This is a genomic window from Candidatus Phyllobacterium onerii (genome assembly GCF_028331445.1).
GTDB classification, from domain to species: domain Bacteria; phylum Pseudomonadota; class Alphaproteobacteria; order Rhizobiales; family Rhizobiaceae; genus Phyllobacterium; species Phyllobacterium onerii.
Map to the genome: position 1 here is coordinate 286,413 of NZ_JAQMHX010000002.1, position 209,197 is coordinate 495,609.

Annotated in this window: 191 protein-coding genes, 1 tRNA gene and 28 pseudogenes (1 of these 220 running past the window's edge); 112 read left to right on the forward strand and 108 right to left on the reverse strand. The window is 54.9% G+C overall.

The features are described 5' to 3' along the window. A protein-coding gene (locus PHA01_RS06980) for a hypothetical protein (protein ID WP_271894212.1) crosses the window boundary here: on the forward strand, window positions 1-270 show its end. It extends 1,092 nt beyond the left edge of the window; only the last 270 of its 1,362 coding nucleotides appear in the window; the start codon falls outside the window, past its left edge; its stop codon occupies window positions 268-270. 379 nt (window positions 271-649) lie between these two features. On the opposite strand, the gene PHA01_RS06985 is transcribed toward PHA01_RS06980, so the two are convergent. Both PHA01_RS06985 and PHA01_RS06990 read right to left on the reverse strand, forming a co-directional pair. Then, the gene (locus PHA01_RS06985; protein ID WP_271894213.1) at window positions 650-1,072 is read right to left on the reverse strand and encodes a hypothetical protein; all 423 of its coding nucleotides are present in this window, start codon (window positions 1,070-1,072) and stop codon (window positions 650-652) included. Window positions 1,073-1,241: 169 nt separating this feature from the next. After that, window positions 1,242-2,159, reverse strand: coding sequence for a hypothetical protein (locus tag PHA01_RS06990; RefSeq protein ID WP_271894214.1), 918 nt, complete (start codon window positions 2,157-2,159; stop codon window positions 1,242-1,244). 545 nt (window positions 2,160-2,704) lie between these two features. On the opposite strand from PHA01_RS06990, the gene PHA01_RS06995 reads away from it, so the two are divergent. After that, a complete protein-coding gene (locus tag PHA01_RS06995; protein ID WP_271894431.1) occupies window positions 2,705-3,034 on the forward strand; it encodes a hypothetical protein in 330 nt (109 codons plus the stop codon). A gap of 192 nt (window positions 3,035-3,226) precedes the next feature. On the opposite strand, the gene PHA01_RS07000 is transcribed toward PHA01_RS06995, so the two are convergent. Both PHA01_RS07000 and PHA01_RS07005 read right to left on the reverse strand, forming a co-directional pair. Then, window positions 3,227-3,982, reverse strand: a complete 756-nt coding sequence (locus PHA01_RS07000) for an NHL repeat-containing protein (RefSeq protein WP_271894215.1) — start codon at window positions 3,980-3,982, stop codon at window positions 3,227-3,229. A 31-nt stretch (window positions 3,983-4,013) separates the two neighbouring features. Beyond that, window positions 4,014-4,580, reverse strand: a complete 567-nt coding sequence (locus PHA01_RS07005; RefSeq protein ID WP_271894216.1) for a hypothetical protein — start codon at window positions 4,578-4,580, stop codon at window positions 4,014-4,016. A gap of 267 nt (window positions 4,581-4,847) precedes the next feature. Between PHA01_RS07005 and PHA01_RS07010 the strand changes: the two genes are divergently transcribed. Next, entirely contained in the window at window positions 4,848-5,468 is a 621-nt protein-coding gene (locus PHA01_RS07010; protein WP_271894217.1) for a hypothetical protein, read from the forward strand. 1,910 nt (window positions 5,469-7,378) lie between these two features. Here PHA01_RS07010 and PHA01_RS07015 read toward each other — a convergent pair. The 3 genes from PHA01_RS07015 to PHA01_RS07025 all read right to left on the reverse strand — a co-directional run bounded on the left by PHA01_RS07015 (window position 7,379) and on the right by PHA01_RS07025 (window position 9,410). Continuing rightward, the gene (locus PHA01_RS07015) at window positions 7,379-8,041 is read right to left on the reverse strand and encodes a hypothetical protein (protein WP_271894218.1); all 663 of its coding nucleotides are present in this window, start codon (window positions 8,039-8,041) and stop codon (window positions 7,379-7,381) included. Window positions 8,042-8,194: 153 nt separating this feature from the next. Continuing rightward, complete coding sequence (locus PHA01_RS07020; RefSeq protein ID WP_271894219.1) at window positions 8,195-8,881, reverse strand: hypothetical protein; 687 nt, start codon at window positions 8,879-8,881, stop codon at window positions 8,195-8,197. Window positions 8,882-9,260: 379 nt separating this feature from the next. Then, a complete protein-coding gene (locus tag PHA01_RS07025; RefSeq protein WP_271894220.1) occupies window positions 9,261-9,410 on the reverse strand; it encodes a hypothetical protein in 150 nt (49 codons plus the stop codon). Between the two features lie 145 nt (window positions 9,411-9,555). Here PHA01_RS07025 and PHA01_RS07030 point away from each other — a divergent pair, with 145 nt between their 5' ends. Together PHA01_RS07030 and PHA01_RS07035 are read left to right on the forward strand one after the other, a co-directional pair. Continuing rightward, window positions 9,556-9,819, forward strand: coding sequence for a hypothetical protein (locus tag PHA01_RS07030; RefSeq protein WP_271894221.1), 264 nt, complete (start codon window positions 9,556-9,558; stop codon window positions 9,817-9,819). A gap of 27 nt (window positions 9,820-9,846) precedes the next feature. Then, window positions 9,847-9,987 carry a hypothetical protein gene (locus PHA01_RS07035; protein ID WP_271894222.1) on the forward strand — a complete coding sequence of 47 codons (141 nt, stop codon included), beginning with the start codon at window positions 9,847-9,849 and terminating at the stop codon, window positions 9,985-9,987. 1,165 nt (window positions 9,988-11,152) lie between these two features. On the opposite strand, the gene PHA01_RS07040 is transcribed toward PHA01_RS07035, so the two are convergent. Next, window positions 11,153-12,172: an SEL1-like repeat protein gene (locus PHA01_RS07040; RefSeq protein WP_271894223.1), complete on the reverse strand. Its 1,020-nt coding sequence runs from the start codon at window positions 12,170-12,172 to the stop codon at window positions 11,153-11,155. A gap of 358 nt (window positions 12,173-12,530) precedes the next feature. Between PHA01_RS07040 and PHA01_RS07045 the strand changes: the two genes are divergently transcribed. The 4 genes from PHA01_RS07045 to PHA01_RS07060 all read left to right on the forward strand — a co-directional run bounded on the left by PHA01_RS07045 (window position 12,531) and on the right by PHA01_RS07060 (window position 15,474). Continuing rightward, the gene (locus PHA01_RS07045) at window positions 12,531-13,490 is read left to right on the forward strand and encodes a DUF805 domain-containing protein (RefSeq protein ID WP_271894224.1); all 960 of its coding nucleotides are present in this window, start codon (window positions 12,531-12,533) and stop codon (window positions 13,488-13,490) included. A 39-nt stretch (window positions 13,491-13,529) separates the two neighbouring features. Further along, the gene (locus tag PHA01_RS07050; protein WP_271894225.1) at window positions 13,530-13,721 is read left to right on the forward strand and encodes a hypothetical protein; all 192 of its coding nucleotides are present in this window, start codon (window positions 13,530-13,532) and stop codon (window positions 13,719-13,721) included. 709 nt (window positions 13,722-14,430) lie between these two features. Then, on the forward strand, window positions 14,431-14,898 hold the full coding sequence (locus PHA01_RS07055) for a hypothetical protein (RefSeq protein WP_271894226.1): 468 nt from the start codon (window positions 14,431-14,433) through the stop codon (window positions 14,896-14,898). A 60-nt stretch (window positions 14,899-14,958) separates the two neighbouring features. After that, window positions 14,959-15,474, forward strand: a complete 516-nt coding sequence (locus tag PHA01_RS07060; RefSeq protein ID WP_271894227.1) for a hypothetical protein — start codon at window positions 14,959-14,961, stop codon at window positions 15,472-15,474. Between the two features lie 8 nt (window positions 15,475-15,482). Here the strand turns inward: PHA01_RS07060 and PHA01_RS07065 are convergent, their stop codons facing one another. Next, window positions 15,483-15,902, reverse strand: a complete 420-nt coding sequence (locus PHA01_RS07065; protein ID WP_271894228.1) for a hypothetical protein — start codon at window positions 15,900-15,902, stop codon at window positions 15,483-15,485. Between the two features lie 718 nt (window positions 15,903-16,620). Between PHA01_RS07065 and PHA01_RS07070 the strand changes: the two genes are divergently transcribed. Beyond that, window positions 16,621-17,088, forward strand: a complete 468-nt coding sequence (locus tag PHA01_RS07070) for a tetratricopeptide repeat protein (RefSeq protein WP_271894229.1) — start codon at window positions 16,621-16,623, stop codon at window positions 17,086-17,088. Window positions 17,089-17,715: 627 nt separating this feature from the next. On the opposite strand, the gene PHA01_RS07075 is transcribed toward PHA01_RS07070, so the two are convergent. The 3 genes from PHA01_RS07075 to PHA01_RS07085 form a co-directional block, all read right to left on the reverse strand. Then, a complete protein-coding gene (locus PHA01_RS07075) occupies window positions 17,716-18,570 on the reverse strand; it encodes a tetratricopeptide repeat protein (RefSeq protein ID WP_271894230.1) in 855 nt (284 codons plus the stop codon). Window positions 18,571-18,645: 75 nt separating this feature from the next. Next, on the reverse strand, window positions 18,646-20,490 hold the full coding sequence (locus PHA01_RS07080) for an adenylate/guanylate cyclase domain-containing protein (RefSeq protein WP_271894231.1): 1,845 nt from the start codon (window positions 20,488-20,490) through the stop codon (window positions 18,646-18,648). A 121-nt stretch (window positions 20,491-20,611) separates the two neighbouring features. Continuing rightward, complete coding sequence (locus PHA01_RS07085; RefSeq protein ID WP_271894232.1) at window positions 20,612-21,592, reverse strand: D-alanine--D-alanine ligase family protein; 981 nt, start codon at window positions 21,590-21,592, stop codon at window positions 20,612-20,614. A gap of 330 nt (window positions 21,593-21,922) precedes the next feature. Between PHA01_RS07085 and PHA01_RS07090 the strand changes: the two genes are divergently transcribed. Beyond that, entirely contained in the window at window positions 21,923-22,165 is a 243-nt protein-coding gene (locus PHA01_RS07090) for a hypothetical protein (RefSeq protein WP_271894233.1), read from the forward strand. A gap of 354 nt (window positions 22,166-22,519) precedes the next feature. Here PHA01_RS07090 and PHA01_RS07095 read toward each other — a convergent pair whose 3' ends face one another. Next, complete coding sequence (locus tag PHA01_RS07095; RefSeq protein ID WP_271894234.1) at window positions 22,520-23,545, reverse strand: GlxA family transcriptional regulator; 1,026 nt, start codon at window positions 23,543-23,545, stop codon at window positions 22,520-22,522. An 85-nt stretch (window positions 23,546-23,630) separates the two neighbouring features. On the opposite strand from PHA01_RS07095, the gene PHA01_RS07100 reads away from it, so the two are divergent. Further along, complete coding sequence (locus PHA01_RS07100; RefSeq protein WP_271894235.1) at window positions 23,631-25,007, forward strand: FAD-binding oxidoreductase; 1,377 nt, start codon at window positions 23,631-23,633, stop codon at window positions 25,005-25,007. Between the two features lie 146 nt (window positions 25,008-25,153). Here PHA01_RS07100 and PHA01_RS07105 read toward each other — a convergent pair whose 3' ends face one another. Further along, window positions 25,154-26,131, reverse strand: a complete 978-nt coding sequence (locus PHA01_RS07105) for an MBL fold metallo-hydrolase (protein WP_224515780.1) — start codon at window positions 26,129-26,131, stop codon at window positions 25,154-25,156. A 297-nt stretch (window positions 26,132-26,428) separates the two neighbouring features. Between PHA01_RS07105 and PHA01_RS07110 the strand changes: the two genes are divergently transcribed. Both PHA01_RS07110 and PHA01_RS07115 read left to right on the forward strand, forming a co-directional pair. After that, a complete protein-coding gene (locus PHA01_RS07110) occupies window positions 26,429-26,614 on the forward strand; it encodes a hypothetical protein (RefSeq protein ID WP_271894237.1) in 186 nt (61 codons plus the stop codon). A 326-nt stretch (window positions 26,615-26,940) separates the two neighbouring features. Continuing rightward, complete coding sequence (locus tag PHA01_RS07115; protein WP_271894239.1) at window positions 26,941-27,267, forward strand: hypothetical protein; 327 nt, start codon at window positions 26,941-26,943, stop codon at window positions 27,265-27,267. Between the two features lie 71 nt (window positions 27,268-27,338). On the opposite strand, the gene PHA01_RS07120 is transcribed toward PHA01_RS07115, so the two are convergent. After that, window positions 27,339-27,698: a hypothetical protein gene (locus tag PHA01_RS07120; protein ID WP_271894240.1), complete on the reverse strand. Its 360-nt coding sequence runs from the start codon at window positions 27,696-27,698 to the stop codon at window positions 27,339-27,341. A 19-nt stretch (window positions 27,699-27,717) separates the two neighbouring features. Then, window positions 27,718-27,948, reverse strand: a complete 231-nt coding sequence (locus PHA01_RS07125; RefSeq protein ID WP_271894241.1) for a hypothetical protein — start codon at window positions 27,946-27,948, stop codon at window positions 27,718-27,720. 438 nt (window positions 27,949-28,386) lie between these two features. On the opposite strand from PHA01_RS07125, the gene cfa reads away from it, so the two are divergent. Continuing rightward, window positions 28,387-29,556 carry a cyclopropane fatty acyl phospholipid synthase gene (gene cfa / locus PHA01_RS07130; protein ID WP_271894242.1) on the forward strand — a complete coding sequence of 390 codons (1,170 nt, stop codon included), beginning with the start codon at window positions 28,387-28,389 and terminating at the stop codon, window positions 29,554-29,556. Window positions 29,557-31,111: 1,555 nt separating this feature from the next. Here the strand turns inward: cfa and PHA01_RS07135 are convergent. Further along, complete coding sequence (locus PHA01_RS07135; protein ID WP_271894243.1) at window positions 31,112-32,083, reverse strand: dienelactone hydrolase family protein; 972 nt, start codon at window positions 32,081-32,083, stop codon at window positions 31,112-31,114. Between the two features lie 484 nt (window positions 32,084-32,567). Here PHA01_RS07135 and PHA01_RS07140 point away from each other — a divergent pair, with 484 nt between their 5' ends. Then, entirely contained in the window at window positions 32,568-33,206 is a 639-nt protein-coding gene (locus PHA01_RS07140) for a hypothetical protein (protein ID WP_271894244.1), read from the forward strand. A 75-nt stretch (window positions 33,207-33,281) separates the two neighbouring features. Here the strand turns inward: PHA01_RS07140 and PHA01_RS07145 are convergent, their stop codons facing one another. The 4 genes and pseudogenes from PHA01_RS07145 to PHA01_RS07160 form a co-directional block, all read right to left on the reverse strand. Continuing rightward, window positions 33,282-33,728 (reverse strand): GntR family transcriptional regulator, encoded by a 447-nt coding sequence (locus PHA01_RS07145; protein WP_417020919.1) that lies wholly within the window; start codon window positions 33,726-33,728, stop codon window positions 33,282-33,284. Between the two features lie 60 nt (window positions 33,729-33,788). Continuing rightward, window positions 33,789-34,552 (reverse strand): annotated as a pseudogene (locus PHA01_RS07150) (SDR family oxidoreductase). 460 nt (window positions 34,553-35,012) lie between these two features. After that, window positions 35,013-35,918, reverse strand: a complete 906-nt coding sequence (locus PHA01_RS07155) for a S1C family serine protease (RefSeq protein WP_271894245.1) — start codon at window positions 35,916-35,918, stop codon at window positions 35,013-35,015. A 1,574-nt stretch (window positions 35,919-37,492) separates the two neighbouring features. Then, window positions 37,493-37,756: a hypothetical protein gene (locus PHA01_RS07160; protein ID WP_271894247.1), complete on the reverse strand. Its 264-nt coding sequence runs from the start codon at window positions 37,754-37,756 to the stop codon at window positions 37,493-37,495. A gap of 752 nt (window positions 37,757-38,508) precedes the next feature. Here PHA01_RS07160 and PHA01_RS07165 point away from each other — a divergent pair. From PHA01_RS07165 to PHA01_RS07170, 3 genes are all read left to right on the forward strand, one after another. Next, on the forward strand, window positions 38,509-39,819 hold the full coding sequence (locus PHA01_RS07165; RefSeq protein ID WP_271894433.1) for an alpha/beta hydrolase: 1,311 nt from the start codon (window positions 38,509-38,511) through the stop codon (window positions 39,817-39,819). After that, window positions 39,801-40,019 carry a hypothetical protein gene (locus PHA01_RS29350; protein WP_417020920.1) on the forward strand — a complete coding sequence of 73 codons (219 nt, stop codon included), beginning with the start codon at window positions 39,801-39,803 and terminating at the stop codon, window positions 40,017-40,019. Before PHA01_RS07165 ends, PHA01_RS29350 begins: the two co-directional genes overlap by 19 nt. Window positions 40,020-40,225: 206 nt before the next feature. Further along, window positions 40,226-41,326, forward strand: coding sequence for a helix-turn-helix transcriptional regulator (locus PHA01_RS07170; RefSeq protein WP_271894248.1), 1,101 nt, complete (start codon window positions 40,226-40,228; stop codon window positions 41,324-41,326). Window positions 41,327-41,365: 39 nt separating this feature from the next. On the opposite strand, the gene PHA01_RS07175 is transcribed toward PHA01_RS07170, so the two are convergent. Continuing rightward, a complete protein-coding gene (locus tag PHA01_RS07175; RefSeq protein WP_271894249.1) occupies window positions 41,366-41,536 on the reverse strand; it encodes a hypothetical protein in 171 nt (56 codons plus the stop codon). Between the two features lie 268 nt (window positions 41,537-41,804). On the opposite strand from PHA01_RS07175, the gene PHA01_RS07180 reads away from it, so the two are divergent. The 5 genes from PHA01_RS07180 to PHA01_RS07200 all read left to right on the forward strand — a co-directional run bounded on the left by PHA01_RS07180 (window position 41,805) and on the right by PHA01_RS07200 (window position 46,888). After that, a complete protein-coding gene (locus PHA01_RS07180; RefSeq protein ID WP_271894250.1) occupies window positions 41,805-43,043 on the forward strand; it encodes an MFS transporter in 1,239 nt (412 codons plus the stop codon). A gap of 1,520 nt (window positions 43,044-44,563) precedes the next feature. Continuing rightward, complete coding sequence (locus tag PHA01_RS07185; protein ID WP_271894251.1) at window positions 44,564-44,815, forward strand: hypothetical protein; 252 nt, start codon at window positions 44,564-44,566, stop codon at window positions 44,813-44,815. Window positions 44,816-44,883: 68 nt separating this feature from the next. Then, window positions 44,884-45,090 (forward strand): hypothetical protein, encoded by a 207-nt coding sequence (locus PHA01_RS07190; protein WP_271894252.1) that lies wholly within the window; start codon window positions 44,884-44,886, stop codon window positions 45,088-45,090. 49 nt (window positions 45,091-45,139) lie between these two features. Next, window positions 45,140-45,637, forward strand: coding sequence for a hypothetical protein (locus PHA01_RS07195; protein ID WP_271894253.1), 498 nt, complete (start codon window positions 45,140-45,142; stop codon window positions 45,635-45,637). Window positions 45,638-46,474: 837 nt separating this feature from the next. Continuing rightward, window positions 46,475-46,888: a low affinity iron permease family protein gene (locus PHA01_RS07200; protein ID WP_271894254.1), complete on the forward strand. Its 414-nt coding sequence runs from the start codon at window positions 46,475-46,477 to the stop codon at window positions 46,886-46,888. A 72-nt stretch (window positions 46,889-46,960) separates the two neighbouring features. Here PHA01_RS07200 and PHA01_RS07205 read toward each other — a convergent pair whose 3' ends face one another. From PHA01_RS07205 to PHA01_RS07215, 3 genes are all read right to left on the reverse strand, one after another. Beyond that, complete coding sequence (locus PHA01_RS07205; protein ID WP_271894255.1) at window positions 46,961-47,455, reverse strand: YciE/YciF ferroxidase family protein; 495 nt, start codon at window positions 47,453-47,455, stop codon at window positions 46,961-46,963. A gap of 477 nt (window positions 47,456-47,932) precedes the next feature. Beyond that, the gene (locus PHA01_RS07210) at window positions 47,933-48,130 is read right to left on the reverse strand and encodes a hypothetical protein (protein ID WP_224515190.1); all 198 of its coding nucleotides are present in this window, start codon (window positions 48,128-48,130) and stop codon (window positions 47,933-47,935) included. Window positions 48,131-48,311: 181 nt separating this feature from the next. Then, entirely contained in the window at window positions 48,312-48,527 is a 216-nt protein-coding gene (locus tag PHA01_RS07215) for a hypothetical protein (RefSeq protein WP_271894256.1), read from the reverse strand. Between the two features lie 707 nt (window positions 48,528-49,234). Here PHA01_RS07215 and PHA01_RS07220 point away from each other — a divergent pair. After that, on the forward strand, window positions 49,235-49,663 hold the full coding sequence (locus tag PHA01_RS07220) for a response regulator (protein WP_271894257.1): 429 nt from the start codon (window positions 49,235-49,237) through the stop codon (window positions 49,661-49,663). Window positions 49,664-49,665: 2 nt separating this feature from the next. Here the strand turns inward: PHA01_RS07220 and PHA01_RS29355 are convergent, their stop codons facing one another. Continuing rightward, entirely contained in the window at window positions 49,666-50,058 is a 393-nt protein-coding gene (locus PHA01_RS29355; RefSeq protein ID WP_417020932.1) for a DUF1515 family protein, read from the reverse strand. Here PHA01_RS29355 and PHA01_RS07230 point away from each other — a divergent pair. Continuing rightward, a complete protein-coding gene (locus PHA01_RS07230) occupies window positions 49,985-50,170 on the forward strand; it encodes a hypothetical protein (RefSeq protein ID WP_271894259.1) in 186 nt (61 codons plus the stop codon). The genes PHA01_RS29355 and PHA01_RS07230 overlap by 74 nt on opposite strands. An 86-nt stretch (window positions 50,171-50,256) precedes the next feature. Further along, on the forward strand, window positions 50,257-50,355 hold the full coding sequence (locus tag PHA01_RS29220) for a hypothetical protein (RefSeq protein ID WP_334312007.1): 99 nt from the start codon (window positions 50,257-50,259) through the stop codon (window positions 50,353-50,355). Window positions 50,356-53,371: 3,016 nt separating this feature from the next. On the opposite strand, the pseudogene PHA01_RS29225 reads toward PHA01_RS29220, so the two are convergent. Next, window positions 53,372-53,767 (reverse strand): annotated as a pseudogene (locus tag PHA01_RS29225) (autotransporter outer membrane beta-barrel domain-containing protein). Window positions 53,768-53,811: 44 nt separating this feature from the next. On the opposite strand from PHA01_RS29225, the pseudogene PHA01_RS07240 reads away from it, so the two are divergent. From PHA01_RS07240 to PHA01_RS07255, 4 genes and pseudogenes are all read left to right on the forward strand, one after another. Then, window positions 53,812-54,054, forward strand: a pseudogene (locus PHA01_RS07240) (RNA polymerase sigma factor); the annotation flags it as partial. Window positions 54,055-54,295: 241 nt separating this feature from the next. Next, complete coding sequence (locus PHA01_RS07245; RefSeq protein WP_271894261.1) at window positions 54,296-54,652, forward strand: hypothetical protein; 357 nt, start codon at window positions 54,296-54,298, stop codon at window positions 54,650-54,652. A gap of 74 nt (window positions 54,653-54,726) precedes the next feature. After that, window positions 54,727-54,891, forward strand: coding sequence for a hypothetical protein (locus PHA01_RS07250; protein WP_271894262.1), 165 nt, complete (start codon window positions 54,727-54,729; stop codon window positions 54,889-54,891). After that, window positions 54,884-55,293 (forward strand): annotated as a pseudogene (locus tag PHA01_RS07255) (YkvA family protein). The gene PHA01_RS07250 and the pseudogene PHA01_RS07255 overlap by 8 nt, the downstream one beginning before the upstream one ends. 180 nt (window positions 55,294-55,473) lie before the next feature. On the opposite strand, the gene PHA01_RS07260 reads toward PHA01_RS07255, so the two are convergent. Both PHA01_RS07260 and PHA01_RS07265 read right to left on the reverse strand, forming a co-directional pair. Beyond that, complete coding sequence (locus PHA01_RS07260) at window positions 55,474-55,923, reverse strand: hypothetical protein (protein WP_271894264.1); 450 nt, start codon at window positions 55,921-55,923, stop codon at window positions 55,474-55,476. 166 nt (window positions 55,924-56,089) lie between these two features. Then, a pseudogene (locus tag PHA01_RS07265) lies at window positions 56,090-56,749 on the reverse strand (sugar transferase). Between the two features lie 399 nt (window positions 56,750-57,148). Between PHA01_RS07265 and PHA01_RS07270 the strand changes: the two are divergent. Next, window positions 57,149-57,631: a hypothetical protein gene (locus PHA01_RS07270; protein WP_271894265.1), complete on the forward strand. Its 483-nt coding sequence runs from the start codon at window positions 57,149-57,151 to the stop codon at window positions 57,629-57,631. A 196-nt stretch (window positions 57,632-57,827) separates the two neighbouring features. Here PHA01_RS07270 and PHA01_RS07275 read toward each other — a convergent pair whose 3' ends face one another. Then, entirely contained in the window at window positions 57,828-60,596 is a 2,769-nt protein-coding gene (locus PHA01_RS07275; RefSeq protein WP_271894266.1) for an autotransporter family protein, read from the reverse strand. A gap of 392 nt (window positions 60,597-60,988) precedes the next feature. On the opposite strand from PHA01_RS07275, the gene PHA01_RS29360 reads away from it, so the two are divergent. Further along, complete coding sequence (locus PHA01_RS29360) at window positions 60,989-61,288, forward strand: helix-turn-helix domain-containing protein (protein ID WP_417020933.1); 300 nt, start codon at window positions 60,989-60,991, stop codon at window positions 61,286-61,288. Window positions 61,289-61,848: 560 nt separating this feature from the next. Here PHA01_RS29360 and PHA01_RS07280 read toward each other — a convergent pair. Then, window positions 61,849-61,974: a hypothetical protein gene (locus PHA01_RS07280; protein ID WP_271894268.1), complete on the reverse strand. Its 126-nt coding sequence runs from the start codon at window positions 61,972-61,974 to the stop codon at window positions 61,849-61,851. Window positions 61,975-62,092: 118 nt separating this feature from the next. Here PHA01_RS07280 and PHA01_RS07285 point away from each other — a divergent pair, with 118 nt between their 5' ends. Further along, complete coding sequence (locus PHA01_RS07285; RefSeq protein ID WP_271894269.1) at window positions 62,093-62,530, forward strand: hypothetical protein; 438 nt, start codon at window positions 62,093-62,095, stop codon at window positions 62,528-62,530. Between the two features lie 235 nt (window positions 62,531-62,765). Here the strand turns inward: PHA01_RS07285 and PHA01_RS07290 are convergent, their stop codons facing one another. From PHA01_RS07290 to PHA01_RS07310, 5 genes are all read right to left on the reverse strand, one after another. Continuing rightward, window positions 62,766-63,719, reverse strand: coding sequence for an ArdC family protein (locus tag PHA01_RS07290; protein WP_271894270.1), 954 nt, complete (start codon window positions 63,717-63,719; stop codon window positions 62,766-62,768). 295 nt (window positions 63,720-64,014) lie between these two features. Beyond that, window positions 64,015-64,596, reverse strand: coding sequence for a hypothetical protein (locus tag PHA01_RS07295; RefSeq protein ID WP_271894272.1), 582 nt, complete (start codon window positions 64,594-64,596; stop codon window positions 64,015-64,017). A 612-nt stretch (window positions 64,597-65,208) separates the two neighbouring features. Continuing rightward, the gene (locus PHA01_RS07300) at window positions 65,209-65,472 is read right to left on the reverse strand and encodes a hypothetical protein (RefSeq protein ID WP_271894273.1); all 264 of its coding nucleotides are present in this window, start codon (window positions 65,470-65,472) and stop codon (window positions 65,209-65,211) included. 77 nt (window positions 65,473-65,549) lie between these two features. Then, window positions 65,550-66,467 (reverse strand): DUF3991 and toprim domain-containing protein, encoded by a 918-nt coding sequence (locus tag PHA01_RS07305; protein WP_271894435.1) that lies wholly within the window; start codon window positions 66,465-66,467, stop codon window positions 65,550-65,552. Window positions 66,468-67,040: 573 nt separating this feature from the next. Then, the gene (locus tag PHA01_RS07310) at window positions 67,041-67,559 is read right to left on the reverse strand and encodes an aminotransferase-like domain-containing protein (protein ID WP_271894274.1); all 519 of its coding nucleotides are present in this window, start codon (window positions 67,557-67,559) and stop codon (window positions 67,041-67,043) included. 98 nt (window positions 67,560-67,657) lie between these two features. Here PHA01_RS07310 and PHA01_RS07315 point away from each other — a divergent pair, with 98 nt between their 5' ends. Then, on the forward strand, window positions 67,658-68,089 hold the full coding sequence (locus PHA01_RS07315; protein WP_224515218.1) for a hypothetical protein: 432 nt from the start codon (window positions 67,658-67,660) through the stop codon (window positions 68,087-68,089). 579 nt (window positions 68,090-68,668) lie between these two features. Here the strand turns inward: PHA01_RS07315 and PHA01_RS29365 are convergent. Beyond that, a pseudogene (locus PHA01_RS29365) lies at window positions 68,669-69,581 on the reverse strand (nucleotidyl transferase AbiEii/AbiGii toxin family protein). Next, on the reverse strand, window positions 69,578-70,192 hold the full coding sequence (locus tag PHA01_RS07330; protein ID WP_271894278.1) for a type IV toxin-antitoxin system AbiEi family antitoxin domain-containing protein: 615 nt from the start codon (window positions 70,190-70,192) through the stop codon (window positions 69,578-69,580). Before PHA01_RS07330 ends, PHA01_RS29365 begins: the two are co-directional and overlap by 4 nt. 703 nt (window positions 70,193-70,895) lie before the next feature. Here PHA01_RS07330 and PHA01_RS07340 point away from each other — a divergent pair. Next, window positions 70,896-71,087: pseudogene (locus PHA01_RS07340) on the forward strand (PIN domain-containing protein); the annotation flags it as partial. 44 nt (window positions 71,088-71,131) lie between these two features. Here the strand turns inward: PHA01_RS07340 and PHA01_RS07345 are convergent. Continuing rightward, window positions 71,132-72,136, reverse strand: coding sequence for an inorganic phosphate transporter (locus tag PHA01_RS07345; RefSeq protein ID WP_271894279.1), 1,005 nt, complete (start codon window positions 72,134-72,136; stop codon window positions 71,132-71,134). Further along, window positions 72,136-72,780, reverse strand: coding sequence for a DUF47 domain-containing protein (locus PHA01_RS07350; protein WP_271894439.1), 645 nt, complete (start codon window positions 72,778-72,780; stop codon window positions 72,136-72,138). Before PHA01_RS07350 ends, PHA01_RS07345 begins: the two co-directional genes overlap by 1 nt. A 259-nt stretch (window positions 72,781-73,039) precedes the next feature. Here PHA01_RS07350 and PHA01_RS07355 point away from each other — a divergent pair, with 259 nt between their 5' ends. From PHA01_RS07355 to PHA01_RS07365, 3 genes and pseudogenes are all read left to right on the forward strand, one after another. Then, entirely contained in the window at window positions 73,040-73,465 is a 426-nt protein-coding gene (locus PHA01_RS07355) for an NUDIX hydrolase (RefSeq protein ID WP_271894280.1), read from the forward strand. 202 nt (window positions 73,466-73,667) lie between these two features. Then, window positions 73,668-73,875, forward strand: a pseudogene (locus PHA01_RS07360) (hypothetical protein); the annotation flags it as partial. Window positions 73,876-74,047: 172 nt separating this feature from the next. After that, on the forward strand, window positions 74,048-75,025 hold the full coding sequence (locus PHA01_RS07365; RefSeq protein WP_271894281.1) for a L,D-transpeptidase family protein: 978 nt from the start codon (window positions 74,048-74,050) through the stop codon (window positions 75,023-75,025). A 103-nt stretch (window positions 75,026-75,128) separates the two neighbouring features. Here PHA01_RS07365 and PHA01_RS29370 read toward each other — a convergent pair whose 3' ends face one another. Next, complete coding sequence (locus PHA01_RS29370) at window positions 75,129-75,431, reverse strand: DUF982 domain-containing protein (protein WP_417020921.1); 303 nt, start codon at window positions 75,429-75,431, stop codon at window positions 75,129-75,131. A 163-nt stretch (window positions 75,432-75,594) separates the two neighbouring features. Between PHA01_RS29370 and PHA01_RS07370 the strand changes: the two are divergent. From PHA01_RS07370 to PHA01_RS07390, 5 genes and pseudogenes are all read left to right on the forward strand, one after another. Continuing rightward, window positions 75,595-75,744, forward strand: a pseudogene (locus PHA01_RS07370) (hypothetical protein); the annotation flags it as partial. Window positions 75,745-75,842: 98 nt separating this feature from the next. After that, window positions 75,843-76,178 (forward strand): hypothetical protein, encoded by a 336-nt coding sequence (locus PHA01_RS07375; protein ID WP_271894282.1) that lies wholly within the window; start codon window positions 75,843-75,845, stop codon window positions 76,176-76,178. Between the two features lie 55 nt (window positions 76,179-76,233). Then, window positions 76,234-76,476: a hypothetical protein gene (locus PHA01_RS07380; RefSeq protein WP_224515232.1), complete on the forward strand. Its 243-nt coding sequence runs from the start codon at window positions 76,234-76,236 to the stop codon at window positions 76,474-76,476. 44 nt (window positions 76,477-76,520) lie between these two features. Next, window positions 76,521-76,640: pseudogene (locus tag PHA01_RS07385) on the forward strand (DUF6494 family protein); the annotation flags it as partial. Window positions 76,641-76,756: 116 nt separating this feature from the next. Further along, on the forward strand, window positions 76,757-77,188 hold the full coding sequence (locus tag PHA01_RS07390) for a thymidylate synthase family protein (protein WP_271894283.1): 432 nt from the start codon (window positions 76,757-76,759) through the stop codon (window positions 77,186-77,188). 398 nt (window positions 77,189-77,586) lie between these two features. Here PHA01_RS07390 and PHA01_RS07395 read toward each other — a convergent pair whose 3' ends face one another. After that, a complete protein-coding gene (locus tag PHA01_RS07395) occupies window positions 77,587-77,883 on the reverse strand; it encodes a DUF1236 domain-containing protein (RefSeq protein WP_417020922.1) in 297 nt (98 codons plus the stop codon). 93 nt (window positions 77,884-77,976) lie between these two features. Next, window positions 77,977-78,372, reverse strand: coding sequence for a DUF1236 domain-containing protein (locus PHA01_RS07400; RefSeq protein ID WP_271894284.1), 396 nt, complete (start codon window positions 78,370-78,372; stop codon window positions 77,977-77,979). 319 nt (window positions 78,373-78,691) lie between these two features. Between PHA01_RS07400 and PHA01_RS07405 the strand changes: the two genes are divergently transcribed. Continuing rightward, window positions 78,692-78,979, forward strand: a complete 288-nt coding sequence (locus tag PHA01_RS07405; RefSeq protein WP_271894285.1) for a DUF1236 domain-containing protein — start codon at window positions 78,692-78,694, stop codon at window positions 78,977-78,979. A gap of 248 nt (window positions 78,980-79,227) precedes the next feature. Here PHA01_RS07405 and PHA01_RS07410 read toward each other — a convergent pair whose 3' ends face one another. Together PHA01_RS07410 and PHA01_RS29230 are read right to left on the reverse strand one after the other, a co-directional pair. Next, window positions 79,228-79,974, reverse strand: coding sequence for a hypothetical protein (locus tag PHA01_RS07410; RefSeq protein ID WP_271894286.1), 747 nt, complete (start codon window positions 79,972-79,974; stop codon window positions 79,228-79,230). Window positions 79,975-80,112: 138 nt separating this feature from the next. Next, window positions 80,113-80,667 (reverse strand): annotated as a pseudogene (locus PHA01_RS29230) (sugar transferase); the annotation flags it as partial. On the opposite strand from PHA01_RS29230, the gene PHA01_RS07425 reads away from it, so the two are divergent. Then, on the forward strand, window positions 80,557-80,787 hold the full coding sequence (locus PHA01_RS07425) for a hypothetical protein (RefSeq protein WP_271894442.1): 231 nt from the start codon (window positions 80,557-80,559) through the stop codon (window positions 80,785-80,787). The pseudogene PHA01_RS29230 and the gene PHA01_RS07425 sit on opposite strands and share 111 nt — an antisense overlap. 82 nt (window positions 80,788-80,869) lie before the next feature. Here PHA01_RS07425 and PHA01_RS07430 read toward each other — a convergent pair whose 3' ends face one another. Then, window positions 80,870-81,523 (reverse strand): response regulator, encoded by a 654-nt coding sequence (locus tag PHA01_RS07430; protein WP_271894289.1) that lies wholly within the window; start codon window positions 81,521-81,523, stop codon window positions 80,870-80,872. After that, window positions 81,523-82,914, reverse strand: coding sequence for a sensor histidine kinase (locus PHA01_RS07435; RefSeq protein WP_271894290.1), 1,392 nt, complete (start codon window positions 82,912-82,914; stop codon window positions 81,523-81,525). The genes PHA01_RS07430 and PHA01_RS07435 overlap by 1 nt, the downstream gene beginning before the upstream one ends. Window positions 82,915-83,579: 665 nt before the next feature. On the opposite strand from PHA01_RS07435, the gene PHA01_RS07440 reads away from it, so the two are divergent. Beyond that, window positions 83,580-84,302, forward strand: a complete 723-nt coding sequence (locus PHA01_RS07440) for a Crp/Fnr family transcriptional regulator (protein ID WP_271894291.1) — start codon at window positions 83,580-83,582, stop codon at window positions 84,300-84,302. A 74-nt stretch (window positions 84,303-84,376) separates the two neighbouring features. Here the strand turns inward: PHA01_RS07440 and PHA01_RS07445 are convergent, their stop codons facing one another. The 5 genes and pseudogenes from PHA01_RS07445 to PHA01_RS07465 form a co-directional block, all read right to left on the reverse strand. After that, window positions 84,377-85,201, reverse strand: coding sequence for a glycoside hydrolase family 16 protein (locus PHA01_RS07445; protein WP_271894292.1), 825 nt, complete (start codon window positions 85,199-85,201; stop codon window positions 84,377-84,379). A gap of 51 nt (window positions 85,202-85,252) precedes the next feature. After that, window positions 85,253-86,734, reverse strand: a complete 1,482-nt coding sequence (locus PHA01_RS07450; RefSeq protein ID WP_271894293.1) for a lipopolysaccharide biosynthesis protein — start codon at window positions 86,732-86,734, stop codon at window positions 85,253-85,255. Between the two features lie 123 nt (window positions 86,735-86,857). Next, window positions 86,858-88,114 (reverse strand): glycosyltransferase family 4 protein, encoded by a 1,257-nt coding sequence (locus PHA01_RS07455; protein WP_271894294.1) that lies wholly within the window; start codon window positions 88,112-88,114, stop codon window positions 86,858-86,860. After that, window positions 88,111-89,480: pseudogene (locus tag PHA01_RS07460) on the reverse strand (glycosyltransferase family 4 protein). Before PHA01_RS07460 ends, PHA01_RS07455 begins: the two are co-directional and overlap by 4 nt. Further along, complete coding sequence (locus PHA01_RS07465; RefSeq protein WP_271894295.1) at window positions 89,477-90,172, reverse strand: Crp/Fnr family transcriptional regulator; 696 nt, start codon at window positions 90,170-90,172, stop codon at window positions 89,477-89,479. The pseudogene PHA01_RS07460 and the gene PHA01_RS07465 overlap by 4 nt, the downstream one beginning before the upstream one ends. A gap of 402 nt (window positions 90,173-90,574) precedes the next feature. On the opposite strand from PHA01_RS07465, the gene PHA01_RS07470 reads away from it, so the two are divergent. The 5 genes from PHA01_RS07470 (at window position 90,575) to PHA01_RS07490 (ending at window position 97,155) form a co-directional block, all read left to right on the forward strand. Next, window positions 90,575-91,285 (forward strand): sugar transferase, encoded by a 711-nt coding sequence (locus PHA01_RS07470; RefSeq protein WP_271894296.1) that lies wholly within the window; start codon window positions 90,575-90,577, stop codon window positions 91,283-91,285. A gap of 58 nt (window positions 91,286-91,343) precedes the next feature. Further along, window positions 91,344-93,140, forward strand: a complete 1,797-nt coding sequence (locus PHA01_RS07475; RefSeq protein WP_271894297.1) for a GumC family protein — start codon at window positions 91,344-91,346, stop codon at window positions 93,138-93,140. Then, entirely contained in the window at window positions 93,137-94,069 is a 933-nt protein-coding gene (locus PHA01_RS07480; RefSeq protein ID WP_271894298.1) for a glycosyltransferase family 2 protein, read from the forward strand. The genes PHA01_RS07475 and PHA01_RS07480 overlap by 4 nt, the downstream gene beginning before the upstream one ends. A gap of 103 nt (window positions 94,070-94,172) precedes the next feature. After that, window positions 94,173-95,543 (forward strand): polysaccharide biosynthesis/export family protein, encoded by a 1,371-nt coding sequence (locus PHA01_RS07485; RefSeq protein WP_271894443.1) that lies wholly within the window; start codon window positions 94,173-94,175, stop codon window positions 95,541-95,543. Between the two features lie 142 nt (window positions 95,544-95,685). Beyond that, the gene (locus PHA01_RS07490; protein ID WP_271894299.1) at window positions 95,686-97,155 is read left to right on the forward strand and encodes a hypothetical protein; all 1,470 of its coding nucleotides are present in this window, start codon (window positions 95,686-95,688) and stop codon (window positions 97,153-97,155) included. A 53-nt stretch (window positions 97,156-97,208) separates the two neighbouring features. Here the strand turns inward: PHA01_RS07490 and PHA01_RS07495 are convergent, their stop codons facing one another. After that, window positions 97,209-97,508: a hypothetical protein gene (locus PHA01_RS07495; protein ID WP_271894444.1), complete on the reverse strand. Its 300-nt coding sequence runs from the start codon at window positions 97,506-97,508 to the stop codon at window positions 97,209-97,211. A 252-nt stretch (window positions 97,509-97,760) separates the two neighbouring features. Here PHA01_RS07495 and PHA01_RS07500 point away from each other — a divergent pair, with 252 nt between their 5' ends. The 3 genes from PHA01_RS07500 (at window position 97,761) to PHA01_RS07510 (ending at window position 100,282) form a co-directional block, all read left to right on the forward strand. Beyond that, a complete protein-coding gene (locus tag PHA01_RS07500; RefSeq protein WP_271894300.1) occupies window positions 97,761-98,672 on the forward strand; it encodes a glycosyltransferase family 8 protein in 912 nt (303 codons plus the stop codon). A gap of 14 nt (window positions 98,673-98,686) precedes the next feature. After that, on the forward strand, window positions 98,687-99,682 hold the full coding sequence (locus PHA01_RS07505) for a glycosyltransferase family 2 protein (RefSeq protein ID WP_271894445.1): 996 nt from the start codon (window positions 98,687-98,689) through the stop codon (window positions 99,680-99,682). Window positions 99,683-100,045: 363 nt separating this feature from the next. Further along, window positions 100,046-100,282, forward strand: a complete 237-nt coding sequence (locus PHA01_RS07510; protein WP_271894301.1) for a hypothetical protein — start codon at window positions 100,046-100,048, stop codon at window positions 100,280-100,282. 131 nt (window positions 100,283-100,413) lie between these two features. On the opposite strand, the gene PHA01_RS07515 is transcribed toward PHA01_RS07510, so the two are convergent. From PHA01_RS07515 to PHA01_RS07525, 3 genes are all read right to left on the reverse strand, one after another. Continuing rightward, window positions 100,414-100,683, reverse strand: a complete 270-nt coding sequence (locus PHA01_RS07515) for a hypothetical protein (protein ID WP_224515238.1) — start codon at window positions 100,681-100,683, stop codon at window positions 100,414-100,416. 246 nt (window positions 100,684-100,929) lie between these two features. After that, entirely contained in the window at window positions 100,930-101,091 is a 162-nt protein-coding gene (locus PHA01_RS07520; RefSeq protein WP_224515240.1) for a hypothetical protein, read from the reverse strand. An 852-nt stretch (window positions 101,092-101,943) separates the two neighbouring features. Beyond that, complete coding sequence (locus tag PHA01_RS07525; protein ID WP_271894302.1) at window positions 101,944-102,249, reverse strand: DUF982 domain-containing protein; 306 nt, start codon at window positions 102,247-102,249, stop codon at window positions 101,944-101,946. 236 nt (window positions 102,250-102,485) lie between these two features. On the opposite strand from PHA01_RS07525, the gene PHA01_RS07530 reads away from it, so the two are divergent. Next, on the forward strand, window positions 102,486-103,376 hold the full coding sequence (locus tag PHA01_RS07530; RefSeq protein WP_224515252.1) for a PhnA-like protein: 891 nt from the start codon (window positions 102,486-102,488) through the stop codon (window positions 103,374-103,376). Further along, the gene (locus tag PHA01_RS29235) at window positions 103,285-103,692 is read left to right on the forward strand and encodes a DUF6766 family protein (protein ID WP_334312003.1); all 408 of its coding nucleotides are present in this window, start codon (window positions 103,285-103,287) and stop codon (window positions 103,690-103,692) included. Before PHA01_RS07530 ends, PHA01_RS29235 begins: the two co-directional genes overlap by 92 nt. An 87-nt stretch (window positions 103,693-103,779) precedes the next feature. Here PHA01_RS29235 and katE read toward each other — a convergent pair whose 3' ends face one another. The 6 genes from katE to PHA01_RS07560 form a co-directional block, all read right to left on the reverse strand. Continuing rightward, entirely contained in the window at window positions 103,780-105,888 is a 2,109-nt protein-coding gene (gene katE, locus PHA01_RS07540) for a catalase (protein WP_271894304.1), read from the reverse strand. A 47-nt stretch (window positions 105,889-105,935) separates the two neighbouring features. Continuing rightward, window positions 105,936-106,430, reverse strand: coding sequence for a YciE/YciF ferroxidase family protein (locus PHA01_RS07545; protein ID WP_271894305.1), 495 nt, complete (start codon window positions 106,428-106,430; stop codon window positions 105,936-105,938). Between the two features lie 150 nt (window positions 106,431-106,580). Beyond that, complete coding sequence (locus PHA01_RS29375; RefSeq protein WP_417020934.1) at window positions 106,581-106,925, reverse strand: DUF982 domain-containing protein; 345 nt, start codon at window positions 106,923-106,925, stop codon at window positions 106,581-106,583. A gap of 55 nt (window positions 106,926-106,980) precedes the next feature. Continuing rightward, window positions 106,981-107,475, reverse strand: coding sequence for a DUF4142 domain-containing protein (locus tag PHA01_RS07550; protein WP_271894306.1), 495 nt, complete (start codon window positions 107,473-107,475; stop codon window positions 106,981-106,983). A 1,664-nt stretch (window positions 107,476-109,139) separates the two neighbouring features. Continuing rightward, window positions 109,140-110,315, reverse strand: a complete 1,176-nt coding sequence (locus tag PHA01_RS07555; RefSeq protein WP_417020935.1) for a PAS domain-containing sensor histidine kinase — start codon at window positions 110,313-110,315, stop codon at window positions 109,140-109,142. A gap of 1 nt (window position 110,316) precedes the next feature. After that, window positions 110,317-111,108 carry an alpha/beta fold hydrolase gene (locus PHA01_RS07560; protein WP_271894308.1) on the reverse strand — a complete coding sequence of 264 codons (792 nt, stop codon included), beginning with the start codon at window positions 111,106-111,108 and terminating at the stop codon, window positions 110,317-110,319. Between PHA01_RS07560 and PHA01_RS07565 the strand changes: the two genes are divergently transcribed. From PHA01_RS07565 to PHA01_RS07600, 8 genes are all read left to right on the forward strand, one after another. Next, complete coding sequence (locus tag PHA01_RS07565) at window positions 111,050-111,295, forward strand: hypothetical protein (RefSeq protein WP_271894458.1); 246 nt, start codon at window positions 111,050-111,052, stop codon at window positions 111,293-111,295. The two genes, PHA01_RS07560 and PHA01_RS07565, sit on opposite strands and share 59 nt — an antisense overlap. 243 nt (window positions 111,296-111,538) lie before the next feature. Then, a complete protein-coding gene (locus PHA01_RS07570; protein ID WP_271894310.1) occupies window positions 111,539-111,817 on the forward strand; it encodes a hypothetical protein in 279 nt (92 codons plus the stop codon). Between the two features lie 219 nt (window positions 111,818-112,036). Further along, the gene (locus PHA01_RS07575) at window positions 112,037-113,278 is read left to right on the forward strand and encodes an ABC transporter substrate-binding protein (protein WP_271894311.1); all 1,242 of its coding nucleotides are present in this window, start codon (window positions 112,037-112,039) and stop codon (window positions 113,276-113,278) included. Window positions 113,279-113,328: 50 nt separating this feature from the next. After that, a complete protein-coding gene (locus PHA01_RS07580) occupies window positions 113,329-114,198 on the forward strand; it encodes a carbohydrate ABC transporter permease (protein WP_271894312.1) in 870 nt (289 codons plus the stop codon). Next, on the forward strand, window positions 114,188-114,997 hold the full coding sequence (locus PHA01_RS07585) for a carbohydrate ABC transporter permease (protein WP_271894313.1): 810 nt from the start codon (window positions 114,188-114,190) through the stop codon (window positions 114,995-114,997). The genes PHA01_RS07580 and PHA01_RS07585 overlap by 11 nt, the downstream gene beginning before the upstream one ends. Before the next feature lie 17 nt (window positions 114,998-115,014). Beyond that, window positions 115,015-115,770, forward strand: coding sequence for a glycerophosphodiester phosphodiesterase family protein (locus PHA01_RS07590; RefSeq protein WP_271894314.1), 756 nt, complete (start codon window positions 115,015-115,017; stop codon window positions 115,768-115,770). Further along, a complete protein-coding gene (locus tag PHA01_RS07595; RefSeq protein ID WP_417020923.1) occupies window positions 115,767-116,570 on the forward strand; it encodes an ABC transporter ATP-binding protein in 804 nt (267 codons plus the stop codon). Before PHA01_RS07590 ends, PHA01_RS07595 begins: the two co-directional genes overlap by 4 nt. Further along, window positions 116,482-116,844, forward strand: a complete 363-nt coding sequence (locus tag PHA01_RS07600; protein WP_271894446.1) for a TOBE domain-containing protein — start codon at window positions 116,482-116,484, stop codon at window positions 116,842-116,844. Before PHA01_RS07595 ends, PHA01_RS07600 begins: the two co-directional genes overlap by 89 nt. Window positions 116,845-117,366: 522 nt before the next feature. Here PHA01_RS07600 and PHA01_RS07605 read toward each other — a convergent pair. From PHA01_RS07605 to PHA01_RS07635, 7 genes are all read right to left on the reverse strand, one after another. Beyond that, window positions 117,367-117,597, reverse strand: coding sequence for a DUF2934 domain-containing protein (locus PHA01_RS07605; RefSeq protein ID WP_271894316.1), 231 nt, complete (start codon window positions 117,595-117,597; stop codon window positions 117,367-117,369). Window positions 117,598-117,679: 82 nt separating this feature from the next. Further along, complete coding sequence (gene treY, locus PHA01_RS07610) at window positions 117,680-120,286, reverse strand: malto-oligosyltrehalose synthase (protein WP_271894317.1); 2,607 nt, start codon at window positions 120,284-120,286, stop codon at window positions 117,680-117,682. Then, a complete protein-coding gene (gene malQ, locus PHA01_RS07615) occupies window positions 120,283-122,148 on the reverse strand; it encodes a 4-alpha-glucanotransferase (protein WP_271894319.1) in 1,866 nt (621 codons plus the stop codon). The genes treY and malQ overlap by 4 nt, the downstream gene beginning before the upstream one ends. A gap of 5 nt (window positions 122,149-122,153) precedes the next feature. Further along, window positions 122,154-123,983, reverse strand: a complete 1,830-nt coding sequence (gene treZ, locus PHA01_RS07620; RefSeq protein ID WP_271894320.1) for a malto-oligosyltrehalose trehalohydrolase — start codon at window positions 123,981-123,983, stop codon at window positions 122,154-122,156. Beyond that, window positions 123,973-126,210: a 1,4-alpha-glucan branching protein GlgB gene (gene glgB, locus PHA01_RS07625; protein WP_271894321.1), complete on the reverse strand. Its 2,238-nt coding sequence runs from the start codon at window positions 126,208-126,210 to the stop codon at window positions 123,973-123,975. Before glgB ends, treZ begins: the two co-directional genes overlap by 11 nt. Beyond that, the gene (treS, locus tag PHA01_RS07630; protein ID WP_271894322.1) at window positions 126,207-129,485 is read right to left on the reverse strand and encodes a maltose alpha-D-glucosyltransferase; all 3,279 of its coding nucleotides are present in this window, start codon (window positions 129,483-129,485) and stop codon (window positions 126,207-126,209) included. Before treS ends, glgB begins: the two co-directional genes overlap by 4 nt. Window positions 129,486-129,487: 2 nt before the next feature. Further along, window positions 129,488-131,521, reverse strand: a complete 2,034-nt coding sequence (locus tag PHA01_RS07635) for an alpha-1,4-glucan--maltose-1-phosphate maltosyltransferase (RefSeq protein WP_271894323.1) — start codon at window positions 131,519-131,521, stop codon at window positions 129,488-129,490. Window positions 131,522-131,831: 310 nt separating this feature from the next. Here PHA01_RS07635 and glgX point away from each other — a divergent pair, with 310 nt between their 5' ends. Beyond that, window positions 131,832-133,922: a glycogen debranching protein GlgX gene (glgX, locus tag PHA01_RS07640; protein ID WP_271894324.1), complete on the forward strand. Its 2,091-nt coding sequence runs from the start codon at window positions 131,832-131,834 to the stop codon at window positions 133,920-133,922. 425 nt (window positions 133,923-134,347) lie between these two features. On the opposite strand, the gene PHA01_RS07645 is transcribed toward glgX, so the two are convergent. Together PHA01_RS07645 and PHA01_RS07650 are read right to left on the reverse strand one after the other, a co-directional pair. Beyond that, window positions 134,348-135,508, reverse strand: a complete 1,161-nt coding sequence (locus tag PHA01_RS07645; protein ID WP_271894325.1) for a Fic family protein — start codon at window positions 135,506-135,508, stop codon at window positions 134,348-134,350. Between the two features lie 1,376 nt (window positions 135,509-136,884). Next, on the reverse strand, window positions 136,885-137,394 hold the full coding sequence (locus PHA01_RS07650) for a ferritin-like domain-containing protein (protein WP_271894327.1): 510 nt from the start codon (window positions 137,392-137,394) through the stop codon (window positions 136,885-136,887). A gap of 538 nt (window positions 137,395-137,932) precedes the next feature. Between PHA01_RS07650 and PHA01_RS07655 the strand changes: the two genes are divergently transcribed. Beyond that, window positions 137,933-138,817, forward strand: a complete 885-nt coding sequence (locus PHA01_RS07655) for a transglutaminase family protein (protein ID WP_271894329.1) — start codon at window positions 137,933-137,935, stop codon at window positions 138,815-138,817. A gap of 339 nt (window positions 138,818-139,156) precedes the next feature. Here PHA01_RS07655 and PHA01_RS07660 read toward each other — a convergent pair whose 3' ends face one another. The 6 genes and pseudogenes from PHA01_RS07660 to PHA01_RS07685 form a co-directional block, all read right to left on the reverse strand. Then, window positions 139,157-139,366, reverse strand: a complete 210-nt coding sequence (locus PHA01_RS07660) for a cold-shock protein (protein ID WP_271894330.1) — start codon at window positions 139,364-139,366, stop codon at window positions 139,157-139,159. Window positions 139,367-139,720: 354 nt separating this feature from the next. Next, the gene (locus PHA01_RS29240; RefSeq protein WP_334312004.1) at window positions 139,721-139,879 is read right to left on the reverse strand and encodes a YhjD/YihY/BrkB family envelope integrity protein; all 159 of its coding nucleotides are present in this window, start codon (window positions 139,877-139,879) and stop codon (window positions 139,721-139,723) included. 279 nt (window positions 139,880-140,158) lie between these two features. After that, window positions 140,159-142,360 carry an aldehyde oxidoreductase molybdenum-binding subunit PaoC gene (paoC, locus tag PHA01_RS07670; RefSeq protein ID WP_271894332.1) on the reverse strand — a complete coding sequence of 734 codons (2,202 nt, stop codon included), beginning with the start codon at window positions 142,358-142,360 and terminating at the stop codon, window positions 140,159-140,161. A gap of 3 nt (window positions 142,361-142,363) precedes the next feature. Further along, on the reverse strand, window positions 142,364-143,314 hold the full coding sequence (locus PHA01_RS07675; protein ID WP_271894333.1) for an FAD binding domain-containing protein: 951 nt from the start codon (window positions 143,312-143,314) through the stop codon (window positions 142,364-142,366). After that, window positions 143,311-143,950 (reverse strand): annotated as a pseudogene (paoA, locus tag PHA01_RS07680) (aldehyde dehydrogenase iron-sulfur subunit PaoA). The gene PHA01_RS07675 and the pseudogene paoA overlap by 4 nt, the downstream one beginning before the upstream one ends. Before the next feature lie 110 nt (window positions 143,951-144,060). Next, window positions 144,061-144,264, reverse strand: coding sequence for a CsbD family protein (locus PHA01_RS07685; protein WP_271894334.1), 204 nt, complete (start codon window positions 144,262-144,264; stop codon window positions 144,061-144,063). Between the two features lie 167 nt (window positions 144,265-144,431). On the opposite strand from PHA01_RS07685, the gene PHA01_RS07690 reads away from it, so the two are divergent. After that, window positions 144,432-144,848 carry a GTP pyrophosphokinase gene (locus PHA01_RS07690; RefSeq protein ID WP_271894336.1) on the forward strand — a complete coding sequence of 139 codons (417 nt, stop codon included), beginning with the start codon at window positions 144,432-144,434 and terminating at the stop codon, window positions 144,846-144,848. 45 nt (window positions 144,849-144,893) lie between these two features. On the opposite strand, the gene PHA01_RS07695 is transcribed toward PHA01_RS07690, so the two are convergent. Then, window positions 144,894-146,060, reverse strand: coding sequence for an MFS transporter (locus tag PHA01_RS07695; protein WP_271894339.1), 1,167 nt, complete (start codon window positions 146,058-146,060; stop codon window positions 144,894-144,896). Window positions 146,061-147,030: 970 nt separating this feature from the next. On the opposite strand from PHA01_RS07695, the gene PHA01_RS07700 reads away from it, so the two are divergent. The 3 genes from PHA01_RS07700 to PHA01_RS07710 all read left to right on the forward strand — a co-directional run bounded on the left by PHA01_RS07700 (window position 147,031) and on the right by PHA01_RS07710 (window position 148,961). Next, the gene (locus tag PHA01_RS07700) at window positions 147,031-147,282 is read left to right on the forward strand and encodes a helix-turn-helix domain-containing protein (protein ID WP_271894340.1); all 252 of its coding nucleotides are present in this window, start codon (window positions 147,031-147,033) and stop codon (window positions 147,280-147,282) included. A gap of 346 nt (window positions 147,283-147,628) precedes the next feature. Continuing rightward, window positions 147,629-147,802 (forward strand): hypothetical protein, encoded by a 174-nt coding sequence (locus tag PHA01_RS07705; RefSeq protein ID WP_224515847.1) that lies wholly within the window; start codon window positions 147,629-147,631, stop codon window positions 147,800-147,802. Between the two features lie 424 nt (window positions 147,803-148,226). Next, a complete protein-coding gene (locus tag PHA01_RS07710; RefSeq protein WP_271894341.1) occupies window positions 148,227-148,961 on the forward strand; it encodes a hypothetical protein in 735 nt (244 codons plus the stop codon). A gap of 896 nt (window positions 148,962-149,857) precedes the next feature. Here the strand turns inward: PHA01_RS07710 and PHA01_RS07715 are convergent. The 3 genes and pseudogenes from PHA01_RS07715 to PHA01_RS07725 all read right to left on the reverse strand — a co-directional run bounded on the left by PHA01_RS07715 (window position 149,858) and on the right by PHA01_RS07725 (window position 151,288). After that, window positions 149,858-150,368 (reverse strand): annotated as a pseudogene (locus PHA01_RS07715) (Hsp20/alpha crystallin family protein). Window positions 150,369-150,451: 83 nt separating this feature from the next. Next, window positions 150,452-150,826, reverse strand: a pseudogene (locus PHA01_RS07720) (Hsp20 family protein); the annotation flags it as partial. A gap of 42 nt (window positions 150,827-150,868) precedes the next feature. Next, window positions 150,869-151,288 (reverse strand): hypothetical protein, encoded by a 420-nt coding sequence (locus PHA01_RS07725; RefSeq protein ID WP_271894343.1) that lies wholly within the window; start codon window positions 151,286-151,288, stop codon window positions 150,869-150,871. On the opposite strand from PHA01_RS07725, the gene PHA01_RS07730 reads away from it, so the two are divergent. The 3 genes and pseudogenes from PHA01_RS07730 (at window position 151,252) to PHA01_RS07735 (ending at window position 153,584) form a co-directional block, all read left to right on the forward strand. Next, window positions 151,252-151,336, forward strand: a tRNA-Leu gene (locus PHA01_RS07730). The two genes, PHA01_RS07725 and PHA01_RS07730, sit on opposite strands and share 37 nt — an antisense overlap. Window positions 151,337-151,428: 92 nt before the next feature. After that, a pseudogene (locus tag PHA01_RS29380) lies at window positions 151,429-151,656 on the forward strand (hypothetical protein); the annotation flags it as partial. A 500-nt stretch (window positions 151,657-152,156) separates the two neighbouring features. Continuing rightward, window positions 152,157-153,584, forward strand: coding sequence for a DUF1254 domain-containing protein (locus PHA01_RS07735; RefSeq protein WP_271894345.1), 1,428 nt, complete (start codon window positions 152,157-152,159; stop codon window positions 153,582-153,584). A gap of 829 nt (window positions 153,585-154,413) precedes the next feature. Here PHA01_RS07735 and PHA01_RS07740 read toward each other — a convergent pair. Further along, window positions 154,414-155,187 carry a tyrosine-type recombinase/integrase gene (locus PHA01_RS07740; protein ID WP_271894449.1) on the reverse strand — a complete coding sequence of 258 codons (774 nt, stop codon included), beginning with the start codon at window positions 155,185-155,187 and terminating at the stop codon, window positions 154,414-154,416. Between PHA01_RS07740 and PHA01_RS07745 the strand changes: the two genes are divergently transcribed. After that, window positions 155,132-155,398, forward strand: coding sequence for a hypothetical protein (locus PHA01_RS07745; RefSeq protein WP_271894459.1), 267 nt, complete (start codon window positions 155,132-155,134; stop codon window positions 155,396-155,398). The genes PHA01_RS07740 and PHA01_RS07745 overlap by 56 nt on opposite strands. A 40-nt stretch (window positions 155,399-155,438) precedes the next feature. Here PHA01_RS07745 and PHA01_RS07750 read toward each other — a convergent pair. Next, a pseudogene (locus tag PHA01_RS07750) lies at window positions 155,439-155,699 on the reverse strand (integrase); the annotation flags it as partial. 1,042 nt (window positions 155,700-156,741) lie between these two features. Between PHA01_RS07750 and PHA01_RS07755 the strand changes: the two are divergent. The 4 genes from PHA01_RS07755 (at window position 156,742) to PHA01_RS07770 (ending at window position 160,166) form a co-directional block, all read left to right on the forward strand. Beyond that, entirely contained in the window at window positions 156,742-156,963 is a 222-nt protein-coding gene (locus PHA01_RS07755) for a hypothetical protein (RefSeq protein WP_271894347.1), read from the forward strand. Window positions 156,964-157,548: 585 nt separating this feature from the next. Further along, window positions 157,549-157,863 (forward strand): co-chaperone GroES, encoded by a 315-nt coding sequence (locus PHA01_RS07760; RefSeq protein WP_271894348.1) that lies wholly within the window; start codon window positions 157,549-157,551, stop codon window positions 157,861-157,863. 52 nt (window positions 157,864-157,915) lie between these two features. Then, window positions 157,916-159,544, forward strand: a complete 1,629-nt coding sequence (groL, locus tag PHA01_RS07765; RefSeq protein ID WP_271894350.1) for a chaperonin GroEL — start codon at window positions 157,916-157,918, stop codon at window positions 159,542-159,544. Between the two features lie 322 nt (window positions 159,545-159,866). After that, window positions 159,867-160,166, forward strand: a complete 300-nt coding sequence (locus tag PHA01_RS07770) for a DUF982 domain-containing protein (protein WP_224515811.1) — start codon at window positions 159,867-159,869, stop codon at window positions 160,164-160,166. Between the two features lie 806 nt (window positions 160,167-160,972). Here the strand turns inward: PHA01_RS07770 and PHA01_RS07775 are convergent. Further along, window positions 160,973-161,412: pseudogene (locus tag PHA01_RS07775) on the reverse strand (MgtC/SapB family protein). A gap of 2,486 nt (window positions 161,413-163,898) precedes the next feature. On the opposite strand from PHA01_RS07775, the gene PHA01_RS07780 reads away from it, so the two are divergent. The 4 genes from PHA01_RS07780 (at window position 163,899) to PHA01_RS29385 (ending at window position 169,178) form a co-directional block, all read left to right on the forward strand. After that, complete coding sequence (locus PHA01_RS07780; protein ID WP_271894352.1) at window positions 163,899-164,096, forward strand: hypothetical protein; 198 nt, start codon at window positions 163,899-163,901, stop codon at window positions 164,094-164,096. Between the two features lie 1,797 nt (window positions 164,097-165,893). Further along, the gene (locus PHA01_RS07785) at window positions 165,894-166,568 is read left to right on the forward strand and encodes an SOS response-associated peptidase (protein ID WP_271894353.1); all 675 of its coding nucleotides are present in this window, start codon (window positions 165,894-165,896) and stop codon (window positions 166,566-166,568) included. A 644-nt stretch (window positions 166,569-167,212) separates the two neighbouring features. Beyond that, window positions 167,213-168,268, forward strand: coding sequence for a non-homologous end-joining DNA ligase (gene ligD, locus PHA01_RS07790; RefSeq protein WP_271894354.1), 1,056 nt, complete (start codon window positions 167,213-167,215; stop codon window positions 168,266-168,268). Between the two features lie 718 nt (window positions 168,269-168,986). Continuing rightward, window positions 168,987-169,178 carry a DUF4167 domain-containing protein gene (locus PHA01_RS29385; RefSeq protein ID WP_417020924.1) on the forward strand — a complete coding sequence of 64 codons (192 nt, stop codon included), beginning with the start codon at window positions 168,987-168,989 and terminating at the stop codon, window positions 169,176-169,178. 249 nt (window positions 169,179-169,427) lie between these two features. On the opposite strand, the gene PHA01_RS07800 is transcribed toward PHA01_RS29385, so the two are convergent. After that, window positions 169,428-170,696, reverse strand: a complete 1,269-nt coding sequence (locus tag PHA01_RS07800) for a DUF763 domain-containing protein (RefSeq protein ID WP_271894355.1) — start codon at window positions 170,694-170,696, stop codon at window positions 169,428-169,430. Between the two features lie 571 nt (window positions 170,697-171,267). Between PHA01_RS07800 and PHA01_RS07805 the strand changes: the two are divergent. Continuing rightward, window positions 171,268-171,519, forward strand: a pseudogene (locus PHA01_RS07805) (transglutaminase family protein); the annotation flags it as partial. Window positions 171,520-171,534: 15 nt separating this feature from the next. Here the strand turns inward: PHA01_RS07805 and PHA01_RS07810 are convergent. Continuing rightward, the gene (locus PHA01_RS07810) at window positions 171,535-171,855 is read right to left on the reverse strand and encodes a hypothetical protein (RefSeq protein WP_271894356.1); all 321 of its coding nucleotides are present in this window, start codon (window positions 171,853-171,855) and stop codon (window positions 171,535-171,537) included. Window positions 171,856-172,126: 271 nt separating this feature from the next. Here PHA01_RS07810 and PHA01_RS07815 point away from each other — a divergent pair, with 271 nt between their 5' ends. From PHA01_RS07815 to PHA01_RS07825, 3 genes and pseudogenes are all read left to right on the forward strand, one after another. Beyond that, window positions 172,127-173,551 (forward strand): DUF6880 family protein, encoded by a 1,425-nt coding sequence (locus tag PHA01_RS07815; protein WP_271894357.1) that lies wholly within the window; start codon window positions 172,127-172,129, stop codon window positions 173,549-173,551. Window positions 173,552-174,193: 642 nt separating this feature from the next. Further along, window positions 174,194-174,379, forward strand: a pseudogene (locus PHA01_RS29390) (DUF4167 domain-containing protein); the annotation flags it as partial. Window positions 174,380-174,535: 156 nt separating this feature from the next. After that, complete coding sequence (locus PHA01_RS07825) at window positions 174,536-174,799, forward strand: hypothetical protein (protein WP_271894359.1); 264 nt, start codon at window positions 174,536-174,538, stop codon at window positions 174,797-174,799. A 184-nt stretch (window positions 174,800-174,983) separates the two neighbouring features. On the opposite strand, the pseudogene PHA01_RS07830 reads toward PHA01_RS07825, so the two are convergent. After that, window positions 174,984-175,061 (reverse strand): annotated as a pseudogene (locus PHA01_RS07830) (arsenical resistance protein ArsH); the annotation flags it as partial. A 431-nt stretch (window positions 175,062-175,492) separates the two neighbouring features. Here PHA01_RS07830 and PHA01_RS29395 point away from each other — a divergent pair. Beyond that, window positions 175,493-175,810, forward strand: a complete 318-nt coding sequence (locus PHA01_RS29395; protein WP_417020925.1) for an EamA family transporter — start codon at window positions 175,493-175,495, stop codon at window positions 175,808-175,810. Between the two features lie 14 nt (window positions 175,811-175,824). Then, a pseudogene (locus PHA01_RS07835) lies at window positions 175,825-175,938 on the forward strand (oxidoreductase); the annotation flags it as partial. A gap of 38 nt (window positions 175,939-175,976) precedes the next feature. Here the strand turns inward: PHA01_RS07835 and PHA01_RS07840 are convergent. Together PHA01_RS07840 and PHA01_RS07845 are read right to left on the reverse strand one after the other, a co-directional pair. Then, window positions 175,977-176,387: an ester cyclase gene (locus PHA01_RS07840; RefSeq protein ID WP_271894361.1), complete on the reverse strand. Its 411-nt coding sequence runs from the start codon at window positions 176,385-176,387 to the stop codon at window positions 175,977-175,979. A 191-nt stretch (window positions 176,388-176,578) separates the two neighbouring features. After that, window positions 176,579-177,448 (reverse strand): LysR family transcriptional regulator, encoded by an 870-nt coding sequence (locus tag PHA01_RS07845; protein ID WP_271894362.1) that lies wholly within the window; start codon window positions 177,446-177,448, stop codon window positions 176,579-176,581. 758 nt (window positions 177,449-178,206) lie between these two features. Here PHA01_RS07845 and PHA01_RS07850 point away from each other — a divergent pair. Then, window positions 178,207-179,070 (forward strand): reverse transcriptase domain-containing protein, encoded by an 864-nt coding sequence (locus PHA01_RS07850; RefSeq protein ID WP_271894363.1) that lies wholly within the window; start codon window positions 178,207-178,209, stop codon window positions 179,068-179,070. Between the two features lie 191 nt (window positions 179,071-179,261). Next, window positions 179,262-179,390 (forward strand): ABC transporter, encoded by a 129-nt coding sequence (locus PHA01_RS07855; protein ID WP_112531282.1) that lies wholly within the window; start codon window positions 179,262-179,264, stop codon window positions 179,388-179,390. 14 nt (window positions 179,391-179,404) lie between these two features. Here the strand turns inward: PHA01_RS07855 and PHA01_RS07860 are convergent, their stop codons facing one another. The 5 genes and pseudogenes from PHA01_RS07860 to PHA01_RS07880 all read right to left on the reverse strand — a co-directional run bounded on the left by PHA01_RS07860 (window position 179,405) and on the right by PHA01_RS07880 (window position 181,687). Then, entirely contained in the window at window positions 179,405-179,638 is a 234-nt protein-coding gene (locus PHA01_RS07860; protein ID WP_271894460.1) for a hypothetical protein, read from the reverse strand. 112 nt (window positions 179,639-179,750) lie between these two features. Further along, window positions 179,751-179,947, reverse strand: a pseudogene (locus PHA01_RS07865) (peptidase T); the annotation flags it as partial. A 598-nt stretch (window positions 179,948-180,545) separates the two neighbouring features. Continuing rightward, window positions 180,546-180,752 (reverse strand): CsbD family protein, encoded by a 207-nt coding sequence (locus PHA01_RS07870; protein WP_183665578.1) that lies wholly within the window; start codon window positions 180,750-180,752, stop codon window positions 180,546-180,548. Between the two features lie 439 nt (window positions 180,753-181,191). Then, window positions 181,192-181,425, reverse strand: a complete 234-nt coding sequence (locus PHA01_RS07875) for a hypothetical protein (protein WP_271894364.1) — start codon at window positions 181,423-181,425, stop codon at window positions 181,192-181,194. 58 nt (window positions 181,426-181,483) lie between these two features. After that, window positions 181,484-181,687: a CsbD family protein gene (locus PHA01_RS07880; RefSeq protein ID WP_271894367.1), complete on the reverse strand. Its 204-nt coding sequence runs from the start codon at window positions 181,685-181,687 to the stop codon at window positions 181,484-181,486. A gap of 167 nt (window positions 181,688-181,854) precedes the next feature. On the opposite strand from PHA01_RS07880, the gene PHA01_RS07885 reads away from it, so the two are divergent. Beyond that, window positions 181,855-182,271 (forward strand): GTP pyrophosphokinase, encoded by a 417-nt coding sequence (locus PHA01_RS07885; RefSeq protein ID WP_271894368.1) that lies wholly within the window; start codon window positions 181,855-181,857, stop codon window positions 182,269-182,271. Window positions 182,272-182,591: 320 nt separating this feature from the next. Continuing rightward, window positions 182,592-183,152, forward strand: a complete 561-nt coding sequence (locus tag PHA01_RS07890; RefSeq protein WP_271894370.1) for a type 1 glutamine amidotransferase domain-containing protein — start codon at window positions 182,592-182,594, stop codon at window positions 183,150-183,152. Window positions 183,153-183,262: 110 nt separating this feature from the next. Here the strand turns inward: PHA01_RS07890 and PHA01_RS07895 are convergent. Further along, window positions 183,263-183,889: pseudogene (locus PHA01_RS07895) on the reverse strand (protein-L-isoaspartate(D-aspartate) O-methyltransferase); the annotation flags it as partial. 144 nt (window positions 183,890-184,033) lie between these two features. Between PHA01_RS07895 and PHA01_RS07900 the strand changes: the two are divergent. Beyond that, window positions 184,034-184,939, forward strand: a complete 906-nt coding sequence (locus PHA01_RS07900; RefSeq protein WP_271894371.1) for a hypothetical protein — start codon at window positions 184,034-184,036, stop codon at window positions 184,937-184,939. A 117-nt stretch (window positions 184,940-185,056) separates the two neighbouring features. Here PHA01_RS07900 and PHA01_RS07905 read toward each other — a convergent pair whose 3' ends face one another. Continuing rightward, complete coding sequence (locus PHA01_RS07905; protein ID WP_183663394.1) at window positions 185,057-185,266, reverse strand: cold-shock protein; 210 nt, start codon at window positions 185,264-185,266, stop codon at window positions 185,057-185,059. A 1,409-nt stretch (window positions 185,267-186,675) separates the two neighbouring features. Here PHA01_RS07905 and PHA01_RS07910 point away from each other — a divergent pair. The 5 genes from PHA01_RS07910 to PHA01_RS07930 all read left to right on the forward strand — a co-directional run bounded on the left by PHA01_RS07910 (window position 186,676) and on the right by PHA01_RS07930 (window position 189,514). Then, the gene (locus PHA01_RS07910; protein WP_224513974.1) at window positions 186,676-186,912 is read left to right on the forward strand and encodes a DUF7662 domain-containing protein; all 237 of its coding nucleotides are present in this window, start codon (window positions 186,676-186,678) and stop codon (window positions 186,910-186,912) included. Between the two features lie 183 nt (window positions 186,913-187,095). After that, the gene (locus PHA01_RS07915; protein ID WP_271894375.1) at window positions 187,096-187,416 is read left to right on the forward strand and encodes a hypothetical protein; all 321 of its coding nucleotides are present in this window, start codon (window positions 187,096-187,098) and stop codon (window positions 187,414-187,416) included. A gap of 432 nt (window positions 187,417-187,848) precedes the next feature. Then, window positions 187,849-188,112, forward strand: a complete 264-nt coding sequence (locus PHA01_RS07920) for a GlsB/YeaQ/YmgE family stress response membrane protein (RefSeq protein WP_271894376.1) — start codon at window positions 187,849-187,851, stop codon at window positions 188,110-188,112. Between the two features lie 101 nt (window positions 188,113-188,213). After that, window positions 188,214-188,564, forward strand: a complete 351-nt coding sequence (locus PHA01_RS07925) for a hypothetical protein (protein ID WP_271894377.1) — start codon at window positions 188,214-188,216, stop codon at window positions 188,562-188,564. Between the two features lie 77 nt (window positions 188,565-188,641). Next, complete coding sequence (locus tag PHA01_RS07930) at window positions 188,642-189,514, forward strand: adenylate/guanylate cyclase domain-containing protein (protein WP_271894450.1); 873 nt, start codon at window positions 188,642-188,644, stop codon at window positions 189,512-189,514. Between the two features lie 165 nt (window positions 189,515-189,679). Here the strand turns inward: PHA01_RS07930 and PHA01_RS07935 are convergent, their stop codons facing one another. Continuing rightward, complete coding sequence (locus PHA01_RS07935) at window positions 189,680-190,135, reverse strand: DUF6064 family protein (protein ID WP_271894379.1); 456 nt, start codon at window positions 190,133-190,135, stop codon at window positions 189,680-189,682. A 449-nt stretch (window positions 190,136-190,584) separates the two neighbouring features. Between PHA01_RS07935 and PHA01_RS07940 the strand changes: the two genes are divergently transcribed. The 4 genes from PHA01_RS07940 (at window position 190,585) to PHA01_RS07955 (ending at window position 192,846) form a co-directional block, all read left to right on the forward strand. Beyond that, complete coding sequence (locus tag PHA01_RS07940) at window positions 190,585-191,667, forward strand: transporter substrate-binding domain-containing protein (RefSeq protein WP_271894380.1); 1,083 nt, start codon at window positions 190,585-190,587, stop codon at window positions 191,665-191,667. A gap of 151 nt (window positions 191,668-191,818) precedes the next feature. Beyond that, entirely contained in the window at window positions 191,819-192,118 is a 300-nt protein-coding gene (locus tag PHA01_RS07945; RefSeq protein WP_271894382.1) for a hypothetical protein, read from the forward strand. After that, window positions 192,111-192,374, forward strand: coding sequence for a hypothetical protein (locus PHA01_RS07950; protein ID WP_271894383.1), 264 nt, complete (start codon window positions 192,111-192,113; stop codon window positions 192,372-192,374). The genes PHA01_RS07945 and PHA01_RS07950 overlap by 8 nt, the downstream gene beginning before the upstream one ends. 16 nt (window positions 192,375-192,390) lie before the next feature. Further along, complete coding sequence (locus PHA01_RS07955; RefSeq protein ID WP_271894384.1) at window positions 192,391-192,846, forward strand: hypothetical protein; 456 nt, start codon at window positions 192,391-192,393, stop codon at window positions 192,844-192,846. A 32-nt stretch (window positions 192,847-192,878) separates the two neighbouring features. On the opposite strand, the pseudogene PHA01_RS07960 reads toward PHA01_RS07955, so the two are convergent. Beyond that, window positions 192,879-193,325, reverse strand: a pseudogene (locus PHA01_RS07960) (YciE/YciF ferroxidase family protein). A 363-nt stretch (window positions 193,326-193,688) separates the two neighbouring features. Here PHA01_RS07960 and PHA01_RS07965 point away from each other — a divergent pair. After that, entirely contained in the window at window positions 193,689-194,777 is a 1,089-nt protein-coding gene (locus tag PHA01_RS07965) for an extracellular catalytic domain type 1 short-chain-length polyhydroxyalkanoate depolymerase (protein WP_271894386.1), read from the forward strand. 255 nt (window positions 194,778-195,032) lie between these two features. Then, window positions 195,033-196,283, forward strand: coding sequence for a cation:proton antiporter (locus PHA01_RS07970; protein WP_271894452.1), 1,251 nt, complete (start codon window positions 195,033-195,035; stop codon window positions 196,281-196,283). Between the two features lie 138 nt (window positions 196,284-196,421). On the opposite strand, the gene PHA01_RS07975 is transcribed toward PHA01_RS07970, so the two are convergent. After that, on the reverse strand, window positions 196,422-197,021 hold the full coding sequence (locus PHA01_RS07975) for a general stress protein (RefSeq protein WP_271894387.1): 600 nt from the start codon (window positions 197,019-197,021) through the stop codon (window positions 196,422-196,424). Window positions 197,022-197,052: 31 nt separating this feature from the next. Further along, complete coding sequence (locus PHA01_RS07980; RefSeq protein ID WP_271894389.1) at window positions 197,053-197,373, reverse strand: PepSY domain-containing protein; 321 nt, start codon at window positions 197,371-197,373, stop codon at window positions 197,053-197,055. Window positions 197,374-197,639: 266 nt separating this feature from the next. Between PHA01_RS07980 and PHA01_RS07985 the strand changes: the two genes are divergently transcribed. The 3 genes from PHA01_RS07985 (at window position 197,640) to PHA01_RS07995 (ending at window position 199,922) form a co-directional block, all read left to right on the forward strand. Further along, window positions 197,640-198,734: a zinc-binding metallopeptidase family protein gene (locus PHA01_RS07985; protein ID WP_271894392.1), complete on the forward strand. Its 1,095-nt coding sequence runs from the start codon at window positions 197,640-197,642 to the stop codon at window positions 198,732-198,734. Continuing rightward, entirely contained in the window at window positions 198,724-198,987 is a 264-nt protein-coding gene (locus tag PHA01_RS07990) for a DUF4142 domain-containing protein (protein WP_271894395.1), read from the forward strand. Before PHA01_RS07985 ends, PHA01_RS07990 begins: the two co-directional genes overlap by 11 nt. Window positions 198,988-199,058: 71 nt before the next feature. After that, a complete protein-coding gene (locus PHA01_RS07995; protein ID WP_271894398.1) occupies window positions 199,059-199,922 on the forward strand; it encodes an alpha/beta fold hydrolase in 864 nt (287 codons plus the stop codon). Between the two features lie 192 nt (window positions 199,923-200,114). Here PHA01_RS07995 and PHA01_RS08000 read toward each other — a convergent pair whose 3' ends face one another. The 5 genes from PHA01_RS08000 to PHA01_RS08020 all read right to left on the reverse strand — a co-directional run bounded on the left by PHA01_RS08000 (window position 200,115) and on the right by PHA01_RS08020 (window position 205,011). Then, window positions 200,115-200,702, reverse strand: a complete 588-nt coding sequence (locus tag PHA01_RS08000) for a sigma-70 family RNA polymerase sigma factor (protein ID WP_271894400.1) — start codon at window positions 200,700-200,702, stop codon at window positions 200,115-200,117. Window positions 200,703-201,242: 540 nt separating this feature from the next. Continuing rightward, on the reverse strand, window positions 201,243-201,497 hold the full coding sequence (locus PHA01_RS08005) for a DUF6894 family protein (protein WP_271894401.1): 255 nt from the start codon (window positions 201,495-201,497) through the stop codon (window positions 201,243-201,245). Window positions 201,498-201,556: 59 nt separating this feature from the next. Continuing rightward, window positions 201,557-202,054 (reverse strand): YciE/YciF ferroxidase family protein, encoded by a 498-nt coding sequence (locus PHA01_RS08010; RefSeq protein WP_271894402.1) that lies wholly within the window; start codon window positions 202,052-202,054, stop codon window positions 201,557-201,559. Window positions 202,055-202,346: 292 nt separating this feature from the next. Continuing rightward, window positions 202,347-202,982, reverse strand: a complete 636-nt coding sequence (locus PHA01_RS08015; protein WP_271894454.1) for a Crp/Fnr family transcriptional regulator — start codon at window positions 202,980-202,982, stop codon at window positions 202,347-202,349. Between the two features lie 127 nt (window positions 202,983-203,109). Continuing rightward, the gene (locus PHA01_RS08020) at window positions 203,110-205,011 is read right to left on the reverse strand and encodes a hybrid sensor histidine kinase/response regulator (protein WP_271894404.1); all 1,902 of its coding nucleotides are present in this window, start codon (window positions 205,009-205,011) and stop codon (window positions 203,110-203,112) included. A gap of 688 nt (window positions 205,012-205,699) precedes the next feature. On the opposite strand from PHA01_RS08020, the pseudogene PHA01_RS29400 reads away from it, so the two are divergent. Both PHA01_RS29400 and PHA01_RS08030 read left to right on the forward strand, forming a co-directional pair. Then, a pseudogene (locus PHA01_RS29400) lies at window positions 205,700-205,792 on the forward strand (con-10 family general stress protein); the annotation flags it as partial. A 205-nt stretch (window positions 205,793-205,997) separates the two neighbouring features. Beyond that, window positions 205,998-206,132, forward strand: a pseudogene (locus PHA01_RS08030) (hypothetical protein); the annotation flags it as partial. A gap of 244 nt (window positions 206,133-206,376) precedes the next feature. Here the strand turns inward: PHA01_RS08030 and PHA01_RS08035 are convergent. After that, window positions 206,377-206,709, reverse strand: coding sequence for a hypothetical protein (locus PHA01_RS08035; RefSeq protein WP_271894406.1), 333 nt, complete (start codon window positions 206,707-206,709; stop codon window positions 206,377-206,379). Between the two features lie 111 nt (window positions 206,710-206,820). On the opposite strand from PHA01_RS08035, the gene PHA01_RS08040 reads away from it, so the two are divergent. Then, the gene (locus tag PHA01_RS08040) at window positions 206,821-207,015 is read left to right on the forward strand and encodes a hypothetical protein (protein WP_271894409.1); all 195 of its coding nucleotides are present in this window, start codon (window positions 206,821-206,823) and stop codon (window positions 207,013-207,015) included. A 501-nt stretch (window positions 207,016-207,516) separates the two neighbouring features. Here PHA01_RS08040 and PHA01_RS08045 read toward each other — a convergent pair. Beyond that, window positions 207,517-207,969, reverse strand: coding sequence for a hypothetical protein (locus PHA01_RS08045; RefSeq protein ID WP_271894411.1), 453 nt, complete (start codon window positions 207,967-207,969; stop codon window positions 207,517-207,519). Window positions 207,970-208,239: 270 nt separating this feature from the next. Further along, window positions 208,240-208,791, reverse strand: coding sequence for a DNA-3-methyladenine glycosylase (locus PHA01_RS08050; RefSeq protein ID WP_271894413.1), 552 nt, complete (start codon window positions 208,789-208,791; stop codon window positions 208,240-208,242). A gap of 220 nt (window positions 208,792-209,011) precedes the next feature. Here PHA01_RS08050 and PHA01_RS08055 point away from each other — a divergent pair. Further along, window positions 209,012-209,197 (forward strand): annotated as a pseudogene (locus PHA01_RS08055) (hypothetical protein); the annotation flags it as partial.

The window sequence follows — 209,197 nt, forward strand, 5'->3', positions numbered from 1 at the left end:
ACCTATCTGCTCTTGAAGCGAGGCCGTTCGAGCAGCTTTGCCAAGCCCAAGCAGCAATATGCATCGGATGGAGGACCCTATGAGCTCCGGATCGTCGCTCCTGGACGCAATGACCTGATCGCCGTGTCATACAAGACGTTCAATCCAAGACCGTCGCTCTTGCCCGTCCTCACGCAAACCGGGTGGTATCGCGGCTCCAACAATGTAATGTACGAAACGGTTTCTGACAGCGTCAAAGATTTTTTGCTGAATTCGCTTCGCGGGCAATGACGTTCGGACTGACTGGTAAGCCCATAGGAGGCGATGCCTTCGCTAGTGCAGGAGCTAGGGTATGAGGCGTTTTTGCTGCCAATTCCGCATCAACGTTCCACCTGTGAGGAGGCCTCTTAACTCTTGAATTTAGTCCAGATGGCAATGGCCCCGAATAAGATAATCCCGGGCAAAAACCAACCGAAAACCTCCCAGGCCAGATCGTTCTGTCCGGCATACGCCAAGGCCCCGACGATCGATACGGAGCAAATCAATATGCAAGCAAAAAATCCCATGGGATCGGTAAAGGCAGGGTTATCCTTTAAGGCGAAGGCGGCGAGTTCGAGTAAATATCTTTTTGTTGTCAAAAATACTCGAATTGCACGCTCAGTGAGTCTCGTCATGATGTGCCGAGCAGAAGTGGAACAATGGGTCTGTAGCAGCTCTCGGCGCGTGGGAGGATGTCAATCGATTGGCCGACCTCTTGAAACTTGGCGGGCAGATTCTCAAGGTAAATGGTAATACTGCAACTGACGGATTTGCCCTCGTGTTGACGGACGAAAGTTATCTTCCCCATCTTGATTTCAAAGCTGGGACCACCGTGCTTCTCGGTCCAAACGCTGACAATCGTAGCTGTGCTGTGTGGATCAGTTTCAACGCGCTTGCGTTGGGTCGCTTCCCAGTATTTGCTTGCAGCAAAGCCAAGGGCCAAGACGATCGTCCAGAAAATTGCAGCCTTCCACCAAAGGCGGCTAAAGCCCGGGTAAGGACCAGCGTTAAGCCCTGGCGTCGCGAACCATCGCAACGGCTTCTTTTCGAACATGCCACCCCCGGTAGACCCCTGCACTATCGACAATCAATGATGTTCGCTGGCACAAAGCAAGAGTATCAGCTTTGCCTAGCCTCTGTGCGTCTCGGGCGATCATGGGGGCTCGAGGTGCATTTCAAGTCCAAGCGACCTATTCCGGGACCGGAGCTACCTACAACCCCGTTCAACTATCATAGGGGACCGTATCATCGGCGCAGTACGGATATGCTTCACCATCCGCACTATTGATCCCGACAATATGGGCTAACAGATCGCACATTCGCTTGGGCTGAAGTTCGATCATGCCAAATGGTGGCGCTCGACTTTGCACCTTCATGGTCATTAGTTGTCTGAGCGGAGCAAGGTGCACTTTGCCGCGTTCGCCAACCAGCGTGAACGCATAGGCTAACTCGTAGAGACGGTTTTTGGTGTCCCAAGGGACAACACCGCCCTCTGGCAAAGCAGACAAAGCGTCGGTCATCAATCGTTCACTCCGATTCAGCGCCAGTGGATGGCCAGCAGCGGCAGCGACCTGTGCTGCGCCAGTTCCCAGAGAATCGTTCGCTGACATCTGGTCATAAGCCGTCGCAGCATATTTGGCCGCTTTTTCACGAAATCCAGCCAACACGGAACGCGCCATGGGCCGTATATCTCGATTGGCAAAGTTTTCGGACGGTTGCCGGGAGCCGCTAAAGGCAGATTTGGCAACAGCTTCGACAATGTAGGGATCTGGCTCGCCAAATCGGGCTGCCAATTTCAGTTGATACTCAACAAGGCGATATTTGAAGCTCAGATGTTCCACGGAAAGGTGTGCAACCCGGTCATATACGCCACCCGGATCGCAGACGCGTATTCCATCCCGGTAAAGGCCATCTCCGAGGAACTTCTCTGCACCGATTCCCAGCGCGCTGAGTCTGTCTTTGACCGCCTCCAGCGCCTGCACAGCGATTGAGAACAGCGCCATTTCATCAGCGGTTGGAGTGACGCATTCGTCAAAGGGATTCCCCGCGACAGGAAATGCGGCCTCAAGATCAAAGGCCAGCGCAGGATTCCGTGAGACGATAAATGATCCAATGATGATGCCAGCAGCTACGAAGAACATCGCGATAACCAATCGGCGGATAGTTGTCGCAGGTACGCTGGAACATTACTTCGATTCTCATCCTCGTTTATCTCGCCTTGCCGACGTCGTCTAAGAAAATCGTTTCGTAGAGCAAAATAGCTTGGATGTTTTTCGGCAATGAGCTGTTTGATATTTCTAATATCGGATTCCTTTAGGCAAACCCGATCAAATTCCGTTGGGCTTGTGTATACGTTCCGCAAAAGAATATCTTTATCGGTAGGATTTGACGGCGCGATCAAAGTAGCGGGCTCTCTTCAGGTTGTGGCAAAACAATCAGTTCGTTATCGGATAGAGCCCTTACATCGCAGCTAGTTTGCGACCACGTTGAGCAGCATCACGGTAACGAGGAAGCATTCTGGTCCGGGCCATTCCAGACCCTATGCAAGCCATGTCACGACAGCACCAAGCAGAAGGAGGAGCGAGCAACTCTGCACTTGCGCGGCAATTGGGATTGATAAACGGTTAGTTCACCTGCATTCCACTATTCTGCTCTTGCATCGTAAGCGGAGAGTGAATTGAAAAAGGTGTTGTTGCACGTTGTGTTGCCAGTTTGTGGGGCGATGGTAGGGTTGGCCTTTCGGCCGTTTTGGTTGTCCGAGTGGGGACCGATTACCTTCGTACTGCTGTTATGGATTGCCTCAACAGTTGTGGCGGGATGGGGGCACGGTGGCGCACCATTCTCGTTTCGCTTCGGGCTTATTTGTGGCAGCGGCTTGGCACTATCGTCGATGTTGATCCTCTACCATCACAAGTATGTCGGAATGGGAGCTATGGCAGCGCTCATCTATCTCGGCGTGAAAACGAAGTTCTTCGAACGACGCTTCGAAAAACTTGGAGACGGTAACTCGGATTGAGTCGGTAGCAGTAGCGCAAACGGGTTTGGTTTCGATCGCAAGCAGCGCGAATACGACTGATCAGAAAGGTCGTACGCGGCCAGAGCCGCCGAGCTAACATCTTGGTTGGCAAAGCCCCACAAGACAAACGCGAGCTTCAGTTCCGCGCCGCCGTCGCCACACTTTACGACAACGCCGCCGCAAACTTCCTTGCTACAACCCAATTTGTTCGCGTCCAGCTCCGGCTGCGGCCCTCTGTTTGCGCATTTTGATATAGGATAGCACCAACATCAAACCGCCAAATAGAGCTGCGCCGATCATGTTCCGACGATTGAGTACGCGGGCCAGCAGCCAATCTCCGCGTTCCAGTGGCCAGATGCCAGCGCTGTTTTTGGCTGCTGGCCGACCAGAAATAGAGTCCATAGGGAACTCGCAACCATTCGCGCTTGTCACCGAAGGACCAGATTTAAGGAACTCGAATGGCATCTGTTGGCTGTCCACCTCGCTCCTTTGGAGGAATGTTCCGTCAGAGTTGAAGGTGTCGATTGTGTCTGTCCTGACGCTATAGATGCTTAGTGTGTTGTCCGGATTGACGGCAATCTTGAACACGCCGCCCGCGCCATCTGGCTGAAAGGCGGCCGTGAACTCCCCTCGGCAATTGTAGCGCTGAACCCGATCAGCCCGACCCAACATCGGGTCTTTGACCTTCACGAAGATATCGCCAACCGGGGTCACCACCACTTGGTCGAATATGCCGACCGTTGGCCAGGCTCTCACATTAAAGACACCTTGGTAGAAGAGATTCGCAACCGATAAGCTTGCAAGCGCTAGCATGATCGCCGAGAGTCCAACCCTATCGAGGTGATCCTCCCGAGACGGGCCTTGCCGCCAAACTTGAACTACCACCAGCACAGTCATAATCACCGGGAAGGCGACCTCAAGCCAGTTAACAGAAACATTCGGGTTCATTGATCCGCTCTTACCTCGCAAAACTTATTCCTCATTGGCCTGTGCCCACGAGCGACAAGTAAAGCCAGTTGTCAGTTGATATCCCAGTTCTTACGAGGGTCGCGGAGGAATAGGGCCAACAAACATGCTTACCTTTCGCGTAAGTTGGAATCATCGCGATCTTATCTCGGTCGAATACGAGGAAGAGCGAGTAGGTGAGGTCACGTAAATTGATCAGAACAAGCCCGGTTTCACCGTCAAAAAGTATATCTCGGCTAACGTTGCCCCTTTTGGAAAAATCAAAACTGCCATAACCAAGTTCTGAGAGGACATTTCTCGGCCTTGTCGTTTCAGTAATGGGACAGACAATATCCCACTGGCCGCCGATAATTTCACTTACCGCTTTTCTTTCAAAATATTGAGCGCCTATTTTTGAAGCAATGAGACTATTCTCCACATGATACATGGAGAATATGAATAAAGACACCAATACAAAAACAAGTATAACAATCAAATTACGGAGCATTTGTTGACTTTGCAACATGTAAGAACGAATTGGAGACCCGGTGCTACCGCCCACGAAGCAACTGTCACTTTTGGAACCAACCTGATTGATCATTTATTCATCTGTCGCGAGAGTTAGTCACCTTGCTGGTTCAAATCCATAACAATCAAAACGTGGCTGTATTTCCCACCGAATCCCATAGTTAAGCAACTAAGGAATATTTTTAATTTTGATATAGTTAATCTAGGATTGGTGGCTTCTGCTACCTAGTTCGGCAATGTTCTCGTGTAAAGGAGATGATTGAATTCAATTGGGGTCTCGGGGGCGTTGATTTGGATGCTAGCTAAATATATCCCATGCGCTATACCCGGATTCTTTGTGGTGGTTGTTGCCGCCTTTCAAACCGTACGGGTGTTAAATGTTTCGTTGTTAAAGCTGCCGAAAATAAGAGGCGATGATGGTTGGAAGTGCTTTAGAGTAGTCAAACTCCTCCTGGCCAGCACAATTATCGGTGGCCTGCTTGGCTGTGACAATGCCTATCCGCCGCCAATCCCTATACCCGATAACATTCCCACTGAAGGGCAAGTTGACACCCAATACATCTCTGGCTGGTGCATTTTGAATGTACACAAAATGGACGATGAATTTGCGGCCACAGTTGTAAAGAATGGGATTGTAGGAGCGTTTGATAAGGTGGGGACGCGAGTCCTTGAAGGCAAACCCGAGGAGCGACCTCACAGGGTCGATCTTGGGGAAAACAAGGCCGAATATTGGTACGCAGCCCCAATTGTTAAAGGCGTGCCACCAAACCTAGAGCTGGCAGATAAGACGCTTGGGCAATTAAGTGCTTGTGTCGAGAAAGAACCAGTTTTGGCCAGAACCTTCAATCGAGCAGTTATCGAGGCGTCAGGTGCCTATTTCAGTTTTCGAGATCATGATGAACTCTTGTTCGTGATGTTTCCCGAAGAGAAGATTTTAATAGCGGTGCAATCCTCAGACTAGGTCGAGCTATTCCGGATTTTCGGTCTGGTGGTTTTGTCACCTAATCCGGATCAATATGCCTGAACCATGGCAACACCGTATTGAGGGATTAGCAATCAATCATCTCTAGCGTAGCTGTCACGTCAGTCGATGAGAGAACCGATGAAACGCGTCCTACGACTAATATGCCGGGTCACATTATTTATGACCGGATTCGTTTTGGCTTCGCTTGTCGGAGGCTTCGGAGTTTCTCTGTATTTTGTTGGGGCAGGTATCACGCAGACGATACTTGATCATCCCCATCGGCTGATCCGGGAACTGTTTTTCATATCAAGGATTATCGCAGTCATTGCGATATTGCCTGCAATTCTAATTACGATAGTCGGTGTACGGCGGCCCCACAATCCTCCTGGACCTTATGCGATATTGGGCGCAGTCACGGGCGTGGTGGGCTCACTCCTGCTTTTTGGATTGTCGCCTACGCTAAACATTCTTTTGGGGATCGTAGGTGCTGCATCCGCGTACGTTTTCTATTTCGTGGCGATCTACCCCAGCGAGCGGATTTGGGGCAAGAAAAGCGTGCAATCTCCCTAGCGTCACTCAACCTTGAAATGATGCGCGGCTCTTCGGTCGAAAAATGACCTTAGGATCCGGGACTGCCGATGCAAATGGGGGTGCGGAACGCCGCACGGACTTGTTGAAATGAAGCCAATGGACCGCGAGATTAGCCGTAAGCGGTGGGCCCCTAGCACCTTGACCAAGGTGTTCTATGTAATGTTGACGACGGCAACTATGCACCAGAAGCGGCCATTTTCGAGTTCACGCGTAACCTCTATTATGGAAAGGCACCCACAGTTGTGGCTGGGGCATGAGTTAGTGGTGCATACCTATCCGATACCAGACGGCATCGCCATTTCGTACGACTGCAATGCCCCTATTCCCTATGAGGGCTGTTGGCTCAAAGCGCCGCGATCTCGCAAGCCAAAGTTCATCTCCTGGCAGCATCCGCGCGAGCAGAGTCTTCAGTTCATCCTCCGGGGCCGGCATGCGGTCCCGAAATTCGGCGGGCAGAGCCTCAATGCCACCCATGAGGGCAATGAGCCACTCGCGATATCTTTGCGGGGTCGCTCGCTCTAACAATACAACTTCATCTACAGCGACCGGGCGGTCAATCTCGACAGGCATTCTTCTTCCCGAGGTTAAGGAAATGTTCGGCCGTATTTTCTCTTCAGAGGCGATAACACGTGTGCTGCGGGACCAGCAACATCCCATTCGGATTGACTGCGGTATTTGGTATGCATCACTCCACCGTATAATTCCACCGCAAAAGTTCCACGATTCGGCTCTGCTTGTGGCCGTTCAGGTCGAGACAAATCCGAAGTAAGCGCCAGGCGCGGCTGTCTTGTCCTGGTCCGACCTGAGCGATAGGTTCGCATGACAACGAGGGTTATATCGTGACTAGAGACAGTGTAGCTGGACAGATTGACGTTTCAGAAGGCAGCGGTGAACTTAAAGCAGATCTCACAAGCTGCCCAGAATTCGTCGCGGCGCTACAAGATGATCATATGATGTGGACGGCCTACAACCTGCTGATCCAGGTGGAATGGATAAGAGCTGGCGGACCCGTAAAGCGTAATTGGGGCTCCAACGGACACATTGCCGGGTTCATTGCCGACCTGCGTGCTAAGGGCGAGACATACTTGGATATCCAATGCTACGCGGAGATGGCCCTCCTTTTGATCAAGAACAAAAATGGGCCTCCGTCAAAGAGTTTCACATAATGTTCTCTCAGCTAGGCTGGTATCCCAATCCCAATCCAAACCTACACGTTCTGATCAGAGAGGTTGGCCCAAAAGAATAGCGAGCGGTACGGCATTCAACACATCAAATTGTGCCCGGCTGGTTCGCGATCCTGATTCCATTGGCTTCGGTCATTTAGAATTACCCCGAAAGCACGCTTTGTTAAGTTCAGAACTAACCGTTTTATTCTGGGACGCGGCATCGGCCATTGCTTTGGCGTATTGTATGATACGGTAAAACTCAGAGTAATCAGGAGGTTGCTTGAAATGATGGGAGAAATCGACGGTACACGAAACTCCATCGGATAGCGCGCCGACCTTGTAAATTACCGTGTAGAAAACACACATGTTCGCAGCATCACGATTGCATCGCACCCAATACAGCTCGTCTGAAATTGCTACGGCGAGGAAAGTAATGTTTTCGTAACCGGGAACCACCGATGGTCCGGCAGCGGTTGCTCTAAGTATAGGATTGGAGACAGTCCAAACGTTTGGATTAGAGGTAGCTGTTAGCGTCAGTGACTGACCGTTGGCCAGTTTCAAAAGAGAACTAAACCTTGAAGATAAAAGTTCGGATGTTTCGTACCAATTGAGCGTCCAGTGCGAAGAAACGTTTGTCTTTCCATCAGGAGATTTGTCGCAAAATGGTACATGCAGAATATCTTTCCCACTGACCGACTGCTCTAGCCTTCTGATACAGCTCTCATAATTAACGTCAGCCTTTGCGTCTGGAAACACAAGAAAAGAAGCACCAAAAAGAGCAAAGGCACAGATCCATAAATTTCTCTTTTTCAAGATTACGTTCCTATTCGATGGGCGGTTTGGCCGACGGATTGAATCTCAAAACGTCTCCGTCCGCTACTAGTCCCTGTTGACAAAGTGCATAGCAACCGCAGTCAAATTTGAATTTGGAATAAATTGCCTTTTGGGCTGACAATCGGGAAAGCCTCACAATTTGGTCGGGGTGATTGGCGTTAAGCCCAGATCAACGAAACTGGTTTTGGTCGCCACTTCGCCCCCCTGTCTTTGGGTCAAGGCGAGGACGGTGTAGGCGAGGATGTGCGGTCGCGCATCGAGAAACGCAACGGAGAGGATGAGGTGGTCTGGTTTAGGACGCCATCGAAATCCGAGCACGCCGATTCGAAATGGATTTTGCCAAGCCTCCATAGATCCTCTTAAATGTAGATCGACGCCTGCTATGCCGCTTCTAGTGAACAATAGCGTAGCACGTCTTATTGCCGACCATTTTATACGAACGCCCGACCGGGTATCTCTGAATCCCTCGGCATCAATCACGAGGACCGGGTTTTTTCGCATCGCATCGATGATGCATGTCAAAGCGACACCCGTGAATCCGATCCCACCCAGAAAACTGATCGGCCCGAACACGATGAACAGAATTATATCCCGGGCGGGAAAGGAACCATCGAAGACAGCAAAGGCCAAAAGCAAAGCCCCAACCACCAGAATCGGTCCAATGAGCGAGCTGAGCAGGCCAAAAAAGATGTTCTTCCCCTTGTGTGGTCGGGCACGCAAGGGAAGCGGTATCAAGACGGGCGGCACGATGGAGTGGAACATCGTCGGTTCATCCGGTATTTCTACCGCACCAGTTGAATCGACCATCCTTTGGGTCATTACGGTCCTCACCTTCGTAATCTTGTATCTGGACTAGGCCACCCGGTGAGAAATGCAAGGCGATCAAGACTATACGGTAGCCAAATCCTTACAGTCGCTAGGCCAGGAATGCGCCGAAGAGCACTTGGCTTTATCGTATTGAGTAGACCGGAAAAACTAGGAGAAAAATGAACATAGGCACTCCCTCTTTTGAGACCAAGCGTGATGTTCTATCACTTGAACCATTGATGCAGCGTTCGTTCGGTTGGTACATTTTTATCGGTTGAGCCGCATCCAGTGGCGGACAGAGCCGGAACCAAACCCAGACGACGCCGAGGACGAGCAACAGCGGCAGCCTCCAAGCGGCAGGCGCTAGTCGATCAGTAGCGAGGAAATTCCCCTAGCTCCGCGCAAGTTGCGCCAGACCGAGCCACGGACCGCGATCTTCTTTAGATGACGCCACCAGCCCCGAGGGGCGCTTGCCCGTTGGCTTTTGTGGTTCATGCGCCTTGTCATTCTCCTCATTGCTCTTCCCTTCGTCGTCGCTCATGGCATTGCCCTCCGCCCGTTGGGAGGAAGATTTTAGCAGAGCTTTGAAGGCGGAAAAATCCGGACAAGGCCTGAAATCGCGGATGGGTAAGACCTTACAGAAGATTTTGACGCTGGTTTAAATCCGGGCTGATAGTGATTCCGGCATGGAAACAAAGAAGACATTCACCGACGTATTAAAAGTCCTCGCTCCGATGTGGGGCCTCATGTTCGGAGCAGCCATTGGCTTGATGCTCTTTACCCAGCTTTGGCAAATACTCTTGGCTGCCGTTCTCTGCATGACTGCTGGCCAAACCTATTATCGCGAAATTATCAGTGCGGATCGCCGCTTCACTGTAATCACGTGGATAGTTGCCTGCATTTTCTTCTTCATCCCAATGCTGGCGGTAGTTGCGGGTCTTTTGCGGTAAATGGACAGGACAAGAAGGAGATACCCAATGGCTAAACCTGTCGCTGAGCCTACCGTAAAGCCCGTCATTGCTGCGAAGGATGATGGTAAGATTCTTATGGTGGGTGATGAGAAGTGGTTGATTAGGGATAGTGGTGTTCCTATCAGTTTTTGTGGACTTCCTAACTGAGGCTAGACAGTACAATGGCAATCTTTATTTGTCGTTTGCATATTCCGTCATTGACGTTGGCAACCCACCGGGAAGCCGTCATTGACGCGCGTCTGAGGTCAAACCTTTCGTCTGCTCAGCGACTGCACACCGTTCTTGGGAACATAATTGCCGATGCCCTCAAGCCAATCGATAAGGGAACGGCACATTGAAATAGGAGAATAAAATGAGACCAATACCGTTTAGTCAATAAGGACGCAAAGGCATGGAAGGTTTACCAACCGACATATCAGGCATCTTTTTTGTTAAGCTTTATTTCTTTTTCTTGTTAGCATTATTTGTTGCATGCATATTTGGAGTATTGGCTTTAATAAACAAAGACAGGCGGCGCATATTTATGCAGAAAGACAACAATTACATAAGTTACTTTTTTACAAATAGAAAGAAAGACGCAACTGTCTTTTCAATTATGTGGACGGTCGCAGCAATAATGTTTATCGCATTGTTCGTAATCCTCTCTATCGCAAAAAGATAATGGGGGCCTCTCAGCTTGGTAATCGCCTAGTCCAAGCCCCCCTTTTCGGTGCGTTCTTTTGTTCGGATGTATGAATTTTCCTGTGTCAACCCTCTCTCGCCGAATCTAGGCTACCCGCGTGCGTAACTCACAAAGGTCCTGATGCGACGAATTCGCAATATGTCAGTGTCGAAAAGGCAGCAGGATCCGGACAGCGAACTGCCCTTTGGCGGAATTTTCAGGCCAATGAAGATTGCTCGCCCGGGGTAGCACATGGCATGAAGGTAAGTTCACAGCCAGCCCATGGGAAAATCGATATCGTTGTAGAGGCGTTTGATCCAAAATCCCCAAAGAGCAATATCCGATTCAATTGCAACTCGAGGAATATACTGGTCCTGTAGCCTATTACACATCTGCGGATGGTTTTAGCGGGAAAGACAAAGTGGCCCTGGCACATCAATTCAAGGGCATGGATTCACCTACCTCACGGCGATAATCGTCAAGGTAAGCAAATAGCTTGTCGCTGCAGGATTCCAAGCGGCGTGCGGTTTTGGTATGGCTCCCGCCAGTATCGTCACTTTCTATGATTCAAAATATTGGTGAGCGACGGTCCCAAGCTGTGCTCTAATTCACAGCTCAAACGGTCGAAAAGCTGGTGACGATGCGCTAAGTTCATTTAGCGCTGCGCTGTTCTTTGGCCCTATTGTACCATTTAAGCGCTTCGTTTTTATCAACCATGACACCATCGCCAGTCTTGTACATCAGGGTAAGATTGATCTGAGCATGAAACTCCCCTTGTTCGGCGGCTCTATGGTACCATTTCAACGCTTCTGATTTGTCGACGGGTATCCCATCTCCGTTATAGTAGGCGTTGGCGAGATTGGTCTGAGCAACCATCTCGCCCTGTTCGGCAGCTTTGCGATACCAGGTTACGGCTGATATTGCGTTTTCGACAACTCCATCTCCCTGTCCATACATAGAGCCGAGGGCGCTTTGTGCGTTGGCATCGCCTTGTTCGGCGGCTAACAAGTACAATCTGAATGCCTCGGTCTTGTTTACGGGCACACCATCGCCGAACCGATAGATATGTCCTAGAGCGCTTTGCGCATTGGGCTCGCCAGATGCGGCTGCCTCAGTAAACCATTTAATGGCTTCCCCTTGGTCCGCTTGGACAAAGTTGCCGTCGCGGGATAGGAATCCAAGCGATACTTGGGCTAGTGACTCGCCCTGGTCGGCTGCTCGTCTGAACCATTTAACAGCTGCAGCTTTGTCCTCCAAAACACCGTTTCCCGAGAAGTATATGCGACCCAAAGCGTATTGCGATGCGGGGTTCCCTTGGACAGCGGACCTTCTATACCATTTGACCGCTTCGCCCTTATCCACGGCGACTGTATCGCCATCATAATAAGCAGTGCCAATAACTGCCTGAGCGCGGGCATTCCCTTGTTCGGCTGCTCTAAGGTACCATTTGAATGCTTCGGCTTTGTCTGCAATGGTTCCCATCCCATGGTAGAACATAGCAGCCAAATTCATTTGCGCTTCAGCATCGCCTTTTTCTGCCAGCGGCTGCAGGAGGTTCACCGCTGTCACAAAGTCGCCTCTGTCATAAGCGTCCTGAGCATCGTTGGCATGAGCAAACGCCAACGAGGAGATAGTAAGCCCGATCAACATACAAAATTTCTTGATCCACATGCGGTCTTGTTCCTTGGTAGCAGTATTACTTCGCAGCCATTGCGAGCCTTTTCGCGCTCGTTATTCAGAATCAAAGGAAGAAACCTAAGCGCTCCATTAGAATATTGTGATCGGTGGATTTCCGGCACAATCAAATAAGGTTGCCCGGAGCGTATGCACTTTGTCAACAGCGCCGAGCGGCGAAGAACGACTGCTCTAACTGCTAAGCGATGCCTATTGCCGCGAGATAAAACTCTCCATCTCCTCGGCTTAATCAATAACACGGCCTGCTAATGAAATAATAACTTCTGATCCCAATTGACATTGCTTTGATTGGCAATTCATAAGCGTACGATCTCAATATTTGTCGGGGGACAACTTGTCAAAATCAAATAATCCATTCTCATTCCGTGGTCGATTAGATCGAAAAACTTTTTGGTTAATGATCACCATTATTTTCAGCATCAGGATCGCCAGCGTTGCGGCGGCTACTTTTCATCCAGAATGGGCGGACTTTGCGAAGCGAATCGATTTCCTTCTCTTTCTCTGCGCGATCATCATCGGCAGGCGGATGCGCGATTTCGGCTGGTCGGCACTGTGGGGTTGGGCGGCAACCATTTTCCTGACCTTCTGCGTTCCTGTCGGCATTGGAATCCTGCATCGAAATGAGTCCAACACTGGCAGCTTCTCATGGGATGATATCGGAGGTCAGGCATTCGTTTTCTCCGCTATTCCCCTTTTGTATCTCATTGTGATCGTTGGTATTCCCAAAGGCGATCCAGGAGAAAATAAATACGGAGTACCGAACGTCTACCCTTCACGAAAAGCCGCGCATGAAATGGCCGACCACCATCAGGCAAATGATGCCTTTTCCTCGCTTCCGACCATTGGTCTTGCTCGTTACATTGCTTTGTTTGTGGCATTGGAGTTTGTTCTTGGCGTGGGAATAAGGGCGGCAGAATCGATGGCCAACTATCAGATGAACGTGTTTGTGAAAGCCGTTGGGGGTTTGTCGCTTTGTGTATTGGCAGCATGCATCTGGTTCGTTCGGGAGCAAAACAGGGCTCCTGAAATATCCGAACAACTGCGCCTGACAATACTTACAGTAGGCGGCGTGACACTTCGAATAGCTCTCGCCATTTTGCTCGTCATCGTGTGGTTCGACGGGATGTCGGGCATTTCCGGGGCGTTTAACGCGTTGGCCGATGCTTACTCCTGGACGTTCGTGTTCGGAGTTATTGAAGTTCTGCTGTTGACAGAATTTCTTCTACTATTCGCAGGGTTTCGCTTTATTCCTAAAGCGATCATGGCCTTGCGAAATCGAAGAGCGGTCTCGTAGGAGAACAATGCAAAAGAGCCATCTGGGCAGGAAATCAAAATGCGAAAATTGATCACCATACTTCGTTTTGCGTGGATGTTGTCATCCGTGATGGTCGGGACGATGATCGGCGCAGCTTCTGGAATGGATCACCATGGCTGGGTTGGAGCCATTGCACTCGGTTTTGTTGGATTGGTGGCAGGTGTTCTTTTGGGGTCCACGCCGAGTGGAATTCTGCAGTTTCTGAAATGAAGGTTAGGACTGCAGCTATCCTTTCAGTGCAAAAATTGTTCCGGGTTAGCTTCTTTGGATAGTGATGGGAAGCAGATTTGATGCGGAGTGTCCTTCGGTTTATTTGGAAGTCTATGGCACTGGCATTTGTGGTGGTGCCAGTCGCTTACTGCACCAATTCAAGTGTGTTGCGGAGAGGCGACTATGGCGTGGCCTTACCATCTTTTTATGGGCAACCCGCTGTCTCTCGGACCACTGGAACAAGGTATGCAATCATCCCGACGGATGTTGATGAATACAACCTTTTCGAGAGTACAAGAACGCTTGGATTAATCTGGAAAAAGGTCCCCGGAATCTCTCTTGGATTCTCCTATAACGGCTTCCATCAAGGGCACGATGTCCTTGTCTCACCAGATGACAGGCTGCTCTTTACCAGACGCAACACCACGTCAAGCGATGGTTCTCACACTATTCTGTCCGACGTCATCGACATTAGTGTCAGTCCACCCAAGGTTCTGGTTCAGGGTCCGATGTGTTGCATGGATGGTGAGGATACGGAGGAAAGTGTGGAAAGAAACCACCAAAGAATTTTGCCAATGGCTCGCACTGCGGGTTTGAATCTCGTCCCATAACGTGTTGAAAACTCTGGCTTTTGGCACCTAACTGCGCATATTTATAAAGGTCGGCACAGAAAGGATTTCGCATGGGCGGGGGGTTGGTTGATCGGTTCATGGACGATTTGGACAATCTGTTTTTGCTGAACTACCAAACTTTCCGCGATTTGAACTCACTAAAAAAGGCAATTCTTGCCGACCTCGGTTGTCTGTTCGATTTCACGAACACAGCCACAAAGAAAAAATTTTCTAAGACGATACTTTATCGCAATGATCCCGAACGGATGTCTCTATCTGCTATTACCGCTTCCTTTGTCGGAGACAACATGGGGCTACTGGATCGTGTTGGCCATATCGTTGATATGTTTGTTGATCCTGTATGCAGGTGTTCTAGTTCAGCTCACGACCTGCTTTGGCGTCATCGCTATATTGATAGTGACCTGCATCTCCGCCCACAGACTCTTGGAACCCGCAGCGATGGCTGGTTTGATACTTGTGCTGTATCTCATCGCAAAGCGACGAAGCAGTGTCCTAGTGAATCGCGATGTCAAAACGGACCCTCTGTGATTGGCCCTTGTATTTAAGTCAACGTTCACGACTATAACCTTGCTGCTCAGCATTTGTTTGATGAACAGGAATTTCGCGTGAGTGCAGAAGTCGATCTCGTCAAACAAGCTCGGAAATGGGCACGGACCTGGACATGGATAGCGCTGTTCGGCATCTTGGCTCCGCCTGTGGTGCTTTCCTTGACAACACTCGTTTTTCTGATTGGCCTCAAACCCTTTCTCTTTCTATTCGCAGCATTCCTGGTCGTGGCAATCGTGGGCTTTTTGCTTGGACCTGTCTCGGTTGCCTGGAGTTTCTATATCGCTCTGACGGAGGTTATCTTGGGTCTTTCAGAGGATCATAGGTACCTTCTCTGTTGCTCCGACAAGAACAGAGCGGAGGCAGAGTTCGGTTCCTACGTGCCCTTTCTGATGTTCCCCGCAGGAATAGCAAGCTGCCTGCTCCTCGTCAGATTGATTATCTGGAACTCTCTCACTGTCAGGCAGATGCTTTTGACAGTCGCAATTTCGATTGGCGTCGCGCAAGCCGTGCTTTGGATTTACCAATGGCAAGAGGTGATCGTTCGTTGCTCATCCGTATGGTGTCATATTTAAGCACTCGGTCAGAAGTCCTCGAACTTGATGTATATCTTGCCGTAGTCATCGCACGGATACGCGACCAAATTTTTCGGTCGTGTTCTGCAAAGCTTGGCGCTGGCCAGGTGTTTTTCGATATACCAATAATCATCGCCTGCACCGACAATATCACAGCAATCTTGCTTATAAGTGCCGACCTTGGTGCCGTATAGCTTTACGAGGTATCGCCGATATTCGCGCCGAATGGTGGCCGTCAGGTTCGGCCCGATTGCAACGCTGCAATCCTGACTTGCATCACATTGCGCTGTTCCCTCAAGATGGGATTGATCCGGTTTCCCGATCCAGATTTTCACCGAGTACGGTTTTGGCAGGATAGCTGGGTCGGCGCACGCTGTAGACGAAAACCACGCGATAAGCGGCAGCGCGACCAAAATTTTCCGCACCATGCATGATTCCCCTAATTGATCCCCACTGGATTTTGTCTCTCGTGCCGTGTCGAAATTAGCGCTTATGTTATCGGTCGGACGTTGCGACGAGATTTTCAATGCTACCAAGATAAAGCAGATCGCGCGAAAACACGTCAGATAATAGGCAAGTTATCCAAACGGGCCATGACACTATTTTATCATGCAGCAGAAGGCCACACCCAATAGCTTCTTGGGTTCCCGATTGCGCGTTTGCCTCCTGCCAGAAACAGACCGCGAATGCTGCGCACCGCGACCCAACCAACCAAAAGATAACTGAGATTTGCAATCTGAACGATCCAAATCCTTATGTGTGCCAGTTCGAATGGGTCATATCCCTGACCTTAAAAAAGATTGCCGCTCCCGCAAGCAGCATCGCCAGCATTCCAAGTATGAAAACCACGGAACTCCGATATTGGAGTTCATAGTGTGATTCTCCCATTCTTAGGCAGTTGTTTTGCGTTTCTTTGCCTCGAAAAGTGCGACAAGGATCCACGGGAAAATGAACATGCTGAAGAGTATAAGAGCATAGTTTGAAGGAACACCGCTATGCAGGGCGATCAAGAATATACGGTAGCCTCCTTATAGCTCTAAACCGGGAAAGCGCCGTTGCTAACTTATTCCTTAAAAAAGACTTGGATGACTTCTCAAAATCATAGATGAGAAATACAACGTGTGTAGTTAGCCTATAAAAGGACACATGTTGACCGATAGTTCAGCTCCGAACAAAATTAACAGATATAAAGTAATCGCTGCAATTCTGGCGGTCGCGGCGCTCATCGGCTTCCGGGCAATTGCAATTGACCCGCACGATAAGGGCGATGTCGCTTACCTAGCTGAGAATTACACCGAGGTATATAAGGTGTGGAAACCGCTTGCCGAAAAGGGCTACGCGAGGGGGCAATATGATGTCGGTCTCCTATATGCCAACGGTTATGGCATGCCGCAAGATAATGTCACCGCCGCCTACTGGTACCGCAAGTCTGCGGAACAAGGGAATTCGGACGCGCAGCGCAACCTCGGCCTCATGTATGCCAAGGGCGAGGGAGTGGGGAAGAACTATGGTCGGGCGTCTGAGTGGTTCAAAAAAGCCGCTGAGCAAGGTAATGCGGAGGCGCAAAAATATCTTGATGAGATGGCAGAAAAGGGCCTCATTTCCGCGACCTGAATTTTTAAAATGCGCGGCTATTCTGGCAGGGGGCAATTGGAGATCAAGTGCAGAAAACCGGAAGCTCGGCAAGCATTTGTGCCTGGTCCAACCTACCGAGGCGGCTGAAGGGCAACACCGTGATTGAGGGTTCGCGCGCCAAGGCTGCCGGCTGCGGTAGCGCGTACCAGGCACCGCCTCCCGCGATCAGTAGAGCAAGGAGGCCACCTACCGCGGCGGTATCCACCAGAACGTGTCGAGCAAGAGCAGAAGCGCTTCGTTTTTGCAATAGATGATATGCGGACGTCGTTGATGAGAGCGACGGCGTCGCGGATTGCGGCTTCTACGCGCATTCCACAAGTCCGACTTTAACGTCTGGCGGCTACGCCAAATTTTGATGAATTAGTCCTTTAATCAATTACTTGAGCCGCTTTTGGTGGTTTTTTTGCTACCTAATATGCCGGGCATTCAGAGAAAGAGTCTCTTGAACTCATCACTCGAAGATAGTGGCTAGATTGTTTCCGGTGGAGCTCGTCAAACTATTGGTTGCGAGACGAGTGGGAGCCACCCAGCCAAACCGCGGCGAAACCGCCCCGATCCGCTATGTGATGAGGAAGGCCCGTGTCATGTTATCGATGGCCGACAGGATTATGGATTATCGTTTACGGAGTGCTTTAGCCCTGCTTTATCAAGTCCGGTGATCCAGTGGTCCCGTTCAGTTGCGCTGCCATATTCATAGGCCGCTGACTTTGCCAGTGTCCAGTTTGGCTCAATCTCGCTGAACTCCTTCATGATCGCTTTTGCCTCGCTTAACATTGCCTTTGCCTTATCTGTGTCTGTCTCAGCGTCTGCGAGTTGGGCTGTGCTTGCGGCCACTATAAGCCGGACATCATTAGGCCTCTTGTCGTCGCCAATTTTTCCGATCTCGACTATGGCGTCCATGTAGCGCCCTAAGTGGTAATACCCCCTTGCCAAGAGCCAATGGTACCAATAGGCGTGATCCTTATTGCGATCCATTGCATCGAGAACAAGCTGAACTGCCCGTTTCGGATCACCATAATAGATCAACGCCTCTGCCATGTCGGCGTCAAGGTCGGCGAGGTTTTTGACGTACCATTCAGAATCGGGCTTACTTTCAACGAGCTCGCGGGCGGTGGCGTATTCCTGAAAGCTCTCAGTAAATTTACCCTGATGCCAACGGAAGATTCCGAGATACCAGTGGCCCATGAAAAATTTGTGCCAGCCTTTGTTCTCATCCCTGCTCAACTCGACGGCTTCTAGGGCCCGCCGCTCGGCCTGCTCAAGCGCTGTCTGGCGAGGGCCCCAGTCATTTTCCAAATCCCGGCACCAAGCGTAGGACAATTCGGCATAGGCGGGCAAATAATTGATATCTTCTTCGTCTATTGCCCTTCGGTAGAGCTCCTTTGCCTCTTCATTTCCTTCGGGAGTCAACGGTTTATTTCTTGCTTGTCGGGTAAGCACCTTGGCTTGGGCGGTCGTCATGTCATTTCCCCTTTGCTTTTACTTCGGTTGTGGTTTCGGCCAATTACTAAAGAGCTTTCAGGGGGCCGTTCGACCCTACATCTCCTTCAACCCGGCCTTCCGTAATCCAGTCAGCCAGTGCTGTCGGTCGCTGTCCTTCCGATAGAAATAAGCGGCCGATTTCGCGATCGACCAGTCGGGATCAATTTTGCTGAACTCGGCCATAATGGCTTGAGCTGCCGGAATGTCGCCGAGCTGCGCCTTGCTGGCTGCAGTGATCAAACGGACATCGTTCGGTGGAGAGTTGATCCTGCCGATGGCGTCGATGGCGGCCTGATACTGGCCGGCCATATACCGGGCCCTGCCTTCGTTCCAATCATACCAGTATTCATAAAATGGATTGCGAAGCTTGGCAGCTTCGATCTGCTCTATCGCCTTCTCGGGCTCGCCGCCGTAAATCAGCGCCTCTGCCATGTCGGCTGCGAGGTCCGGATCGTTGGGATTTATTTGGCGTGCTGTTTCGTATTCCCTGAAAGCCTTTTCGAACTCACCCTTGTTCCACGCGACAATGGCCAGGTACCAATGGCTGCTGAAATCGTCATTCAACGCCAGGGCCTTCTTTGCAAGGTCTTCGGCCTTTTGGAGTGATGCTGCTGCATCATCAGTAAAGCCGCTCTGCGCCGCCCTGACATAGACGTAGGACAGTTCGGCATAGGCGGACGAATAGTTCGGATCGAGCTCGATCGCTTTTTCAAAAAGCTGACGGGCCTCGGCATTTCCCTCCGGCGTGACTTTACTGGGATCGGCCCAAATCGCTTTACCCTTCAGATAAAAGTCATAGGCGCTCATGTTTTGTGTCAGCTTCTTGTTGGAGCGCCGCTCTTCGGCCGCCGTCACCTTAACAGCCAGGGCCGTGACGATATTCTTGGTAATATCCTCCTGTACCGTAAACGTGTCCCCCAAAGTCTGATCGTAGCGGTTTGCCCATAGGTGATAGCCAGTCTCGGCATCAATGAGTTGGGCGTTGATCCGCAGCCGCTCCGGGGTCTTTTGTACGGTGCCTTCCAGCACATAACGCACGCTCAGTGCCTTCCCTATGTCTTGAACTTTGGTCGGCTTGCCCTTGAACGTGGATGCCGAGTTGTAGGCGATGACCATGAGGCCGGAGAATTTGGAAAGATCACTCGTGATGTCATTGGTGATGCCGTTGCTGAAGTACTCTTGCGTCGGGTCGCCGCTGACATTGTCAAGCGGCAGGACCGCTATGGAAGGTTGCGACGGCGACAGGAGGTGCGATCCGGTTTCCATTTTGGCTGTTATCTCGGGTGCGTACTTCCACCAGACCGGAAGTGCAATACCTGCAAGAAGCACTGCTGTTGCTGCCGCAAATCCCCACGCAGGGATGCGTCTGCGCGAGTGCGTTGGACCCACGCCTTTGATTGAGTAAACGTGTACCGGAATGGGGATATTCTTCAGTTTTTTCGAGCCAAGGTCTACAAAGCCCAGGTTCGGCAGATGTTTCACTTGCTCGTAAAGAGTACCGGAGACGCAAATTCCGCCAGGCTCGGACAGCCCTTCCAGACGCGCTGCAACATTAACCGCATCGCCAAGGAGATTATCCTGTTCGACAACGGCATCACCCAGATTTAGTCCCACACGGAAAAGCATGCGCCAGTCTTCCGACAGCTTCTCATCGAGCAGCATTATTTGATTTTGGATTTCCACGGCACAGCGCATGGCCTCGACAGGGCTGTGGAATGCCGCGATCACGCTATCGCCGGCACCGCCGAATACGCGGCCGTTATAGGCCTGAACACGGTCCTGGATGATTGCCGCACAATCTTTGAAGAGCGCGAGAGCGGCTTCCTCGTCTTTCCCGACGAGGCGGCTGTACTCGACCGCGTCAGCAGCCAGTATCGTAACAAGCCTGCGCTGCAGCATATTCTTTCCCCTCTCCAACATACCATTATTCGGCCGAGAGCGGGTAATCGACGGTTCTAGTCAGTAAGGCTTAAGCCCTTGAGATTGGTTCATCTTGGGAATAGAAGGGAGCCGTCGAAGGCTATCGAAAAATACGTGTCGAAGCAGACGCCACGATCTTCTCGATCAGCGAGACGTAAGACAGGTTGGTCATTCGGGCGATGAGCGGGAGATCCGAATCTCTGGGATGCATGCCCGCGAGCGGATTTGCTTCCATGAAATTGACTTCGCCTGCACTATCGCAACGGACGTCGACGCGGCCACCATCACGCCCCCCGAGACACATCCACGCCGCGAGTGCGAGGTCCGCGGCGGCTCTGCTCGTCGCGTCATCTACCAGACGGGGAGCGACCCGCTCGTCAAAATGCTTCTTGTTGTCGTAAGAGTATATTTCAGGCTCCGGCCCGTCTTTGAGGACTATCTCCATTGTCCCGAGTGAATAGGCAGCCGATCCTGTTCCTAGAATACCCACCGTGAATTCGCGCCCGGGCAAATAGACTTCGACAAGCACTGGTTGTCTGTGGCGGGCGAGCAACCGCTCGCACCCTGATTGCAATTCTCCCCGATCGTGGATTTTCGACACGGCGGAGATACCCTTGCTGGTACCCTCGGCAATGGGTTTTATGAACAAGGGGAACGGCAGGGAAACACTCGTAATATCAGAAATCGTCTCGACAACCGCGAAATCGGCTGTTCGGATACCACTGTCGCGAACAACCTGCTTCGCCGTCGCCTTGTGCAATGTGACAGTAAGACAAAGCGGATCGGCAAACATATAAGGAACCTCATAGGCCTCCAGCAGGGCGGGTGCCAATGCTTGGCGGCCGAAGCCGTACATTCCCTCCGCGCTGTTAAAAACGAGATCCCACCGATCGCCTTGACCCAACCGCATTGCCAGCGCCTTGGCAGTACCGATACGTTCCGTCGAATGACCCAGCGAGTGCAACGCCGATTCTATTGCCTCGATCGTCTCTAACCTGTCGAACTCGGCAATCTCTTCCTCGGAGTAGCCTTCCTTCGCGTAGTCGTCCCTGAGATCGAATGTAATGCCAATCTTCATCATTTGGCCCGCCTTCGTGGTCCCGCAATTTTTCAGCGCGGCGTAATCTACCATCGAATGGTCCGCCACCGATAAGGAGATTTAGAACATCAAAGCTGCCAAGGAGACGGGCAACTACGTCGATGAGCCCGAACGCGGACCGCCAACAGGCAAGGCCTTCCAGTGGCACAAGAACAGGCCACGGCGGCGTGCCTAGTGTGATTGTCACTGGCAGACATACTATTGACGCCAGCCCAAGTGAGTATTTCAATGTTCGGATCGCTTGGTCTATCAACGGCGCACTAGCGATTAAGAGCCCTACGCGCTCCAGCCATTGATGTTGGAGGATGTGTCATGTCTCTGCATCTTTTTGAAAAACTCACCTACAGCGAAGACGATTGGGACATTATGCAGGACGCCCACCTTAAGGCGTGCGAGTTTCTCGGCCACGACCCGGTTTTCTATAAAAATGCGGACCGCTTGGCGCGCACCATAATGAATCTCTTCGATGGCGGCGCGCGTGATTTTCAGATCATCGCTTCGATAGCGGCCCATCGGGAAGCCATGTTGGACCGTCAATTAGCCACGTATCATTGATTGTCGCAAAACATGTATGATTGCCAAATCTTCGAAAGGTTTGGTGGCTGGTCATGACTTTGACGAAACTGCAGCATTTCTGGATCTTGGGGCTCGAATGCGATCCTCTGTTTGATCGACACTATACACCACATGGCCAGACTGAGCTTTCCTGTGAGCGCCACGGATGGACCGAGTATATTCAAAGCGGGCCAACAAGCTGGAAGTGGCAAATCACTGGGGCCGGGAAACGGGCTCTAGAAACTCACAACGCCCGGCGGTGAGGCTGACGGGCCCCTTCGAGCTTCGCCGAACCCGTAACCGAAAAGGCCTAATAACGGAAACAACCCCGAATTATTGGTTCGGGATCTCTTGCTAATTTTGCTTCAGTGCCTGACGTAAGGCACCAAACCGCAGACGATAACGCGCCGGGGTCAAACCCGTCTTTCGGCGGAACAGGCGGCCAAAGAAGCTCGTATCCTCATAGCCAGCCTCGTTGGCGATGGCTTCGATAGGCAGATCGGTGGCCTCCAGCATTTGCTTGGCTTCCTCGAGCCGTAGTGCGTGCACATAGTCGAGGGGTTTCATGCCCGTTGCTTTTGTGAAGCGGCGGATGAATGAGCGTTCCGGCAGACCAGAACGTGTTGCCATCGCGGCCACCGGGGCGTGGGTTTTGTAGTTCATTGCCAGCCATTCCTGGCAACCGTTGATGACAGCATCGGTTGTCTGCCGGAAGGTCGTCAGTGATGCAAATGGCTGTTGCCCCATGTCATGCCACTGCAGCATGTAGACCTTGGCGACCTCCATGGCCTCCTTCAGACCGACAAACCGCGCGATCAGGTAAAGTGCCAGATCCTGCCAGCTCGATCCGCCTCCCGCCATGACGATGCGCTGCGCCTCGCCGCTCAACACGAGGGACCGATCCAGTCTGACGCGCACCCCCGCATAGTTATTTGTCAGCGTCTTCACATAACCCCAGTGAATGGTGGCGTCACAATTGGTGAGTAGTCCGGCCTCGCCGAGCAGCACCGCGCCCGAACAGGCGCTGGCCATCATTGCACCATGTTCGTGGGATCGCTTAAGCCATTCCGCCTCAGGGTCATACATTCCGCTGACACTTTCGCCTGGATTGACGAAGAAATCGGGAATGCACACGATGTCGGGTTGCGGGCAGTCTTTGAAATCGTGGTCAGGCTTTACCCAGATGCCATTGGCAGCCTGGAACCCGTCCTTGCTCCGGGCGACGATGTAGGGACGCATGCTCTGTTCGCCGGCTTCACCCGTTACGATGAAGGGGAAGTCGCGGCCGGGAGACGAGAACAGGTCAAACATGCCGTACAACGCGGAGGCCGTAACTTCCGGCACAGCGAGAATGGCAACATTGATCTGACCGTCTTGCATGGCAGAATCGACCGCCTTTCAGCGTTTACGACTTTAGTACCGAACATCCGACAGTGCTAGGATCCCTGTTACAGGAGGAGCCGAGATGACCCATGACGAACTCCGTAGCGTATTGCACGGCGAACTGCTTGAGCCGGGAGATGCTGGCTACGACGATGCGCGTGTCGTGTGGAACGGGATGATCGACAGGCGACCCGCCCTGATCGTCCGCTGCCGCAACGCTGGCGACGTTCAGGCGTCGATCAACTACGCGCGGGTTCATGACCTTGCTGTCGCCGTCCGGAGCGGCGGACACAACGTTGCCGGTTATGCCGTCTGCGACGGCGGGTTGATGGTAGACATGTCGCTTATGAATGGTGTCCGGATCGCGTCTGGACTTGATCGTGCTTTTGTCGAAGGCGGGGCCACGTGGGCAGACGTTGACGCAGCAACTGCGCCGTTCGGGCGCGCCACACCCGGGGGGCTCATCTCGATGACGGGTGTGGCAGGGCTGACGTTGTCCGGCGGCATCGGCTGGCTCCGCGGCACACACGGGCTCAGCTGCGACAACATCATTGCCGCCGACGTGGTTACTGCCGATGGCCGTCTGATCCATGCGAGCGACACCAAGAACCCGGACCTGCTGTGGGCACTGAAGGGTGGCGGCGGCAATTTTGGCGTTATCGTGAACTTCGAGTTCCGACTCCACTCGATCGATAACGAGATTATGTTCTGCGCTCCCGTCTATCCCGAAGAACGGGCCAATGAAATCCTGCCGCAATGGCGCGACTACATGGCCACGGCTCCTGACGAGGTGAGCGGGCTGGCCGAATTCTCCACCATCCCCAGCGATCCAGCCTATCCCGAGGAGACGTGGGGCAGGCGTGTCCTGGCACTCGCGACGGTCTATGATGGTCCGGCCGACCAAGGAGAGCGTGTCATGCAGCCTTTGCGCAGCTTTGGCGAACCCCTGCTCGATTTCAGCGGCAGGATGCCTTACCGGGTTCTGCAGACCCTCTATGACGGGTTGTTTCCCAAGGGTCGGGATCGCTGCTACTGGAAATCGACGTACCTTTCGAACCTACACGGCGATGTCATTGAAGAGATCACCACCCACCTGACGAAGCGTCCGTCGGAAATGACCTATGCTTCGATCTGGAAATTCGGTGGTGCCGTGCAGCGTGTTGCCGCCGACGCCACCGCGTTTGGCGATCGTTCCATGCCCTTCATGCTCAGCCTCGATGCGATCTGGTCCAAAGTCGGCGACGACGATACCAACATCAGTTGGGTTCGCGATGTCTGGCAAGAAATGCAGCGCCATTCCACGGGGCGGATGTACCTCAACTTCCCCGGACTTGGAGAGGGCGACAATCTCGTGCAGAATGCGTACGGTGCTCAAACCTATGCACGGCTTCAGGAACTCAAAAGGACTTACGATCCTCATAACCTGTTCCACATGAACCAAAATATTCAGCCGCAGTGATGTCCATCTGACGCAATAGTCTGCAGCTGAATATTTTACACTTCCCGCGCCATCCGCGTGAACTTCTCAGCGCGAACTTGCTACGACCTCGGATGGGACGGATCAAGATTCCATCTCTTGCGGTATCGCTCGGGCGCGACGATCCATCAATCGGCCCAAACCCAATCCGTCGGCAGCCAGCGAAAACCCATACCTTCCTTTACCACATGACCGACGCCCGGAAACGGGTAGTGATAGCCAGCGACAAGCAGCCTGTCATTTGTAGCCCGGTCCAACAACGCTCTGCGGGTCTCCGCACCTTTATCCGGGTCATGGTCCCACATGATCTGCCATTCCGGATGGTCGAAGGCAAAGTGGATGTTCGTGATGGCGTCTCCCGTGATAAGCAATTGCTCGCTTCCGGAACCGACTAGCAGAGAAATATGACCCTGCGTATGTCCAGGAGTGTCGAGAGCCGTGATGCCCGTCTCAACGTCAGCACCTCCCTTGATCGGATGCACACGGTCGCCAAGCGCCGCTAGTACCTTTTGCACCATGGGTATGAACTCGGCCGCCCATCTTGGCAGTTTGGAGGCCGCATCTGGAGAATTCCAGAGATCCATTTCAGTTTCAGAAAGGACCAGGTTCGCGTTGGGGAACTGCTTCGCCGGGTCGGCAACAAGCCCGCCTATATGATCGGGGTGGCAGTGGGTGAGAACGACCATGCTAATAGAGTCCGCGGCGATGCCCGCTGCTGCAAGCGTTTTAGTCAATCGCCCGGCACGGGCGGCCCAATCTGTGCCCGAAGTTAGACCTGTATCGACCAGAATCCGCTTCTGCCGGGTGTCAATCAGTAGCGGGCTAGCCTGAAGCTGAACCATATCAGGGGCAAGGTAATGCGCGTCGAAATATGGTTTCTTTTCTTCAGGTTTGACATTTGTCGCAAGGCTGTCGGTGGGCAAGACGAACACGCCGTCGCATAGTAATGTAATTTGGAAGTCACCAAGGGCGAATGAATAATACCCCGGTGACGTTTTGGTCGGTCCGGGATCTGCCGCCGACGTAACTTCTGGGATTCCCACGACGGAAACAACGGTTCCAGCAACCGTCGCTTTCAAGAAAGCGCGTCTGTCTGTCGCAAACATAGTGCCTCTCCTTCGAAAAGCTCGCTAATCCCCGTTTGTACTATTGATACATAAAACTACCACGAACCCAGTCGTTAAGCGATATAAACTGCTCATCTGGCGCGATGTCCCGCTTTACGCCAACAGCAGACATTTGCAGAATTAGGTAGCAAAGACCACACTGCCGAGCCTCTTGCAGTCAGCGGGTGCATAACCATTCCTTAAGTTTGCGAATGCACCCTTGTTGTGCTTGGACCAGAGCCTCATGCCCACGCTAATTGGCCTTTGAGCCTCGATGTCCAAGCGGAGGGATTTCATATGGATGGAAGCAACCGCCTCGCTATTGATGACATTTGCGACACCTTGGTCGAAGTTCGCGATAGGGCCCGTCGTGAAGGTTACGGTCTTTTGGTACACCTGATCAATGAAGCGTGCGAAGAAGCAGAAAACATCAAGTCGAGTATTAACGAGGTCTACGAATCTGCAAGCACACCGCGGTTGTGACTGTCTCCTGCCGAGAACCAGCCTGTTAGAGAAGGCGTACCTTTTCCATATCGCCTCTGCCGTTTGGGGAGTAGTTTGAAAGCGCTGGCGGCCCCTCACCAGCAGGCCTGATAGACAGGGCATTCCTTTTTCAAATGACGGGCCTAACCGAGGCTCAAGCCTCCGGTGATTTGTGTTCCGGAGGTTTGAGCTTTTCCTTTTGTTAACCGTACAAGCGCACGCTTTGAGTGCCGACTATAGTGCCACTGTGTCGGCACCCGGCCTGCTTTTTGTATTTCGTATCCGGCATACTGACCATTGTTCTTTTGCCTCAAGCGGGTCCGTTCGTGCTGATTTTGATTCCGACGATGGCGATACATACGCTACCACTGCTTGTCGCGAACATGCTGATATATGCCATTTTCGCTGACTATTTCTATCGCTGGCACTTTGAATACTCGATAGCGATCCCCGTCATTGTCGCGCCGATTATGTGGTGGACCGTCGGATCGCTCTTTCCCGTCGGAACGACTGCAGTGGTTGCGATGATCACGCTTCCCGTCGCATCGATTATCTTTATGAAAGAAGAAGAAGCCCGTGAAACGCGGCGGCGACGGATGCACTTTGAGCGTTCTGTTTCGAATGAATCACACGATCCGGTCGGGAAAGTGTAGAGCTAAGACTTATTCATCGTTGCAACGGCCAGGCCGCAGCGAGGCGTTCAGGCCGCGTACCCAAGTGGATCCTATTTCTCTCTTTTGAGGTGACCGCCGCCGATCATGAATGGGTGGACTGAGTAGGAAACGCAGTTCCCGTCCAAGGCACACTGCCGCTTCTTGGGGTCGCTCCATAACTCGTCGAACCACGGCAGATGCTGACCCAAATTCTCGCTAAGAGGTTCGTCGGTGGCTTCGATGATGATGGCTTTGAGTGCGTATCCTGGACCAAATGTGGCGGTGAGTTTGAGGGGATCGACCTTCTGGACTGACAGCGGATCAGCAGCATCGTGAAAAGTCACCATCATTGGCAGGTACAAATTCCAAGGATCCTGAAGAGGTGACTCTTTCGGCCCTGCCTGCTTGGCCCTCTCCACCGCGTCGCGCATCTTGTTATAGGCCCTTGGGTCACCCCATGGAAATTGGAAAGCTCTCACCGCCAGATACTCGGGGACCGCCCATTACTGTGAGCACGACGTTGCGTCCCCCACCAAGATCAACGAAGGTTGCCTCACCTGTGAAGTTGGTCGGAAACGTCGGGCCAACGAGTTGCTGGAGGATCATCGATCGGAAATACAGGGCCTCTACGACCGAAGACCCCGACTTCACTCCGTCGGGTGTGTCCACCTGAACCGTCATTCTATATCTGAAAGGATACTGGGTAATATGGTCAGAGATCATCCCAATGCCGATCCACACTGCGAACGTCAGCATGAAGAAGCCTAGAATTTCAGAAACATCTTGCCTCCAACGACATCGGACGGATGCCCGTTTGAGACAACCTAAGGGGGAGCAGCTAAGGTCAGGTTTAGCATTTTGTTAAAATTCAACTGGCCGGGCCCAGGCGACATGCGCCGCGACGATCAGGATCCTGTGGACACCAAAGTTCTCGAGGTATCAGCTGGCAGCGTCTGCCAACGGCGCCGAGAAGGGCCCGGCTCTCACCAAGCAACATCTATGTATGGTATCTACCTGAGCGACCGGGATAAGCTTTTGTCAAAATCCTTATCGCCGTGTCATTTTTCTTATAAATGGCATCCGATGTGCCAAAAGTGAACGTTTTAGACAGGAGCTGACATGCCCTCCGACACAAACGGACATCAGAGAGGAATGCCGAACAGGAAGGGATCTGCTGCGCTGGAAACGCTAAGTCGTCTTTTCTGCCGCGCAGGCATTCAGATTAACGGCGGTTCTCCGTGGGATATCCAGATTCACGACGAACGGACCGCTGCCCGTGTATTGGCACAAGGTAGCATGGGTCTTGGCGAAAGCTATATGGACGGATGGTGGGACTGCGCTTCGCTGGATGGCTTCTTTGAGCGCATTTTTCGAGCAAACCTTGCAGAACGTGCGACTGCTAAAGACATACTGCAGACCTTGCGGGCGCGTTTGTTCAATCTCCAGGATCGTTTTCGATCATGGCAGGTTGGGAAGGTGCACTACGACGTCGGCAATGATCTTTTTTCCGCTATGCTGGATAGCCGCATGACCTATTCCTGCGGGTATTGGAAGGACGTTGATAATCTGGAAGACGCCCAGACAGCGAAGCTCGATCTTGTCTGTCGCAAACTTGGCCTGAAATCGGGGATGCGTCTTTTGGATATTGGCTGCGGTTGGGGCAGTCTTATGAAATTCGCAGCCGAGAAGTACGGCGTGTCATGCGTAGGATTGACCATTTCCGCGGAGCAAGCAGAGTTCGCTCGCTTGAACGCAACCGGGCCTTCTTTGGAAATTCGCCTTGCGGATTATCGGTCATTCAACATGGATGGGCGGGAAAAGTTTGATCGAATTGCTTCCATCGGTATGTTTGAGCACGTCGGTCACAAAAATTACGTCAGCCTTTTTGAAACGGCCAGGCGAAGCATTGTCGACGATGGCTTGTTCCTGCTGCACACGATCGGACGAAAACGTCGCCGCAACGTGATTGACCCATGGTTTGATCGATATATTTTTCCCAATGGAGAACTGCCCTCTTTGGGTGAAATTTCCAACAGTGTGGACACCCGTTTCGTGATTGAAGACGTTCACAACTTTGGAGCCGACTACGATCAGACCTTGTTGGCATGGCATAAGCGGTTTGAAGCCGCATGGCCTACGCTCGCATCGAGATACGGCGATCGCTTTTATCGTATGTGGCGGTATTATCTGTTGTGCATGGCTGGATGCTTCCGTGCTCGTCAGATCCAGCTTTGGCAAATCGTCCTTTCTCCATCCGGAGTCTCAGGCGGGTACCAGCGGCATACCTAGCTCGGCATTGTCATTCCTACAACCCGACTGACTGCAAATAGTAAAACAGTAAATCGATCACACAGCTTGGATAATCGTTAATACCATAACTCGTGCAGGTTTACTCGGCCGCGAGGGCGCGTTGCTTTGCCACAGGCCAGCAAACGAAAGTATGACTTTTACAAACCAACGCACTACCCACCCCACGTTTGTATGATGGATCATGCGCCGTTGCCTCGCTACCATATGTAGACGAGTTGCGAAGGAGTGGCCGCCATGAAGTCAGTTCAATACTTGATCATCCTATTCTGCACGGCCGTTGCAACTTCAGCGACGAAGCTCCGTCGGCAGCGTATGCCTGTTACCGATTCTATTATTCCGGAAACCGTAAGTTTCTGGCTCACCAACGCTTCCGCCTCTCTCTGATGAAACATCTTTAAGATCGAGGCGGTCACCCCAGGCACAAGGATAACGTTATGAAAAAGCTCGATGCGATCTTGATAACGCTGCTTCTGGTGGGGTCGGCCGCAAGAGTGACATTGGCGTTTAATACAGGTGATGTATTCGCCATAAATTGAGTTTCACCTGTGCTTTGATGACGTTTTTCGCTCTTGACGATTGCTTTGCTAACGATGTAATTCACGACCTCTCACACGTAATTTACTTATCGTTATCTTGAACTACATCAACTATATAATAAATCAATTTAGCGAGCCGGGAACCGCCGACGATGGATATCGATGTTCATCGTGACGCGACGGAACCAGACGGACTTGCAGTAGAGGGTGACGACCTTGCCCCCAAGTTCAGGAGACGCTCAACATGCGCTCTTTAGTATTACGTACGGCATTGGCCGCCTTGCTTATCACAACACCGTTCGCATCCGCTTTTGCACGCGGCGGTGGCATGGGTGGAGGCCATGGCGGCGGCATGGGTAGAGGCTTTCATTCGGGCCAGTCTCTCGATAGTTCCATGGGCAGCGTGAACTCGGGCCAGTCCATTGGCGGCTCCCGCTTGAACTCTACCAGGAACACCGATCAGGACTCGGCTGGCGACGTCAGGCAAGATTTTGACGGCATTCGTTTGCCGCGGCCCGATGCCGGCACCCGAGTTCGGTCGTTTAGGTCGGGATCGAAGATGGACATGAATTCAGTGGACCAATCAACTGCCACTCCGGTAATACCGCTATCAGGGTGCGCTAGCCAGATTGGACGCCAGAAAGAAAGCGCTCTCTTTCTGGCTCCGCTGGAACTACGTAGGAAATCAACCAAGCCATAACCTTTGTCGTTCCTGAGAGGCGATGTCAGCAGCTCGTCTCGCCCAACGTCATCGTATGTCGCGCCGGGGTGCTCGTCCGGCCGGACAGCAATCTAGCCCACTTTCGCTTTACGAAAGATCGAGATTCTCGGCGATGAAGAGCACGCCGCAGCCACCGAATTCTTGATCGGTTTTTGGAGGGCGAGAGAATATCGAAATCGGACGCTTCCATTTCCTTCGCGACACCCGGTAGCGCCTTAAGGGTCGCCGCCGACAACTCTGCTAGCTCAGGCCGCTTCGTAGTCGGTGAAACTGGTAATCAGTTAAGTCGGAACACTTCGGTTAATAACTGTTTCACCGCTGCCTGCGCAGCTTCAGCTGCAACTTTGTCGTAACGCTCGGTCGAGCCGAGTTCCATGCAAGCGTCGTCGGAGGTGAACGGCTTATTCGTAGCGACGTTGAGTATCTTCCCGTCTTCTTCACGGCGCTGGCAATTGCGCGATGTCTGCGCCATTGAGTTGGGCACCGACTTCGGTTCATCAAACCCGTCGTACGCGCCGGGATACTCGGTCATGACAGCATCCTTCCCGGCAGCATTGAGGCGCGCGATGTAGTGACGGCAGGGCGCAGCCAGGGTCTGATCGTCGGCGGAGCCGTGGAATTCGCGGATTGGTGCGTCGGCAACGTCGAGTTCATCGATGAATTGAATGTTGCATGTACCATAGAAGGCAAGATGTGCAGCGATGCGCGTTTTGGTCAGCCCATGGGCGTTTTGAAAGCGTCGCAGGGAGGTATAGAGCGCCGTAGTGCCTCCGCTGGAGTAGCCTAATACAGCAATCCGCGACGGATCGATGCGCGGGTGAGCAGCGAGAACGTCGACGGCGCGATAGGTGTCGTAAAACCGCGTGACAAAGCTTAGCCGGGTCTGATCTGTCATAAGGTTAACTACGCCGCGTCCGCCGAAACTGTCGAGACGGAACGTGGCAATCCCCATTTTGTTGAGTAAGGCGGCCCATCGGGCTCCGATGCTGCTCACAGGTCCAGAGTTGCCGTGGAGAATCACGACAGCAGGTAGTTTCTCGTCCCAATTGGGAAATCTAAGTTCTCCCGTCAGAGTGACGGGAACGCCGCCTGCGGTGTCTCCCTTCAGAAACTGCTCATCAGTAAGGGTGAGGGAGGGAACATTCAATTTCTCGTCCGGAGGAAATTTCGGGCGAGTTTCCTCGGCGTTTCCGCTAACAGCAAACAACGCAATTGAAAGACTGAAGACGGTTGCGATTGAGATTCTCATGGCAAGCACCTCCCGCGCTCGCAACACACAACTTACCACGTTTTGGCAGTGAGCCATATGATCGCAATCTAGGGCGACGGTCCGCTCCTGCGATAGTCGGAGACAAATGGGGCCCGGCGGCTCGGTCGCCGCCATATTCTTAATGTATCACAACATTCAACGCGTTATGTCGACCTGTGCGCGTTGCGTTAATGGTCATTGGCGTTGACCCCACCATCAGGTTGAGCATTCTGATATGTGTGATGGCCAACTGTCGGTTCCTGTGTGAAACTAACTGTACCTTGCATCGGCCGCTAGCCTTCACCGCTTTCTGTGGTAATTTGCAGCTGTTCGCCTACTCTCATTGGGAAACAAGATCGTCCTGTGAATTCTGATCGCGGTAGTTGTCGTACTAGCGGTTTTTCAGTCCAAGCACATGCGTGGCGAGCGACAAGGACGGCTCAGTCGCTGAGACGGTTGTTCGCTCCTCGAGTTCGGGAATGGAATGATGATTGCAAGTGGTCGTCTAGTCTTTGTAGCCTTGCTTGCCCTCGCGGTAGAGGGATGTGTGTCGTCGAATACGGGAATCAAGCCGAATGTCGTGACCTACAACAATCAAGGCTCGATGGCAGTCGGCGCTCCCTCACCCACTTCGTCACTTCAACAGAAGGAAGGGCAATACTTCATTGAGTTCCGCTCCCGCTATGCCCTCACCTACGGCCACACTTTCGTGATTTTTGGCCGTCTGGACGAGGCGGGCCAAATGATCGAACCCGAAGTCTCCGGCCTTGCCCCGGCTACAGATAGTGTCGTTCCCTACATTCTTGGTCATTACATACCCGTGCCGGCTGAGACCGGGGAAAGCGACGGTGATCTGGACGACAGGTACAGGTCGGCGAGCTGGCGGGTCATGTTGAGCGAAGCCGAATACAATAAAGTCGTTGCCTACATACGCAAACTGAAGGCCAGTTCGCACTTTTGGCAAGCGACCACGTATAACTGCAATGCCTTCGTGGGCGACATTGCGCGGTCCATGGGCTATAAAGTGCCCGGCCACTTGCTGCGTCCGCAGCAGTACATAACCAAGCTTCGAGAGATGAATGGGGGGCCGAATGCGATTGGTTACACCGGACCTGCGGGTTGAGAGGAGGGGTATCTTGCCGCTCTGGCCCAGAACCGGACATGGCCCATCTGCACGAACATCCGACTTCAGCCCCTATTATTTGCTAACTCTCATTTTTGGCAGGTTGCTCAAGAGGGACTCGAACGCCTTGGTGATGTGGTCAACTAGCAGTTCCGAAGCACGAGCCACATTTCGATCTCGACAGGCAGCCAGAATCTGACGGTGCTCGCGATCATCTACCCCTGTCCCGCCGGATAGTGTCAACTGAATGCGAAGGTAGCGCTCTATACGATCGTTCACGGATCTGATGAGATTGAGCAGAAATGGTCGTTCAGAATCTTCATAAAGGCACGAATGAAATTGCCAATTCAATTCCGCCCACCGCGCTACGTCTGTCTCGCGAGCGAACGCATCGTTGGCACCGAGGATCTGCGATTGGGACTTCTGGACTCGGGAGATGGGATATGACGTGAGCAGAGCGTTACGAGCGGTCAGATTACGCTGACTGGTTCGTAATATCGGAAGTATACTTTGGTGCGGCATGTAACGTTTGTGTTGGCTCGAACAGTTCGCGTGCCCACCTGATGGTCCCTTTGCGGGCGGCTACCAACACATAAAACCGCCATCACGACGAGATCGATGCCAGTTACGAATGACGAAGCACCGCTTGAAAGGAATACGGCCGGCCCGACCATTTCTTCGGGGACGGCCAGGCGGCCCATGGGAGTGTCCCGTTCGAATATTTTCACCTGATCAGCGACTTCAGCTCGACGATTCATGGGTGTCAGCGTGTAGCCCGGGCTGATCGAATTGACCCGGATGCCTCGATCAATCCATTCCATTGCCAGGCTTTTTGACAGGTGGATAACCGCGGCCTTGGACGAGTTGTTGTCGGCTTGTTTCAAATCACGATTGACTATCGAGCCTGACATTGAAGCAATGTTAATGATGGAGCCTCTCTTTCGGGGAAGAATTACGCGTGCTTGCGCCTGGCAGGACAAAAAAACACCTGTTACATTTACGTCGTAGACCCGTTGCCAGTTCTCCAGTGGAAGCGTCTCGGCATCGCCGCCAGCACCAATACCTGCGTTGTTGACGGCAACCGTCAAAGAGCCAAGTTCGTTCTCTATCAGATCGATCGCCCTCTTTAGGTCCGCGGCAGAGGTTACGGTGCCTTCGAGCGTTAAGGCTCGCCGGCCAAGAGAGCGAATTTTGTCCGCCGTTCCGTTCAAACCGCCGTTTGAGAGATGGCCGAAGCAGGCTACGTCGGCTCCAGCCTCCGCCAAACCAATCGCAATAGCCTGGCCAATGCCGCTGCCCGAACCCGTGACCATCGCCACTTGTCCTTTAAGGTCGAACAATTCCATCGATCTCTTCCCTTCGTCAGAATCCCGCCTTCGGCCATAGCTCCCCCGAACATCACCATAATCTACACGAAAAAAAGTCGCGTCGGTGATCTAACGAGCTCTGTCTCAAAAAGTCGGATTTCAACGTATTGAATGACCGCTTCGCCTTGTCGTCCCGACGCACGACAAGGCATGCGCACGGCCGTTAACATAAGGGGTCGGGCAACGAGTTATGCTACATAGAATCGTTTTCCTTTCCCTGGACTAGCACTACGCAATATCCTCCGCCCTTCGTCCGTAGCCTCCAATCTAGTAACACTAGGGGAAGCGCTTGGCGAGAATGCCAAACGTGCAGAAGAAACACGGCCGAGGCTCACGATGCGACAGGAGTAATCTGTATGCGCGAATACATGCTCTACGGGCACACCTTCACTAACGTTCACTTCGCGCCAACAGCGGTCGATTGTTGCGAAACTCCGCCTCACTGCAAGGGCGGTTTTCTAAGAAAGCTGTTGCGATCTGCTGACTTCACGCGCAACCATGCCTCACGCCCGTTACGCAGAACCCTCATGGGAATCTCAACGCCAGCGGGGCCACTCGTCCACACCTTCCGGTAAAAATCACCGAGCCCATCCACCTCCTCGCCTCGGATTTCCGAGATAACGTCGCCCTGACGCAGGCCCGCCTGAGCCGCCGGCCCCCCCGGCGCGACACTCATAACCACGACCTTGCCGCTGCTCTCGGCGGAGAACGTCCCGAGCCAGGGCCGCGGCGGCTTGTTCACTCGGCCGCGCTTGAGTAGATCATCCAGGATCGGTGGCAACAAATTGATCGGTACGATCATATTGATGTCCGCAAGCTCTCCATTTTTGCTCATTTGCAAGTGAAGCGAGCCGATGCCCAGGAGTTTGCCATCCCCGTCAACCAGTGCAGCCCCTCCCCAGGAAGGATGAGCCGGCGCAATGAAGATCGCCTCATCCAGTACGTACTCCCAATAGCCTGCAAACTCCTGCTTGGCGACGATATTCGCTCGGACGAACCGACCAATCCCATCCGCAAGCACAACCGGATCTCCGACCTTGGCTTGGGCTGCCTCGCCGAAGTCCACCGCAGGCACGCTGAGGGGCCCAATCGCCTGCACGAGGCCAAATCCCGTTTCTTGATCATTGGCCAGCGCATGACCGGGAATAACTTGCCCGTCATGGCGCGTCAGCCAAACCTCTTCGGCTTCTGTAATCAGATAGCCGATCGTGAGCACCAGCCCGTCCTCCCGAATGACCACGCCGCTGCCCTCTCTCAGGGTACCCAGCGTTGCCGCTGTAAACGCGTCATCGGGAATTGAGGAACGGACAGTTATGATTGACTGCAAAGCTGTATCGACATTCATGGTTTTAACCTTGGCAAGATCCGGCAAAGGCTGCGACGAGCCGAGCGGGACAACTTATCGTCTTCTATAGGTGTGAGGACCAACGGCCAAACACAAGACCTAGAACATAGACATGTCTCCACACTGCGCTCGCGGTTTATTCACGCCCTGCTCTGCAGTCTGGCGTTTATCCCGGCCATGCGTGTGCAATCGGAAAGCTCACCATTCGTGGAGACCGTTTGGGAGGGGACTGAATGACTCCTGCAGGAAACACTTCCCGGGTTTCCTAATCCAAAGCGGAAACGGGCCGTCGCGAAAAAAGTGCACTCAACTCTATATCGGATCGATGAGCGGTCACCCCCAGTCGGGTGATGTGCATGCAAAACCATCGAATTACATTTGCAGGCTATGCCGCGCAGGTTAGATTGATGCCACAACGGCGAATGGAGGATAAATTCCATGCTCGCCAACAGGTATAGACGATGCCTATAGCTTCGTTCTGCAAAACGAAGCATGTCTTTTTCTTTTCCATTTACTATCCCTTATAGCAAACTGCTATCAATGTTATATTGCACCTCTGTGCGTGCATGAATTCTTCGTCAGAGCGTGCCTGCGTTGTTCCTGCAAAAAACCATACGAGAACAAGATGACGGACAGACGTGAATTTTATCGAACTGACATTTGCAGCCGAACATTCATAGGGATCATCTGCGTCGATGGCCCGCATCTGAGAATGCTGGAAAATCGAGCTTGTGATCACGACATTCCGCTTGGCAGTGCGCTCGAAATTTTGAAACTGGATAACCGGCACTATTATGCTATTTGCAAGGACCGTGAGCCACGCATAGTACTATCGCGATTTGCAGATGATGATGTTGACATTGTCTCACAGGAATTCGGAATTCCCATTGCTGGCTGGCGGCATGCCCGGACCTTTACAGAGAGCCCAGCGTGGACCGCCTTGAAGAAGTGGGTAAACCAACATCCTGATATTGCTCGAGCGTGTTCACACACCGATACCTACGTACCCGGATGGTACAATATGACTGCAAACTTCGACCAAACAAGATGACTGACGAGAGTTCTGAGATCAGCGGGTTCGGACTATATCGATGCATGGGTCAGCTCGAAGCCATTTCATAGGGGATACCCAAGTGGCTTGCGGATGCCACCGTTAAAGAGATCGCTCTGTGCCCTTCATGCTCAGCCTCGACGCGATCTGGTGTTGGATGGACTTTAATTCTCCGCCCCAGGCTCGGTGTTGAAAAGGCGGAGCGCCGCTGTGCAGGCATCCAGACGTATCAAACGGAGTCCTGGACGACCACACCGACCACTCCTCCTTGGACGGCAAAAGCGCCGACTAGCGAGTTGCCGCCTCGTCAACGATGGGTATTCTGAATGCTTGCCGCGTGACTGGAATGGCGAACCACTACCTCACTGAGCCTATGGCAGTCGAATGACATAGGCATAAAATGGTATGCACCGAAAAAGATACCCCGAGCAGAGTCTTTCTGCCGATTCAAGGCGGGATTCGAAAGTAAAATGACAAGCATAATGGCGCATCGATGGCTGCACAGCGGGACCGCCGTGCGGTTTCACTGGACTTTGAGACTGACTACCGCGTTTTCGAGTGTATTACAGATGAAAGTGGCACCCCCCGTGACCTTGCCCTCGACCGACACCCGATTACCCTTCCTGTTGAAGGTCATAGTCGGAGCGGCGGATGCGGGCTTGAGGTTTTGTTTCGCAAGCGCAGCAGTACACGCGGCAAGAGTGCGTTTTTTCTCGGAGCTCGCCTGCGCGCTGGTGACCAGAAAAACGGCTACCAAGGGCACCGCGGCGATCAGGTACTTTTTCATAACCCCCCTATAATTTGCAATTCTATAATGAACTAGCATCCGGCTGTGCCGGAACCAGCGGTTTTCGAGCAAGGAAGACGGTTGGATCCGCTAGCCCCGGAGTCGCCGTGGTTGCCATTTTTCCCGCTACCGCTTCCTCCTTTCCCACTTCCACCTTTCCCCCCGCCACTCTTTCCACCTCCACCATTGCCCCCGCCGCCTTTTCCGCCTCCCCCTCCACCATTGCCTCCCCCGCCGCCGCCACCTCCGCCTCCACCGCCACCGCCACCGCCACCGCCTTTAGCGGCAGTCATAGTGATGCCTGCTGCATAGAGCAGCCCGGCGCTAAGCGCGGATAGGAAAAGACGACGTGATGCAGACATTGCCGATCTCCCAAAAAAAGAACTCTTCGCAGCAGCCGACTGGAATAACGGTCCGCTGGAAATTGATATTTCCCAATAGTACGAAGTATGTATATGAGGTAATCCAAATATTAATCCGCGAAGACTGCGGGAGTAAACCTGACGATATAGTTTCGATTCTTCCACAAACCGATCTTGAACGGTATATACACAAGCATTGGTAAACCAAAACTTCACCCAAACGGGTGATGCCATGCAGAATAATCATTCTACATTGGATCCGCTGCGCGGGTTGGACGAGAACCGACCACCAGCAGGGGGACAAATGTCAAGCTTGCGATCCGGTTTGGACGGTGTTTGCGACTGAGCTCTGCAAATTCAATCCGCATTCTACTGATCTTCTTGTTGACCATGGGAGGTCTGGCCGGATCTGCTTTTGCCGAAGGGAAATTCGAACAGTCGACATGTTGGTTCGACCTACCGCGAGATCGCGATCTAAAATGCGGGTACCTCACCGTCCCCGAGAATCGCAGCAAGACAACCAGTCGACAGATCAAGCTGCCAGTGGTTATTTTCGAGCCTGATCGAACGCGGCACGAGCCGATTGTTTACCTGACCGGGGGACCTGGTCAAATGGCCATGATCGACAACGAAGATGATATTGCCCAGTGGTTGAGTTTCATCGACAACGGCCCATGGTTGCGCGGCAGACAGCTCGTCGTGGTGGATCAGCGGGGTGTCGGCCGCGCGGAACCCTCGTTGGATTGCTCAGCGCACTACACACCGTCGGTATGGAGCGAGGTCGTCTCCAAGGTCGATGAAGTGGTTAAGTTTGACTTGGCGCAGAAACGCGATGTTACGGCGTGCCGCGATGCGTTGTTAAAAAAGGGCATCGACCTCACGGCCTACAACACAGTCGAAAACGCGGCCGACATCCATGATTTGCGCATCGCGCTCGGCATCGAAAAATGGGTGTTGTACGGCATTTCGTACGGAACGAAACTCGCCCTGCAGGTGCTGGAAGATCATCCCGAAGACGTAATCGCCGTGGTCCTCGATTCAACGCTTCCCCCTGATGTGGGATATGTTGACCAGGGTTCCAACAGTCTCGACAGCGCATTAAGAACGCTCGAAAAGGATTGCAGCAAGCACTCAGGCTGTTCCAAAAATTTTCCAAATCTGATGACGATGATCGGCGGGATAGTGCGGCAACTCAATGCCCAGCCCGTGTTGCTTCGGTTAGGGGAAGTCGAAGGATCGGCCCGCTTCATGCGGGTGTCGGGTGACGATTTTCTTGAGCTGATGTTCGACGGGTTCTATGACCGGGGTGCGATCGAAGTGCTGCCGCAGTTGATCAAGGATACAAACGAGCAGGATTACAGGATGCTCGTCGAAATACTTGGTGACGATCTGTCCGGGGACGATAAATCCGATTTTGCGGATGGGATGCATCTTTCCATTGTGTGCAATGACAGCGTTCCTCCCTCTGCGCCAGCCGTAAAATTCCCGCTCTTCGACCACTGGGCAGCGGACAATATTTATACGTGGGCTTGCCCGCTCTGGCCGTCGGCAAAACCCGTCAAAACTCACAAATCGCTCAAGGCAAATCAGGTTCCGGTCCTGCTGTTGTCCGGAGAATATGACCCAGCGACACCATCAAATGGGCGAAATACGTCGCGGGGAATACCGGAAGCAGCCAGCTTGTGGTATTCCGTGGCATAGGTCACGATGTAGTCGACACGACACCTTGCGGCGGGGAGGTAATCTCAGATTTTTTGAACAACCCGAAAGCTCCAATCACGACGCCCTGTCTAGCCGAGATAGAAGGACCACATTTTTTGGGTCCTGAGGATTCGTCGCCGGCGTTGGAAGCTTCGGCAATCTCCCCCTTGCCGAGGAATCACTTGGTGTCGGGTCCGTAATTTCTCCGCGAGGATAATACCCACATATATCCTTGGGACCCGAGCCGGCTGACGTCTGCCTGCATTGCGGCGAGCGAACCTCAAACAAGAGTTGGTCGCATGTCCGATTGGGTCACGAACTGTAATCGTATTGACTAGGCTCACTCCAACTCGGAGGACTCGAAGTTTCCAGTCCGCTAATGTAAAGTCGGGACTGGGGGAAGGAGATGGGTACAGCTTTTGATCTCGAGGCGGTTGGCAATGCCATAATCGCAGCGGCGACCGATCCTGCTGGCTGGGATGCCGCAATGGATGTGGTCGCGACCGCTACTGGTAGCTTTGGCTCGATGCTGTTCGACGCAAAGGGGCCGTTGCCGTGCATGCCGCGCAGTCGCGAGATGGGCCCATCATTCGAGGTTTACGTCCGCGATGGCTGGATCGACCGGGATGATCGGTACAACTTGGTGCCGCTAATGAAACGCAAAGGGGTGGTCAGCGATCTAGACGTTCTCTCTTCCGAGCAAATTGACAGGCGTCCATATTATCAGGAATTTCTCGCTCCTTTCGGTCTTAGGTGGTTTGCGGGTGTGAAGGTTGCCGCGGGCGATGACCTCTGGATCTTGTCCATCCAAAGGTCGATCCAGCAGGGCCCTTTTTCGCCATCCGAGTTGCAAAGTTTTGCCGGCTTCTCCAGACAGCTGAGCTCTGCGGCAGCGCTCGCGAAAATGCTGAGCTTCGCGCATGCCGAAGGTGCGCTGGATGCTTTCAGCACAAGCGGTACGCCTGCAGTCATGCTTGACAGGAACGCTGCCGTCATCCTGGCGAATGAACCTGCAGAAAGGATGTTCGGCCGAGATCTTCTGGTTACGGGCCGCCAATTGGCATGCATCGACAGGGAGGCGACGAACGCGCTCAGGCGCGCGTTGCATACTATGTTGCGGAATCCGAACCCGCCAGCAATGACGAACCCTGTACTGTTGCCGCGTCTTCAAGGCAGACCTTTGCTTGCCTACCCGTCGCGTCTCGGAGGAAATTCCTCAAACCCCTTCGCATCCTATCAAGTTGTTGTCGTCTTTATCGATCCGGACATCCATCCCCAATCCCCGGCGACCGCGTTGCAGGCCTGCTTCGGGATGACACCCGCCGAGGCGATGCTGGCGCGCCGTATTACATCAGGCGAAGAGCTGAAGGTCGCCGCGGATCACTTGGGAATCTGCTACGAAACCGCAAGGTGCCAGCTGAAGGCCGTTTTCTACAAAACCGACACGCATCGGCAGGCGGAATTGGTCGCGCTGCTTGCGAGAATGGCTGGCCATCCACTACTTTGATGGCTGCGGGCGGTGCTCAGCGGCGCGCGGTGCACTCGATCAAGTCCCACCGACGCGAAGGGCAAGCTGGGTATCCACGATCTCTTTGGTGATGTCGCTGTCCTGGGCGTATTCCAGCGGCTTGAACGGTTTGCCCAGCCAATGCCCCTTGTTGCGCGGGTGCGGATAGTCGCGCCCTGCAGCAGGACAGTGCGGCGGCGCTAGCCGCATGGAATAGTTGGGTTCTTTAACAAGCTAGCCTGCCCACCCCAACAGATGGCTTGAGATAGCGCCTTTTTGGACAGGAAACCCGATGTCGTTCCAGGGCCACCTTGACTTTTCGTACGTGAATGTTTCATTTACCTGTGATTATTGAGCGGATCGTTGTTAGACGAACGGTTCGGCCACAGGGAGGAACGAATACATGAATTCAAACGAGCGCGCGCTTGCCAGCGCCGTCGCGAAAGCGACGCGCAGGCTGCTCCCTTTCCTTGCACTGATGCTTATTCTCGCCTTTCTCGACCGGGCTAACATTGGTTTTGCCAAAAATGCTTATCAGGCCGAAACTGGCATCAGTGATGCGGCCTACGCATTGGGGGCCGGCATTTTCTTTATTGGCTACGCATTGTTTGAGGTTCCCAGTAACCTTATCCTCCACCGTGTAGGTGCACGGCTTTGGTTAAGCCGCATCATGATCTCGTGGGGTCTTGTGTCGGCCGCCATGATGTTCGCGCACACGCCTACGCAGCTTTACGTGTTGCGCTTTCTTCTGGGCGTATGCGAGGCGGGTTTTTATCCAGGCGTTCTGCTTTACCTCACATACTGGTTTCCAGCCAAACAACGTGCGCGTGCGACAGGGCTCTTTTACCTTGGCGTTCCGCTTTCGCTTGTCATTGGAAGTCCGCTGTCCGGCTGGTTGCTGACACACCACGGCATTCTGGGTTTAAGCAATTGGCAATGGATGTTTGTTGTAGAGGGGGTCGCTGCAACCATTGTAGGCATCGTTGCCCTCTTCTACCTCGACAGCAAACCGAGTGAAGCGATGTGGCTCAGTTCCGAAGAGAAACGAGTACTGACGGCAGCCTTGGAGAGCGAAGAAACTATTAAATTGCGCGCAGTCAGCCACACGGCTCTGGGCGTGCTTAAGGATCCTCGTGTGCTCATCTTCATCGGTATTTATTTCTTCATCCAAATGGGAACGGGTCCGCTAACTTTTTATCTCCCATCGCGGATTGCGCAGGCGGCAGGAACCGACGTCGACTTTATGGTCGGCATCCTTTTGGCTGTTCCGTGGCTGTGCGCTGTCGTTGCTACCCGGGCCTTCACGGTCTATGCCGACAAAAACGACAATCATCGCCTTGTCTGCATTGCCATGATCACCGCTGGCACACTCGCTCTTGCAGCAATTGGCATGACCACGAGCCTGTTGGTTATCGTGATCGCGAGCTGTATTGCCGTTCCGGGTCTGACCGCGTCACAACCTGTCTTTTGGAGCTTACCAACGCGATATCTATCTGGCACGGGTGCCGCCAGTGGGATTGCATTCATAGTTTCTCTTGGCAATCTTGGCAGCTTCTTGTCGCCGCAGGTCAAAGCTTACACGGATCGATTGACTGGCAAGGGTGATGCTGGGTTCTATGTCTTGGCTTGTCTATGCTTCGTTAGCGTTGTCTTACTTCTGCGCGTTCCGTCTGCCACAGAGGTAGGAACGTCAGACGAACTAGCACCGACACGTTGAATCGACACCTCCCGCGTCAATTCCAACTTTCAAGACGGGAGACTAGAAGTCTGGAATTTGACGCCACTCATTGAGACCGTCGGCACCGAGGTTACCTAGCCTCAGGCGTAGCTCTCGATCAGTGCCGTTTCGAAGGAAGCGATACTGACCCTGAAGCTGCCAAAGCGGAGACTTTATTGGGCAGCTCTGATGTAAACAAATGGAACCTCATTCTGTTCAGCCCAAACAAGTGACGCTGTAACTGCTTGATCAAGCATCAGGCGCATTGATCACGCTTTGCGCAGCACAGAGCGCCAGCCGTCTATGAGACACATGGTCATTTCCTTTTTGTTGCCATTTTTCTGAAAAAACTACCGAGTGCCGACACCCCGCGTCGGCAGAGCCTGACAAAGAACTCCACTTCTTTTTCACACAGGCTGAACGGCCCGATCTGCCGGTTCTTGCGTTTACGGCGGATCGGGCTTTGCTGGGTGGACCGAGGGGAACTTAATGGACCAGTCCTGTCGTTGAAAGCAGGTCAGTGAACTCACGATAGCTGACCTTGAGCCTGCCGCCACTTGACCCTTTCATGACGATTCAGGCAAAAGCGCCCGACCGGCTGGTTAGCGTTTCAGCCTGGTCGGGCGGCTCACTACAGCAGCGAGCGCAGTGCCGCGCACACGCCGCTCTATTCAGTTATTTTCTTTTTTGAGATGATCGGTATGGTGGCGGCGCTGGGATGCCCCCAATGTCAGCAGAAGGTCTGTCGGCTATTTGCGTTTTCCGGTAGATCGGGCTTTGCTGTCTCAGTTATCAAGCCATTTAGGCGCCTGTACCTCACCTTTTTTAACCGTACAAGAGCACGCTTTGAGTGCTGACCACAGCGCCCACTGTGTCGACACCGGCCTGCTATCGTTGTTGTGCGTATGTGAAGGCAGGTTGGGTACCTAAAAAGGAGTGTGTTTTATGCGTAACGATGTGACGCAATTTCATGCTCAGCCGCCCGCCGATCGCAATTGCAAGAGGACAACTCTACAATCGTAGAAACCGGCTGCCTGTGTCTCCACATTGGCGTAAAAGCCGTACTCATCGTCATCTTTGTTTCGTAAAATAAGCCGCGGAAGGTCCTGTCGGCTTGCAGCTATCCATCCGTCGTCTATTCGCGGCGTCGGTGGAAGCCGCAATGGAATAATCGAAGCGCGCAAGTACGTAACTGTGACTCCGTCCGTAAATTCGTCGAGGCTACGTCATCCTGAAATCTAGTGGTTTTTGCTCCACAGTTCCGTAACTAAACGTCCGGTGTGACAGGCCGATAGGATGCCCTTTTAAATCAACAAACGTTTCAAATTTCCGCGTGTAGTAACGTGCCGTAAAAGCGGCAAAAGTTGAAACTCACCCTTAATATATATGGCTGCTCTATTCGTAAGATGCGGTCAGCTGTTCGCGGCGATCCACTCCGGCCGGTCATCGGATGCAACTTGAGACGCCATGCTGACGTTGTTGGCAGTCATGTGCATCCTGGCCTTGGATTGGAGAGACCTATGGCTCAGATTAAGGGACCTGTACTTCCTGCTATACACCCTAAACGCTGGCTTGACTGCGAGCGGGCCTTGCAAGAGCGCTTTACGGCCATTGCGGAAAAAAATGAACGGCGGGTTGAAGCCCTTAAAGAATTGATTGTGGAGGCCATTGAAGCTGGTTGGACCGAGCCGGAGGTGAAGCGTGCGCTTGTGGATATGATCGAGGCCACGGACGACACGGGCAAAGCAGACGGTTCATGCCTGCGATGGTAGCCGGTCCGGGGCGGCCGTGGAAAACAAACGGTCGATGGGAATATAGGCGAGAAGGCGGGACTATCGTGATGGATGACGACGAGGAACTCATGCGCGAAATCAACCGGCAAGCCGACAGGGCCGAAGAGATGCGGCCGGCCCGGATAGACCGTTACGCCTTGGCGGTAACGCTGGCTGGTCGCTTCCAGCAGCATAGCGCGGAGGAAATCGAAAAATTGCTTACCGGTGTGTGGAGGGAGAGACGTCTTGGCTGGCAGCCCACCAAGCCGCGCTAGAAAGCTTTGACCTGGATATGGTACTGACGGGTAGCTCCCAAGGGTAAGGATGGTTATTGTTTTTGCTGTCTTTTTTCCCGCCGTTGCCTATGGTTTGTGGCGCGAAATGTGGAACAAAATGTGGCCCAACGTGCCGACCGTTGGCATACCTCTTGCGCGCGATAAGATGTTCTGGCACGACTCAGGGGGATTTTGCAATGTTCGAGACAGGTGCGAAAGCGATTTTCCCGGGCCAGTTGTAGCGCACTGGGCCACCGCGGAAGAGGTTCAAATCGTCGTTGGGGTCATCCGGTCGCGCTGGGTTGATTCGTTCAGCGTTCGCGATGCAGGAATCTCTGCCGTCTATGTGACTCCTGATAGCTGGCCGGCATCTCTGCGTCCAGGGAACTCCAAGGACGCCAACGGTGCTAATACTGGGCTGATCGACAATCTCGTAACCATCTATCCCAATGGAAGGGCTCCCGACATCGTGGAAGCCAACCAGGAGACGGCTTTAGCCTGCCGTGACCGCGTCCAATGGCGCAGATTCCACGAGCTAAACCCCTAGACCTCCGACGTGACAGGCCGACAGATTGCCTTTTAAATCAACAAACGGGTGCAATAATGGGCGGCAAAAAACGGCAAAAGTTCAAACTCATTTCGGCGTCATGGCCGCCCTGATCCGACTCCGACTGGTCTCCCTCCGCCCAAGTCAGACGGTGTCTCCAAATATTCCTCGAACGTGTCGAGTACTTGCCGTTGGGCCGTTTTGCGTTTTGGAACAACTCCGTTCATTGCCGGTGTTCTAAACGGCGTCCGGCCGAGCTGAAAGTTGAAATACCAATCACCACGTTGAGGGCCGCTGGATAGGCGGCAGACGCGGCCGATGACTATACCAGATGCTATCGCGAGGATGTCATCCGGTCTTTGTCTGTCATCGAAATGGATCGGCTTCCAAACAAACTCCATGACTGACGGACTTTCGATTTCAGCGCCACGAAAGAGCCAGGCGTTAGTCGGCTCATTGGGTTCACCGGAGAACCGTGCCGGATATGACCTAATCATAGTCCGCGACAATAGTTCCGCCTCAGCTCAATTAATTTAGGACTGGGTTACGCTTCAGAGCGCGCTGTTGTGTTTCAGCGAAATCCAGCAGCAGCATCGGAACTTTCCATCATTGACCACGTTGCTCACGACGATTCAATCCTAAATGGGTGCTCTGGTTCCATGTTGGCTTCAACGCTTTTATCTTATGATTGGCAGGCTATCGTGGCTGCCGTCGCCGTTGTTATAGCGCTTCTCTGGTTTCATTTTGCCTTCACGTCTTAACGGCCATCTGCATGATGGTGGCTGGTCGGTGGGCAGGAATGGTTTTGCAGCGAGCAGAAAGGCGACGAGGTTGTGAATGGAAAAATGGTTCAATAGAGCCGCCACCGCGGTAGCAACAGCAGCAGGCAAACCGACCGTCTTTGTCGTCGGTGTGAGCTTGGTGCTGATTTGGGCCGTAAGTGGCCCTTTTTTTGGTTTCTCTGAAACGTGGCAGCTGATCATAAACACCTCAACGACGATCATCACATTTTTGATGGTTTTCCTTATTCAAAACACGCAGAATCGCGACGGGGCGGCCATCCAAGCCAAGCTGGATGAGCTAATTCGCTCTGGAGCCGGTTTGAATAAATTCGTAGGGATCGAGAAACTCACGCAAACAGAGGTCGAGGCTTTCCGCGACCAATGCGAAGCAGCAGCGAAACAAACGGAGGCGGCACAAGCCAAAGTCGCGAAGAACGTCGCGCGCAAGCACGCAAAGCCCGCAACTTAATCCGATAAAATCGACTGGTGGGTGCAATACGGCGGCCCAGCTCGGCCGCCGCGGAAGAATTTCCTTTGATGTTTAGGCCGCCTTCGCTGATGGATTGAGACTTGCTTCAGCAAGCGTAGTCAGAGCCTTGTCGGTCGCTTCTTCCTCGTTCAATGTAGCCACAAGGAGTGCCTTCGCATCCTCCAGACCAAGGTCGCCGGCCCAACGAGCCAAGGTGCCATAGCGGGCTATTTCGTAATGTTCGACGGCCTGTGCGGAAGATGCAAGTCCAGCGTCAATGGCAGGTTGCCCCTTGAAGTCGTCCATTATTTCTTCGGCTTCAGCGATTATTCCCTCGATAGCATCGCAGGTTTTGCCCTGTGCTCGCTTACCGAAAATTTTGAAGACCTGCTGCAGACGCTCAACCTGAACTTCGGTTTCCATGCGATGCTTTTCAAAGGCCGCTTTTAGGTCGGGGTGGGAGGCAGCCCTTTCCATCTTCGGCAAAGCTTTCAGGATTTTCCGTTCGGCGTAGTACATATCTTTCAGTGTTTCATGAAAGAGCGTTTCGAGTGTTTTCTCAACCATGTCAGAGCGCCTTCGCAAAGCGTCTGCTGAAGCTAAATCCAAGAGACGCCAACCTTTGGGTGGGCACCCAAAGATGCAGACCCTCTCGACCCTCCACGGTGAGCTGCGCGACGCATCATTCAAGGGGATGGTGAGGTCGCTGACCATGCCGAGGTTTTCGAGCTGGAGTAATTGAAGGCTGGAAATTGACGCTCTTATTTTCTGGGGAACATTCCCGCTCGCCTCGTGTTGTTAGCTGGTTGAGGGGGCTTGGCACTCTTCAGGAAGAGGCTCGGTGTCGGACGGTTACCACGATATCGGGCCTCACTTTTTGTTAATCATGCAGGCGCAGGCTCAAGCAGCTGATGGTCCCCATTTCCATCAGCAACTCGACCTGCTTTTAGTATTGTGTATTCGGCAGGTCGGGAACTTCCAAGATATCGGTTAACCGGAAATGCCTGGATTAAATACCCCAACGGTTAGGCAGCCAGTTTGTCCCTAATGCTTGGACTTGCCAGGAGCTCGGCGGTCCTTTTCATTCTCTTTCGCATCCGACTTGAATGTTGCATCGCCGTTCTTCTTGCCAGATAGGACACGCGGATTTGCGCTGGAAACGCCATCATTGTCGCCACCATGCTGCGTCTTTGCGAATTGGCCTTTGGCATCGCTTTCCGGTGATTTTTTACGTTCAGTCATGGTGATCTCCTTTGACCAAGGAACATCTCCTGCGCCGAAGGGTTCCCTATCGTCATTGATGAAGGGAGAAAGTCCTGTGACAGCCGCGGCTTACGATCTTCTTTGGATTACGCTCCCCATTCTAATCTTGGCGCTGATTGCCTCAATACCTCGCGGCGAGCCCCCGATTATCGATTGTGTGTCACTCGGCGCGATCGCTCAATAATCTCGTTACTGCAATTGCCGACCAACGCACAGCTTCTGGCGGATGAAATGGAGAAAGTTCCAACAGGTTGGCGATCTCCCGAGGCGTCAGTTTAGGATTATTGAGTTTCAAGCTGGAGACATAATCGGCGAGCCTGGTCGCAGTATCGCGCTTGTCCCTTTTGGGAATGTATCTTTTCCGCGGTTCGTCCATTTGCAGTCCAGTTTTCTTGAAAGACTGGAGGGACGCTAGTTGAGTCGTCAAGCGGAGCAAACTGTTTTCGGAGACGGTACGATGGCCCAGGGTGAGTGGTTGCTTTAAATTCGAGAGAACTCGAGCGGCAAGTCTAACGCTTATCGTGTCCAGCTGGAGAATGCTCACCTGCCGTAGCGCGAGTCGCATCCGTTGAAGCAGCGCGCGAGGCCAATATCCATGTTCCGCCGGCAGAGATAGATCCCGTCACAGCCGAAAGGCCCGCTCCGACGCGGCGCTATAAGAAGCCAAGGCGCATGGCTTAAACCTTGGGAACATTTTGATCATCCGGATTGTTGTATCCTCGCCAAGGACACACAGTCCGTTTGGCTGAGAAGCCGGCGTAACGCAAGAACCCTTTGATGAGCGTCGGCCTCTCTCCTACCGGTGAAACGCAACCTTAGCCCCGCGTGTGAATATGCTGGCCCGACACGGGTCGAAGGAGATTCCGGCGACCCGCTACCGAACCCTAAGACGGCGCTAAAAACCACATGGTCTTAAGGCGAGTGTGGTTGCGAAATCATGTCTTGTAAGACGCAAGCTTTAACCGTGATTTGTAAGCCCGTGCCAATTGCGGTACGATCCGCTATCGTCAGCCTAACGGGTTGCTGACGTCGAGAGATCGATGGTCCGCCGTCCTGCTTTCCCCCTTCGCTCGGAGAGCAGTTATGTCGACAGAGTCGAACTTTCCTGTTTTGTTGCTCGTTGAAGATGAATATCTTCTTGTACCAATTCTGGAAGATGCACTTTCAGCCGAAGGTTTTAACGTTGTAACGTCCCATGATGGCACCTCCGCCCTTCAGGAACTCGAGGCGCGAGCAACAGAGTTCAAAGCCGTGATTACCGACATACGGCTGGGTACTGGCCCGAGCGGCTGGGACGTTGGACGCCGCGCGAGGGAATTAGTGCCGTCTATGCCGGTCATCTACATGAGCGGCGATAGCGCGCACGATTGGTCAGCCAATGGGGTGCCCGAGAGCGTGATGCTGCAAAAACCATTTGTGGGCGCGCAACTTATCACCGCAGTTGCGACTCTCTTAAACTCCACAAGCGCGACTGAGTCGGCGCCCAACGACCCATCCAAACCTTCAAGCTGATTTTAGGATGGGGCTCGCGAAAAAACGGCCGGAGCGCCAGTAGGACGATTGCATCTGTGAAACAGCCTCGATATCCACTCGATCGAGCTGGCAAGGCTGATACCGGCAATCCCGACAACGCCTGGTCCGCCCAGGCCCATGGCCCGCCATTGCTTCACCTGGTCAGTGACTTTCTTGCTGTCTTTGACCTGATTAGTGATCGTGGCTATGTCGGTCTTGATGTCGCCGACTTCATTGACGATCTCATCCATACGATGAACGACCGCACACTTCTCATCAGCCTCGGGGTCAGTTTGACTATTTCTGAGTATGAGGAAAAACATGGGTAGGGACGAGCCGACTTTAGCGGCACTTCGCGTTGAACTATCGAATTTGCGAGATGACCTGGCCGTCATCGAAAGCGGCGATATTTTCGCTTTGAACAAGGTTGGCAATGAAGTTGCTGTTAATGCAATCAGACATCGGATCGCTGAAATAGAAGCAATTCTTAAGCGCAGTGACAAATGAGCGACGAACCAATTCGACTGCCCTCTCAAATATCTTACCCTGCCCAGATGGAGAAAACGCCAGTCGGGTTGTTTGAGCATTACTGCATGCACCCCGGCTGCAAGTCGTGGGGATCGTTCGGCTTTGACAAGCGCCGCGGGCAGGAATGGTATTGCAGCGAGCATAAAGGCGATGCGGAAGTATAGTGGTTTCGCCTACTCCCCGGCCACCGCCAAACTCGCCGCGCTAGTGGATATGATGGAAACAGCCATTGCGCAGACAAAATTAAAAAAACAGAAAACCAAAACGGGTGTAAGTTTCCCGCGCAGGTTGTGATAGCATGCTGGTTTTCACAACCAGCCATCTTGAGGGAGGAAAACGGGGGCGAGATGTGGCTCTGTCCTCCCTTTTTTATGTCGAGTATTCAAGCTTGCAAAGAAGTGTGATTGGACCCAGCCGGGAGCGTGGGTGACACTTCCTTGCTGCCCTGGATTCGTTGGCCCCAACTCTCCTTGCGGCAGCACCCCAAGGCCGGTGCTGACTACACGCCTCCCACGGTGTTTGTGTCGCCCGGCCTCTTTTTGCCGGTACAAATATCTGTGATCGGAGCTTCAGGCTGCAAAACAGGTCTACCATGTACTTAGCTGACCGGCAGTTTCGCCCTCAATCAAATTGCTGGCTCAGGAACTAGCCGGAAGCGTCCGAAACTGCACTCACACCCTCAGTCCCCCTGAACCGTGAGTGCCTCGTCTTCCGGCTTTCTTTGTCTGAATAACTTTTTTCTACTGATTGCCTCGGCCTGCTCGAACCAAGCGCAACATGGCGAACATTCAACGCCCCGCTGATGGATCATCTCGCGTATTTATCCGTTTTTCGGCCTCGTCCAAGCGCTTCAGCAACTCTTCAAACCCCTCGTCATTGGGTAAAGGTTTGTGATACGAACGAAGGGACTCGCCGTAGTCCAGCCGCTTAAGTTGCCTAACGACGTGACGCGGCTTTGGCTTTTCATCTTCACCATTCATATGTCACCCTCTTCCTCGACCTTAACCAGCTTCCTTGCCGTAGGTTCCGCACAATTCGGTGCGGAGCCCCGCATCGCAGAGTTTGGCTCGACAAGTTTGGCGACGCAGAATGTAATGGTGGTTCGGCTTTGGGCCGACGCCACGGGGCATTTTCAAAGCAACGCTTGGACCATGAACTGGACTGTAAAACTTGCAGTATGATATACCTCAAGATCCCTGATGATGTGGGCGGTGTCACACCGATACATTGCTCGTCATGCGGACAATTCATTGGCTACCGGAGGACTATCGCGCGATTTTGACAGCCAAGGGGCCAAGATGGTGTCTTCGAGATGAAGGATGGTCAGATAATGCTCAGGGCGTAGAATACTAGCTACCCCGCCCTGCAGAACTGACTCTGCTGGTTCCCGTTTGGCTCTGATGGACAAAAAAACTTCAAAGAAGTGCGCATCATGACCAGTCAGCGTGGTAGAAGGCGCGTGGTCACATCGGCCCTTCAAGCCGCAGAGCAAATCCTGAGCGACTGGCCAGTTGAAGACGGCTGAAGGAAAACCTTTCACCAGGCGCCGCCCGGCGAAGGAGGCAAGTCTTTCAGTGGCACAAGGCTAAGCCTCGGCGCAGGTCGTAACCATTTGCGTCCACCGTGGATTTTTACCCCGTGGGAGAAACATTTTTCTCATACATAGTTCGTTGAAACCCAGCGCGTTAATTGCTGGCCGAAATCTCCTCTCTGCGCGTCGATTGCGCGACGATGTCACGTGCATACGAAAGAGCAGCAGCGATACTCGGGATCGATCGCACCCAAACTAAGACCGGCTGGGGCGGACAATCATGAAGTTGTTCGACCCGGGAATGCGCGATGCCAAGCGGATTGCTATAACCGCAGTTGATCAAAAGAAGTCGGGCTGAATCCTAAGACATCATTCGTGGAACATAATCATCAGTTATAGGTTGAATTTAAGGCGCTCGGCCAGGGCAAGCTGAAGCCGCCAGTCGCCGCGCCAACATGGAGCGGCTTCAGGTTCTTACTTACGGAGATGCAATTATGCCTAAAATAAGCAGTGCAAAAAGGCCCCTCCCATTAGGTGAATCTCCAAATTTCAAGCGGTCGTCATCTGAAGTTAAGCTCGACAACGCCACCGACATTGCCAAAAGAGATGCGGAAGAAGAGCGGAAGCGAGTTAAAGAGAAGACAGATCGCCTTCGCAAAGCTCGTCTTGATGCTGAATCCAAATCCAAGAGACGCTAACCCTGAGCGTCGGCAGCCAAAGGATGAGTTCCACAAGGACGCAATGAGGCAAGCGTTCTTTACGGGAACTTCCACACGCCACGAACAGTTTCACTCGATCGGAGAGCAGGAGGACGTTTCTTCGAAGAGGCTCGAACGTTGATGTGCACCGAAAGATCTGAGCCTCGCGTCTCTGCGTGGACCTCCGTGCAGTAACGCAGTGTCGGAACAATTGCGCCCGGGGCCGGTTGAAGGCTTGTCGGGGACGACGTAGACGCTCCTGACAGAGGCTCGTCGCAATCCACCAACCCCTTGGGATACCCGGCGGCGGGCCTCACTTTTGCGAGTCAAGGAGCGGACCGAAAGATGACCAGTCCAGCTGATCTGCTTTCACGTGGTTTGAACATGTACGCTTTAGCAGCAAATTACGGCACCGGATGATGCGCTATTTCACGGAAATACAGCAGGGTGAATGCTTTTGCGCAACTACCAAAATAGGATATCGGGGGCTTATTTGATCCTACCAGCGCGTCGAGTCTCGCTCCGCCCGCCGAATTGGTGCCCGTTCACGAGATGGTGAGCGAAATTAGATCAATGTATTTATTTACCCGACTCAGGCGCTTCCCTAGCTTTTTTACGGGACCCAAGCGGAAGCGACCTCACTCCGATCATCACGACAGTTGATAGGAGTAAGGCCGCGGCATTCCGCAATCGAAGAACATCTTTCGAGACGCGGTTCCACGCCTTGCCCCCACGTTGGGCGATGAAATGCTGACGAAGAGCGGATTGCTTCTTTTTCACGCGTCAGCAAACTTGGGCCCGATCTACCAGTTTTTTCGCTGCTGGCAGATCGGGCTTCTATGTTTAACTAACCATACCAGCGCAGACTTCCCAGGCTCACCACCTATCAGCAACCCGACCGCTTTGGTCGTGCGTAAACGGCAGGTCGGGAGATCAGACGCTTGCGAGTGGTTAGAACGTCACCTTGAAACCCGTCGCGCCATTGACGCTGTAGCTGTCGGTAAAGTCGCTGAGGCTGGTATTCAACGACACCTCGCCATAGAGCGCGTATTTGTCATCGGCCCAGCTATACGACCCGCCAGCGCCAACGCCGCCCCAGGTGCGATCGCTTTCATTGGCGAAATTGACGCAAGGTCAACTTCCGAACCATCGAGGAATTCGTGAGAGGTTGGCGATCCCGTAGACATTGCTGCGTGCCATCCTGCCCGAACTGTCCTGCCATGCATTCTGGTAGTCGGCGGAGATGCCGAGGCGACCCTTCAGGCTGTCGCTCTTGTCCAGCGAAACGTCCGCGCCGAATGGATCGGTGAAGTCGTCGAAATCGACGTTGGAATAGGCCAGCTGCACTTGTGGCGTGATCGACCAGTTCTCGTCGACGATGATCCGCTTGCCGGATCGTCTTCGTCGCTCGGGTGATTGAGGGTCTGAGTATCGAGAAGACTGCCAACCTGCTTGCCGGCCCGAAACTGTGAAGACGCGGCTTCACCGTGCTAGGCACCTTGTGCGACAACACCTGGACGCGCAGATCGGTTCGGTATTGCTTGATGCATTCCCCGTTTGCCGGTCGGCGCTGCGAGCGACTGATCGCTACAATCACGGATCGGATCGGCTTTCCAGAATATCTTGTTGCCTAATTTTCACCCGACGTCTAGCGCATCCATATCCGCCCGGATCAGCGGATGCTTTATAACTTGCGAAGCCGCAAGGTTTGCGAAACGCACTTTACCAAAGGCTCCTCGGTGCGGATGGATGAATGCGCCGGCCGAAGAGGCGCTGCAGTAGCAAAAGCCCCTGCCCGACAATGGACTGATTGTTTTGCTACAAGCAAAAGCAGAGGATGAACAACCGCTACTGCTCTGATCGGAGGATTGATCCATGCCCTGGAAAGTCAGGTTCCGCGAGAAGGATTTCATTGGAAATGAAGGATGGGATCCGGAGTTTGAATTTGAGGTCAGGGAGGCGTTGACGGATACGGAGGAGCTTTCAGGTTCTGCAGAAATCGTTATTCATGTGAAGGGGGACTCTGTTGACGACGTAACCGTTCACGAATCTCCCGATCCCGACGAGTTCCCGTTCAACGGCGTCCACGGTCATCATCGTGAACTTGGTGAGGTATTTCTCTTCACGGGCGTACCCGACGAAGGCGAAGGGCAAATGATCGCGCTGTACAGCGCTAAGGACTTCGGCGAACCGCCCTATAACAATGAGCACTTTACAGGCGACGGCTCATGAAAATTCCCGCCCCGACGCGCACAAGAAAGGACCCCGACCGCTGCGCTGACTGCCAGCGGGCAGTCTAAGACTGAATGCGCGCGCTTTTGGGTGACGCTCAGGTTGCCGGATGTACCAAGGAATCGGTTCTCGCTGTCATAATTGCCGTTGCCGAGAACACCAACCTGGCGATGCTTCCAAACGTGCTGCGGCCGCTTGAGACCGAATTGCGCAAATTGATGAAGGAAAGGGATGACTAGCGAGGGCTCAAACTATGACGTGAGGAGAGCCCTTGATAAAGCAAAAGCTTGGGCCCGGTCCATCAAACGGGATGTAGTTGCGCTTTGGATCGCGGCACGAGATCCAAGGGTGCCATAGTATGCAAAACTTACCGCTGGATGTGTAGCCGCTTATGCGCTCTCTCCGATTGATCTGATACCCGATTTCATCCCGGTCTTAGGCTATCTTGATGACGTTATCATCGTCCCGTTGGGCATTATGGCGGCGGTTCGCATGGTTCCCCCAGTCCTAATGACAGAGTTTCGGGCAACGGCTGCTTCCAGTGTAGGGCGTCCCGTCAGCCGCGTCGGTGCCGCGGTATCATTGCGATATGGGCGGCAAGTTGCGCCCTTCTGATGTGGATTTTTTGGCTGTGCAGGTGATGCCTGACGCACCCGAATTGAGTCCGTTCCCGGCGACTTCGTTGCCGAAGCCAAAGGCGTGACCGTTGGCGGGTAAGGAATTGAGACCTTGTCCGCAGAGGGACTGCGGCAGGGGCTGCGACATTTATGCAGATTGTTAAGGTCACTCATACTGCTCGGGTATGGACGGCGGATCCTGGCTTACGCCGAATACAAATGTGTCCCCACATGCGTGACACTTGTAATGATCGCGCTGATAAGGGTCGCGTAGCGTGAATTGCAGAATGGATTTTTGCGCTGACCAAAACAATTCGGACAGGCTCTATGAGGCGCGTTTGACGTTTCGCTGGGGTCTACCACGAACTCGTAAGCATATGTGTTCCCACCATAGTCCATGAGTACGTAATTGGCAGCCATCTCGTCCCAATCCTCGTAAAGAGAAAGCCGCCGTTTGAGGTCAGTCATTTTCTCTTCGAGTGCCCGTTCCCGGTCAGCGCTGGAAAGTGTCGCCGCTTGCGCTTCGAGTATCTTCCCTTGGAGCGCCATGACTGCGTTATTTTGCGCGACCTTGTCGTTTATATCTTTGATGCCTTTGGCGATTTCAAAGGCATCTTTCAGTGCTCCGTAAGCCTCACCAATACCAATAACCAATTCCGGCCCTCTTAGCTATTCATCTACCGCACGATGGCGATCCCAAGTGTAGTCAGAGCAGTCAGGAAGACGCCTACTGGACATCTGGCTTGACTGTTTATCCATTTCGGTTGTCGCTGCCAGCGGATCGCGCTTCTCCCAAGGGAGATTAATCTACCGAACCGCTTCAATACGATCCGCGAGACGCGCATATAGCGGGAATGGTCTTGAGAATGATGATGATATCCTTCTGAAAGGACCAGTTTTCAACGTAATGCTTATCGAAAGCAATCCGTTCGTCATAATTGACATCATTGCGCCCGCTGATCTGCCACACACCAGTCAGGCCCGGGCGCGATTTGAAATAGTAGGTTGCGGCGGAACCATAGAGCTCGATCTCATCCTTCACTACAGGACGCGGCCCAACCAGACTCATCTCGCCGCGAAGAATGTTAACCAGCTGAGGTCATTCGACGAGGCTCAATTTCCGCAACACGATGCCGACAGTGGTGACGCGTGGATCGACCTGCAGCTTTCGCGCTGCCACCCATTCTGCGTGTGCCTGCGGATTTGCAACGAAATGGGCTTCAAGGACGGCATCACCGTCTGTAACCATGGTACGAAATTTGAGGCAATAGAACGCATTCCCACCACGCCCGATGCGGCGATGGCCATAGAGAACAGGTCCACCATCCGATAACTTAACCAGACAGGAGAACAGTAAAAACAGCGGCCCGAGCAGGATAAGGGCAAGGATCGCGGCAAACACGTCGAACGATCGTTTCAAGAACCCTCCAACCGGAAGACTTGCCAATTCGTCCGACTGCCGAATGAGTTTGGTATTCACGAGAAGTTCCTTTCGAATCTGTGTGATCCATGACGTTCCACTTGGTTGCAGGCGTGTTCAGAGGGCAGTCAGGGGCACTGCGGACGGTATGGAATTTGACTTTGGCGTCCCCTCTCAATTTATAGCTTTGCCGTCCCAGTGCTTCGGACCAGTCGGGCTGCCGCACGCCAAACGTGGAACGGAGGCACCCGTTCCACGTTTGGTCTTCAGACCTATGCAGGATGAGACGTATGGCAGCTCAGGAATAAGATCAAAGTCTTGTCATGATGCAGCAATGGTTTTGATCAGGGTCATATCGGCATCGAACTGTTGACAGTCGCGCATCGCGCTATTTATGCCACCAGGTTCGAAGCGATCTCGATGAGACCACTCTAATCCCACGGCATGTAGGAGGCGCCGATGCTCGTCCGTACTAAGCCGGTTCCAGTTCTTTGCAGCGCGGTCCTGGCGCTGGGCCTCGTCACAATGCCCTATAAAGTGACACTCGAAAATCACTCCTTTGAGTTCCATACACAGTCTGCATGGGCAAAAGATGGCGGCGGTGGCGCCAACAACGGCAATGGCGGCGGCAATAGCGGCAACAAAGGCGGCAATAGCGGGAATGCCGGAGGTAAGGGCAGTAATAGCGGGAATGGCGACAAGGGCGGCGGCAGCGACAACACAAGCACCAGTGCTGGCAACAGCCGCAATGTTCAGAGCGGGAAAGTCGACCCGTCCACCGTAGCGATCGACGGTTCCGCGATGGAAGTTCGACACTGGAACGGAATGAGCGAAGGTATCAAGGATGGTCGCTACGTGATGAAGGATGCGAAAGGGCGTACGATCATCAATCGCACCGCGACGACATCCGATGCATCAAGACTGCGATCGTTCGACCGCTGAACCTTGAGGCTGCTGACACACCCCATCGGCAATGGGGTCAGCCATGGCTCCCAGCTCGGTCAGCTGGATAGACGTCCGGACCGGCCCTTAAAGGAGAACAGCCACTACAGCACATTATTTTATCGACTCGACATCACAAACCTTTACCCACGATTGGCAGTGGTCGAAAGTCCACCGCCAAGTGTGGGTACCTTGATCAGAACTTCACCTTGAAGCCCGTCGTGCCATTGACGCTGTAGCTGTCGGCAAAGTCGCTGAGGCTGGTATTCAGGGACACCTCGCCATAGAGCGCGTATTTATCATCGGCCCAGCTGTATGACCCGCCAGCACCGACGCCGCCCCAGGTGCGATCGCTTTCATTGGCGAAATTGACGCCGGCAAGGTCAACCTCCGAACCATCGAGGAATTCGTGATAGAGGTTGGCGAGCCCGTAGACATTGCTGCGTGCCATCCTGCCCGAACTGTCCTGCCATGCATTCTGATAGTCGGCGGAGACGCCAAGGCGACCCTTCAGGCTGTCGCTCTTGTTCAGCGAAACGTCCGCGCCGATGGGATCGGTGAAGTCGTCAAAATCGATATTGGAATAGGCCAGCTGCACTTGCGGCGTGATCGACCAGTTCTCGTCGACGACGATCCGCTTGCCGGTTTCAAGGCTCAACGTGTAGCCGAAACCGTCATTGCCGTCGGTCAGGCTGCGGCCGAGCGTGTCGGAGGTAATATCGCTGTCGTACCAGTTGAGTTGCGTCTGCCCGTCGACATAGAAGCCGTTCTGGGCAAGCCAGGTCAGCGTGCCGCCAAAACCGTAGCCGTCGGTGTCAATGGAACCCTTGCCGAACAGGGAGGAAACGTCGGTTGAAATCTCGCCATACTGGAACGTCACGCCGCCCATCAGTGTGCCGGACTGGTTTTCGTACAGCTTGCCGTCGAGTCCGGACTGCAACCTCCACGTGTTGTAATCATAGTCTGCCTGCGTGGTCGAGCGGTCAGGATCGACCCGCGAATGCGCGCCATCGATGCGTGCCCATATGGCCCCCGCATCAATGGTGGCCGTGCCACCTTCGGAAGGCAAAGGTGAAGCCTCGGGCGTTCCCGGTCCATCACCTTCGGCAATCACTGCGCTGCCAGCGCCCGCCCAATAGCGGTTGCCGATGCGCTGCTGCATCGAGCCAACGCCGTTGAGCACCTGCAGGGTCTGGGCGTAGGCCTCGTAAAGCGGCGCCCCCGGCTGGTAGATCGGACCAGCAGCTGGCGGTGGCGTGGTCGGAGGTGTAGGCGAACTGGTCGGTGCCAATTGGGAACGCAGATACCAGTCGCCATCGCCAGGGGTGCTCACCCCATTCTTGTTCAGCGTATAGCCATAGGCACCTGCCACCACAGCCTGTTGCCCGGCGATCACATAGTCACCTAGCAACGAAAAGGCGCCGTTGGAAGCGCCGCCCACGTCGACGATCTTGATGCCCTCGACTGTCTGCGCGCCGGTCCCACCAACATTGACTACTTTGACGTTGGTCGTGCCTGCGGTATCGCCGGTGAGGACGAGCCGGTCGCTGGGCGAGGCATCGCCGCCAAGCTCGGACTCGATAACCAGCGTGCCGCCATTGCCGGTGTAGTTGCCATCGATCGTGAGGGTGCCGATCGAGTTGCCGGGCGCAATCGTACCGTCGCTCGTCGTCGTGCCGACCTCGCCAGTGCCTTGCAGCCGTCCGCCGGTCTGAACATTCACCGTCCCGCCAAGGATGCCGTTCACCGACAGCGTGCCCACCTTGATCGTGGTGCTGCCTGCGAAGGCGGAATTGTCGGCGGTCATGATCGTCGTGCCGGTACCGATCTGGCTGATCGCGCCAGTGCCCAGAACAAGATTGTCGAAGCTGAATGTATCTGAGCGCTTGAAGGCGAGCGTGCCGGCACTGGAGGTGGTGAGATTACCGATGACACTGCCGCTAGTGCCGCCATTGCCGAGCTGCAGGGTGCCATCCTGGATATTCCAGTTCGTCGTCGCTGTACCGGTGCCGGTGAGCGCCCAGGTGCTGGTGCCGGTCTTCTCGAAAGTGTCGAAGTTCTGGTACTGCGGGCCGATGGCGGAAACGTCGAAGACGTCGTTGCTGGTACCACCGAGGCGGAAGATGTCGCCCGCCGACGTGGCATTGGCGACGACATTGCCTTCGATCACCGAGCCTGCTTGCAGCTCCAGATTGATGATGCCCGTAGTCACGCCCGCCGTGAGCTCGATCGCATTCGCCTGGCCAGCACCTGACCGGATCGTGCCGCTGTTGGTGAGATTGAGACTGACGGTCGCCACATTCGTCCGGATCGCTTGGGCCCCCACTCCGCCTTCAATCGTACCGTTGTTGACAATTGGATTCACCCCAGCGCTAACCCGGAGTCCGAGCCCACCGCCGAGAGCTCCTGTCCCGCCGCGGATCACTCCATTGTTGACCAACGTGGTTGGTGCGCCCGGCCCACCGAGAAGGACGCCCGGTCCTCCAGCACCACCGAGGCTGGTCCCTCCCTCTACCACGCCGTTGTTGGTCACTGATCCACCCAGTCGTATGTTCAAGGCATGCCCCCCGGAGCCCCCTTCCGCGTTGCCGCCCTTGAAGTTGCCGACCAGCGTAAACATTCCTCCAACACCGCCGCTCACAGACCACCCGCTGGCACTAGCTAAACCCGTAGCGCTTAGACCGGAAAGTGTGAAACCCTGGGTGTCGATGGTGATGGGCCTGGTGGGATTAGTCAGAGCTGTGCTATTAACCGACAAATTGCCGGTCAGTCGGATTGTTGCAATGGGATCTGGATCGGCGTTCGCCGCGGCAATGGCTCCATCGAGCGCTCCCTGGTTACCGGCTGTGTAGTTGCCCGCAGAGGCTGGAGATATGCAACTTGCAATCGCCAGTGTTGCCGAGCAGGCTCCAAGGAGCAGTTTCTTCTTACCGATGAATAGAGTACTCAAAGCGTTCCCGCTCATGATCGCCCCGCGTGATCTGCCCCAAAATAGTCCAAAAGCACTACACGCGATTCGAATGCATACGCAACCTTCGGTTGAGATAACAGAATAGTGTGATTAATTGTTTCTTCTTTTGTTGCAGTGCAGCAACAGTAAAATTGGAGTAAGCGTTCATACTCCGTTCTGCAGCATGGCAAAACGCTCGACGCGGCGAAAAGAAGCGCGATTGACGCCCCCCTCGGGCTCTGCGAACTTCCTGCAACCCATGGGAAGTCAAAACCAGGTCGAAGCGATTCGACCGATCTGCAATTCCGCTTCAATTCCTGATGAAAACAGCGCATGGAAACGCGCAGAGAGACCGTCGGAGAGACATAAGCTTGCCAGTCTATCACTCCAGAACAACAGAAATCGAAATGGGGGCCAAGCTTAGGGAACTGCGGCTTCAAGTCGAAATGTCACAGGAGAAGTTTGGAACGGCCATGGGCCTTTCACACGCCCACGTTCAAAAGTACGAACAGGGCAAAAACAGAATCGCAGTTTCAACTCTCGTGGGAATTTGTGGGGTTCCGCGCGTCATCCTATGGACTTTCTTGATCCAAATTTTCGACAAAGCGTGCGACCTTCTCTGCCCGGTCATCCACGCCTTGCGCAGCGCGGTTCGGCGTTTGTCCACGAGACGCTTGCTTGTTTCCTTTTTGTTGCCATCTTTCTGAAAAACTGCGGCTTAGTCGCGACACCCTCAAAGCATTCGGGTTCTTTTTCACGCAGGCTGAAAAGGTTCGATCTGCCGGTCAGACCTGACAGGCTTGGCCGCCGGTATTTTGCGTTCCGGTCGGTCGGGCCACTCATTTCGCTATTTTGACAGATGTCATCGTCTTTCCGGCAGAACGAGGCTATATTCGTGCGTTGTAGTGGCGTCGAACTTAGCCACAGCTCGACAGAGGTCCCGGCGTCTGTCATCCGAGCCCAAGGAGAGCGTCGGGCCTCACCTAAGCCAAAAGACTTGATACCGGAATGGTCCGCCGACCGAGCTGGTTTGATCCTGGTCGGCTCCAGAGCTCCGGCAAGAGGCCCGGCGAACCACCCCCCAGTGAACCCCGCGTCGGGCCTCACTCGGCCTACCTTTCGTTTGGGGTTTTAGGCAGGTCGGGACCTCGCCCGGCGGCGGGCTGTATGAGTGCTGCTGTAAGGCCAATGCCGATGGATGTTCATTCCATTTGCGCAGATGGCGGCCGAAAGCGGGCGCAGCCTTGCGAAAGTGGGCACCACGCATTTAAGGGATGCAAAGCGCCTCTGCGGCTGGCTTATCGGCTAAATCTTCCGCGGTTTCATAACCGCATTGGGTGAGCTCGATGAGAAGCCCCTTCGACAATTTTAACTCTGCAAGTTTCGTAACCATAGGCGCCTCCCGTTCATTTGTCGGTCGAAAACGCGACCGCCCTTGAACACGGAGCCGCGATCGTCAACGCGCCGATTTACACCACAATAAACTGCTCCCGAAGGAGGCAGAGGCGCTGTTGCACGATATCAGCAACAAATTTCATGGACCCGGTGGTAAAGTCCTTGCCCGACCCCGTTTGTTTGGATTTAAATACCCCAGTCTGGTGCCCACCGGACGGAGGCTCGACGGAAATACCAGCCCTTGGTATGGTACCGTTGAGCCTCATTTTTATAAACACGGCAGGGCTTCGACGATGCTCAGGATCAAGCATGGGGTTCAAACGACATTTGGGGACATCCTGTGGGATGAACCTCTGCTGCCGATCTACGCTACGCGTGAAGAATGTGTCGCTGCCATCGAAAGCTTCATTACTGGTTTCGACCATTATGAGGAGGAACCCGCTCAAGACAGATGGTGTGCATGGAACGACAATAAGAAGAATGAATTTCATTATTGGTGGATAACGATTGCCGAACGACCGCTGACCGACACGGGCGAAACTGTTGGCGGTTGAACGTTGAACACCATGATATGACGGGAATGGCGTAGAGCGCGTCAGAGGAAGGGGATCCGGAAAATTGCCGTTATCGTCTCATCGTCGATCGCCCTCTTGTCTGTCATGGCGCTTTTCTACGATTTCGCAATGAATAAGACTACGGGGCGTCGCCTACATAGGGACGCGTGCCTTTCCATCGGCCCTTGACTGGCTGTCATCCACAATTCGGGGGATGTCAGGATGTGATCTTTCTTTATCCAGATGACGGAGATCGCTGGGCCGCATCCCGTCGTGGCACGGTCTGGAGATCATGAAGAAAAGTCACAGATCGCTGTGCCTGAGCCGCGGCCTGGACGATGAAGCGCTTGTCATTCTTCAGCACTGAGAGCCACGACGCGAGATAGCTTGCATGGTCGGGGCGCGGCTCCAGTTCCGGCACCATACCGAGATCGGCGGCGAGGAACGCCGCGCCCAATTCGGCAATCAGTTCTTCGCGAGCGCGCTCCGTGCGATCTTTTGCATATCTGGACAGATCGCGGTTCAGCCGGTGGCTCGCTCCGGCCCAATGCACGCTTTCGTGCGCCAGCGTTGCATAATAGCGCTCGCTGTCTTGGAAGGTTTCAATCGGCGGCATCTGGATAATATCCGGGCCCGGCGCATAATAAGCCCTGTCGCCGCCGTGACGGACAGTTGCTCCGGTCTTCGCAAAGAAGACATCCGCATGTGCGATCCTGTCGATCCGTTGGGCAATTCCACCGTCAGGCACGTCTGCGTATCGGTCACCGAGACCCTCGATCTGTTCAACGTTGAAAACGCTGTAAGCTTTCAAGAAAGGGATATCGCGCTCGATCTCATTTCCCGCCCCATCGGTCTCGGTTTTGCTGATGCGGTTGGCATAGACGACCACCATCGAGCCTGTCTCGCCCCTTCTGACGCAGGCTCCGAGTTCCTGCGCCTGACGAAACGTCATCCACCTCGAAGAGGCATAGCCGCGTGCCATCGCTTCAGACCAAAGAAGCAGCACATTGATGCCCGAATACGGCTCGCCATTGTGGCGTAATGGCCGGACCACGCGACCGGCAAGATGTCGGCTGTTCCAGGGCTGCACCCACGGCCGCACGCGCTCGTCCAATGCCGCAATTATCCTATCGGTGATGCGCGTATAGACGTTGACGCGCTGCTCGCTGGTTGTTTTTTCCTTCTTCATCGTCCTGTCCTCACTCGTGCAAACCGCGCCGATCGCGGTTCGTCACGGCGGTCGTTGAAGCGGCGGCCGGAGGCGGCGCACCCGCTGAAAGACACGATTGAATGTTGGAATCTTGGCGGACGGGCCGAAACGAAGAGGAGGACGGCCTGGCCGTTGCGACCGTCCATCTCCGGCGACGCTAGACCGCTCACCGGGACGAACCGTGATCGGCGCATGGCTTTCAACACAAGGAGAGCCGGCGCTTAAAACGCGCCGGCTTCATCAGGATGAAGGAAGGGATTGTCGCCCCTTCGGTTCAATCGAAGGCCGACATCTGCAGCGACGCGGCCTTCTGGCCGATCGACGGAGCCGCTGCCGCCGAGCCGGCGCGTTCATAGGGCTTCCAGGCCTCGCCGGTGATGTCCTCGTAGGCTGCTACGGCGCCTTCGGCAGCCATGCGCAGCACGTGGGCCTGCAGGCCCATATCGGCGGCGAATTCGCGCTTGCGCTGGGCGCGGCTGTCGAAGCCGACCGGGCCGTCGACATCTTCGCTGCGATCATCGTTGCAGAGCTTCATGGTCAGGTCACGCGCCTCGGTGACCGCGCGGCTGTAGAATTGCCCGGCGCCGTAGGCGGAGCCGACGAAGGCGCCGACGATGCGCTGCATGTGGATCTGCATGGCCTTTTCGGCAAGACCCTCCTTCAGCGCTTCGGCGCTGCCGATGAGCTGGTTGCGGTGAAGCTCGCGGATGCCGTCGCTGTCGACGATGGCAAGGCCGAAGCTTTCGCAGATGCGGCTTGCCTGGGGCGCGTTGGGGCACGCGAGGCGGACCATTTCGAGGGTGGTGGCGCGTTGTGCGGCTGGGCGGGCCCCGGAGGAGCGGTTGAGCAATGTCATGATCGATGTCCTTGTGCGTGGTTGAGCAAAGCCCGGGTCTGCCGTCGTCCGGCACTGTCGCTCGGGTGCGGTCGACACGAACCGGGCAAGCGGCCTGGCCCAAGGTCAGGGCGATGCGATCGAGCGGGGGTGGGGCTGCGGAGGATGCGGACCGCTTCGCGGTCTGCAGCAAACGCGGCCACGCCTTGCGAAGCCCGCGTCGATCCTGCCGCTGCGCGGCGCGGCACGCGGCCTTTGACCAGACCGCTTGTCCGGTTCAGACCGCAGCAAACCCGAGGACTTGAGCCGGAAGTTGCTTGACGTCTTTGCCCGTCACCGGACGGCATCGGTCATGTCTGTCGCGGCGCGCGGCGGTCCGCGGTCGAGCCTTACGCGCAGGTCGAGAGGTCAGTGCGGTTCGGCCGGCTCGTCCTGCACAAATGCGCTTCCTGCTCTTGCCGATCGCCGCCGCAATGCATGGGCGGTCCAGGCGTGCCGAGCGGTCTTTCCGGTTTGACGCCGCATTTCACGGCTCGGCCCAGTCAATGAAGCTCGATGGCCCCGTATATTTGGCGGTCACGGGCCTCGTCGGAAACCGAACGCGCCGATATCGTAGAGCGCCTCGTCGAACAGCTAGCGCCGTTGTTCGCCGGATCGCCTGCCGCCGAGCGGATGTCCTTGAGCTTGATGCGGCAGTTTACGCCACGGCTTTGAGCGCAGGGCGCGGCAGGCATGAGAGAAACGCCTCGCGCGCCATGTTGGGCAGGAACTGGTCAGCGCCGATGGCGTCGCCGGCGATGCGGGCAACCCATCCGCTATAGGACCCATCGTCTCCGGCGCGGTGTCATCGGCGTTCGTCTCGGCGCCACCAGCGCCATCGACATCGGCTGCCGTCACTTTCTCAATCTCGGCGAGTTGTCTGCATTTTGGCGCCAACGCGCGGCATCACCGCCGACGACCGATCGATTGCATAATCAGCCTGGTGCCCAACAGCATGGTTTTTCCGTAACGCACAACGCTTCATTCCAATCATCAGCCCATGGCGCGAGCCGCAACCAGTCGCAGCCGGCTTCATCGGCGATGTCGCGCAGACGAGTGGCAAACGCCTCTCCCTGGCTGTTGGCATCGGTGGCGGCGACGATCCGGGCGCAGGGACGCGCGGCGAGCACGCGAACCGCCGCTTCCGTTTTCGGCGACCATCCCCCGCCGGTGCTGAGATAAAGACTACCCTCCCGCAACCCTTCCAAGGCGGCGAGGCTCATTGCGTCGATCGCAGCTTCCGTGACACACAGACGAAGTGCGTCGAGGGAGCCAAGCCGGAACAGCACCTTCGAACCCCCGCTCGAGAAGCCACGCCAGGCGGGACCGCGCTCCTCCCAACCGGTGAGCACACCTTCATCATCGCGGTGCGCCGCCCACATGCTACCGTATGGGCCTGCCCGCAGCATATTACGACGGATGGCTTCGCGGATGATGGCCTCGGGCAGGCATCGTTCGACGTGCAGATAGCGCCACGTCATCGATCCCCTTGATGGCTTGCGCCGATTATCCCATCGTTGCGGCATGGAACCGGTGGGCGCTGAACCGCGAGGCGGGCTGCTCCAGACAGGCTCTTTGGATATGAAACCCACTAGCGAGGCGACACGGTCAAGCGCTGTCACGAAGGACACCCCGTCGAGATGTTCGGCAAGACGGAAGACGTCGCCTTTCGCGTCCGACAGCGGATCGAACCAACCCCTCCCCCCATGAATGACGATAATGATGTCCGCCCCGCGCCGGTACTTCACCGCCTTGCGGGTGCTCTCTCGCACATCGACAGCAAAGTCGGCCTGCTCCAGCATAACGGCGCACGAGACGCGCTCGCGCAGTTCTTCCAGTTCTTGTCTCTCCATGCTTCTACCGGCGCTCGCGCGTCCGCCTTTCTTTACTAACTCTTCTCTTCCCGCAGTTTGCGGCACCGTTTCCGGCGGCCCGCGAAGAGCAAAGGCGGCAAGGGGGCGGCTGACAAGCTGCAGATCTGCATTGTGCCAACCGGCCGCGCCAGCCGCGGCGAAGCTTCCCTTGCCGCCTGCCGCTCGCAAGCGGCACCCGAAAAGGAAATGCCGGCTCAATGAGCCGGCCGTGGACGATCTTCAGATCGTCTTCATCGTCGCGTTCGTGGTTCGGAAGGATGCTGAACTCTTCGCCGGATCTGAAAGGCGGGACCGGACCCAACAGTTCGGGTTGGAAGGCCAACGATCGTTATCCCTGCGAGGATCGCGCATCCAACGCCAAGGCTTACAATGCACGTTTTCCCCAGCGGCGGAAAGCAGCCTATTTCACAGATCGCGGAGCAAGTCAGCGAGGAAAGCGGGCACACCTCGCAAGGTCTGTTTGTCTTAAGCCGATGAGCATTGCGCAAGCTTTGCTTCCCCATTGGAGACCGCATGCGGTAACGTTCTAGGGCAGGAAAACGCGTTGCTTGCTCAAGTCGGTGGCTTTCCCGGCTTCTGCGACCAGCCAGTCGCTGTTTGCCGAGTGTGCGAGCCGCGGGACTTGGCGACAAGCCCGCCGACATACTCTTCAAGCGTGGTTTCGCCTCGCTCGAAGGGCTCCAACATGGCGAACCCGCTATCGACGTCTTCTTCAAACCGGGCCCAGAATGAAGCGGCCCCGTCGCAATGATTCAGCACCGCGCCGGGAAACAGCTTCTCGAATGATTGTTTGAAGACCTCTGCACGGGTAGCGCTCGTCATCGCCACCTTGCGAATGTACGAGTGGTAATATCCCCGGTCGATAAACATCGTCAACGCACGTTGAATATTGCCGGGTGGATGGCGGCGCACCAGCCGTATCGATCGGAGCTCCCGGATAACTACGGGAGATGCGATGACAAAGCCGATCCGCAACCCGGGCGCTACGGACTTGGACAAACTCCCGATGTGGATGACCCGGCCTTCCTCGTCGGCAGCGTCGTTCTTTGGGCGGCATATGGATTGTGTCACCTGTTTTTTCGCTCCGAATTATTTCATCGTCCACCGCGCGAAGCCGGAACATTTTTCATCACAGTTGGTTGATGTCGCATCATCGACAGGAGGCCAAAATGAAACACCATGCACTCGAGCAATTGCAAGTCATCGCCGAGGTCGGTCAGGACTACCCGCGCCACGTCATGTCGCGCAGCGAGCGACTTGAACGCTGGGCTGAACTCCTTGAACAGAATCCCACTCGGCGTCTCGCGACGCTGCACCAGACCGAGAACCAGCCGATAAGAGCGCGCGGGGCCATGCGGGCCGACAGCTCACCAATCTCGGTTGCTTTCGAAGATACCCTCCTTCGCGCAGCCGGTTTGGAAAATGACAGTTACGGCGAAGCAATGCGGTTCTTCCAACTGACCGACAATCAGTTACACAAAGTTATCTGTTACTGCCATTTCGGCGCCAGCGTGAGCGCTGCGACAGCAGCCCACTATCTGCGCAAACTTATCGCGAGACAGCGCATGTTCGCTCGCTTGCGCAGTATGTTGGTTGGATAAAAACAACGACGGCTCGCACAATTGCGTTGAATGATCTGAGTGTAACTATGAACGTAAGAAATCTCGCCACGTCATCGACTGAAGGCGCGAGCAGACCCGTCTATTTGCACGCTGTGATAGGCTCGAGCCCTACGCCGTATTGAAAGCGCTTTACTTGCAACGTTAACCGCGTTTCAGTTTTGAAGTTGTTTAGAAGGAGTGCCGGACACGATCAAAGACAACTCGCGGGGCACAGTAGCGGAGGGCGATAACCTCGCCGAATTGCGCTATTGCCGCCGATTTCCCTACACTCTATGGTTTAAACAGCGTATAACCAATTGAAATCGCTCGCAAATACTTTCTGGCGGCGAGAAAATTCCGACGCCGGGCCTGTTAAAATGCTATGCTTTTGATTTCAAAGGGAAAATCGGCGCAAAATTTTTCTGGGATTTCAGCACCTATAGGGATCAATCGGACGATTTTTGCACCTCCCGGCGTCCGGCGACGCGCCCGAATCTGCCTCTAAAAATACCGTCATCAAACCATATCGCACGTAGAAAAGCGATGCCATCGGGCCTCGGCAGAGTTCCATGTGCAACCCTATGCGCCAATCCAGGGACCACCGCCTACCCACTGCGTATTGAAAGGCATAGACTTAGCCGCTGCGATCGAGGGTGGCATCACAAGTTCGGCGATGCGCGCCTGAATTTCCGGAAGGGGCTGCGGCACGAGGGCGATCTCGGTTCGCTTCAGAAACGCCGCCCATTGGACTTGCTTGGCGTCGGCGAAGCCCGCCGTCAGCGCCAGTGGCGTTTCGGTGGGAAGCCGCGTCTCGCGGCGCTCGAAGGTCGTCTGGATCGCCCGCGCCAGAACCTCTCCTTCAAAGGCGAAGGCACCCGCAATGGCCCAGAGATCGAAAAAATCCTTCATGCGCGAATTGAGCATGTCCAGCGCCACCATGGCTTGGAACTTCTCCGCCACAACAGTTTCAGGTGGATAGGCTTTAAGATGCGGTGCCGGCTGCCCCAGAAGCGAAGGATATTCCATATCGACCGGGCCCGGCGTGATCGCATCGCCGTATCCAATGTCGACAAGCATGGCAAGGCGCGCGCCAAACAAGTTCCGCAACGAAGTCCAACCGCACGCCGGCATATTCGTCTTGCTCACGCGCCGGGGCGGCACGCAGCGTGTCCGGCCGAAAGATTACCCCGTCATCTTCAACCTTTGTGGCAAGGATTTCCGCAAATACAGCGGTGATGGCAACAGGAGCGTTCTCGCCAAAGCCGAGGAGATCGAGGTCGCCGGTAGCACGGTAGGGCACAGGCGCCCATAGGCTGAACAACATCGCGCCCTTGAGGACGAAGTGATCCCGGTACGGCGAAACACTCAGACGATAAAGCACACGCTCGATGGCATAACGCGTCATCAGCAACTGGGCGTTCTCGCGACGTTCGCGAGCATGCTGAGTCAGCCGATCGCGTACAGAGACGCCAATATTCTTAGGCGCCTTCATGAAACCATGGCCTCGATGTAGGGACGCATCACGGTCTGGACACGATCGATCTCAGCGTAACGCCAAAGCTCGTTCAGCCCTGCCCGCCCCTTTCGCGATTTGATGAGGTCCCGCAGTGCCTCGATCGCAACATCAAGACCGATCTTGTTGCGGTGCTTGAAGCAGTCGGCGACGGTTTTCGCTGGCGAGGTGATCGGAACGGGCACGCCGTCGACCTGATGAATCTCTATGCCGGCCGTCAGCGCCTCACCGCTGGCGCGGACGATCTTTAGCGTGACCGATGGATTGGACGGCGCCCAGTCCCTTGGCCCGAGCAGCATCCAGACGGCATGCGGCGTCTGGGTCGTGAGGTTGTGGAATTGCAGCGCCGACAGCAGGCCGATGACCCCTTTTGGCTTTATGCGTGCGGCTTCAGCCAAGCTGGTGGCACTGGCGACCTCCGCATTCGCCAGTTTATAGAGACCACGACCGACCTGCTGGAGAATACCCTCGTCGCGCAGCCTTTGCAGGTAGACGCGCGGCACGCCGGCGGCATCGAAATCGCTGCCCCGCGCGATTCCTTGTCGCCGTGCGACCTTCAGGGCGCGATCTCGGTGGGTTTGAGCAATCATAATGGATGTTATAAACCCTCGATGTTAATTTGCAATATACAAGGATTTGTAACAGAAGGGTCAGATAGATGAAGGCAGGAATCCGCCCAGCGACGACTATCCATTTGAAATTCTGCCGAACATTTTTCGAATCAGGGCGAATTTGAGCACCTTGCCCTCCAGGTTAGCATATCGCGAAAAGGTGTGGTTGCGAGGGCTCGCAACATCCGACTCCTGCGATTAGTCGAACGGTCAATTCCCAGGCTCGTTGCTTAGTGGGTTGTGGGCGGTTTACCCAAAAAATGCGCTCTGCAGATGCCAATCGTGACAGAAAACCTTAGCCAGACTCGAAGTCAGAAGCCGCCCCCGCCTCCCGTTGCGCGTTCCGTCGCAATAGCGGGCAGGCCGAAGGTCCGCAGGAACGCGCAGCGCATGCGTTCGCGGTCCGCAAAGCCCGTTTCCTGCGCCACGACGTTAACCGTGTGCCGCCTCAACTTACTTCGGTGACACGGTCTTAGTCATCGCGGCGGATGGAGATGCAAAGGGCAGAGAGAGCAATTTCCTCCTTACTCCGAAGCCTCAGAGCTACGCGCAACCGTCAGCAGGTCGATCTCTGGCGAACCTCTCGTGAGGTTGGCATTCTTGCTGCTCCGCGCTTCCCGCTTGTCGGCGCCGAGCTCGAATTGACTCGTACCCTGGATGAGGGGTGCAAAGTCAAGATGTGATGCGGTTCCTGCTCGACACAAATATCATCAGCAACGTTACCTGGCCAACTCCGTCAGAAGCGCTGTTGGACTGGCCGGCGAAACAGGCCGACAAAGATCTCTGCATCTCGTCGCTCACCATTGCGGAAATCCGCCGAGGCGTGCTTGAAAAGCCCGCCGGCAAACGGCGGCGCGCGCTTGAAAAGTGGTTCCCACGCGTTACGTCATCTCGTGCCGCTGTCATACCGCTCAAGGTTTACAGACCGAGCCCGGCAACAACATAAAACAGCGCTGCAATAAATGCCGCTGCCGGCATGGTGACCAGCCAGGCGATGACGATGTTGCCCGCCAGTCCCCAGCGGACAGCTGAAACGCGCCGGGCTGCTCCAACGCCGATGATCGCCCCGGTGATCGTATGGGTTGTTGATACCGGAATACCGAGCCATGTCGCTGCGAACAGCGTGATTGCACCCCCGGTTTCGGCACAGAAGCCCTGCATTGGATTGAGCCTGGTAATTTTTGATCCCATTGTATGCACGATCCGCCAGCCGCCGAAAAGTGTGCCAAGCGCCATCGCCGACTGACATGCAATGACGACCCAGAATGGGACACTGAACTCTGTCCCAAGATACCCCTGCGAGAACAGCAGCACCGCAATGATGCCCATGGTCTTCTGCGCGTCATTGCCGCCATGCCCGAGCGAATAAAGTGAGGCGGAGATAAATTGCAGACCGCGAAATGTGTGGTCGACGGCGAATGGTGTCTGGCGAACAAAAATCCAGGAGACAATCAGCACAAGCAAAAGTGCCAGGAAGAAACCGATCATCGGTGACATGAAGATTGCGCCAACTGTTTTCAGCAGTCCGGTCCATACGATAGCGTCAAAACCTGTCCTGACCAGGCCCGCACCGACCAGACCGCCGACAAGTGCGTGCGACGAACTCGACGGAATCCCGAATATCCATGTGACGATGTTCCAGACTATCGCGCCCATGAGAGCGGCAAAGATCAGCCGGGGTGTAACGATGGTCGGGTCGATAATTCCGGTCCCCAATGTTTCGGCAACGTGCAGGCCGAAGAACAGGAAGGCGATGAAATTGAAGAAGGCCGCCCACAGCACAGCATATTGCGGACGGAGCACCCGCGTGGACACGATGGTCGCGATCGAATTGGCCGCATCGTGCAGCCCGTTGAGAAAATCAAAGAACAACGCAACCGCAATCAGACCCGCCAGCAGGGGAAAGCTGAGCGCTGTATCCATCAAACGTTCTCGATCACGATGCCGCTGATTTCATCCGCGACGTCCTCAAAGCGGTCGACAACCTTTTCCAGTTCACCGTAAATCTCGCTGCCGATGAGGTAGGCCATGGCATCGGATTTGCCATAGCGATGGAACAAGTCTTTCAGCCCCTCATCGTGCAGATCATCGGCGCGGCCTTCGACGCGCACGACTTCTTCAGCAATGGCGCTCAGCCGGCCCGAATGCGTTCCCAGGCGGTTGAGAAGCGGAATTGCTTCTGCGATCAATTCCGCGGCTTCTACGATGAGCACGCCCATTTCACGCATGCGAGGATCAAAGCTTGTTTGCTCGAAAAGCTGGATAGTCTTGACCGTCTTGTGCATCGTATCGATGGCATCGTCCAACGACTGAATCAAGTCGCTGATATCGCCGCGGTCAAAGGGAGTAATGAAACTGCGCCGCACGGCAAGCAACACTTCGCGCGTGATTTCATCGGCTTCATTTTCAAGTTTGATGATGCGATTGCAGTGATGTTCAATCTCGCCGTCACCGCCGAGAAGTGCTTTGAGGGCTTTGGCTGCCTCAACAACAACGCGCGAATGCTGGGCAAAAAGATCAAAGAAACGGTCCTCCCGTGGCAATAAAGCGCGAAACCATTTTAGCATGGCGGGCACGTTCCCATTGGCGACCTTCCGATCCGCGGCGGCGTGTTCCGTCATAGCTGGATCAGCCCGCCACTTCAACCAGGACCAAGGCAAATTCGGAACCAGAAGCCGCGAAATTGGTTAGACGGATAAGTAGAATCCGCCGACAATGACCTTTCGTCGGCGGTAGGCTTCCGGCCATTGGTAATCAAAATCAGAGAACGAGATGTCGCGCAGAAGAGGACAGCGTAATATCCAAAGCCCGGGGAAGAAAGGGGTCATGCCACAGGTTGCCGCCCTACCCTACCGTATCGGGGACGATGGACAGGTTGAAATTCTTCTGATTACAACCCGACGTACCAAACGCTATATCATTCCCAAAGGATGGCGAATGAAAGGGCGGAGCGACGCCGAGGCCGCCGCAAAGGAGGCCAAGGAAGAGGCAGGCGTTCTTGGCACGGTCTCGAAACATCCGATTGGACAATACCTCTACTGGAAAGAGCTTTCCAGAATGTCTATCCAGATCATGGTTTCAGTCTATACCTTGGCCGTCTGCGAGCAATTGTGGCAATGGCCCGAGCAAGGCGAGCGCACGAGAATATGGGTACATCCGGACCGGGCGGCAGTCATGGTCAGCGATCGAGCTCTCATTTCGTTTATCAAGGAGGTCCAAGGGTTTTCGGAAATATCGGTGAACTCCAGTTGAAATCGTTTAAGACGCTGGTATTTCCTACCGGCACTGCTCGAAATCGATACAATCATAACTGGTCTCTTGAAAACGCCGATAAGAGGGCATTTGTCATGAACTTGGCAGCATGCCTTGCCAACGGGTCTGATATTCTATTTTGCATTCATTGCCAAACGCAAAGCACGTGACAGGGCCTCATCATAACGATCGAAAGTGACAAAGGCAGGCAGACTGGCGTCGCGCGAACCCCAAAACATAGGATGGAAGTTTGGCGGTGCAAAAAGCGCTGGAAGCTGGACCGTTGGAAAGACACGCCTGTGAACTCTGCGGCGTTGAAGCTGTCGACGCACATCACGCTACGAGGAACCGCTGCAAGTCCGCTGGCTATGCCGTCGCATCACTCTCGTCTTCATTACTACAGGGAAGATGGTCCTAATGAGATCGATAATCTGGATCCAACTCCGCGGATCACCGCATCGACTATCGGCATCTCGAAATACCGCAATCAAAAGCCTCACAGAAAAGCGACCTTGATCACACGCTCACACAGAAGAACAATTATTTTCGGAACATCTCCATCGCTACTCCATTTGAGCCAACATGAGAACAATTGTTGGAATGTCCACGTTCTTTCTGCTCGTTTCCGTCATTGCCGCTGAAGCCGCAGAGGTCAAAGCCGACACGATCAATTCTGCATCCCTGTCCACCATCCCGACGGAGCGGGGCTCCAAACCATCAGCGGATCCCGATCCTGCGATCGTCCGCCTCCAGGTTCTCCTCGACCGCGCGGGTTCCTCGCCGGGCGTGATCGACGGCATTTATGGAAAGAATGTTACCAAGGCGGTGGCCAGTTTCGAAAAGATGACGGGGATGCCCCCGGACGGCACAATCGACCCTGATGTCATCAGCAGGCTGGAGACGGGTGGCCCGATTATCGGCACGTACACGGTCACGGCGGACGACGCGAAAGGCCTCGTGGACCATATTCCCGCAGACTATGGTGAAAAGGCGAAGATGCCCAGCTTGGGCTACACCCGCGTCGCCGAAAGGCTTTCAGAGCGTTTCCACATGCATATCGACTTGCTGACTGCGCTTAATCCAGGTTCGGATTTCGTCCCTGGCGAGACAGTCCAGGTAGCAAAACCCGGTCCCGCGCGCCAAGGAAATGTGGCCCGCATCGAAGCCGACAAGACGGCTGGGCAGGTCACGGCTTACGATAATCGCGATGTCATTTTAGCGGCGTATCCCGCGACAGTTGGCAGCGAGGACAATCCTTCTCCAGGGGGAACGCACCGGGTGAAGGGCGTCGCACGCATGCCCGTCTTTAGGTACAATCCAAAGGTCAACTTTAAGCAAGGCAAGAACAACAAGGTCCTCACCATCCCCAAGGGCCCCAATGGACCGGTCGGAACTGTCTGGATCGATCTCACCGAGCCTACCTACGGCATTCATGGAACGCCTGATCCCGAACTTATCGATAAAGTCGGGTCGCATGGCTGCGTTCGTCTGACAAACTGGGATGCCGAAGAGCTAGCTGGAATGGTGAAGCCGGGCATCGTTATCCGGTTCGTCAACTGAAGGTATCGCCTGCCGTAGATGGGATGTCGTGTTCTCATCCTGCGCGTGTGAGGCAATCGGGGTTGGTCACCGTTTGCCAAAGACGGCATCTTGGATCAGCTGACTATTCGGCGGCCGAACGGAAAGCGAATGTCAGGCGCGCGTCTGCAACCGGTGTAACGACATGGTCCGCGAGTATCCGCGCCTCAATCGCAGCCGCGATGAACGCTCGTCTGGCATGCGATGGTGGTTTCTTTTCTGCAAGACTATCTTTGACAGCGACAAGTGCCGCGAAATATTTCGGGCCTCTCGGGCCGTTCCACTCTTGCAATAATACCCTGTTTGCCTCGCTTGCAGATCTGACATAGCGAAACTTTCCCAGTCTAGGCTCGATGGTCACAGTAATGTGGAACGGGCGATCCTTCATGCTGGGCAGTTAAACGATGACCGCAAAATTATGTCAATTACAGCATCAGGACTCGCGTCAGAATATTGAAACTAATCTTAATTCATGATCGATCAATAGTTTCACAAGGGTACCGGTGGCGGGCATAGTCGGCGCAAACTCCCTGCGCCGATGGCCGCGAAGGCTAATCAATCCGGATTTTGCCGACATGGGCCGCGCCATGATGGGTACCGGGCAGAGCTCAGGTGCTGGCAGAGCGACAGCAGCGGCTGAAGCGGCCGCGTCCAGTCCGCTTCTCGCCAGTGGATCGAATGGTTCTCCCCTATGCGGCTCGGTTTGTAGTGCCTCAGTTCGACGTTTGCGACAATCCTAACGGTGCACAGGCGGATTGACGGCCCGCACCGCCTCTGCGAATTTGTTTTAGGAGAGATCATGGCCATCGATTGGATTTTGACGCTGCAGGAGCAGGCAGACTTCGCCAAGCAGATCGCAGACGATGTTACCCAGACACTTGCGATCGCCGATTTGAGCGCTGCGCAGGCGGCCAGGCTTTACCGTGTGGTCGAGCAAGGCGCCCAGACCTTTGATCGTATCATTGAGGAAATGGAACAGCACGACATCGACGACGACCTTATCCAAGCGGCCGAGACGATAGCCGACATATGGACCAACCTGTCCGTCACGACTGCGAACAAGCTTCGTGTCATGCAGGGTCTGGCACCCATTGAGTTTCCAACAGAGCTCACTGAGAAGGAGCGATCCGGCTGAAACGCTGCAGAGGTGATGTCCGATGAATGAGATATCCTTTGAGGAGAAAGGTATCATGCCAATACCGAGACCACATTTTTCCAGAAATCATCCCGAGCGCTTTGATGCATGCCAGTTGGCGATTGAGGACAAACTGATCGAACTGGTCGGCCAAGCGTCCGACGTAGGCTGGCACAGGGACGAGATACTGTCCGCCATAATCGAGATTGCCGACAACCTGTCCTTGGCGCGGCGTGGCGATATCGCGCTTGCGATAAAAACCCAGTTGTCGAAATTGATGAAGAAAAAGGATGTCTGAATTGGCTGACGCCCAAGCCCATCTCGCGCGCCTTATCGTTGTCGATCGAGGAGACGGTGCGCGAAAGGCAGATCAGCGGCAAGAAGCTGAAGGTCCGCATGACGCTGACGGCGGAAGGCACAGGCCTCACCCACGTGGTGGACGGCGAGATCGAACTTGCGTAAGCTTGGCGAAGCAACCAAGCAAGTCGACGCGATAAAGCTGAAGGCAAGCCGCTCCATGCCTCGGGTAACCGGAACGTTGCAACAGATCCATCAGACCAGCTAGGGATGGAGTTCTCATGAAGAAGGCTGTGGTTAGGGTTGTCTGTGCCATCGGCCAAGCGGGACAGCTCGGCCTCAAAGGCGGCCTTCCATGGGAAGGCGAGCGGTCGCCGGAGTTCGTCGCTGACGTTGCACGGTTTTTCGACGTCACGAGAGGACACGTCCTGCTCGCCGGCCCCAAGACGATCGCGAGCGTTCCGGATTTTGCCCGGGCGGATCGGGAACTTGTCGTCGTTCGCTCCAGCATGGATCCCGAGGACACGCTCCGGCGCTTTGCTGGCCGTGTCGTCTTCATCGGCGGCGGCCCACCGGTTTGGGACGCCTACGCACGCTTCGTCAGCCACTGGGATGTCACGCGGCTGCCCTATGACGGGCCGGCGGACCGCTGGTTCGATGCAAGATGGCTTACGGGGGGCGGCGAAGTTGCCAGAAATCACCACAACCACTGAAGGCCGGGCTCGTATCGATCCGGGCTTATCGCCTATCTCTCTATGAACCGGACAACCGGCGACGTGTCACCAGCTGGCATGTTTTTGGTCCCAACGGATAGTCGACCATACTGCCCAATGATTGTCGGCTTTTCCAGGGAACACTCGATTTTGCGTCTGATGAGCTATGGTCGACGAGCTCAAGTTGATGAACTACTGTAGCTGGCTTGGTCCTGGCCAACCGCGGCGCAAGGCGGTTCTGGGGCCCTCTTCGCAGCTTCGGCTATGCGTTCTCAAGTGACGGCCTCGACCTGTTCGACCACTCTCCGCTCGCTGCCGATGATGGAGCTTTGCATTCCGCGCATATTCCGAGGCGGGACAGCGCACGGCCGTCCCAGGCTGAAGTTACCTTGTTGCTATCACGCGATAACAAGAACGATTTCCAGCGAGTCTGGGTCGACAATAACGATCCTGCCGTCGACCAGCAGAAAATAGCGATAGCCTTCATATCTGGGGACAAGCTTAACAATGCGCGGCAGCGGCTGCAGCTCGACGGTTCGCGGAACGGCCACGCCAACGTTCACTTCAAAGTTCACGTCGCGAACCGGTTCAGCTTTCGTTTCGGTTATGACCTGCTTGATCTTCGTCTTCTGCTCGGCCGTCACATTGACGCTACCTGTCGTTTCGTTCGAAGTCTGGCTCGAGGACTTGGCCATATCATCGCCAGACGCTGGCTTACTGGTCTTGGCTGTGCCTTCTAGTTTAACGAAAGTGGAAGAACGCCTGGACGCTCTTCCACTTACCCTTTGCTAATGCACAACGCGAACCACGGTCCTGTTGGAAGGATCGACGATCACACGTTGATGGTTGACCACGGCGTAGGCGTATTTCGGATTATCCGGGACACGCATCACCCTGACTGTCTCCGGCAGTGGCCTGCCAACCACGACTTTCTCGCGGACGACGACTTCGTCTTCCGGGATCGGCTGCTGTTCTACATATGAAACGACTCTCCTCGGCGGCGGAGCGAGCACGGTGCCAACAACTGCACCGGCAACGCCGCCGACAGCAGCGCCTACGGGGCCGCCAACGATTGCTCCAGTCACCGCGCCACCGGCAGCGCCGTTAACGGTGCCTTCCTGCGCAGGGGCAGCGGTTGCAAAACCAAGCACCAGTGCCCCGGCTACGATCAGTTCCTTGTACATAACCATTTCCTTTCAACACTCAGAGCCAAGGCGGGATCTCCCGGGTGTACACGGGAGAAAAGACAACATCGTCTTTGTCCGGCTTTGCTGTCCGTTGCCCTTGGCTCGTCCTGCGTGGACGGCAAAGCTGAAGGGCAAACGTCATCGCAGGCGCGCCGTTCCGAACTTGGGCTTCAGTCCGATTTCAGGATCGGTCGAAAGTCTGATGCATACACGGCAAAGGTCTGAAATCCTTTGGCAAAGGGCCGCCGGTGGAACAAAGCTCAAGGCCACAAGTTGTGGCAGCCGAAGGGAACGATTTCCACAAGGGAGAGTCCTCATGAAACGGATTTTGCTTGCCATCACCATGGTGCTGGCAGCCTCGGGAAGCGTCCTCGCGCAGGACTCTGTCGTCATTGAAGTTCCGCAGCCGGCGCGCGATTACGTCATCGCTCATCCGACCGATCCGGTGCTCGTCGAGGGTGATATTGCGGTTGGCACTGCAGTACCAGCCGACGTGAAAGTAGTGCCGATCCCCGACAGTCCGGACTACGGCTACATCTACGTGGACAAACAACCGGTTATCGTGACGATGAAAGACCGCAAAGTTGTTTACATGTCGAAGTGAGTTGGCCGTCAGACAGTGTTCTGGCGACGTGGCTGATCTCTACTATCAGCCGTGGCTGGGCCGCATGATCTCCAGAGAGGGGGTGGCCAACCCAAATTAACAAGACGCGCCATTTGAGCGGGGAGCGGCGCCTCACGGACTTATAAATCCCGCCTTTAACTTCAGACGGCGGGCCGGACATCATATCCTGCCCGGCCGCCTCTTATTGTGTGAAAAACTCATCCGACCTGAAGCGGCAGTTCCACCGGTTAGAGCTGCCGAGGCCAGTGCTGCCGAATCGTATTCTTGGTTCTGACATCCCGTCGAACTAGGCTTGGACCTTTCCGCCAGCGAAGCCCGGCAACGGCCAAAATCAAAACGCCGCTTGCGGAAAATTCCAAAATTTCTTCCAGGGTCGCCGCTTTGTACGAAGGTATGAGATCGAGGATCACGGCGCTCGCAAGCATGCAAATCGCCAGTAGCAGGCGGAACTCGAACGTTCTTGCAAGGATGTACCGCACCATCGCCTCTGCCTCCCGTCGAAACCGCAACAGAAGCGCGACCGCAACGGCCAGGAGTAATACCACACCGATCATCGCAACTAAGATGCCCGCGGAACCCGCGTCTCTGATCGTACGAAAGACAAGAATGACAATATCGTGCCCGCCGTCGAACTCTCCGCCACCTTTCATCTTCGGCATCTGGACATGAAAGATGCGGGCCCCGAAGCTGATCTCACTGAGGAAGAGTACCAAAGATAGCACGCCTGTTCCGATCAAGAGGCACCTGTCAGTGAAGGTCAAGGAGACATTCTTGAGAAAACCTGTATTCAGCGCGAGTAGCGCGGCGACCGCAAAACCCGCAGCGCTCAAGTCTTCCACGAGCCCGTCCTCGACTAGCAAATTCGGTGCAGACAGGCCTAGCATGAACAACAGGAATACGATTGCGCCCAGCACAGCGACAAACGCTTTATTCTCTCGGCTCATCATTGGTTCGTTCTCAAATTCGTCCGGCATTCATAAAACTGTCATAAATCTGTCAATCTCATGGCGCGCGCCTCGATGTTGATCTTTGGCGCATTCCTGCTTGATTTGTATGTGTCCCAGTTGCCCGGCAGTCCTCTTGTTCTCAGGAAAGCAATCTACCGAACCGCTTCAGTACGATCCGCGAGACGCGCATATAGCGGGAATGGTCTTGAGAATAATTGATATCCTTCGGAAAAGACCAGTTTTCAACGTAGTGCTTATCGAAAGCAATCCGTTCGTCATAATTGACGTCATTGCGCCCGCTGATCTGCCACACACCAGTCAGGCCCGGGCGCGATTTGAAATAGTATGTTGCGGCGGAACCATAGAGCTCGATCTCATCCTTCACTAAGGGACGCGGCCCAACCAGACTCATCTCGCCGCGAAGAATTTAACCAGCTGAGGTCATTCGACGAGGCTCAATTTCCGCAACACGATGCCGACAGTGGTGACGCGTGGATCGACCTGCAGCTTTCGCATCGCCACCCATTCTGCGTGTGCCTGCGGATTTGCAGCGAAATGGGCTTCAAGGACGGCATCACCGTCTGTAACCATGGTACGAAATTTGAGGCAATAGAACGCATTCCCGCCGCGCCCGATGCGGCGATGACCATAGAAAACAGGTCCACCATCCGACAACTTAACCAGACAGAGCAGTATAAACAGCGGGCTGAGGAGGAGGATGATGCTGGTAACAGCAACGTAGGCGGACGCTATATGATGAAGGATGCCAAAGGCCGCACAATCATCAACCGCACGGCGACATCATCGGATCAGTCAAGATTGCAATCGGTCGCCCGCTGAATGTTGTTCGATTCGATAACCTCGTTGCTTACCACAGCTCATCTCTGTTTCCTGCACTTTGGAATGATCGATCCGACATCGCTCACATAAGTTGGTTTTCGTAACCTGCGTCGCGCAATGCCATGGCGGCTTGTGTCCGGTTTGTCACGTTTAATTTCGCAAGAATGCGCCCCATATGATGTTTCACAGTCTTTTCATGAAGATCAAGTTTGAGCGCGATCCGTTTGTTGCTTAGTCCCGCCGCGACAAGATTCAAGACCTCATACTCGCGACGAGTGAGTTCGCCGATAGGATCAGTTTTGCTGGACAGGCTGGACATCGACGACATGTCCGACAGCAACCGGGCCGATAGGGCCGGAGAAACATATCCCTCGCCAGCTGCCACAGTGCGGATTATGTCCGCTAGCGCTCGGGAGCCAACACCTTTGAGGACATAACCTTTCGCGCCGCTATTCAAAGCCGTGGTTACATGGTCGCTTGTCTCTGAGACCGTCAGCATAACGATCTTCTGGCCGGGAACGGCATCGAGAATCGGGGAGATTGCTTCCAGACCTCCTCCCGGCATGGAGATGTCCATCAAAATAACATCTGGAGTTTGCTCCTGAGATATGCGGATTGCGTCCTCTCTGGTGCAGCCTTCGCCAACAATCTGAAAATCATTGATTTCGCCTAGGCTACGCTTGACACCCTCTCTGAATAACGGATGGTCGTCGATCACCGCCACGCGTACTGCCATCACGCTTGCTCCATTATGTTGATGTTCAGCGACATTCGCACCTGGGTGCCACGGCCCGAAGTCTCTATGGTGAAACGGCCCCCAAGGCTTTCGACCCGGTCCCTGAGACCAGCAAGTCCAATGTTGGCACGGCTAACAGCCTTAGGATCGAATCCAGGCCCGCTGTCCGCGACATCAATTATAACGCACTCGTCCCGCAAAGTTTCCGTAACCCGTTGATTGATGCCTCCGCCATGACGGAATGCGTTGTTCAACGCTTCCTGGACGAAGCGGTAAATACAAATTTTTGCCGGAGGTTCAAGCTGCAATGGCGCGCTCGACATCGATAACTCAACACGCGACCCAGTTTGAAACTCATGCGCCTTGACGGCCCATTGCAAGATTTCCGGCAAATCAGCGGCTTCGATATGCGGCAACACAAGACCATTGCAAATATTTCTGATTTCACGCATCGCCTCTTCAACACTGTCCTTGATCGCCATGACTTCGCGCTCACGCGTATTACCCGGCACGGCCGGATCAATCAGGATATCGCTGTCTAAGCGAAGCGCGGCAAAGGCCATGAGTTGCGCGGGCCCATCGTGCAGATCGGCCCCTATCCGCCGGAGATAGCTTTCATTCAACGCTGCGGCGCGTTGAGAAGCGCGTTGAACACGGGTATGTAGCGTTTTGTTTTGTGCAAGTAGATCGGAAAGTTCCCTGACCCGCTGCGTTAGGTCCCGGCGTTGGTGGTCGATTGTCCTGCTCCCGCGAAACACAATAGCTGACAAGACCAGAAAAAAAGCCATCGTAAAAAGCGCCACGGCAAGCCAGCTGCGCAAACGTGCCTCGTCCAGGCTGTGCTGAAATTCGTCAGCTATCTCATAAAATTCCGATACGGCGACCACTTTTCCCGACCAAGGTTGCAGGACCGGATTATAAATCTCCAAAAGCGGCTTGCCGCTCGCCCGCTCAGCTTCGCTTTCCACGTCGTCAATTTGGTTGAAATTGGCCACCATCCTGCCGGCAAATGCTGTTTTTAGATCGTCGTTGACGACGAAACGCTTTCCCATGAGCCTTTTGTCATTCGAATAAAGAATCAGCCCATCACTTCGCCAAAGTCTGAAGGATATGAGCCTGCTTCCCAATGCCCCCTGTCCCAGCGTTTCATCCAGCGCATGGGTAACGGTATCGTCCAGTATCTGGTTGGTTTGCATGTCGGGAAGGATGGGCGCGATCACGCTGTCCACATATAAAGCGGTGGCTGCAGCGGAATTACGCGTAACGGTCGTTTCAATCAGGCCGACCACAAAAGCGCCGACCAGAATCATGGCGCCCATTGAGACCAGCCCTCCAATCAACAAAAATTGCCTTGCAAGAGACTGGGAATTCCAGCGCGCCAGTACGTTCATGGGAACATACAGACGTTCGGCCTATGAATGGGCTGTCTCGGCACAGCAGGATGGTGTCGCGCTTGGCCATTTGATCGAGGCGACATCCGAACATCCTGTGGACACCACACTACCGATGCATGCATGGTCCTATCCGTTCGGCTTGACTCGTGTTGGAACGGCCGATTGCGATTATGGTTCCTTCCGGGAGGCCATGCGGCCCGATATGATCGGCCTGATGACGGTCCGAACAAATTCTATATTTCCGTCAGCCCGTGACAGTGATGAACCGCATCTCATCGAGGCGCACGCCGTCCCGTCGCAGAGCGGATACGACTTATGCCACGCCGTCGTCAGACCTTGGTCTGATTACTGGGGGGCGGATGTTTGGTATGGAAGGGGCGATGATAGAGGATCTGTTCGTTCTGGCCCATTGCCAGATTCGAAGCGGCCTCGATCTTCTGCGTTGCGTTCGCTCGATTGTATCTTAGCGAGGTGATTTACTGGCCTCTATCGAGGGTGATTGAAGGCTTGCCGGCAATATATTGCCAGATCCGGTTAACGACACCATTTGGGTTTTATTTATCGATGCTGGGGGCGTCCGCAAGGTTACTTCTCTCAGACGTGTAGACGTAGCCAATGCCGTGCAGCATCACCTACGACCAATTTGTTTGGGAGTTATGCGCATGGAGAGAGCTATACACACAGGAGGCCTTGGTCCCGCAAAGTCGGCGATATTGGTCGTTGAGGACATTCAGGCGAGTATTGGTGCTCAATCGGATGATGAATTTCCCTTCTGCCGTTCGAGCGTTCGAAGCTTCCGTCGCGGCGAGGTTATCGCAGGGCCCGGTCTCCTCGTGGATATGTTTGCTCGCGTGCAGCGAGGGCTGGTCAGCGCGAGTACAATGTTGTCCGACGGCAGGGAATTCATCGTCGAAATGATTCCGAAAGCAGGGATCATCGGCGAGCTCGAGGTCTTGCGCGGGGAGATGTTAAACCTCGAATATCGCGCCAGTTCGGATTGCGAGTTGCACTTTTTCAAAGGTCGGTTGCTGCGTGAAAGATATGCAAACGATCCTGGTTTTAGGGCGAAAGTTTTTTGCAGAACATTGGCGCGTGTTGCCGAGCTCGAGCGCCGGATTATTGCAAACGCGGGGTCGTGCTTGCAGTCCAGGCTGGCCAGCACGCTCCTGCGGCTCTCCACGGCCCACGAAAGGGATGGCCCGAACAGTCCGGAGCTCGTCATCTCGCAACATGACCTCGCCGCAACGCTGCCGGCTTCCCGCGAAAAGGTCAATCAGTGTCTGCGACGCCTGCGCGAGCGCAAGGTTATCGACGGAGCGCAAGGCAAGATCCACATTCTCAACCGCAAAGCGCTGGAGGCCTATGCCGATGGCGTGCTTCGCTGACGTAATCACAAATTGCCACCTTGTATATTCGAGGCAACCTTCAAGGCGCCGCGGATCCGTCAGGCATTGATCGTTCAATCACCAGAACCGGCAGGTTTTCGCTGGTAGACGTGGATGTAGTCGACCAGTAGAAACGACGGATTCGGCGTTTCATCGATCGGCCAACCCGATCCGAGCGCAAGGTTCACCAACGGATAGAATGGGGTGTGAAATTCCTTTGGCGTGTCGAAACTCCATATGGATTTACGATCGAGGTAAATGGTTGATCTGTCCGGTGAAATCTCCACGCCATAGGTATGATATGCATCGCTCAACGTCCCATTCTTGACAGTTGCCCAATGGCCGCCGGTGGTATTCTCGCCGCCCTGGCTCTGACGCCAGATGTGAAAACCACTGCTGAATTCGTACGGCACGCGACCGTAATATTCCAATACGTCTATCTCCGCGATATATTTTGACCGGTCGATACCAATGAGCCAGAAGGCTGGCCAGACTCCCTTGCCTGGCGGCAGCTTCATACGCGCCTCGAAGTAACCGAATTGCTGCGCGAACCCCTGCCCTTTCGGGTTCGTCGAGGCCAGGAGGCCCGAGCGCCATTTTCCATCGGATCCTTTACGCGCCTCGATGCGCAAGATCCCATTCTCAACGGTGAAAGGAAATCCGTCGGCGGGGTCGGTGAAACGGGCATCGCCAAAATCTCCATTCCAGGGCGTGTGAGCAATCCAGCGCGAGCCGTTCTCCCCCCAGGCCGAGACATCGAGCTTGTCGAAGTTCTCCTCGAAGGTCATTTGCAACGCATCAATATTGATCTGCTCTTGAGCCGCGCTTGGCTGCGCCAGAAATCCTGATAAATCGAGCGCGACGAGCAAAATGAAGCTCTTAACAAATCTGCAATACATTCTGCTTCTCCGGAAATGCGAAAACAACCGTCGGATTCGTCTGAATTTCGGTCACGAGGTGAGAGCCCCGCTTCTTCGTGGCAAAATTTTCTGAACGACGATGGTCTCGAGGCCATCGGGCCTCCCAACGATTTGCCAAAACAACAGCGCGGAGACCCAGAAGATCGTGACCGCAGCCCCGCCGCAGAAGGTCAAACCTAGGATGAGATTGAGGCCAGGAGGCATGGCACCAAGCACCGGCTGCACGCACAGCAGGAAACCGATCATCGGCAAACTCGCAGTCAGCGGCCTGAAAAAGGCATTGAGCTGAGCACCGAATGTCGCGCCGATCAGGTGGCGCGTTATGACGAGCGATGCAGCATAGGCGACAAGAACTGCCACAATTCTAGCGGCGAGTGCCCCCTCAAGCCCGAAATAGGCGATTCCCAGGATCGTTACCGGCACTCTTATGGCAAACTCGACGAACATTCTAAGTGCGACATAGCGGGTGTTGTCCATGACCATAGCCAACGCCGGCATTATGCTTGCGGGAAGACCGATCAGGCTGACGAGACACAGCCATTGGAGAATCGGAATGGCAAAAGCCCATTTCTCGCCGACAATGCTGCGCACGACCGGATCGGCAAGCAGAGCGAGGACCAAGAGGACCGGAGCTGCGACCAGGGTGATTGCGCTTGTCGCTTTTAGATACGCGGTTATCAGCTTGCGATGATCGTCGACATTGGAGAAGGCCGCCATCAAGGGGCGCATCAGCGGCCCTACAAAGGTCTGGTGCGGAATGCCGGCGAGATTATCCGCCACGCTGAAGGCACCGAATGTCGACAAGCTTGTAAAGCGCGGAAGAAGCAGGCGATCCAGTTGCCAGTTGAAGGAATTCAGGATCTGCGCAACCGTGTTCCAGCCAATCATGTCCTGAAAATGCTTCCACTCCGAGAAAGTTAGAGTTGGGCGCATCGGAGCAAAGACATATGAGGTGATCGCTGCCGCCAATGGGCCTGCAACCGCCCCGATCGCCAGCCCCCAATAGCTGCCGGTCATCAGCGTTACCCCGACCCCGAACAGGAGCGTCGATGCCTTGGCAATGATGTCGAGCGCAAACTCGCGTCTGAAATCAAAGCGTTGCATGAAGATAACCATGCGCGGGCTGATCAGGCTGCGCATGGCCGGTGCGAGGGAGAGGACGGCGACAAGTGAGACGAGCCGAGGATCATGATAGATAAGCGCAATCGGCCAGGCGACGATCACCATCAAGAGGCTGATGGCCGTCCCCCTGAGAACACTCAGCGTGAACGCCGTGGCAAACATCCGGTCTGAAGGACATCGCTGCCGTAACAGGGCCTGGGTCAGTGGCAGGTCCAGGATCGCCTCGACGACGACCAAGACCGAAGTCGCGATGGCAACAAGTCCAAAATCTGCCGGACTGAGAAGCCTTGCCAGGACGAGAAGGCTCACGAAATCGAGCAGTCGTGCGAGGAACTTTCCGCCGAGGGTCCAGATGCTCGCTGTCGCCGTACTTTGCGCTACGCTTGACACGGTTCTATTCCTCGTCGACGGAGTGTGGCCAATTAAATCGAGTTGGGAAGACGGGATAGTCGCCGCTGCGGGTCCGTTTGGTCACCCTCACGGTGTTGGATACGTCGAGAGGTCGCCACCCTGTCAAGGCGCCGTTCCGAGCGACCGCCTTCGGAAAGAGCCGGCGGACTGGTCACTGCGCCCGGACAACTGTTGCTCAATAAGGGCGTTCAGGCGCTCGCGGAAAACCGTGGAGGAAAACTTCAAGGCATGGTCGCGGATCGCGTTCGGTTCGAAATCGTCCTCGATCTCTTCGAATGATACCAACGTCTCCAGAAGAGCTTCTTTGCTCTGTGGAGCAAAGCGAAACCCGACATGGGGTGAAGAAACGGTCTCCCGGGCCCCGCCAGCGTCGAAAGCCAGAACCGGCCGTCCCGATGCCATGGCTTCCACCGGGAGAATGCCGAAATCCTCGGTGCCGGGAAAAAGCAGAGCGCGGCATCGCGACAGATGATCGCGCAAAATTGGGAAAGGCTGGTGCCCGAGGAATTGAACGGTGGGTCCGGCAATCGACTTGAGATATGCCGCCTGCTCTCCCTCGCCGATCACTATCAGTTTCCGGCCGCTCTCGGTGCAGGCGCGAACGGCAATATCTGGTCGCTTGTAGGCCGTCAACTGCCCCGCATAGAGATAGAACTCGCCCTTTCCCCTCCCCACGGCAAAGTCGTCAGTCGCAACGGGCGGATGAATAACGGCAGAGTCCCGGTCGTAGAAGCGTTGGATGCGGTTTGCGACGTAGCTGGAGTTCGCCACAAAGACATCGACCCGCGAAGCGGTTGTCACGTCCCAGGCACGTAGCATCGGTGCCGTGATCGACATCAATGCCCGGCCCAGCCACGGAAGACCCAGCCGATACACGTGAAACTGATCCCAGATGTAACGCATCGGCGAATGACAGTAACATATATGAAGGGCGTCCGCGCGCGTGATGACGCCTTTGGCCGGCCCGGATTCGCTCGACAGCACCAGATCGTACTCCTGCAGATCGAACTGCTCGAGCGCGAACGGCATCAGCGGTAGCATCTTCGTGTAATGCCGTTTCGCACCGGGAACCTTCTGCAAAAAAGACGTGCGGATATTGCGCGTCTTGAGAAAATCGCTGATGCAATCCGGATTGCAGACAAGGGTGAAGATGTCAGCCTGCGGAAACATGCGGCAAAGCTCTTCGACGACTTTTTCGCCGCCACGCATCGAGACAAGCCAATAGTGCACGATGGCGACGCGAAGCTGCCTGGTATCGCTTTTGCTGCCGGTCTCGACGGCGCGGCGTTTCGTCAGAACCGGCGCTTCAGCCAGAAATGCTACGGCTTGCGGCAGAGAGGTTGTTGCTTCGAGGGTCAACTGAGTGCTCCTTGTTTCATCACCGCGTCCGACGGCCCGGGCATTGCGCTTGTGAAATCAAGCTGTGGTATTGTGCAAGAAGGGCGTCACGCCATTCTTCATGGGTGGAGGCGAGGTTTGGCGCCAGCCGGAAGCCACGCTCGCTCATCCGGCGAACATCGTGCTTCGGCATCTTGCGAAATGCCGTCAATGTATCGGCAAAGCCGCGCTCGTCGGTCGTGTCGCAGGAAAGCGCAATGCCGGCGCTTTCCATCTCTTCGGCCAGAAAGGCGCCTCGAGACATGATGACGGGAAGGCCGCTCGCGGCCGCCTCCAGGGCGACAAGTCCGAACGGTTCGGGATAGCGCGAGGGCATCAGCAGCGCGCTCGCCTGGTGAATGATCTGGCCGATCAGCGCGTGCGACTGCCAACCGAGGGTCCGCACCTGATTTCCGGACGCCGCCACCTGCGGCATTAGCGGCCCGTCTCCGATTATGCAAAGTCTTGCGCCAGCTCTGCGCGTGGCGGCCACCGCGTCTTCCACGCCCTTCTCCTCGTCCAATCGTCCGATGAAGACGAATTCATCGTTTGCTTCTGCCTCAACGCGTTCGCTCGACAACGGCGCGACAGGATTACGGATCGTCGTCAGGCGTCCGGCCCGATAGCCCGCACCAACGAAGAAGCCCGCCATCTTCTCGTGCAGCAGGACTATTTTACCGAAATCGACCTGATTGCGCAGAAGCCGCATGACATTGGAGCCGCGGGCAACCCGCCATAATTTGTGCGCATAGTTCCTCTTGTCGCAGGCGGTGGCGACGCAGCTCACCCCGAGTGGACGCCGAAGACAAACCGCCTGCGCCTGATAGTCAAAGAAGGCGCCGTTGGGGCAAGCGGCGAAGAAATCGTGCGCGTGAACCACACATCGCCTCGCGACCGGCGCCAACGCCTTGAATATCGCCGGAGACAGGATCTTGGACCAGCCGTGGACGTGGTAGCTTGTGTTCGGTGTGTCGTTTGCACGGATCCACGTCGCCATCATCCGAACGGCACGGACGTTGTGGATGCCCGAAACAAAAGCCTTCGCGCGCTCGGCGTTGACCAGATCGCGGCTGTTGAGCGGCACGATGGAAACCCCAAGAGCAGCGAGCTCGGCGTTGGAACCATCGTCCCCGCAAATATACGTCACCGGGATGTCGAGGCCACGAAACAGTTTTGCCGACAGTACGGACAGAGCTGTCGCGCCGCCTCTGGCGGTCGAGTAATCGTCAATGATGACCACGCGATCAATCCTTGGACGATCGGGCGCACACGCCCGCTTCGATCCGATGGGATAACAGCCTGTATTTCCGGCAAGTCCGATGGGATCGGGAAATAAAGGGCGCATCACTGCAACGTCGTCGCGCCATAGGCATAGGCCTCCAGCGCTTTGCGGTTGAGAATGTGAATCTTGCCTTGAGCTGCGTCGATTACCTTACGCTCGCGCAGGCGTCGCAGACACTGATTGACCTTTTCGCGGGAAGCCGGCAGCGTTGCGGCGAGGTCATGTTGCGAAATTACAAGCTCGTCGCCGTTGTTGGCCGCGTCTCTGCCGTAGACCGAGGAGAGCCGCAAAAGCGTGCTGGCCAGCCTCGACTGCAAGCACGACCCCGCGTTTGCAATGATGCGGAGCTGCAGCTCCGCAACACGCGCCAACGCCCTGGAAAAAACTTTCTCCTGGAAGCGCGGATCGTTGGCACACCGTTCGCGCAGCAAGCGACCTTCGAAAAAGTGCAACTCGCAATCCGAACCGGCGCGATATTCGAGGTTTAACATCTCCCCGCGCAAGACCTCGAGCTCGCCGATGAGCCCTGCTTTCGGAATCATTTCGACGATGAATTCCCTGCCGTCGGACAACATTGTACTCGCGCTGACCAGCCCTCGCTGCACGCGCGCAAACATATCCACGAGGACACCGGCCCCTGCGATAACCTCGCCGCGACGGAAGCTTCGAACGCTCGAACGGCAGAAGGGAAATTCATCGGCAACCGAAATCGCTGCGTTGGCGAGCCTGTAATCTCGTGTTTGTGAAGCGCCCTCCATGGGCTTAACTCCCCCCAAATAAGTCGGTTGGCTCTGGTGGATGCTGCCGTGCATCATATGTATTGCCCTGATTTCAGGGGCAAATAATTGCATGCCCTTCGCAGGCACCGATAAATAGAAACGTTAATAAAAAAGAACAAATGTGCCTTTTGGACCTTCTTTGGCAATTTATCTCCCGTATTTTGCCAAAAAGTGATCGAAGGCATCTATATTATAAGCCACTTATAGGCAATTCTACTTAAGTGCCTAATCATTACGATCTAAAATTTAGAGAGCTACGCCTCAATTACCCTCTCATTAGCATAAAAGGCTGTTCATTATTATGACCTCGGTCACAGACAACCTGGTTAAAGCGCAGTAACAAGCTTCGTTGGTCCTAACCGGAATTTGGGGAGACGACCGATGACGTGGAAAGCACAGGGCATTGAAACTGGCCAATCCTGGCCAGGCATTGAAAAGCTCCAGCGAAGCGGTGATTCTCGTGTGTCCCGACCCTATGCCATCGGTAGATCGTCAAAGCGCGCGATAGATCTCATCATAGCGACCATGGCTTTGGTGTTGCTCTTCCCGCTTCTCCTGATAGTCGCGATGATCGTCAAGCTTGCTGACAGGGGCCCGGTTTTTTATTCCCATACCCGGATCGGCTTTGGTGGGGCCATTTTTGGATGCCTCAAGTTTCGCACAATGAAGACTGACGCAAGCGCTCAGCTCGCGCAATTGCTGCGAACCAATCGGGCGGCACGAACCGAATGGGAAGAGACGCGCAAGCTCAAGAGCGACCCGAGGGTCACGGCCGTCGGCGAGATTCTCCGAAAATCGAGTATCGACGAACTTCCCCAGCTGATCAATGTCGTACGCGGTGATATGAGTCTCGTGGGACCACGGCCGATCACGGCCGAGGAGTTACCGCTCTACGGCGAGCATATTTCGGCTTACATGGCGGGCCGCCCGGGTCTGACAGGCCACTGGCAAACCAGTGGCCGCAACGATGTCAGCTACCAACATCGGGTTTGTCTCGATGTTCACTACCTGCACAACTGGTCGATAGGCCGGGATTTTGTCATCATGGCGAAGACCATTCTCGTCCTGTTTTCGTGGAAGGGCTCGTATTAGCCATGATCCGGCGCGCGCCCTGCCGTTCCGCGATCAGGCTATTTGGGATTGGGACGATATGACCTCCAGTCGCATCTTCAGCGGTGTTTCCTCAATATCCCTGCCGGGAGCAACCGCTGGTGAGAGTTCACCGCTTACCTTGCGTGACATGCTCTTTTTTCTCAGGATGCGCTGGCCGTGGATTGTTGCTACGACCAGTGTCTTCCTCGCTCTGGCCGGGGTTTACGTCGTCACCGCCGAGCCGACATTCGTAGCCAGCACCCAACTTTTGGTCTTTTCCCAGGCAACCGGCTCTGAAGCGCAGCGCGCTTTCGCCGAAGATGCATTCCTGGAGGCACAGCTTGAAATCGCCAAATCCAACGATGTGCTTGGTGAAACCGCCAAGTCGCTTGACCTCGCCAGTGATCCTTCATTTGCCGACAAAGTGCCTTCGCTACAAGACACGGCAAAGGGTTGGCTGATGGGGAGTCTGCCGCATGATACGCAAGCGGAGGAGGCGACAGGTGCGGCGCAGCCAGCATCGCCGACGAAAGAGACGCAGCGGTCCGATCGGGTTGTTGCCAGGTTGCAAAAGATGGCGGTACTGCGTCGGGATCGAATTATTGCAAGGTTGCGCAACATGGTGGTCCTGCGGCGCATCGGGCGTTCGATGATTATCGAAATATCCGCCGATGCATCCAGCCCGAGGAAGGCGGTGGACATCGCCGATACGCTCGCAAAGGAATACATCCGGAAAAATATCCTGATGAAGGCCGACGCCGCTCGGCAGTACAGCGCGTGGCTGGAAAAATTTGTCATCGAGCAACAGCGTGGACTAAGCGAAGCTGCCAATGCTTTGGTTTCGTTCAAGAGCAATCCGCGCGATCAGTTCAAGCTTGCGGAACTGCAAAGCGCGGCGGACGCACGCCGCACCCTCTACGAGAGTACCCTTACGCAGTTTACCGAGGCCAAGCAGCGCATATCCTACTCTGTATCCGATGCCACGATTGTTTCGCAGGCCACGTCGCCGCTTTCGAAGGCGAGGCCCCGCAGCGGGCTTATTCTTGCCTTCGCTGCAGCCGTGGGAATGGGCGCCGGCTTGATGCTGGCCATGATTCGGCACGCCGGTGACCGCCGGATCGTCCGCGGCCAACGGCTCGCGGAAGCGGCCGAACTGCCCTTCGTCACATTACTGGCGAAATCGGAAAAGACCCGCAAGGGCCACTCAGCGTACTTCCTGGCCGCCGAAGCCGGCAGTTGCAGCACGGCTACTTATCCGATCATACCCGGCATGGCGGCGTTGGGCGCAACGATCGCAGGACTCAGGCGCAAGCGGAAAGTTGTCATCGGGATCGTCGCCGTCAATCCGGGGAGCGGAGCGTCGACGATAGCTTGCGAACTTGCGGTGCAATGCGCCGAATCGGGGTGTCGCACACTCCTGATCGATGCGGCTGCGGATAAATCTTCCCTCAGTAGTTCAATAGCGCCCTATAGTTCGACAGGTCTTATCGATGTTCTTGATAATGCCGATTTGATCCAGACGGCGACTTTGTCCCTCACCCCGACGTTGAAATTCCTTCCCCTCGGCAGAACGAGCGGGGTAACGCCGGCCATTCGCCTGAGCTCCGGTCGCACACAATTGAATTTCAATGATCTGAAAAAAGAATTTGACGCCGTATTCGTTGACATTTCCGCGTTCTCCGCTTCTGCGGACGCGAATGCGATAGCGCCAGAGCTCGACGGAGTCCTGGTGATCACGTGGCACGGACGCACCTCGATCGATGATGCCGTGCGCGTGATCGACGCTATGCGAAACGTCGGCGCGGAGGTCCTGGGCGCGATCATCAACAAAGCGCCGCTGAGAATGCAGTCATGACCCCGCAATTAAGAATTACCGTGGGCATCGCTTCGGCAGGCCGCCCCGCAACACTGCTGGAGACGATCGATTATCTTGCTGGCCTGGGAAACTGCCCAAGGCGGATCATCGTCTGCGTACCGGACATCGACGATGCAGCGGGACTCGCTGATCGTCTCGACGTGGAGCTTGTTGTCGGCTCGCGGGGATTGACCTGTCAGCGCAACAGGATACTCCGAGCGGCCGTCCCCGATACGGATATTCTGATCTTTCTGGACGACGACTTCATTCCGGACTCGAACTTCATAGCACGTATGGCGGCAGTCTTCGCTCGCGAACCGGCTGTGACGATCGCAACAGGCGAGGTCCTGGCCGACGGCATCCTTGGCGCAGGCCTTACCATGTCCGAGGCGCTGGAAATCATCGAGACCGCTGGCGAGCGGGCTGAGCTGGTGACGGACGTCTATAACGCCTACGGTTGCAACATGGTGGTCCGCCTGGCGCCCGTTATCGAGCACGGCCTCGCCTTTGACGAGCAGCTTCCGCTCTATGGCTGGCTCGAGGATGTCGATTTCAGCAGATCCATCGCCCGTTACGGTCGATCGGTGCGCGTTGCGGGCGCCTGCGGTGTTCATCGTGGCGCCAAATCCGGGCGTCAGCCCGGGCGAAGGCTCGGCTATTCACAGATAGCCAATCCAGCCCACCTGATCAGGAAGGGTACGATGTCGAAGGCGCGCGCGATTGCACAAATTGGCCGCAACATTCTGGCAAACGCTCGCGGCGCGCTGCTCGGCGACCGTTCTATCGATCGGCGGGGACGCCTCGGCGGCAACATGGAGGCCCTGGCAGATCTTCTCATGGGTCGCGCGTCTCCCTCGCGCATCCTTAAATTCGGCATGTCTTCCAGTCACGAGATGTCTTCACCATCCATCGCAACCAAACGGAGGTAGCAGCCTCATGCAATGCATGTCCTTGCAAGTGCTCATCAGGCGGTCAAGTTCCTCTAAGGCATACGCGCGCAGACCGCTGCGTCCGTCATACGCGAAAATTGAGATTTTGCCCGGGCGCCGCGTATTTGCCGGCCTTTTCCTGCTTGTCTTTTCGTGCCTGACCAACTGCAGCGCGGCCAGTGCCGACACGTATACGTTGGTGGCAGAAGACAAGATAAAGCTGCGCATCGTCGAGTGGAGATCGTCGGATACCCGATACGCCAGTTGGGAGGCGCTTGAGGGCCTATATGCCGTCGATGATATGGGCAATCTATCGATCCCGATCGCGGGTCAGATAAAGGCGAATGGGAAGACAACCGCCCAGCTTGCCGACGCCATCGCGAGCGCGCTGGCCGAGAAGGCCGAGTTGCCGGGAAAACCCTTTATTGCGGTCGAGATCGCCGAGCACGCGCCAGTCTTCGTGACGGGAACCGTGCAGACCCCGGGACGCTATCCTTTTGTGACGAACATGACCGTCATGAAGGCGGTGAGCATCGCCGGCGGCTTTTTGCGGGCGCGAGAGGGCAATGCTGTCTTCGAGCGCGACCGGATCCAGGCTGCCGGGGCCTATCGCAGCGCCATCCTCAGCCGGCGTGATCTTCTGATGCGACAGGCGCGCCTGCGCGCCGAGATCGCCGGCGAACCCAGTTTCGCGGTTCCTGGCGAACTCGTTGGAACGCCAGATGTCGAAAAACTGAAGACGGAGGAATCCAACCTGATGCGGCTGCGACGGGTCGAGTCCGCGAGCCAGATCGCGGCTGCGAACGATCTCAGCCGTCTGTACAGTCAGGAAATCCAGTCGCTCGAAGCCAAGATCATCTCGCAAAAGCGACAGATCACCCTTGCGCAGGAGGAACTGGATGCCGTCAACGGCCTTGCGAGCAAGGGTCTATCGAACAACGCCCGGCAATTTTCACTCGATCGCGCGTTGGCGGACGCTCAAAGCAGCATGCTCGATCTGGAAATCGCCCTGACCAAGGCCCGCCAGGCGCTGAGCGACAGCGAGCGCGAAAAGACCGGGATCATCAACAAGCAGAACGCAGAAAACCAGCAGCTGCTGAATACTGTTGATCTCGATATCACCAAGGCGGCGGTCGATATTCAGGTAGCACAACTGCTCGGTGAGCAGGCCGGGTACGCCGCTCAACTTGCCCAGATCGGGACGGAGACGACGAGCCTTCAAAGAACACATAAGACTTTCAAGATCGTGCGTCGCAGCGACGACGGAACCTATCATACGATCGAAGCGGATGAGACGACCGCCTTACTGCCACACGACCTCGTTGAGATCGGTGTCGACGCGGACGCTCAAGCGTCCTCTCTGCTTCCACCGCAGGCATCGGCTGCCTTGCTTTCCGAGGTCGCGCCAGACGGTCCGGCGGATTCCCGCTTCGGTGTCTCAAGCAAGGCCGAAAATGGAGGCAGCCATGATTGAAGAAAATGCCATCCGGGGTCGGTTGCCTTGCCTTAAGCTCTCCGGTTCAGCGGCGACGGGAGAGTGGCGGCAACGCCGGTGCCGTCACCGACGCGCATTGCCGATCAAACGGGCACTTGCCGCCCACATCGGGGTCTGAAGCGTGACAATTGAACCGATTGGCTACATCGTCCTGGTGCTTGGCGCGCTTAGCCTGCTCAATGGAGCACGCTTTGCAATCGTGACACTTTGTTTGTTGACGCTCTTCGGAGCTGCAGCTGCGCTCAAGGCCCCGTCGCTTGGCGGCGGCAGCATCCAACCCAGCCATCTTCTGGTGCTTTTCTTCGTCGCGACCGCCTTGCTGCGCCGCGTCGAAACACAGGCAGCCTTGGCCAGCATCACCTATCCGAGCCCCGGCTTCTGGTTCGCTGTTTACATCGTGTTCTCCGCCGTATCGGCTTTCTTTCTGCCCCGCATCTTTGCCGGTGCAACCCTGGTCTACTCGTCTGCCCGCGACGCGTCGGGGACGATGTCGACAGTGGCCTCTCCGCTGGCTCCAGGTTCGTCCAATTTTACCCAGGCTGTCTATCTGCTCGGCGACCTTGCCTGCTTTGCCGTCATCAGCGGCCTTGCCCGGCTCGGGCACGCTCGTCTCATCGCTCGAAGTCTGATCGTGACGGCCATGGCTTGTCTCGGCCTGGCGTTACTCGATATCGGAGCGTTCATGACCGGCCAAGCCGAGTTACTCGATTTCATACGCAATGCCAACTATACGATGCACACGGCCGAGACGATCGGCGGTTTCAAACGCATCGTCGGTTCCTTTCCCGAAGCAAGCTCGTATGGATCGGCAGCATTGGTTTTCTTTACGTTCACGCTCCTGCTTTGGCTGGAGCGTTTTCCAAGCCGCCTGACCGGTCTGGCGACGGTATCTGTTGGCGCTACGATCATACTGTGCACGTCGACAACCGCCTACATTGCCGGTCTGCTTGTTCTCGGCCTCGTCGTAGTGCTGAGCCTGAAACGCCTACCCAGTGGCCGGGCTACGGCTCCCTATGCTGCTTTCCTGGTCGTCACACTGTTCATGGTTCCCTGTGTGATCGTGGCGCTCATTCTGATACCCGATACCTGGAATTCCATCACGGACCTCACGAATATTACCTTCGCAGACAAGCTTGGGTCTCAATCGGGCGAAGAGCGCACCGCATGGAACACTCTGGCGCTGGTCTCATTCGTGGAGACCGCCACTTTCGGTGCGGGACTCGGCACAGTTCGGGCATCCAGCTTCATTGCCGCGTTGCTGTCCAATGTCGGATTGTCCGGCACGGGACTTTTCGCCGTCTTCCTCTACAGCCTCCTGACAGCGGCCGGGCGCAACAAATCAGACAGCCGGGAGGACCGGGTGATCGGAGTTGCGGCCGTGTCGGCATCGATTGCCCAGATCGCCTCGGCGACGATCTCCGCGAGCAGTACCGATCTTGGCTTGCTTTTCAGCATTACAGCCGGTCTGGCCACCGGTAGCCTCGATCGCCCCTATATTTTGCCACGGCGTGCGAGCCGATCACTTGCGCGTCCATATCCCCTGGAGGCATCGGCACCACGGTTGAAAACGCCGATGGTTTCGGCGCGATGACGCCCTCTCCGCGCCCCTCTACAGTAAAACACATCGCAGCCTCCGGTTTGACGTTAGCCCCGGCGGTTTTTGTCTATCGCGTGCGCGGGGTCAGCTACGGAGCCATTTTTCGGAAGCTTTCGACGACGACGCCACAGTCCCGAGCCAAAGACGCCCACCAGGTAACCGACCTCCATGAGCGCAAGGATAGCAAAACTCGAGAGCGCCGCAGCAATCAGGGAAGAGCCCTGTGCGAAGGTCGCGGCCCCCAGACCAAATGCGATGAAAATCGCAAAAATTGCGAAAGCCCAGGCACGGAGGAAAGTCCCGGCCGCGATCGAAATCACCATCGCGATGATTGCGCCGCTCAGCATCGTCATTCTCCTTCCCCTTGCATCGACATAAGGGTGCCAGCCGCCAACTTTCACGCTGTGGAACCCTTGCCTGACGATAGCGGAGCGCCCTTCAGGGCTATAATTTCAATAATCAGACGCTTAAACCAGCCATATATTTCAGACGGACGGCTCAGTTGGCATTGGCAGCAAAATACCGGACCGCGCTTCCTTACCACAGTATTAATGACGGGCTCAATCGTTCCCCGCGAGGCGCTAACAGAGGGTCGTGACATGAATAATCAATGCGTCGTTTACGTTACGGATGTCGACTATTCATTTCCAACGATTCTTTCCGCGCTCCAGGCTCGCAAACGCGCCAGTGCAACAACGGATGTCTGCATCCTCACGTCGGAACATCTCGATAATTTTGCCGAGCTGCAAGGTCTGCTCGCGATGAGCGGGGTCAGACTTATCGATGCGGCTGCAGCATTGCTGGACTTGCTCGGCAAGCTCGACGGCTCGCATTTCCAAGGCCGCATCAGCGTCAGCACGATGGCCAAGCTGGTCCTTTGCCAGGTCCTGCCCGCCGACTATAACCAGATTATTTATCTCGACGGGGACACGCAAGTCGTAAGCAATCTGGCTGAACTCGAAAACGCCTTCGCCCCTGAGGGAAAGTTTTTTGCGGCGCGTGACTATACGTCGATCCAGACTCTCCTCCGCACCGGAAGGGACAGCCACTATTTCAACGCCGGAGTCCTGAAATTTCACCGCAACGGCTGGATCGGGCAAGAGGCGTTGGAGCTTTTTGTGAAAAATCCGGAGGCCTGCGAGGGCAAACATGATCAAGGTGCGCTGAACTATGTCTGCGGATCTTCACTCATGCTCGCATCGAACCGCTGGAACTTTCCGAAGCAGTTTCTTCATCTGGTGAACATGTCCTCCTTGTCCATCGTGCACTACATGGCGCATCCAAAGCCGTGGCATGGGACCTTCTTCCCCTGGAGCGATGCAGAAAGCCAGGTTTACGTCGACTTGCGCAAATCACACCCGGCATACGACGCGCTCTACCGCGGAATAACATTCGACCGTAAAATGTTATACAAGTATCGCTCAGTTCGGGAACGTCTCAAACACGCGTTGCAGGAGGACAGGCCCAATTGGCAAGTCCAGGGTCTGCTTGTCGGCGATTATGTCGTGTGATGGTCGAAATGAGCATGATCAACAGTGTTTCCCTTGCCAGCATTTCACATTACGCAAAGGCCCGGCTACGCCGCTCTCTCAAGGCCAAGCAGGTCAAGTGCGACCTGCTGCGCGGCGGGCTCAAGCACGCGCGCCATGTCGTTGTATGCGTCATCCGCGACGAGGGGCATCGGTTGGCTTTCTTTCTGCAGTATTATCGCGATCTTGGTTTTGAGCATTTTATTTGCATCGATAACGGGTCGACCGACGGCACCTTAGAGCTGTTGTCCAGTGTCGACGACGTGTCCCTCCTCTCGGCCAATGGGTCTTATAAGGCAGCCAGGTTCGGAAACGACTGGATCAACCAAGTCATCAACCGGTATTGCCAGAAAAAATGGGTCCTTTACGTCGATGCCGATGAGTTTCTGGTCTATCCGCATTGCGATACAAGGCCGATCGGCCAATTGACCGCCTACATGGATTCCGTGGGTGGTCGTTCTCTACGATCGGTCATGATCGATATGTACAGCCATAATCCTATTGTTGAGAACGTTTGCGAGCCCGGAAGTGACCCCTTGGGAGTTTGCAACCTCTTCGATCGTTCTGGCTATGTGTCACATTTCGACAAACGCAATCTGACGATATGGATCAAGGGCGGGGTCCGTGGACGGATCTATTTCCACGGCCGTCTCTGGGATGGTCCTGCGCTCAACAAGGTACCCCTCGTTTACATGGCGGGGGAGTGTCTATTTCTCAAATCATCGCATCAGGTTTGGCCGCTGTCCCTGAATTTGGGCGACATGCGCGGAGGACTTGGCGTATCGGGCGCCCTTTTGCATTTCAAATTTTTATCGACCTTCGTTCACAAGCTTTCGGATGTGGCAAACCGATCGGAGCACACCGAAGAATACGCAGTGTACGCCCCAGGCGAGAACATGCGCCATTTCTTGTATGAGGACACGGGCGTTTATAAAAGCTGGAAAGATTTGTCTGATCACGGTCTTATACAAGGTGAAGGTTGGAAATCCTGAAATACAGAAGCACTGGCCCCCTTTCATGGATCAAAGGCTTTGCTGGTAGCGGTGCAGTCACGTCGCCACCTCAAGTCGTGTTGGCCACGGCCTCGTTGTCGCGGACAGCACATTCCCAAACTCGTAGAGAAGCATGCGTTTTCATGAGCATTTGCTATTGCGCGGGACCGCATGGGATTAAACCCGCTGACAGCTTCGGCACTCGTCGCCTCACTCCAGAGCGCCGTTTCAAGGACGTCTCGGCTGTCTCGACTTGTTGGGACAGCCTTTGGTTAAAAATAATTCTATTGCAGCGTGGGCATCGTCCGACAAGCGACGCGGCACCCGTGGTCGACAGCTCGCAATATTGTGATCAGGACACTGATGTCGTTTTCTCCTCGCAACGATGAGGGTATCGATTCCGGACTTGGTCAGGGCAGCGTGCAATTGGCTGACCGCGAGTTTCGGGACCAGATCGACACGCGATTTTTCTACCCGCCCGAGGATCATTTCCGGCCTCGAATAGGGGCGCTTCCAAGTGCGTCCTGCGGTGTCGGATCGTCGGCGGGAATGAACCTTGTGAAAATGGCGCGTGCAGCGTTGACCGCTACAAGCTTGTGAATATTTGGCAAGACGCGATCCCACCAGCAAACGGCCCACGCACTTTCCCGCGCGAACAATCCTTGCATGTGGACACATAGATGGACCGAGTTTTTTTCCAATGGGTCCAAACCGCAAACCAGAGATTGCGTCTATGACCCGTCTCTGGCGACGAATTTGTTGAAGCGGCTCATTTTGCCGTCGGCCGTCTTGTCCTGGTAAAGAAAGGCGAGTTTGCGTTCGTCAAAGACCTTGAAGAAATCTTCCCAGGAGATTTTCTCCAAACCTTCTTCCGGTTCGCCGAAGTCAATCCTCAGGATGCCGCCTTCGCCGCTTTCTACCACCTTGGAAGGAACACCTTTGCGCTCTTCAGACCAGCGCCGAATTGTTTTGTGGTCGGTTGTTGTTTTGCTGTCGGTCATCCTCTTTCCTCAATTTGCGGCAAACAGGGCATTGCACTCAATCCGACGGTGTTCGCCTGGCGTGTTCGTTTTCTTTGATATGGCTCTCGAATGTCTCAACCTCGTCCTGACAGCCCTCGCGGACTGGCGCTGACCGAACGCGTTCGCCATCGATGTCTTCTGTGGGGTCAACTTGCGACCAGTATTTTGGTTCCCATCACCGCTGCGTCGGAAGATGGCTTTGGCAGGGTGACGAACACGATCTGGCTATGCCTTGCGGGGACGCTTGCTGTCATCTTCCTTAAGATCGGCTCGTTGTCCGGGAGTTGGCGGTTGCCCCGGTGCCGGAAAGGGCGTGTCCTTCGGTTTGGGCTTTTCGGGTAGAATATCATTGTCATCGGGTTTGGGCGGGGTGACAGGGGGCGTCATTGGCTTACCTCTTTTGTTGTTCGTCTCGTGGAGTTTCAAACACCCCTGGCAACCCAAAGTTCCCTACGAAGGTCTTTGGTAAGGGCCATCAGCGTGGCGTCGGCCTTAACCTGCAGCTTCTCCGGTTCAAGGATGGAGCCTTCTACGACGACGACGGAAAATTCACCGACTTTCCCTTTGGTTTGGGCTATACCTTCAGAAGGTATAGCAAACCTAACATGGAAACGGACAAAAGCAGGGAGTGCAGTCTGGAATACATCGGACCTGCGAGCGATCTTGAATTGGGCTACAGGCCGCAACGTCGACAGAGGCTTTTCGATTCCCTATCCGGACGCAAAAAATATGCACTCGTTTGGGATAGTTGGGTTGTTGTTGGAAGGCCCGGACCAATCATCTGCTACGCGGGCCAAATTCGTGTACACGACGAGGCTCCACTTGCAAGAATTTCGCTTTAACGAAAGGAATCGCGCTGTTTTCGCTTTAGCGAAAGTGGAGCCAATCGGAAAGCCTTGGTTAAGAGGATGTTCGGCGCGCCATTCCATGTCGGGCGCGGCACTTGCAAAGCCTGTCGGGCTCCAAGAGCCCGAGCCACATGAACACTGAGTGGCCGCTGCAGCGGCACTTGCCTGGCCGGCCCTCACGTAGACGAACGGAACCTCATTCTCTTCGGCCCAAACGAGCGATGTCGTAGCCGCCTCGTCGAGGGCGGCGAACGGAGCTGGCTTGAAGAACGCCGGACCATCGATAGTCGCCAACGAACCAAAGGCGACGAACATGTTGTCGGCTGCCTCAATCAGAACCCAAAATTTTCCGCCTGTCTTTTGTCACCTCATAGGGAACTCTGCGATGTCCTCACGAATTCGGAGACCAGAGCAGCACCCAGTCCCCTCCAGGTGTTCCGCCCCGCCGAGGCGGCGGCATGGCGACACTAAAGGATTCCTGCTTCGGTGGCGGTCTCAACCAACGCGCGTCTCGCTTTTGACCGCCGAATGTTCCTTCCATGGTTCGGGTGCATGCCTGATGCGCCGCCACGAGCTTGGGTCCCTCCTTGACCGGCCAATCGTCTGAAAGATGCTCCGCCGCCAATGCCACCGAACTGACAACCCGGTGCCGACCGGCTGCGGCAATGATGACCTCGTTGAAATGAACATCGTGCATGCCTGCTAACTGCCACTTACGCCCGAAGTTCCACCACGCGATTCTCCCGTAATCTGGCTGCGGGCAATATAGCCCCGGACGCAGCTAACACGTGGGGTTGCAGCACGGCCGGCCAGCGCTTGCCAACCAAGCTGCCGCACTTCCGCCCATGGAAAGTATTTTCCCTCAAGAGGAACGGAAGGCCATCCGGACGGTTGTTTGTCACAGAAGTGTGAATTCAGACAATGGAGGCTGTCATGTCAGAACCGTTAAGCGTTGGCCGGCGTTCCGAATGGCCGGCATCAGACAATCCCGCCTCAATAGCAGAGGCCTACAATCAAGTCTCGTGGGGCGCGATTTTTGCCGGCGTCTTCCTCGCCCTGGCATCGCAGTTTCTTTTAAATCTGTTGGGGGTAGGCATCGGCGCAGCTGTGCTGGATCCCGCGACGACTGACAATCCGGCGGCGTCTACCTTCTCGATCGTCGGAGGTATCTGGTATGTCGTGGCGGGCATCATAGCTGCGTTCATAGGCGGATATGTCGCCAGTCGCCTGTCAGGCCGCCCTTCGAAATCAACCGGGGGATTTCATGGACTGACAGTGTGGGCGGTCACCACCATCGTCGTCCTTTACCTGTTGACGACTTCGGTCGGAGCACTCGTCGGCGGCGCGTTCAGCGGGCTCAGCAGCGTCGTCGGTGGAGCGGGCCAAGCCGTGGGTTCAGCCGCATCGTCCGCTATACCGGCGGTTGCCAGCGCCACAAACCCAATGGGTCAAATTGAGGAACAGATTCGCAGCGCCAGCGGCGGAACCGATCCGGAAGCGCTGCGCTCGACAGCGGTTTCCTCCATCCAGGCAGCCTTGACGGGCGATCCCGCCAAGGCCGAAGAGGCAAAAACACGCGCCGCCGACGCACTGGCACGCGCCAACAACATTCCGGCGGACCAGGCTCGCAAACAGATAGACGAGTATCAAGCTCAGTACACCGCGTCGGTGGAGAAGATCAAACAGGAAGCCATCCATACCGCGCAGACCACGACGACCGTCATCTCGAGCGGTGCCATCCTCGCCTTCTTTGCCCTGCTTCTTGGAGCGGCGGGCGGATGGTTCGGCGGCACGGCGGGCACCAGGTTCGGCCGGTCCCGGTAGCACAACGGTATTTAGGAGCCGTCATCGAAAACGCCTCGCCGTCCTCTTAGACGGCGGGGCACCCCCAATCAAGTTCGTCGGACATTTCCTCGCCAGCAACGCCGCCTCGAACGCCGATGCCCTGGCACATGGAGACGAAACAAAATCGCTTCTTGAATACCTCGGCAGTTCGCAACTCTGGTTCGAATCCTTTCAGAACTGGCAATCGGAGTTCTTCTCGACCGGAATGCTGGTGGTGCTGTCGATCTACCTTCGCTTCAAAGGTTCGCCGGAATCGAAAGGGCTTGACGCCGGTCATGACGAAACGGGGGCTTGAAGCTGTGGAGGTCCCAGCCCCTATAGGTGCGCCTATTGAAGGCATCGTGGTGGTCAAAAAAAGGGCCCGACTGAGCGGGCCCTCTTCTTACTTCATTTTGACGTTGGGTTCGCGCGACCAAATTCGCAAATTTCCGAGAACCTCGATAAATGCGGCGACATCTTTAGAGCCGGCAAGGAGGACGACGCCTTCGTCCAGCTCGTTCAAAATCCCGGCCTTTTCAAATAACGGCAGGGCAGCGGCGGTGTAACCAATGAACTTGCAGTGAGCAAAAGCATCCGCCACAAAATCCCGCGCCGTCGACTCCCTCAGCAGGTCAATCATGCCGCTTTCCGAGGGCAGGACGGCAACGGCGTCATAAAGCACAGAAGGACCGCCATCGATCATCTGGTGACCTTCGATGAACGAGCCGTCTGACGCTTGAGCACCGCCAACTGTTGGGGTAATGATCTCGAACGTCGCTTTCTCTGCGAGCAGGGCCTTTTGAAGGGCCTGGACAAGGTTGGCATCAAAGCCATCGGTCAACAAAATGCCGAGCTTCCTGCCCTCAAAGCGTTGCGGACCGTTCTTGATTATGCTGAGGGCGGGTGATGGAGCAAGGTCCTGCCTTGTGGGAACAGCGGCGTCAGCCGGCGAGGGCAATTCTTTCAGCCCCAGTCCCCGAGCAACTTTCCCCGCCAAGGTATCGTCAATGTTCAAAAGGTGGGAGACGACACGTTCGCGAATAACCGGCGTTTTGACTTTACTGAGCTCAAACGTCAGTGCTGCCGCGATGTGCTTTTGTTCCGGCAACGTCTGGGAGATGTAAAACTGGCGGGCCTGACTGTAATGGTCTGCAAAGGATTCAGCCCGCAACCGAACTTTTTGACCAGATTCAGCATCGGCGAATGCCCGAAAGCCCTTGTCCGGCGATTCCCTCGGCCCTTCTCCCCATGAATTGGGCTGGTAGTTCACCCGGCCGATTGGGTTGCGCATGGCCATATGTCCATCTTGCTGGAAATTGGCGAACGGGCATTTGGGGGCATTGATGGGGATATGGGTGAAATTGGGTCCTCCGAGGCGTTTCAGCTGCGTGTCGAGATACGAGAAGTTGCGGCCCTGAAGCAGTGGATCGTTTGAAAAGTCGATCCCCGGTGGTACGTTTTGGGTCATGAACGCGACCTGTTCGGTCTCGGCGAAGAAGTTGTCGGGCATGCGGTCGAGGACAAGCCGTCCAACAGGGATCGGCGGCAGAATTTCTTCGGGGATGATCTTGGTCGCGTCCAGAATGTCGAAATCGAAATTGTCGGCAAATTCTTGATCGAACAATTGGACCTGCAACTCCCATTCGGGAAATGCGCCTGATTTGATCGATTCCCACAGGTCGCGGCGATGGAAATCCGGATCAGCGCCATTGATCTTGACCGCTTCGTTCCACGCGACGGATTGGAGTCCGAGTTTCGGCTTCCAGTGGAATTTTACGAAAGTGGATTCATCCTGAGCGTTGACGAAACGAAATGTGTGAACGCCGAAACCTTCCATGAAGCGAAACGAGCGCGGGATAGCCCGATCTGACATGACCCACATGATCATGTGCATGCTTTCCGGGGTCAGGCTGATGAAGTCCCAGAAGTTGTCATGTGCCGACTGTGCCTGCGGAAATGCCCGGTCAGGCTCCTGTTTGACAGCATGGATTATGTCTGGAAACTTTATGGCGTCCTGAATGAAAAAAACCGGGATGTTGTTGCCGACGAGGTCCCAGTTCCCCTCCTGGGTGTAGAGCTTGACGGCGAAACCTCGCACGTCCCGTGCCAGATCGAACGACCCTTTGTTTCCGGCGACCGTGGAAAACCGCACGAACGCCGGCGTGCGCTGACCGGCTTTTTGGAACAGATCGGCCCTGGTATAATTTGCAAGAGACTCATACGTCTCAAAGAATCCATGGGCTCCATAGCCGCGTGCATGCACCACCCGTTCCGGAATTCGTTCGTGGTCGAAGTGGAAGATTTTCTCGCGGAAATGGAAATCCTCAAGAACGGTGGGACCCCTTTCGCCGATTTTCAACGAATTTTGATCGTCGGCCACTGGCCCGCCCTGAGCGGTCGTCAATATGGGGGTGGTGCCTTCAGCAACCTGATGCAGTTCGCCGCCATTGCCACGGCGCAATTTCTGGTCGTGTACTGTTGCATCAGCGGGTTTTTCCGGTGTTTCAGACATGTCGTAAATCCTTTGAAGATGAGTGCAGGAAGCGGCAGAACGAGGGGCTATCTTTTCTTGGCTTTGCTGCTGTCCTCGGCATCGGAGATACTGTCGAGATCGGCATCGGTTTGCATTTCTTCCTGCAAGGTGGCATCGAGCAGATCGACGGCGTCGGTTAGCCCCAGCGACGTGGCCAGCTTCTTGAGCGCCCTGTATTTAACGATCTCGTAATGCTCGACCGCCTGGGCGCCGGCGATCAAACCAAGGTCAAGTGCCGGACTATCCGCATACTCCGCGATGATTTGCTCGCCCTCTTCGATGATGGCGTCGACGGCGGGGCACGTCTTGCCCTTTGCCGGCTTCCCCAAGGCATCGAACACTTGTTCCAGGCGTTGAATATGGGTCTTGGTCTGCTCGAGATGTTTTTCGAAAGCAGCCTTTAGACTTGCCGCCTTCGCCGCCGCCGCCATCTTTGGCAAAGCGGCAACGATCTTGTTCTCACCATAGTAAATGTCCTTCAAACCATCATAGAACAGGTCTTCAACTGTTTTGATCTGCATGGGGATGCTCCTTGTCAAAAGTGCAACCTTAACTTTCCGCCGCCGAAGATGTTCCCTTGTCGTCCTGTTTTAGCGTGATTTTCAGCTGATGAGCGCCCAATGATGAAGCTGAGCGCGACCGATTTCGCCCAATCAGCACGCGGTCTGATGTCACCTGGTTGGCAGTATCATTGCCTCGTGAGCGGCGGCACAGAATGCGGCGCGCGAATGTTCCAGCATTGAAGGCAGTTCAAGTGACGCATAACAAATTGCCATCGCATCTTCGTACTCCGGCCCACCTTCGCCGGGCCAGTGGTTGAGCATCCAGAACAAGGCTTCCAGAGGGCCCTCAATATTGCAGCCAACGCCGTCCGATGTGCAGACAGTTACCGGGATTTGCCACAATAGTTTTGCCGCTTTATCGACCAATGTCGTTCCACTGTATGACCAAGCAGAGGCGCGCAAAGTCGGTATGCGACTGCCCCTTATGGGCTCGACGACCAAGGCGGGGCACACGTCACGCCGTTGTTCCAAAAATCTACTTCTTAATAAGTCACGGCTCGATGTCCTCCTACAGCGCGACCTTCATTTTCTGCACCTCAGCCAGATGTTGCTCCAGCGTCGGAAGCGTTTTGGCAGCAAAGGTCTTTAGCCCGCCTTTTTCGCCGTTTTTCGCGTAATCGGAGAATAAGGCAATAGCCGTTTCATGCGCCTTCAGCTGTTCTGCCCTGTACATTGCGTCAAAAGCTGATTTGTCCGCGGCCTTCAGCGCGTCCAATCTGGCTTGATGTTTTTGATCGAGTTTCTCCGGGACCTTGACCTTGTCCGCTTTGGCAGCCGGCATCATTTCCTGGCCGGTCTTGGTATGGTCAGCGATCATATGTTCTGCGAACTTTTTCGTGGCCTCATCGCTGGATCGTGTCAAGGCGAGTTCGCTGGATTTGATTTCGAACATATTCGAGACCGCCGCCATCTTGGCAAATTCCGCGGGCTTGGTGACCTCTTGCGCTCCTGCGACACCACATGCAATTAACGTGGTTGCAATGACAGTCAGTACGTGTTTCATGGCTTCCTCCTGTGGTTGTGGTTGCACAACATTTGATTTACCCAAACGTTCCTTCTCCCAAGCAGGGCGCATCCGGATCAAGGTCCCTGCCGCCAATCGCACACCTTGAGATGCGGAGGGTGTTCCGCAAACGCCCCCGCAAAGGCCTGTGCCGGCACAGCGCTAGGCGGCGTCAATGCGAACCTGAGCAGATTGGCCCCCACAGGGCCGCGGCATCCTCAAAAAGCGATGACACCGGAACGAAATTGCGAAGCGCTGGCAACTTTTTGTAAAGCCGTGCGACAGGTGACGTTTGAAACATCTGTTGAAACGTCTGGATCGAAAAGTGCGTGAGGAACAGCCTCACATCACGATAATGTACGTAGCGTGCAGACCGTGGTGGCCCATAATTGCAGCAAAATTTCCCTGTCCGCTGCGGAACCTACGCTTAGTGATCGTGTTTTCAGTCAATTGAGCAGGGAGCGTGATCATGTCAAAATCAGCGATATTTGATAAGCGGGTGCTTATGCATCACGTCTTGAGCGGGCGGGCAAACTTCCGCGTGTGGCCTTCGCTCTTATTTTTGGCTGCCTTGATTTATATAGTGGGCATCGTGGTGGGTTTGTTGCCATAAGAAAATGATGAGTGTTTCATGATGCACGTTTTGACAAGGCTGACTTGCCCATGCCGTTAGGAATAAGGGGGCAGCTTCAATTGAGAAACTCGACCTCTTTGTAAAAGTGCCAATCCTGTAAGCAGCGTGCCCGCCCCCAAACAAGAAAAGCAATCCCAATAAACCCGAAGCTCATACCGTGCGGTTTCGTTGACAATGGTGGAGGCCGACCCTCTATCAAGTTACCAAAAGCCCAGGGAAAGTTCCGAGGCGAGCGTGTGCAGGAGGCTCGTGCGAAAGAGGCGGCGGCTGTTTACGTGCATTAGCGTACAAATGCGGAACGATCTCAGGGTATGAAAGTTTGAGGCGAGTCGGAGAGCATAGACCTCTCACGACAGAGGCTCGTCGCGCAACCCCTGATATCCTTGCCCAGCCGGCGAGCCTCACCAACCTGTTGAGGGAGGAAGTCACGGCTGAGAATAAGATAAAACGCGGTTCGGCCGACCGGGCGAGAGTCGCCGCTAGCGAGAAGTACGAAGTCGATTCTCTTATGAAATCGCTGAATCCGGGTCGTGACGACGCCGAGCGGCTGATAGCTGAGTACGATGGCAAACGGGAAAAGAGAGAGGCAGAGGTGTCGAAGCGAAAACCGCGTCCGAAAACCCATGCTCACCTCCAGGCTGAGTTTCTGGCAGCCGCGCATCCCTTTGGCTTCGCTTCGATGCTGCAATCGCGGTCGTCATACGTGAAGCTGGAACCTACCGCTGGAGACCGGTCTTGGCCGGCACGCCTTCGCCTCCCAGGTGCCGGGTGGTCGGTGCGATGATAGAAAAGCAGCTTCTTGGCAAGGTTAAGCGAGAATGGTCCGATGACGGCGTTGTCGTTGATATCCTCGTACCCATGAAAAGCTGATTGCTTATCGCAGCACCGACCCTATTTTCGGAACGCAGGGCATTTCAGCCCAAGCGTTCAACGATTTTTTTGAGCCATACTTCTTTCCGGATCCGGAATTCTCTTCTGTGCAGATGCCGGGCTGGGGTTTCGCCTTAGTCAGTTGCGAGCTGCCACACGATCATCCCTCGCCACCTGGCCGCAAGGGCATCTGGAACGTAAAGCGCGTTTCGATTGGAGAGGAGGCGACCACCAACGTTCCACCATGAGCTTTGGCAATCTCCGATGCGATGTGCAGGCCAAGCCCAAGTCCTTGCGGACTGTCTCGAACATCTCCGCGGAAAAACGGATGGAACAGTCGGTTCATCGCTTCCGGGGGAATGGGATCGCCTCCATTAACAACGCTCATTTCCAGCTGTTCGCTGGTCGTGCTCACGACAAACTGGATGGGTTTGTCAGCAGCACCGTGTGCTAACGCGTTGCCCAGAAGGTTTGAGGCCAGCTGACCAATACGGGCCCGGTCACAGTAGACCTTATGTGTAATCTCAAAATGCGTCTCAATGAGCCTGGAGGGCGATCCCACGCGAAGTTCGTCCACAACCTGCTGCAAAACCAGCTCCAGCGGTTCGCGTGCATTGAGGTCCACAGCGATCCCGCCGCCTAGTCTTCCTCGCGCGAAGTCGAGGACATTGTCGATCAGACCGGACATGCGCGAGACACTGCCTTGCATGAGCGCGACAATCTTTTGCGCCCGCTCGCTCAACTCTTCCTTCAGGAGCATCCGGGTGCCAGCTCCTATCGAGGCGAGCGGATTGCGAAGATCATGCCCGAGCACGGCAATGAATTGCTCCCGCAGTTCTGCTACTGCCTGTTCCTCGGTCAGACCAGCTTCGGCGAGCACTTTTGCAGCGATAGCCTCTCTTTTGGCAGCTTCGGCAGCAGTTCGCAGATCAACCAAGTCCCGTTCGTAGCGGCGGCGCTGGGCCGCCAGGAAAATGGTGACGCGGATGAACAGCAAATTGCCTGCATCGTCACGCCGTTCCATAGCATTGGCAAGTACCGGCAGTTTCTTGCCGTCTTTGGTGACGAGGTCGAGTGCGACCTCGTTGAAGAAGCCTTGCATCCGCAACAGAGGCGAAAAATGCGTTTCATAAAACATGCGTCCGGCTGTCGTCAGAAGCTCGTGAAGCTTCTTTCCAAGCAACTCCCCCTGCGAGAAGCCGATCCAACCTGACAACGTGGCATTGGATTTGAATATCCGACCATCTGGACGGAGTGACAGATACCCGCAGGGTGCGTTTTCGTAGAGGTCCTCAAGGTCCTCTGTTGGAGTGTTGATGTGGTCGCCCGACATGATCTCAGACAAAGGCCTTGATAGCGGCAACGACTTCGTTCGGCGCACTCAGGTTGGGACAATGACCCGTCGCGTTCAAAATTACCATCTCGCTGTTGGGGATATTTTGTCTAACGTATTCGCCAACCTCCTCGGAAGCGATAATATCCTCGCGACATTGGAGAATCAGGGTTCGGGCGGTGACTTTGCCGAGGTCATCGCGATTGTCCGACATGAAGGTCACGCGGGCAAATTCCTTGGCAATGTCAGGATCGGTCCTGCAAAAACTGTTTGTGAGTTCCTCTCCGAGCTCGGGCCGATCCGGATTTCCCATTATGGCGGGAGCCATGGCGGCGGACCACCCAAGGTGATTGTCGGCAAGGGATTCGAGCAATTCATCGATCTGCGCACGGCTGAAGCCGCCTATGTACTCGCCCTCATCGATGTACCGCGCCGAGGGACCGACCAAAACAAGGCTCTCAAACATCTCGGGAGCCTTGATGGAAGCCATCACCCCGATCATCGAACTCACTGAATGCCCGACAAATACAGCATCCTTCACACCGAGTTCGTCTCCGATCTCCACCAGATCGTTGGCGTAGCCTGCAAGCGTGGAATACTTGACCGTGTTGTATGCGGCCAGGTCTGATCCGCCAGCACCAACATGATCAAACAGAACTGTCCTGAATTCATTTTCGAATGCGGGCGAAACCAAACGCCACATGTTTTGATCGCAGCCAAAACCGTGGGCGAACACGATGAAACGTTCTCCACTGCCGGAGATTCTGACGTTGTTGCGCTTAAGCGTTGATGACATGGACGTTAGCTACCACCAATCTGTGCGGCGAGATACCTTGATGATGGGTCCACCCCATAGAGTCAACATGCGTGCTGATCAAGAACAGATCACCACATTATTTTTCCGTCAGGCTCAAAAGATAGCGACGGATAAGGGTGGACGCTACTTCTTCGGCGGAGATCAGGCGCAGCTGCACGACATCTAGAACGAGCTGGGCCGGATCACTCCCGACCCGGATCGAGCTTTTTTACTGGCCGTTAGAAGCGGCAATCGCCGTTATGGCGGCATGGTATATTTTAATGGGAGGCGGGCCTTGTGCGAAGGGGCTCGCTGGCATGGTTTCGGACTTCCATTTCCTGCGTTCTTTGTGGCTTGTCGCGCTGTTAGCGCCGCCGAGCTAATATAGCTGTCCTTCCGCTCGGCAGATATTCGGTCAAGGGGGCAGGGAATGATCGTACCACATCTGCTCGACAGCCTCGTGATAGAGCCCGATCGCGGACATCGTGATTTTCTGGCCTGGATGCGTGCCGTTCTTCTCGCGGTCGCTGTGCTTGGCGCCGCCGGCCCGACTTGGAAACGCGAAGCACCGCCCTTCGTTCGCATACCGCCTCGCTCGTCATCGCTGTCGATCTTTCACCAACAATTTATGCCAATGACGGTCTGCAGAGCGGTCCCAATTTTGGGAAGACGCGGCGAAGATGTGCGCGGGCCGCAAAGCATCACATAAAGGTGGTTATACACCATATCTCGTACAGGGGAACGACAAGGTGCGCTTCGTTCGCGGTTAAGTTTGCTGCGAAGTCCCCACCATTTGTTGGAGTCAGGCCCATTTATTCACAGTCACCGAACTGTCATGGAACTGATAAGCCGTTGTCACGGGAGGTCACCAAAATCCGCACAAACCGGATTCGTTGAATCCGAAAGTGATCAGAACCGGAGATATCACGTGACACCCCTGAAAACCTTGGCTATCGGTGCGGCTCTTACCGTTTTCTCGCTACCCGCATGGGCCGAGACCGACATCACCTTCTGGCACTCGTTCGGTGGCGGAAACGGCAAGGCGCTCGAACAGATTATCAGCGACTTCGAAAAGAAGCGCCCGGACATCAAGGTGACCGCACAGGAAATCGGCGACTACAATGACATCGTCACCAAGCTGCAAGCCGCAATACCAGCCAAACGATATCCCGACGTGGTCCTGCTGGAAATCACACGCTATGGCTTGTTTGCGGAAAAGGGCATCCTTGAGAACCTTTCGCCATACCTCGACAAGGATCCGCTGAAAGAACAGCTTTACGATTTCGCACGCGATGTCGGGAAGTACAAAGGCTCCAACTACGTTATTCCCTTTAATTCCTCGACGCCCGTCACATATTACAACAAAGCCGTTTTCAGAGCGGCTGGTCTTCCCGATACGGTGCCTCTCAAGAACTTCAACGATCTGTTGGGTGCCGCGAAAACCGTGCAGGAGAAATTCGGGTCCCAAGGCAAGTTCGGCATCAGTCCTATGGGCCAGTTCGCCCGCTGGGGCATCGTCATGAGCAATGATTCTGATCTCATCGATCCTGTGTCGAACGACGTAATCGTCGACTCGCCAAAAACCATCGCCGCCTATGAGTGGATGGCGGACCTCGTCAGGAAGTACAAGGTGGCGTCGGTGGACGGCATCACAGACGAGGATGCTGCAAAAGCCCAGTTCACCGCCGGAAACGTCGCTATCAATCTTGACTCCACCGGAGTTTTCGGTGGTTTCAAAAAAGCCCTCGGAGACGATCTCGGCGTCGTGCCGTTCCCCTGTGAGGCCGTCTGCCGGGTGCCGATTGGAGGCGCGGGCATCGGTATAGTCAGCATGATCGACGCCGAGAAGAAAAAGGCCGCCTACGATTTCATCAGCTACATGGCGAGCCCCGAAGCAAACGCGATCTGGTTTGCTGCCACGGGCTACCTGCCGATCAACAGGAAGACGCTCGACGTCAAGGTCGCAGCGGATGCCGCGAACAAGGACGAGGGCATCACCGTGTTGATCAAGCAGATCGACTACGCCCGTGGCCGGCCGCGCCCGCCTGTCGTCACCTGGATGCGCAAGATGGAATACGGCGTATGGGAAAGCGTCGCCCTTGGACAAAAACAGGTCCCGGACGCCCTCAAGGCACTTGCTGCCCAGACCAGGGCCCAGACCACCAACTGACATTGCCGCAAAGAGAAAGGGGCGGCTCCAGGCCGTCCTTCGGATATTAGATGCTTGTGCGCTTCACGCCTTACGCGATGGTTTTACCCATCGTCGTGTTTATTCTGGCATTCACCTACTGGCCCATACTCGTCAGTTTTGATCTGAGTTTCCGCCATTGGGATTTCATGTCGTCCGAAAAGCCGTTCGTCGGCTTGTTGAACTACAGCGAACTCGTCCGCTCGGATGAATTTTGGAATTCGGCCACCATCACGCTGATATTCACAGTCATTTCAGTACCCTTGCGGCTGGCCCTTGCCATAGCCATCGCCCGCTATCTTACCACCGAAAGCAAGACCGTGCGTGCGCTGCGAGGGGCATTCTTCCTGCCCGCCGTCACGTCCAGCGTCGCCATTGCGGTGATATGGTCATGGATATTTTCCACTGACGCGGGCGTCGCGAATACACTGCTCAACAATCTTGGCATCGCCAAAGTGCCGTGGTTGCAGACGCCTTCGCTTGCCCTTTGGGTGATCATCATCGTCAACACCTGGAAGCAATTGGGTTACGATATCGTCATCTACGTCGCAGGCCTGCAGGCAATTCCAGAAGATCTGTATGAAGCCGCAAAGATGGATGGCGGCAAGAGGTGGCATACGTTCCGGAGGGTGACGTTTCCGCTCGTCATGCCGACCACATATTTTTTGCTCATCGTCTCCGTTATCGAGTCCTTCCAGATTTTCACCATTGTCGACGTGATGACGCAGGGCGGGCCCGCGATTTCCACCGACATGATGGTGAACATGCTCTACCGGACCGGATTTGCGCTGTTCGACGTCGGCAAGGGTTCGGCGCTTGCAGTGCTGCTATTCGTATTCCTGGTCGTCTTGACGGTGTTGAAGTCCCGGATATTGGGCAAACGGGTGCATTATGAACACTAGCGGCCTTCTCCTGAGGACCACCGCGGTCGCGGTCGGTCTCCTGTTCCTCTCACCGCTTCTCTACGGCATCTGGATCTCGTTTCAGACGGCCAATCGCTTTTTTTCCGGCAACGGCGAAATGACACTTCAGAACTATGTCGATGCGGTGGAGAAGATGAATTTTCTCCGCTACCTCTTCAACAGCCTGATTGTGTCGGGCGGGGTAACCATCCTCAGCCTGGCCACGTCGATCATGGCTGCATACGCATTTTCGCGTTTCGAATTCCGCGGCAGGGATTTGATCTTCGGGCTTGTAGTTGCAACCCTGATGATCCCCGGTCATATCACGCTGATACCCAACTACCTGAATTTTGCCAGAGTGGGCCTGCTAGACACCTATGCAGGATTAATTTTGCCCGCTGTGGCCAACGGTTTTGCGACATTCTTCCTGCGCCAGTATTTCCGGGGCATACCCCGCTCCCTCGACGAGGCTGCCTGGATGGATGGCGCGAACGCCTGGAAAGTGCTCTACCGCGTCATCATCCCCATGTCGAAACCTGCCATTTACGCGATGGGGCTGTTCATCTTCTTGGGAGAGTGGAACAGTTACGTCTGGCCGCTGATTGCCACCGACAGTCCAGACATGCTGACGCTGCAGATCGGCCTTGCCCGGTTGTATAAGATGGATGCACAGGAAGGCCTGGTGAACTGGCCGCTTGTCATGGCAGCCGCCACACTGACGATGCTTCCCGTACTGCTCGGATTTGCCCTCGTCGAGCGCCACCTCGTCCGCGGCATCTCCATGGGCGCAATCAAATGACCACTGAAGGAAATGCAATGGAAACGATGATAGCGTCCCACCGGGGCGGCACCCTCGAATTTGGCGACTCCACGCCATCCGGCTTTCGGGCGACGTCCGGGATGCTGCTCGAACAAGTGGAGTTCGATGTGCATCCGACGGCGGACGGGCACATCGTGGTGCATCACGATGCCACGATGGATCGCACTACGGACAGCACCGGAGCGCTCGCTGATTTGACATTGCACGAAATCAAGTCTGCGCGCATCAACTACTCGAAAGGCGAAAGCCCCCTCACCCTCGAAGAGCTTTGCGACATCTATCGCGACGGGTCAGTTGGCTTTCGCTGTGAGATCAAAGCCGACAAGAATGGTATTCCCTATAACTCATTCATTCCACACGTGGCGGAAACATTGGTGCGAAAGGGAATGCTGGAGAAGACAGTGTTCTCTGCCTTCTATCTGGAAATTCTGCAGGAGCTCAAACGCACGCAGGAACGCCCCGTTCTTTGGTTGATCAGCCCGCAGCTGCACAGGCAGCTTGGCATTCCGGAGATAATCTCTATTGCCCGAACGAACGCTGTTCCTGAGATCGGCGTCAATGTTGAACTCCTCGATGAACGGGTCGTGGAAATGTGCGGTCAATCAGCGATAGAGATCGGTTGCTGGGCTGCCCATAGCGTACCCCAGATGACAAAAGCTTTTGCGTTGGGTGCCAAAGTCATGACGACGGACAGACCGTCAGTCGCTTTACGTGTTCGTGACGAATTCTATCGGGACACACGAGCGTCATGATTTCGATTACGCTCGAAAATGTCAGCAAGTCGTACCAAGCCGATGCTCCCGTTGTTAAGAATGTGGATCTTAATATCGAGCCGGGCGAGTTTGTCGTAATTGTAGGTCCCTCAGGTTGCGGCAAATCAACGATGATGCGCATGATTGCTGGTTTGGAGCGGATCTCATCGGGAACTCTCAGAATAGGCGGCAAGGTAGCCAACGATATCCCGCCGCAGCACCGCGACATCGCGATGGTCTTTCAGAATTATGCCCTCTACCCCCACCTCACAGTCGCAGAAAACATTGGATTCAGTTTGGAAATGCGCGGCGTCTCCAAAACGGAAAGGCTAAGGCGCGTCGAAGTGGTCGCGCATCTCTTGCAGCTTTCGGACTATCTCCACAAAAAGCCCAAGGACCTGTCCGGCGGCCAACGCCAGCGCGTCGCCATGGGACGGGCAATCGCCCGTGACGCCAAGACGTACTTGATGGACGAGCCTTTATCCAATCTCGACGCGGAGTTGAGGAGCAGTATGCGGGCCGAGATAAAGCATCTGCACAGGCACTTGAAGGCAACGATGATCTACGTCACGCACGATCACGTTGAGGCGTTGACACTGGCTGACCGGATCGCCGTCATGAATCAGGGTGTGCTTGAGCAATTCGATACTCCAGAAAGAATTTACGACGATCCGGCAAGCCTGTTCGTTGCTGGCTATCGGATCACCCCCGATGAATTTTATCGATGCCAACTGCAAAGAAGGTTTAGTCCAGACCAACGACGGAATCCGCATTCCGGTAACGTGCGACGCGGAGCTTGAAGGATCAGACGTTGTAATTGGTTTGCGGCCCGAAAACGGCGTTCTGTCAACAGACGACAAAGGGATGGCGATCGAATTCCGTGGCGAAGTGATCCTTATCGAGACTACAGGGAGCAATCGCAACATTCACACCAGGACAGCGACCGGCACACTCCTCGTCGTGGCACCTCGGTCGGCAGACATCGGATTGGGAGATAAAGTTTCTATCGGTTACAGGACCGAGGACGTGTTCCTTTTCGAGAAAAACACGAAGAAGCGCATCCGTCTATATTAGGCTTTGGTGTCGCGTTAAGTATAACCGCGCGGCCCAGCGCGACGTCTCAGAATGATGACCTCGTCTTTTAGCGTTGTCCTCACGAAATTCACATGGAACTGCCGGAACAAACTTCGCTAACGTAGTTCGTAATCTGTCGGAGAGCGCCGAACTCTTCGGCCGAGGTCTGGCGTTGTCAGGGTCGCAACGACGTCAGCCTCACCCAATTAAAAAATGCCTTGTCGGATGTGAACTTGAGCGGAGAAATTTTTGCCTGGCGATGAGGGCCGAATTTCGCTGCTGGTTGGGTGGCTCATTCCAACAAGCGGTTTGTCAGCCACGCTGCAGGCTTCACTGTCGAAGACCCGTTCCCCCGGTAAACTTTGGCCATTAAAATTCAAAGAATCCACCGGTAAGTGACGCTGGAGGCCTTATGAAACCTTCAAGCTCTGTTGCAGGGTTTCTATCAATGCCTGCCGGAGGACGGATCTATCGCAACTTGGAGGGCGACTTGTCTAAAATGACAGAAAACCAACCGGCACCTTAGACGGATCCACCGCGCAACCTTCGCTTCGCTGTGCCTTTCGACCGGGGGGCAATCCCTGAATTGTGATCTAGCTTCCGAGATGACGGTCCGGAAGCGAAACCTTCCTCTTCGCTAAATTCCTGCTCAGCTTGCTTCCAGTGCTCCTCGTGCTTGCCGTCCGGCCTCCCCTGTTGCTCCCACAATTCGTATGCCCGTTTTTGCACGTGGTTTGTCTTGTCCTTTTCCATTGCATATGTCCCTTGCCGAGTTGTGCCAAAAAGTTTCACCTTTCGAACTACCGACAAGGGAAAAGGTTCAATCAACTCCAAACTAAATTGTTGAAAGTATTGCCACGGGAAAATCAGCCAGAATTTTTGTTACCATGATGGGCTGATCAGAATCGATCAGTCGACTAGAAAACAGCTCAATAAAAGTCTTTGATGCGTACAAAGCTGGGATGTTCATATGTATATTTTCGCATTCCTTGGTCGGAACAGACAAATCACTCAACGCCGTGATGATTACGATGGCGACTTCGCCTTTGAGCTCTCTCCCAAAAGCGAAAAACTTACCCCGGTGGTCACCGCATAGTTCAATTGCTTGGTACGTCCCACGTTCGAAGAGTGCTCTATTGCATCGTCTAAAATTCATGGCACGAGCGATCAACTCGCGTTTCGACATAATGCCAACACCATCGCTGTCGATGGAAATTGAGGCAGCTCCGGTTTGGATTGGCCGACGGTTATCAGGGTCCACAAGGCTGTAGTTCCAGTCTTCTGACCCTTGATAAATGTCAGGGACACCTGGCGCTGCGATCTTCAAGAGAACTTGGCCCAAGCTTTTTATCCGTCCAGCTCGAATGAACGGCTGAATAGTGGTACCAAAATCGTCCAAGAATGCGCGGTTGGCATCGGCCAACAATCGAGCTGCAAAACCCTGGATCGCCGCCTCATAATTCGCGTCCACGTGAAGCCAAGAGGTCCGCGACTTGGCTTCGCGCATTGCCTTTTCGAGGTACACGGCAAATCGCTCCCGCAACTGCACCAGACCGTCATGTGTTTCAACATGCGATGGCCAAACGCCTGCGAGCGCCTGATAGACCAGCCATTCATCGGATGCCTCCGGAAACGTTTCTCCACGACTACGCAAATTGGCGTTCATCCGTTGCCATCGCCGGAAAGCTGAGATCCAGATCTCCGGAGCCTCCGTGAGTGCATAAAGCAGCGTCCGGGCGTCCTCCCCTCGCTTGGTATCGTGAGTAGACGTAGCGGACAGCGAGAAGTCTCGCGTTTCTGATCGATGCCGCATCAATCGATGAAAATGCGCTGCGCCGACGGGACTGGGAGCCAACTCGCCCCCGACCTCGTTCAGAGCTATTAGATGATTGTAGCGGTAGAAGAGCGTGTCCTCGATGGCCTTTGCCATAACTGGGCCCGTGAGTTGCTGAAATTTGCGTCTAAAATCCCAAGCAGCATCTTTGGCGTTATCGCTGCTACCTTTCACAATGTTCAAAATTGCGGCCATTCGGACGACTTCGTCCTCTGTTCGCCCCTGCGACGCGGCTTGGAAGACCTGATCAAGCAATCGGGCGTCATCACGCGATAATCCGACGGCAGTTCCGTAGGTGCGGTAGACGGGAAAGGCTACGATCAACTCGGCAATGGCGTTCTCAATTTCAGCCGTTCCGTCTGGTCCGAGGTCGAGTAGTTTTAGAGCAAGCCTGGCCAAGGATGACAGTTCGATTTTGAAGTTCTCATTCAGTACTTGCAGTTTGGCATGTCTGGTTTCTGTCGCCAAATTCAATGGTGCATCAACAGCAGCCTGATATGCTTCCCCGAGGACAGACCAACCGTCAGGGTCCACGAAGACATCCGAGACCGCCGCTATGAATTCATAACCGGTGGTTCCCGAGGCCGTCCAAGTTTGAGGAAGCGTTTCATCGCGCTGAAGGATCTTTTCTACGAGCAAATACCTTTCGTCACCTATCCGTTGTCGCAACCGGGAAAGGTACTCTGCCGGATCAGCCAAACCATCGATGTGGTCGATCCTCAACCCATCGATCTGTCCATTATCCAAAAGTTCAAATGTGAGCGCGTGAACAGCCTCGAACACCTGCCGGTCTTCGACACGCAAACCCACCAGGCCCGTTATGTCGAAGAATCTTCGGTAATTGAGGCGCGCGGATGCATCACGCCAGGGATAGAGCCGCCATTGCTGGGCGTGATGAACCAGATCCATGAATTCTACATCCGAAGACGCCTGTCTCAGGACGTCCTCCAGCCTATTTCTGGATGACGGCACAGAAACAATCGCTTTCACTCTGTCGTGAAAGCTCGAAGAGCCCAGCGGCGTGGCTTCGGCGGCCGCATGGATAAGTTGCAAAGCCAAAGGCTCATCCAACTTCCCCAAAACGAGTGCATACGTTTCCGGTCCGAGAGGGTATGCTTGGCCTGCATAAGACATGGCGAGATGACCGCTGTCGTTGGGGCACATCAGCGCGATCGCTCCTTCCTGGACAGATTCCGAAAATGACTTTTCAAGCACGGGAAGGCTGAGCGGGAAGGCCCAGTCAATATCGAAGTGGTCTTTGAAGGGACTTCGCTGCCCCCACTCAACAATATTGCGCCACCAGCCGTTCTGCAAATTGGCAGCCATGTGATTTGGGACGATATCCAGGATAATACCCATGCCCACGTTCGCAAGCTCGGCGCTAAAACGATCAAAGCCTTGTCTTCCCCCGATCGCAGGTTCAATTTCATTGCAGTTTATGGCATCGTAGCCGTGAGTAGAGCCTTCTGATGCCGTGAACAGCGGCGATGCATAGACGTGACTGATCCCCAACTCTCGAAGGCGCGGAATGAGTGTTCGGGCCCGGTCAAAAGTCATGCCGTTTCTAAACTGCAGTCGATACGTCGAGATGGGCAGCACTGTTTTCACCTTGGTCGCTCGGCGGCCACTGCTGCGACAATCGCCCGAAAACGATCATCACCGCTGAGGTTCTCGAGCAAGATCGAGGACTTCTGACGCCAATTTGGATACTGGGAAGAATCTGTCCCGGGAAGATTGGTAGGCTTCGTCTCACCTGTAAGATCGGCGAACCGAATGCCGGCCAAAATGGACGGCGTTTGCGCGATCAAACGGTGTGTTGCAGCGCTCACGACGTCGGGAAGAGCGAACGCTATTTCGCCGAGGCGCAAGGCGAAGGCTGCGTATGCAGCTTGTTTTATAAGGTCCGAATCCAGAAGAACATCCAACAATGCGCCCCTCTCGGCCAAGCGTTCCTGCATCTGAATTTCGGCGAGTTCCTCGTCAATCAAACCGTGCTGCAAACGCAGTCGGATGTCGTCGCACACCCACCAAGCGGCAAGCGTCGGCAGATCGTGCGTGGAGAGGCATGCGAATGCCAAATCCGGATAATCGGCGGGCGGAATGAAGCGCGTCTGTTGCTTCTCGAAATACAAAACTCGATAGGAGAGTATCTGAGCGTTTTGCATGTCGTCACGAAAACCTTCAGGCACATTCCCGAGATCTTCGCCGATCACGAGGCAACGGTTTTTCTCGGAAGCATCTGAGAGATGTTGGAGCAAGTGCTGCGTCGGATATTGGACATAGGTGCCACTGGATGGCGTCTCACCGTCAGGAACCAAGAAGAGCTGGCGTAGCGACATCGCGTGGTCGATGCGCAAAGCCCCGCCATGTTGCGTCGCCTCCTTGAACAGAGCTGAATAGGACTCCATCGCCGCCTCCAGCATCGGAGGTGCACGGGCTGCCAATCCCCAATCCTGGCCCGTGGAACTGAAAACATCAGGTGGCGCGCCGATTTTAAATCCTTGAACATAGTCTTGCCTATTGATCCATGTTGCAGAGCCATCCGGCGCTTCGCCCACTGCAAAGTCCAGGTAGAGACCGATGCGCATTCCGGCAGCATCCGCGGCCGCTTTGACTGAGTCCAACTGGACTGCCGCCAGCCATTGCAGCCATGCATGGAATTCCAGTTCCGAGGCATGACAAACAGCAAACTGTTCGACGTCGGCGCTGTGCCGTGAACGATAGGCTATCGGCCAGGTGGACCATCCGGCATCGTAACCGGAACGAACCATATGAAGAGACAGTGTCTCGAACAGGGCATGCGATCGCAGCTCTGACCCTCCCTCGGCCTTGAACAATTCAAAGCTATGAAATTCTGCCGAGCTTGTCGCAGAGGTTTTCCGCCATACACGCCAGCAGCGCTGCAGCGCTTGCAGTTTCAATGCAACGACAGCCACATAGTCCACGAGGTCGCCCTGTCGCAACGATTCTGCGATCCTTAATTCCTCGACTTCAGGCTCATATCCAAACACGGCCGGTACGGTGATGTAGACCGGATTGAGATAGCCGCGATTTGACGGCGAAAACGGGCTGTTGCGGGCAGGATCGCTTAAAAACAGCGCATGCAGGGGATTGAGACCGATAAAGTCGGCGCCCCGCTTCGCGACGATTTCGACGACTGACCTGAGGTCGGCAAAATCTCCGATCCCCCAATTGCGTTCCGATCGCAGTTCATAAAGTTGCAACGAGACGCCCCAGACCCGCGTCTTGGCGAGCCATGAAGGCAAATAGCACTTGTGGTTTCGTGGAAGTTGCTCGGCAGGAATTTCGCCCAAGATTTTGGCGTCGTCGCTTTGCCCCTGTTGTATCCCGAGAGCCGCAAGCAATTTGACTTTCGTTTCATGCGGAACGACCCGTTTGACTCCGTCTGTGCCCATATATTCGGAGGAGATTCCGTATTTTGGAGCTAAAGCGTCGCGATCAACCATCATGCGCGTCACATCTTCGTCGATCTTGTGCCAACCACGACCGAGTAGGGCGGCAGAACAGAGCCGGTCTGCGGAGACGCACAGCCTGGCGGGTAAGAGAAAAAGGGAGCGGGCGGCAGGGTCTCCAGTTGTTTTGCTTCGCAGCTGAGGTTGGCTCCAAGGCTCAAACTGCTTCCATTGAGCGTCCAATCCACTGCGATAATGCCGTCATCGCACTGCCTGACATGGCCGGCGTTTCCGTGCGCTCCGGAAAGGAACGGCATGACATGCCGCCGGCGCAGGCTGATGGTCTCGCGAAAAAAGGCGTGCCACGATTTGCCCTCCGGAGTTTGATTGGCCTCCCAGTCAATTTTCGAACCCTGGAAAACCTCCAGGTCATTGGGGTCCGGAACTGGGTCCGTTTGCGTTGCGCCGTCTGCAAAACCCGCAAATTTGCCAAACTCTTTCCTCCGCCCTTCCCTGACAGCGTCTGCGAGTGGTCCGCTAAAATCGGTGAAGAAGTAAAACGGCCGGGTCGAACCCCACTCTTCGCCCATAAAAAGCAAGGGAATATGCGGTGACAACATAAGAATGGCCGAGAGAACGCGGAGAAGATTTGGATCAGCCAGAACCGACATCCGCTCTCCAAAGGCGCGGTTTCCGATCTGGTCGTGATTTTGAAGGAAGTCGACGAATGCAAAGGGAGGAAGTCCGGCGCTTGGCTCCCCGCGCCTGCGCCCGGAAAGATTGGGCGACTTCTCGCCCTGATAGACAAATCCCTCTGCCAGCGCGCGGGCAAATTTACCCCATTTATTGTCGCTGAAGTCCTGAAAATGGCCGTCGGTTTCGCCTGTAGCAATGACGTGGGCAACACTGTGAAAATCGTCGTTCCATTCGGCTGTATACAGGACGCCATCGCCATCTTCCCGCTGATGCAACCAAGTAATGTTACGATTGTCTTCGGTTATTAAATGAATCTTCCGTTGGGGAAATGCAGCTCGGATACGCTGCGCCAACTCCACGAGTATTTCGACGTCAGAATTGTCGTCTATGACATGATCGATAGCGTCGAAGCGCAGACCATCAAATTTGAATTCTTTCAGCCAGTACAATGCGTTGTCGATGAAAAAGCTACGGACAGGAATTTGTGCGAAATCGATCGCGGCTCCCCAAGGCGTGTGCCTGCCGGGGTCAAAAAATGGCGAAGCATACGCGTTCAGGTAGTTTCCATCCGGGCCAAAATGATTGTAAACCACATCGAGGAAGACCATGAGACCCCGGCCATGCGCAGCGTCTATCAGCGCCTTGAGTTGGTCCGGCGTGCCATAGGCGTTGTGCGGTGCATAGTGCAATGTCCCGTCGTAACCCCAGCCCCGCTCCCCCGGGAACTGAGCCAGTGGCATAAGCTCGATCGCAGTGACGCCGATCTCCAAGAGCTGGTCGAGTTTGGGAACGATCGCGTCAAAAGTCCCCTCCGGCGTGAACGTGCCGACATGCAATTCATAAATGACAGCCTCTTCCCATGGCCGTCCGACCCAGTTCGGGTTGTCCCAGATGTATTTATCAGGATCTACGACGACCGAATGTCCATGTACGTCATCTCGCTGCATGCGGGCGGCGGGGTCTGGCACCGCCGTCCCGTCCGGAAGAATAAAATGGTAGTTGCTGTCGCCCTTGACCTCGGATGCTACGACTTCAAACCACCCACCGTCGCTCCGCTGCATCCGCAATGATCGATCATCTAACCCAAGCGTCATTGATAAATGATCGGGAGCCCAGATGCGAAAACGGACCGTATCCTTGACCAGAAACTGTGGTCCCCAGTTGTATAGGACGTGATCCGCATCATCAGGATTCATGTTTTATCTCCTGCTCGGCGATCGCGTTTGCACGACTGAGCACAAAGAAGACCGTGGCCAAGGGCGGGAGCGTCATACAAAGGGAGTGCGGGCGTCCATGCCATGGGACTTCTTCCGATGACAGCCTTCCACAGTTGCCAACGTTTGAACCGGAGTAACGCTCCGCATCAGTGTTCAAGACCTCGATCCAATCACCGCTTGCTGGTACACCGACGCGATAGCCAGAACGAACGACGGGTGTCATATTGCAGACAACAAGAACAGGGACGCTGCCATCGCTGCCCTTGCGAATAAACGCAAACACGCTGTTGTCAACGTCGTTCTGCTCCACCCATTCAAATCCGGCAGGGTCACAGTCTAACTCATGAAAAGCACCATTATTTCGATAGATGGCGTTCAAATCGCGCACCAGATCTTGCATACCGTGATGGGAGGGATCCGCCAGCAGATGCCAATCAAGCGATTGGTCATGATTCCACTCTTGCTCATGAGCAAATTCGCAACCCATGAAAAGCAACTTTTTGCCCGGATGCGCCCACATAAATGCCAGGTAAGCTCTCAGGTTTGCGAACTTCTGCCATCTGTCACCGGGCATTTTCTGCAAGAGGGAGCCTTTGCCGTGGACGACTTCATCATGAGACAGAGGCAAGACGAAATTTTCCGAATAGGCGTACAGAAGGCCGAACGTCATTTGTGAGTGATGATAACGGCGGTTGATCGGGTCGCGCTTCATGTATTCCAGCGTGTCGTGCATCCACCCCATGTTCCATTTGAAATCAAAACCGAGCCCACCGTCGTTTATCGGACGGCTTACCCCCGGCCAGGCGGTTGATTCCTCGGCAACGGTTACAACGCCTTGATTTCTGGCGTGGACATTTTCATTGGTGCTCTTTAAAAAATCCACAGCGTCCAGATTTTGATTTCCCCCCAGACGATTTGGAAGCCATTCGCCGGGTTCGCGGCTGTAATCAAGGTAAAGCATGGACGCCACGGCATCGACACGCAGCGCGTCCACGTGAAAAGTATCGACCCAGTACAGGGCGCTGGCCTGCAGAAAGTTTGCGACCTCGGTTCGCCCAAAATTGTATATGAGCGTGTTCCAGTCCTGGTGGAATCCGAGTCTCGGATCTTCATGTTCATAGAGAGCCGTGCCGTCAAATCGGACAAGACCGTGCGCGTCGGACGGAAAATGAGCCGGGACCCAATCAACAATGACGCCAATCCCCGCTTGATGCAGGCGATCCACAAATCTGCAGAATTGTTCCGGCGTGCCGAACCGTTTTGTCGGGGCAAAAAGCCCTATTGGCTGATAGCCCCAGGAACCCGTGAACGGATGTTCGGTTACGGGCATCAACTCGACATGCGTGAACCCCATATCGGTAACATAGGGAATGAGGTCATCTGCCAACGCTTCGTAACTGAGCGAGTGGCCATTTTCATCGCGCCTCCAACTACCAAGGTGAACCTCATAGATTGAGATCGCCGAGGAAATGGTCTGGCGTTGGGGTCGTTCGGCAAGCCAGTTGTTGTCTCCCCAGCTGTGGGCAGGAATTCCCGTCACAATGGAGGCCGTCGCCGGAGGCGCTTCCTGTGAGAAGGAAAAAGGATCGGTCTTAAGCGGCAAAACTTCGCCGTGCACACCCAGAACTTCGAATTTGTACAGGCTGCCCGCGAACAAGCCGGGAATGAAAATTTCCCATACGCCTGAACCCGGCCGTTTCCGCATTGGATGTCGGCGACCATCCCATGCGTTGAATTCGCCGACGACACTCACCCGCCGAGCGTTGGGTGCCCACACCGAAAACGCCGTGCCGACAACGTTCTCCAAGGTAAGCGGATGTGCACCAAGTCGACGATATAGCTCAAGGTGCCGGCCTTCACCGAGCAGATAATCATCCAATTCTCCCAGCAGCGGCGCAAACCGGTAGGGATCTTCCGCAGTCCACGTCACTCTTCCAGCCCCAAATTTTAAGAGGTATGGAAAGCTCTCTTTGCGATCTGGCAAGCGTCCGGAAAAAAAGCCTTCATCGTCAACGCGCTCCAGCTCGCCTAAAACTTCTTGTGAGTTCTTGTCGATAACACCCACCGTTCTTGCCTGCGGCGCAAATGCGTTCACATAAATCGAACTATCGTCAACATGCATTCCCAAGACAGCAAATGGATCTCCGTGCCGGCCACGTATGATTGCTTCAATTTCCGATTTGCGGACAAAGGGCACAGCGTTCATTGGATGTTCGCTTTCAGGATTCTGGCCAAACCACTTAGAGGAATGCCAACCCATGCAGGACGGTTGTTGAGCTCGTAAACGACTTCGTAGGCTGCCTTCTGCATGACAAAAAGCTCCAACATTCTTTTTGAGAAGTCGGATTGCTCAGGGTAGGTTGGACACCCCGACATATGCTCATGATAGGTATCAAGGAAGGTTGCCGACGCCGTCTCGCGCCAACCATGAATCGGATTGGTTGCATCGCTCGCCATTGGCCTGTGAAAACCCTCGGCGAAAGCTGTTTCGGCAGCATAATCAATGGACCGAAGCATTCCGGCAACGTCGATGAGAGGCGGTGCCTTGCGTCGCCGGTAATCCAAAGTCCGACTGGGCTCGCCTTCAAAATCGATCACCATCAGGTCGTTCTCGACGATCAGTAATTGGCCAAGATGGTAATCGCCGTGAATTCTCGAGCATCCCCCCAAGGGCGTAAAGGCCTCCAGACTCTTTACGAACTGGGAAAGACCACCGCGACCGGCCAGCACCGTCCGCAGATCTTCTGTCATTTCAAGCGACGCCCGGACACTGTCGAGGCGATCGTACATAGTTGCGATATCTGCCAAAATATCGTTCACCGTTTTTTGCACATAGGATCTTGTTACCGGCTCAATGGCAAAGGCCGGATCATCCGGTGTCAGCGCAAGGGCGCGATGCAGTTCTGCCGTACGCCGACCGAGCAATTCTCCTATGTTGATGGGAAGAAGAGAACGATCCATCAATTGCTTGTCTGGTTCTTTATCGTGCGAACCCGGAGTGACGTCGTCGGAAAGCCTCTTGAGAGCGCTCGTGACACCCTCCCAGGCGTTTCCCTGGTTTCTCACGAATGCAAAGCTCGCCGCCAGTGTGGCTGGCTTGCCATCGAGATCTGCCAATTCAACATGGCCTAGATAAACCGGCGTGTTTTTGAACCCGGCTTTTTCCGTCAACATTCGAACCATTTCGACTTCAGGCTGAATGCCCGATTGCAATCTTCTGTAGAGCTTTAGAAGAACCTTATCGCCGAATGCGAAGGAAACGTTGCTTTGATCCGCGGCAAGGACACGAGGTTCTTCAAGTGCCCCGAAAGGCCGCAGTTGCGCCGAACTATGCAACAGCAATGCCTTATCCGATGAACCTTGTTCGCCGGTTTGCAAGATTGACATCAAGGCGCTCGCAAATCCCTCGTCCTGAGCACCATCAATCAAAGCCCCAATTTTGGAACCGCGGCGCAGTTTGGCCATCGTGTAGGATAATTTTGGAGAACCGAACGCGAGATGCGCGTCGCCCCACCGCGCCGACAGCGGTAGCGAGTAGTTAAAAACCGTCTCTCCGACTGAGACTTTACCAACGGTCAGCGCAAACTGGCCCTGGGCAATTTCGGCTATAGGCTCGAGTTCGACTTTGTCGATCTTCAGGCCTTTTTCTCCAAACCATCTTTGCAGAGGGAGAAACTTCGGGAGGATATCTTTTTCCAGTTGCGTCTTTTCTCTGGCCGCGAGGACAGAACCAATCCGCCCATCCCGCGTGGCCAGCGTGATGAACTCCGGGAGAATATCGGGCATTTGTTGATGCCAGGACGGAGCCAGGACCTCATCCGCCAAACGAAACCAATAAAAACCGTATGGGGCAAGCGTCAGCAAATATGGGAGATCGCCTATTGGCGGAAAACTCGAACGGCCGTTCAACTCTACCGGGACGAAGCCCTTCCAGGCAGAAAGGTCCAGTTCGACAGCCTCGGCCGTGCGTGAAAGATTGGCCACGCACAATATGGACTGGTCCTCATGCTGTCGCACATAGGCAAAGATTTTTCGGTTCAGAGGGTATAACAGCGTCATTCCGCCCCGGCCGAACGCCGCGTGGTCCTTGCGCACCGCAACCATGCGGCGCATCCAATTGAGCAAGGACGAGCCATCCCGGTTTTGAGTTTCAACGTTGATGGCCTGATAGCCGTAAACAGGGTCCAAAATGGGCGGCAAGAATAGCCTTTGTGGATCTGCACGTGAAAACCCGCCATTGCGGTCATTCGACCACTGCATCGGCGTACGGACACCATCACGGTCGCCAAGATAGTAATTGTCACCCATGCCGATCTCGTCACCGTAGTAAAGGATCGGAGAGCCTGGCAGCGAAAGCAAAAGCGAGTTCATCAGCTCAATTTTGCGGCGGTCGTTCTGCATAAGTGGTGCAAGCCTGCGACGAATGCCGAGATTTATTCGGGCGCGGCTGTCTTCAGCATATGTTTGCCAAAGATAGTCTCGTTCCTCATCAGTTACCATTTCAAGCGTAAGCTCGTCATGGTTCCGCAAGAAAATGGCCCACTGGCAGCTTTCCGGGATGTCCGGCGTTTGCCTGATTATGTCTGTAAGTGGATGGCGATCTTCTTGGGCCACCGCCATATACATGCGGGGCATCAGGGGAAAATGGAATCCCATGTGGCATTCGTCCCCCTCGCCGAAATATGGCCGGGTGTCTTCGGGCCACTGATTTGCCTCTGCAAGCAACATGCGGTCGCCATAGTGCTCATCGAGTTCGGCACGCATTCTCTTCAGGACGGCATGGGTTTCGGGCAGGTTCTCATTGTTGGTGCCTTCCCTCTCAACCAGATACGGGATGGCATCCAGTCGAAGGCCATCCACTCCCATCTCCAACCAAAAGTGCATGGCTCTTATGACTTCTTTAAACACGCGGGGATTGTCGAAGTTCAGATCGGGTTGATGAGAGTAGAAGCGATGCCAATAATACGCGCCGGCCACCTCGTCCCATGTCCAGTTTGATTTCTCCGTATCCGTAAAGATGATGCGTGTTTCAGGAAATTTTGCATCCGTGTCGCTCCACACGTAAAAGTCACGCGCGTTCGATCCCGGCTTGGCACGGCGAGCTCTTTGGAACCATGGATGCTGGTCGGAGGTATGATTGATCACCAGCTCTGTGACGACCCGCAGTCCACGAAGGTGCGCCTCGGCCAGCAGTTGACGAAAGTCACGCATGTTTCCGTAGGAAGGGTTGATCGATCGATAGTCGGAGATGTCGTAGCCATCGTCTCGCAGCGGGGATGGATAGAACGGCAGAAGCCAAATCGTATTCGCACCGAGCTGTTGGATGTGGTCAAGGCGCTTCATCAACCCCGCGAAATCACCCACGCCATCATCGTTTGAATCCTGAAATGCTTTCACATGAAGCTGGTAAACGATTGCGTCCTTGTACCAGTCCGCTGTGACCTTCTCGGCAGTAGCCGCTTCTTCAACTGCCACATCCATGTTCAACGCCTTACTCCGGGAGGGAAAATTCGCCAGATCGCATAGGGGACCGTTGCCGGATCAATCCGCAGAGTGTGCAGCTTGCCGTGCCATGTGAAGCGGTTGCCGTGGACTAGATCTTCTACTTCGACTGACGCTTCGTCAGACAAGCCAAACTCCCATAACGGAACTTCGAACTGAAATTCGTGCGCATTGTGCGGATCGAGGTTTACATGGAACAGAAGAAAGCTGTCTTCTCTCGCATCCATTTTCCCGTAGTAAAGAATATGGTCGTTCCATGCGTTGTAAAACCGAAGACTGGAGTAGGCCCGCAGCGCCGCATGCTCTTTACGCAGGCGATTGATGAAAATGATGTCTTCGGCAATATTGCCTGAACTGTTCAGGTCTCGATGGCGTATCTGGTATTTTTCGGAATTAAGATATTCCTCTTTACCCGGCACGGCAGCCGCCTCACAGAGTTCGAATCCACTATAAATGCCATAACTGCCACCCAGGGTGGCGGCAAGAACAAGGCGGATTTGAAAGCCAGCGCGACCGCTGTTTTGAAGAAAATATGGATTGATGTCCGGAGTGTTGGCGAAGAAATTCGGCCGCATGTACCAACGCTCTTCGCCTTGCGTAAGTTGGCTTAAATACGCCTGCAATTCCTCCTTTTCATTGCGCCAGGTGAAATACGAGTACGACTGTGAGAATCCAATCTTCGCGAGTCTGCCCATGACCTTGGGCCTGGTGAAAGCCTCGGCCAAGAATATGACGTCGGGATGGTTCCTGCGGATGTCGTTTATAAGCCACTCCCAAAAGGGGAACGGTTTGGTATGCGGGTTGTCAACCCTAAAGATGGTTACGCCGTGCTCGATCCAAAATTGCACGACGTCGCGCAGCGAAATCCAAACCGCCTGTTTTCCCTCGCCGTAAAAGTCGACATTGACGATATCCTCGTATTTCTTGGGAGGATTCTCCGCAAACTTTATACTGCCGTCGGGTCTATGGTTAAACCATTCGGGGTGCTGCTTGACCCAAGGATGATCCGGCGAGCATTGAATGGCGAAATCAAGCGCTATCTCCAGTCCCTTGTCACGGGCTGCATCCACGAGGCGATCAAAGTCTGCGAGTGTGCCCAATTCGGAATGTATAGCCGTATGGCCCCCGTCAGCTGCGCCAATGGCATACGGACTGCCGGGATCACTCTCTGCCGCGACAAGGCTGTTGTTTGGCCCTTTCCGATTTGTTCTCCCTATCGGATGGATCGGGGGGAAATAGAGAACATCAAAGCCGAGCTGGCGTACGTATGAAAGCTGCTTGATAACGTCGTCAAAGGTGCCATGTCGACCAGAAACGGCCGACTGCGACCGGGGGAAAAGCTCATACCAGGATCCAAATCCTGCCAGTGCTCTCTCTACGAATACGGGGACATCGTTCTCATAGCGGGTCAAGTCGGCTCTCGATCCGAGGTGGGACATCGCCTTCAGAACATTATCCGACAACAACAGTTCGCACTCATCGTCGTCAGGGCAAACCTTCATCCTGGCGAGGACATCTTCCAGTAAAAGTCGGGAGGCCTCCTGGCCGGTTCCTGCGCCCAATGCAGCCTCGATTAGGTTTCGACCCTCGATCGCGTCGAGAGCTGTTCTTTGATAAGCGGCGATTTTTTTCGTTGTCTCTGCTGCCCAACTGGCAAACAGGTCCCGCCACGCGATTATTGTAAACGAGCACGGTCCGACATCAGGGATATTTACCGTGCCCTCCCAGCGGTCATTGCCGATAGGCCGCATGGGTATTTCTGTCGCCGCGTTGCCCCAACTGACGAGCACGGCAGCCCTCAAAACATCATGACCGTCGCAATAAATGTCTGCCGAAACCAGGAAGTCTACGGCTTGAATGGCCTTGGCAAAAAACCTCCCACCGTTGATTTCAGGTCGCACAGCCTCAATCGCTATCCGCCCATCAGACAACGGCAATGGACCGACTTCTGCACCCCGAACTGAGGGCGCTTCGCGATTTGCAGATCGGACGTTTTGAAATTCGTGCTGCTTCACGTTGACTGGTACCGTACATTTGGACCGCAGTTTGATCCCACGCGTCCCTCATAAACCGTTCACCGTAAGCAACCTCGGGCACGGCACAAAGTTCCCGCGAGTCGATAGAATTATTGTTCGGCGGGCTCTTGAGAATTGTGGCAGATCAATGAAGTGAACGACGAGGCCCCCTGGCCCGACGCGGCATTCGGGAAAACAAATATTTGAGGTTAGCGGCCGGCGCGCAGCCGCAAACTTAAGTCCTTCCTCCAGGATATTAGGAACAAAGCTCGGCCTAGAGACTTACGCTACCACAAGGATGGAGCAAGCTTTGAACGGCAAAAATGAAAGAGCATTCGATATTCAACCCGGGGACTGGACGACCATCGGGGCCCACGCCGACAAAGATGGCATAAATTTCTCACTGTTTTCGGCTCATGCCGAGCGCGTGGAACTTTGCCTCTTTGATGATGCAGGCGAAATGGAAACGGCCCGGATGACGCTGCCTGAATTCACCAATGAGATTTGGCATGGCTATGTCCCCGGCCTCCAACCCGGGACCCTCTACGGCTATCGGGTCCACGGCCGCTACGATCCCAAAAATGGGCATCGTTTTAACCCAAACAAATTGCTTTTAGATCCCTATGCCCGGGAGATCGTCGGCGATGTGAAGTGGAGCGCTGCCCATTTTGGCTATGATATCAATGACTCCGAAAAGGATCTGTCCTTCAGTGAGGCAGATAGCGCAGCCGACACGCCCAAGTGTCGCGTTATCGGCGAAGATCCATACGATTGGTCTAAGGATGTTCGACCTTCGGTTTCGTGGCACCAAACCATTTTTTATGAAACCCATGTCAAAGGTTTCACGCAGCTACATCCGGCCATACCGGAAAAACTTCGTGGAACTTTCGAAGGACTTGGACACGAAGCAATCGTGAACTATCTGAAAAGCCTTGGAATAACATCTGTGGAGTTGCTGCCGATCCATTTCTTTCCCGATGACAGCCATCTATTGGAAAAAGGGCTTAAGAACTATTGGGGGTACAACACGCTTGGTTTCTTTGCGCTGGCCTCGCGCTATTATGGTCCTAGGGGCATGGATGGATTCCGGGACATGGTCCGAGCTCTCCATGACGGTGGCATCGAAGTTATCCTGGACGTCGTTTACAATCATACGGCCGAGGGAAATGAGCTGGGACCTACGCTCTCTTTTAAAGGCATCGACAATTTCTCCTATTACAGGACAACACCCGATGAACCACGTTACTATATAAACGATACCGGAACAGGCAATACGGTCAATACGTCTCATCCCAGGGTACTCCAGATGGTGACCGACTCGCTGCGCTATTGGGTCGAAAACATGCACGTTGACGGATTTCGCTTCGACCTCGGGACAATTTTGGGACGGGAACCGGATGGGTTTGATCAGCGCGGGGGATTCTTTGACGCCGTTAATCAGGACCCGGTTCTTTCCAAGGTCAAGCTGATTGGCGAACCCTGGGATATCGGTCCCGGTGGCTACCAGGTTGGAGGCTTCCCGCCGGGTTGGGCCGAATGGAACGACAAATACCGCGACACAGTAAGAGACTTCTGGAAGGACACCGACAATTCCGCACCGGACTTCGCTGCAAGATTTCTGGGATCCGCCGATGTCTACGACCTGCGGGGCCGGCGACCTTGGTCCAGCGTCAACTTCATCGCGGCCCATGATGGCTTCACGCTCAACGATCTGGTTTCTTATAACGACAAACACAACGAAGATAACGATGAGGACAATAAGGACGGCCACGGTGACAATCGTAGCAACAATTATGGTGTTGAAGGTCCGACAGACGATGCCAATGTCAACGCGATTCGCGAACGGCAAAAGCGCAACTTTTTAGCCTCGTTGTTCCTTTCGCATGGTACGCCGATGTTACTTGCGGGGGACGAGTTTGGACGGAGCCAAATGGGCAATAATAACGGATATTGCCAAGACAACGAAATGAGCTGGGTTCATTGGGAGGGCTTGCCGGCTACCGCCGCGCAGTTGGGCGAATTCACTCGTAAGATTATTGACATCCGCAAGAAACAGCCAATGTTTCGTCGTGAAAACTGGCGCGATGGTCATGTTATAAACTGGCTTAATGCGGGTGGTGGGGAACAGACTGCAGAACATTGGCAGGATGGTGGCGGAACCACGATCGGAGTGCACTTGACGTGTGAGAATCCCGCTCCTGGCCAGTGGCATAGCGCGGTCGTACTCTTTAATCCGCACGAGGCCGAAGTGCCGTTCGAAATGCCGGCTCCCCCAACCGGCAACAGTTGGCGACAAGAACTTAACACGGCCAATTCCAACTTCGATGAACATGCTGAGCACGGTGGCGGAATTTTCGAAATTGCCGGCAGAAGCTTCGTTCTCTTCAGCTCAAGTCAGTGATGAGCCATTGGTGGATACTTCGCCGTTGCGGGCGTTGCAAAGACAGAGTTCCAGGCTGCTTGACCGGGATATGGAACGTCTGCAAAGCATGTGCATTTATGCGGCAAATGCGCGTACTCTCTTGGAAGCCTATGAGCGAGGTTTTGTGGGTTCCTCTTGCGCATCCGGCGATATGCGGAATCATCGGCATGATCGTAATCGTTTGGGAGCGGACACGGAAAAGCTCGGCGCTCAAGCGACAAAGGGCAAGCGATCTCGCTTCTTAAAAAAGCGGGACGCGTCGGCAGCGATCGCTATATGTGGCTTGGTGGTTCAAAAACCGGAATTAGGTAGCAACTGCCACCAAACATAATAGTGTTCATTTGGACTACCCTGAAATCCCGTTGTTTCAGGAGTGATGAATGCGCTAGCCTTCCAAGAAAAGCTTATTTGCGCCTCCAAATCTCGTCGCTCGCTTCTCCGTCCAAACGCTCGTCCAACTGTGCGAAGGCCGCTTCATATAAGCTTTGGAGGGCATCGAGACGCTCATCTCCCAAGGATGCGAGTTCACGCATCCGCGCCCGCTTCGAGAATTTTCCCGACCCGCTGTGGAGGAAGCCGAATGCCAGTTCCTCGAGGCGGACTTCGATATCCATCGAGCGTTTGACGGACGCCTTGAAATGATCGTGTGCCTCCAGATAGCGGACTTCGCGCGGCAGGTCCTGCTCGATGGTCCGGATGACGCAATGCGCTAGAAACTCGGCCTGGATCGTCGCGTCGAAGTAGCGGTAGAAGTCGGCCGTATCGTTGTCGATGGCGACGTTGCCATCCGACGTAGGCCTCCACTTCACGAGAGGCAGGATGCGGGAGGAGTATGATTCGAGAGCGGACAGATAGGCATGGATCTCGTCATTCATCACGGACGAGACGGGAAAGATCATTCCTTTCGGGCTGAACCCGGACTGCGCCAAGACGTGATGGATCAGGTACCGATGCAGTCGCCCATTGCCGTCCATGAACGGGTGGATGAACACGAAGCCGAATGAGAGCGTGGCCGCGGCCACGATGGGCGGCATGTGCGCAGAGTCGAGCGCGTCGTCGTACGCGATCAGGCCCTCGACCAAGGACGGAACGTCGTCTGCACGTGCGCTGATGTGGCTTGGGATCGGCTCATGCGTCGATCGGTCATGGCGACCGATGAAGTTTTCCTCTTCCCTCAGGCCGAGTTTCACGGCACCGGCACCTTCGAGAACGATGCGCTGAAGTCGTTCCAGTTCCACCCTGCTGATCGGGTGTTTGCCCGCCTGCGAGACGGCCCGTCCCCATCGATGGAGCCGATCGTTGCTTGGCCTTTCTCCCTCGATCTCGAACGTCGATGTCGTGTCCTCCAGAAGAAGAAAAGCGGCGGCTCGGCGAAGGATGTCAGGCGATATTTGCGAGATGACTTCCGCCGCGCGATGCGACAGGTCAGCGGATGCAATGGCGTTCAGGCTATCGGTCTTACGGACGAGCGGACAGAATTCCCTGGTACCGGGAATGTTGTCCTTCACCCTGAATCGGCGGGAGGTTGTTCCGGTACCTGCGAACTGGAGGTCGGAGTCAATCACCTCGACATAGCGACCTCCGGCGGAGTCCGGCGCGTCGAGGCGCTCGTACAGGTGAGCGATCCGACGGGTGTACGCTCCAGATGGAGCATCGTTGAGAAGCTGCTGGATCGGCCCGGGACCTGTCGCCTGAAAAAGGGCGTTTCAACACCAGAAGGTCGACCCTTCGTATTTCAACGCGAACGTCAGGTGCCGACCAACGTTGCTTCCGGGGCGTGTCGCTGCGTGAAAATCCTCCACCCATCCTGCGTGTACTCACGGTTTCGGGGGGACGTGGCGGATCGTGTCCATGGGATGGTCACATCCAGACCGTATGCATCGATCAAGGCGACGTATCCCGCAGGAGTCGCCTCCTCCGGCAACCAATCATCGAAAAGTATTGTGCAAGGGCCAGAGAAGGTGGGTATCATGAAAAACATTCCCGCGCCAAGAAATTCGTACCTTTATAGCCTGGTCCTATGAAAACTGTCCACAGATGAGCAAATTTCAACGAATTCCGGGAAAAACGTTCCGGCCTTCCGCGAAATGTTCCAAATGTCATCCAATCGATGAAAAGCGTTACTTTTCAACTCCTAGAGCTAACTTGGTTGCAATCTCCCGAATGAACGCGCGAACATGTGGATGCCACTGCCTTTCGGTGTTTTGGAGTAGCAGACAAGCAAGAAGAGTGTCGGCATCGATTTGAATCGACGATGGCGTGTCAATGCACGCCAGATTGCCCTGTTTTTACCTTCATGCGACGTGCTCCCGTCTTACAGTGAGCTGCGCTACGTATAAATTCTTCCACGATCAAAAATACGCGTCTGAGCAATGCGACATCTTGGCCTATGCACACGATATGGCGGTGGCAATCCTTCCTTCAAACACACTCTCGTTCAATCGAAGGAGACTTGGACCTGAGGGACAATCATCAAGTTTTTTAAGGAAGGCATGCGTGACCCGAAGCGGCTTGCGATCGCAGCGACCGGTCAGCACCGCGTTTGGGACGCAATGTCCGGGGGCATGTGGACGCGGCTGGGTCTCGGGCAACATGCCCGTGCGGATGAACACGCATGTGAGGCCCGCCTCCAAAGTTCCCCGGGTGGGCTGGACGAAGGTTCTAATCATACCGTCTCCCCAGTGTTTCGACTGATAGTGCACGGAATTCTATGCAGAAGGGCGGGCCCGGCTTTAGGCGCACAGCAACCGTCGTCAAAGCCTAAGGTGTTCTGCTTATCAGAACCCGTAAGCGAGGCTCGAAGGCCTATGAAACCTTCGAGCCTCTGTTGCCAGGTTCGTATCAATGCCTGCCGGACAACCGATCTCCAACTCGTGCTACAAGCGTTAGTTCCCGTCAATATTGTAAATATCGCCACATCGTTGACTATTGTGGTGCTTAACTATCGCTTTGCCGTCTCTGCGTCAGTCGATTCCCGCTTCAGGAACGTTCGCGTAACTTCGCCAGCGTGATCGGCCAGCCATTGGGCCATGGACTCTTCTTCTGTCAAAATCTCTTCGCAAATTTGATGTGTCTGGGCGTCGCCGACAAAGCTGGCTGCCTCAGCAAGCATTGTATAACTGGCGATTTCCATATGCTCGAACGTATAACTCGCCATCGTGCCTTTCACGACCTCATCGCTGACGAATATCCCGCTCAACGATTGTCCTAATGCAGTAAGCTTAGCCCCTGCATCCTTCATACCTGAGGTGGCAGTATTTCGACGCTCAAGACAACTTCGAATCATTTGCGCATGCCGCTCGGTTTCGGCTATATGTTCATTAATGCGCTCGCGAAGTTCCGGATAGTTTTCCAGACGGCTATGTTGACCCTTGAGCATAGTAAGCGCTTGCTCTTCCATAGCGTGCGCATCACGCAGCCAATCATTCAGCATTTTATCTGCAGCAGTCATTAAATCTTCTCCATCCAAAATCCGCTAACACAGCTGGGTGAAGATTGTTCCCCTGCTTTGCACAGGAGAGGTTTGACCTTCGGAGTGATGTCACATCGTGGAAATGAGTGGCCCGGCCGACCGGAACGCAAAATACCGACGGCCGAGCCTATCAGGCCTGACGTGAAAAAGAAGCGCCACTTCTTCCTCAGACCTTTTGCTGAAACGGGGGTTCAGCGGTGGCAAAACATTTAAGTCAAGGAGAGGTTCCCTCTCTGTCCGGTACTGGACGAAGGTAAAAGGTAACCCCGGCTGATGATGAAAAACGACCAAGCCTCTGCTTATGCTTCTCAGATTTGCATCACAACCATACGCCCAATAACAACTAAGAAAAATGGCCATGGACAGAGCGCCGTTCTACGCGGCGGCTTCAGGCTCATTGTCAGCCATTGAGTTCACTGACATGCTTTTAACGACCTAATGTCACGAACGTTTAGGCATCGGATACGTCAATTATGATCAATTGTTGCGGCAAAAACGACTTTCAGCAAAGTGAACCATGACGATTTTTTCGGTTAGACATTCGACGGTCTATCGCTATGTGCGACCAGTTGCCTTCGGTGAGCACCGCTTGATGTTTCGTCCGCGAGACAGTTTTGACCAGCGCCTTTTGGAGGCAACATTGGTTGTCGAACCAACGCCAAAACAAATACGCTGGATTCACGACGTCTTCGGCAATTGTGTCGCGCTCATCGACGTCACTGCAACTGCGTCGGAGTTAAGCTTTCAAAGCCACATTCGCCTCGACCATACGCCGGACGCGGGGCTTGATCTGCAGATTGATGAAAAGGCGCTCAGCTATCCCTTCGCTTATGCGAACGATGAGATTGCTGATCTGGAGCACACAATTGAGCGTCACTATCCCGATCGTGACGATGAAGTCGGCCGCTGGGGCAGACAGTTCGTTCGCGTCGGCCATCCGACGGAAACGGGCCACCTGCTCATGACGCTCTGCTTCGCAATTCATGAGAGCTTCGTGTATGAGCGTCGCGCAGCGCGGGGAACGCAGTCCCCTGTTCAGACTTTGCAGTTACGGCGGGGCACCTGCCGGGACTTTGCCGTGCTGATGATGGAGGCAGCCCGTTCATTGGGTTTGGCGGCGCGCTTTGTCACTGGGTATATTTACGTGCCAAGTCGCGATGGCTCGATAACTCGCGGCGGCGGATCGACTCACGCGTGGTGCCAGATCTATCTTCCGGGAGCCGGATGGGTGGAATTCGATCCAACGAATGGGATAGTCGGAAACAGGGATTTGATCCGGGTGGCTGTCGCCCGTGAGCCGCGGCAAGCCATTCCACTGACCGGAAGCTACGACGGTGACGCCTCCGACTATGATGGAATGTCGGTGCAGGTGAATGTCACAACAGAGGAGACGATGCCATGATTGAAGATTTGTAGGGAACCCATAGTGGCTCCTTGACGTTGCCGCATGATTGTCAACAAGGCAGTCGGATATCAATCAAGGAGAGACGATGAAGATACGCGCCGGGTTCACTTTGGGATACGGGTGCCCACAGCCGACAGCGATGTTGCTGGTTGGCACGGCAACGGGCGCGGTCCGTCGAGCGCCGAAGGCAGCAGTCCGCTAGAATGACCCCGTAATTCTTCTGCATTCCTCGTAGCATGAGGGAAATACCGGCAGCGGTTTGCTTGCCGGGACACGAGAAGAAAGGCGGGACCATGATCCCGCCTCGTTGCTGTTCTGGTATTCGGCTGGGACGGCTTACCCTGCGCTCAATTGCTCGGCAGACATCTTGCCGGATCTGTTATCGCGCACCATTTCGTAGGTGATCTTCTGCCCGTCGTTCAAACTGCGCATTCCGGCGCGCTCGACGGCAGAAATATGGACGAAGACATCAGCGCCGCCATCGTCGGGCTGGATGAAACCGAAACCCTTGGTTGCGTTGAACCATTTCACAGTACCTGTTGCCACGATGAATCCTCCCGCTAGCAAGTTCGAACAGTATCGTTATCGTTCGACGCATCCTGTATCAAGCCTTAGAGCCGGAAAGTATGATCTTGCAGTCCCTCCTCTACTTGAAATCCTGTCTCTTCACCTTCGTAACGCAAATCTCATAGGTACATTCCCAACTCATTCCACAGATCATCTCTATGTGGGTTCCACCGCGAATGGCGTGTTCATCGGTCAGGGGGCCGATTCACCGAGCGTATCGGCGACCACAGCTCCGCGCTGACCATGGGAAGCGGCTCTGCCGTGGCGCTGTCGATTGAAGTTTGATGCTCCAATTCAGCGTTCAGTTCTGCGCCGAGGATGAGATGAGGATAATCAAAAAATCCACGTCCACATCATCAGACCGGCTACTGCGCCCAGCGCGCCGTAGGTAGCGTTGTAGTCGGCGAAGTTGGCGAGATAGAAGGTGAAAGTTGCCGACGCAACAATCCAGATCAACGTTGAAAGAACGGCTTCCCACAAAGCCTGCGTCACTTTGACTGGCGGGATTTAATCGGATGGGTTACATTCTACAATAAAGTGGTTCCGGACAACCAGGGATTTTGGCAAATCGACGCATGCTGCATCCACTGAAAGTTGAGCCGGCGCTTCGTTGAATTCATCCTTTGTCCTGAAAAAAGCCGGGAAGTGTCCCAGGTTCGATTTTGGCGGCGCAATATATTTCGCGAAGCAAGGCGACTGACCAAGGCATTGCGATTCGGACGTCTTCTTCAAATAAGCCGGCGGATATGGACCAGCCCGTAGAAAAAGTCTTCATGCGACGTCCGGGAGGCCGCCGATCAACTTGTCAAGCGTGACAGGATAGTGCCGGACCCTCACCTCCGTCGCGTTATAGATGGCATTGGCGATGGCGGCCGAAACACCGCATAAACCCAGTTCGGCAATCCCCTTCGCCTTCATAGGCGACGACATCGGATCGGTCTCGTCCATGAAGATCACCTCCTGGTGCGGGATATCGGCATGCACTGCCACCTCGTAGCCGGCGAGATCGTGGTTGACGAAAAAGCCGCGGCGGGTATCTACGGCAAGCTCTTCGGACAAGGCCCCGCCCGCACCCATGGTCATCGCGCCGATCACCTGGCTGCGGGCCGTAATCGGATTGAGGATGCGTCCAGCCGCGCAAACCGCCAGCATGCGGCGGATACGGCTCTCTCCGGTCGCGGCATCGACGCCGACTTCGACGAAGTGCGCGCCGAAGGTCGACTGCTGGTGCGTCTCTGACAGGTCGCCCCATTTGATGGTGTCCTCGCCGACGAGACCGTCTGGGCCCGCGGCTTCGGCGAGCGGCACCGACCTGTTGCCCGAGCGGACTTCGCCGTCTTCGAAGAGAACGTCCTCGGAGTTGAAGCCAAGCTTCTGTGCGACAGCCTCCCGCAGCTTGACACAGGCCGCATAGACGCCTGCCGTGGAACAGTTTGCGCCGAACTGCCCGCCAGACCCAGAAGATACCGGGAAACGCGAGTCACCAAGTTGGACGCTGACCTTGTCGATGGTCACGCCAAGCATTTCCGCCGCGGTCTGCGCGATGATGGTGTAGCTCCCTGTTCCGATGTCGGTCATGTCGGTCTCGACGCTGACCACTCCTTCCGCGTCGAGCCGCACGCGTGCGCCCGAAGGAACAAGCAGGTTGTTCCTGAACGCCGCGGCGACGCCTGTGCCGATCAGCCAGTTGCCGTCGCGCTGCAAGCCGGGTCTGCCGCGTCCGTTCCACCCGAAGCGTTCCGCGCCGAGCTTGAGACAGCCGACAAGGTCGCGGTGAGAGAAGGGCCGCTCCGGCTTTTCAGGATCGACCTGGGTGTCGTTGATGATGCGGAATTCGACCGGATCGATGCCGAGCTTCTCCGCCACTTCGTCCATGGCAATTTCAAGGGCCATCATGCCGGGCGCCTCACCCGGAGCTCGCATGGCATTGCCCTCCGGAAGATCGAGCGTCGCAAGGCGCATTGCGGTCATGCGGTTTGCTCCGGCATAAAGCAGCCGCGTCTGCATGACGGCAGTCTCGGGCTGTCCGCCGGGAAGGTCGCCCGACCAGCTCTCATGCGCGATCGCGGTGATCCTGCCGTCGCGTTCGGCACCGATGCGCAGGCGCTGAACTGTCGCCGGTCGGTGCGTCGTGTTGTTCATCAGGAACGGGCGGGGCAGTGCCACTTTGACCGGCCGGCCGGCGGCACGGGCGGCAAATGCCGCCAGTACGGCATCGGAGCGCAGGAACAGCTTGCTGCCGAAGCCGCCTCCGATGAACGGCGACATCAGGTGAATCTTCTCCTTATCGATGCCGAGGGTCGTCGCAAGGTCGGTCCGCCACCAGTCAATCATCTGGCTTGAGGTCCAGACCGTCAGCTCGTCTCCGTCCCAGGCGGCGATGGAGGCATGCGGCTCCATCATCGCGTGCGACTGATCGGGCGTGGTGTAGGTTTGGTCAAGCGTGACTGGCGCTGACTTGAAGGCGGCCTCGAAATCCCCCGCGCCTGAGTCCGGATCGCCGGATTCCAATTCTGGCTTGACCGCGGTTTGCATCGCCTGCGCAAGGTCGAACACGCCGGGCTCCTCAGTATAGTCGACCTTTACGAGCGCGGCAGCGGCACGCGCCTGTTCAAACGTCTCTGCCACGACAACTGCGATCGCCTGATGATAATGCTGCACCTCGTTGCCGCCGAACAGTTTCGCGGTGTTGAACTTGCCTTTCTTCCGATCACCGACTTCGGGCGCGGTAACAACAGCGATCACGCCTGCGGCCGCCCTGGCGCCGGAGACGTCCATCGACTTGATGCGGCCCTTCGCGATGGCGGCGCCTACCGGATATCCGTAGGCGCACTGTACTTTGGGATCATGCCATTCATAGGCGTAGATCGCCCGGCCGGTCACCTTTAGCGGACCGTCAATGCGGGGGATTGGCTGGCCGACCACTTTGAGGCGATCGATGGGATTTGTGGTGACTGGTGTATCGAACTGCATGGCTTACCCCTTGGCTTCCGCGATGACAGCGCTGAGTGTGCGCTCGACGAGAGCAACCTTGAACCGGTTCTGATCGGTGGGACGCGCGTCCGACAAAAGAACGCTGGACGCCGCTCTTGCGCCCTTGGGCAGTTCGGCGTCCGCAGTTTCCATGCGCCACGGCTTGTGCGCGATACCGCCGACGGCGACACGGCCGGTCCCGTCGGACTGGATAACCGCTCCGACGGAAACGAGGGCGAAGGCGTAGGATGCGCGGTCGCGGACCTTGCGGTAGATATGCTTGCCGCCGATCGGGGGCGGCAGCATGGCGGCGGTGACGAACTCGCCCTTTTCAAGAACAGTATCGCGCTCAGGCGTGTCACCTGGCAAGCGGTGAAAGTCGGCGATCGGGATAGAGCGCCGGACGCCGTCAGCATTCACCGTTTCTATTACAGCGTCGAGCGTTCGCATGGCGATGGCCATGTCGCTCGGATGGGTGGCGATACAGGATTCGCTCGTGCCGACGACGGCGTGCTGGCGTGTGATCCCGCCGATCGCGGAACATCCGCTCCCCGGCTGGCGCTTGTTGCACGGCTGGTTGGTGTCGTAGAAGTACGGACAGCGCGTGCGTTGCAGGAGGTTGCCTGCGGTCGTCGCCTTGTTGCGCAACTGGCCGGAGGCTCCCGCCACGAGCGCGCGCGACAGAAGACCATAATCGCGGCGGATCCTCTCGTCGGCGGCAAGATCGGTGTTACGCACCAGGGCGCCGATGCGGACGCCACCCTCTGGGGTCGGTTCGATCTTATCCAGACCAAGACCGTTAACATCGATCAGATGGGTCGGCGTTTCGATCTCGAGCTTCATGAGATCGAGAATATTGGTGCCCCCTGCGATGAACTTTGCCTCGGGATTGGCCTCCGCCGCCTTTGTGGCTGCCTCAATCGAAGCTGCGCGCTCGTAAGTGAAGGCTTTCATGCTTTCCTCCCCGAGACTTCTGCAACGGCATCGATTATGTTTGAATAGGCGCCGCAGCGGCAGATGTTGCCGCTCATGCGTTCTCTTAACTCCCCGGGGGTAGCCTCAGCTTGCGCCGTTAGGTCGCCGGTGACGTGACTGGGGATGTTCGACTTGATTTCTTCCAGCACCGCGACCGCGGAACAGATCTGTCCAGGCGTGCAGTAGCCACATTGGAAACCATCGTGTTTAACGAAGGCAGCTTGCATGGGATGTAAATTTCCGGGTTCGCCGAGGCCTTCGATCGTCGTGATCTCGTTATGCTCATGCATCACAGCGAGTGTCAGACACGAATTGATGCGTCTGCCGTCGACCATCACGGTGCACGCACCACACTGACCATGGTCGCACCCTTTTTTCGTTCCAGTCAGATGCAGGTGCTCGCGCAGCAGATCCAGCAGCGTGGTGCGATTGTCCACCTCGAGACTATGTCCCTTTCCATTGACAATCAATGATACTTTCGTGGTTCTGGTCATGTCATTCCCTGATGATTGAGCTGGCTCAGAAATTGATACGGGCCCACACAAGCGCGATGCTTGCTGCGGACGAGATAAGCAGATCACGCCGGGACATGACAAGTTGATGAGTGCCTCGCATGTCTAGCTCCAGTCCATTGAAGTCGCTCGCGACGGTCGCGCTAGAGCATGTGGCCGTCAAATTTGTTCACAAGCAGCCCGCAATTCGATACCGCCCGGGCAATTTTTGTCCTACCAACTCTGGTTGTTGTACCAGTCGTCGATCTCGCGCCTGGCCTCGTCCTTTGCCTTGCCGTATCGCTCCTGGATTTTGCCTTCCAGCTGGTCACGCTTTCCGGCGATGACGTCAAGGTCATCGTCGGTCAACCGGCCCCACTGTTCCTTGATCTTGCCCTTCACCTGCATCCAATTTCCTTCCACGCGATCCCAGTCCATGACAGATCTCCTTGTTGGCTGGAGTGAAACGCGCCAGCCAGTTGCGTGTTCCAAAGGCATGGCAGCAACGCCGTGCACAAGCCAGCGAAAGAAAATCCTTGGCCGATGGAACGCCTTCTTCTCCGGAGGATTAAAGAGAGCTATCACCAAGCCCTGGGAGAAACCCCATGACCTCTTTGGAGCAGGCTATCTCAATTGCTGCCAGCGCCCATGCTGGTTACCTCGCCGACGATGAAGAACCGTATATCTTCCACCCTTTGCGGGTGATGCTCGCCTTGGATGCAGAGGATGAAAGGATCGTCGGTATCCTGCATGATGTCGTCGAGAAAACGCCGTGGACGCTTGACAACTTGCGTTCGGAAGGACTTCCCGGTCATATCCTGGAAGCAATCGATTCAGTCAGCCGTCGCCAGGGTGAAGAGTATTTCGACTTTGTCTTGCGCACGCGAGAAAACAGCCTTGGACGCCGCGTTAAAATCGCCGACCTGAAAGACAATATCGAGAAGGTCAGGTCACACCTGGAGGATCCTGGAGCGCGGGAGAAGCTGGCCAAGTATGAAGAGGCATTGGCGCGACTTTCGTGAATTGATGCATGCCCGCACCGGAGAAGCGATCCCCAAAGGCTGCCGTTATCGCCTGTCCTGCATCAGTTGCGTCGCTACGGCCAGCGCGAGGCAAAGCAGACCGAGGGTCAGCGAAAATCCCTGGATGCCGACCAGTTCCATAACCGCGCCGGTGACCGGCGGGCCGGCGATGCCGCCGACACCCCAAACCATGGCGAAAGCCGCATTGCCGGCCATCAGCATCGGCCCGGAAAAGCGTTCGCCCAGTTCGATCAGAGCCATGGTGTAAATGCCGAACGATACTGCGCCCCAAACGAACGCCACTGGCCAGACAAACACCGAGTTGAATGACAGCGGCAACAACAGACAGCCAAGTACTGTCGTTAGCGCGCAGAACATCAGCGCCCTGTTCGAGCCCTGCGTTTCGGCCAGCATGCCGAGTGGTATCTGCAGCGCAATATTGCCGGCGGCGAAGACAGCCAGCAGCGTTGATATCCTGGCTTCCGGACTACCGTAGCCTTGGCCATAGGCCGACATCAGTGCCAGCGTTACCTGCTCGAACGCGGCAGCGGTAAACACCGCAAACAGAAGCAGCGGTGCCTGCGGCACGAAACGCCTGACGGAAGCCTGCTGCGCATGGCCATTGTTGAATTTGGGCAGTTTCGGCAGCACCCTGAGCAGGCAAAGCCCGCACAAAACGAAAGCCGTGATGCCGACCAGGAAAGGCGGCCAGCCGTGCGTTCCAACGACGGTCAGGGTGAGCGGCCCCAATGCAAAGCCGGCGGAAATCACCGACGTATAAACGCCCATGATACGGCCGCGCTGTGCCGGCGGAGTCAGAGCAATCATCCAGGTTTCGCTGATCACGTAGAGCGGATTGACCGCAAAGCCGAGCAGAAAGCGGAGCGGAAACCAGACAAGGACATTCTGCTGCCAGCCGATAACAGCGAGCAGCACAGCTGCCAGGCCGGCGCAGGACAGCGCGGTTCGCCCTGCCCCGAAATGTCGTGAGAGCCATGGGATGAGCGGCGCCGACAGAATAAACCCAAGCGGCGTCATCGCCGCCGACAAGCCGATTAGACCGGGCGACATGCCTTGCCGCTGCAGGATAAAACTGAGCAGAGGATAACTCAGCCCTTGCGCGATAGCGAAGACAGAAACCGTCGCTATTATGCCTGCCAGCGCTGCCCATGGTTTCGCGTTCGATTGAATCTGCAACTCTTCATTTGCCATGGGTTTGCTCCAAAACGCTTGGCCGGACAACGCTCGGCTCTGTTTTAGCACTCGCTTCACGACCATCGAGCTAACTTGAGGAACTGCCGAGATTGGCAAATTCAGGTTGTCGCGCAGCCCGGACACCCTCGCCTGTTTCTTCGAAATCCTTATGCCAACTTCAACGAGCCGATCCAATTCTGCAATCGCGATGATGTAGCCGCTATCGATGCAATTCGGCGATCGACGTAAATGGCTATGAGGGGTTTAAGCCTACGATTTTAGCTGCGTCAATGAGTGCATTTGTAAGACATCAATTCCAATCCCACATTGGGTTCAGTCAGCGCGGTTCTCCTCCCACCTATCCGCGCTGGCTGCTCCCCTTTTGGAGGTTTTCAACCTTCACAATTAAAGCCGGGCTTTTTAGTCCGGCTCTTTTTTGCCTGGTGCTCCAGATCATCCTTCCGATGTGATACGTGACGCCAACTGTCAAATCCATAGCGCCAAAGGGATGACGCCGGACGCACGTTATCTTACTCGCCTGAGGCATGCGCCCCCGTGTCCAGATCAGCTGATCCAAAGTGCGCCCACCTTTCGAGTACAAGCTGGTTTGAGGGTTAAAAACATGACACGGCCAGCGGCAAAATTGCCGGTCGCGCTGCGGCTGGCAGCGCGATTGACATGGGGCTATTTCCTCGGCAAGGATTGCGCAGTTTCCCGGCGAGCTTAGGTGGAGGGCCCGATCGTGGCGAGCTACCTGGTTCAAGGCGGTTGCCGCCCCTCCCCTGAAACCCGTCCCGCTGCTGTCGAGTGACCGCTCTCCCGGTGGCGGTTTTTTTACGCAATGGTTCCCTAACTTGCCGAGCCGGCGGTCATATCGCATAGGCGGCCAGGAGCCTACCCCAGATGCTGGGTGCTCATCGCCGCTGCGGCCAAGCCCGCCAGGCGGCTCTTTCGCAATCCTTTAACCGGTGTATGGGATATTGGCGCGATGGTAGCGTTTACGCGAAATTCGGCAGCAGCCCGTATTGATAAAGACCTTGGCGCAAAGCTGAGAGCCGCCCGCTTGGCCGCTGGCCTCAGCCAAATCGACCTCGGCGCATCCATGGGCATTTCAGGCACGCAAATCCAGAAGTACGAGAGCGGCAGCAACCGCATGGCCGTCTCAATGATGATCGCGTTGTGCCATGTACTCAAGCTTGACCCGATGGCATTCCTTGCGGATTACTTCCCTCAGCGCTGACAGCAGTGCCAAGGCGCGGGCGACGACTTGAAATTCATGACGCTCGTGGGCATTAACGCTGTCACTTACCCGCAGTACCGGATTCCGTCATCAGGTCGGGTCACTGCACCAGAAGCCGCTGGCAACGATCGTGGCACCAAGTGGTTTCCGGCAGCATCCAAGGTAGCAGTGCGATGAAAAAGTCTTGCTCGCAGCAGCGCTTGTCGCCGCAGCCGCAATTCCTGCCCGTCGCCAAATCGCAACATGGAAGCAACCAGGTTTTGGACAGTTTCGGGCGAGCTTGAGCGACCATCTCGTTTCGTACATTTTTCTAGCAATTGGCATTATCTAAGCTTAGGACAGAAGAATGACTTTCGAGGAACCAGCACTCAATAGCGTCGGCATTGAACCAAAAGATGGAAAATGGTTCGTGACAGTGCACGAAAGCGGGCAAGTTAAGCAGCGCCCCTTTGGTACGGAGGGAGCCGCGAAGGAGTTCGCCAAACAGGAAGAAAGACGCCTGGGCATTGTCAGGAGATAGCCTTCCGGACTTCGCGTACTGCTGTTTGACGGCACCCAGAAGCCGTCTGCCGCACGAATGTCCTCAAGCTGATTTGAACGATCACGCCAGGATGAAACGCGACACATTCGTCACATATGGCGTCCGGCATAGACCAGGCAAGTAACGTCTGGCACTGTGCAGAAGAATCCGCAGCACTGCTGGTTCGTATTTTACGGCCGGGCGCATGCCCTGTCAGCCTCTCGGCAGCGCAATCTCGATGTCCAGAGCCACGACGAGCACGGCAAGTAGCAGCAGCATCGCCAGCGCGGCTACACCGACCGTCAAATTTAAATGTCCTCCAACGGGAGCCATTGTTGTCTCCATGCGTTGACAATGCGTTAAGGAATGCGACAGATTTGTGATGGTTTTGTGACATGTCAAGTGCATGCAAATCAGGTGATCGATGAGTGTCCGGCTCACCAATGTGGCCAATAGCGAAATTCCGTTAAGAGCGCGCACGCTTGTGAGGCCGGGCTGGGTGTATGTGCTGGCCTGTGCAGTTTCGGCGGTACTGCTCGGTGCAGGTTTTATGCAGGATCTGCTACTCTATTCTGGTGCCAAGCCGGACCTTTCCAACAAGATATGGCTGCTCGACGTCGACTCGGAGGACAGCGCGTTCACTTGGCTATCTGTGGTGGTAGCGTTTTCCGCCGCATGGCTGCTTTTTCTGGCAAGCCGGGACGCAGCCATGCGCGGCAGCAGGTTCAAATATCACTGGTATGCGCTCACAGGACTTTTTCTGTTGCTTTCGTTCGACGAATTCGCCGGCATTCATGAAAAGATTTCTGCCGCTTTGTCCGGAAGGATGGAGCACACTGGCCTGATGTATTTCGCCTGGGCGGCGCCAGCCGGTATCGTCAGCCTGATCGGTCTTGCGGCCTTTATTCCCTTCATCAGGTCGTTTCCGTTGACGCTCGCGGGGCTCCTCGTGCTTTCAGCCCTGATCTTCCTTAGTGGCGCCGTCGGATTCGAGATGATTGGCGGCAGCGTTGCTGAAGTTGAAGGGATTGAATCATTTCGGTACCGAATATTGACGAACATCGAGGAAGGTCTGGAAATGGCCGGGATACTGGTCTTCATCTATGTGTTGTTGTGCCATCTGAAACGTTCGGGAGCAACACTCCAACCCAGCGCCTGATTTCCAAATTCTGCCGGATGCCGAATTGAACAACTTGGCAGCTTTGTTGATAAAATTGGCCCCGCCCACTCAATTGGCCGCAAAAGTCGCCCTGGCATCACAACGGCAATGGATGCCTCTCCGGGGCACGGGACGGGATCGTCATTGTTGAATTGCTTGCTACCAAGACGCAGAAATGAAAAGGCGAGGAAAATGCTTAAGTTCGTCTCCGCCGAAGGGCAGCCAGTTTACGTGAACCCGCATAGAATTGTGCGGCCCAGAAATATCCTGACGCGCAACGCCCAACCATTCGCAGTTGCAACGCAGTGGCGCGACGCGGTCGAACCGATTTCATCATTATATAAACGGCTTATTCAACCTCATTCGCTTCATCGCCGTGCGCATCGACAATAGACGTGGAAAGCGCTTTGCGTGGCACCGATCGTCTTGACGCCGATGAATGGACACAGGTCAGCGCTCGCGTTCCCATCCGCTAAAGAGATGGAGTTTCCGCTCGCTTTGCGAACCAAGTGATCTAGCTGGATCCTGCGATAAGTTCGCGCCGCTGACCCGTGCGAAGATAGCAAGGAGCTTGGCCATTTTTCGTCAAGGCTAGCGTTCACCTCTCCTTCCTCCAGTACCGGACAGAAGGGAGCCGTCCCGACAATTCAAGTGTTTTGCAACCGCCCCCGTTTCAGCAAAAGGTCTGAGGAAGACGTTGCGTCTCTTTTTCGCGCCAGGCCGGATGGGCCCGGCTGGTATTTGCGTTCCGGTCGGCGGCGCTCTCGACGTCCGGTCTTCGAGCGCAAGGCGGTTGAGTTCATACAAGAAATCCGCGCGGGGATAGCGTGAGCAGGCTGCTTAACCGGACACGGGAGTGCACCCGTGTGGATGCACCCCGCGGACAGTGACCGAGGTCAGTTTTCGCTGCCGATGGCGATACGCTTGGCCTTGGCCTGGGCTTTTTCGGTCTTCGGCAGTGTTATAGTCAGAAGACCGTTTTTGAAGGCTGCGGCGACTTTGTTCTCGTCGACCGCCCGCCCCAAGCCGATGCGCCGCTCGAACCGCCCGTAATAGCGCTCACTGAACTGCCTGTCCTTGTCTTCAGTTTCTGATTTCTTTTCGCCGCGAAGCGTCAGAATACCGTCCACCAGGACAACCTCGATGTCTTGTTCTTCAAGACCCGGCACCTCGGCCGTAAACTGGATTTCCTTGTCATTCTCCGAGAACTCGACGCGCGGCCAAGTTCCGTTGCGCGCTGTCATTGGGTTGAACAGCGAGGCGTTGCCAAACCCTTGGGAAAACCTCGTCGAACAGCCGGTTGACGTTGCGGTGCAGTGACAGGAACGGATCCATGTCATCCTCGCGATAGACGCTCGGAACGTTATTGTTGCCCCGATTCCATGAAATAAGATCACGTACGCTCATAGTCTTGTCTCCTTTCGTGTTTCTCCTTTTTTTCTGCCAGAGGCACCGGCTTCCGGCGCCTGCTCGGGCTGCTTATTTGCCAATCAGGCGGCGACGCTGTTGCCCACCTGCTTGCGGGCAGGCTTCGTGCCGGGGTCGGCATTGATGGCGATGCGGCGCGGCTTCATCTCCTCGGGAATTTCCTTCTTGAGATCGACCACGAGCAGACCGTTTTCCAGTCGCGCACCGGTAACGCTCACATGGTCAGCGAGTTCGAAGCGGTGCGTGAATGGCCGTAGGGCCAGGCCGTGATGGAGATATTGGACTTCCTCGCCGTTCGACTTCGCGCCATTGACCACAAGCATATTCGGCTCGTGGGTGATCGATAGCTCATCTTCGGCAAAGCCTGCCACGGCCGTGACAATGCGGTAGCTGTCTTCGCCGAGCTTGACGATGTCATAAGGCGGCCAGTTCTCGCTGCCTTGCAGATGACCGGACGAGGGAATATCCTGCTACGCAGTCTAATAAACGGCTGGAGCAATGTGCTGATCGAAGAAGAGATGGAAAATATCATCGAGTTCAGCGAAATCGGCGAATTCATTGATATACCTTATAAAAGTTATTCCCAAGGTATGGCGGCTCGTCTGCTTTTTCAATCGAAACAGCTGTGACGCAGGAAATTCTGCTTCTGGAATTCGTTTCGGCGCCGCCGATACCGCATGCAGAATATGTTGCAAGGCGCGGGCGTCATGGTCATCGCATCCCATAATCACGATCTGCTGAAGCAGGCGTGTAACAAGATCATGCACATTTAAGAAATCATCGTATTGCTGTTGACGGAAGGGTGGCTCTGCATGTATTTGGCTTTTTACGGTCGTGCTTGCCCATGTCCGACGCTCTTGCGGCCCCCTTGGCGGAATTGGTAGACGCGCCTGACTCAAAATCAGGTTCCGAAAGGAGTGCTGGTTCGATTCCGGCAGGGGGCACCAAAAGACACCAAAAATCCCACATCGCATTGATACTGCAACGATAATTCGTCCTCAGGGTACTGTTTGACGTACCAATTGAGGACCTACGATGCCACGCTGACATCTCAGACCTGTTCTACCAAGGAATAGGTCATCATCTCCAGTTCCGTGAGAGCCAGATCATGGTGGATATTCTCCTCAGGCTGAAAGCCATGGAGATTGTGGCGCTCCCCATCCACGATGCGATCTTGGTTCCTCAATCGAAGGCGGATATCGCTGAGCAGGTCATGCTGGACACATTCCTCCAACACACATCGGTGCCTGGAGTGGTTACCATTGAGGGAGGAGGCAGTGGCCTCTACTCCTCTTTAACTTTACCTGACACTCAGGTTACACCACAGGTATCCTTGGAAGCGTCCCTGACGGTTGCACTCACCGTCCAAGCCGACCTTCAGCCCGACAGCAAATCGGAATACCGGCGCGTACAGGTGGCCTACCGAGCTTCATGTGTACCCGCGATCAAGAGGACAGGTCCTTCGCCACCTCGGCAAGGATGTTGAGAGGGCGACCGAACTACTGCTCGCTCATCTTAAGGTGTAGGCTCATTCCCACGGTGAGCTAACCCCTGCCCCTTTCGACTTGTTACTGTTACGTACTTCCATCGACCCAATCCAGCGACTACCATCAGCTATCAGCGGAATTTCCTCGCACCTATCCTATCCAATATCGCAACTCTTAACGATGCAAACTTGGTGGACGTTGCCAGACACACGCTGAAGAGACCGCGCCAAAAAATTCATTCATTTATTGTTTACTAGCAATGGGAGGACGTATCTTGAAAATGGGATTATCCACTCTTGTCGCTGCTGTGCTTTTGGCTACGGCACCACTTGTCCACGGAGCGATAGCCGAAGAGGCCTTGAGCGAACAGGATGCGCACGCGATCGGTGTCGATGCCTATGTCTACTTGTACCCGTTGGTCACAATGGACGTGACCCGAAAGCAGGCGACCAATATCGAGGCAGGCAAGGTCTTCGGTCGAGGGCCCGCCAACGAATTCACCAATGTTCCGGAATTCCCACCAGCGGACTTTAAGGACGTCGTGCGGTCGAATTTCGATACGCTCTACTCCATCGCGTGGCTGGACATGACCAAGGAGCCGATGATTGTTTCTGTGCCGGACACGGACGGGCGCTATTATCTTCTGCCAATGCTCGACATGTGGACAGACGTATTTGCCTCGCCGGGCTGGCGGACCACGGGGACCGAAAAAGCCGACTTCGCCATCGTTCCTCCCGGATGGGAAGGAAAGGAATTGCCAGCCGGAACGCAGCGGATAGATGCGCCGACGCCTTTCGTCTGGGTCATCGGACGCACCAAGACTGACGGTCCGCCCGACTACGATGCGGTTCATAAGGTTCAAGCTGGTTACAAGGTAACGCCGCTGTCGCAATGGGGCAAGACGCCCGAGCCCGTCAAAGTGGCGATCGATGCGGCGGTCGACATGAAGACGCCGCCGAAAAAGACGGTTGACGGGATGACGGCAGGCGAATTCTTTGCCTATGCGGCAGAGCTTCTCAAGGACAATCCTCCTCACATTACCGATCAACCCATCGTGAGCCAGTTGAAGCGTATCGGCATTGAGCCCGGCAAGAGCTTCGATTTGGGCAAAGCCGACCCTGTTGTCGCCAAGGCGCTTGAGGGTACGCCAGCCGACGCACAGAAACTCATGGAATGGAAGTTGGCGACGTTGGCACGGGTCGCCAATTACTGGTCGATGAATACGGATACGATGGGCGTCTACGGCAACTACTATCTGAAACGTGCCATTGTCACTCAGCTTGGCCTTGGCGCAAACTTGCCTGACGATGCCATCTACCCGCTCAACCTCGGCGACGAAAAAGGCAACCCGCTCAGCGGGGCGAACAGCTACACCATTCATTTCGACAAGGAAACACTGCCGCCTGTCAGGGCGTTCTGGTCGATTACCCTTTATGATCCGGAGGGGTTTCAGGTCGGCAACAGCCTCAACCGTTTTGCAGTGAGTAGCTGGATGCCTTTCAAATACAACCCCGACGGTTCGCTTGATCTCTACCTCCAGAACAAGAGCCCAGGCGCGGAAAAGGAAGCCAATTGGCTCCCCGCACCAACGGGTGGTTTCAACCTGACCATGCGTCTTTACAGTCCGAAAATGGAAGCGCTGACAGGTCGATGGAATCCGCCACCTGTGACGATGGTCCCAGCACTCCAGAATGTGGTTGCGCAATAGCGCCATCGCTGCGGTAGTTGAGCTACGTGGCTGCGGCCCTTACAAGGTCTGCAGCTTCGTGAGGTTTTCCATCCAGCAAGTGCTGCCATCGCAAGTGGATGCACATTTCTTCGTTTAGATGGTTGGTCTAAGCTGTCACCCGCCTAGCGCTCAACTAGTTGATTTCATTTGGTAAAAATGGTTCACTTGGCATGTGGCGGAGAGAGCGGGACTGGACGACAATCGAGACGATTTGACGACATAAGGCATCCCAGCATGTGGTACGTTGGCATAGCTGGGGGCGGCCTAATGAATGATCTGAGGAAACCGGTGTGTATTGGAGCGCTCTGTCTGTCGGGGTGTGCCAGTGGCTACGAGCAACAGCCATATGCGGGGACGGGCGACCGTATCAATCCCGTACTATGTCAAGCACCTCAGTATCTTGGGGACTACCAAAGGGGCCTTTGTGCATCTCAGGGGGCCGTGGTCGCACAAGGTGCACCTCAAGCCCAACTGACCTATTTCGGACCCGGAACCACCTACAGCCCCGTTTACGGAAGTGGTGAGCTACAAGCCTCGCCTACCGCCAAGCTACCAGAGCAGTGCTGGAGTGTACCGGGGTAGCTCTGGAGGGTGTCAGTCTGGCAACTACTACGGTGCCACCAGCTGCATCACAGGTCTACCGAAGACCACGCATGTCAGCAGCTACTATCGAAAGAATGGGACGTTTGTGAACTCGTACTACCGAAGTCGGAGGTAGGGCTAAGCTTCTGCGAGGTCGTATCGGAAACTTTGAAGAAAGTTTAGTTGGGGTACTAATCTTTGGCTATTCAGGGTACTGTGCCGACTGTCAGACCTGTTTGGCAATATCCTGTAAGGTATTGCAGTGGTTGGTAACTTGTCGCTTTGACTGTCGGTTCGATTTTGGCACTAATGGACCGGCAGGGGCACCAACCAAAATTTTCGTCAGACTTTCGTCAACCGAATTGTCAGTGAGTTTTTTTCCCTCGTTTTGTTCTGGGACGAGCTTGTGCATTGCGCCGCCAGCGAGCTTCCGGCGATTGGCTTTTCTTGTGTAAAGCGCCGTCTGCTTTTTGGTGGTCCAGCCAAAAATTGCCATCAGTTTATCATCTGTCGCGCCGTTCTCGGCGGCGATAGTAGCGCCGGCTTTACGGAGGCCATGCGCCGAACACTGCGGCATCCCGGCCTGATCGCACCAATCGCGCATCTTGTTACCGAGGCCGTTGACAGTAAATGAAGCGTTCCATTCGCTGACCAAGAAGGTCGGATCACCGCAGGGGCTGGCATCGATCGTCTTGCTTAAGATGGGCAGAACGGGGATCTCAACCGATATCCCACAGGACCGATCGGTTTTCTTGGGGCGGATTACAAGCCATCCGTCCTGAATATGCTGTCTCCCGAGTACTGCCAAGTCACTAAGGCGGAGGCCGGTGAACATCGCGAGGTGAAGCATCAGGCGTGCTTTGGTGCCTTCCGGATGACATTCCTCGTACTGGCGAACCTCCTGCCTTGACCATGTGTGGATGCCATCCCCGGAGAACAGCGGCTTGATCTTGCTTGCCAGATTGACCGGCGCGATACCTGCGTCGATAGCCCATCTCATCGCGCAGCATCTGATTCTCAACCCGCAGGGTCTTGTTCTCCAATTCGAGGCTGTCGACTTTCGCGCGCAGACTTTGGTTCTCGGTCCGCAGGGCTTCGACTTCAGCTTCAAGCTTCTGCATCTTACCCACCAACCCACAACCAGCCGGCGCACGGCACCGAGCGCCAACGTCTCAACAGAATCAACGGATGGCAAATTCATGCCACTTTGAATCAGAATCCGCCCTGTTTGAAAATCTAGCTGCCCGGGCAATCACTGGTAGCGCCTTTCCGCCCCTTCATAAGCTCGCCCGGAATTGTCCAGGTATCGCCATCGACATGTTCAGTCCGCATCATCCTCAGTGGCGATGATCGCGCCCCGGTCAAAATCAGGAGGCGAAGCGCAAGATGGGTCACCGTCAAATCCTGCAACGAACTGTAAAATGCTGACAGAGCCTGCCAGCAAATCGAGGCGATGTGTTGAGCCTGGTGGCGGCTTTTGCCAAGGAGCTCTCTGGCTTTTGCCGTCGCCTTTCAGTTCGGCCTTTCTGGCCTCAAACGCTTCGATGGTAATTGAACGCAACGACGTATCGCGGTGTCTTGCCTCCAGTGAAAGTCTGCCACGCTCCTCGATGGGATCCCTTTCGGGTTGAAACGACATGAGATAAAAAATAAATAATTTCAACAAGTTATTGAGTTTTATGAAACTGGCTGAAACTTCCTGAAACACCTTTTCGGTGCTCTCCGCTGGCACGGGACGGGATTGTCGTTGTTGAATTGCTCGCTACCGAGGAAAATGCTCAAGTTCGTCTCCGCCGAAGGGCAGCCAGTTTACGTGAACCCGCATAGAATTGTGGCGGCCCAGAAATATCCTGACGCGCAACGCCCAACCATTCGCAGTTGCAACGCAGTGGCGCGACGCGGTCGAACCGATTTCATCATTATATAAACGGCTTATTCAACCTCATTCGCTTCATCGCCGTGCGCATCGACAATAGACGTGGAAAAGCGCTTTGGGTGGCTACCGATCGTCTTGACGCCGATGAATGGACACAAATCAGCGCTCGCGTTCCCATCTGCTAAAGAGATGGAGTTTCCGCTCGCTTTGTGAACCAAGTGATCTAGCTGGATCCTGCGATAAGTTCGCGCCGCTGACCCGTGCGAAGATAGCAAGGAGCTTGGCCATTTTTCGTCAAGGCTAGCGTTCACCTCTCCTTCCTCCAGTACCGGACAGAAGGGAGCCGTCCCGACAATTCAAGTGTTTTGCAACCGCCCCCGTTTCAGCAAAAGGTCTGAGGAAGACGTTGTGTTTCTTTTTCGCGCCAGGCCGGATGTACGAGGGCGCGCCAAGAAGCTGGCGCTCCCTGACATTTGCCGGCCCCGTCGTGGCGTCCGACAACAAGAATTTGGCATCGTATTTGCCTGCGTCAAGGGGGAGAAACAGCATCTTTGCATCACCGACTGTCTCCGCGATGGAACGCTCCGGGCTTGCGGACGTTATTTTTCCGACCTGACAAGATGATTTTGCCAAAGCGCCGACTGCTTCCAGTTGGCGATCACCGTCCGGGAGGGATCCATGGCTATAACACGTGGCGACGTCGTCGCCGTTCTCGGATCCGTCGACGATGCGTTGGTGGCAGAGATAATAGCAACCGGGGCGTCGCTGAGCGAACTCAGGGAGGCATTCGCTTGGCTGAACTCCGAGGAGGCGCTGATGAACGAAGGCCGACCACTTCCAGGCACCCACGTCGCTGCCCTCATCGATCTGATCGAGCCTCAGGATGATTTCGGATTGTAAGCCGGGATGCAGCGCCAAGTCGCGAGGCCGCTGTTCGGCGTCCGGTAGCTGACTCAGCGTCGGCATGGATCCGACGCGCAACGCGTCCGATGCCCACGACGAGAGGATGGCACGCTTTTCCTGAACTTGGCGTTGATCGTCGTTGATCACATGTCCCGGAGTACCGATATGGAGCGAACAGCCGATCAAGCACCGGGTCGGAGATTTTGCAAGGCGATTGACGGGATGATCGTTGAGAGGTTGCGTTCCATTGGAAGGTTCCTTCGCTTACACAATCTCCATGGTTCTTGTCGATAAGCCGGCAAGCCGAAAGGTGTTCCGGTCGTGCCATTATTTTGGAATGGTTTTTGTTCAGATCAAGACCCTTCGGACATCGTTGGGCCAAAATAGCTGCACAAATACAGAGGATTAGCACTCGGCTGGATCAAGTGCAAAATTTTTTCATCCCCCTCTTGAAATGCTAAATGTGCAAAACCAATTCGTTGTGCGCGCAATGCCTTCAAAGGGTTGCGCGCCCTGCGCCGAAGCCGCTTCGGATGCGGCGCCGAGGAACCTCAAAACTGTTTGTCTGAAGAGGAGAGCGACATGACGTTCCGTCCATTGCATGACCGTATTCTGGTCCGCCGCATCGAGGCCGACGAAAAGACCGCCGGCGGCATTATCATTCCTGACACTGCCAAGGAAAAACCCCAGGAAGGCGAGGTTATCGCCACCGGGCCCGGCGGCCGCGACGAAAGTGGCCAACTGCAACCGCTCGACGTCAAGGTCGGCGACCGCATTCTGTTTGGAAAATGGTCCGGAACCGAGATCCGGCTCAAGGGCGAAGATCTTCTGATCATCAAGGAGGCTGACGTTATGGGGGTGATTGAAGCAGAGACCGCGGCAAAACAGGCCGCCTGACGGCGCCCGTCAGTGATCGGTATTCAATGCTGCCTCGTGAAGGAGTAGAAAAATGGTTGCGAAAGAAGTGAAATTCCATGCCGACGCCCGCGAAAAGATGCTGCGCGGCGTCGATATTCTTGCCAACGCGGTGAAGGTGACGCTCGGCCCCAAGGGCCGCAATGTCGTTATCGACAAGTCGTTCGGCGCACCGCGCATCACCAAGGACGGTGTCACCGTCGCCAAGGAAATCGAGCTTGAGGACAAGTTCGAGAACATGGGCGCGCAGATGGTGCGCGAAGTGGCCTCCAAGACCAGCGACATCGCTGGTGACGGCACCACGACCGCGACGGTGCTCGCCCAGGCGATTGTCAAGGAAGGTGCCAAGGCCGTCGCTTCCGGTATGAACCCCATGGACCTGAAGCGCGGCATCGACAAGGCGGTCGATGCGGTCGTCGAGGAACTGAAGAACAATGCCCGCAAGGTGACGCAGAACGGCGAGATCGCCCAGGTCGGCACCATCTCTGCCAACGGCGATGCCGAGATCGGACGCTTCCTCGCCGAAGCAATGGAGAAGGTCGGCAACGAAGGCGTCATTACCGTGGAAGAAGCCAAAACTGCCGAGACCGAACTTGAAGTGGTGGAGGGGATGCAATTCGACCGCGGTTATCTGTCCCCCTATTTTGTGACCAACCAGGAAAAGATGCGCGTCGAATTTGAAGAGCCCTATGTGCTCATCCACGAAAAGAAGCTTGCCAATTTGCAGGTGTTACTCCCGGTGCTCGAAGCCGTGGTGCAGTCTGGCAAGCCCCTGCTCATCATCGCCGAGGACGTTGAAGGTGAAGCGCTGGCTACCCTTGTTGTCAACAAGCTGCGTGGTGGTCTGAAGGTCGCGGCCGTCAAGGCGCCGGGTTTCGGCGACCGCCGCAAGGCAATGCTGGAAGACATCGCTATCCTCACCGGCGGCACAGCGATATCGGAAGACCTGGGCATCAAGCTCGAGAACGTCACGCTTGCGATGCTCGGCCGAGCCAAGAAAGTGGTGATCGAGAAAGAGAACACCACGATCGTCGACGGCGCCGGTTCGAAGAACGAGATTGACGGCCGCATCGTCCAGATCAAGGCACAGATCGAAGAGACGACCTCGGATTACGACCGTGAGAAGCTGCAGGAGCGTCTTGCGAAGCTTGCCGGCGGCGTTGCGGTCATTCGCGTTGGCGGTTCAACCGAGGTCGAGGTCAAGGAGCGCAAGGACCGGGTCGACGACGCCATGCACGCAACGCGTGCGGCCGTCGAAGAAGGTGTGCTGCCGGGCGGCGGCGTGGCCTTGCTGCGCGCAGCCAGAGCGCTCGACAACCTGGTGACCGACAACGCCGACCAGAGAACCGGTGTTGAGATCGTGCGCCGCGCCATCGAGGCGCCGGTCCGCCAGATCGCCGAGAACGCCGGTGCCGAAGGATCCATCATTGTCGGCAAGCTGCGTGAGGCCGCGGAGTTCGGCTTTGGCTGGAACGCCCAGACCAATGAGTTTGGCGATCTCTACAGTCAGGGTGTGATCGACCCGGCAAAGGTGGTGCGCACTGCCCTGCAGGACGCGGCTTCAGTCGCCGGCCTGCTCGTGACCACCGAGGCGATGGTTGCCGAGAAGCCGAAGAAGGAAGCGACTGTACCTGCCATGCCGGCAGGCGGTATGGACTTTTGATGAGGAAGGCTGTGCCCGCCGGGTGGGCACAGCCAGCTGTCGACGGGTGCTGCCTTGAACATGACGTGCAAAATATCACCCACATTCAACGGCCGCCGGCCCATCCGGGCTACGAACGTTCGTTTCGATCGGACGAAGCTGTTTCTGGTCATCTGTTACAGCACCAAGTGTCGATTGGAAAAAATAAAGGTGGCAATCGGGAAGGAAACGATGAAGCCGACCGAAGAGTACCCGCCGGACCACTGCGCGATTTCCGAACCGAAGCCATCGCGCCGACACTCAACAGCAACTGTTCACCCGTAGACGAAGAAAGGAGGAACCTATGGAATGCAATACGTTTAACACACCCGTCATGATCATTGTCGGACTTGGGTTTCCAACCGAGGTCAGGACGGTAGCAGAAGCCTATGCATTGCTGAGCGAATGGTCCCTGTCGAAAAAGGAGCCGGCCCATGCGATGGCGCTCAAGGCGTGCAAGGCAGCGCTATGCGGTGATGTAGAAGCGGAGACCGCCCGAGGCTTGTTCGTGGCTTTTGCGCGCAAGCACGATGCCTTGGCGCCTGACTTCGAACACGTCCCGGATCAAGCTGATTTGGTGAGGATCGTTCCAGCACCAATTTGAATGACAGGAGGCCGATATAATGGACTTGCAAGTAATCGAGTTGCTTGCTTTATCGCTGCATCGACTATGGTCGGCCGGTGCTCTTCGCCAAGGTGGGGCAGAGCGCTGCGCCGCCACCGAACGAAAAGAAAGGAATGGGGCTGTTTGTGATTGGGGCGGGGAGCTCGCACAACCCCTGTCGCCACGGAGATGAGAGTATGGATGATGTTCTTGTGCTCTTTTGTTTGTCTCTGGCAGTCCCGCTCTTTTGCGGAGTGGCTGGAATGGTAGTGGCATTTATCGACCGCAAGCAACATCGCTCGACAGTGGCAAGCATTGGAAAACGCTTGCGCAAAGAACCTTGATCCGACCTAAATATTGCATAGTTGTAGATTGTGCTCGAACACATGCGAGCTCGTCGCTCACTGCGACCTTGCCGCCATCAACCAGGCGGAACTGGTACTCGTCCTGGCTCAAGATGGGGGATAGGCGGATCGTCCGGCAGCGGCAGGCTCGGTTCTGGCTCTGGGGTAGGTATTGGATCACCCATATCAATGTCTCCTCGTGCTGAGTACTAACCGCTACCATCACTGGAATGTCCCACTCGATGGACGCTTGGAGTGAGGGCCGTCGCTTGAGCAGGACACCAATTAAGCGACTGCGCGAATAGATGGGAGAGCGCCGATAATGCCGCCCCAGGACGAACGCGATTATAAACATTGCCAGGAAAGCTTAGAGGTTGAATTTTTGGCTACGCCGGATCGGCGTTGATGCGGCTTCTGGACGATAACGTGTTGACGGGCGGCCTATTCACCTTCGAGATGATTCTAGTCTTGCTTCGGCTCCTTTTTCAACGGCAGCATCAGGCGCAGCGTGAGAAAGGTAAAGAGAGATGATGAACGCCACATCATAACTCTCAAGTCCGACCGCGATGCCAATTGCACCGGTTGACCAGATACTTGCCGCTGTTGCGGTGCCACGGACAGAATTCTTCAGCTGCAGGATGGCGCCGCCGCCGATAAAGCCGACGCCAGTGATCGGTCCCTCGATAATACGGGCCGTGGCTTCGGGATTGTCGGCCGTAATACATTCCGTCCCTTCAATTAGACCGCAGCTAGCCAAGGCCACAATGGGAAAAGTCCGCACACCCGCACTCCTCGCGTTCTCGATCCAGACCGATCGGAAAAGCAACGATATAGGCGACCACGAGAGCAAACACATGTGGAAAAAACGGCAAGGAATTGAGGCAGTGGAATGTTTCGAGCAATGAATTTCCCCCCAGACAATCGCTAAATTTACTTCTTAAACGCTAACCGATATGGACAGTTCCTTGGATCTTTTCGACGCGTACCAGAATGATACCGAGCGAACTTTGGAAGCTCTTGCGGGACATTAATCTTGCGTGCGCACGCTAGTTCCTTGTCACCGCTGCCGTCTCCCTTAGCATTCTCAGCGTCCAAATTGCTCGTATTGCCTCTCTCTGTCCAGCCGGCCGCCACAGCGTCTTTCAGCAATGGAACGGTCGGATCGTTTCGCCTATCCACCCAACTGATCTTGTTGAATCGCGGCTTGATGGCACTCTCATTCTTCCCAGCGATCGGGATTACTAAGAGCGCGCGTTTCGGGCTCGTTACGCTTGCAACCATAAATTACCCTCTTCGCCCGTATGCCCTTTGGCTTGGATCATATCAAAAAGAGCTCACTTGACCTCGTGCTCGGTCCAACCGGCCCCTATAGCCTCCACGATTCATTCTATAAGCGCGGCGCTCGATCGTTCACCACTTTCGACAATCATTGTGAAGTGCTCTTGCAAGGCCCGCTCGCACTCAAGCCAACAATTAGGGTCGACGGAGGGTCGTACCGGTGTCGGTATGGCCATTTGTCACGCAGAACCCCAGAGTTCAGGCTCGATTTTCTTCCGGCTGAGCGGCTTCGCAAAGCTCGTCTTGATGCTGAATCCAAATCCAAGAGACGCTAACCCTGAGGGGTCAGCAACCCAAAGATGTAGACCTCTCGACCCATGACGGTAAACTGCGCCACGCATCGTTCAAGGGGATGCGTGAGGTCGCTGACCATGCTGAGTTTTTACCTGGAGGGCTTGAAGGCTGGAAATTAATGCTTTTATTTTCTGAGGAACATTTCCGCCCGTCCTGGGGTTATAGGGGGGCTGGCACTCTCAGCAAGAGGCTCGATGTCGGATGGTGACCCCGATATCGGGCCTCACTTTTTGTTAACCATACAGGCGCACGCTTTGAGTGCTGACCATAGTGTGCCACTGGGTCGGAATCCAGCCTGCTTTCGTATTGTGTATCCGGCAGGTCGGGACATCAGGCTTGCCGCTCCTTGATGGGCGTCATGCAGTGCCTCCTAAACCGGGTGAGTCTCTCGCCAACCTAGGGGAACTTCCGACATCGTGAACGGTTCATATCGCGTTAGGGAGCATGGCGCTCTTCGGCAGGGGTCCGGTGCCGACATCCCTCTCCGGGGAAGCGTCGGACCCCACATTACAAGCCCAGGGCGCGGGAACATGAAATGACGACCATTCCAGCTAATTTGCTTTCATCCAGCTTTCTTATGTATCCCTTAGCCGCCATTGCCGTCGTCGTGACGGTGTGCGTATTTTTTATCGTGCGGCGTCGGATGCGATGATGCCCTGTTTCACGGAAACCATAAGCAGATCGATGGGGTGGAATCCTCAGCTCCGCTATGCTGCTTTTCCCGCATGGAAGACTACAGAGCATTCGCGCCCGTCACGGTCTTGAGCAGTCAGCCTGGCAAAATGACAAGCGTCAACTCGGCTGATGACGCTACGATGCTCGTACTGGAGCAGGCGCAAGGCTAAGGCATGGCGTCGGTCCTAGCGATCATCAGCCAGGCAGACACACCATCGTGGGCCTCCACAGAATCAGCGTGCGAAGGTTTTTGTGCCACATACCCCGGTGGCACGAGCTCGGCGTCGAGGCACGTGACCACGTAATTTTCTGCGTCGAGCCCTCTTTCTTCTCATGTGATTTGACTGAGCTGGAAGTCCGTCTACACTCACCAATGTTGTCCGACTAGAAGCGGCAACAGGCGATCGGCGGATTTATCCTTCCCGGATATCGGCACCGCCGAGCCTTGCAATCAAGGGGTTCGTAACCATTCCTTAAGTTTGCGAATGCACCAGGACTCAGCTGTCTACTTGCGAATTTATGACTGCTCCTTTTTTCTGTCTCCTCCAGCCGGTCTAAAAGCTCCTGAAATATTTCGTCAGTCTCCGGAACGCTATGTCCGGTCTGCATATGATCCGAAAAGTCCTTGCGACGGCTTCCGCGCTTGAACACCTCGGCGGGTGATCGGCTTTGCCCCTTTTTGTCATCCTCTGTCCCCGCATAACGTCGCTTTAGGCCAGCAAATGCGTTTGGCGAGGGAATTGCTCCGCTTTGGAAGTTGATGGACCTTGGTGGTGATCGGGAGGGGTTCCAATGCAATTGAGCTTTTTCGCTTAACTTCCCAAAGAGTGCGATCGGGACCGTCATGGGCCTCGCATGCCACAGGAACTTTTCAAGAAAGATAAAGTTTATACCCGCGTCGGAGGATTGCGAATCCTCTGACACGGGGCTCGGGATCGTCAAAGTTACAACGAAGCCGGGCCCCACTTATCCATTCCGAAGGCGGCTGATGAAGAAGCCGAGGTGTCTGAGATTGCCACGTTGCTCCACTACGAACTCACCAGTTCGGTTTCGTGCGAACGTGGCAGACGGGAGCAAAACAATGAGCCGCGATGACGATGAACTAATGCGCGAAATTAACCGGCAGGTCGCGCAAGCCGTGAACATCAAGCCAGCTCTGGTTGACCTCAAAGAGCTATCGATCACGCTTGCAGGCAGCTTCCAAGACGCCACAACTGAAGAGATCGAGGAACTACTCAAAGACGCTTGGCGTGAGCGACGTTTGAACTGGGTTGCATGACACAATTTAGCTAAAGCGCGCCCCAATACAAATGGTACTGACTGGTTGCTTAGGGCGAGTATGGTACTGTTTTCGCTGTATTTTTCCGCTTTTTCCCAATGCTATGTGGCGCGAAACGTGGAACGAAATGTGGCCCAATGTGCTGACCGCTTTCATGCGCCGGAAATTAACAACAGAGTATGCTTGTGGCGTGGGGTCGTTCGGATTTGACAAGCGGTACGGACTGAAGTGGTATTGCGGCCAGCATAGAGGCGATGCGGAAGTATAGTGAGTCTGCTTGAAAAAAGGCGATGATACGACAAGGGCCGGCAAGAAAGCTAAGGCGGCTGCAAGAGCGCGTAAATGGCGGGCGGCCAATCCGCTGAGTCCCGAGCAAAAGGCGAAGGCAGCGGCAAGGTCCCGCAAGTGGCGGCAGGCTCACAAAGAGCGCTACATCGCGTACATGAAAGCTTGGCGCGTTTCCAAACGGGAGCAGGTTAGTGCACAGGTTGAATCCCCGGCGTGACAGGCCGATAAATTGTTCTTTTAAATCAACAAACGTTTCAATTTCCGCGTGCAATAACCGGCGGCAAAAACAGCAGAAGTTGAAACTCACTCCATAAATATAGTGCCGCTAAAGGCGGTCACGCTCCCCTGGCTAGGCAAGAGACTTCTGAACAAAAGGAATGCTTTACGATTTGCTATATGATCTCGCACCTCGCAGCGATTCGGATAAGGATGTCTCATCCGGTAATTGAAGTGGCGGTAGCTCCATCAATGGCCGAATTGGTCCTGGCTTATCAGGGTCGGGGACAGGCGGATCATCCGGCAGTGGCGGGTACGGTTCTGGCTCTGGGGTAGGTATCGGATCACCCATATCAATGTCTCCTCATAATGGAGCTGTAACTGCTTTCCGTTGGGGAATGTTCCGCTTCCCATTCTCAATACGGCGTCGCACTGAAGCCGCTTTGATCCGCACGCCGAGCACGCGGGCCGGAGCTACACTCGGTTCGGCCGTCTTCCTTTGCTACAATCTTAACCTTAGACGGCCCGGAAGCGGACGGACGCCTAAAATTGCCTGGGTGAGCGCGGCGGCGGAATCGTGTTTCTTATTTACGCGCCAACACGCCTCTAATTGCCAGCCACGTAATTCACTACTCATTCCAGTTATAGCTTGCCGTCGGCGCGATGCCAGCGCAGACAAGCGCGGGCCGAAGTACACTGACTTGCAACACGCTGTGCGCCACAATCAATAGGGCGTCGCGCTGAGACCGAGCTGCTTTGATCCGCACGCAGAGCACCTCAGCTTAGGCGCGAGGTGCTGGTGCATTACGCTGTGGTTTCTTCCGAGCTCCCTTGCCAGGATCTGCAGATCGATCTTTGACGAGTGTTTGCATCCTAGTCGCTGACAGAACGCCCAAAGCGTATATCCGTGATCGATCATCGCGCCGATGGTACCGGTTTCGCTCGTATCAATCTGCACCTGAACAGGTCGCGGCTTCGCTTGCCGTTCAAAAATGTCTTCGTATGGGTGTACTTCGCAATCGGTGCTGTTGCAGTCCTTGCATCTGAATGTGAGGCTTCTGATTTCGCGCCCATGGCCAAATATCCCGGCAAGGCTGTCCGCCGTAAAGCGCGCAGCATTTTTGCATGTCCGGCAGCGGGATCGCACGAGCATCCGGTGTCGGGCAGCCTGTCCCAATGTCCTTATTGTTCTTGCCATGAGAACAAAATGAGAACATTATGCGAAGCCGTCAAGATCGAAGACGCCGCAGTACGCGACTTGCGAACGTCCACTGAACGATTATCTTTAGGGTCATGTGCAATCTCTACAACGCCACCACCACCCACGAAGCGATGCGGCAGTTGTTCCTGCCGATCAACGACCTCACAAATCGGCTCACGCCGCAGATGGATGTCTTTCCCGACTATCCGGCACCGATCGGTCGTAAGGATGCCAACGGCGACCGTGAACTGGCAATAGCCCGATGGGGAATGCCGACGCCGCCACAGTTTCTGAGGGCCGAGGTCGACTACGGTGTGACCAATATCCGCAACGTGAAATCACCGCACTGGCAGGCTTGGCTTGGTCCGGCAAACCGTTGCGTTGTCCCTGCGACAAGCTTCTCGGAATACGGCAAGGTACTGGACCCAGTCACCAAGAAGAAGCCGCTCCATTGGTTTGCCCTCAACGAGGAGAAACCACTGTTCTGGTTCGCTGGGATCTGGACCAGCTGGTACAGCGTGCGGAAGAAAAAGGAAGGGCCGGTCCAAACCGACATCTTTGCATTTCTGACAACCTTTCCGAATGCTGTCGTCAAGCCGATCCATGAACAGGCAATGCCAGTCATCTTGCGCACCTCCGAGGAAATCGACGTTTGGATGAATGCGCCGGCTGAAGAGGCGCTGCAGCTGCAAAGGCCCCTGCCCGATAATGAACTGATTGTTCTGCCACAACCTGAGGCAGAGGAAGAACAACCGCTGTTGCTCTGATCGGAGGATAGTTCGCGCAAAGGTGGGACTAGACAAATTGGGAGACGCAGAATTTCGCCAAATTACAAAGGTGTGCAGTTGAAATGAAGATCGGCAAATATGCGAAACACCGAGATACCAACCCATCCAAAGCCCATTTTGTCCGCCAGCGGACATACAATTGTTACAAAAAAAATTAGGTGTAAAATTCACTCGGGCCGAAGTCGGAGCGGCATCAGATGAATAAACGCCTCGATCACAAACTAGAATGTCCGAAATGTGGAACGATCTACCTTCGGATCCCGGATGACGTGCAGGATCACACCCTGATTCAATGCAGTTCATGTGACAGGGTGCTTGGCAGATGGCGGGAGCTGGAAATAGATTTCCATTCCCAAGGCGGCGGCAACGGCGTCTTCGAATTGCATGAAGGCCAAATCATACGCAGGGAATGATCCAATGCGAATAGAGTTCGATGATGATCCAGATGGCCGTCCAAGTGTCCTGTCATTCTGCATTGGTGGCATCTTGTCAGTTTTGATCCTCTTCTTGGCGGCGAGCTATGCCGGTTATTTTTGGTGAAGGAGCTCAGATAGATTTGGCTGTTGGAACCATTTTAATAGCTGCTGAGTTACCGGTGACTGCAATTCTGGCTGAATAGATAGATGGCAAAAAGCTCGACACGCAAACTTCAGACAATCGGACTTCTCACCGACCTCGATGCACCTCTTAAAAGCCAGCCGATAAAACCGCGCGACAAGCGCCAGCCCCAGCTCGCGTTTGATCCCATGCCCGCGCGTATTGAGCCTGCCCTCGCCCTGCTGGTAAAGAAGCCGCCAAGCGGTGACAATTGGGCCTACGAAGTCAAATGGGATGGCTATCGTCTCGCGATCCACGTTGAACCTCGCGGAGCCCGGATTATCACGCGTGGTGGCCACGACTGGACATCGTATTTCCCGACCATTGCAGCCGCTGTAATGGACTTAGGCCCTGCAACCATGATCCTCGATGGCGAGGCGGTTGTGCTTGACGAAAAGGGCCTGCCCAACTTTGGACTGCTGCAACAGGATCTCGGCGGCCGACGGGCGACACGCGCGGCAGAGAACGCAGTCCTTTACGCATTCGATTTGCTCTACTTCGACGGTCACGACCTCACCGGCATCGAGCTGTCATCGCGGCGGCAGATGCTCGCGACCCTGCTTGCGGATGCCACAGGTGCGATCCGGCTCTCGGAAGAATTCCATACCGACGGAGCACTCCTTCTGCGGAACGCCTGTATGCACGGCCTTGAAGGGATCATCGCGAAGGATCGAAACAGTACCTATCGCTCCGGGAGGTCCGGCGACTGGCTCAAAATCAAATGCAGCAACAGCGAAAGCTTCGCGGTCATTGGCTATGAACCGTCCGTCAAGGTGCGCGGGTCAATCGCAAGTCTCCTGCTTGCGGCGCACAACGACGATGGACTGGTTTATGTCGGCAATGTCGGTACAGGCTTTTCGTCCAAACTGGCTCGCGACCTGAAACAGAAGCTCGATACTTTGCGCGTCGACAAGCCAGCCGCACCGGTCAAGGGTAAGACACTGGTGTTTACAGAACCAACTCTCGTAGCTGAAGTCGTATTCGGCGGATGGACGCATGATAAAAAACTGCGTCACACATCCTTTAAGGGGTTAAGGGAAGTTGCTGATAACGCTGAAATATACGCGATTGACCGGAACTAATGACTTTGATGAGAGTTGGAGCAGCGTTGTCCGGCAGACATCACAACGCACCTGGCAACAGAGGCTCGTCGTCATTTCACCCACCCTTCGGGAAACTCCGCGGCGAGCCTCACTTTTTGTTAACCACACAGGCTCCCGCTTTTTATAGTGCACTATGTTGGCACCCCGCCTGCTTTCGTATCTTGTATCCGGCAGGTCAGGACATCGGCTTGTTCGCACAGGGATGACCAACGAAGGTCAAGCCTCACCAAGACTGCAAAGAGGAACAAAACTTCGCCAACGTAGTTCGTCATCTGTCGGAGAGCGCCGAACTCTTCGGCCGAGGTCTGGCGTCGTTAGGGTCGCACGACGCCGGCCTCACCTGATTCGAATCGCGTTGGCACGTTATGATCAAACGGCAGGACGACAAAAAGGGTCTATTCGCTAGACAGGTTTTGCGAGCTGGATGGCTGGCTCAAGCCACCTCGGGGAGAACGGGTATCGACAGTGGAACCTGCGGCGTGGCTGACAAACCGCTTCTTCGATGAGGCGCGAGAACGTGAGTGCCGAACCATCCTTTGTTGATGAGGTTTCGGGCGCGTCGATATATGGCGGACCAGGGATTCTTCCCGATCCGTCAGGCAAACAGCATTCGTGGCGTAGTGCTTGATTTGGAACTTCCGAACCCGGCGTTTCGCTACGTTCCGAAGGAGTAAGCCGCCAAGCGGCTCAAGACCAAATGAATACAACCCAAACTGGATCAACGAAGAGGCCAGGCAAAACCCCGCTGCATCCGTCCCTCAATCGGAAGGCTCAACACAGCTACGAGCAATATCTTTCCCGCGCTCGCGACGAAGAGCGTGCCGGAAACAGAGTAGAAGCAGAGAACTACTATCAACACGCCGAGCACTATTTCCGGTCGATCAAATAGGTCTGTCAGGACTTAATGCTTGGCTCGACGACGAAATCGCGATTGGAATTAGCATGTCCGATCGATGTTTGCGTCATTGAGGCGGCTCCTGAAACCATTCGGGTGCAGAACACTGCCGCCAATGCAATGTTCCACAGGGTCACCATGCTTTTCGCGCCGACGTCTGCTTGTCGTCAAACAGTGAGAAAATTGCGAATCATGACCACGCACGGTGTCCACTGACACGCTCGTCTTCCAGCGTTTCAAGTTTTAATTTTCGGACTTGCTTGAGGAAGCTTCCGCCGCTTCCGATCCAAAAACACTTCGGCCACCCCACTCGGCAGACTGTTTAAATTCGCCGGCCACTATCTCCTTCAAATCCGGTCCGGTTACATATCGCTCCAGTTGCCGAGATTGATTATCCAGCCGTTCAAGGGCGTTCAGCTCTTCCTGCCGGCCAAGCTTTCCCTTTTGAACCGCCGACTTCAAAACCCTGATTGTCTCATCGTAGACCTTCAAGGGGACCGGAAACGGCTGGCGGTCCTTGCCGCCATGGGCGAGAGAAAAGCGCGCGGGATCGGAAAAACGACAAGGAGCACCGTGGATGACCTCTGCCACCATTGCAAGCGCCTTGACTGTTCTCGCGCCGACGCCCGGAACCAGGAGCAGCGCTTCAAAATCGGCCGGAGCGGCATCCGCCGCCGCAGCCAGATTTCCGTGCAAACGTCGCATCACGATATCGCTTTCGCGCACATCGTGGTGTGCGGGCATAATCAGATGCGGCAGCATAAGCTGATCAGTCTGCTCAATTTGAGCATTCACAGTTGGATTTGGTTCGAGCGTCACAAGTTCGTGGACAATTCCCGCTGGGTCAATCGTCTTGAGGAGGTCGACCTGACGGTTGCGGGACGCCGCAGCGCGACGGTCCGCAAGATTTATAATCTCTCCTTGTCCATGGCCTTCAATCGCTGCATGGGGAGAATCGACGAAACTGCTCAGTCCCTCGGATAGCCAATGATAGCGACGCGCCTGACGGCTGTCGCCATTCATTCCTTGCTGGATTACAACCCACTTGCCATCATCGCCTACGATGAACCCGTGCAGATAAAGGTCGAAGCCATCCTGAACTGCGGCATTGTCTACCTTGGCAACGAGCCTGCTGGCTTGCCCAAGTGCTGCGCCATCGAAGCCCACACGCTCTGCTATTGCTGCCAATTCTGCAGGGGTTTTCCTGGAGTGAGCGCCCCGGCCGCCACATACGTGAATGCCCAGTTCCCGTGACATGGGCGTTAGCCCGCGTTTCAATGCTCCAATGACGCTGGTGGTGATGCCTGAAGAGTGCCAATCCATTCCCATCACAGCACCGAATGATTGAAACCAGAATGGATGGGATAGCCGGCGCAGAAGCTCGTCGCGGCCGTAGTGTTGAATTATCGCCTCGCACATGATCGCACCGAGTTTGGTCATACGATCTCCGAGCCATTTCGGAACCCGTCCGTGATGAAGTGGAAGATCAGCGCTGCCAGCTCGTTTGGTCAATGATTGTTCCTTGCGCTTTTGAGGTTGGAGCTCATTTTTCGACGGTTGGACCAAAACTTAAGCCTTATATGCACATTAGAACAAGGGCTTTCGATCCAAACATACCTTTCGCTATCCTGGCCCGAAGGATCGTTGGAGAACGGCGACCTCTTCGGTACGAGGTCTGGTACATCATGCCCTAAGCCCCCGCGTCGTGCCTCACTTAATCTTAACCACATAAGAGCATCCTTTGCTCGCTGAGCCCCAAATGTCAGCAACCCGATCTGCCTTTTGTATTGCGTTTTTAGGCAGGTCGGGCCATTGGGCTTGCCCACTCCCGGTCGCTCGGGATAGATATCTCTATCTGGCACCGACATCATGTCAGACAGGGCTAGACGGATTTGTCCCCATATCGGCACGGCCGAGTCTTTTTCAGGCCTGTCGCAGCCTACCCCATACCGTATCTCTCGCTATCTATATCGGCGGCGCAAGCTTCGCGTTCGGCACTCCCGTCGCTAGATCAATTGTATCGCACGATTCAAGGGTTTCGGCCGTTTCGGCTGTCTCTACCTGTTGTGACAGTCTTGCTAATTGCACGGGCTATCTTGGCGACATCGGCGTCCAATTCAATCCGGATCCCATGGACTTCAGCGCATGGTTCGAAGTCTATCTTGGCGGTCGCTGGCACACCGTCGACGCCTGCCACAACACGCCGCGTATGGGGCGCATACTCATGGCCACCGGGCGTGTGACCGACGTGGCGATATCGACCAGCTTTGGTGCCTCGTTACTAACTCGCATCGAGGTGATTACAGAGGAAGTAACGACGGCCAATCCGACTTGACCGAGCCCGCCCCAATTATCGCACGAACGATGGAATCAGATCGGGCCATCCCAAACCTCCAGTCCAATCTGGTTCGTTCGCCACAATTACCTTTTTCGCGACAATGCGCTTCATCATCATTGCCGGATGCTTTCCGAAGCTGACGGGAAGGACAACCGCCGGCAGTACTAGCTTGATGCCGCCATTATCCCAAACAATCCTAAGGATCTTAAATGACCATCCCGCTACATCTGCGTTGCCAAGCAGCTGAAGCATGCAAGGCAACAGCCGTGTCAAAATCCTTATCGCCGTCTCATTTTTCTTATAAACAGCATCCGAGATGCCAAAACTTTTCACAGCAACTACTCCAAAGGGAGCCCCACGAGAATGTCGAACGTATCGACCAGAAGGCACCGCCTATGACCGTATGTCCCGCGCGCTGTGGGTTGGTGAGGTTGTCTATGGCGGCATTGCTTGACGGGAACCTCGAATTCATCGTCGTAGTTGCGTAGATTGCGGCGCTCCCCCCGCGGTGATGGTACTCTGATTTAGACGATTTTCCGAGGATCGTTGGCCCGGCCCATCAACGCCTTTAAGGTCTCGACGACGAGGAACGCAGGAACAACAAGTGGCATCAAAGACGACATTGAACGCAAAAAATCTTGAGGCGCTCGGCGCTGAAAGGCTGGCCGCGTTGCTGATCGATATCAGTACGGGAAGCGCAGCCAACAAACGACGTTTGCGGATAGAACTTGCGGGAATGCAGAGCGGCGAAGAGGTCGCCCGGGAAGTGGCCAAGCGTCTGTCATCCATTAGCCGGTCAAAATCGAAGATTGGCTGGCGGCGGGTCAAAGCGCTCAAAAGCGATCTCGACACCCAGCGTCGTGTCATTGCCGAAACAATTGCCGGAAGCGACGTGGATGAAGCGCTGGAAGTGATGTGGCGCTTTATGGGGGTGGCCCACTCGGTCTTTGGTCGTTGCGCCGACAGCAATGGGACGATCACGGCCATTTTCCGTCACGCTTTGGCGGATCTGGGCGTGATCGCAAAGGCAGCGGAACAGAACCCGCGTCGCCTGGCGGACGACGCCTTCTGTGCCTTGCAGCAGAACGATTATGGCCAGTACGATACGCTGATAAAAGTGCTAGCGCCCGCCCTCGGCTTGAAGGGTCTTGACCATTTGAAGATGCTATTTGTGGAATGGTCAAAACACGTCGAGGACATTCTGCCAGGAACTGACGGCCGAAGCGGTGCCAGAGTATCCTATGAGGACATCCTCAATCTCCGAAAACGCGATCGCACCATACGTACGGCTCTGGAACAGATCGCCGATGCTCAAGGAGACGTCGACGCATTCATCGCACAGCAGAATAAGGAAGCGAGATCAGAACCGACGGTCGCCGCAGAAATTGCGCGCAGGTTGATGGCTGCCGGGCGAACGGCCGAGGCGTTCGACGCCATTAACATGGCCGATCTCACAGACAGCCACCCCGTCCCTTTCGAATGGGAAGCCGCGTACACCGAAGTACTGGAAGCTCTGGGACGCAAAGAGGAGGCTCAGGAGTTTCGGCGGCAGAATTTTGAACGAACGCTTAATGCCAATCATCTGCGCGCATTTCTGAGACGCCTGCCGGATTTCGACGACATGGAGGCGGAAGAGAAGGCGCTTGCATACGTTGATCACTATCCGGATGTCCACCGCGCCTTGGCATTCCTGTTGTCGTGGCCAGCGCTGGATCACGCGGCGAGGCTTGCAATTTCGAGAGCGGCAGAACTTGATGGTGACCGTTATGAATTCCTGACATCCGCAGCCGAGGTGCTGCGGCATAAACATCCCTTGGCATCAGTCATCACGCTACGTGCAATGATCGACTTCGCGCTCGACCGCGCACGGACTGCCCGATATAAGCACGCCGCCCGTCATTTAGCTTTAGCCAAGCGGCTTTCAGCGGCGATCAAGGATCGAAACCCAATTAATTCTCATGAAGACTACCTCGCGGGCCTGAGATCCCGGCATGGGAGCAAGACGAGATTTTGGAAGATTGCAGTTTAACAATCCACACCAAGTTGATGTAAGGGGGCGCAATCGTGTCCCCGCGGAAGGTCTCCTCCTAAAGGCAAGCTCCCCAATCCCTCCCCGAACAGGAGCTACTTTTGTCCGAGCGTATAGGAATCGTCCTTACAGCAATCTAGCTGGCCGCCACATTCGTCCAGAGAACCGAGCAAAAGCGAAGCGCCCGAGCCCTTGAAATATAGCTCTCTCTCACCCATATAAGGTTGGTCGACAAGATTAGTCCGGCCATTTCTGCAAGGCTCCGATTGAGCGCAGAATCTTTACCGCACCACTCAAAGTTTGAATGCTGACATTTACGCAGCATGCCTCTCCTTGCTTGCATTCGACGTATTTTCAAAATGACGGGCCGCGGGCAATGCCGCGCAGTGAATGGATTTTAATGCAAAACAATATCGAAATGAAACCAACCGCGGTCGGTCCGCGGCAAATCGAACCCAAAGCGCTGAACATATTGTCTCGGAAAACCGCGAGCGCGCACCAACGGCTAGCGTCAGGATTTACACGCGAGGAAATGCGCCAGATCGTAGCCGAACAAATCGATTGACGATCCGAATTTCAACCCTTGCGGCGTCAAGGTCGCTACGTTTCAAAGGAGTAAGCCGCCAAGCGGCTCAAGTCTGAATGAATACATACCAAACTGAATCAACGAAAAGGCCAAGCATTGTTCCGCTGCATCCTTCCCTCAATCAGAAGGCTCAACGCAGCTATGAGCAATATCTTGCCCGCGCTCGCGACGAAGAGCGAGCAGGAAACAAAATAGAAGCAGAGAACTACTATCAACACGCCGAGCACTATTTCCGGTCGATCAAACAGCATTGTCAGGACTTAAACGCCGGGCCCGGAAGTTCCAAATCAAGGAGCACCTGGCCACCAATGCTGTTTGACTGACGGATATGTGAAGAATTCCTAGTTTGCAGTGTCGTAGACACGGCTGAAACCTCATCAACAAAAGGAGCAGATTCCATGAATATTGTACCTGTGAAATGGGCCAAAAACCAAAAGCGTATCGACGAGACGCTGCCCTACAATGATGATCATGTCACTGCAGCCCCGCGGCCATCCTTGCGTGTCATGCAGGAACAACGTGCACGCGAGGCGGCAAAAGCTGTTGAGGAATACGCGGCCAACGGACGCGCCACTGAGGCCAAGACCGAACGCCTGCGCGCGCTACGCCTGGCCAGAGAGGCCGCGAATGATCCATCGGAAAAGTTGCAGACAAGTCGTTAGGCGTAGCCGTGCTTATCGATTCACACTGTCGAAGGTCCTCTTCGCCGCTGTCTTTACTCACAACGATGCCAGCAATGCGGATTGGGGGAAACTGGCAAAGCTACCGTGTGAAAAAACTGGTCTGGTTTGAGAATCCATCGTTCTGAAACCACGCGCAAGTATGATAGCAAAATCTCTGACCTGCTGACGTCAGACTGACCCGTTGGTCCAGTGCAGCTGCATTCTCTTTCCGCTCGCTGTATCGGTCGGTGAGGTAGCCCGACACGGCAAGCCACGACCAGTGAATTCGGCTCTTTTGCCAATCCTGCTGTTGGGCCTGCTCATTCCGGGAATTTCCTGCACATTGAATCTGATAGGGCTCGCCCGGACCCGGCAAGCGTCGCGGCACTGCTTTGGGCTGCTGACCCCGTGATGATCCTTGGCCTTGCGGCGGTCGTTCTTCGGGAGCCCGTCACTCCACGGCTGCTGATCGTCATGCTGATCGGCGCGATTGGCGTTGCCCTCGTAACTAAGGTCGGCACTGGCTTCGGGAGCTCGGGCAACGATGTTTTAGGGATTTTTTTGCTGTTATCAGCGGTATTATGCTGTGCGTTCTACACCGTCTTTTCGCGGAAAGTCAGCGAGGCAACAGATCCTTGGTGATTGTCGCCTTGCAACAGACGGCCGGACCTGGCTGGGCGGTAGCTCTCCTCTTTGCAACTACAGAATACGTGCTCCGAACGAACTTGTGACCATGCCGTTTGGGCTGATTGCTGCCTCGGCCTTGTCGGGTCTGCTGTATTATGCGGCAGCATACTACTCTACATCACCGCATTGCGTTCGGTTCCGGCAGCAGTCGCCGGGAGCTACTTCAACCTGATACCCGTCTTCGGCGTTGGACTTGCCTATCTTTTCCTGGGCGAAACACTTACTCCCACTCAATGGCTGGGTGCGGCAACGATCCTGTTGTCCGTGTTTGAACTCGTCAGGCTTACGGCGAAAGGGCCGGCTTTAACTGTTTCAATGCCTTGAGACTTTTGTAGGATCGCGTCGCCATTTCTGCGGACTTATTCGCAAGAGCTATGGTGTTCGCCATGAGCCAACGCGAAGATGCCAACATCAACGAAATCCTGTTCCGGCCAACCAGCCAGGAATATTGAACCATGTGCGCGCTCAAACGGGACTTCACTGTGACATCTCAGACCCGCGGGACATGAGATTTCGACAGCTGTTCCTCGACCGCGAGCTTGTCGATCACTGACCATACGTGGTCTATTTTCCCACTCCCAAAATCGTAGAAGACGTTCTCGGCAAAGCGCACCTTCTTTCGGTTCACAGGGAGACCAAGAAAGGCCCCTTTCGGCGTACAATGAAAATCCAACCGACTGGCCATCCTCGGAGGCTCCGCGATCAGCAGCGCGATGGTAAAGTGAAGGTCTGGAATCTCATGAAAGTCCCTTTCCAGCATTTCACGGTAGCCCGATAGCCCGATCCGCGTGCCGTTATAATGAACATCGTCGCTGACATAGACTCCGAGTTGCGGCCAATCCTGGCGGTTCAGGCACTCAATGTAGTTCTCATAGACGTTCAATAGTTTCCCTGCCGGCATGGGAATGATCCTTTCTCATTCTATGACAATGAATGCTGCCGTAGTTGTTGGGTTCAGAGAAGTTTTCCTGCGCATGGGTTCAGATTGACTCGGCCAGTGCACGGCGTCCGCCCCGCAGGTATCGGTCATGCATCGCCAGTATGGACTTTAAAAGCGAAAACCTGGACGATCACACTCGGTCCCTTTCGCAGTCACGACAGCGCTACGCTGATGGGTCGAAACGCGTCCCTGATCATGGTGGCCATACCATCAATAGCGGCGCTTTTGCGAGGATTGCGTCTGAGAACCACATTCGAGCAATCAATCTGGGGGAAGCCGTCTGCTTCCGTCAGGGCGCGGCAACCTGCCGGGATATTGCTGCTAGCAAGCGGAGCAATCGCCAGCCCCGATACGGCTGCAATCTTGAGTCCGCCGCTCGTGTCGCAACTATAGGCCACGCGATAGTTGATTTTGGCTTTGTCCAAGGATCCGACAGCGAATTTCTTGCACCAGCTGGAACGCTCATAGATCGCAACCGGGACGACATCATTTTCATGAACGCAATGGACCTCCGAGGTCACCCATACCGTGGGATCAACAAAAAGCACCTCCCCGGTCGTCGGCTGGTCCTGAGCGAAAATCACTGCGAGATCAAGTTCGTCGGCGTCGATGGCCGCCAACTGTGCGGCCGAATACCCACATTTCACAGTCACTTCGACATGCGGATGCTGGCTGGCGAAGGCTGCCAACGCGCGCGGCAGTACAGTATAGCCATACTCTTCCGGAATTCCGATCCGCACGGGACCGCCGAGCGGCTTCGCCCGGATCGCGGCGGCGGTCTCGTCCAGCAAGCCGATGATCCTGTTGGCGCTGACGAGCAGGAGCTTTCCTTGTGGCGTCAACGCCACGCCGCGTGAACCTCGCGCGAAAAGGCTCTCACCCAAGGTCTCTTCGAGCTTCTTGATCTGAATGCTGACCGCCGATTGTGTTCTGCCGACTTGTTCTGCAGCGCGGGTGACATTCCCGGCCGCAGCCACGGCCACAAACGTACGCAGCAGTTCACTGTCCAATGGCAGATTCACAACGATGCTTTCGATAAAAATTCCAGATGGCAGCCATGATTTCTATTCGTTTGTTAAATGTCAAGCTGTGGCGAATCCTGTGTCTCTGTCCAGGAGCGCCAAATGCACAACGTCCGACATCGCGTGATACAATTCTTCAGAGTGTGGCGGGTCGCCCGACATGAACGGCGGTTGCTGGTGGAAATCTTGAGCAAGCCAAACGATCGATTGCTGGTCGACGCCGGCATCACCAGGGAGGATGCACTTCGGATCGTCCGCAGCGATTTGGTATGCCGCTCTGGTGGCATTCGTCAATCCCGCGGTGTATCCCCAATGCGCATACCACACCGACAAGTCCCGGAGGCCGATCTTGGCAGCACAACACGTCCACGAAATCGATGCGGCGATAAAGGAACTCATTTCGTCCCGTCGACAGGAAATCCTGCAGATCGCCCAAAACGGGGCAAACCGGGTCCGTTGAAGAACGTGGTGGAGATACAGACGGCGATTGATGCCTTGTATCGTGGACGCGAAACAGGAGAGCACGTCATCATAGTCACTGCTACGCCGCGTTCGGCTCGAGATTCGAAAGAATGATTGGCCTGTTCCGGAGGCAACGCGTCACGGGACACCTCAACCTATGGACCAGCTGCTGTGTAGAATTCAACGCTTTGCAGCCGATTGTCAGCTTACTTTTCGAACACCCGAAGACTGATCGACCCCTGATTGTTCCAATACATAAAATCGACATCGTTAGCGAAGCAGGAAAATAATACATCTTGCGGTGGAGTTATGATCATCGCGTTTGCGAAGACGGCCTATTTGATCATCAAGATCATCCGGGAAGTTTTCGAATTTGTGGGCGAGGCATTCTTCTACTCATGGCGTCACACAATTATGAGTATAGATATGAGCTTAGGCCCGATCGCTTTGTTTACATCCAGCGAAAGGACGCGCGTGTTCGCGCCAAGGCCATCATTCGATCAGTCCTAAAAAGATATAAGCCTCACCGAATTTTTTATCATCTCGAACGTCAGGGTGGTCACATTGCTGCTCTGCGTCTGCATCAGAATAGTGCATTCTTTTCACGCTTCGATATTCAGAACTTTTTCGGACAAGTCACCCGAACTCGAGTTTCGCGATCGTTAAAGGCGGTTGGGTTTTCATCTAATCGTTCGTTCGATATCGCTGTGGAGTCTGTTGTGGTCGAGAGTAGCCGAAAGGTTTTGCTGTATGGCTTTCGCCAATCCCCTCTCCTTGCAACGTTTTCACTCGAGCAATCACTCCTCGGAAGTGTCCTAAAACAACTTTACAACGAGGGTTTGCTGGTTTCGGTTTATATGGACGATATCTTGGTTTCAGGGCCGTCCGCAGTCGCGCTGGAAACGGCATCTCAGCGAGTACTGGAGGCTGCGCTCCATTCGGGCTTCCCCCTCTCCCAGGAAAAACGCGCGATCGCAGTGCAAGGGATCGACTCGTTCAATTGCCATGTTGAGTCTTCCTCACTTACTGTGCTTGACGAGAGAATGGATCGCTTCTTGGATGACCACAATGTGGCAACAAACGGTGGTAAAGGCGCAATTGAGAAATATATTAACGCCGTTTCGCCAAGTGAGCTCGCACGCTTCCTCGCGATGGCCTGAACGACGATAGATGCGTCACCTATCCACTTATGCCTCTAGACAATTGAAGGCCAAGTGAATCGGAATCTGCGTTAAAAAAAGAACCGTTGCTACAAATGCCCTTACTTCTCGATCCAACGACCAGTTCTTAACGCTTTCCATATTAGCCTAGAGTGGTTGGCCTACTTCAACTTGATGAAAAGGATCTTCGAATGAACAAAGTTCTGATCACCGTCGTTGCCGTACTAACAGTGATGAGTTTAAGTGCCTGCGGATCAATCGGCAAAGGAAAAGCTCCTCCGCCAATGGCAGAACCGACCGCAGCGCCAGTGTATAAATAAAGGCTGCTTCTGTGCTATGGGAAGGTGAGTCCACCTTCCCATAGCATCGATCGCAAGACACCGGCCTTGTACACGACGTGCGTTCCCGCCGTAAATATCGCCCATAAGCTTGAAGATGCGGCCATGATGTCGGGTGATTTCGGGTTCGAACACTTCCTTGCGTCCTCGGAGGTACCCTGTTCGTGCTCCATCAACTTGGAGTAACCAACGACATCTGCGGCAAGAATGGTAACAAGTTTACGGTCCATGACCGTCCCCCTTGTTTGGGAATTTTCCCTTGCAAACAATAGCACAAATTAAGCGAAGGCGCGCTGTCGAACAGGTGGATGCAGCAAGGGAACCAGTGTCATGGGAGTGGCACTACATCATTATTTTGGCGCGCTCTTCCCAGATTTTGCCAGTTCGACGAGCGTCATGACGCTTTTTTCCATGTCTTGTCGACTGATCCATTCGAGCGGCGATTGAAAAGCGTGACCGCCAGCGAAGATGTTGGCGCACGGCAAGCCCATAAACGACAATCGCGAACCCTCGGCACCACCTCGGATACTGCCGCGCACAGCGGGCCGTGCTGTGAGGTGAAGCTCAATGATTGACCGGAACTCTGCTGTTGCGATACACCGCCCTTGGTGTCGTAAAGCGTTACGCTGGAGCCATCCGCGATCGCAAGCCTGCGACTTTCGGGAAAGAAGGCATAGCGGAGAGTGTTCTGGCAACCAGTTGACGACGGTTGGTCCAGTCCTTCAGGCCACCTGATAGCCCGCTCGTTGATTCGATGAATTGGCACCTTGATCCCGGGCCTGCGCCCGCCTTGCCAATGGCGCGTGCCAGTCACCTTTCTCTAAAGCTACCAGTTCAGCAACTTCGGCGCAGGTGGCACCGACTTTTGACTTCAACCTGTCGTTGAACATATGCCGCCGAGTTCCGGATGATTAAACTGAGCCAAGGTGCCGTGGCCGGACGTCATCGCCTGCTGCAAGTGTTCGACCGCCGACAGGCTGACATCGTTTCGCTCTGCGATTTCTTTCAGGGACTTGACGAAGGTTGTCCTTGCAATCCGTACATATCAGCGCTTTCGTTGAATTCGATGTGGGAAGTTAGTTACGAACAAATGCCCCACTATCCAGAAGATAGTGGGGCATTGCATTCAATCGCTGACTACTGCCAGGTTTGGCTGTTGTACCAATCGTCTACGTCCTTCTTGGCCTCATCTTTAGCTTTGCCGTAACGTTCCTGGATCTTGCCTTCAAGTTGATCGCGTTTACCCGCAATTACGTCAAGGTCATCGTCGGTAAGTTTTCCCCACTGCTCTTTCACCTTGCCTTTAGCCTGCTTCCAATTGCCTTCGACGCGGTTCCAGTCCATGGCGTATCTCCTTTTTGCTGATGTTATTCCAACGCTTGTTTGGAAGAAAAAGTTCCGCCAACAACAATGCTGGAGACCTCCGGCAAAAGGCTCATCGCTGAGACGATGAGCCTTTTGTTCGCCAGTTTCCTTAGTTCGCGGGAGCCGGAGTCGCCGGTGCCATTTTGTTGTCCTGCATCGGAGGCGTTGTTTCGGCGGGGACCGCATCTGTCTTGGCTTCGTTCGCCTTGTTCGGGTCAGCGACTCCTTCCGTAAACTTTGGCAAGTCTCAAAGGCCGGTGCGTTTTGAAGGCCTTTGGCCGGTTCGAACCGTCCCGGACCAGACTTTTTCAGATTAAGGTATGCGGGAGTGCTCACCTGGAAAACGAAATACCCGGTGTACGTCTTTTGGAATGCAACCGCTCTCTTCAGGGAGCGAGCTTAGAAAGGCCGAAACCCGTCATTTCATATCGATAACCTCTCCGGCCGTATAGAAAACGATAGGAGGACCATATTCCTCTTCGCCTTGCTTTGCTTCCTGGCTCCAGGCAATGACCCCTGCATGGTTTGACGCCAAATCACCGGCCGCTTTCCGCGCCTGTTCTTCTGTGTCGAACCGTTGTGGTTCCTCAGGTCGAAACAACTCTCCGGCTTCACCTTGCTCAAAAACCGCTACAAAATAAATTTGTTTCATCCCATTATCCTCATCGGCAGGCAACCCATAGCGCCGGAGCGCGTGTCACGTTTAACCGCTACCAAGTCTGGCGGTTGTACCAATCGTCGACCTCGCGCCTGGCCTCGTCCTTTGCCTTGCCGTACCGCTCCTGGATTTTGCCTTCCAGCTGGTCACGCTTTCCGGCGATGACGTCAAGGTCATCGTCGGCCAACCGGCCCCACTGTTCCTTGATCTTGCCCTTGACCTGCATCCAATTGCCTTCCACGCGATTCCAGTCCATGACAGATCTCCTTGTTGGCTGAACTGAAACGCGCCAGCCAGTTGCGTGTTCCAAAGGCATGGCAGCAACGCCGTGCACAAGCCAGCGAAAGAAAATCCTTGGCCGATGGAACGCCTTCTTCTCCGGAGGATTAAAGAGAGTCATCACCAAGCCCTGGGAGAAACCCCATGACCTCTATGGAGCAGGCTATCTCAATCGCTGCCAGCGCCCATGCTGGTTACCTCGCCGACGATGAAGAACCGTATATCTTCCACCCTTTGCGGGTGATGCTCGCCTTGGATGCGGAGGATGAAAGGATCGTCGGTATCCTGCATGATGTCGTCGAAAAAACGCCGTGGACGCTTGACAACTTGCGTTCGGAAGGACTTCCCGGCCACATCCTGGAAGCAATCGATTCAGTCAGCCACCGCCAGGGTGAAGAGTATTTCGACTTTGTCTTGCGCACGCGAGAAAACAGCCTTGGACGCCGCGTTAAAATCGCCGACCTGAAAGACAATATCGAGAAGGTCAGGTCACACCTGGAGGATCCCAAAGCACGGGAGAAGCTGGCCAAGTATGAAGAGGCATTGGCGCGACTTTCGTGAATGGATGGATTCTCGCGTGGGAGAAGCGATATGCGTATTCGATGGATGAAAAGCCCTCGCGACGGGGGTACGAGGGCTTTTCGGGTGGGCTTTCCAAAAGGAAGCTCAGTCAGGAGGACAGTGTTTCAAATCCCCGCAATAAAATAAGACACGTGGCTCGCTCTTTCAGCGTCCTCAGAGCGCACATTGGCCGGCTGACAGCCCTACCGCTCCATTTGGAACATTTGCGTTCGTTAAAAGTTTCCGACCTGTACAGCTCGGCAGAGCTCCAGCTCTCGATTGACCGGGCTGACAACATCCTGAACCGAAAGGAACAGCCCATGCCTTCCATCAATGACGCACGTATCCTTATTCTCGCAACCGATGGCTATGAGCGATCGGAGCTTCGGGTCCCCTACGACGAGTTGCGAAAGCGCGGTGCAGACGTCAAGATTGCGTCCCCGAAAGCAGGTAGCATCAAGAGTTGGGACAAGAAAGATTGGGGCGATACCGTCGATGTGGACCTACTTGCCTCGGAAGCCTCGGTTGACGACTTCGACGCGCTGGTGCTGCCAGGCGGACAGATCAACCCGGATCTTTTGAGACGGGACGACAGCGCCATGCGCATCGTGAAAGACTTCCTGAACAGCGGCAAGACGGTTGCTGCAATTTGTCATGCGCCATGGCTTCTTGTCGAAGCCGATGCCCTCCACGGTCGCGATGCGACGTCATACTGGTCGATTAAAACAGACGTTAAAAATGCCGGAGCGAATTGGAAGGACGAGGAAGTAGTGACTGACGAGGGTATTATCACCTCGCGCAGTCCGGACGATCTCCCGGCTTTTGTTTCAAAGATCGTGGAAGAGATCGAAGAAGGCACGCACAAGCGCCGCGCAGCGTGACGCGGCGATCGCATTGATATATGAAAACGATGTCAAGCTGCGGTGATCATACCTGCTTCAGGTGCAGCAGTGAGGCGAAGGCCGCTCTCTGCTGATCAGTTCTACGCGCTGATCAAGGGGACGAACATCACGGAGTCGAGGTCCTCCGCCTCAAAGGTGGTTTCGCTTGTGCGCGTTAGTTTGCGAAGCGTCTGGCTCCATTCGTCATGGCCGACTGGCATCACCAGGCGACCACCGATGGTTAACTGCTCCTTCAGCGCCGGGGGCACCATTGGCCCGCCGGCCGCGACCAGAATGACATCGAAGGGTGCGGCCTCTGGCCATCCCTTCGTGCCGTCACCAATACGCAGATCGATATTGTCGTAGCCGAGATCCCGCAATCGCTTACTCGCAGATTCGCCAAGCGTGCGATGGCGTTCGATGGCAAACACACGCTTGGCGATCTGGCTGGCCACCGCCGCGGCATAGCCAGATCCTGCCCCCACATCGAGGACCATTTCACCGGGCCTCAGCGCCGCGCCCTCGATCATTCGTGCAACGATGTAGGGCTGTGAGATGGTCTGGCCCTCGCCTATGGATAAGGGGCTGTCTTCATAGGCAAGCTCTTCAAGTCGCGGGTCGACAAAAGCTTCACGCGGCACACGGCGCATCGCGTGCAGAATATGAGGATCATTAATCCCGCGCCGGGCGATCTGGACATCGACCATTCGGTTCCGCGCACGGGAGAAATCACGCATTCCAAGCACTCCGGTAGCGGTGCATCCGGTTTCCAAACGTCGAACGAAGTCGATTGTTCCGGTTTCAGACGGGGGCTTAAAAGCACGGCAGTGCCGATATTTGGCAACTCGTGGCGGTCTTCGGGCGTTGCATGCCCAGTATAAATGTCATTGAAGGTTATCATCTTGGTCGACCGTGGTTCCATGAGCAAGGAACGGAAACCGGGGGCGCTGGCCGCCTTTCCTTACGACCGCATGACCGTTGAACGATTTCGTGAAGCATTTCCGCGTGCACGATGGAACGACGACAAGCGAGCTTGGTTCGTGCCGGGTAAGACGGCTGTGCGTCGTCTGGACCGTTGGCTGGCACGCGAGGCTGACCAAGCGCTCCCGCACGCCGACGCCAAAGGCCGGGATGCTTATGCGTTTGAGCCGATCACCAGCGCTTATCTGGAAGCGGCCGACGATTTGCGTGTTAGAACACCCTATTCGAAGACCGTTATCGAGCAGATGCGGGCTATCCCATGGGCGCACTGGGACGAGGAATTGCGGGCGTGGCGCGTTCCATTCCGATCTTATGAGGAACTGTTGCATCGGTGGACCACCATAGAGGCTGCCGCTCGCCGCAACGAGCCGGAGGAACGTAAGCGGCGGGTGGGGTTGCAGAGGAATTCGTCCACTTATAAGGCCGCTCAGCTTCGTTATGCCGAACGGCGACGCCGAAGATATCCCCTGCCTACCGAAGATCTGCCGCCACTCGAGCGTCCATTGATGACGGAGCGCTATGGCATCGTTGCTTTTACCGAGGTATCCGGGGAGTTGGTCGACCCTGCCTCGCTGGCGTTGGTTTACCCGCATGCTGCTCTCGGCATGTTCAACTACGTATGGGGCAGATGGCGAGCGCCGACGCTGGCGGAGCTCGTCGCAACGTGGCCTGCTCGTCGTGAGCCCGAGTTTTTGGAGCGTTCACGCGGATGGTGGCAGCCCACTCTGGGCGAGCTGCGATTGGCGCGGCAACGGGCGCGGTCCGTCGAGCGCCGAAGGCAGCAGTCCGCTAGAATGACCCCGTAATTCTCCTGCGTTCTTCGCAGCTCCCATGAGGGAAATACCGGCAGCGGTTTGCCTGCCGGGACACGAGAAGAAAGGCGGGACCGCCTCGTTGCAGTTTTGGTATTCGGCTGGGACGGCTTAACCTGCGCTCAATTGATCGGCAGACATTTTGCCGGATCTGTTATCGCGCACCATTTCGTAGTTGATCTTCTGCCCGTCGTTCAGACTGCGCATTCCGGCGCGCTCGACGGCAGAAATATGGACGAAGACATCAGCGCCGCCATCGTCGGGCTGGATAAACCCGAAACCCTTGGTCGCATTGAACCATTTCACAGTACCTGTTGCCACGATGAATCCTCCCGCTAGCAAGTTCGAACAGTATCGTTATCGTTCGACGCATCCTGTATCAAGCCTTAGAGCCGGAAAGTATGATCTTGCAGTCCCTCCTCTACTTGAAATCGCGTGTCTTCACCTTCATCGTATCGATGTGCTTATAGTGATTAAAGGCAGATCGAGATTGACGCCCTTATGGGCGGCAAAGATCGAATTCGCGTTTCCTGCAAAACAGCGTACCGAACTCGAGGCAGTCGACGTTAATGAACCGATGTCCGACCAAATAGTGACGAGGGAATAGTGCAAGGATATGACTGTCCAAACGCCCTGACGGCAAAACCCAAACTCTGGCATAGGCCACTTTTGCCGAAATCGTTTCAGCAAACTCCTCCAGGCGAGTAACTCCTGTCGTGCATTGGTTCTTGTCATGGCACTGACTCGCGGTCGCAACTCGTCTGCAAAGGTGATAACCATTGCAGCACTCGGATAACGACCGATCAAGGAATGCTATGAGATCGACTTGCTACCTTCTACTTGCCGCTGCCCTCGCCGCTTCGACCTCATGCACGACCCCAGACACGATCCCGGATATTCAAGGCAGTTCCTTTGTCGACAGCAATGTCGCGGTCAACTCTCTCCGGAACTCGGTATATGACCAGTGCGGATGGGCCGCGGAGCCTTCAAGTCTCAGAAACTTGGTACCAGGCATTACCGTAGGCCGAGACGGGTTTCAAAGGATAACCAATGCAATTTGCGCAGCGGCCCGGGGTACGCCGGCCCCAGCCTTACCGGGGGATTCCGTCACGGTTGAGATCGAGAGGACGCTGGTGCGCGGAAGGTTTCTCGAACCGGGCGAGGCATTTGCGGTTGCGCAAGACTGAGAGTCGAATCCATCCAACGGTACAGGACGCGTGCGTGCCGCCTTCCCAGTCGCGGCAGAAACTCGCAACCAGACAACTAGCGTGCGTCCCGGGCAGTCGCGCGATGAGAAGGATACTGGTCCAGCTCGGACGTCGCGTCATGACCGGCGGACTAAATCAGAAGGTTTATTTGACAGGATTTCGGTCTTAGCCCACTCTGATTTCCGTTGTATATCGGGATAATATTGCAACAGAGGCCCGGCGCTTTGGCCATCCTTCGATAAGACTGTCTCTCGCTGGGCTTCATTGCAACTTAATCTGCCTCTAGCGTGTATTTAACAGCTGAAACCTGTGGGCCGGGGAGCAGGATGATTGTTTTGTGTATAGCAAGCCCGGGCCTTCATCGACATTACGATTATCATCGAAACCGCGATTGGTGCGGAACAACGAGGGAGCCCCTCTAAATTCGAGGTACCCGAGTTAATCCACCTCTGCATCTCAATTGGGTAGTTGCGTCCTGCCAGATTGTGTCTCATATCCACGGGTTTTGAGGGGATGCCGAATATGACGAAATACGCGGGCCTCACCGACTATCTTAAACTTAGGACGGAAGGTGAACTTACTCTGACATTCGATGAGATTGCTGACATCATCGACGGATATCTTCCGAAGTCTGCAGAGCAGTCCCAATATTGGGAAGACGCAGCCAAGATGTGCGCGGGGCACAAAGCATCACAAAAAGCTGGCTATAAGACATATCTCGTTCATGGGAACGACAAGGTGCGCTTCGTTCGAAGTTAAGTTTGTTGCGACTCCGATGCTAGGATGGTTGACAAAAATAAACGCACTTGTCTCCTGAGGAACTCGGCGTGAGGTGCGCTTCCGGACGAGGAGACCAAGCCGGGGCTCATTTACGCCGTTGACGGTGTAGGCTACGCGATAGGCTCTGTTTCATCTACGCTCGTGCCAGTTTGGAGGACTATTTTGTTTGGACATCTATCGATCGCGGCAGTCAGCGCCCTGATGCTTGCAAGCAGCGTGCAATCCACGCCTGAAGCGTCGATCGGCGCGGGCAACCCCTATCCCGTCAGCAACTACACGTGCGCGGACGGCACGCATCTGGCAGTGCGTCTCCTCGGCGATCGCGCTTCGGTATCCGTCAACGGCGCGACCGCGGTCGATCTGCCCTCCATGGGATCAGAAGGAACGACCTTTTCGAATGGCCGGCAGACGCTGAGCATCGTGCAGGGGCGCCTGTCGTGGGGCGTTGGCCGAGCGATGCCGTCCGCATGCACCGGCGGTTGAGCGTCCTCGTCTTGCGGAACAGCGGGGTGTTCCACCTATCGCCGAGACGGCCAACTGGTTGCCCGCGCTAGAGGGCGATTTCAATTGGCCTTGAGATCCTGCCGCCCAACATCGGTCTCGGACGGAACATACCGCTTGCCGGCCATAAAAGCGCACGGAATGAGTGCGTCATGGCCGAGGCAGGAACGCTCTAAAGTCAACGCTAATATGATTGCTTTTCAATAGCATAGATGACAATTGGGGGCTTTTGCTACCTAATTCCGCAGTTATTGCGCCGACGAGATCGCTGAGAATGTTTCGCGGCTAGGATCTGTAAAGGTGGTGATCGTCCTGACGTCGACATCGGGATTTCATGACGTGTCTTTTTCTTCCGGAACAAATTCTTCTTCTCAGGGTTGCATTTTCGACATTGTGTCACATGGAGAATTTGAAATGGAAAATACCGAAATTGGTTGGATTGCCGCGATCATCATAGGTGGTCTTGCAGGCTGGTTTGCTGAGATGTTTATGAAAAGCAATACAGGCGTGATCATGAACATCATTTTGGGAATTGTCGGGGCCATCATAGCCAATGCGTTGCTATCGTTTTTTGGCGTTACCCTGACGGGGTGGTTGGGCTATTTGGTCGCCGGATTCATCGGCGCGTGTATCCTCATCGCTGTGGGCCGGATGTTTCGAGGAACCAGGGCCGTATGAAACAACCACAGCACTTGGCCCGGTTGCAGGAGATTGCGACGGGTTTACTTAGCGGGGCTGATAAGGCCACGGGTTTTTCCAGAACAACACAGGATTGATCAATGCAAATCGACCCCACGTCCAATGAAGATGAATTCGAAAATGGAAGCGACACCTACCTGGTTGACCAGGTTCTTGAACAGCGCAAGAAAGACCCGGGCGAAGCAATATCGCAATACCCACCTATGTCGGATCAACTGGCGGCACTCCGGGCGGAGATTGGCCGTCTCGCCGAGTCGGCAAGTCTTATCGCTGAGGAAGCAAGCGCAATCGTGGCCCAAGCGCCAGCACGGTTACGTTCCGAGGGAGAAAGACAATTTCATAAGCGCCCTGTGATCTCACTGCTGGCAATCGGCATTTTGAGCTTCCGTCTTACCCAGGCGCTCTTTGGCAGGTCTTACAGGATGAGATGACCATCATGGAGGCACCCCCGCTTGAACGAAAGCTTGTTGCAATTCTGGCAGCCGATGTCGAAGGGTATTCGCGATTAATGCATCGGGATGAAGAGGCAGCTCTCGCAACACTATCGTCGCACCGTTCAATCATCGACGCTATAATCGTTCAGGGCCGTGGAGAAATCTCCGGTACGGCGGGCGACAGCGTTCTGGCAGAGTTCGCCAGCGTCGTCGATGCCGTTCATTCCGCCGTATCAATCCAGCAAGCCCTGACCAAAGCCAACGCCGCTTTACCCCAGGACCGGAGAATGATGTTGCGCATCGGCATTAACGTTGGCGATGTGATGGTGAAGGATGACGGGATATTTGGAGATGGTGTCAATGTTGCCGCTCGGCTCGAGGCAATGGCGGAGCCTGGTAGCATCTCCGTGACCAGAGGAGTGCGTGATCATCTGCGCGATAGGATGGACTATGAATTCGAAGACCTTGGAGAGCATACAGTTAAGAATATTACTCGGCCCGTCCGGGTGTTCCGTGTCAAGTTCGATCCGAACGCTACTTCCCCACTCCCGATATCGGAACCTGCTGATGGAAAGTCCAGTATTCAATTAACGGATATGGACGCCACTTCAGAAGGTCGCGGTGCCGATCCAGTCGAACTTGAATTTTGGAAATCGGTGGAATCGAGCGGTGATCACGAAGAGTATCGGGCGTATCTACAACAATATCCGGATGGCGACTTCACTGCTCTTGCGAAAACGCGTTTGGCAAAGCCGACTGCAGCCAAACCAGATGTGGCGGCTGACAGGGAGGTCGAGCTCGAATTCTGGGCTTCTATCAAGGATGGCGACGTCGCGGCCAGTTTTGAGGCCTATTTGGAGAAATACCCCGAGGGAGAGTTTAAGGCTCTCGCTGAAATCCGGTTGGCCGAGCTGTCTGGATTCCAAAATCAACGGGACAATAGATAATTTTCCTCGCTTTTTCATAATCCCCACAAGCGTTGTTGCAAAGCCGACATTGAAAGGAGCAGGCAACCATTCACCTATGTCATCCTTCTCGTCCTGTTTGGGGTGGTCGTTCTGTTCACTGCTTGGTTGCCGATGCGGCTTAAGAACTTTTCGACGACGCCGTCATCATGATTTCATGGCGGAGGGCTCAGCTGATTGATGGGGTTTAGGTAGCGAAGACTTCAGCAGTTCCCAATCCCGACCTGCAATCAACGACAGGCCGGGATAGATCAGGACGGCTACCGCCCTTACGATCAGCCCCGCGAAACCGCCCGCCAATGACGTTCCCGTTCTGCGCGGGATAACCTGAACGACGAGCATAAGGATCGCCTGAGCCACAAAGCCACAAGCGGCGTAGGTGGCGGCCCAGTTGACCCTTGACAGACGCGACCAGAGATGGGCCCAACCGACTAGCAGCCAAAGCGCAGCCAGAACCGTCGCAACGATCCTACTGGCATTCGGCCGAGCACGCGCGAGCAAGCAAACGAGGCCTACACCCACCAGTAACATCAGAATCTGAAGTGGCCAAAGGGCGAGGTTATAGCTCTCGATCTGCCTGAAAAATACCCGAGGCGAAAACATAAAAAAATCGGATGACCACCACTCCGTCACAAGGCATCCTCATTTTCGGGAAAGCCCGCCATGCCCCCGGAACCCGCTATTAGCGCAAGAGCTTCCCGCCGATTGATTGAGACTCGCCTCGCCATCTTGTCTCCTCGCAAGTCGCACCGGTTTGCCTTATTGGTGGAGTATCGGGTATCCGCCACCACTTGAAAGCTCATAGCTGGTGACCGCCACTCACATTGAATTGAAGCCGTGATGCAGTCCATCGGTCTTGTAGCGCTTCGGGCTTATGGCGCGGGATGATCAAATAATTTAGCTTCGGTCCGACAAAGATAGGATAGGTTTTCCGCAACATTTGAACACACTTGGTTCTGACTGCATCGGTCCTGGATGCATGATCAGTTTTCACCGGAAATCAACAGGCTGACGCGGCGAAGGAAGCGAGACGCGGCAAGCAGGAGTTTTTCATGTCAAAGACTGCTCTCTACCTGGGCATGTTGTGTGTCCTTCTGTCCGTGGGCAGTCCATTTGCGCAAGAAATGCCTCAAGCCAAACAACCGGTCAGGGTGGGACTCTATGTGAGCCCGCCATTTGTCATACAGGAAAAGGACCAGTTCACAGGAATGGCAGTCGAGCTTTGGGAGTCGCTTGCAAGGGCGCAAGGCCTTCAAACCGACTACAAATCATTCCCTACGGTCCGCGCCCTGATCGATGCCACTGCGAACGGCAACATCGATGTTGCCGTCACCAATCTCACCATTACGCAAGGCCGGGCGCAACGGATCGACTTCACCTATCCATGGTTCGACGCCGGACTGAGGATAATGGTCAACGAACATCAGGGCACGGGTTTTCTGGAGGTAGTAACAGGATTGAGGGACTCAGGATTCCTTCGCGCCTATGCATGGATTGCCTTTGTCGTTGCCGCGGCGACCGTACTGCTGACCCTCTTAGACCGAAGGTTCGCCCCCGACTTTCCACGCCGATGGCGTGACGGAATAGCAGAAAGCTTCTTCTCGGTCATGTCGATTGCTGCTGGCAAATCATCCGGCCGAAAGAACATTTTTGGGTGGGTTGGGCGGATATGGCAGGGTTTGTGGCTGGTATGCGGAATTGCCGTACTGGCATTTGTGACCTCCTCCGTGGCGACAGTAATGACCACGCTCTCGCTGACCAATCAAATCAACAGCCTTTCCGATCTTCCTGGCAAGGCTGTCGGGGTTTTCACCGGGAGTGTGTCGGAGGATTTTGCCCGCAACTCCGGGTTGGACTTGCATTTATTCCCGGACATTGACGCTGCCGTGGCGGCTTTACTCGACGGCAGCATCACAGCCATCATCGGCGATGCCCCGGTGCTGGAATATTATGCCCACAAACACCCCGAACAAAGGGTCGATGTCATCGGAGGCGTCTTCGAGCCGGACAAATACGGCTTCGGGCTTCCTCTCAACAGTCCCTCTACAAGGCGGCTGACCGTTGAACTCATAGGCGCTCATGAGCGTGGTCTCGTGGCGCAGCTGCACGTCAAATACTTCGGCGATTCACCCTAAATGGGGCACTGACCACCAGGCTCGCCCGACTGGCCAACCAGCGCGCGACCTGCCCCAGTGTTCTTATCGTTCTTGCCGTGAGAACAAAATAAGAACGTCGGATCAACTCGTCAAGAAACCGCGCGTGCGACACGCTTGCACACAACCGGGGATGGCTTATCATCAACGTTGCAACCAAACACCTGATGCCGAAGTGACGGCCCCTGCCATGCCGATACCAAAGCCACACCATCCAAGAACTCATCCCGAGCGCTTTGATTCATGTCAGTTGGCGATTGAGGACAAGCTGATAGAATTGATCGGCCACGCCTCGGATATGGGCTGGCACAGAGACGAAATACTGGCGGCCATCATCGCAATAGCCGACAACCTGTCCTTGGCCCGGCGCGACGATATCGCGCTAGCGATAGAGACTCAGTTGTCAAAATTGATGAAGAAAAAGGATGTCTGAATTGGCTGACGCCAAAGCGCATCCCGCAGATCTTATCGTCGTTGTCGCATTCAGCCGCGCAGACAATGGGCAGCTTGTACCTGCTTACGATCCGATGCAGTTTGATACCCCGGAAGAGGCCACTCGAATGGCGCGTTATCTCGCGGTCAAGTGCGCAGGCGTCTTGGCGTGGGTTCGCGATGTACAGCCTGAAACCGGAGGCTACGGGCCTCCGACGATCCTGTTTCAATCTGGCGACGTACCGGAGCTGGAGTAGCCCTCAAGCGATCAAGATGACGTGGGAAGCAAACATTCAAAATCTCGTCAAAATTAGCGCGGTCAAAACCACCCAGCGCAATGAAGCTGTCATTCACCAGCGCCTGGCAGACGCCGAAGCATATTTAATGGACGCTCGACATGTTACGACCACTCAATCGCGCTTCCTGCTGGCCGTCGAAGGTGTGCGCCAGGTAAGTCTTGCGGTCCTCAACCACACCGGGATCAAAGTCATTCCCCACGCCCAGCACAAGATCGACGTGTCGCAGCTGGCTGCAATGATTACACAGCTTGAAACCGTCGTTCCGGCCGCGGCAAAGACCTTGGGAGACTTCCGGCATATCCGCATACAACGGAAAAGCATGTCACCTGCCCCACCAATCTCGGTGGAACAGGCAGCCAAGGCAGTGGATATGCTGGAACAGCTTCTCGCCCGCGCCCAGATTCTGACAAATGTCGGTAAAAACGCTTAGGGGATATAACCAGAGTTGGTAGCGATTGGATGCTACTTGTTGATCGAGGTAACCGCCAAGTTTGTAGGCTTGTTGTTGGCCGCCTTTTCCTGGTCGAGGATTTCACTCAGCAGTACGTGACTGGTTCATTTCCGAGAACCTTTGCCCATTCGCGCAGAGAGCCATAAGGCAATTTCATAATGTTCGACGGCTAGGCTTCCAAGGCAACACCTTGCGCTTCGGCAAAAATACCCACCGCCTCTTTTAAAAGACCATCCGTAGCATCGCATTTCTCGCCTGCAGGTTTGACGCCGATAGTCTTGAAAACCTTTTCCAAGGTTTTGATCTGGCCTTTAGTTTCTGCAAGGTGCTCCAGGCTCATTTTCAACGCTGCATTTTTTTACCGCGCTCGATACTTTTGGAAGGGCATTTGCGATAGCATTCTCGGCATAATAAACATCTTTTAGAGTGTGCTCGAACAGCTCAGCGAGTGTCATCATAATTTGGTGCTCCAATGAAATCGGCACCTCAGCAACTCGCAGTTACATTTATCGTTCCGGCTTCAAATAGTTTGCCCCTTGTCCGGCTCCTGTCGTTCGTCTTTTGCTGTATCGAGCCGCATCAAACGGCCCTCAGACTGTTTGCCCATCGCCGGAGCAGCATATGGCCGGCGGCAAACACCGCGGCCACCCCTCGCCACATGCCGTCAAAGACGAGAAGGCCTTTTATTGTTTGGCGGACGCCTGCCGTCAGCGCGACCACCCCTTAGTTCGAATAATTTGTGCAGTGCAGCAACGATTGCTTTCGAGACGCGTTAGCCGTGTATCAGCGCCATCCCGTCGTTGACCAATGAGGACGCTGTCATGAGGAATATTGCCGATACGATCAACCGCCTGAATGGTCAGCGCAGCCTGGCCAAGCCGACCTGGACGAAGTCGAACACGCGTTTAGGCATTTTGACCGACTTCGGTTCAAATCCAGGCAACCTGCTCGCGTGGACGTATATTCCGAAGACGTTCCAGCCTGGATCGCCACTTGTGGTTGTCCTTCATGGCTGCACACAAACGGCAGCCGACTATAGCGACGGCTCAGGATGGTCTGAGCTGGCCGATAAATACGGATTTGCCTTGCTATTTCCCGAACAGCAACGGAAAAATAATCCGAACCTTTGCTTCAATTGGTTTGCCACTGAAGACACGACTCGAGGCCAAGGAGAGGTCTGTTCAATCAGCCAGATGATTGAAGTCCTAAGGGACATGCTTTCCATAGACCCGGCAAAGATCTATGTGACTGGCTTATCAGCAGGCGGTGCGATGGCCGCGGCCATGCTTGCCACTTATCCCGAGATGTTCAAAGGCGGCGCAATCATTGCAGGTTTGCCGTACGGCAGCGCGTCAAGCATCCCCGAGGCATTCGACCGAATGCGTGGCCACGGCTTGCAGGAAGGCCGCGTTCTCGCTGATCGGGTCCGGCGCGCATCCGATCACCAAGGACCATGGCCCTCCATTTCCGTTTGGCACGGCACCGCCGATAGAACCGTCGATCCACTCAACATGGAAGCAATCCTTGGACAATGGCGCAACCTGCACGAATTCCAGCAAGCTCCGATTGCGGGAATGGTGAATGGCCATCCCGTGCGCAAATGGAGCGACACAGGAGGTACCACCGTAGTTGAAGCGTACACAATCAATGGAATGGGCCACGGCACTCCCCTCCAGAGAGTGGGTGCACACAGTTACGGGTCTCCCCGTCCGTTCATGCTTGATGTCGGCATCTCATCCACTTGGCATATCGCCAATTCGTGGGGACTCCTTGGCAATGAGCGAACGCTTGTCGTTGAGCAGGAAGCGAGTGCCGCCTCTCAACCTGAGCGGGAACCTCCACGACATGCCAACCGATCGGTCAGCGATGTGATCGAAGATGCTCTGCGCACGGCTGGATTGCTGAAGTGAGGATATCCTGTCCTCTTTTGGATGAGAGGACAATGCGTCTAGATACAGCGGTGCACCAGTCGGCTGACTCTACGCCATCTAACACTTCTGATTATTTTGGTCGTGGAGAACAAAATAATCAGCTGCGAGTTCGTTCAAAGAAGGATGAACGAGCGTCTTGGATCAAGCGTTTGGCGCTACTGCCCAATAAGGACTTCGAACTTCTCGTCACCTTAAGCGTTGTGGTAGGCCGCCGCTGTCCACAGGAGTATGCCTATTAACACCTATGTTGTCCTCCTCGCACTGCTTGGCGTGGTCGTTCTGTTCACCGCTTGGCTGCCTATGCTGCTCAAGGACTTTCCTCTGTCATTGCCTATGATATGCATTGCCTTCGGAACATTGTTTGTATGGACACCTCTTTCGACAATCGTCGGTTCCAATCCCCTCGACAGTCGCTACATGACCGAGAAGGTGACGGAATTCGCCGTTATCATTTCACTGATGGGGGCAGGTCTGAAGATCGATAGACCTTTGGGATGGCGGAGCTGGATGACAACGTGGCGGCTTCTCGCCATCTCGATGCCGCTGACGATCGCTGCCATTGCTGCTCTCGGCTGGAGCATCCTTGGACTTGGATTGGCGTCGGCCCTCTTGCTTGGATCTGCCCTTGCCCCGACGGACCCGGTCCTTGCCAGTGACGTTCAGGTTGGACCGCCGCAATCGGGCGAAGATGGAGAAGTTCGGTTCTCGCTAACGTCGGAAGCCGGCCTCAATGATGGTCTGAGCTTTCCCTTCGTGCATTTGGCCATCGCCTTGGCACTGGCAACGCAAGCTGGCAATCCGTGGTTGCAGAATTGGCTCCTGTTCGATGTGTTGTGGCGGCTCGGCGCAGGTGTCTGTTTGGGATGGCTGACTGGGAAGCTTTTGGGCATCTTGACCTTTCGCCTTCCAAAACGGGCAAAACTCGCGCGCACTGGCGACGGATTTGTTGCGCTGGGTATCACTTGCCTGAGCTACGGTCTGATCGAGATGGCCCATGGCTACGGTTTTGTTGGCGTGTTTGTCACGGCCCTGACGCTTAGGGCGGCTGAACGCGGAAGCGACTATCACACAAACTTGCACGATTTTGCTGAACAGATTGAACGGCTTTTGATGATGGTCGTGCTTGTGTGTTTTGGAGCAGCCATCGCAGAGGGAACAGTTTTCCGGGCGTTCGACTGGAGAGTAGCTGCAGTCGCACTCACAATTATCTTCTTTGTTCGTCCAGCCGCGGGTTGGCTCGGCTTGATTGGAAGCCCGATTCCAGGGAGGGAAAAGGCGGTCATTGCAATCTTCGGCATTCGGGGTTTGGGGTCGTTCTACTACATGGCCTATGCGACTGGTCATGCCGCATTCGCCAAAACCGATGTCCTGTGGGCCACCGTTTCGCTGGTCGTTTTGGTGTCCATCATCCTTCACGGCATCGTCGTGACGCCAGTCATGCGACGTCTAGATCGCCGGCAAAACTCAGTTGCAACTGCTTTATGACGTCGGAGGAATGTGCATGATCCCGCTATACCAAAGCATTCTAAAAAAGAAGCCAAGCCGCAGACATCCGCGACCTGGCTTTTTTCCAAGCCAACATGCTCAAGACAAACTAGAACTCCATCTCGACAGGCATAGTGTTTACGCCATCGGACGGTAGTCGCGGGCTCGCTCTCGCTCCCGCACCAGTTCTTCTTCGGTGAAGTCAGCGCTGTTTTCATCAAAGCCCTGCCAACCTTCCTCTCGATACATGGCGCGTCGTGCATTTAGGTTGACGGGCGAATTGTCATCGATGACCGAACGGGCAATATCAACCTGATCATCCTCGACGCGCGCCGAAACCAACGTGCTGCCTCTCCGGACACCTTCTGCATAAACGTGAGCGTCGTTTTCATCGACGCCTGCACTCGTCATTGAGCCGATTATTCCGCCTGCAGCACCGCCAGCAACAGCGCCTGCAACCGCACCCGTTGCGGTAGCGACAAGCCAGCCCGCGGCGACGACTGGTCCGACGCCCGGGATTGCCAGCATGCCAAGGCCCGCTAGCAGCCCGCCTGCGCCGCCCACGACGGCACCGACGCCAGCCCCGGTTGCTGCACCCTCGCCTGCGTTGGATTCATCAGTTTTGCCACTGCGGCTGACGATGCTGATATTGGACGAGGAAATCCCTGCATCCTCAAGCGCGTTGACAGCGGTTTTGGCATCTTCGTGATTGTCATATAGTCCTGTTACGGTTTGCATAGTTCCTCCTGTTTATTGCCTGCTGAAAAAATTATTTGGCGGCTTCGACAATGTTGCCTTGGAAATCGAGTTTTACCTCGACCGACTTGCCGTCTTTCATCGCGGTGCCCGTCCAGACGCCATCTTCACCCTTGGTCAAAGGACCGACGTCGGCGTAACCCTTGGCTTCGATGCGTTCCTTGGCCTGGCCCTCGGTGAAACTGTTGGACCCTGCAACCGGGGCTGCCGGATTTTTGGTATCTGGAGTCGCGACTGCAGGCGTTTGGGTATCAGTTGCAGGTTTTGTTGCCTCTTGGGCGTGGGCCGCGGAGAGGATAGAGAGAGCGCCGAGCGCGAGTGCTATACGTTTCATGGTGCCTCCTTATGTGATCGATGATCGATCAGTGGACTGACAACCCGCCGTTGCTCCCAATGTTCCCGTATTATGCGCAATGCGCCCGAAGTTTATTTTTACTCGTGCATGGAACCAGACGGCGGTGAGCAGATCTCGCCCAACTGCGATGGGCTAAATCTTCTCCCCCGCTTTCGAAACCGATATGCAATCGGAACTATCCACACATTTCCTCGTTTCAAAACTATTCTTCTCAATTCGAAGCCCTCTCCCGGAACAGCGGTCCAATGCGCCTCTTCACCTGCGACAACTGCAAGAACGTTGTCTTTTTCGATAATCGCCAATGCATCCAATGCAAATCCAGGCTGGCCTATGAACCTGTTACTATGACAATGCGCGCGATCAGTTCCGAGGCTGCAGGTTCGTGGCGATTTGTGAGGGGCGAAGGATTGGATGCATGCATGTGCGCAAACGCATCTTTTGACGTTTGCAATTGGCTAGTCGATCCCTCGAAGAACCGCGGTTTCTGCCTGTCCTGCCGTCATAATCGTCTTGTGCCATCCGTTAAAACATCAGAGGGCCTAAACCATTGGCGCAAAATTAGTCGGGCGCAGCAGCACCTCTTCTATTCCATTTTGCGCTGGAACCTTCCGCATCCCGATCGCACCGAGGATCCAACGGGCGGACTGGTGTTCGATTTTCTCGAAGATCAACATCTTCCCAGTGGAGTGATTGTACCCGCAATGAGTGGCCACGACGAAGGTCTCATCACCATTCGTGCCGCCGAGGCCGATGACGCGACGCGCGAAGAGGCGAGGCAATCGGTCCATGAACTGTACCGGACGCTGCTTGGTCACCTTCGTCACGAAGGCGGTCATTTCATATGGAACAAACTTGTTCGCGACGGCAATGACCTGGAGAACTACCGCTCAGTGTTTGGCGATGAGCGGGGAGATTATGAACAGGCTCTCCAGCACTATTATGCCAATGGTCCCCTCCTGGGATGGCAGGAAACCTTCGTCTCGGCTTACGCAAGCTCCCATCCGTGGGAGGACTTTGCCGAGTGCTTTGCCCACTATATCCATATTGTTGACAGCCTTGAGACTGCACGTGAATTTGGCGTCGCAGCAAAACCGCCAGAGCATCTGGCAATGGCAGCATCAATCGATTTCGATCCTTATCAAGCGGATAGCGCCGAACAGCTTGTGAGCACCTGGGTCCCACTTAGTATCGCAATCAATTCTATACAGCGCAGCATGGGTCAATCCGATTCGTATCCATTCGTCTTGTCCTCGCCCGTTATCGTGAAACTCGAATACCTGCATCGTCTTGTTCAGAAGTTCGGGAAGCAACAAGTCATTCGCGGAGCATATGATTGCTGATCGTACCAAAGCAGGCGAAGCGATGATGCCTGCAGCCAAGGCGGACAAGGTCAAGCTTCCTGCCGACCTCGGCAAAGATCATCAAGCAAAGCTAAATGCGCCGAAAGCTGCCGGGAAGTCAGCTTTTGACAGATTGAACGTGGCCGATGAATTAGCAGCGCGTGAATCGGCGGTGCCATCGTTTTCCGGCTATACGACTAATGGCGAAAAAGGGGAACTGAAGCTCTCGCGGCCAAGACGCTCCCGACACTGAAGGAACATTTTGGCGGAAGCCTATAACATACTGAAGCTTGGCATTGACATGAGAATCTGTGGAGTCGACCCGTGTTCGAAGGTTTCGATCTAGAGCTAATTTCCCTGCGGGACGCGACGCTGCGCGTCCGGCATGGCGGAACGGGACCTCCCCTGCTGCTTTTGCATGGCCATCCTCGTACGCATACAACCTGGCACAAAGTTGCGCCGCGCTTGGCACAGTCTTTCTTTGTGGTTTGTCCTGATCTGCGGGGTTTTGGTCAATCGTCGAAACCTGTCGACACAGTCGATCACGCCGGGTCCTCCAAACGAGCAAAGGCCAAAGATTGCGTTGAATTAATGCATACGCTCGGACATGAACAGTTCTCCATAGTGGGACATGATCGAGGGAGCTACACGGCTTTTCGGACTGCCATGGACTACCCTGACACAGTGAAGTCGCTCAGTATCCTTGATGGCGTTCCAATCTTGGACGCTCTGGAGCGATGCGACGAGAAATTTGCCAAGGCGTGGTGGCACTGGTTTTTCTTCGCCCAACAAGACAAACCGGAGCGCGCTATCCTGGCCGATCCACTTACTTGGTATGGCGGATCCCCGGACAAGATGGGCAATGGCAACTTCCAAGATTTTTGTGCAGCAATTCATGATCCGCAAACCGTGCATGGCATGGTCGAGGATTATCGCGCTGGCCTGAAGATCGACCGTGCGCACGACCTGGAGGACCGCGATGCTGGGCGCAAGATCACGTGCCCTACACAGGTCCTGTGGTCGCAACATGACGATTTGGAATTTCTCTACGGCGACGTTCTGGATGTGTGGCGTCCATGGACGACCGACTTATGCGGGCATGGCCTTCCGTGCGGACATCACATGGCGGAAGAAATCCCCGAACTGCTGACGAAGGAATTGGCTGCGTTCCATGAGCGACATCAGTAACTTAAAAAGAGTCTTGAATGTCATTATTAAGCTCCGTGACTGACCTCTGAACGCAATCCAGGGAAGTCCATTTTACCTGCGAAAATGATCCAGGTCGCAAAGGTGTGCCCGTCTCAGGCGAACGAGCGTGGGTATCGCAAATTGCACCTTGAATGATTGTTGTGGCGTTACACGTCGCCGAACCGTGGGCCACTAATGCCGTCGATGTGAGGCGTGGTGCCACCCCGAGTGTTGCGGCGCTTCTAGAATTTCCTCACGGGACTTCTCACCCAACATTTCCAAGAGATGGGTCTTAGCCCGGTTTATTCTGCTTTTGATAGTTCCAATGGGGCAATCGCAAATTTCCGCGGCTTCGTCGTAGCTAGCACCCATGACACAAACCAGCATGACTGCTTGCCGGAAATCCGGATCGAGTTGATGCAATGCTGTCTCAAGTTCATGACCCCGCATAGTCCACTCCTGGGATGGGGGCCGGGAGGGTCCGTTTTCAGCGATATCCTTTTCCCCGCCTGTGACCTCCCTCCGTTGGTGCTTTATCGCTGTATTGAACGTATTTCTCATGATGGTGAACAACCATGACTTCATGCTCGTGCCCGGAGTAAACTGGTGCAATGATCCGAGCGCGCGTTTGAGTGTTTCTTGGACAAGATCGTCTGCGTCATCGGGTTGCCGATAGAATGACCTCGCAAATGCCCTTAACGCTGGCACAAGAGTAACGAGTTCCGCTCTGCAGTTAATTTCTAACTGGTAATCTTGATAAACGGGATCGATTGTAACCATATCTTGTCCTCTCTGGATAAGAGGACAATGCGTCGAAGAGATAACTCGTTCCTCCGTCGCCTGAACTGTACGCTACCGAACATTTCAGCTTTTTTGAGTCGTTGAAACCAAAGTGATGACTAACGCGGCTGTGCTCAGAAGAGCATGGTCGGCTCGCATGATGCAATGGAGAGCAAGTGTTTTAAGCTGCATGCTTTGTCACCTTTGAACGCTCCGGGTCCGCGCAAAGTGGCCGATCTACAGGCCACTTTGCTTGAATAATGAGGTCAGCGACTCTTGCTGCCCTCGCTGCTTTTCGACTGCTTGTCGGATGAGTTGCTCGATGAGCCGCTCTTATCCTGCTTGTCGGTTGAGCTTTTTGAACCACCCTTGGTGCTCGATTTGCGATCCTGGCTATTTGGCATTTCTTTCCTCCATTTTGACTGGAAAAGTTCCAGTATCCAATCAACCCAGCATGAGGAAAACTGTTCCGGCTAGCTGACCTTTGGTGCGTTATCGCACCAAATCCCGTTTAGGACACGACATCGCCTTGAATCTGCATCAGTCGCCATGTCGCGCCTGCGGATCCGCCGTTAGTAGATCCGCAAAAAATATCGTTCCGATCAGCTCACCTGGCTCATTATAGACGCGAACGACCCAGCTGGTTGGGTCGAGTCCTTCGAGAACGCCATCAACAATAGTTTCCTGGGCAGCTTGTTTTGCCTCCGCCAGCGCGTGTTCGTAATCCGGAAGCTCGATCCCTTTTACGTCCTCAAGAACGACGTCCTCGTGAAAAACAAAACGAAACAGTGGCATGGGAATCCCCCCGCTCTGATGAGGAAACGTGCTCATTCCAGAGTGAGCACGGCTGAACATCAAGCTGCTTTTTGGGCTTTGCTGTTAACGCCGCTTTCGGCGAGCTTGGTCAGCGCGGCATCGGTGGCGATTTCTTCCTCGAGGGTTTGCACCAGAAGTGCCGTCGCGTCCTTCATGCCCAATTCGTCCGCCCAACGAGCCAATGTACCGTACCGGGCCATTTCGTAGTGCTCGACTGCCTGAGCTGACGAAACCAATCCTGCATCAAGAGCCGGCTGGCCTTTGAAATCTTCCAGGACTTCTTCATCTTCAGCGATGATGCCTTCAATCGCATCACAGGTTTTGCCTTGCGCACGCTTTCCGAATATCTCGAAAACCTGCTGCAGGCGCTCGACGTGGACTTCCGTTTCATCACGGTGCTTGTCGAAAGCCGCCTTCAACTCCGGCGATTCTGCGCCCCTGGCCATCTTTGGTAGCGCTTTGAGGATTTTCCGTTCGGCGTAATAGACATCCTTCAGGGTCTCATGAAATAAATTGTCCAATGTTTTTGTTACCATGCTTTTGTCCTCCGGTTGTTATCGCTGCCCAATGTGGCGGGTCAGCAAGGAACCACGCCAGACGACGATTGTTCCGCTTGGCGATAACAAATTGGTGGGAATTTTGGTGACGGCGGAGAAATCCATGAGGGTGAAGGTGGCAAATACCAATCCTGCGAATTTCTCGACCAAGCGGAATTTTAAACATCAAGCCCTTTCCGCCGACAACTGCAAACGCTCAGCGCGCCAACCTCATCGGTTTGTGTGATGCACTGGTCTGACCCCGGGAGCCGCTCGGCCTTGCAACGCTTAACTACCGCAATGACCAGCCAGTCAGACGAACGGATTCTTCCTCGGCCAGACCATATGCCCCGTCCGCAAGCACCATTAGGCCTTCGCGGTCCAAAACTATGATCTCCGATCTCCTGGAACGGATGAGCCCCTTTCCCTCCAGGATGTGTAGAGCGACCGTAACGCCCGATCGTCGCACGCCTAACATGCGGGCAAGATGTTCATGTGTAAAGCTCAGGCTATCGCCGTCCACCCTGTCATGCGCGAGCAAAACCCATCGGGCCAGCCGATCCTCCAGTTTCGAATGCCCGTTGGCAATCGCCGTGGACCCCACCTGAATGGAAAGCGCACGCGCAAATCTTGTAAGCAATATTCTTATGGATTCCTTGGCGCGAACTGCATCCAATAAATCGGATGCGTCGATTCGAAAAGCGCTTCCATTCATTTGAACGACAGTGCGATATGCGCTGCGGTCGTCATATTGGAGAAGCGCAGAGCCGGACATCCCATCTCTACCGAATAGACCGACTTCCAGATCTCGACTGCGTGGCAAGCTCGCCATCATCGAGGCGATACCGCTTTCAAGAAAATAGACGCATTCAAGCTTTTGTAAGGGGGTCTCGATCTCCTGTCCGAGCTTCAACGGAACGATCCGCATTTTAGGCAACAGTAAAGCTTTGTCCCCCTCGGACAACCTCGATAACAAATGATTGCGTATCGGGGGTAGTTGATCGCTTGCCATAGTCTTTCCTTCCAAGAACGACTTACAGGTCGTGACCTGCAAGTTATGAACTTTGGAGCATGACTTCGGAGACTTTTTGCGAGAGCTCGCTCTGCATAAACGGCTTTGACAGGAGCGATATGTCCTTGCCAGCGCCGTCAGGCAATTCTGAATAGCCGGTAGCCAGGATCACGGGCATATCCGGCCACCCTAACTGGATTTCCCGGATGAGCTGGGTTCCCGTCATGTTCGGCATTGCCTGGTCGGTCAAAACAAGATCAATACTGCTGTGGGACCGTAGAAGTTCGAGTGCCCGTCTACCGGAACCAGCTTCGATCACCGTATGACCGAGTTCTTCTAGCATGGCGACTGTGTTCATCAGCACCAAGGCATCATCGTCCACCGCCAAAATAGTCAAGGATTGCGGTGCACCAAGATCCTCCACCGTCGAAGAATCATCCTGAGCGGCCGTCGTCATTGGTTCTGGTATAACCGGCAACCAGAGCTCCGCTCTTGTTCCCTTGCCGATCTCACTCTGAAGAACGAGCTGACCGTCTGACTGCTTCATTATGCCATGAACCATCGACAGACCTAGCCCCGTGCCCTTTCCAACACCTTTGGTTGTGAAAAAAGGCTCGACGGACCGTCCGAGGGTCTCGTCATCCATACCCTCACCTTCATCGTTCACAGAGAGACAGATGTAGTCGCCCGGCGAGAGCTCCGAGTGAGCATCCGTGATTTTTGCTCTGCGGGCCGCAATCGAGATGGTGCCGCCATTTGGCATTGCATCTCGCGCATTGACCGCAAGGTTGAGAAGCGCAAGTTCAAGCTGATTGGGGTCGGTCTGGACCTTGGCGAGTGACAACGGAAACAACGTCTCGACCACGACTGTCGAGCCGAGCGATCGCTCAAGGAGGTCGGCCATGCCCCGCACAAGAGCTGGGACGTCAACGGGCTCAAGATGCAACTTTTGTCTTCTGGCGAAGGCCAGCATCCGTTTGGTAAGAGTGGCTCCGCGTTGCGCGCCCTGCATGGCGTTATCCAGCAATGCCAAGGTTTTGCGATCATCGGGTAATCTTTTGCGTACAAGTTCCAGGCTTCCAAGAATTGCCATCAGGAGATTGTTGAAATCATGGGCAACTCCTCCAGTCAGTTGCCCGATTGTTTCCATTTTCTGGGATTGGAACAGCGCTTCGCGGGCCCTTGCCAGTTCTTGTTGGTTATGGTTTCGGTCGGTTACATCTCGGGTAACTTTGGCAAAGCCGACAAGCTCGCCAGTTTCGTTTTTGACGGCGTCGATAATTACGCTAGCCCAGAAGCGCGTGCCGTCCTTTCGAACCCGCCAGCCCTCATTTTCAAATCGACCTTGTTCCACGGCCGTTTCTAAAGCCTTATTCGGCAGATCCAGATCCAAATCTTCCTGGGTATAGAATCGAGAGAAATGCTGCCCAATGATCTCGGACGGAGGGTAGCCTTTGATGCGTTGAGCACCTGTGTTCCAGGTTATGACATTTCCCTGAAGATCGAGCATGTAGATGGCATAGTCAGTGACGCCCTGGACGAGTATCTTGAACTGCTCCTCGCTCCATCTCAGCGCCTCGTCCGAAGCCTTGTGTTCCGTTAGATCTCGGGTAACGTTCGCGTATTCAACCACCCCTCCGGACCCGCTGTAGATGGGGTCTATAATGACATGCGCCCAGAAACGGCTACCGTCCTTCTTGATCCGCCAGCCTTCACCTTCGAATCTGCCGTCACGGGTTGCGCGCTCCAGTGTAATCACAGGAAGACCAGAGACGTTGTCATCTTCCGTATAAAACCGCAAAAAATGCTCGCCGATGATTTCCTCTGCCCGATAACCCATAATGCGTTGCGCGCCAGAGCTCCATCCCGTCACAATACCGCTGCCATCCAGCATGCAGATGCCGTAGTCGGTCACCGCATCCAGCGATCGCTCATTGCGTTGCATTCATTTCCCTCTCGCCCCATCCGTAAACCGTTGATCACCGGACAACGACAGTTCACCGGCAAGGTTCCGCCACGCTCAAATTTTGATGAAAATCGCTTACCGCCAGGCTTGCGGCGGAACAAATTCAACGCTTCCGCTTTCAAAGCGATAGCGTGAAACGATCGTGTCGGTCCGCTCATCGCTGACTGTCTTCACATTCAAGATTGGCACCTGCCTGCGGCGAGTCAATGTCGAGAAAGGTCTATGCCCTTTTTACAACCTTCGAACCATGTATCGTGCAAAACGTTCTCGCATTTCTCGCATATTGCATGAGATTTTCTCGCCAATGCCTTGCGAACACTGAGGTCAGATGTGAGCACCCGCGTGTCGGGATAGGCGTTTGGGTCTACCGCGCCCCTGTCGCGGAGTGGTCAATGCCTCCCAAACACAAGCCGAATGCACATCCAGATTTCAGTTCCGTCGGCGACCAATTCAGCCGCAACTTTTCTAACGCAACCACAAGTGCGGTGCGCACTCATGTACCGCAAAATATGTCCGCTAACGCACAGTCCGTCCGACACGAATCAGGAACATTTTGCTTTGGCTATTGGTCGGGGAATAACGGGGAATTTAGTAGTAACAGGAGGAAAGTATGGCGAACAATGAACGTAACCAGCAGGGTGATACTTCGAATCGCGGCTTTGGATCTATGGATGACGACAAGCAGCGCGAGATCGCAAGCCAAAGCGGAAAGCAGTCCGGAGGCAATTTCAAGAATGATCCGGAACGCGCTGCGGAGGCTGGTCGAAGCGGTGGCGAGCAGTCTGGAGGCAATTCTAAAAATCCGGAGAGGTCAGCCGAGGCAGGTCGAGAAGGCGGACAGCAAGTCGGCGGGAACCGGGGATCCATCAACAGTCCGGTGGAAACCGTGAAGGAGAGCAAGAACCGCCGAAGAAGGTTAAAACGACCGACAGCAGGGTGGAAACTTCGCGGACGATCGCGAACGCGCTCGCGAAGCGGGTCGCAAGGATGGACAAAGCTTAACGCTGAACTCTACGAGAGCGGCCGGGACACATCCCGGGCCGCGCAGGGGTAGTCACAAGCCCATACCCCAACCGGACAGCCTTCGGTGGTGCAAATAATGCGGAATCGGCTTTGCAGGAACTTTCGCAAATTAGAGCGACTCTCACGCACTTTAAGCTTTGCGTTCCGTAGACAAATGAACATCGATTAGCTGCACAATTGCCCTACGCGCCTCATGGGCAGGCCAACCGATCGAAACAGCATCGTCCAGTAGCCGCTTCAATGCCGGTCCGGCATGAGCCAAGAATTCAACTTCCAAGCTCTCCTGGCAATCCAGATCATCGCGGTCGTCCTGGGGCGGTATTATAGGCATGGCGGATTCCCATTGTTATTTGCAGTCTTCTTGAGCGGTATGCGACTTAAACCTCCGCCCTCACTGCCGGGAGTTTCGAGATATCGTTCATACGTCTTTCGAACTTGGCTGGCTGCTAGCTGTCGCGACGATTGCACACCGCTCACTCCATCCAGCCGAAACTGCGAATGGCCGAGTAAAAATTTCCAGCACCACAGTCCACTTTCCGGGCCGCCATCAATGCGATGAACGCGACCGACATCGATACCGTTACGATTCGTCGCGGTGAAATCCTGCGCTTGCTCTTCCAGTCCCACGCGAGTTTTTTGCCATTTAATTTCCATGGCTTTCAAACTCTGAACAATTCAATTTGTTTCAAACTTCCAATCGCTTCAAACATCTTTTCTCTTCATCAATTTGCGCAGCTCCTTTTCGACCGACGAAAGCACGTTCTGATGCATCGCCAGATTGGTATTCTCGGCAACCTCAATCATCGCGGCGAGAACCTCTTGCTTGGTCCATCCTGCAATCTGGGCGTCACCAAGCAATTCAAGTATCCGGTCTTCCACCGCTCGCTGACAGCTAGCGAAGCGATCGGGTCGTCTCTTGTGCGCGTCGGGCCGGGAACCGTCATGAGCCATTACCGGTAAAGTTCTCGTCGTTGAATGGCGGGAGGGCTCCGAAGTTTTTAGCGCTATAAAGCGCGATCAATTGTCCTTCGCCTTAATTGGGTATGCCCGAGAAAAGAAATACCTCACCAAGTTGAGGGTGATGACCGTGGACACCATTGAGCGGGAACTCGTCGGGATCGGGGGGACGTGACCGGTCCCGTCGTCAACAGATCCGTCCGTCATATGAATAATTACTTCTGCAGAAAGCTCCTGCGTCTCCGCCAAAGCCTCTCTGACCTCAAATTCAGACTCCGGATCCCAGCCTTCGTTTCCAAGAAATCCTTGTCGCGCAACCTGACTTTCCAGGGCATGGCTCAATCCTCCGATCAGAGCAACAGCGGTTGTTCTTCCGCCTTTGGCAGGCTTTCCAACAGTACGCCTCGGGCCATCACACGCGCTTCTTACGAGATATTTGCGATAGCCGTCAGGGTCACTTTAGATCACGTGACCATCCATGCCGCGTCAATAACCGCGATGCCGTTAAAGCTGGACTGGCTTGATATTGTCCACGCCGATTGACCCCGTTATAACGCCGCGTACCAGATCGGTTCGATCCGTTTCAATTTCGATCACAGTGTATAGTTTATCGTCTCTGAAAGCACTCGCGTTGATCGTTGTCACATCGTCAGCCGGCGCTGAGTCGATTTCCATGAAGTCGAGTTCGCGCCCTGCAGCAACAATTCTGGCGTCGCCCGTGGTGCGGGCAGCGACAAGCACTTCGTCTTGATAGGGCGAGTTTTGCCAGCGCGGATCGCCAGCGGGTGCGGTCGGTACTAGCCGATAAAGGTGGAGCGTCTCACCCATTCCCGGTAAGGGTGATGCACGGCTCTCCGCGTCCATAACTTGCGCATGGCTTTCCACCGAACGGCCAAAGGTGGTGGCGCTACTTCTCCCAAATGCCTCATCACCATCGGCTTTGTTATCTTTCGACATCACATGCCCTTTGCTGCGTTTGCCTCCAACCTCAAACGCCATGATGTCGGAATTGTTCCGGTCTGGCCTCTGGCAGGCTGGGTGCAGCGCTCCCATGGCGCAGGCCGGGATAGCAAGGATTGAGCAATCAAGAGGGGCTGTGAAACCGCCGCTCTCTGCACGTATGCCTTGCGTGCTCGCCGGACCAACTGATTTAACACCAGCGTCCTCTGCCGTACCAAGGGCTCTTCACAAATCCCGCAACCAGACGAGACGAAGGCCAATATATCCTCACAGCTGAAACTTTTTGCTTACAAAGCGAGAACCGCGTAGCCCGAAACGCCAGGGTGTTTCGGCCGCCCGGCTGATGCCGATGCGTAGTCCACTGCAAACCTCGACATGTTCATGCCTCCGAGCGAATGAAAATGGCCTCTCTAGCAACGACATTCCGTCATGCGATTTTTGGATGCCCAGTGCTTGTGCGACTTTACCAGGCCCCGAACACAGTTGGCCGATATCGTCCGTGGCTCGCCGAGACCGCATCGCCTCGATACCCTGAGTTGGTTCGATCGCTCTGATCAGAACGGCTGATCCGGGAATGCAAACCAGGTTCAGACACCAATGAATACCGTAAGAACGGTAGACATAAGCGTGTCCAGCCGCGCCAAACATGGTCTTGTTTCCAGGCGTTGGACCCCTGAAACTATGCGATGCTGGATCGTCTTGGGAATAGGCTTCAGTCTCCACGATGCGTCCACCAATGTCCTCGACAAACATCGACATGCCAATCAAATCCCGAGCCACCGCTTCAGCATCCCGGCGGAAAAACGCGGCATCAATCATGGCATCTTTCTGTTTTCGTTTCGAAGGGAACCAATTTGTCCTGTCTAACCTTTATGAATTGCGGCGGGCCAGACGGCATTCTTGCGTCCTCCGCAATATTGTAACGACAAAAAGCAATCGACAGGAGGTTTTCATGGGCCGCGGCATTCTTCTTTGGTTACTCGGCGTTCCGATTCCAATCATCCTGCTCCTCTTTCTGTTCATGCGATAGGAGAGCAAAATGTCCCTCACCGATATGCAAACGGATGTTGATGCATCCGTGGAGACCAGTGCGAGCGCCGTCAGTTGGGGTCCAATTTTTGCGGGCGCTGTGACGGCTGCAGCCGTAACATTGCTATTGACCCTGCTGGGGTCAGGTTTCGGATTGACAATGGTTTCGCCGTGGGCTTCCGAAAGTTCCTCCGCC

Bases quoted from the DNA above. Each gene is read 5' to 3' on its own strand.
- PHA01_RS08015 (WP_271894454.1), bottom strand. From the start codon at position 202,982: ATGCGGATCGTTCCGTTGAAGCTCGGACAGGAGATCGAGACCCCCTTA.
- PHA01_RS07295 (WP_271894272.1), bottom strand. From the start codon at position 64,596: ATGACATTGCTCAACCGCTCCTCCGGGGCCCGCCCAGCCGCACAACGC.
- PHA01_RS07145 (WP_417020919.1), bottom strand. From the start codon at position 33,728: ATGCCGCACCAAAGTATACTTCCGATATTACGAACCAGTCAGCGTAAT.
- PHA01_RS07710 (WP_271894341.1), top strand. From the start codon at position 148,227: ATGAGTGTCCGGCTCACCAATGTGGCCAATAGCGAAATTCCGTTAAGA.
- PHA01_RS08050 (WP_271894413.1), bottom strand. From the start codon at position 208,791: ATGATTGATGCCGCGTTTTTCCGCCGGGATGCTGAAGCGGTGGCTCGG.
- PHA01_RS29385 (WP_417020924.1), top strand. From the start codon at position 168,987: ATGAATACAACCCAAACTGGATCAACGAAGAGGCCAGGCAAAACCCCG.
- PHA01_RS07475 (WP_271894297.1), top strand. From the start codon at position 91,344: ATGACCTCCAGTCGCATCTTCAGCGGTGTTTCCTCAATATCCCTGCCG.
- PHA01_RS07690 (WP_271894336.1), top strand. From the start codon at position 144,432: ATGACCTCTTTGGAGCAGGCTATCTCAATTGCTGCCAGCGCCCATGCT.
- PHA01_RS07940 (WP_271894380.1), top strand. From the start codon at position 190,585: ATGTCAAAGACTGCTCTCTACCTGGGCATGTTGTGTGTCCTTCTGTCC.
- PHA01_RS07075 (WP_271894230.1), bottom strand. From the start codon at position 18,570: ATGACGACCGCCCAAGCCAAGGTGCTTACCCGACAAGCAAGAAATAAA.
- PHA01_RS07200 (WP_271894254.1), top strand. From the start codon at position 46,475: ATGGAAAAATGGTTCAATAGAGCCGCCACCGCGGTAGCAACAGCAGCA.
- PHA01_RS07070 (WP_271894229.1), top strand. From the start codon at position 16,621: ATGTTGACCGATAGTTCAGCTCCGAACAAAATTAACAGATATAAAGTA.
- PHA01_RS08045 (WP_271894411.1), bottom strand. From the start codon at position 207,969: ATGTCGAAAGATAACAAAGCCGATGGTGATGAGGCATTTGGGAGAAGT.
- PHA01_RS07305 (WP_271894435.1), bottom strand. From the start codon at position 66,467: ATGGAGAGACAAGAACTGGAAGAACTGCGCGAGCGCGTCTCGTGCGCC.
- PHA01_RS07770 (WP_224515811.1), top strand. From the start codon at position 159,867: ATGGAATGCAATACGTTTAACACACCCGTCATGATCATTGTCGGACTT.
- PHA01_RS07380 (WP_224515232.1), top strand. From the start codon at position 76,234: ATGCCAATACCGAGACCACATTTTTCCAGAAATCATCCCGAGCGCTTT.
- PHA01_RS07035 (WP_271894222.1), top strand. From the start codon at position 9,847: ATGGCTAAACCTGTCGCTGAGCCTACCGTAAAGCCCGTCATTGCTGCG.
- PHA01_RS07495 (WP_271894444.1), bottom strand. From the start codon at position 97,508: ATGCTGAGCGGCGCAATCATCGCGATGGTGATTTCGATCGCGGCCGGG.
- PHA01_RS07705 (WP_224515847.1), top strand. From the start codon at position 147,629: ATGACTTTCGAGGAACCAGCACTCAATAGCGTCGGCATTGAACCAAAA.
- PHA01_RS29220 (WP_334312007.1), top strand. From the start codon at position 50,257: ATGCACCCCGGCTGCAAGTCGTGGGGATCGTTCGGCTTTGACAAGCGC.
- PHA01_RS07965 (WP_271894386.1), top strand. From the start codon at position 193,689: ATGAGGAATATTGCCGATACGATCAACCGCCTGAATGGTCAGCGCAGC.
- PHA01_RS07165 (WP_271894433.1), top strand. From the start codon at position 38,509: ATGGGAGGTCTGGCCGGATCTGCTTTTGCCGAAGGGAAATTCGAACAG.
- PHA01_RS07230 (WP_271894259.1), top strand. From the start codon at position 49,985: ATGGGTAGGGACGAGCCGACTTTAGCGGCACTTCGCGTTGAACTATCG.
- PHA01_RS07855 (WP_112531282.1), top strand. From the start codon at position 179,262: ATGAACAAAGTTCTGATCACCGTCGTTGCCGTACTAACAGTGATGAGT.
- PHA01_RS07840 (WP_271894361.1), bottom strand. From the start codon at position 176,387: ATGCCGGCAGGGAAACTATTGAACGTCTATGAGAACTACATTGAGTGC.
- PHA01_RS08010 (WP_271894402.1), bottom strand. From the start codon at position 202,054: ATGGTAACAAAAACATTGGACAATTTATTTCATGAGACCCTGAAGGAT.
- PHA01_RS07055 (WP_271894226.1), top strand. From the start codon at position 14,431: ATGGACGATTTGGACAATCTGTTTTTGCTGAACTACCAAACTTTCCGC.
- PHA01_RS07900 (WP_271894371.1), top strand. From the start codon at position 184,034: ATGTCATTGAAGGTTATCATCTTGGTCGACCGTGGTTCCATGAGCAAG.
- PHA01_RS07695 (WP_271894339.1), bottom strand. From the start codon at position 146,060: ATGGCAAATGAAGAGTTGCAGATTCAATCGAACGCGAAACCATGGGCA.
- PHA01_RS07600 (WP_271894446.1), top strand. From the start codon at position 116,482: ATGAATTTTATCGATGCCAACTGCAAAGAAGGTTTAGTCCAGACCAAC.
- PHA01_RS07400 (WP_271894284.1), bottom strand. From the start codon at position 78,372: ATGTACAAGGAACTGATCGTAGCCGGGGCACTGGTGCTTGGTTTTGCA.
- PHA01_RS07650 (WP_271894327.1), bottom strand. From the start codon at position 137,394: ATGACTGCTGCAGATAAAATGCTGAATGATTGGCTGCGTGATGCGCAC.
- PHA01_RS07135 (WP_271894243.1), bottom strand. From the start codon at position 32,083: ATGAGAATCTCAATCGCAACCGTCTTCAGTCTTTCAATTGCGTTGTTT.
- PHA01_RS07345 (WP_271894279.1), bottom strand. From the start codon at position 72,136: ATGGATACAGCGCTCAGCTTTCCCCTGCTGGCGGGTCTGATTGCGGTT.
- PHA01_RS08020 (WP_271894404.1), bottom strand. From the start codon at position 205,011: ATGCAACGCAATGAGCGATCGCTGGATGCGGTGACCGACTACGGCATC.
- PHA01_RS07110 (WP_271894237.1), top strand. From the start codon at position 26,429: ATGGATGGAAGCAACCGCCTCGCTATTGATGACATTTGCGACACCTTG.
- PHA01_RS07545 (WP_271894305.1), bottom strand. From the start codon at position 106,430: ATGCAGATCAAAACAGTTGAAGACCTGTTCTATGATGGTTTGAAGGAC.
- PHA01_RS08000 (WP_271894400.1), bottom strand. From the start codon at position 200,702: ATGGTTACAATCGATCCCGTTTATCAAGATTACCAGTTAGAAATTAAC.
- PHA01_RS07760 (WP_271894348.1), top strand. From the start codon at position 157,549: ATGACGTTCCGTCCATTGCATGACCGTATTCTGGTCCGCCGCATCGAG.
- PHA01_RS07870 (WP_183665578.1), bottom strand. From the start codon at position 180,752: ATGGACTGGAACCGCGTCGAAGGCAATTGGAAGCAGGCTAAAGGCAAG.
- PHA01_RS07190 (WP_271894252.1), top strand. From the start codon at position 44,884: ATGGATGACGACGAGGAACTCATGCGCGAAATCAACCGGCAAGCCGAC.
- PHA01_RS07005 (WP_271894216.1), bottom strand. From the start codon at position 4,580: ATGATCAATCAGGTTGGTTCCAAAAGTGACAGTTGCTTCGTGGGCGGT.
- PHA01_RS07785 (WP_271894353.1), top strand. From the start codon at position 165,894: ATGTGCAATCTCTACAACGCCACCACCACCCACGAAGCGATGCGGCAG.
- PHA01_RS07245 (WP_271894261.1), top strand. From the start codon at position 54,296: ATGCCCTGGAAAGTCAGGTTCCGCGAGAAGGATTTCATTGGAAATGAA.
- PHA01_RS07020 (WP_271894219.1), bottom strand. From the start codon at position 8,881: ATGACCCAAAGGATGGTCGATTCAACTGGTGCGGTAGAAATACCGGAT.
- PHA01_RS07365 (WP_271894281.1), top strand. From the start codon at position 74,048: ATGAGAACAATTGTTGGAATGTCCACGTTCTTTCTGCTCGTTTCCGTC.
- PHA01_RS07330 (WP_271894278.1), bottom strand. From the start codon at position 70,192: ATGATTGCTCAAACCCACCGAGATCGCGCCCTGAAGGTCGCACGGCGA.
- PHA01_RS07030 (WP_271894221.1), top strand. From the start codon at position 9,556: ATGGAAACAAAGAAGACATTCACCGACGTATTAAAAGTCCTCGCTCCG.
- PHA01_RS07220 (WP_271894257.1), top strand. From the start codon at position 49,235: ATGTCGACAGAGTCGAACTTTCCTGTTTTGTTGCTCGTTGAAGATGAA.
- PHA01_RS07925 (WP_271894377.1), top strand. From the start codon at position 188,214: ATGCAAATCGACCCCACGTCCAATGAAGATGAATTCGAAAATGGAAGC.
- PHA01_RS07585 (WP_271894313.1), top strand. From the start codon at position 114,188: ATGAACACTAGCGGCCTTCTCCTGAGGACCACCGCGGTCGCGGTCGGT.
- PHA01_RS07185 (WP_271894251.1), top strand. From the start codon at position 44,564: ATGGCTCAGATTAAGGGACCTGTACTTCCTGCTATACACCCTAAACGC.
- PHA01_RS07195 (WP_271894253.1), top strand. From the start codon at position 45,140: ATGGTTATTGTTTTTGCTGTCTTTTTTCCCGCCGTTGCCTATGGTTTG.
- PHA01_RS07875 (WP_271894364.1), bottom strand. From the start codon at position 181,425: ATGAAACAAATTTATTTTGTAGCGGTTTTTGAGCAAGGTGAAGCCGGA.
- ligD (WP_271894354.1), top strand. From the start codon at position 167,213: ATGGCAAAAAGCTCGACACGCAAACTTCAGACAATCGGACTTCTCACC.
- PHA01_RS07520 (WP_224515240.1), bottom strand. From the start codon at position 101,091: ATGACGCCCCCTGTCACCCCGCCCAAACCCGATGACAATGATATTCTA.
- paoC (WP_271894332.1), bottom strand. From the start codon at position 142,360: ATGCAGTTCGATACACCAGTCACCACAAATCCCATCGATCGCCTCAAA.
- PHA01_RS07685 (WP_271894334.1), bottom strand. From the start codon at position 144,264: ATGGACTGGGATCGCGTGGAAGGAAATTGGATGCAGGTGAAGGGCAAG.
- PHA01_RS08005 (WP_271894401.1), bottom strand. From the start codon at position 201,497: ATGCCACTGTTTCGTTTTGTTTTTCACGAGGACGTCGTTCTTGAGGAC.
- PHA01_RS07595 (WP_417020923.1), top strand. From the start codon at position 115,767: ATGATTTCGATTACGCTCGAAAATGTCAGCAAGTCGTACCAAGCCGAT.
- treS (WP_271894322.1), bottom strand. From the start codon at position 129,485: ATGGATGTGGCAGTTGAAGAAGCGGCTACTGCCGAGAAGGTCACAGCG.
- PHA01_RS07880 (WP_271894367.1), bottom strand. From the start codon at position 181,687: ATGGACTGGAATCGCGTGGAAGGCAATTGGATGCAGGTCAAGGGCAAG.
- PHA01_RS07825 (WP_271894359.1), top strand. From the start codon at position 174,536: ATGAATATTGTACCTGTGAAATGGGCCAAAAACCAAAAGCGTATCGAC.
- cfa (WP_271894242.1), top strand. From the start codon at position 28,387: ATGCCCTCCGACACAAACGGACATCAGAGAGGAATGCCGAACAGGAAG.
- PHA01_RS07530 (WP_224515252.1), top strand. From the start codon at position 102,486: ATGTCAGAACCGTTAAGCGTTGGCCGGCGTTCCGAATGGCCGGCATCA.
- PHA01_RS07410 (WP_271894286.1), bottom strand. From the start codon at position 79,974: ATGCCGGACGAATTTGAGAACGAACCAATGATGAGCCGAGAGAATAAA.
- PHA01_RS07515 (WP_224515238.1), bottom strand. From the start codon at position 100,683: ATGACCGACAGCAAAACAACAACCGACCACAAAACAATTCGGCGCTGG.
- PHA01_RS07465 (WP_271894295.1), bottom strand. From the start codon at position 90,172: ATGGAGGGCGCTTCACAAACACGAGATTACAGGCTCGCCAACGCAGCG.
- PHA01_RS07430 (WP_271894289.1), bottom strand. From the start codon at position 81,523: ATGGCAGTACGCGTGGCGGTGATCGACGACCATCCGTTATTCAGAGAG.
- PHA01_RS29355 (WP_417020932.1), bottom strand. From the start codon at position 50,058: ATGACGGCCAGGTCATCTCGCAAATTCGATAGTTCAACGCGAAGTGCC.
- PHA01_RS07080 (WP_271894231.1), bottom strand. From the start codon at position 20,490: ATGCTGCAGCGCAGGCTTGTTACGATACTGGCTGCTGACGCGGTCGAG.
- PHA01_RS07735 (WP_271894345.1), top strand. From the start codon at position 152,157: ATGGGATTATCCACTCTTGTCGCTGCTGTGCTTTTGGCTACGGCACCA.
- PHA01_RS07315 (WP_224515218.1), top strand. From the start codon at position 67,658: ATGAAACACCATGCACTCGAGCAATTGCAAGTCATCGCCGAGGTCGGT.
- PHA01_RS07170 (WP_271894248.1), top strand. From the start codon at position 40,226: ATGGGTACAGCTTTTGATCTCGAGGCGGTTGGCAATGCCATAATCGCA.
- PHA01_RS07435 (WP_271894290.1), bottom strand. From the start codon at position 82,914: ATGAACGTACTGGCGCGCTGGAATTCCCAGTCTCTTGCAAGGCAATTT.
- glgB (WP_271894321.1), bottom strand. From the start codon at position 126,210: ATGAACGCTGTGCCCTTTGTCCGCAAATCGGAAATTGAAGCAATCATA.
- PHA01_RS07250 (WP_271894262.1), top strand. From the start codon at position 54,727: ATGCGCGCGCTTTTGGGTGACGCTCAGGTTGCCGGATGTACCAAGGAA.
- PHA01_RS07950 (WP_271894383.1), top strand. From the start codon at position 192,111: ATGTCTGAATTGGCTGACGCCAAAGCGCATCCCGCAGATCTTATCGTC.
- PHA01_RS07990 (WP_271894395.1), top strand. From the start codon at position 198,724: ATGATTGCTGATCGTACCAAAGCAGGCGAAGCGATGATGCCTGCAGCC.
- PHA01_RS07910 (WP_224513974.1), top strand. From the start codon at position 186,676: ATGACGAAATACGCGGGCCTCACCGACTATCTTAAACTTAGGACGGAA.
- malQ (WP_271894319.1), bottom strand. From the start codon at position 122,148: ATGATGGTTGATCGCGACGCTTTAGCTCCAAAATACGGAATCTCCTCC.
- PHA01_RS07885 (WP_271894368.1), top strand. From the start codon at position 181,855: ATGACCTCTATGGAGCAGGCTATCTCAATCGCTGCCAGCGCCCATGCT.
- PHA01_RS07590 (WP_271894314.1), top strand. From the start codon at position 115,015: ATGGAAACGATGATAGCGTCCCACCGGGGCGGCACCCTCGAATTTGGC.
- PHA01_RS07215 (WP_271894256.1), bottom strand. From the start codon at position 48,527: ATGGACGAACCGCGGAAAAGATACATTCCCAAAAGGGACAAGCGCGAT.
- PHA01_RS07655 (WP_271894329.1), top strand. From the start codon at position 137,933: ATGACGATTTTTTCGGTTAGACATTCGACGGTCTATCGCTATGTGCGA.
- PHA01_RS29360 (WP_417020933.1), top strand. From the start codon at position 60,989: ATGGGGGCCAAGCTTAGGGAACTGCGGCTTCAAGTCGAAATGTCACAG.
- PHA01_RS07270 (WP_271894265.1), top strand. From the start codon at position 57,149: ATGCTCGTCCGTACTAAGCCGGTTCCAGTTCTTTGCAGCGCGGTCCTG.
- PHA01_RS07175 (WP_271894249.1), bottom strand. From the start codon at position 41,536: ATGCGGCTAGCGCCGCCGCACTGTCCTGCTGCAGGGCGCGACTATCCG.
- PHA01_RS07140 (WP_271894244.1), top strand. From the start codon at position 32,568: ATGATGATTGCAAGTGGTCGTCTAGTCTTTGTAGCCTTGCTTGCCCTC.
- PHA01_RS07405 (WP_271894285.1), top strand. From the start codon at position 78,692: ATGAAACGGATTTTGCTTGCCATCACCATGGTGCTGGCAGCCTCGGGA.
- PHA01_RS07040 (WP_271894223.1), bottom strand. From the start codon at position 12,172: ATGTGGATCAAGAAATTTTGTATGTTGATCGGGCTTACTATCTCCTCG.
- PHA01_RS07510 (WP_271894301.1), top strand. From the start codon at position 100,046: ATGTCGTTTTCTCCTCGCAACGATGAGGGTATCGATTCCGGACTTGGT.
- PHA01_RS07470 (WP_271894296.1), top strand. From the start codon at position 90,575: ATGACGTGGAAAGCACAGGGCATTGAAACTGGCCAATCCTGGCCAGGC.
- PHA01_RS07025 (WP_271894220.1), bottom strand. From the start codon at position 9,410: ATGAGCGACGACGAAGGGAAGAGCAATGAGGAGAATGACAAGGCGCAT.
- PHA01_RS07580 (WP_271894312.1), top strand. From the start codon at position 113,329: ATGCTTGTGCGCTTCACGCCTTACGCGATGGTTTTACCCATCGTCGTG.
- PHA01_RS07155 (WP_271894245.1), bottom strand. From the start codon at position 35,918: ATGAATGTCGATACAGCTTTGCAGTCAATCATAACTGTCCGTTCCTCA.
- PHA01_RS07000 (WP_271894215.1), bottom strand. From the start codon at position 3,982: ATGAACCCGAATGTTTCTGTTAACTGGCTTGAGGTCGCCTTCCCGGTG.
- PHA01_RS07395 (WP_417020922.1), bottom strand. From the start codon at position 77,883: ATGGCCAAGTCCTCGAGCCAGACTTCGAACGAAACGACAGGTAGCGTC.
- PHA01_RS07740 (WP_271894449.1), bottom strand. From the start codon at position 155,187: ATGAGATGGGCTATCGACGCAGGTATCGCGCCGGTCAATCTGGCAAGC.
- PHA01_RS07275 (WP_271894266.1), bottom strand. From the start codon at position 60,596: ATGAGCGGGAACGCTTTGAGTACTCTATTCATCGGTAAGAAGAAACTG.
- PHA01_RS07505 (WP_271894445.1), top strand. From the start codon at position 98,687: ATGATCAACAGTGTTTCCCTTGCCAGCATTTCACATTACGCAAAGGCC.
- PHA01_RS07440 (WP_271894291.1), top strand. From the start codon at position 83,580: ATGGAGAGAGCTATACACACAGGAGGCCTTGGTCCCGCAAAGTCGGCG.
- PHA01_RS07290 (WP_271894270.1), bottom strand. From the start codon at position 63,719: ATGAAGAAGGAAAAAACAACCAGCGAGCAGCGCGTCAACGTCTATACG.
- PHA01_RS07550 (WP_271894306.1), bottom strand. From the start codon at position 107,475: ATGAAACACGTACTGACTGTCATTGCAACCACGTTAATTGCATGTGGT.
- PHA01_RS07500 (WP_271894300.1), top strand. From the start codon at position 97,761: ATGAATAATCAATGCGTCGTTTACGTTACGGATGTCGACTATTCATTT.
- PHA01_RS29370 (WP_417020921.1), bottom strand. From the start codon at position 75,431: ATGAAGGATCGCCCGTTCCACATTACTGTGACCATCGAGCCTAGACTG.
- PHA01_RS07205 (WP_271894255.1), bottom strand. From the start codon at position 47,455: ATGGTTGAGAAAACACTCGAAACGCTCTTTCATGAAACACTGAAAGAT.
- PHA01_RS07180 (WP_271894250.1), top strand. From the start codon at position 41,805: ATGCTTATTCTCGCCTTTCTCGACCGGGCTAACATTGGTTTTGCCAAA.
- PHA01_RS07565 (WP_271894458.1), top strand. From the start codon at position 111,050: ATGAAACGTTCTCCACTGCCGGAGATTCTGACGTTGTTGCGCTTAAGC.
- PHA01_RS07120 (WP_271894240.1), bottom strand. From the start codon at position 27,698: ATGCGCGACGCGGTGGAGAGGGCCAAGCAGGCAGGGCCGAAAGAGTCA.
- PHA01_RS07100 (WP_271894235.1), top strand. From the start codon at position 23,631: ATGACCCATGACGAACTCCGTAGCGTATTGCACGGCGAACTGCTTGAG.
- PHA01_RS07090 (WP_271894233.1), top strand. From the start codon at position 21,923: ATGTCTCTGCATCTTTTTGAAAAACTCACCTACAGCGAAGACGATTGG.
- treZ (WP_271894320.1), bottom strand. From the start codon at position 123,983: ATGAATCCTGATGATGCGGATCACGTCCTATACAACTGGGGACCACAG.
- PHA01_RS07355 (WP_271894280.1), top strand. From the start codon at position 73,040: ATGCCACAGGTTGCCGCCCTACCCTACCGTATCGGGGACGATGGACAG.
- katE (WP_271894304.1), bottom strand. From the start codon at position 105,888: ATGTCTGAAACACCGGAAAAACCCGCTGATGCAACAGTACACGACCAG.
- PHA01_RS07935 (WP_271894379.1), bottom strand. From the start codon at position 190,135: ATGTTTTCGCCTCGGGTATTTTTCAGGCAGATCGAGAGCTATAACCTC.
- PHA01_RS07560 (WP_271894308.1), bottom strand. From the start codon at position 111,108: ATGTCATCAACGCTTAAGCGCAACAACGTCAGAATCTCCGGCAGTGGA.
- PHA01_RS07445 (WP_271894292.1), bottom strand. From the start codon at position 85,201: ATGTATTGCAGATTTGTTAAGAGCTTCATTTTGCTCGTCGCGCTCGAT.
- PHA01_RS07700 (WP_271894340.1), top strand. From the start codon at position 147,031: ATGGTAGCGTTTACGCGAAATTCGGCAGCAGCCCGTATTGATAAAGAC.
- PHA01_RS07860 (WP_271894460.1), bottom strand. From the start codon at position 179,638: ATGGACCGTAAACTTGTTACCATTCTTGCCGCAGATGTCGTTGGTTAC.
- PHA01_RS07160 (WP_271894247.1), bottom strand. From the start codon at position 37,756: ATGAAAAAGTACCTGATCGCCGCGGTGCCCTTGGTAGCCGTTTTTCTG.
- PHA01_RS07920 (WP_271894376.1), top strand. From the start codon at position 187,849: ATGGAAAATACCGAAATTGGTTGGATTGCCGCGATCATCATAGGTGGT.
- PHA01_RS07480 (WP_271894298.1), top strand. From the start codon at position 93,137: ATGACCCCGCAATTAAGAATTACCGTGGGCATCGCTTCGGCAGGCCGC.
- PHA01_RS07985 (WP_271894392.1), top strand. From the start codon at position 197,640: ATGCGCCTCTTCACCTGCGACAACTGCAAGAACGTTGTCTTTTTCGAT.
- PHA01_RS07570 (WP_271894310.1), top strand. From the start codon at position 111,539: ATGATCGTACCACATCTGCTCGACAGCCTCGTGATAGAGCCCGATCGC.
- PHA01_RS07525 (WP_271894302.1), bottom strand. From the start codon at position 102,249: ATGCACGATGTTCATTTCAACGAGGTCATCATTGCCGCAGCCGGTCGG.
- PHA01_RS07210 (WP_224515190.1), bottom strand. From the start codon at position 48,130: ATGACTGAACGTAAAAAATCACCGGAAAGCGATGCCAAAGGCCAATTC.
- PHA01_RS07980 (WP_271894389.1), bottom strand. From the start codon at position 197,373: ATGAAACGTATAGCACTCGCGCTCGGCGCTCTCTCTATCCTCTCCGCG.
- PHA01_RS07755 (WP_271894347.1), top strand. From the start codon at position 156,742: ATGGCTATAACACGTGGCGACGTCGTCGCCGTTCTCGGATCCGTCGAC.
- PHA01_RS08040 (WP_271894409.1), top strand. From the start codon at position 206,821: ATGCATCGCCAGATTGGTATTCTCGGCAACCTCAATCATCGCGGCGAG.
- PHA01_RS07675 (WP_271894333.1), bottom strand. From the start codon at position 143,314: ATGAAAGCCTTCACTTACGAGCGCGCAGCTTCGATTGAGGCAGCCACA.
- PHA01_RS07930 (WP_271894450.1), top strand. From the start codon at position 188,642: ATGCATCGGGATGAAGAGGCAGCTCTCGCAACACTATCGTCGCACCGT.
- PHA01_RS07890 (WP_271894370.1), top strand. From the start codon at position 182,592: ATGCCTTCCATCAATGACGCACGTATCCTTATTCTCGCAACCGATGGC.
- PHA01_RS07375 (WP_271894282.1), top strand. From the start codon at position 75,843: ATGGCCATCGATTGGATTTTGACGCTGCAGGAGCAGGCAGACTTCGCC.
- PHA01_RS07975 (WP_271894387.1), bottom strand. From the start codon at position 197,021: ATGCAAACCGTAACAGGACTATATGACAATCACGAAGATGCCAAAACC.
- PHA01_RS07605 (WP_271894316.1), bottom strand. From the start codon at position 117,597: ATGGAAAAGGACAAGACAAACCACGTGCAAAAACGGGCATACGAATTG.
- PHA01_RS07105 (WP_224515780.1), bottom strand. From the start codon at position 26,131: ATGTTTGCGACAGACAGACGCGCTTTCTTGAAAGCGACGGTTGCTGGA.
- PHA01_RS07085 (WP_271894232.1), bottom strand. From the start codon at position 21,592: ATGATGAAGATTGGCATTACATTCGATCTCAGGGACGACTACGCGAAG.
- PHA01_RS07350 (WP_271894439.1), bottom strand. From the start codon at position 72,780: ATGCTAAAATGGTTTCGCGCTTTATTGCCACGGGAGGACCGTTTCTTT.
- PHA01_RS07955 (WP_271894384.1), top strand. From the start codon at position 192,391: ATGACGTGGGAAGCAAACATTCAAAATCTCGTCAAAATTAGCGCGGTC.
- PHA01_RS07095 (WP_271894234.1), bottom strand. From the start codon at position 23,545: ATGCAAGACGGTCAGATCAATGTTGCCATTCTCGCTGTGCCGGAAGTT.
- PHA01_RS07050 (WP_271894225.1), top strand. From the start codon at position 13,530: ATGCGAAAATTGATCACCATACTTCGTTTTGCGTGGATGTTGTCATCC.
- PHA01_RS06985 (WP_271894213.1), bottom strand. From the start codon at position 1,072: ATGTTCGAAAAGAAGCCGTTGCGATGGTTCGCGACGCCAGGGCTTAAC.
- groL (WP_271894350.1), top strand. From the start codon at position 157,916: ATGGTTGCGAAAGAAGTGAAATTCCATGCCGACGCCCGCGAAAAGATG.
- PHA01_RS07280 (WP_271894268.1), bottom strand. From the start codon at position 61,974: ATGGTTACGAAACTTGCAGAGTTAAAATTGTCGAAGGGGCTTCTCATC.
- PHA01_RS07945 (WP_271894382.1), top strand. From the start codon at position 191,819: ATGGCTTATCATCAACGTTGCAACCAAACACCTGATGCCGAAGTGACG.
- PHA01_RS07390 (WP_271894283.1), top strand. From the start codon at position 76,757: ATGAAGAAGGCTGTGGTTAGGGTTGTCTGTGCCATCGGCCAAGCGGGA.
- PHA01_RS06990 (WP_271894214.1), bottom strand. From the start codon at position 2,159: ATGTTCTTCGTAGCTGCTGGCATCATCATTGGATCATTTATCGTCTCA.
- PHA01_RS08035 (WP_271894406.1), bottom strand. From the start codon at position 206,709: ATGGAAATTAAATGGCAAAAAACTCGCGTGGGACTGGAAGAGCAAGCG.
- PHA01_RS07125 (WP_271894241.1), bottom strand. From the start codon at position 27,948: ATGACGGTTCAGGTGGACACACCCGACGGAGTGAAGTCGGGGTCTTCG.
- PHA01_RS07065 (WP_271894228.1), bottom strand. From the start codon at position 15,902: ATGGTGCGGAAAATTTTGGTCGCGCTGCCGCTTATCGCGTGGTTTTCG.
- PHA01_RS07780 (WP_271894352.1), top strand. From the start codon at position 163,899: ATGAGCCGCGATGACGATGAACTAATGCGCGAAATTAACCGGCAGGTC.